Annotated in this window: 189 protein-coding genes, 1 tRNA gene and 6 pseudogenes (2 of these 196 cut by a window edge); 110 read left to right on the top strand and 86 right to left on the bottom strand. The window is 69.0% G+C overall.

Translation table 11 applies throughout. The annotated features are described in order from the left end of the window. The 5 genes from D892_RS44150 to D892_RS0133220 form a co-directional block, all read right to left on the bottom strand. Positions 1 to 142: the 5' end (the start) of a hypothetical protein gene (locus D892_RS44150; RefSeq protein ID WP_051499252.1), read on the bottom strand. Its footprint begins 167 nt before the window's first position; the window shows 142 of its 309 coding nt (coding positions 1-142); it begins with the start codon at positions 140 to 142; its stop codon lies beyond the left edge, outside the window. Between the two features lie 179 nt (positions 143 to 321). Further along, complete coding sequence (locus D892_RS0133235) at positions 322 to 1,731, bottom strand: MATE family efflux transporter (RefSeq protein ID WP_024805386.1); 1,410 nt, start codon at positions 1,729 to 1,731, stop codon at positions 322 to 324. A gap of 8 nt (positions 1,732 to 1,739) precedes the next feature. Continuing rightward, on the bottom strand, positions 1,740 to 3,257 hold the full coding sequence (locus tag D892_RS42720; protein ID WP_024805385.1) for a cysteine synthase family protein: 1,518 nt from the start codon (positions 3,255 to 3,257) through the stop codon (positions 1,740 to 1,742). Next, entirely contained in the window at positions 3,254 to 4,582 is a 1,329-nt protein-coding gene (locus tag D892_RS0133225) for an alanine racemase (protein WP_036570717.1), read from the bottom strand. Before D892_RS0133225 ends, D892_RS42720 begins: the two co-directional genes overlap by 4 nt. Then, a complete protein-coding gene (locus D892_RS0133220) occupies positions 4,579 to 5,556 on the bottom strand; it encodes an ornithine cyclodeaminase (RefSeq protein ID WP_024805383.1) in 978 nt (325 codons plus the stop codon). The genes D892_RS0133225 and D892_RS0133220 overlap by 4 nt, the downstream gene beginning before the upstream one ends. A 372-nt stretch (positions 5,557 to 5,928) precedes the next feature. On the opposite strand from D892_RS0133220, the gene D892_RS0133215 reads away from it, so the two are divergent. Both D892_RS0133215 and secG read left to right on the top strand, forming a co-directional pair. Then, on the top strand, positions 5,929 to 7,539 hold the full coding sequence (locus D892_RS0133215; protein WP_024805382.1) for an MFS transporter: 1,611 nt from the start codon (positions 5,929 to 5,931) through the stop codon (positions 7,537 to 7,539). 46 nt (positions 7,540 to 7,585) lie between these two features. Next, positions 7,586 to 7,819, top strand: a complete 234-nt coding sequence (secG, locus tag D892_RS0133210; protein ID WP_024805381.1) for a preprotein translocase subunit SecG — start codon at positions 7,586 to 7,588, stop codon at positions 7,817 to 7,819. Between the two features lie 146 nt (positions 7,820 to 7,965). Here the strand turns inward: secG and D892_RS0133205 are convergent, their stop codons facing one another. From D892_RS0133205 to D892_RS0133190, 3 genes are all read right to left on the bottom strand, one after another. Then, the gene (locus tag D892_RS0133205) at positions 7,966 to 8,886 is read right to left on the bottom strand and encodes an alpha/beta fold hydrolase (protein ID WP_024805380.1); all 921 of its coding nucleotides are present in this window, start codon (positions 8,884 to 8,886) and stop codon (positions 7,966 to 7,968) included. A 49-nt stretch (positions 8,887 to 8,935) separates the two neighbouring features. Further along, on the bottom strand, positions 8,936 to 9,580 hold the full coding sequence (locus D892_RS42715; RefSeq protein WP_084161859.1) for a siderophore-interacting protein: 645 nt from the start codon (positions 9,578 to 9,580) through the stop codon (positions 8,936 to 8,938). A gap of 180 nt (positions 9,581 to 9,760) precedes the next feature. Then, positions 9,761 to 10,600: an SDR family NAD(P)-dependent oxidoreductase gene (locus tag D892_RS0133190; protein WP_024805378.1), complete on the bottom strand. Its 840-nt coding sequence runs from the start codon at positions 10,598 to 10,600 to the stop codon at positions 9,761 to 9,763. Positions 10,601 to 10,654: 54 nt separating this feature from the next. Here D892_RS0133190 and D892_RS0133185 point away from each other — a divergent pair, with 54 nt between their 5' ends. After that, positions 10,655 to 11,629 (top strand): alpha/beta fold hydrolase, encoded by a 975-nt coding sequence (locus tag D892_RS0133185; RefSeq protein ID WP_024805377.1) that lies wholly within the window; start codon positions 10,655 to 10,657, stop codon positions 11,627 to 11,629. A gap of 227 nt (positions 11,630 to 11,856) precedes the next feature. On the opposite strand, the gene D892_RS0133180 is transcribed toward D892_RS0133185, so the two are convergent. The 6 genes from D892_RS0133180 to tkt all read right to left on the bottom strand — a co-directional run bounded on the left by D892_RS0133180 (position 11,857) and on the right by tkt (position 19,070). Next, positions 11,857 to 12,366 carry a nitroreductase family protein gene (locus tag D892_RS0133180; RefSeq protein WP_024805376.1) on the bottom strand — a complete coding sequence of 170 codons (510 nt, stop codon included), beginning with the start codon at positions 12,364 to 12,366 and terminating at the stop codon, positions 11,857 to 11,859. Positions 12,367 to 12,525: 159 nt separating this feature from the next. After that, positions 12,526 to 13,260, bottom strand: coding sequence for a 6-phosphogluconolactonase (gene pgl, locus D892_RS0133175; RefSeq protein ID WP_024805375.1), 735 nt, complete (start codon positions 13,258 to 13,260; stop codon positions 12,526 to 12,528). Positions 13,261 to 13,296: 36 nt separating this feature from the next. Beyond that, entirely contained in the window at positions 13,297 to 14,205 is a 909-nt protein-coding gene (gene opcA / locus D892_RS0133170) for a glucose-6-phosphate dehydrogenase assembly protein OpcA (RefSeq protein WP_024805374.1), read from the bottom strand. A gap of 16 nt (positions 14,206 to 14,221) precedes the next feature. Continuing rightward, positions 14,222 to 15,784, bottom strand: coding sequence for a glucose-6-phosphate dehydrogenase (gene zwf, locus D892_RS0133165; protein WP_024805373.1), 1,563 nt, complete (start codon positions 15,782 to 15,784; stop codon positions 14,222 to 14,224). Positions 15,785 to 15,789: 5 nt separating this feature from the next. Continuing rightward, positions 15,790 to 16,920, bottom strand: a complete 1,131-nt coding sequence (gene tal / locus D892_RS0133160; protein ID WP_024805372.1) for a transaldolase — start codon at positions 16,918 to 16,920, stop codon at positions 15,790 to 15,792. Positions 16,921 to 16,925: 5 nt separating this feature from the next. Beyond that, entirely contained in the window at positions 16,926 to 19,070 is a 2,145-nt protein-coding gene (tkt, locus tag D892_RS0133155; protein WP_024805371.1) for a transketolase, read from the bottom strand. A 442-nt stretch (positions 19,071 to 19,512) separates the two neighbouring features. Between tkt and D892_RS0133150 the strand changes: the two genes are divergently transcribed. Then, the gene (locus D892_RS0133150; protein WP_024805370.1) at positions 19,513 to 20,499 is read left to right on the top strand and encodes a heme o synthase; all 987 of its coding nucleotides are present in this window, start codon (positions 19,513 to 19,515) and stop codon (positions 20,497 to 20,499) included. Positions 20,500 to 21,020: 521 nt separating this feature from the next. On the opposite strand, the gene D892_RS0133145 is transcribed toward D892_RS0133150, so the two are convergent. Both D892_RS0133145 and D892_RS0133135 read right to left on the bottom strand, forming a co-directional pair. Next, positions 21,021 to 22,439 carry a hypothetical protein gene (locus D892_RS0133145; RefSeq protein ID WP_024805369.1) on the bottom strand — a complete coding sequence of 473 codons (1,419 nt, stop codon included), beginning with the start codon at positions 22,437 to 22,439 and terminating at the stop codon, positions 21,021 to 21,023. Positions 22,440 to 22,815: 376 nt separating this feature from the next. Further along, positions 22,816 to 24,270, bottom strand: a complete 1,455-nt coding sequence (locus D892_RS0133135; RefSeq protein WP_024805368.1) for an FAD-dependent monooxygenase — start codon at positions 24,268 to 24,270, stop codon at positions 22,816 to 22,818. An 82-nt stretch (positions 24,271 to 24,352) separates the two neighbouring features. Here D892_RS0133135 and D892_RS0133130 point away from each other — a divergent pair, with 82 nt between their 5' ends. Further along, positions 24,353 to 24,973 carry a TetR/AcrR family transcriptional regulator gene (locus D892_RS0133130; protein ID WP_024805367.1) on the top strand — a complete coding sequence of 207 codons (621 nt, stop codon included), beginning with the start codon at positions 24,353 to 24,355 and terminating at the stop codon, positions 24,971 to 24,973. 33 nt (positions 24,974 to 25,006) lie between these two features. On the opposite strand, the gene D892_RS0133125 is transcribed toward D892_RS0133130, so the two are convergent. Continuing rightward, the gene (locus D892_RS0133125; protein ID WP_024805366.1) at positions 25,007 to 25,972 is read right to left on the bottom strand and encodes a quinone oxidoreductase; all 966 of its coding nucleotides are present in this window, start codon (positions 25,970 to 25,972) and stop codon (positions 25,007 to 25,009) included. A gap of 82 nt (positions 25,973 to 26,054) precedes the next feature. On the opposite strand from D892_RS0133125, the gene D892_RS0133120 reads away from it, so the two are divergent. Both D892_RS0133120 and D892_RS0133115 read left to right on the top strand, forming a co-directional pair. Then, positions 26,055 to 26,405, top strand: coding sequence for a hypothetical protein (locus D892_RS0133120; RefSeq protein WP_024805365.1), 351 nt, complete (start codon positions 26,055 to 26,057; stop codon positions 26,403 to 26,405). Between the two features lie 41 nt (positions 26,406 to 26,446). Further along, entirely contained in the window at positions 26,447 to 27,223 is a 777-nt protein-coding gene (locus tag D892_RS0133115) for a transporter substrate-binding domain-containing protein (RefSeq protein WP_024805364.1), read from the top strand. 188 nt (positions 27,224 to 27,411) lie between these two features. On the opposite strand, the gene D892_RS0133110 is transcribed toward D892_RS0133115, so the two are convergent. Beyond that, a complete protein-coding gene (locus tag D892_RS0133110; RefSeq protein ID WP_024805363.1) occupies positions 27,412 to 27,621 on the bottom strand; it encodes a zinc ribbon domain-containing protein in 210 nt (69 codons plus the stop codon). A gap of 346 nt (positions 27,622 to 27,967) precedes the next feature. Continuing rightward, positions 27,968 to 28,963, bottom strand: a complete 996-nt coding sequence (locus tag D892_RS0133105) for a heme A synthase (protein ID WP_036567649.1) — start codon at positions 28,961 to 28,963, stop codon at positions 27,968 to 27,970. A gap of 19 nt (positions 28,964 to 28,982) precedes the next feature. On the opposite strand from D892_RS0133105, the gene D892_RS0133100 reads away from it, so the two are divergent. From D892_RS0133100 to D892_RS0133090, 3 genes are all read left to right on the top strand, one after another. After that, positions 28,983 to 29,201 (top strand): hypothetical protein, encoded by a 219-nt coding sequence (locus D892_RS0133100; RefSeq protein ID WP_024805361.1) that lies wholly within the window; start codon positions 28,983 to 28,985, stop codon positions 29,199 to 29,201. A gap of 4 nt (positions 29,202 to 29,205) precedes the next feature. Then, positions 29,206 to 29,766: a G/U mismatch-specific DNA glycosylase gene (gene mug, locus D892_RS0133095; RefSeq protein ID WP_036567645.1), complete on the top strand. Its 561-nt coding sequence runs from the start codon at positions 29,206 to 29,208 to the stop codon at positions 29,764 to 29,766. Positions 29,767 to 29,909: 143 nt separating this feature from the next. After that, positions 29,910 to 31,148, top strand: coding sequence for an MFS transporter (locus D892_RS0133090; protein ID WP_198037047.1), 1,239 nt, complete (start codon positions 29,910 to 29,912; stop codon positions 31,146 to 31,148). A gap of 275 nt (positions 31,149 to 31,423) precedes the next feature. Here D892_RS0133090 and D892_RS0133080 read toward each other — a convergent pair whose 3' ends face one another. The 3 genes from D892_RS0133080 to mptB all read right to left on the bottom strand — a co-directional run bounded on the left by D892_RS0133080 (position 31,424) and on the right by mptB (position 34,970). Further along, complete coding sequence (locus D892_RS0133080; RefSeq protein ID WP_024805357.1) at positions 31,424 to 32,212, bottom strand: ABC transporter permease; 789 nt, start codon at positions 32,210 to 32,212, stop codon at positions 31,424 to 31,426. Positions 32,213 to 32,279: 67 nt separating this feature from the next. Next, the gene (locus D892_RS0133075) at positions 32,280 to 33,212 is read right to left on the bottom strand and encodes an ABC transporter ATP-binding protein (RefSeq protein WP_024805356.1); all 933 of its coding nucleotides are present in this window, start codon (positions 33,210 to 33,212) and stop codon (positions 32,280 to 32,282) included. Positions 33,213 to 33,275: 63 nt separating this feature from the next. Beyond that, on the bottom strand, positions 33,276 to 34,970 hold the full coding sequence (gene mptB / locus D892_RS0133070) for a polyprenol phosphomannose-dependent alpha 1,6 mannosyltransferase MptB (RefSeq protein ID WP_156959791.1): 1,695 nt from the start codon (positions 34,968 to 34,970) through the stop codon (positions 33,276 to 33,278). 45 nt (positions 34,971 to 35,015) lie between these two features. On the opposite strand from mptB, the gene D892_RS0133065 reads away from it, so the two are divergent. The 8 genes from D892_RS0133065 to D892_RS0133030 all read left to right on the top strand — a co-directional run bounded on the left by D892_RS0133065 (position 35,016) and on the right by D892_RS0133030 (position 42,143). Then, complete coding sequence (locus D892_RS0133065) at positions 35,016 to 35,948, top strand: metalloregulator ArsR/SmtB family transcription factor (protein WP_084161325.1); 933 nt, start codon at positions 35,016 to 35,018, stop codon at positions 35,946 to 35,948. Continuing rightward, complete coding sequence (sufB, locus tag D892_RS0133060; protein WP_024805353.1) at positions 35,945 to 37,405, top strand: Fe-S cluster assembly protein SufB; 1,461 nt, start codon at positions 35,945 to 35,947, stop codon at positions 37,403 to 37,405. Before D892_RS0133065 ends, sufB begins: the two co-directional genes overlap by 4 nt. Next, complete coding sequence (gene sufD / locus D892_RS0133055; protein WP_024805352.1) at positions 37,405 to 38,640, top strand: Fe-S cluster assembly protein SufD; 1,236 nt, start codon at positions 37,405 to 37,407, stop codon at positions 38,638 to 38,640. The genes sufB and sufD overlap by 1 nt, the downstream gene beginning before the upstream one ends. Positions 38,641 to 38,677: 37 nt before the next feature. Next, the gene (sufC, locus tag D892_RS0133050; RefSeq protein WP_024805351.1) at positions 38,678 to 39,505 is read left to right on the top strand and encodes a Fe-S cluster assembly ATPase SufC; all 828 of its coding nucleotides are present in this window, start codon (positions 38,678 to 38,680) and stop codon (positions 39,503 to 39,505) included. Position 39,506: 1 nt separating this feature from the next. Then, positions 39,507 to 40,766 carry a cysteine desulfurase gene (locus tag D892_RS0133045; RefSeq protein WP_024805350.1) on the top strand — a complete coding sequence of 420 codons (1,260 nt, stop codon included), beginning with the start codon at positions 39,507 to 39,509 and terminating at the stop codon, positions 40,764 to 40,766. 61 nt (positions 40,767 to 40,827) lie between these two features. Continuing rightward, positions 40,828 to 41,334, top strand: a complete 507-nt coding sequence (gene sufU / locus D892_RS0133040) for a Fe-S cluster assembly sulfur transfer protein SufU (RefSeq protein WP_024805349.1) — start codon at positions 40,828 to 40,830, stop codon at positions 41,332 to 41,334. Beyond that, on the top strand, positions 41,327 to 41,710 hold the full coding sequence (locus tag D892_RS0133035; protein WP_024805348.1) for a metal-sulfur cluster assembly factor: 384 nt from the start codon (positions 41,327 to 41,329) through the stop codon (positions 41,708 to 41,710). Before sufU ends, D892_RS0133035 begins: the two co-directional genes overlap by 8 nt. A gap of 70 nt (positions 41,711 to 41,780) precedes the next feature. Further along, entirely contained in the window at positions 41,781 to 42,143 is a 363-nt protein-coding gene (locus D892_RS0133030) for a hypothetical protein (protein WP_024805347.1), read from the top strand. A gap of 293 nt (positions 42,144 to 42,436) precedes the next feature. Here D892_RS0133030 and D892_RS0133025 read toward each other — a convergent pair whose 3' ends face one another. Beyond that, entirely contained in the window at positions 42,437 to 43,483 is a 1,047-nt protein-coding gene (locus tag D892_RS0133025; RefSeq protein ID WP_024805346.1) for an isopenicillin N synthase family oxygenase, read from the bottom strand. An 880-nt stretch (positions 43,484 to 44,363) separates the two neighbouring features. On the opposite strand from D892_RS0133025, the gene D892_RS0133015 reads away from it, so the two are divergent. The 3 genes from D892_RS0133015 (at position 44,364) to D892_RS0133005 (ending at position 46,299) form a co-directional block, all read left to right on the top strand. Then, the gene (locus D892_RS0133015) at positions 44,364 to 44,786 is read left to right on the top strand and encodes a DUF4189 domain-containing protein (protein ID WP_024805344.1); all 423 of its coding nucleotides are present in this window, start codon (positions 44,364 to 44,366) and stop codon (positions 44,784 to 44,786) included. Between the two features lie 368 nt (positions 44,787 to 45,154). Next, complete coding sequence (locus tag D892_RS47235; RefSeq protein WP_156959790.1) at positions 45,155 to 45,301, top strand: hypothetical protein; 147 nt, start codon at positions 45,155 to 45,157, stop codon at positions 45,299 to 45,301. Beyond that, positions 45,298 to 46,299 carry a phosphotransferase family protein gene (locus tag D892_RS0133005; protein ID WP_024805343.1) on the top strand — a complete coding sequence of 334 codons (1,002 nt, stop codon included), beginning with the start codon at positions 45,298 to 45,300 and terminating at the stop codon, positions 46,297 to 46,299. Before D892_RS47235 ends, D892_RS0133005 begins: the two co-directional genes overlap by 4 nt. A gap of 279 nt (positions 46,300 to 46,578) precedes the next feature. Here the strand turns inward: D892_RS0133005 and D892_RS0133000 are convergent, their stop codons facing one another. Next, complete coding sequence (locus D892_RS0133000; protein ID WP_024805342.1) at positions 46,579 to 47,061, bottom strand: hypothetical protein; 483 nt, start codon at positions 47,059 to 47,061, stop codon at positions 46,579 to 46,581. 261 nt (positions 47,062 to 47,322) lie between these two features. Continuing rightward, positions 47,323 to 48,261, bottom strand: a complete 939-nt coding sequence (locus D892_RS0132995) for a Ku protein (RefSeq protein WP_024805341.1) — start codon at positions 48,259 to 48,261, stop codon at positions 47,323 to 47,325. Between the two features lie 287 nt (positions 48,262 to 48,548). Here D892_RS0132995 and D892_RS47230 point away from each other — a divergent pair, with 287 nt between their 5' ends. From D892_RS47230 to D892_RS47225, 6 genes are all read left to right on the top strand, one after another. After that, positions 48,549 to 48,734 carry a hypothetical protein gene (locus D892_RS47230; protein ID WP_156959789.1) on the top strand — a complete coding sequence of 62 codons (186 nt, stop codon included), beginning with the start codon at positions 48,549 to 48,551 and terminating at the stop codon, positions 48,732 to 48,734. 1,047 nt (positions 48,735 to 49,781) lie between these two features. Continuing rightward, positions 49,782 to 50,549: a hypothetical protein gene (locus D892_RS0132985; RefSeq protein ID WP_024805340.1), complete on the top strand. Its 768-nt coding sequence runs from the start codon at positions 49,782 to 49,784 to the stop codon at positions 50,547 to 50,549. A gap of 485 nt (positions 50,550 to 51,034) precedes the next feature. After that, entirely contained in the window at positions 51,035 to 56,989 is a 5,955-nt protein-coding gene (locus D892_RS42705) for a type I polyketide synthase (RefSeq protein WP_084161323.1), read from the top strand. A gap of 74 nt (positions 56,990 to 57,063) precedes the next feature. Beyond that, positions 57,064 to 58,164, top strand: coding sequence for a ferritin-like domain-containing protein (locus D892_RS0132975; RefSeq protein WP_036567638.1), 1,101 nt, complete (start codon positions 57,064 to 57,066; stop codon positions 58,162 to 58,164). A 522-nt stretch (positions 58,165 to 58,686) separates the two neighbouring features. Next, the gene (locus tag D892_RS45790; protein WP_198037046.1) at positions 58,687 to 60,228 is read left to right on the top strand and encodes a DUF6119 family protein; all 1,542 of its coding nucleotides are present in this window, start codon (positions 58,687 to 58,689) and stop codon (positions 60,226 to 60,228) included. A gap of 47 nt (positions 60,229 to 60,275) precedes the next feature. Further along, the gene (locus D892_RS47225; RefSeq protein ID WP_156959788.1) at positions 60,276 to 60,434 is read left to right on the top strand and encodes a hypothetical protein; all 159 of its coding nucleotides are present in this window, start codon (positions 60,276 to 60,278) and stop codon (positions 60,432 to 60,434) included. Between the two features lie 110 nt (positions 60,435 to 60,544). Here the strand turns inward: D892_RS47225 and D892_RS0132965 are convergent, their stop codons facing one another. The 5 genes from D892_RS0132965 to ligD all read right to left on the bottom strand — a co-directional run bounded on the left by D892_RS0132965 (position 60,545) and on the right by ligD (position 65,756). Further along, on the bottom strand, positions 60,545 to 60,976 hold the full coding sequence (locus tag D892_RS0132965) for a hypothetical protein (RefSeq protein ID WP_024805336.1): 432 nt from the start codon (positions 60,974 to 60,976) through the stop codon (positions 60,545 to 60,547). Beyond that, positions 60,973 to 61,314 carry an ankyrin repeat domain-containing protein gene (locus D892_RS0132960; protein WP_084161321.1) on the bottom strand — a complete coding sequence of 114 codons (342 nt, stop codon included), beginning with the start codon at positions 61,312 to 61,314 and terminating at the stop codon, positions 60,973 to 60,975. The genes D892_RS0132965 and D892_RS0132960 overlap by 4 nt, the downstream gene beginning before the upstream one ends. Before the next feature lie 484 nt (positions 61,315 to 61,798). Then, a complete protein-coding gene (locus tag D892_RS0132955) occupies positions 61,799 to 62,875 on the bottom strand; it encodes a metallophosphoesterase (protein ID WP_024805334.1) in 1,077 nt (358 codons plus the stop codon). 47 nt (positions 62,876 to 62,922) lie between these two features. Beyond that, positions 62,923 to 64,128, bottom strand: a complete 1,206-nt coding sequence (locus D892_RS0132950; protein ID WP_024805333.1) for a hypothetical protein — start codon at positions 64,126 to 64,128, stop codon at positions 62,923 to 62,925. Between the two features lie 677 nt (positions 64,129 to 64,805). Beyond that, positions 64,806 to 65,756 (bottom strand): non-homologous end-joining DNA ligase, encoded by a 951-nt coding sequence (gene ligD, locus D892_RS0132945; RefSeq protein WP_036570698.1) that lies wholly within the window; start codon positions 65,754 to 65,756, stop codon positions 64,806 to 64,808. 375 nt (positions 65,757 to 66,131) lie between these two features. Here ligD and D892_RS0132935 point away from each other — a divergent pair, with 375 nt between their 5' ends. The 4 genes and pseudogenes from D892_RS0132935 to D892_RS0132920 all read left to right on the top strand — a co-directional run. Next, on the top strand, positions 66,132 to 66,872 hold the full coding sequence (locus tag D892_RS0132935; protein WP_024805331.1) for a lipase: 741 nt from the start codon (positions 66,132 to 66,134) through the stop codon (positions 66,870 to 66,872). A gap of 114 nt (positions 66,873 to 66,986) precedes the next feature. After that, complete coding sequence (locus D892_RS0132930) at positions 66,987 to 67,223, top strand: hypothetical protein (RefSeq protein WP_156959787.1); 237 nt, start codon at positions 66,987 to 66,989, stop codon at positions 67,221 to 67,223. 13 nt (positions 67,224 to 67,236) lie between these two features. Next, positions 67,237 to 67,902 carry a hypothetical protein gene (locus tag D892_RS0132925; RefSeq protein WP_024805329.1) on the top strand — a complete coding sequence of 222 codons (666 nt, stop codon included), beginning with the start codon at positions 67,237 to 67,239 and terminating at the stop codon, positions 67,900 to 67,902. After that, positions 67,895 to 68,355: pseudogene (locus D892_RS0132920) on the top strand (long-chain fatty acid--CoA ligase); the annotation flags it as partial. The gene D892_RS0132925 and the pseudogene D892_RS0132920, both read left to right, overlap by 8 nt. A gap of 143 nt (positions 68,356 to 68,498) precedes the next feature. Here the strand turns inward: D892_RS0132920 and D892_RS42700 are convergent. The 9 genes from D892_RS42700 to D892_RS44640 all read right to left on the bottom strand — a co-directional run bounded on the left by D892_RS42700 (position 68,499) and on the right by D892_RS44640 (position 79,179). Further along, entirely contained in the window at positions 68,499 to 69,107 is a 609-nt protein-coding gene (locus tag D892_RS42700) for a hypothetical protein (RefSeq protein WP_369801787.1), read from the bottom strand. Between the two features lie 80 nt (positions 69,108 to 69,187). Continuing rightward, entirely contained in the window at positions 69,188 to 70,384 is a 1,197-nt protein-coding gene (locus D892_RS0132910) for a GNAT family N-acetyltransferase (RefSeq protein ID WP_024805327.1), read from the bottom strand. Positions 70,385 to 70,448: 64 nt separating this feature from the next. After that, on the bottom strand, positions 70,449 to 71,735 hold the full coding sequence (locus D892_RS0132905; protein ID WP_024805326.1) for an NtaA/DmoA family FMN-dependent monooxygenase: 1,287 nt from the start codon (positions 71,733 to 71,735) through the stop codon (positions 70,449 to 70,451). A 5-nt stretch (positions 71,736 to 71,740) separates the two neighbouring features. Further along, the gene (locus D892_RS0132900; RefSeq protein ID WP_024805325.1) at positions 71,741 to 72,988 is read right to left on the bottom strand and encodes an acyl-CoA dehydrogenase family protein; all 1,248 of its coding nucleotides are present in this window, start codon (positions 72,986 to 72,988) and stop codon (positions 71,741 to 71,743) included. Between the two features lie 36 nt (positions 72,989 to 73,024). Then, complete coding sequence (locus D892_RS44140) at positions 73,025 to 74,026, bottom strand: LLM class flavin-dependent oxidoreductase (RefSeq protein ID WP_024805324.1); 1,002 nt, start codon at positions 74,024 to 74,026, stop codon at positions 73,025 to 73,027. Continuing rightward, positions 74,023 to 75,777, bottom strand: coding sequence for an ABC transporter ATP-binding protein (locus D892_RS0132890; protein ID WP_024805323.1), 1,755 nt, complete (start codon positions 75,775 to 75,777; stop codon positions 74,023 to 74,025). Before D892_RS0132890 ends, D892_RS44140 begins: the two co-directional genes overlap by 4 nt. Then, positions 75,774 to 76,658 carry an ABC transporter permease gene (locus D892_RS0132885; RefSeq protein WP_024805322.1) on the bottom strand — a complete coding sequence of 295 codons (885 nt, stop codon included), beginning with the start codon at positions 76,656 to 76,658 and terminating at the stop codon, positions 75,774 to 75,776. The genes D892_RS0132890 and D892_RS0132885 overlap by 4 nt, the downstream gene beginning before the upstream one ends. Further along, a complete protein-coding gene (locus D892_RS0132880; RefSeq protein WP_024805321.1) occupies positions 76,655 to 77,611 on the bottom strand; it encodes an ABC transporter permease in 957 nt (318 codons plus the stop codon). The genes D892_RS0132885 and D892_RS0132880 overlap by 4 nt, the downstream gene beginning before the upstream one ends. Then, positions 77,608 to 79,179, bottom strand: a complete 1,572-nt coding sequence (locus D892_RS44640) for an ABC transporter substrate-binding protein (protein ID WP_198037045.1) — start codon at positions 79,177 to 79,179, stop codon at positions 77,608 to 77,610. The genes D892_RS0132880 and D892_RS44640 overlap by 4 nt, the downstream gene beginning before the upstream one ends. Before the next feature lie 371 nt (positions 79,180 to 79,550). Between D892_RS44640 and D892_RS42690 the strand changes: the two genes are divergently transcribed. The 9 genes from D892_RS42690 to D892_RS0132830 all read left to right on the top strand — a co-directional run bounded on the left by D892_RS42690 (position 79,551) and on the right by D892_RS0132830 (position 104,085). Then, a complete protein-coding gene (locus D892_RS42690) occupies positions 79,551 to 88,718 on the top strand; it encodes a type I polyketide synthase (RefSeq protein ID WP_051499986.1) in 9,168 nt (3,055 codons plus the stop codon). 300 nt (positions 88,719 to 89,018) lie between these two features. Next, positions 89,019 to 89,696, top strand: a complete 678-nt coding sequence (locus D892_RS0132865) for an alpha/beta fold hydrolase (RefSeq protein ID WP_024805319.1) — start codon at positions 89,019 to 89,021, stop codon at positions 89,694 to 89,696. A 119-nt stretch (positions 89,697 to 89,815) separates the two neighbouring features. Next, complete coding sequence (locus D892_RS42685; RefSeq protein ID WP_084161320.1) at positions 89,816 to 96,973, top strand: type I polyketide synthase; 7,158 nt, start codon at positions 89,816 to 89,818, stop codon at positions 96,971 to 96,973. 12 nt (positions 96,974 to 96,985) lie between these two features. Continuing rightward, positions 96,986 to 97,669: a response regulator transcription factor gene (locus D892_RS44135; RefSeq protein WP_198037044.1), complete on the top strand. Its 684-nt coding sequence runs from the start codon at positions 96,986 to 96,988 to the stop codon at positions 97,667 to 97,669. A gap of 16 nt (positions 97,670 to 97,685) precedes the next feature. Further along, a complete protein-coding gene (locus D892_RS0132850; RefSeq protein WP_051499242.1) occupies positions 97,686 to 99,335 on the top strand; it encodes an AMP-binding protein in 1,650 nt (549 codons plus the stop codon). Between the two features lie 143 nt (positions 99,336 to 99,478). Continuing rightward, complete coding sequence (locus D892_RS0132845) at positions 99,479 to 100,930, top strand: APC family permease (RefSeq protein ID WP_084161853.1); 1,452 nt, start codon at positions 99,479 to 99,481, stop codon at positions 100,928 to 100,930. Positions 100,931 to 101,031: 101 nt separating this feature from the next. Further along, positions 101,032 to 102,177, top strand: coding sequence for an acyl-CoA dehydrogenase family protein (locus D892_RS0132840; protein WP_036567630.1), 1,146 nt, complete (start codon positions 101,032 to 101,034; stop codon positions 102,175 to 102,177). A 1-nt stretch (position 102,178) separates the two neighbouring features. Next, entirely contained in the window at positions 102,179 to 102,628 is a 450-nt protein-coding gene (locus D892_RS0132835) for a PaaI family thioesterase (protein WP_024805313.1), read from the top strand. Further along, positions 102,625 to 104,085, top strand: a complete 1,461-nt coding sequence (locus D892_RS0132830; protein ID WP_024805312.1) for an NAD(P)/FAD-dependent oxidoreductase — start codon at positions 102,625 to 102,627, stop codon at positions 104,083 to 104,085. Before D892_RS0132835 ends, D892_RS0132830 begins: the two co-directional genes overlap by 4 nt. 9 nt (positions 104,086 to 104,094) lie before the next feature. Here the strand turns inward: D892_RS0132830 and D892_RS0132825 are convergent, their stop codons facing one another. Next, the gene (locus D892_RS0132825; protein ID WP_024805311.1) at positions 104,095 to 104,601 is read right to left on the bottom strand and encodes a helix-turn-helix domain-containing protein; all 507 of its coding nucleotides are present in this window, start codon (positions 104,599 to 104,601) and stop codon (positions 104,095 to 104,097) included. A gap of 117 nt (positions 104,602 to 104,718) precedes the next feature. On the opposite strand from D892_RS0132825, the gene D892_RS0132820 reads away from it, so the two are divergent. Next, positions 104,719 to 105,417, top strand: coding sequence for a nitroreductase (locus tag D892_RS0132820; protein ID WP_024805310.1), 699 nt, complete (start codon positions 104,719 to 104,721; stop codon positions 105,415 to 105,417). A 317-nt stretch (positions 105,418 to 105,734) separates the two neighbouring features. Next, positions 105,735 to 106,022: a hypothetical protein gene (locus tag D892_RS0132815; RefSeq protein ID WP_024805309.1), complete on the top strand. Its 288-nt coding sequence runs from the start codon at positions 105,735 to 105,737 to the stop codon at positions 106,020 to 106,022. Positions 106,023 to 106,071: 49 nt separating this feature from the next. Here D892_RS0132815 and D892_RS0132810 read toward each other — a convergent pair whose 3' ends face one another. The 3 genes from D892_RS0132810 to D892_RS0132800 form a co-directional block, all read right to left on the bottom strand. Then, positions 106,072 to 109,458: a WD40 repeat domain-containing protein gene (locus tag D892_RS0132810; protein WP_156959785.1), complete on the bottom strand. Its 3,387-nt coding sequence runs from the start codon at positions 109,456 to 109,458 to the stop codon at positions 106,072 to 106,074. Between the two features lie 77 nt (positions 109,459 to 109,535). Next, entirely contained in the window at positions 109,536 to 110,222 is a 687-nt protein-coding gene (locus D892_RS0132805) for a hypothetical protein (RefSeq protein ID WP_024805307.1), read from the bottom strand. Next, entirely contained in the window at positions 110,219 to 110,878 is a 660-nt protein-coding gene (locus D892_RS0132800; RefSeq protein WP_024805306.1) for a sigma-70 family RNA polymerase sigma factor, read from the bottom strand. Before D892_RS0132800 ends, D892_RS0132805 begins: the two co-directional genes overlap by 4 nt. A 67-nt stretch (positions 110,879 to 110,945) precedes the next feature. Here D892_RS0132800 and D892_RS49830 point away from each other — a divergent pair, with 67 nt between their 5' ends. From D892_RS49830 to D892_RS0132740, 12 genes are all read left to right on the top strand, one after another. Beyond that, complete coding sequence (locus tag D892_RS49830; protein WP_084161317.1) at positions 110,946 to 111,497, top strand: peptidase inhibitor family I36 protein; 552 nt, start codon at positions 110,946 to 110,948, stop codon at positions 111,495 to 111,497. Between the two features lie 12 nt (positions 111,498 to 111,509). Beyond that, on the top strand, positions 111,510 to 112,220 hold the full coding sequence (locus D892_RS0132790) for a hypothetical protein (protein ID WP_156959783.1): 711 nt from the start codon (positions 111,510 to 111,512) through the stop codon (positions 112,218 to 112,220). Positions 112,221 to 112,243: 23 nt separating this feature from the next. After that, complete coding sequence (locus tag D892_RS0132785) at positions 112,244 to 113,377, top strand: hypothetical protein (protein WP_156959782.1); 1,134 nt, start codon at positions 112,244 to 112,246, stop codon at positions 113,375 to 113,377. 158 nt (positions 113,378 to 113,535) lie between these two features. Continuing rightward, a complete protein-coding gene (locus D892_RS0132780; protein ID WP_156959781.1) occupies positions 113,536 to 115,689 on the top strand; it encodes a hypothetical protein in 2,154 nt (717 codons plus the stop codon). A 134-nt stretch (positions 115,690 to 115,823) separates the two neighbouring features. Further along, positions 115,824 to 116,093 (top strand): hypothetical protein, encoded by a 270-nt coding sequence (locus D892_RS0132775; protein ID WP_156959780.1) that lies wholly within the window; start codon positions 115,824 to 115,826, stop codon positions 116,091 to 116,093. Positions 116,094 to 116,315: 222 nt separating this feature from the next. Then, on the top strand, positions 116,316 to 116,582 hold the full coding sequence (locus tag D892_RS0132770; RefSeq protein ID WP_024805300.1) for a hypothetical protein: 267 nt from the start codon (positions 116,316 to 116,318) through the stop codon (positions 116,580 to 116,582). A gap of 661 nt (positions 116,583 to 117,243) precedes the next feature. Then, on the top strand, positions 117,244 to 117,708 hold the full coding sequence (locus tag D892_RS0132765; RefSeq protein WP_024805299.1) for a MarR family winged helix-turn-helix transcriptional regulator: 465 nt from the start codon (positions 117,244 to 117,246) through the stop codon (positions 117,706 to 117,708). 124 nt (positions 117,709 to 117,832) lie between these two features. Beyond that, entirely contained in the window at positions 117,833 to 118,678 is an 846-nt protein-coding gene (locus D892_RS0132760; protein ID WP_024805298.1) for an ABC transporter permease, read from the top strand. Next, positions 118,675 to 119,403, top strand: a complete 729-nt coding sequence (locus tag D892_RS0132755) for an ABC transporter ATP-binding protein (protein ID WP_024805297.1) — start codon at positions 118,675 to 118,677, stop codon at positions 119,401 to 119,403. Before D892_RS0132760 ends, D892_RS0132755 begins: the two co-directional genes overlap by 4 nt. Before the next feature lie 34 nt (positions 119,404 to 119,437). After that, positions 119,438 to 120,511 (top strand): ABC transporter substrate-binding protein, encoded by a 1,074-nt coding sequence (locus tag D892_RS0132750; RefSeq protein WP_198037042.1) that lies wholly within the window; start codon positions 119,438 to 119,440, stop codon positions 120,509 to 120,511. A 6-nt stretch (positions 120,512 to 120,517) separates the two neighbouring features. Further along, the gene (locus tag D892_RS0132745) at positions 120,518 to 121,966 is read left to right on the top strand and encodes an MFS transporter (protein WP_024805295.1); all 1,449 of its coding nucleotides are present in this window, start codon (positions 120,518 to 120,520) and stop codon (positions 121,964 to 121,966) included. Beyond that, positions 121,963 to 122,883 carry an ABC transporter substrate-binding protein gene (locus D892_RS0132740; protein ID WP_024805294.1) on the top strand — a complete coding sequence of 307 codons (921 nt, stop codon included), beginning with the start codon at positions 121,963 to 121,965 and terminating at the stop codon, positions 122,881 to 122,883. Before D892_RS0132745 ends, D892_RS0132740 begins: the two co-directional genes overlap by 4 nt. A gap of 686 nt (positions 122,884 to 123,569) precedes the next feature. On the opposite strand, the gene D892_RS47220 is transcribed toward D892_RS0132740, so the two are convergent. Further along, entirely contained in the window at positions 123,570 to 124,052 is a 483-nt protein-coding gene (locus D892_RS47220; protein ID WP_156959779.1) for a hypothetical protein, read from the bottom strand. Between the two features lie 1,045 nt (positions 124,053 to 125,097). On the opposite strand from D892_RS47220, the gene D892_RS42675 reads away from it, so the two are divergent. Both D892_RS42675 and D892_RS0132735 read left to right on the top strand, forming a co-directional pair. Next, positions 125,098 to 125,733: a reverse transcriptase domain-containing protein gene (locus tag D892_RS42675; protein ID WP_198037041.1), complete on the top strand. Its 636-nt coding sequence runs from the start codon at positions 125,098 to 125,100 to the stop codon at positions 125,731 to 125,733. Then, a complete protein-coding gene (locus tag D892_RS0132735; RefSeq protein ID WP_198037218.1) occupies positions 125,717 to 126,301 on the top strand; it encodes a LysR family substrate-binding domain-containing protein in 585 nt (194 codons plus the stop codon). The genes D892_RS42675 and D892_RS0132735 overlap by 17 nt, the downstream gene beginning before the upstream one ends. A gap of 380 nt (positions 126,302 to 126,681) precedes the next feature. On the opposite strand, the gene D892_RS0132730 is transcribed toward D892_RS0132735, so the two are convergent. Continuing rightward, the gene (locus D892_RS0132730; RefSeq protein WP_024805292.1) at positions 126,682 to 127,170 is read right to left on the bottom strand and encodes a MarR family winged helix-turn-helix transcriptional regulator; all 489 of its coding nucleotides are present in this window, start codon (positions 127,168 to 127,170) and stop codon (positions 126,682 to 126,684) included. Positions 127,171 to 127,491: 321 nt separating this feature from the next. Between D892_RS0132730 and D892_RS0132725 the strand changes: the two genes are divergently transcribed. Beyond that, entirely contained in the window at positions 127,492 to 128,340 is an 849-nt protein-coding gene (locus D892_RS0132725; protein WP_024805291.1) for an LLM class flavin-dependent oxidoreductase, read from the top strand. Between the two features lie 67 nt (positions 128,341 to 128,407). Continuing rightward, complete coding sequence (locus D892_RS0132720) at positions 128,408 to 128,635, top strand: hypothetical protein (RefSeq protein ID WP_024805290.1); 228 nt, start codon at positions 128,408 to 128,410, stop codon at positions 128,633 to 128,635. A gap of 176 nt (positions 128,636 to 128,811) precedes the next feature. Here the strand turns inward: D892_RS0132720 and D892_RS42670 are convergent. Further along, positions 128,812 to 129,944 (bottom strand): annotated as a pseudogene (locus tag D892_RS42670) (IS701 family transposase). Between the two features lie 62 nt (positions 129,945 to 130,006). Here D892_RS42670 and D892_RS0132710 point away from each other — a divergent pair. After that, positions 130,007 to 130,441 carry a VOC family protein gene (locus D892_RS0132710; protein ID WP_024805289.1) on the top strand — a complete coding sequence of 145 codons (435 nt, stop codon included), beginning with the start codon at positions 130,007 to 130,009 and terminating at the stop codon, positions 130,439 to 130,441. Between the two features lie 222 nt (positions 130,442 to 130,663). On the opposite strand, the gene D892_RS44130 is transcribed toward D892_RS0132710, so the two are convergent. Next, a complete protein-coding gene (locus D892_RS44130) occupies positions 130,664 to 131,767 on the bottom strand; it encodes a pentapeptide repeat-containing protein (protein WP_156959778.1) in 1,104 nt (367 codons plus the stop codon). Positions 131,768 to 132,055: 288 nt separating this feature from the next. Here D892_RS44130 and D892_RS0132700 point away from each other — a divergent pair, with 288 nt between their 5' ends. From D892_RS0132700 to D892_RS0132640, 10 genes and pseudogenes are all read left to right on the top strand, one after another. Continuing rightward, a complete protein-coding gene (locus D892_RS0132700; RefSeq protein ID WP_024805287.1) occupies positions 132,056 to 132,430 on the top strand; it encodes a hypothetical protein in 375 nt (124 codons plus the stop codon). Between the two features lie 304 nt (positions 132,431 to 132,734). Further along, positions 132,735 to 134,039: an IS256 family transposase gene (locus D892_RS0132690; RefSeq protein ID WP_024805286.1), complete on the top strand. Its 1,305-nt coding sequence runs from the start codon at positions 132,735 to 132,737 to the stop codon at positions 134,037 to 134,039. Positions 134,040 to 134,113: 74 nt separating this feature from the next. Continuing rightward, entirely contained in the window at positions 134,114 to 134,317 is a 204-nt protein-coding gene (locus D892_RS47215; protein ID WP_156959777.1) for a hypothetical protein, read from the top strand. A 47-nt stretch (positions 134,318 to 134,364) separates the two neighbouring features. Continuing rightward, the gene (locus D892_RS0132680) at positions 134,365 to 134,928 is read left to right on the top strand and encodes a hypothetical protein (protein WP_156959776.1); all 564 of its coding nucleotides are present in this window, start codon (positions 134,365 to 134,367) and stop codon (positions 134,926 to 134,928) included. 35 nt (positions 134,929 to 134,963) lie between these two features. Continuing rightward, positions 134,964 to 135,455 carry a MarR family winged helix-turn-helix transcriptional regulator gene (locus D892_RS0132675; RefSeq protein ID WP_024805284.1) on the top strand — a complete coding sequence of 164 codons (492 nt, stop codon included), beginning with the start codon at positions 134,964 to 134,966 and terminating at the stop codon, positions 135,453 to 135,455. Then, positions 135,452 to 135,973 (top strand): hypothetical protein, encoded by a 522-nt coding sequence (locus D892_RS0132670; protein ID WP_024805283.1) that lies wholly within the window; start codon positions 135,452 to 135,454, stop codon positions 135,971 to 135,973. Before D892_RS0132675 ends, D892_RS0132670 begins: the two co-directional genes overlap by 4 nt. Beyond that, entirely contained in the window at positions 135,955 to 136,578 is a 624-nt protein-coding gene (locus D892_RS42660; RefSeq protein WP_156959775.1) for an NAD(P)-dependent oxidoreductase, read from the top strand. The genes D892_RS0132670 and D892_RS42660 overlap by 19 nt, the downstream gene beginning before the upstream one ends. Before the next feature lie 49 nt (positions 136,579 to 136,627). Further along, positions 136,628 to 137,122, top strand: a complete 495-nt coding sequence (locus D892_RS42655; RefSeq protein ID WP_198037040.1) for a hypothetical protein — start codon at positions 136,628 to 136,630, stop codon at positions 137,120 to 137,122. A 280-nt stretch (positions 137,123 to 137,402) separates the two neighbouring features. Next, positions 137,403 to 138,271, top strand: a pseudogene (locus tag D892_RS42650) (IS256 family transposase); the annotation flags it as partial. Positions 138,272 to 138,875: 604 nt separating this feature from the next. Beyond that, positions 138,876 to 139,988, top strand: a complete 1,113-nt coding sequence (locus D892_RS0132640) for a hypothetical protein (protein WP_156959774.1) — start codon at positions 138,876 to 138,878, stop codon at positions 139,986 to 139,988. A gap of 71 nt (positions 139,989 to 140,059) precedes the next feature. Here D892_RS0132640 and D892_RS0132635 read toward each other — a convergent pair whose 3' ends face one another. The 4 genes and pseudogenes from D892_RS0132635 to D892_RS0132615 all read right to left on the bottom strand — a co-directional run bounded on the left by D892_RS0132635 (position 140,060) and on the right by D892_RS0132615 (position 144,931). Then, positions 140,060 to 142,678: a LuxR C-terminal-related transcriptional regulator gene (locus D892_RS0132635; RefSeq protein ID WP_198037039.1), complete on the bottom strand. Its 2,619-nt coding sequence runs from the start codon at positions 142,676 to 142,678 to the stop codon at positions 140,060 to 140,062. 638 nt (positions 142,679 to 143,316) lie between these two features. Further along, on the bottom strand, positions 143,317 to 143,454 hold the full coding sequence (locus D892_RS47210; RefSeq protein WP_156959773.1) for a hypothetical protein: 138 nt from the start codon (positions 143,452 to 143,454) through the stop codon (positions 143,317 to 143,319). Further along, a pseudogene (locus D892_RS49825) lies at positions 143,451 to 143,938 on the bottom strand (pyridoxamine 5'-phosphate oxidase family protein). Before D892_RS49825 ends, D892_RS47210 begins: the two are co-directional and overlap by 4 nt. Before the next feature lie 348 nt (positions 143,939 to 144,286). Further along, positions 144,287 to 144,931 (bottom strand): TetR/AcrR family transcriptional regulator, encoded by a 645-nt coding sequence (locus D892_RS0132615; protein ID WP_024805275.1) that lies wholly within the window; start codon positions 144,929 to 144,931, stop codon positions 144,287 to 144,289. 163 nt (positions 144,932 to 145,094) lie between these two features. On the opposite strand from D892_RS0132615, the gene D892_RS0132610 reads away from it, so the two are divergent. From D892_RS0132610 to D892_RS42640, 3 genes and pseudogenes are all read left to right on the top strand, one after another. Then, the gene (locus D892_RS0132610) at positions 145,095 to 145,850 is read left to right on the top strand and encodes an SDR family oxidoreductase (protein WP_369801786.1); all 756 of its coding nucleotides are present in this window, start codon (positions 145,095 to 145,097) and stop codon (positions 145,848 to 145,850) included. Next, positions 145,847 to 146,323 (top strand): nitroreductase/quinone reductase family protein, encoded by a 477-nt coding sequence (locus D892_RS0132605; RefSeq protein WP_051499240.1) that lies wholly within the window; start codon positions 145,847 to 145,849, stop codon positions 146,321 to 146,323. The genes D892_RS0132610 and D892_RS0132605 overlap by 4 nt, the downstream gene beginning before the upstream one ends. Positions 146,324 to 146,486: 163 nt before the next feature. Beyond that, positions 146,487 to 147,075, top strand: a pseudogene (locus D892_RS42640) (ISL3 family transposase); the annotation flags it as partial. Between the two features lie 424 nt (positions 147,076 to 147,499). Here the strand turns inward: D892_RS42640 and D892_RS42635 are convergent. Beyond that, entirely contained in the window at positions 147,500 to 148,129 is a 630-nt protein-coding gene (locus D892_RS42635; RefSeq protein WP_232236223.1) for a cyclopropane-fatty-acyl-phospholipid synthase family protein, read from the bottom strand. Positions 148,130 to 148,574: 445 nt separating this feature from the next. On the opposite strand from D892_RS42635, the gene D892_RS0132590 reads away from it, so the two are divergent. The 5 genes from D892_RS0132590 (at position 148,575) to D892_RS0132570 (ending at position 152,577) form a co-directional block, all read left to right on the top strand. Beyond that, positions 148,575 to 148,648: transfer RNA gene (locus D892_RS0132590), tRNA-Met, on the top strand. A 561-nt stretch (positions 148,649 to 149,209) separates the two neighbouring features. Beyond that, the gene (locus D892_RS42630) at positions 149,210 to 150,097 is read left to right on the top strand and encodes an alpha/beta fold hydrolase (protein ID WP_084161314.1); all 888 of its coding nucleotides are present in this window, start codon (positions 149,210 to 149,212) and stop codon (positions 150,095 to 150,097) included. A gap of 364 nt (positions 150,098 to 150,461) precedes the next feature. After that, positions 150,462 to 151,193 (top strand): hypothetical protein, encoded by a 732-nt coding sequence (locus D892_RS0132580; protein WP_024805271.1) that lies wholly within the window; start codon positions 150,462 to 150,464, stop codon positions 151,191 to 151,193. Positions 151,194 to 151,408: 215 nt separating this feature from the next. Further along, positions 151,409 to 151,618 (top strand): SDR family oxidoreductase, encoded by a 210-nt coding sequence (locus tag D892_RS48035; RefSeq protein WP_024805270.1) that lies wholly within the window; start codon positions 151,409 to 151,411, stop codon positions 151,616 to 151,618. A 65-nt stretch (positions 151,619 to 151,683) separates the two neighbouring features. Continuing rightward, positions 151,684 to 152,577, top strand: a complete 894-nt coding sequence (locus tag D892_RS0132570; RefSeq protein WP_198037037.1) for an oxidoreductase — start codon at positions 151,684 to 151,686, stop codon at positions 152,575 to 152,577. Positions 152,578 to 153,117: 540 nt separating this feature from the next. Here D892_RS0132570 and D892_RS0132565 read toward each other — a convergent pair. Then, positions 153,118 to 155,967 carry a M48 family metalloprotease gene (locus tag D892_RS0132565; protein WP_024805268.1) on the bottom strand — a complete coding sequence of 950 codons (2,850 nt, stop codon included), beginning with the start codon at positions 155,965 to 155,967 and terminating at the stop codon, positions 153,118 to 153,120. Further along, positions 155,967 to 156,518: a hypothetical protein gene (locus D892_RS0132560; protein ID WP_198037036.1), complete on the bottom strand. Its 552-nt coding sequence runs from the start codon at positions 156,516 to 156,518 to the stop codon at positions 155,967 to 155,969. Before D892_RS0132560 ends, D892_RS0132565 begins: the two co-directional genes overlap by 1 nt. 860 nt (positions 156,519 to 157,378) lie before the next feature. Between D892_RS0132560 and D892_RS0132550 the strand changes: the two genes are divergently transcribed. Further along, positions 157,379 to 158,116 carry a PP2C family serine/threonine-protein phosphatase gene (locus D892_RS0132550; protein WP_024805266.1) on the top strand — a complete coding sequence of 246 codons (738 nt, stop codon included), beginning with the start codon at positions 157,379 to 157,381 and terminating at the stop codon, positions 158,114 to 158,116. Between the two features lie 130 nt (positions 158,117 to 158,246). On the opposite strand, the gene D892_RS0132545 is transcribed toward D892_RS0132550, so the two are convergent. From D892_RS0132545 to D892_RS0132530, 4 genes and pseudogenes are all read right to left on the bottom strand, one after another. Further along, positions 158,247 to 159,380, bottom strand: coding sequence for a lycopene cyclase family protein (locus D892_RS0132545; protein ID WP_024805265.1), 1,134 nt, complete (start codon positions 159,378 to 159,380; stop codon positions 158,247 to 158,249). A gap of 145 nt (positions 159,381 to 159,525) precedes the next feature. Further along, the gene (locus tag D892_RS0132540; protein WP_024805264.1) at positions 159,526 to 160,512 is read right to left on the bottom strand and encodes a triacylglycerol lipase; all 987 of its coding nucleotides are present in this window, start codon (positions 160,510 to 160,512) and stop codon (positions 159,526 to 159,528) included. A 123-nt stretch (positions 160,513 to 160,635) separates the two neighbouring features. Next, positions 160,636 to 161,399, bottom strand: a pseudogene (locus D892_RS42625) (SDR family oxidoreductase). 112 nt (positions 161,400 to 161,511) lie between these two features. Continuing rightward, complete coding sequence (locus D892_RS0132530) at positions 161,512 to 162,294, bottom strand: IclR family transcriptional regulator (RefSeq protein ID WP_024805263.1); 783 nt, start codon at positions 162,292 to 162,294, stop codon at positions 161,512 to 161,514. A 67-nt stretch (positions 162,295 to 162,361) separates the two neighbouring features. Between D892_RS0132530 and D892_RS0132525 the strand changes: the two genes are divergently transcribed. From D892_RS0132525 to D892_RS0132515, 3 genes are all read left to right on the top strand, one after another. After that, positions 162,362 to 163,309: an acetaldehyde dehydrogenase (acetylating) gene (locus tag D892_RS0132525; protein ID WP_024805262.1), complete on the top strand. Its 948-nt coding sequence runs from the start codon at positions 162,362 to 162,364 to the stop codon at positions 163,307 to 163,309. Beyond that, positions 163,306 to 164,355 (top strand): 4-hydroxy-2-oxovalerate aldolase, encoded by a 1,050-nt coding sequence (gene dmpG, locus D892_RS0132520; protein ID WP_024805261.1) that lies wholly within the window; start codon positions 163,306 to 163,308, stop codon positions 164,353 to 164,355. Before D892_RS0132525 ends, dmpG begins: the two co-directional genes overlap by 4 nt. Positions 164,356 to 164,984: 629 nt before the next feature. Next, positions 164,985 to 166,616, top strand: coding sequence for an ABC-F family ATP-binding cassette domain-containing protein (locus tag D892_RS0132515; RefSeq protein WP_024805260.1), 1,632 nt, complete (start codon positions 164,985 to 164,987; stop codon positions 166,614 to 166,616). A 21-nt stretch (positions 166,617 to 166,637) separates the two neighbouring features. On the opposite strand, the gene D892_RS0132510 is transcribed toward D892_RS0132515, so the two are convergent. Beyond that, positions 166,638 to 167,246, bottom strand: a complete 609-nt coding sequence (locus tag D892_RS0132510; RefSeq protein WP_024805259.1) for a dihydrofolate reductase family protein — start codon at positions 167,244 to 167,246, stop codon at positions 166,638 to 166,640. 179 nt (positions 167,247 to 167,425) lie between these two features. On the opposite strand from D892_RS0132510, the gene D892_RS42620 reads away from it, so the two are divergent. Continuing rightward, positions 167,426 to 167,665 (top strand): helix-turn-helix domain-containing protein, encoded by a 240-nt coding sequence (locus D892_RS42620; RefSeq protein ID WP_036567627.1) that lies wholly within the window; start codon positions 167,426 to 167,428, stop codon positions 167,663 to 167,665. A gap of 128 nt (positions 167,666 to 167,793) precedes the next feature. Here the strand turns inward: D892_RS42620 and D892_RS0132500 are convergent, their stop codons facing one another. The 5 genes from D892_RS0132500 to D892_RS0132480 all read right to left on the bottom strand — a co-directional run bounded on the left by D892_RS0132500 (position 167,794) and on the right by D892_RS0132480 (position 173,661). Beyond that, positions 167,794 to 168,756: a hypothetical protein gene (locus D892_RS0132500; protein WP_024805257.1), complete on the bottom strand. Its 963-nt coding sequence runs from the start codon at positions 168,754 to 168,756 to the stop codon at positions 167,794 to 167,796. Between the two features lie 12 nt (positions 168,757 to 168,768). Next, positions 168,769 to 169,269, bottom strand: a complete 501-nt coding sequence (locus D892_RS0132495) for a hypothetical protein (RefSeq protein ID WP_024805256.1) — start codon at positions 169,267 to 169,269, stop codon at positions 168,769 to 168,771. A 191-nt stretch (positions 169,270 to 169,460) separates the two neighbouring features. Further along, positions 169,461 to 169,865 (bottom strand): thioesterase family protein, encoded by a 405-nt coding sequence (locus tag D892_RS0132490; RefSeq protein WP_232236222.1) that lies wholly within the window; start codon positions 169,863 to 169,865, stop codon positions 169,461 to 169,463. A gap of 193 nt (positions 169,866 to 170,058) precedes the next feature. After that, complete coding sequence (locus D892_RS0132485; protein ID WP_024805254.1) at positions 170,059 to 170,625, bottom strand: TetR/AcrR family transcriptional regulator; 567 nt, start codon at positions 170,623 to 170,625, stop codon at positions 170,059 to 170,061. A 222-nt stretch (positions 170,626 to 170,847) separates the two neighbouring features. Then, the gene (locus D892_RS0132480) at positions 170,848 to 173,661 is read right to left on the bottom strand and encodes an aconitate hydratase (protein WP_024805253.1); all 2,814 of its coding nucleotides are present in this window, start codon (positions 173,659 to 173,661) and stop codon (positions 170,848 to 170,850) included. A gap of 374 nt (positions 173,662 to 174,035) precedes the next feature. Between D892_RS0132480 and D892_RS0132470 the strand changes: the two genes are divergently transcribed. The 8 genes from D892_RS0132470 (at position 174,036) to D892_RS0132435 (ending at position 182,861) form a co-directional block, all read left to right on the top strand. Then, positions 174,036 to 174,590, top strand: coding sequence for a DUF6676 family protein (locus tag D892_RS0132470; RefSeq protein ID WP_024805252.1), 555 nt, complete (start codon positions 174,036 to 174,038; stop codon positions 174,588 to 174,590). 464 nt (positions 174,591 to 175,054) lie between these two features. Continuing rightward, entirely contained in the window at positions 175,055 to 176,467 is a 1,413-nt protein-coding gene (locus tag D892_RS0132465; protein ID WP_232236221.1) for an NlpC/P60 family protein, read from the top strand. 274 nt (positions 176,468 to 176,741) lie between these two features. Next, positions 176,742 to 177,923 (top strand): MoxR family ATPase, encoded by a 1,182-nt coding sequence (locus D892_RS0132460; RefSeq protein WP_232236220.1) that lies wholly within the window; start codon positions 176,742 to 176,744, stop codon positions 177,921 to 177,923. A gap of 26 nt (positions 177,924 to 177,949) precedes the next feature. Further along, positions 177,950 to 178,930 carry a DUF58 domain-containing protein gene (locus D892_RS0132455; protein ID WP_024805249.1) on the top strand — a complete coding sequence of 327 codons (981 nt, stop codon included), beginning with the start codon at positions 177,950 to 177,952 and terminating at the stop codon, positions 178,928 to 178,930. Further along, positions 178,927 to 179,931, top strand: coding sequence for a VWA domain-containing protein (locus D892_RS0132450; RefSeq protein ID WP_024805248.1), 1,005 nt, complete (start codon positions 178,927 to 178,929; stop codon positions 179,929 to 179,931). The genes D892_RS0132455 and D892_RS0132450 overlap by 4 nt, the downstream gene beginning before the upstream one ends. A 156-nt stretch (positions 179,932 to 180,087) precedes the next feature. Next, on the top strand, positions 180,088 to 180,807 hold the full coding sequence (gene fabG1 / locus D892_RS0132445) for a 3-oxoacyl-ACP reductase FabG1 (protein WP_024805247.1): 720 nt from the start codon (positions 180,088 to 180,090) through the stop codon (positions 180,805 to 180,807). A 97-nt stretch (positions 180,808 to 180,904) separates the two neighbouring features. After that, on the top strand, positions 180,905 to 181,741 hold the full coding sequence (gene inhA / locus D892_RS0132440) for an NADH-dependent enoyl-ACP reductase InhA (RefSeq protein WP_024805246.1): 837 nt from the start codon (positions 180,905 to 180,907) through the stop codon (positions 181,739 to 181,741). A 73-nt stretch (positions 181,742 to 181,814) separates the two neighbouring features. Then, the gene (locus D892_RS0132435; RefSeq protein WP_156960028.1) at positions 181,815 to 182,861 is read left to right on the top strand and encodes a ferrochelatase; all 1,047 of its coding nucleotides are present in this window, start codon (positions 181,815 to 181,817) and stop codon (positions 182,859 to 182,861) included. A 25-nt stretch (positions 182,862 to 182,886) separates the two neighbouring features. Here D892_RS0132435 and D892_RS0132430 read toward each other — a convergent pair whose 3' ends face one another. The 5 genes from D892_RS0132430 to D892_RS0132410 form a co-directional block, all read right to left on the bottom strand. Beyond that, on the bottom strand, positions 182,887 to 183,726 hold the full coding sequence (locus D892_RS0132430; protein WP_024805244.1) for an alpha/beta fold hydrolase: 840 nt from the start codon (positions 183,724 to 183,726) through the stop codon (positions 182,887 to 182,889). A 105-nt stretch (positions 183,727 to 183,831) separates the two neighbouring features. Then, positions 183,832 to 185,340: a dolichyl-phosphate-mannose--protein mannosyltransferase gene (locus tag D892_RS0132425; protein ID WP_024805243.1), complete on the bottom strand. Its 1,509-nt coding sequence runs from the start codon at positions 185,338 to 185,340 to the stop codon at positions 183,832 to 183,834. 82 nt (positions 185,341 to 185,422) lie between these two features. After that, positions 185,423 to 186,166, bottom strand: a complete 744-nt coding sequence (locus tag D892_RS0132420; RefSeq protein WP_024805242.1) for a trypsin-like serine protease — start codon at positions 186,164 to 186,166, stop codon at positions 185,423 to 185,425. A 130-nt stretch (positions 186,167 to 186,296) separates the two neighbouring features. After that, positions 186,297 to 187,109, bottom strand: a complete 813-nt coding sequence (locus D892_RS0132415; RefSeq protein ID WP_024805241.1) for a hypothetical protein — start codon at positions 187,107 to 187,109, stop codon at positions 186,297 to 186,299. Positions 187,110 to 187,269: 160 nt separating this feature from the next. After that, entirely contained in the window at positions 187,270 to 188,097 is an 828-nt protein-coding gene (locus tag D892_RS0132410; protein WP_024805240.1) for a DUF3097 domain-containing protein, read from the bottom strand. Between the two features lie 172 nt (positions 188,098 to 188,269). Here D892_RS0132410 and D892_RS0132405 point away from each other — a divergent pair, with 172 nt between their 5' ends. The 8 genes from D892_RS0132405 to D892_RS0132370 all read left to right on the top strand — a co-directional run bounded on the left by D892_RS0132405 (position 188,270) and on the right by D892_RS0132370 (position 197,630). Further along, a complete protein-coding gene (locus tag D892_RS0132405; RefSeq protein ID WP_024805239.1) occupies positions 188,270 to 188,701 on the top strand; it encodes an NfeD family protein in 432 nt (143 codons plus the stop codon). After that, complete coding sequence (locus tag D892_RS0132400) at positions 188,701 to 189,930, top strand: SPFH domain-containing protein (RefSeq protein ID WP_024805238.1); 1,230 nt, start codon at positions 188,701 to 188,703, stop codon at positions 189,928 to 189,930. The genes D892_RS0132405 and D892_RS0132400 overlap by 1 nt, the downstream gene beginning before the upstream one ends. Before the next feature lie 98 nt (positions 189,931 to 190,028). Next, the gene (locus D892_RS0132395) at positions 190,029 to 191,390 is read left to right on the top strand and encodes a hypothetical protein (RefSeq protein WP_024805237.1); all 1,362 of its coding nucleotides are present in this window, start codon (positions 190,029 to 190,031) and stop codon (positions 191,388 to 191,390) included. After that, on the top strand, positions 191,387 to 193,582 hold the full coding sequence (locus D892_RS0132390; RefSeq protein WP_156959771.1) for a hypothetical protein: 2,196 nt from the start codon (positions 191,387 to 191,389) through the stop codon (positions 193,580 to 193,582). The genes D892_RS0132395 and D892_RS0132390 overlap by 4 nt, the downstream gene beginning before the upstream one ends. After that, complete coding sequence (locus D892_RS0132385) at positions 193,579 to 195,456, top strand: type IV pilus biogenesis/stability protein PilW (RefSeq protein WP_024805235.1); 1,878 nt, start codon at positions 193,579 to 193,581, stop codon at positions 195,454 to 195,456. The genes D892_RS0132390 and D892_RS0132385 overlap by 4 nt, the downstream gene beginning before the upstream one ends. 188 nt (positions 195,457 to 195,644) lie before the next feature. Next, a complete protein-coding gene (locus D892_RS0132380) occupies positions 195,645 to 196,142 on the top strand; it encodes a CrcB family protein (protein WP_024805234.1) in 498 nt (165 codons plus the stop codon). A gap of 79 nt (positions 196,143 to 196,221) precedes the next feature. Then, positions 196,222 to 196,584 carry a fluoride efflux transporter CrcB gene (gene crcB, locus D892_RS0132375; RefSeq protein ID WP_024805233.1) on the top strand — a complete coding sequence of 121 codons (363 nt, stop codon included), beginning with the start codon at positions 196,222 to 196,224 and terminating at the stop codon, positions 196,582 to 196,584. 710 nt (positions 196,585 to 197,294) lie between these two features. Continuing rightward, positions 197,295 to 197,630: a transglycosylase family protein gene (locus D892_RS0132370; RefSeq protein WP_024805232.1), complete on the top strand. Its 336-nt coding sequence runs from the start codon at positions 197,295 to 197,297 to the stop codon at positions 197,628 to 197,630. Positions 197,631 to 197,848: 218 nt separating this feature from the next. Here D892_RS0132370 and D892_RS0132365 read toward each other — a convergent pair whose 3' ends face one another. After that, positions 197,849 to 198,700: an SDR family oxidoreductase gene (locus D892_RS0132365; protein ID WP_024805231.1), complete on the bottom strand. Its 852-nt coding sequence runs from the start codon at positions 198,698 to 198,700 to the stop codon at positions 197,849 to 197,851. 182 nt (positions 198,701 to 198,882) lie between these two features. Then, positions 198,883 to 199,569 (bottom strand): TVP38/TMEM64 family protein, encoded by a 687-nt coding sequence (locus D892_RS0132360; RefSeq protein WP_024805230.1) that lies wholly within the window; start codon positions 199,567 to 199,569, stop codon positions 198,883 to 198,885. 242 nt (positions 199,570 to 199,811) lie between these two features. Here D892_RS0132360 and D892_RS0132355 point away from each other — a divergent pair, with 242 nt between their 5' ends. The 5 genes from D892_RS0132355 to D892_RS0132335 all read left to right on the top strand — a co-directional run bounded on the left by D892_RS0132355 (position 199,812) and on the right by D892_RS0132335 (position 207,780). Further along, positions 199,812 to 201,686, top strand: a complete 1,875-nt coding sequence (locus D892_RS0132355; RefSeq protein WP_024805229.1) for a methylmalonyl-CoA mutase family protein — start codon at positions 199,812 to 199,814, stop codon at positions 201,684 to 201,686. Further along, on the top strand, positions 201,687 to 203,984 hold the full coding sequence (gene scpA / locus D892_RS0132350; RefSeq protein WP_024805228.1) for a methylmalonyl-CoA mutase: 2,298 nt from the start codon (positions 201,687 to 201,689) through the stop codon (positions 203,982 to 203,984). Positions 203,985 to 204,328: 344 nt separating this feature from the next. Then, complete coding sequence (meaB, locus tag D892_RS0132345; protein WP_036570608.1) at positions 204,329 to 205,309, top strand: methylmalonyl Co-A mutase-associated GTPase MeaB; 981 nt, start codon at positions 204,329 to 204,331, stop codon at positions 205,307 to 205,309. A 182-nt stretch (positions 205,310 to 205,491) separates the two neighbouring features. Next, positions 205,492 to 206,163, top strand: coding sequence for an L-2-amino-thiazoline-4-carboxylic acid hydrolase (locus D892_RS0132340; protein WP_024805226.1), 672 nt, complete (start codon positions 205,492 to 205,494; stop codon positions 206,161 to 206,163). Positions 206,164 to 206,217: 54 nt separating this feature from the next. Next, complete coding sequence (locus D892_RS0132335) at positions 206,218 to 207,780, top strand: adenylate/guanylate cyclase domain-containing protein (RefSeq protein WP_051499236.1); 1,563 nt, start codon at positions 206,218 to 206,220, stop codon at positions 207,778 to 207,780. Positions 207,781 to 207,798: 18 nt separating this feature from the next. Here the strand turns inward: D892_RS0132335 and D892_RS0132330 are convergent, their stop codons facing one another. Continuing rightward, entirely contained in the window at positions 207,799 to 208,836 is a 1,038-nt protein-coding gene (locus tag D892_RS0132330) for a nucleoside hydrolase (protein WP_024805224.1), read from the bottom strand. A 249-nt stretch (positions 208,837 to 209,085) separates the two neighbouring features. Beyond that, positions 209,086 to 210,300 (bottom strand): FAD-dependent monooxygenase, encoded by a 1,215-nt coding sequence (locus D892_RS0132325; RefSeq protein ID WP_024805223.1) that lies wholly within the window; start codon positions 210,298 to 210,300, stop codon positions 209,086 to 209,088. Positions 210,301 to 210,403: 103 nt separating this feature from the next. Between D892_RS0132325 and D892_RS0132320 the strand changes: the two genes are divergently transcribed. Further along, positions 210,404 to 210,976, top strand: a complete 573-nt coding sequence (locus tag D892_RS0132320; RefSeq protein ID WP_024805222.1) for a TetR/AcrR family transcriptional regulator — start codon at positions 210,404 to 210,406, stop codon at positions 210,974 to 210,976. Positions 210,977 to 211,111: 135 nt separating this feature from the next. Then, positions 211,112 to 211,864, top strand: a complete 753-nt coding sequence (locus tag D892_RS0132315; RefSeq protein WP_024805221.1) for a thioesterase II family protein — start codon at positions 211,112 to 211,114, stop codon at positions 211,862 to 211,864. Between the two features lie 3 nt (positions 211,865 to 211,867). Here D892_RS0132315 and D892_RS0132310 read toward each other — a convergent pair whose 3' ends face one another. Together D892_RS0132310 and D892_RS0132305 are read right to left on the bottom strand one after the other, a co-directional pair. After that, positions 211,868 to 212,248, bottom strand: a complete 381-nt coding sequence (locus tag D892_RS0132310) for a DUF2784 domain-containing protein (protein WP_024805220.1) — start codon at positions 212,246 to 212,248, stop codon at positions 211,868 to 211,870. 416 nt (positions 212,249 to 212,664) lie between these two features. Continuing rightward, entirely contained in the window at positions 212,665 to 214,125 is a 1,461-nt protein-coding gene (locus D892_RS0132305) for an SDR family NAD(P)-dependent oxidoreductase (protein ID WP_024805219.1), read from the bottom strand. 206 nt (positions 214,126 to 214,331) lie between these two features. Between D892_RS0132305 and D892_RS0132300 the strand changes: the two genes are divergently transcribed. Together D892_RS0132300 and D892_RS0132295 are read left to right on the top strand one after the other, a co-directional pair. After that, complete coding sequence (locus tag D892_RS0132300; protein WP_024805218.1) at positions 214,332 to 215,477, top strand: acyl-CoA dehydrogenase family protein; 1,146 nt, start codon at positions 214,332 to 214,334, stop codon at positions 215,475 to 215,477. Continuing rightward, positions 215,461 to 216,132, top strand: a complete 672-nt coding sequence (locus tag D892_RS0132295; protein ID WP_024805217.1) for a TetR/AcrR family transcriptional regulator — start codon at positions 215,461 to 215,463, stop codon at positions 216,130 to 216,132. The genes D892_RS0132300 and D892_RS0132295 overlap by 17 nt, the downstream gene beginning before the upstream one ends. A 356-nt stretch (positions 216,133 to 216,488) precedes the next feature. Here the strand turns inward: D892_RS0132295 and D892_RS0132285 are convergent, their stop codons facing one another. The 5 genes from D892_RS0132285 to D892_RS0132265 form a co-directional block, all read right to left on the bottom strand. After that, entirely contained in the window at positions 216,489 to 217,547 is a 1,059-nt protein-coding gene (locus tag D892_RS0132285; protein WP_024805216.1) for a DNA polymerase domain-containing protein, read from the bottom strand. Continuing rightward, the gene (locus tag D892_RS0132280) at positions 217,544 to 218,641 is read right to left on the bottom strand and encodes an ATP-dependent DNA ligase (RefSeq protein WP_024805215.1); all 1,098 of its coding nucleotides are present in this window, start codon (positions 218,639 to 218,641) and stop codon (positions 217,544 to 217,546) included. The genes D892_RS0132285 and D892_RS0132280 overlap by 4 nt, the downstream gene beginning before the upstream one ends. Positions 218,642 to 218,753: 112 nt before the next feature. Next, on the bottom strand, positions 218,754 to 219,146 hold the full coding sequence (locus D892_RS0132275; RefSeq protein WP_024805214.1) for a cold-shock protein: 393 nt from the start codon (positions 219,144 to 219,146) through the stop codon (positions 218,754 to 218,756). A 38-nt stretch (positions 219,147 to 219,184) separates the two neighbouring features. Next, positions 219,185 to 220,285: a flotillin family protein gene (locus D892_RS0132270; RefSeq protein ID WP_024805213.1), complete on the bottom strand. Its 1,101-nt coding sequence runs from the start codon at positions 220,283 to 220,285 to the stop codon at positions 219,185 to 219,187. Positions 220,286 to 220,299: 14 nt separating this feature from the next. After that, positions 220,300 to 220,539 carry a hypothetical protein gene (locus D892_RS0132265; protein WP_024805212.1) on the bottom strand — a complete coding sequence of 80 codons (240 nt, stop codon included), beginning with the start codon at positions 220,537 to 220,539 and terminating at the stop codon, positions 220,300 to 220,302. 162 nt (positions 220,540 to 220,701) lie between these two features. On the opposite strand from D892_RS0132265, the gene D892_RS0132260 reads away from it, so the two are divergent. After that, complete coding sequence (locus D892_RS0132260; RefSeq protein WP_024805211.1) at positions 220,702 to 222,231, top strand: DHA2 family efflux MFS transporter permease subunit; 1,530 nt, start codon at positions 220,702 to 220,704, stop codon at positions 222,229 to 222,231. A gap of 62 nt (positions 222,232 to 222,293) precedes the next feature. On the opposite strand, the gene D892_RS0132255 is transcribed toward D892_RS0132260, so the two are convergent. Further along, on the bottom strand, positions 222,294 to 223,775 hold the full coding sequence (locus tag D892_RS0132255; protein ID WP_024805210.1) for an MFS transporter: 1,482 nt from the start codon (positions 223,773 to 223,775) through the stop codon (positions 222,294 to 222,296). Between the two features lie 53 nt (positions 223,776 to 223,828). On the opposite strand from D892_RS0132255, the gene D892_RS0132250 reads away from it, so the two are divergent. Then, entirely contained in the window at positions 223,829 to 224,551 is a 723-nt protein-coding gene (locus tag D892_RS0132250; protein WP_024805209.1) for a TetR/AcrR family transcriptional regulator, read from the top strand. Between the two features lie 62 nt (positions 224,552 to 224,613). Here the strand turns inward: D892_RS0132250 and D892_RS0132245 are convergent, their stop codons facing one another. Next, the gene (locus tag D892_RS0132245) at positions 224,614 to 225,240 is read right to left on the bottom strand and encodes a TetR/AcrR family transcriptional regulator (protein ID WP_024805208.1); all 627 of its coding nucleotides are present in this window, start codon (positions 225,238 to 225,240) and stop codon (positions 224,614 to 224,616) included. 20 nt (positions 225,241 to 225,260) lie between these two features. Beyond that, positions 225,261 to 227,162, bottom strand: coding sequence for a Na+/H+ antiporter (locus D892_RS0132240; RefSeq protein WP_024805207.1), 1,902 nt, complete (start codon positions 227,160 to 227,162; stop codon positions 225,261 to 225,263). Between the two features lie 102 nt (positions 227,163 to 227,264). On the opposite strand from D892_RS0132240, the gene D892_RS0132235 reads away from it, so the two are divergent. Further along, a complete protein-coding gene (locus D892_RS0132235) occupies positions 227,265 to 227,558 on the top strand; it encodes a hypothetical protein (RefSeq protein WP_024805206.1) in 294 nt (97 codons plus the stop codon). Between the two features lie 280 nt (positions 227,559 to 227,838). Here the strand turns inward: D892_RS0132235 and D892_RS0132230 are convergent, their stop codons facing one another. The 3 genes in view from D892_RS0132230 to D892_RS0132220 are tightly spaced (each overlapping or abutting the next) and all read right to left on the bottom strand, a layout consistent with a single transcriptional unit that may run on beyond the window. Beyond that, positions 227,839 to 229,179 (bottom strand): pyridoxal-phosphate dependent enzyme, encoded by a 1,341-nt coding sequence (locus tag D892_RS0132230; protein WP_024805205.1) that lies wholly within the window; start codon positions 229,177 to 229,179, stop codon positions 227,839 to 227,841. Then, positions 229,179 to 230,684, bottom strand: coding sequence for an alanine racemase (locus tag D892_RS0132225; protein ID WP_024805204.1), 1,506 nt, complete (start codon positions 230,682 to 230,684; stop codon positions 229,179 to 229,181). The genes D892_RS0132230 and D892_RS0132225 overlap by 1 nt, the downstream gene beginning before the upstream one ends. Then, positions 230,681 to 230,686 carry the 3' end of a heavy-metal-associated domain-containing protein gene (locus D892_RS0132220; RefSeq protein WP_024805203.1) on the bottom strand. Its footprint extends 1,275 nt past the window's final position, so 6 of the gene's 1,281 nt are visible here — the last part of the coding sequence; its start codon lies off the right edge, out of view; the stop codon is at positions 230,681 to 230,683. The genes D892_RS0132225 and D892_RS0132220 overlap by 4 nt, the downstream gene beginning before the upstream one ends.

Genomic DNA, 230,686 nt, shown 5'->3' with positions numbered 1-230,686 from the left:
AGCTGCTGTCGAGCCACGCCTGTCCCAGCAGCGGTACCGGCTTGCCGAGCAGATTCACGCCCTTCCCGTGCGGCGGGTCGCCGAAGCTGCCGACCGCCGCGCCGTCGACGAGGAAGTCCACCTTGTCGGTGCCCGGCCGCACGGCGCAGGCGCGGTCGTTCGCAGGGCCGGAACCGGCATGGTGATCTGCCGGATCACGGTGGCGCCCCCGACGCCGGTGCGCGGGAGCCCGCTGCCTCGCGCCGTGCCGTCGCCCGCGCGCCGCACCTGACCATGGCCGTCGCCATGGCGGTGATGCCGGTCGCGGCGGCGTAGCCGGACTCAGCTCGCCGAGGCGGCGCGCTCTCCGGATTGCGGTGCGGGCGTGGCGGATTCGGTACGGAACGTGCGGTGGACGAGCACGGCGGTGGTGCCGAACCCCAGGCACAGTCCCAGCCACACGCCCGGGCCGTGCCAGCCCAGGCCGTATCCGAACAGAGCCATCGCGGGGATGCCGACGCCGAAATAGCCGACGAGCGTGTTCTTCAGCCCGGCCTTGGTGTTGCCCAGCCCGCGCAGCAGGCCGATGCAGAGATTCTGCGAGCCCTTGCAGTACTGGTGCACGATGGCGAACCACAGCAGCGTCGCGGCCGCCGAGACGACTGCCGCGTCGTCGCGATGGTCGCCCAGGAACGGCGCGAGCACCAGGTGGGGTGCGAGGACGTAGCCGAGCCCGACCACGGTCATGAACGCGAACGCGAGGGTGAAGGTGCGGCGGGCGATTCCGCGCGCGGCCGGCCGATCGCCCTGCCCGACGACGCGGCTCACCATGATCGACGAGCCCTGGGACAGGCCGATATTGAACTGATAGACGATCTGGGCGAGGTTGTTCACGATATTGCTGGCCGCCAGCGGCACCGGTCCGAAGCCGCCCATCATGAGGGTGGCCACCGAGGTAATGGCGGCCTCGGAGCCGTAGGTGAGCGAGATCGGGGTGCCCATCGCGACGATGTGCCGCACGGTGGCGCGTTCGGCGCGCCAGGCCCGCAGCGACAGCAGCGGGCCGAGGCGGTCGTCGCGGAGCACCGAGACCAGATAGACGCCGCACGTCCACACCTGAACGAGCGTGGTGGCCAGGCCGATTCCGGCCAGCCCGAGCCGCGGCAGGCCCAGCCAGCCGTAGATGAACGCGGCGTTCAGCAGCGCGTTGACGCCGATCGACAGAATCGTCACGCGCAGCAGCGATCCGGCCCGGCGCATCCCGACGGCGAACTGCCGCAGCACGTTCAGCCACAGCATCGGGACCAGTCCGGGCGCCAGCGTCCAGATGATCGACCGCGCCGCGTCGACCACCTCCGGCCGCTGGCCGAGCACGCCGAGCAGATATCCGATCCCGATCAGCACGGCCGCGCCGGCCACCGAGGTGAGGGTGGCGACGGCCAGTGCAGCACGCAGATATCCGCGGATCTCGGTGCGGGCCGGATCGTCGAGTCCGGCGCCGCCGCAGCGCTTCTCGGCCCGGCCCAACGCGCCCGACACCATATTGCCGACGCCGGTGACCATGCCGACGCACATGGTGCGGATCTGGTTGTACAGCAGCAGCGCCAGACCGCCCGCCGCGACGGCGGTGATCCCGAGCAGGCCCATCATCGCGAGATCGACGGTGGTCAGCGCGATCTGGGCGAGCTGGATACCGATGACCGGCCCGGCGAGGGCGAGGATCGCGCGGTAGTCGGACCAGCGAATCGTCATGTGCTCCCTCATGTTCCGGTGCGTTCCAGGCCGGCGGTGTGATGGCCGGTGGGCGGACTGCCGCCGGCGAGGCGGACCGAATCGTCGTAGGCGGTCAGCAGTCTGCGGGTGCGCTGATGGGCGAGATGGTCGAGCAGGCCGCGTTCGAGGAGCCAGTCGTCGTCGTAGACGGAATCCAGGTATTTCTCCCCGGCATCGCAGACCAGCACCACCACGGTGCCGCCCGGCCGCAGGTACAGCAGCCGGCGCAGCGCGATATGGATGGCGGCTCCGGCGGTTCCGCCGACGAGCAGCCCGGTGCGGCGGGCGACGATGCGCGCGGTGGCGAACGCGTCGGCGTCGGCGACCTTGCAGCCCTCGTCGATGTGCCGGTAGTCGACGTTGCGGCCGATCCGGAATCCGGCGGGGCTGCCGGCGCCGGTCTGCCAGTACGGCCGTCCCGTTCCGCCGAAGATGATCGATCCGGCGGGTTCGACGCCGATCGTGCGGACGCGGGAACCGTGGCGGCGCAGTTCGTCGACGGTCCCGCACAGCGATCCGCCGGTGCCGACCGCGCCGATCAGCCAGTCGATATCCGCGTCGAGATCGGCGCGCAGTTCCTCGGCCAAGCCCCGGTACCCCGCGCCGTTGCCGGGATTGTTGTGCTGGTCGGGCCAGTACGCGCCGGTGGCCGCGGCGATCTCGGCGGCCTTGCGGCGCCGGGCGACGGTGCTCGGTCCGCCGTCGCCGCCCTCGACGTGGACCAGCCGGGCGCCCAGCGCCCGCATGGCGCGCAGCTTGTCGCGCGCCGCGTGGCCGTCGACGACGGCGGTGAAGGTATAACCGCGTTCGAGTGCCACCAGCGCCAGCCCGGTTCCGGTGTTGCCGGAGGTCGGCTCGACGATATGGCCGCCGGGCCGCAGCAGTCCGGTGCGCTCGGCGTGCAGCACCATCTCCCGGGCCATCCGGATCTTCGCCGAGCCGGTCGGGTTGAACTGTTCCAGCTTGAGCAGCAGCCGGGTGCCGGTACCGGTCCGGGTCAGCTCGAACAGCGGTGTGCGGCCGATCAATTCGCAGGCCCGGCGGACCACCCGTTCCGGGCGCCCGGCCGTTCCCCACTGGCTCGCCGTATCCGCGCGCTGGGCACCGGTCGTCGCCGAGTGTCGGGCACCGGTGGTCGCTGTGCGCTGGGCAACGGTCGTCGAGGCGTGCGGTGTTCCGGCGGCTGCGGTGCGTCGGCCGTTCGCTCCCGAGTCCTGCTCGGTCGCCGTTCCGGTGGGCGCTACCGACGGTGTTCCAGTGTGATCGCTGAGCGCATCGGTGCGTGCTGCCGACGCTGTTCCGGTGTGCGCGCCGATCGGTCCGGTGGGTTGATCACCGGATGTCGCGGTGTATTCCGCGGTCCTGTCCGGGGGCTGCTCGCGGGTCGGTCCCGGGCGTTCGTCCGTTGTGATCGCGACGTGCTCGCCGGTCCGCCCGAGGTATCCCGCCGACGGTGTTCCGGCGTGCTCGCGGCCGGAGTCGCGGGGCGCGAGTCCCGCGGTCATCGGTCGATTCTCCAGCGCCGGCGGCCGTCCTCGTCGGTCAGCACGATCTTCGGGGGCAGCGGCATCTGATGGAATTCGCTTTCGTTCTTGTCCATCTGGTAGCCGGCCGTGTTCGGGTAGAGCAGGAGATCGCCGGCCGCGGGCGGCTGCGGGAACGGAACCTTGCGCCAGGTCAGCATGTCGTACTCCATGCAGCTGGCGCCGCCCACACAGGAGGCGACGGGTTGTGCGTCCGGTAGCGGGTGGCGCGGCAGGAGGATCGGGTCGGGGAGGAATTCGCTGCCCTTCCACTGTTCGGACACGCTCATGCTCAGCCCCGCCACCGTGGTGATGCCGTGCGCGTCGTTGCGCTTGAACCCCTGCACCGGGAAGACGGTGAATCCGGCGTCGATCAGCAGGGCCCGGCCGGGTTCCAGCAGCAGCCGGATGTCGTTGTCGCGCAGGTGATGCGCCAGCGTGGCGCCGTCGAATTCGGTGGTCAGGACGGCGTCGAGCATGGCCGCGCCGACCGGTTCCTGCGCATACGGGTAGAAGGCGCCGAAGCGTTTTCCGGCATGAAACCAGTTTTCGGTGTGCCCGGCGGTGAACGCCGCCCAATCCCCGGGGGCGAGGTAGCTGCACGCGAAGCCGCCGCCGATGCTGATCGCCTGCGCCGAGAGCCCGGCCGCCCGTGCCTTGCCGACGAGTTCGACCAGCTCCCAGGCCAGTTCGGCGCGGGGCCGCACCGCGTAGCCGTCGAGATGGAAGGAGAAGCCCGCCATCTCGACGTGCGGCCGGAGCCCGGCGCAGCGGGCGAGGGCCGGCTCCAGATCGGCGGGCGACAGGCCGAATCGGCTGTCCGGTGCGCGAGCGGGCAGCACCCGCAACAGGATTCGCGCGGGCCCGTCGGTGCGGGCATGTTCCGCGAGGCGCTCGAGTTCGTCGAGGGCGTCGACGGCGATCAGGCAGCCGTGCCGGACGGCCAGCCACAGCAGCTCGTCGCTCTTGGCGGCGCCGGTGACACCGATATCGCGCCCGCGGATTCCCTGCGCGAGGGCGTGCACGAGTTCCGGGGCGCTGGCGACATCCACCGCGCCGTCGAGTGCGGCGACCTTCGGCAGCCAGCAGCCGGCCTTGTTGGCCTTCTTCCCGAAATACACCTGGCCGCGCACGCCGCGCTCGGCCAGCACCGCCTGGAACGAGCGGAGATTCTCGGCGAACTGGTCGGGCTGGACGATGTGGTACGGACCGCCGATCGCGTGGTGAATGTCGAACAGCAGCCCCGGATCCGATCGAACCCGCTGCGCCCAGGGCTTTTCGGTGGCGGGCAGGGAGATGGTGGTCATGCCCACAGCGACACCTCGCGCCCGCGCCCGGCCGCGACCGCGCGGGTGGCCAGCGCGTGCGCCACCGGGATGTCGGTGATGATCATGCCGCTGGAGAACGCGAAGACCCGGTCGCGCGGGGTGTGGCGCCCGGGCGCGCGCCCGGCCACGATATCGGGCAGCTCGGCGTGGATCTCGACCGCGCCGTCCGGGCCCGCGAGCCGGGTGCCGGTCACGCCGAGCTGGCCGGTGCTGGTGGCGATCGCGTAATCGGCGTCGCGCAGTGCGCCGGTCGCCACGCCCTTGCTGGCGACCGAGATCAGCAGCCCGCCGGGCCGCAGCCACGCGGTCTGCACCGGGGGATGCGCGGCGCGGCCGGAGGCGGCGACGACGATATCGGAGTCGGCGGCCGCGGCCGGGACATCGTCGACCAGCTCCAGCTCCCGGTCCGGAAAGTAGCGCGCGAGTACGGCCTTCGTGTCGGCGATCCCGTCGGGGTGGGTGCCGTACAACCGCAGCCGCCGCAGATCCGGCAGCACCGTCAGCAGGTACGGCAGCGTATATCGGCCCTGCACGCCGGTGCCGATCATCAGGGCGCTGGTGGCGCCCGGCCGGGCGCAGTACTTGGCGATGAGGGCGGTGGTCGCGGGCGTGCGGGACGCGCCGACCCGCTGGCAGTCCATGAACGCGAACGGCAGACCGGTCGTGTCGTCGTACAAACTGATTGTCGTGTAGTACTTTTCGGCGCTGTCGTTTCCTTGCCGGTAGGAGGTCTTGAACCCGACCTGCTGCAGCGATCCGTCGTAGCCGAGCATGGAATAGGACACCGCGTCGCGCTCCTCGACCGGGATCGGCATCATCAGCTTGGTCGGGCAGCGCGAATCACCCTGGGCGAAGGCCCGATAGCCGTCCTCGACCAGCGCGATGATCTCGCCGGGCGTGATGTCGACGTCGGCCAGATCGGTGCGGGTCAGGACGTGCAGCGTGGGTTTCATCCGGTCTCCTCGGTCGGTGGGGGGATGTGCGGTCGCAGGCCGGTGTGTCCGGCGTGGGTCGATCGGCGTTCCGTCGCACGGGAGTCCGGCCGGTATCGCCGGGTGCGGCGAGAACGGGGCCGGTGGAGAGTTCAGGGTGCCGCGCGTGAATCAGGTTGTGGCGCAGGTCGGCTCACCACAACGCCGGCGAAGGATGGTGCGGCGAACAGCATTCCGATCCGCAGCGTGCCCATGAGGACACAGTAGGTTAATGGTAATGATTGTCAATAGTCTGAGTCCTGTGACAAGTGACACCGTTTGTCCGGAGTCGGCTCCGGGTGAACCGCCCGGAGCGGGGCCGGGTCCGATTCGCTCCGGATAAACTGGGACTTCGTGACCGCTACCGGTGCCGATTCGCCCGTCTCCACCTGGGCGCCGCTGGCGTCCCGGATCTACCGCGCGTTGTGGATCGCGCAGCTGGTGTCGAATCTCGGTACCTGGATGCAGACGGTCGGCGCGCAGTGGCTGCTGGTCGGCGATCCGCACGCGGCCACGCTGGTGTCGCTGGTGCAGACCGCGACCACGTTGCCGGTGATGTTGCTGGCGGTGCCGTCGGGTGTGCTGGCCGATCTGCTGGATCGCCGGCGGCTGCTGATCGGGGCGCAGGCGGCCATGGCGCTCGTGGCGACGGCGCTGACCGTCGTGACGGCGACCGGGCAGATCACCCCGCCGGCGCTGCTGACGCTGCTGTTCGTGCTCGGCGTCGGGCAGGCGCTCACCGCCCCGGCCTGGCAGGCGATCCAGCCGGAGCTGGTGCCGCGCAATCAGATTCCGGCGGCGGCCGCGCTGGGCAGCATGGGTTTCAATGTCGGGCGCGCGGTCGGGCCGGCGATCGCCGGCGCCCTGGTGTCGCTGGCCGGTCCCACACTGGTGTTCGGGCTCAACGCGGTCTCGTTCGTCGGCATCGTGGCGGTGCTGTTCCGGTGGCGGCGCCCGGCCGAGGAACAGGACCTGCCCGCCGAACGGCCGATCGCGGCGCTGGCGGCCGGACTGCGGTTCATCCGCGCCGCGCCCGCGATCCGGCGGGTGCTGTTGCGTTCGATCCTGTTCATCGCGCCGGCCAGCGCGCTGTGGGCGCTGCTGCCGGTGATCGCGCACGACCGGCTGCACCTGGAATCGTCCGGCTACGGCCTGCTGCTGGGCGCGCTCGGCGCCGGCGCGGTGCTGGGCGCCACCCAGCTGTCGCGGCTGCGGCGCAGGCTGAGCCCGACGCACGGGCTGGCGTCGGCCGCGGCCCTGTTCGGCGTGTCGACCGTGCTCGCCGCGACGGTGCCGAATACCGCGATCGTGCTGGTGGGCCTGATCGGCGGCGGATTCGCGTGGATGACGTCGATGTCGACGCTGAACGCGACCATGCAGCTACTGCTGTCGTCGTGGGTGCGGGCGCGCGGGATGTCGGTGTATCAGCTGGTGTTCATGGGCGGGCAGGCGCTCGGTTCGCTGGCCTGGGGACTGGTCGCCGGCGCGTACGGAACCGAGACGGCGATGATCGCGGCCGCCGCGCTGCTCGGCCTGTGCGCGGTGAGCACGCTGTGGCTGCCGGTCCGGGTCGCCACCCTGGACACCACGCCGACCGCGTACTGGCCCGAGCCGGTGCTGGACTTCGAACCGGCCGCCGACGACGGACCGGTGCTGGTCCTGGTCACCTACCACGTTCCGGAGGAGACGGCCGCGGAGTTCTCCGCCGCGATGGCGCGGGTCGGACGCTCCCGGCAGCGGACGGGGGCGATGGAATGGCGGCTGTACCGGGACGTGAGCGTGGCCGACCGCTATACCGAGGCGTTCGTCGTGCGGTCCTGGCAGGAGCATATGCGCCAGCACCAGGTGCGGCTGACCGCCCAGGACCGGCTCGCCGAGCAGCGGCTCGAGCGGTACACGGTGGGGGAGATCCAGACCCGGCATCTGGTGGCCGTGCAGCCGGTGCGGGGGTGGCGGCGCGGCTGATCACCCCAGGCAGGTGCTGCCGGAGCGACCGCATAAACTGTCCGGCATGCGCATGTTCCTGGATATCCTCCTGATCATCACCAGCATCCTGCTGGTGCTGCTGGTGCTGCTGCATCGAGCGAAGGGTGGAGGCCTGTCCAGCCTGTTCGGCGGCGGCGTGCAGTCGAGCCTGTCCGGCTCCACCGTCGTGGAGAAGAACCTCGATCGCATCACCATCTTCATCGGCGTCGTCTGGCTGATCTCCATCCTCGGCATCGGCTTCGAGATCAAGTTCGCCTGACCGGTGACACGGCTATCGCCGGACCGGTGACACGGTCCGGCGACCTCCGGGCGGGCCACCACAACACTGAGACACAACACCGAGAGACGGCACAACGCCGAGGGATGGGCGTGGGTCGGTCGCATCCCGGGTGGCGCCCGAGGGCGCTATCCGATCGCCGCGGCGAAGTCGGTGAAACACTCGGCGATTCGATCCGGGAATTCGCCATTGACGGCGTGTGAGGCGTCCGGCCACAGCTCTACGCGTGCCCCCGGAACCGTGCGGGCGGTCTCGGCCGCGCGGGCGGCGTCGTGCACGATGCTGCGGCCGGCGAGGACGGCGAGCATCGGGACGGTGATCCCGGACAGTTCGGCCGCGGTCGGCCGGGCCGGCATCGGCTGCGCGGAGCTGAAGTCGCGCATCGCCGAGGCGATCAGGCGGCCTTCGGGCAGCGCATCGCTGCTGCGGACGCCGCCGGAGATCCAGCCGAGCAGCCGGTGCCGGATGGCCGTCGGCATGCCCGGAATCACGCTGCCCAGCGAGACGACGATCATCTTCCAGGTCAACGGCGCGAAGGTGTTCGCCGGATCCAGCAGCGTCACCGATGCCGCGCATTCGGGGCGGCGGAGGGCGACCTGGGTGGCCAGCCAGCCGCCGATGCTGACGCCCAGCAGATGCGCGCGCTCGATCCCGAGCCCGGCGAGCGCCTCGGCCACCCACGTCGCCTGATCGGCGGCGCCGGTCAGAGGGCGGTGCTGACTGCTCGCTCCGGGTTCCCCGATGCTGTCTATCGACCAGACGGTGCGGTGCGCGCGGAGCCCCGGCAGGTTCGCCCGCCACATCGGGGTGGAGGCCTGCCGCCCGGACAGCAGGACCAGCGGAATGCCGTCGCCGTCACCGAAACGGTAACCGCGGACCGGCCCGAATGTCGTTGTCACCGCGGCCGTTTCATCGGGTTCGGGAAGTGCGGCCAGGCCGTCGAGGTAGGCGGCGGCGAAGCGGTCGAAGGCGTCCCGGTCCGGGAAGTATCCGACCTTCTCGGCGGGCCTGCCGATATTCGGTGCGAGGAACGGCTCGTCGACTGCCATGGCAGCAGCTTTCCACGGCGTCCGGGCGGCCGCTGTCGCGGGCCGGGGACTACTCGAGCCCCTTCTTGCCGGGTGTCCAGAACGGCTTGGTCAGCACCGATCGGCGCGGCCAGCCGCGTTCCTGGATCAGGTGGCGGCGGACGAGCTGGATGGTGCGGGCTTCTCCGGCGAGGTAGGCGAGGCCGGGGGTGGCGGGCAGCTCGAGTCCGCGGACCGCGTCGAGGAGTATCTGCGAGAACGCCGCGGATGCGTCGCCGCGCAGCGGGTGGACCAACTCGCGGGCGCGGGGGAGCGGGAGACGGTCTGCCGCCGTGGCGGTTTCGACGGCTCCGTATACCGGCTCACTCCGCGGCAGGGCGCGCAACATGGCCCCGAAGGCGACCGCGGCGGTGTCCTCGCCGGCGAACAGGTGATAGGGCGCCTCGTCGCGCACCGTGAAAGAGCCTGTCGGACCGCGGAATCGGACCTGATCACCGACGGTGGCCGCGCAACCCCAGCGGGCGCCGGGGCCGTCGCCGTGATCCAGGACGCACAGGTCGAGGACGGCGGCGACCGGGTCGAAGTGCCAGACCGAATACGTGCGCGGATCGCCGCCCCTCGCGGCGAAACCGAAAGGGGTCGGCGGATATCGCGCCGCGGAACGATCGAGGAAGGAATTGGTGACGACGGCGACTATCGCCGGGCCGAGGAGCATCCACGGCTCGGGCGGCGGCGTGCGGCAGAGGTGGCCGGCCGTTCCGCGTAGGGTCGTCGGCCGGACCGCCGTGCACCGCACGGCTGTGGTGAGCCGCCCCGGCACCGACCGCGATCGGACCGAATTCGGCCGCTCGGGCCTGGACGCCGGCGAACGCGGGTGCGTCGCGGCGGCCGTGGTTCAGCCGACTCGCGGAATCCGGCCGTCGATGTCGGTGAACCCGTAGTGGTCGGCGAGATCCGCTACGCGCCAGGCTTTTCCGGTGCGAGCGCGGCGGTCGTCATCGGCCGCCAGAGCGACGACGGCACGGCCCGGGAAACGCGGGGACTCCGCCTCGTTGAGGTCGAAGGTGCCCTCGCCGGGCAGCGTGACCAGGCGGCGGCCGTCGGCGTCGGGCGGAACCATCTGCAGCAGTTCGGTGTTCACGATGCCGGGCCAGATCGACACCGCCGTGACGCCGGTGTCGGCGAGGTCGTGGGCCATATCGGCGGTGAGGCGGTCGACCGCGGCCTTGGCGACGCCGTAGGTCGCGTTGTGGGTGTAGTGCTCGGCGCCGGGGGAGGAGACGCCGACGATGAGCCCGCCGCTGTCGATCAGCAACGGGGCGGCGTAATGGCTTGCGACGTAGTGGGATCGGACGCCGATGTCGAAGCTCTCGTCCCAGGCTCTCGGCGGCACCTCCCAGAACGGCTTACCCAGCCAGCGCGACGAGGCCGGGGCGTTGTAGACGTTGTTCACCAGAACGTCGAGCCGCCCGTGGTCGGCGCGGACCTTGGTGAACAGCTCGGCCACCGCGGTGTCGTCGCGGTGGTCGCACACGACGGGTACGCCCGTGCCGCCGAGTGCGCCGATCTCCGCCGCCGTCTCGGTGACCGAGCCCGGTAGCTTGCCCGGCGTGGCGGAGCGGCCCGTGACGTAGACCGTCGCGCCCGCCGCGCCGAGCTCCAGTGCGATGCCCTTGCCGATGCCGCGGCTGGCGCCGGTAACCACGGCGACCCGGCCGGTGAGTATTCCGTTCACGACTCCGGGACACTACCGTGAAATAAGAACACGTTCTAGTCCTTGGGAGGCGAAGTGGAGCCGACACATCGGTTCGTGGAGACCAACGGCATCCGGATGCATGTCGCCGAGCAGGGCGAGGGGTACCCGGTGGTGTTCTGCCACGGCTTTCCGCACGGCTGGTTCGTCTGGCATCGGCAGTTGGCGGCCGTCGCGGCGGCCGGCTATCGGGCCATCGCCCCCGACCTGCGCGGATACGGCGGGACCGAGGCGCCGGACGGGGTCGAGGCCCATACCAACCGCGCGGTGATCGGCGATCTGCTCGGCCTGCTGGACGATATCGGCGCCGAACGCGCGGTGTTCGTCGGCCTGGACTTCGGCGCGATGCTGGTGTGGGAGCTGGCGCTGCGGGCGCCCGAGCGGGTGGACGCGGTGTTCGTCCTGAACAATCCGTACGTCCCGCGGCCGCCGAAACCGCCGTCGGCGTTCTGGGTCCGCGCGGCCGAGCGCCACTTTCTGCATCTGGCGTACTTCCAGACTCCGGGCGTGGCCGACGCCGAGCTGGCGGCCCGGCCGCGGGAGTTCCTCGCCCGCGTCTTCTATGCGCTGAGCGGCGACTACCACTACCTGGACACCTGGAAGAACCCGCCGGGCCTCGGATATCTCGACGTGCTTCCAGACGCGCCCGCGCTGCCGTGGAACGGGTTGAGCGAGGGCGAGTTCGACGTCCTGGCAAGGGAATTCGAGCGCACGGGCTTCACGGGCGGCCTCACCTGGTACCGCGCCCTGGACCGCAACTGGGAGTTGACCGCCGACCTGCCCACCACGGTCGCCGTCCCCACCCATTTCCTCTACGGCGAAAACGACCCGGACATGGAGGGTTTCAGCGGCCACGACCCCTTGGACACTCTCCGCGCCCACGTCCCCGACCTCCGCGCGGTCGAAAAGGTCCCCGGCGCAGGTCATCTGGTGCAACTGGAAAGCACGGAGGCGGTGAACACCTTCCTGACCACCCACCTTGCCAAGCTGGGCTTGTCGACGGGCGACTAGGCATCAACGCGCCCATGCGATCGAGCGCGTCGGGGCCCCGGCCGTGCCCTATTACGCTCGGCTGCGAAGACCCCGGAACGATCACTGGCCTCGCCATATCGCCGGGGTTACGTCTTTGCGACGCGCCTTCGCTGCGGCTCGAATCGCCGAGTCCGGTCCGGCTCGCGCGGTGGGCGGTTGGCGAACACACTGCTGGGCGGTCCGGGCGAACCGTCGGGATGGTTCGGTCAGGGCACCCAGGTGAGGAGTTCGGAGACCGATAGTCGGCCTCGCGGAATTGCCGTCGGCGCGAGGGCGCGGGTGGTGTCCGGGTGGCCCACGGCGACGGCGTGGCGGGGGAGCCAGCCGGGTGCGGCGGCGATCAGGCGGGCGGCGCGATGGACGTTGTCGTCGGGGTGAAACGTGGTGAGGCAGGTGCCGAGGCCCTGCTCGTGGGCGGCGAGGCAGAGCGATTGCGCGACGCGGCCCATATCGAATTCCGTATCGGCGAAACCGTTGTCCTGCGACAGCAGGACGATCACCAGCGGAGCGTCGGCGAGGTGGAGGGCGAAGTTCCCCAAATGGGACAGCTCCGCGCGCACACCGGGATCGGCGACCGCGACGAGCCGCCAGGGCTGGCGATTGCGTGCGGACCCGGTCCACCGCGCCGCGTCGACGATCCGCTCGACGGCGGTGCGGGAAACCGCGGTGGGAAGGAAGTGCCGCACCGACCGCAATGTCCGGATCGTGTTCTCCACCGCGCCGACCTTACCTACGGTGGGCCGTCGCCCGTCCGGTCAGGTGACGAACCGGCGAAGGCCGAGGCCCATCGGGTCCGGGTGAACGGCTGCTCCGAAGGCGTCCACGCGGCGACCGGCAGCGACAGGTATCGCCGGAAACCATTCAGCCCGCCCGGCTCAGCGGGGGAGGGAGGCGGCGGCCGGTTCGTCCAGGAGCCAGGTGGTGGTGGCGCTGCCCTGCGCGCCGGCGGCGGGGATCTCGGCCGGGTCGGCACCGGCGACGGCGGCCGCGACGGCCCCGGCCTTGGCGGCGCCGCCGACCACGAGCACCACGTGGCGGGTGAGGTGCAGGGCCGGGATGGTCAAGGTGACGCGCACCGGCGGCGGCTTCGGCGAATCCGTCACGGCGACAACGAGTTCGTGCGCCTCGCGGACCGCATCGGTACGCGGGAACAGCGAATTCACGTGGCCCTCGCCGCCCATGCCGAGCAGATGCAGGTCGAAGGCGCCGTGCTGAGCGAGATGGGCGTGCACGGCCGCCGAATACTCCGCGGCCGCCTCGACCGGGTCCGGGTACTCGCCGTCGGAGGCGGCCACCGGATGGACGCGGGCGGGATCGACGCCCACGTGATCGAGTAGCGCCTGCCGCGCCTGTAGCTCGTTGCGCTCGGGATCGCCTGCGGGAACGAACCTTTCGTCACCCCAGAAGACGTCCAGCCGCGACCAGTCGATATCGCCGGGCGCCTTGCGCACCACCTCCAGCAGCCCGATGCCCGTGCCGCCGCCGGTGAGTACCACCGACGCCGACCCGCGCAGCTCCTGCGCCTCGGTGACCACCGCGACGAACCGGGCGGCCGCCGCGGTCACCAGGTCGTTCGTATCCGCGTAGACCTCGATCAGTGGGTCGCTCATCCTCGTCCTCTCGTCCGCGGCACGGCCGGATCGGGGTTACTCGTAGGTCACCTTGGCGATCCCGGACAGTGCCTCGGCATAGATCTCGTCGTCGTCCAGCCGTCGCAGTTCCTCGGCCAGACAGTCCTTGGTCTCCCGGCGCGCGAGCGCGAACCGCTGATCGGGTTCGCCGGTGCGGGACAGGGTGGCCGTGCGGCCTGTCTGCGGGCGGGAGATCGCGATCGACACCGTCGGCCGGTGCAGTTCCACCCGCAGCTCGCCGATCCGCCGGTGCACGGGACAGGACAGCCGGGCCGCCAGCCAGCCGGCCAGGATGTCCAGCGCCGGTTCCTCGCGCAGGCCCGACACGGTCACCGAATCCACCGCCTCGTACGGCGGTTCGTCGAGCGCGGACGCCAGCAGCGCCCGCCAGTAGGTGATCCGGCTCCACGCCAGATCGGTGTTTCCGGGTGCGTGTGAGGCCAGCCGCTTGCCGATCGCCTCCCGCGGATCCGGCGCGAAGGTGGAGTCGGTGATGCGCCGCAGCGCGAGGCGCCCCACCGAATCCTTCGAGGGGAACTCCGGCGCCCCGCGCGGCCACCACGCCACCACCGGGGTGTCGGGCAACAGGAACGGTATGACCACGCTGCTCTCGTGATTGACCAGATCGCCCTGCAACCGCAGGACTATGACCTCGGCCGCGCCCGCATCGCCGCCCACGCGGATCTGGGCGTCCAGCCGGGTGTCGGCGAAGCGGTCGCCGCGGGCGAGAACGATGACGCGGCACGGATGTTCGCGGCTGGCGTCGTTGGCGGCATCGATGGCGTCCTCGGCCTCGGAACTGTCGAGCGTGCACACCACCAGCGTCAGCACCCGGCCCGTGGTGATGACGCCGTTGCTCTCGCGCAGCTTGACCAGACGCTTGGCGACCGACCGGGTATCGGTCGCGGGCATGTCGACGATCATCGGATCGACTCCTGAGTCACGGCCGCCGCCATTCCCGCCCGGTGCGGGCGAGCATCTCGTCGGCCGACGCGGGGCCCCACGTGCCGGCCTCGTAGGGTTCGGGTTTGCCGTCGTCGGCCCAGTGCTCGAGCACGGGATCGAGGATGCGCCAGGACAGTTCGACCTCCTCGTTGACGGGGAACAGCGAGGGCTCGCCGAGCAGCATGTCGAGGATCAACCGCTCGTAGGCCTCCGGCGAGGATTCGGTGAACGACTCGCCGTAGCTGAAGTCCATGCTGACGTCGCGGACCTCCATGCTCGACCCGGGCACCTTGGAGCCGAACCGCAGGGTGATGCCCTCGTCCGGCTGCACCCGGATCACCAGGGCGTTCTGGCCCAGCTCCTCGGTCATGGTCTGGTCGAACGGCAGGTGCGGCGCCCGCTTGAACAGCACCGCGATCTCGGTCACCCTGCGGCCCAGGCGTTTTCCGGTGCGCAGGTAGAACGGCACCCCGGCCCAGCGCCGGGTGTCGACGCTCAGGGTGATCGCCGCGTAGGTCTCGGTGCGGGAGTTGGGGTCGAAGCCCTCCTCCTGCAGCAGCCCCGCAACCTTCTCGCTGCCCTGCCAGCCCTCGGTGTACTGGCCGCGGGCGGTGGTCTCGTCCAGCGGCTCGACGAGTTTCGTCGCCGACAGCACCTTGAGCTTCTCGATCTGCAACTGCCGGGGCTGGAAGTTGACCGGATCCTCCATCGTGGTCAGCGCCAGCAGCTGCAGCAGATGGTTCTGTATGACATCGCGGGCCGCGCCGATGCCGTCGTAATAGCCTGCGCGCCCGCCCAATCCGATGTCCTCGGCCATCGTGATCTGCACGTGGTCGACGAAGTTGGCGCTCCAGATCGGCTCGAACATCTCGTTGGCGAAGCGCAGCGCCAGCAGGTTCTGCACCGTCTCCTTGCCGAGATAGTGATCGATGCGGAACACCGTCTCCTCGGGGAACACCCGGTTCACCAGGGCGTTGAGCTCCTGGGCGCTCTCCAGGTCGTGCCCGAACGGCTTCTCGATGACCACCCGCCGCCACGGCTTCGGCCGTCCCGCACCCGGATCCGGGGGCTGCGCCAGGCCGGTGCGGGAAAGCTGTTCCAGCACAAGGGGAAACGCGTTCGGCGGAATCGACAGGTAGAACGCGTGATTGCCGCCGGTGCCGCGCTCCTGGTCGAGCTGTTTCAGCGTGGTCGCGAGCTGGGAGAAGGCGGCGTCGTCCTCGAAGGTGCCCTTGACGAAGCGGATGCCCTCGGACAGCTGATCCCAGACCTCCTGGCGGAAGGGCGTGCGCGCGTGCTGTTTCACCGCCTCCAGCACGACGTTCGCGAAGTCCTCGTCGGCGTAGTCCCGGCGGGCGAAGCCGACCAGCGCGAACCCGGGCGGCAGCAGCCCGCGGTTGGCGAGATCGTAGATGGCCGGCATCAGTTTCTTGCGGGACAGGTCTCCGGTGACGCCGAAGATCACCATGCTGCACGGGCCCGCGATCCGGGGAAGCCGCTTGTCGCGCTCTTCGCGCAGCGGATTCCCCGGCGCGGCCGTCGTCTCTGCGCCGGCCATCGCGGTTATTGTCCTCCGGTGCTCTGCAGCTCGGCGGCGGTCGCGGAGAGCAGGTCCTCCCACGACTTCTCGAACTTCTCGACGCCCTCGCGCTCGAGCACGACGAAGACGTCGTCGAGATCGACGCCGACCGCGGCCAGCCTGTCGAAGACCTCCTGGGCCTGCGCCGCCGTGCCGGACACCGCGTCGCCGCGCTGGTCGCCGTGGTCGGCATAGGCCTCGAGGGTCTTCTCCGGCAACGTGTTCACCGTATTGGGCGCCACCAGTTCGGTGATGTACATCGTGTCGGAGTACTCCGGGTTCTTCACGCCCGTCGACGCCCACAGCGGGCGCTGCCGGTTGGCCCCGGCCGAGGACAGGTGCGCGAACGTCGAGGTGTGGTTGCCGCCGTCGAAGACGTCCTGATATTCGGCGTAGGCCAAGCGCGCGTTGGCGATTCCCGCCTGGCCGCGCAGTTCCAGGGCCTCCGGCGTGCCGATCGCCTCCAGCCGCTTGTCGATCTCGGTGTCCACTCGGGAGACGAAGAACGAAGCGACGGAATGGATCCGGGCCAGGTCGTGTCCGGCGATCCGGGCATTGCGCAGGCCGTCCAGGTAGGCGCCCATCACGCTGCGGTAGCGGGCCACCGAGAAGATCAGCGTCACGTTCACGCTGATGCCTTCCGTGATCACCTTGGTGATCGCGGGCAGGCCGGCCTCGGTCGCGGGGATCTTGATGAACAGATTCGGCCGGTCGACGATCTTCCACAGTTCGACCGCCTGCGCGACCGTCTTGTCGCTGTCGAAGGCCAGCCGCGGATCGACCTCGATGGACACCCGGCCGTCCACCCCGCCGCTCGCCTCGAAGGTCTCGGCGAACACATCGCACGCGGCGCGCACGTCGTCGGTGGTGATGGTGCGGATCGCCGACTCCACGTCGGCGCCCCGGGCGGCCAGCTCCCTGACCTGTTCGTCGTAGGCGTGGCCCTTGCTCAGCGCGCCCTGGAAGATGGTCGGGTTGGTGGTCACGCCGACGACGCTGCGGGTGGCGATGAGTTCGGCGAGATTGCCGGACCGGATGCGGTCGCGCGACAGATCGTCGAGCCACACCGACACTCCCGCTGCGGACAGTGCGGCGAGTTTCTCGTTCTGTGCCATTCGCTTTATCCCTTCACCTTGTCGACGGAGCGCAGAGCGGCCTGCGTGACTGCCTCGGCGGTGAAGCCGAATTCGCGGAACAGAGTCTTGTAGTCGGCCGACGCACCGAAGTGCTCGATCGACACGATCTCGCCGGTCTCGCCGACGAACCGGTACCACGGCATCGAGATCCCGGCCTCGACGGCGACGCGGGCGCGGATCGCGGGCGGCAGCACCTCGTCGCGGTAGGCCTGCTCCTGCGCGTCGAACCACTCCACACACGGCATCGAGACCACGCGGGTGCCGATGCCCTGCGACTCCAGAGTAGTCCGGGCCTCGACCGCGAGTTGCAGTTCGGAACCGGTAGCGACCAGGATCACCTGCGGTGTGCCGGTGGAGGATTCGGCCAGGACGTAGCCGCCGCGGCGCACGCCCTCGTAGCTGGTGCCCGCCAGCACCGGCACGTTCTGGCGGGTCAGCGCGAGCGCCGAGGGGCCGTCGATATGCGGCTTCTCCGATACCGAGAAGTGCGTGCGATGGTCGCCGCTCTCCAGTTCCAGCACGGCGCGCCAGGCGTGCACGGTCTCGTTGGCGTCGCCCGGGCGCACCACGTTCAGGCCCGGGATGGCGCGCAGCGCGGCCAGGTGCTCGATCGGCTGATGGGTCGGGCCGTCCTCGCCCAGGCCGATCGAGTCGTGCGTCCAGACGTAGACCGCCGGCACCCGCATCAGCGCGGCCAGCCGCACGGCCGGGCGCATGTAGTCGGAGAACACCAGGAAGGTGCCGCCGTAAGGCCGGGTGGGGCCGTGCAGCGCGATGCCGTTGAGGATCGCGCCCATGGCGTGCTCGCGGACGCCGAAGTGCAGGGTGCGGCCGTACGGGTTCGCCTTCCACATACCGGTCGAGATCGACTCCGGGCCGAAGCTCGGGACGCCGGGCATGGTGGTGTTGTTGGATTCGGCGAGATCGGCCGAGCCGCCCCACAATTCGGGCAGCACCGGTGCCAGCGCGGCGAGCACCTTGCCGGTGGCCTTGCGGGTGGCGACGCCACCGGGGTCGACCTCGTAGGACGGCAGCGCCTCGGTCCAGCCGTCCGGCAGCCGACGCGCCCACAGGCGGTCGAACAGCTCCTTGTTGTCCGGATTGGCCTGGGCCCACGCGTCGAACTGCTCCTGCCAGGCGGCGCGGGCGGCCTTGGCGCGGTCGGCGGCGTTGCGGCGGGTGTGGTCGATGATCGCGTCGTCGACCACGAAGCTCTGCTCGGGGTCGAAGCCCAGCGCCTCCTTGGTGCCGGCGACCTCGTCGGCGCCCAGCGCGGCGCCGTGTGCGGCGCCGGTGTTCATCTTGTTCGGGGCCGGGTAGCCGATGATGGTGCGCAGCAGGATGAACGAGGGCTTGTCGGCCACCGCCTTCGCCTCGGCGATCGCCTGCTCGATCGCGACCACGTCCTCGCCGCCCTCGACCACCTGCACGTGCCAGCCGTAGGAGCGGTAGCGCGCGGCGGTGTCCTCGCTCAGGGCGATGGCGGTGTCGTCCTCGATGGAGATCTTGTTGTCGTCGTAGATCACGACCAGGTTGCCCAGCTGCTGGGTACCGGCCAGCGACGACGCCTCGGAGGTCACGCCCTCCTCGATGTCACCGTCGGAGGCGATCACGTAGACATGGTGGTCGAACGGGCTCTCACCCTGCGCGGCGGACGGATCGAACAGGCCGCGCTCGCGCCGCGCCGCCATCGCCATGCCGACCGCCGACGCCAGTCCCTGGCCGAGCGGGCCGGTGGTGATCTCGACGCCGGGCGTATGCCGGAACTCCGGGTGGCCCGGGGTCAGCGAACCCCACTTGCGCAGGGTCTTCAGGTCGTCGAGCTCCAGGCCGATGCCCGCCAGATACAGCTGGATGTATTGGGTGAGGCTGGAGTGCCCGCAGGACAGCACGAAGCGGTCGCGGCCCACCCAGTCCGGGTCGGCGGGGTCGTAGTTCATCACCCGCTGGTAGAGGGTGTAGGCGAGCGGGGCGAGGCTCATCGCGGTGCCCGGATGGCCGTTACCGGCGGTCTGCACCGCATCCGCCGCGAGCACGCGGATGGTGTCGACGGCCCTGGTGTCCAGATCGGTCCAGTCGGCCGGGTGGTTCGGCTGGGTGAGGGCGCGGATGTCGTCTGTGACTGACACGACCGAGGTTCTCCTGACCTTCTCGTCAACTATGCGATTTACGGCGGCGGGGGTGCTTGCGGCTGGATCTACCCCCACCCTAGAGGCCGACCGAATCCGGGATGCGGGAACCCTGCAACGACGGGCCCCGTGTCACGGGTTCGTCACCGAATTCGGGGGGTGCGGGTGGCCGTCGACGGACCGTGACCCGTGGTGTTCGGCCGGAATGCGGCGTGTCGCGGTGTGTCGCCGGTGTCTGTAGTGCTCGACGGAACGCGCACAGGGCCTGCGGCACCGGCACGTTCGCGGCGGGTGGGTGCGGGTGCGGAACCGTCCTGGGTCTACCATCGCCTGTAGTAGTTGCAGCGCCGCGCCCCGGACCAGCCCCGCCGGGAATGCGGTCCGAGGGCGGCGCGCTGCAGTTTCCCGAACCGGATCGATGCACCACCTGCGAGGAGAAACAGTGCGGATTGGGCAACAGCCGGGTGGTGCCCACGGCTCCTCCGCGACGGCGCTGGCCGATCGTGTCACCGGCACCGGTCCGCTGTCGGCGCTGGCCCGCCGCGTGCTGGCCTACATCGCGCTGACCAAGCCGCGCGTCATCGAGCTGCTGCTGGTCGCGACCATTCCGACCATGCTGCTGGCCGACCGCGGGCACGTCGACATCCGGCTGATCCTCGCCACGCTGTTCGGCGGCTGGATGGGCGCCGCGAGCGCCAACACGCTCAACTGCGTGGCCGACGCCGATATCGACAAGGTGATGAAGCGGACCTCGAAGCGGCCGCTGGCGCGCGACGCGGTGCCCACCCGCAACGCGTTCGTCTTCGGCACCGCGCTGGGCATCGGGTCGTTCGGGTGGCTGTGGTGGCAGGCGAATCTGCTGTCCGGGCTGCTGGTCGTCGCGACCATCCTGTTCTACGTCTTCGTCTACACCCTCGGTTTGAAGCGCCGCACCTCGCAGAACGTCGTGTGGGGCGGCGCGGCCGGGTGCATGCCCGCGCTGGTCGGCTGGTCGGCGGCGACCGGGACGATCGGCTGGCCCGCCGTCGTGCTGTTCCTGGTGATCTTCTTCTGGACGCCGCCGCACACCTGGGCGCTGGCCATGCGCTACCGCGAGGACTACCGCGCGGCCGGGGTGCCGATGCTGCCGGTGGTCGCCACCGAGCAGGCCGTGACCAAGCAGATCGTCATTTACACGTGGCTGACGGTCGCCGCGACGCTGGCCCTGATTCCCGCCACCGGCGTGGTGTATGCGGCGGTGGCGATCGCCGCCGGCGCGTGGTTCCTGCTGATGGCGCACCAGCTCTACGCCGGCGTCCGGCGCGGTGAATCGGTGAAACCGCTGCGCCTGTTCCTGCAGTCGAACAATTATCTCGCCGTTGTCTTCTGCGGCCTGGCCGTCGATTCGGTCCTCGGTTGGCACACCATCGGGCACACCCTGTTCGGCTGACGCTCGAGGCGCCGGGCCGAACACTTCGGTCGTGGTGGGTCCGGCACCCGGCTCGGGCCGGTACTCCCGCGTGGCACGAATTGCCCACGGACGGTCGGTACGCCTGATCGTCCGTGTCCGTCGGCAGTTCCCGCTTGCCCGGACGGGCGGTCGGCAGTGTTCACCGCTTCCGTGTTTTCAGTTGCGGCGATTGGCAGTTCGAGACGGTGTCGTTCGAGGGTACTGACTGCGCGGCGGGTACGGACTGTCCGGTGACCGCGGGCAGGCCCGGTGGCCGCCCTGTGGGTGCGGAGTGCTCGGTGCACCGATGTCGTTGTGCCGAAGGGATGTGGCTGTGCCGACGGCAGGTGCATCGGGTGCCGCGGCGTCCGGAATCCCGGCAGCAGCGCGTGCTGGACCGGTGAGCCGGCCCACGGTGCGTTGCCGCCGCGTCACGCCGCGGGTACGAGACCGCTGGGCGCGGTTCGATCGAGGCCGACACCGCCGGTTCTGCTGTGGCGCCGGTCGTTCGGCGAGCGCGGCTACTCGGCGGGTGCGAACTGGTCGGCCGGTGCGGGTTCGGCCGGGGCCGGTTCGGCCGGGGCGGGGGGTTCGGGTGCGAACGGCCCCGGCGCGACTCCCTCCGCCGGGCAGTCGGGCTGGAGCGGGTAGCAGGCCGGGGCGGGGGTTTCCGAGGGGATCGTCACGTCGGGGGCCGCGGTCTGCGGTGCGGTGGATCCGGCCGGGGTCGAGACAGGCGCGGGGGAGGAGGGCTTGTCGTCACCGCCCCTGCTGCACAGGGCGGCGACGGCCAGGATCAGCACGAGGATGCCCAGAATCACGAGCGGGACGATGCCGCGGCCGCGGCGGCGCGGCGGCTTGGGCGGCCGCGGTTCGAACGGGACCGAATACGGCTGCGCGGGTGAGGGATACGAGGGCTGCCCCGCGCCGTAGCCGCGCTGCGCGTATGCCGGTGCGGCGGAGGCGGATTCCCGTTGCGGCGTACTGTATCCCGGTGCGGCCGAGGCGAATTCCGGCTGTCTGCGTCCGTGACTCGATGCGGAGGACGAGAATTCACGGTTCCGCGACCGCCGGCCCGCGGGCTGGGCAGGCGGTGCGGTCGGCGGGCCGGACGGAGTGGGAATCGGGGCCGGGCCGCGGGCCGGGGGTGGTACCGGAGCGGTCGGCGGGGGCGGCGTGCCCGCGGCGGTGTGGGAGACCGGTGGCAGCGGTGCGGCGGCCGGGATCGGCGCGACGGGCGCGGCCGCCCGGGCCGGCTCGGCCGCGGGCCGTTGCGCGGTACCGTCGGCGCGCGGCGACGGGAAGCCCTCGGTGATCAGATCGGAATAGGTTGCGGCGGCGGCGAATCCGAGGGCGCCGAGCGCCTGGCTCACCTGCGCGGCATCCCAGGAGTCCGGGCCCGCCGCGGCGGGCCCCGGCACCCCGGTGCCGTCATCGGTGCCGGTGATGCGGGCGAAGTAGGCGCGCAGCGAGGACGGCCCGTCGCCGACCACCACGTCCAGGCCGGGCGGCAGGGTGCTCTTGTCCAGGCTGACCCGCGTGCCCAGCTGCGGAATCACCAGGACTATGCCCATCACCGCGACGTGTTCGCGGCCGGGCGCCGCGCGCAGCACCCGTTCGATCTCGGTGGTGCGGGTGCGCACCTCGTTCATCGGCTCGGTGCCGTCCCGCACCCCCTCGAGCGGCGCGATCCGGCCCTCGATCGTCCACGGCGCGGCGTCGGCGACGGTCAGCGGGCCGTTGATCCGCTCGGTGAAGCCCTTGATCACGACCACCACGCACGTCTTGGGTGTCCACACGACGAGATCGGCGCCCTGCGCCTGCACGACCGCGATACCGGACAGCGCATGCGAGCCGGTCCACGACTTCAACCAGTTCACCACCGTCCGCTCGGTACTGGACAGTCGCGACGGGTCGTCGTTGCGGACCTTCACCAACATCCTGATCAACCCCTGATCGATGCGTCACCTGCGGGCCGCCCGAGCGGCCGTCCGATCACCGTACGACGGTACGACGAACCGGGCGAATCGGCTTGCGCGGCAGCACAGATCATCCATCATGCCCCGCACGCCGATGCGGGCGGGTCACCCGTCTTGACACCCGGCCCGTTCCTGGTCGGACGAGATAGGGCGGGTAGCAGCGGACACGCCCGCCCGCATCATCGCGTACCGAGCGACCGGATCGGCCGTTACCGGCCGGCCGGTTCCGCGGCTGTCGCCGAACCGCGCCGGCCGGATCCGTCCCGCCGGGTCCGGGCCGGCATCGCGGCGGGGCCGACCGATTCCGCTCCGCCCCGTCGCATGCGCCTCACGGGGGTCAGGAGTCGGTACGCCAGGCCAGATGGCCGTCCGGCCGTACGAGCACCCGGGTGCCGGTGGTGGCGGCGTAGTCGGCGAAGGCATGCCCCTCGACCGCGACGAGCTCGCCGCCGGCCGGTGAACGATCCGGTCCGACGATCGAAAACGCCGCGCTGCCTTCGGGACTCGGCGCCGCCGGTGCGCCGAACGACAACAGTGTGGCGTGCGGCCCCCGGAACAGGTCGAACAGGCGGATCTCGGTCCCGTCGGCCCGCCGCAGGGGAGCGTCGGGTGCGCGGTCGCCGGAGACCAGCGCGCCGGTCGCGCCGGGCAGGCGATAGGTGATGTCCAGCTGCCGGGTCTCGGCCCCGCGGCGCATCGCGTCCTCGTCACCCGCGACGTGCTTGTCGAGCAGGGCGGTACTGACGCCGAGCACCCGGGCGGCGACCGCGCGCCGCTCGGACTCGTAGCTGTCGAGCAGTGCCTCGATGTCGTCACCGGGCTGCGGGTCGTTCCGCAAGGCGGCCGCGAGTTTCCAGCCGAGGTTGTAGGCGTCCTGGATGCCGGTGTTCATCCCCTGTCCGCCGGTCGGCGGATGCACGTGGGCGGCATCGCCGGCAAGGAAGACCCGCCCGGACCGGAAGCGCTGCGCCAGACGGACGTTCGGCCGCCAGACCGTCGACCAGGCTGGTTCGGCGAGTACCAGGTCGGTGCGCCCGCCGACGCGATCGACGTACTCTTGCAGCACCGCGCGCGTCGGCTCGGCGTCCTCGGCCAGCGGCGCCGCGAACTGGAACAGCCGCCCGCCGGGCAAGGGGGTCAACGCGATTCCGTTCATCGGCTCGTCCGGCCCGGCGAACCAGTAGCCGTAGCCGTGCTCGAGCGCGTCGACGCGGACGTCGCCGAGCAGCATCCGGATCGAGCCGTCGGTGCTGCCCTCGAAGGGAATCGCGAGCTTCTTGCGCACGGTGCTGCGGCCGCCGTCGGCGCCCACCAGATAGTCGGCGCGCACCATCTCGGTGCCGTCCGGACGGGTGAGCGTGGCGCCGACGCCGCCGTCGTCCTGGGTGAAATCGGCGAGTGCCGTGGACAATTCGACGCGCACCCCGAATTCCGCCAGGCGCCCACGTAGTATCCGCTCGGTGCCGGACTGTCCGAGCACCCACGGATTCGGGTACGGCACAGCCGGACTCGGCTCGTTGACCTCTGTCATGCGGCGCTCGTCGACGAACTGCCCGCCGAGGTACACCCGCATCGGTGCCGGCGGCATTCCGGCGGCGAGTACCGCCGCGAGCACGCCGAGATCATCGAACACCTCGAGCGTGCGCGGCTGGATGCCGTCGCCGCGGGATCCGGCGAAGAACTCCGCGGCGGCGTCGACGATGCGGACCGCGATGCCGCGGCGGGCGAGGTCGATGGCGAGGGTGAGCCCGGTCGGCCCGGCTCCGGCGATGAGTACCTGCGGTGACGACACGCTTCCTCCAGAAATGAACTAATATTCAGTGAATGTAGATTCATATTTGTGGTTGATAGGGTCCGCTGTCAAGGAGGTGGTGATGGCCACGGGTCGGGCGGAACCGGGGCGACGCAAGGAGAGGTCGGCGGAGACCGAGAAGGCGCTCAAGGATGCGGCGCGGCGGTTGTTCGCCGAGCGCGGCTACCTGAATACGAAGATCACCGACATCACCGCGGCGGCGGGCCGGGCGGCGGGATCGTTCTACAACCACTTCGCGGGCAAGGAGGAGTTGCTGCGGGCGCTGCTGGGCGACTTCGCGGCGGAGGGGGATTCGGCGGCGGAGACGCGAGAGCACAACCCGGACTTCACCGATCCGGATGCCGTGCGCTTCCACGTCGAGCAGTACTGGACCTTCTCCCGCCGCAACTGGCCGGTGCTGCGCGCGGTGCAGCAGGCGGCGCTGGTCAACGACGAGTTCGCCGAGCTGTCCGGCAGGTTCGCCGCCGAGCAGCTCGGCGAGATCATCGACCACCTGGACGGCTTCGCCGCCGCCGGACTGCGGTTGCCGAGCACCTTCGACGGCAGCCTGGCCATGATGTTCCTGGCCGTGCACGGCCTGCTCGAGGCGGTCGAGCAGGGCACCGTCGACCTGACCGACGAGCAGGCGATCGACGGCCTGACCCGGTTCGTCTACCGCGGTCTCACCGGTCGCGACTACTGACCGCGGCGCATGTCCGGCGGAAATCCGCCGGGCTCAGGGCAGCAGCACGATGGATCCCGTGGTGTGGCGGCCCTCCAGATCTCGGTGCGCCCGCTGGGCCTCGGCCAGCGGGTATTCGGCGCCGACTCGCACGCGCAGCTTGCCGGCGGCGATCGCCTCGAAGATATCGCCTGCGCGCCGGCGCAATTCGGCGCGGTCGCGGGTGTAGTCGGCGAGCTTCGGGCGGGTGAGGAACAGCGATCCGCCGCCGTTGAGTCGCTGCGGATCGACCGGCGGCACCGGACCGCTGGCCGCCCCGAACAGCGCGAGCATGCCGCGGACGCGCAGGGAGTCCAGGGAGGCGTCGAAGGTGGTCTTGCCGACGCCGTCGTAGACCGCGGCTACGCCGACGCCGTCGGTCAGCTCGCGCACCCGCGACGCCAGGTCGCCGCCGTACCGCAGCACCTCCGCGGCGCCGGCCTCGCGGGACAGCGCCTCCTTCTCGTCGGTGGAGACGGTCGTGATCACCCGGACGCCGCGCGCGGCGGCCAGCTGGGTGAGGATCAGCCCAACGCCCCCCGCCCCGGCGTGCACGAGAACGGACTCGCCCGGTTCCGGCTGGTAGATCGACTCCACGAGATAGTGCGCCGTCATGCCCTGCAGCAGTGCGGACGCCGCGACCGCGGGTTCTACCGCGGCCGGAACCGGGACCGCGACGGCGGCGGGAACGCTCACCTTCTCGGCGTAGCTGCCGGGCGCGGCGGCCCACGCCACGCGATCGCCGACGGCGAACTCGTCGACGCCCGGTCCGACCGCGGTCACCACGCCGGACCCCTCCGAACCGGGAACGTAGGGCACGTCCTGCGCATAGATTCCGGTGCGGATGTAGGTGTCGATGAAGTTGATGCCGATCGCCTGCGTCTCGACCAGCAGCCCGCCCGGCTGGACCGGTGGATCGGGCACCTCGGCGGATCGCAGAACCTCGGGTCCGCCGTGCTCGGAAACCTGGATGGCGCGCATGACTCGGTTCTACCCCGCCACCGCGTGACCGATTCCGCCGGGGCCGGAGAGAGCGGACTTACCGGACGGTAAACTCACGCGCATGAGCGAAACCGCCACCGCGGCCCCCTCGAAGCCGCCGTCGTCCGTCCTGAATTCGGTGCGGGAGTTCGTCACCGCGCACGGCGGCTCCGCGACGGCGGTGTTGCAGCCCATCGGCCGGGCCGGTGTCCGGATCACCCTGGTCGGTTCCGACGGCGTGCTCGGCGATCGCGTCGTCGACACCCTGGCCACAGCGAAGGCACTGGTGGAGGCCGTCGACGGAGTGACCGAGACCGAGCACTGGGACCGCGACCTGACCTCGATCGTCACCCCGGCGAAGGGGCACTGGGCCCGGATGGCCGGCTGGGTCGCGCGCCAGGCGCGGTATCCGAAGGCGCGCAACGAGCGCTGAGTCGCCGCCGGCCCGCGCCGGCGCTGAACACGAGTGGATGTATGCGAGTTCGACAGGTGGCGGCCGCGCTCGCGGCCGGCGTGATTTCCCTTCTCGCCGTGGCCGTTCCGGCGAACGCCGAGGATCCGGCCGCGCTGCGGGTCTGCACGACCGGTGACTACCCGCCGTATTCGGTGAGTGACGGCGCCGGCGGATTCCGCGGCGTCGATATCGACCTGGCGCGCGGCCTGGCCGACGTGCTGCGCCGGCCGGTCCAATTCGTGCCGACCACGTGGAAGTCGCTACCGGCCGATTTCGCCGCGCTGAACTGCGATCTCGCCGTGGGCGGCATCTCCGATTCGCCGGCGCGGCGGGCATTCTCGGACTTCTCGATCACCTACGGCACCGACGGTAAGACGCCGATCACGCGGACCGAGGACGCCGGCCGGTTCGCCACGATCGAGCAGATCGACCGGCCCGAGGTGCGCGTGGTCGTCAACCGCGGCGGGACCAACGAGCAGTTCGCCCGCACCAACTTTCCGCACGCGCAGGTGTCGCTGTGGCCGGACAATGTGACGATCTTCGACGAGATCGCACAGGGCCGCGCCGACGTGTTCGTCACCGACTCGGTCGAGGGCCGCTACCGCGTGCGCACCCATCCCGGCCTGACGGTGCTGCATCCGGACCGGCCGTTCGACTCCTTCGGCAAGGTGTTCCTGCTGCGCCGCGACGATCCGGTGTCGGCGGCCGAGGTGAACGGGTGGCTGGCCGCCCAGCTGGCCACCGGCGGCGTGGACCGCCTGCTCGACACCTGGATCGGGCCACACGCCACCGCTTGAGGTTGCCCTCGTCCGTGCCGGGCAGCATCGCGGCGCGGGCACCGGGCGGCCGCACGCGATACCGGCCGACGGTAATCGGGACGAACTCGACAGCGCCGCAGGGCAACCGGATGCCCCTGGCGCCTACGGCGCAGGGTGGCCGCGGATATGCCGGAACAGCCGACGCGCCCGGGCGGTGTCCTCGTGTGTCAGCCGCCGCAGCAGCCACCGCCGCAGCATCCGCCGGCGGGTGCCGGGGCCGGCGCGTTCGCGGCCCCGGTCAATCCGATCATGTCGAGCAGTTTGACGGTGTCGGCGTGACCGCCCGGACAGGCGGCGGGGGCTGCGGATTCGCTCATCGGGCGGCGCAACTCGAAGGTCTCGGCGCACTCCCGGCAGCGGTACGCGTAGGTCGGCATGCGTGGATTATGACCGTTCGGGGGAGGGAGGACAATCCGCGGGCCCGGCCGGCCGCGGTCGAAATACTCCCTCCGGCAGCGAAATCGGAGAGGGAGCAGATCGCCGAGGCGAAGTCCGGGGTGGGCGCGGCCGACATCGCTGTCCACCCGCCGCGCACCATCCCGCGTCTCGCCGGGCTCCGCGGGGGATGGCGTTGCCGCGGGGCCGAGCGAGACCACCCCTGGCTGAGCGGACCTCACCCGGTCGTGACAGCCGCCTCGAAGTGTGGTCCCGCGCGGCGCTCGCCGGAAGGGCGCAAGATGCCAAATCCGGTACGAACGCGCCAACTTTCGCGCCGCGGCCGAATCAGGAGGCGTGCGCGACGGTGGATTCGGCCGACGCGGCGACCTGCTCGCGATGCCGCATGGCCGCCCACAGCGCGGCGGTGGCGGCGGTGCAGGCCGCGGCGCCACCGACGTGCACGGCCACCAGTGCGGCGGGAACGTCGGTGAAGTACTGGACGATACCGACCAGCCCCTGCGCGCACACCAGCGCGATCACGACCGCCAGGCGCCGCCGGATCGGCCGGGTCATGCCGACGGCGGCCAGGCCGAACGCGAGACCGACCAGCAGTGCCAGATAGGCGATGAGCAGCTCGGCGTGCAGATGGACCAGCGAGACGATCTCCGCCTCGAGCCGGGCCACCGGTCGCTCGATGCTCTTGTCGCCCGCGTGCGGTCCGGCCCCGGTGACCAGCGTTCCGGCGATCAGCGTGGCGGACAACGCGATCGCGCTCAGGGCGGTGAGCCACCGCAGCGGCGCGGGCACCTGCGCGACGTCGACGCCGTCGTCGGGTTCGCCGATCTTGGCGAACAGCAGCACCGCCAGCCACACCATCAGCATCGACGCCAGCAGATGCACCGACACCGTCCACCAGAGCAGTCCGGTGAGCACGGTGATGCCGCCGATCACCGCCTGCAGCACCGTCCCGGCCGGCATCAGCCACGCGTAGCCGATCACCTCGCGCCGGCGCCGCGCCCGCACCACGGCCAGCACGATCAGGGCGGCGCACAGCGTCACGGCGAACGTGAGCAGGCGATTGGAGAACTCCACGACCTGATGCAGCACCGGCACCTCGGCGACCGCCACGGGCGTGAAGCTGCCCGGAAAACACTGCGGCCAGGTCGGGCACCCGAGCCCCGACGAGGTGACCCGAACGACCGCACCCGTCACCGAGATACCGGCCTGGGACAGGACGACCGCGACCGCGATGATCCGCTGCACCCGCAGCGAGGGCAGCGGCAGCAGATCAACCAGTCGCAGAAATGCGCGAGTCAGCACGAACCGATGGTAGTCGACCATCAACTACAGCGTGTAGTGGGTGCCCGGATCCGGCCGCGCCGGTCGGCGGCGGTCGGCGGCGTACCGCGACGCGCAGCGATTGGCGGCGGACTGGGACGATCGGGCGGCGCGGTCCGAACCGTTCGGTCTGATTCCGGTCGTAATCGTCGACACCGCCCGGCCCGTGGAGTGCGCCGACCTCGTTCAGCGCATCGAGCGGGCCACGTGGTCGGGGGCGGGGGACGCTCGGGCAGACTGAGGCGATGGTGCGTTCCGCTTCGTTCCGGCCCACGCCTGCCGATCTCGATGCCGCGCAGGGGAAGACGATTACCGATGTGGTGGCGGCCGATCTGCGGGTGCTGTTCTGCGGGATCAATCCCGGGCTGTGGTCCGGGGCGACCGGGCATCACTTCGCGCGGCCCGGGAATCGGTTCTGGCCGGCGCTGTTCCGGTCCGGATTCACGCCGCGGCAGCTCCGGCCGGACGAGCAGGACGAACTGTTGGAGTTGGGGCTGGGGATCACCAATGTCGCCGCGCGGACCACCGCCAAGGCGGACGAGTTGACGGCCGAGGAACTGCGCGAGGGCGGGCGTGCGCTGGTGGAGCGCGTCGGGAGATACCGTCCGCGGGTGCTGGCCGTGCTCGGCCTGGGCGCCTACCGCACCGCGTTCGGTCGTCCGCGGGCCAGGGTGGGGCGCCGGCCCGACGCGCTCGGCGACACCGACGTGTGGGTGCTGCCCAACCCCAGCGGTCTCAACGCGCACTACACGCTGGACGCGCTGGCCGCCGAATTCCGCACGCTCCGCGAAGCGGTCGAGGAATAGCCCGGAGTCGTGGTGCGGCCCAGGGGCGGGCCGGATTCCGTGCGGTACGGGAACCTGCAGGCGACGACCGAACTTGAACGGTGTTAAAGTCATTGCCGATCATGAATGCCCTGCTTGCCTCGCGGTCCCGTTCGGTGCGTCGCGTGACCGCGTCCTCGGCGGGCGCGGCCCTGGAATCCTACGAATGGTCGCTGTACGCGCTGCTGGTGACCTATTTCTCGCCGCGGTTCTTCGGCGGTGATCTGCACCAGTCGGTGCTGTACGGGTTCGGCCTGTTCGCGGTCGGATTCCTGATCCGCCCGATCGGCGCCGTCGTCCTCGGGCAGCTGGCGGACCGGCGCGGCCGCCGCCCGGCCCTCGTGCTGTCCATCGGCCTGGCCGGGGTGGCGACGCTCGGCATGGCGCTGACGCCCGGCCGGGAGACGATCGGGATCGCGGCGCCCGTCCTGCTGCTGGTGTGGCGCCTGGTGCTGGGGTTCTCCTTCGGCGGTGAGCAGGCCGTCGCGCAGGCGTATCTGTTCGAGTCCTCGCCCGAGAAGCGGCGCATGCTCGGCACCAGCGTCTACTCGATCTTCTACGGCCTCGGCACCATCACGGCCAACCTGCTTGTGGCCGGGCTGGTGACGGCGGCCGGGCCGGACGCGCTGCGCGACGGCTACTGGCGCATACCGTTCCTGGTCGCCGCCGTGCTGTCACTGATCTTCATGCTCGCGCGCCGGGGCATCCCGGAAACGCGCGACGGCGATCCGCACGAGGAACCGGTCCGATGGGGACGGGAATGGCGTGCGCTGCTGGTCCCGGGGCTGGCGGTCGCCGGGCTGACGGTCGGCAGCCTGGCGTCCTATTACCTCTGGATCAGTGCGCCCACGAGTTACGCGATCACGGTCCTGAAGCTGCCCGACGGTCAGGTGCTGTGGGCGGGAGTGGTGGCCCAGCTGGCCTATATGGCGGCGGCGCCCGTCTTCGGCGCACTCGCCGACCGGCTGGGGCCGCTGCGCTGGGTGGCGGGCGCGTCGGTGGTGCTGGCGGTGGCGACGCTGCCGATGCAGGTGCTGCTGAATTCGGCGACGCCGCTGACGTATTGGGTGCTCATGGTGCTCGGATCGGTCGGCGTCGTCACGCTCGCCGCCACCATCACGGGCGCCACGGCCATGGTGGCGCCGGCCCGCCACCGCGTCACGGTCATGGCCCTGCCGTACAGCATCACCAGCGCGCTCTTCGGCGGCACCACACCCGCGCTGAAACAGAAGTTCGCCGCCCACCCGGCGCTGTTCTCGATCTACATCATCGCCTTGCTGCTGGTCACCGCGGTCACCGCCCTGGTCTCGCGGCCGCTGCTCGCCAAGGCCGCCGCTGCCGAACCGGCCTCGGTCCGGGCCTGAATGTCGTTGCCGGCGTTCATCGCCGACCTACCGTGCGGGCGGCACGGCGTCGGCTCGAAGGCGCGGCTGGACGTGAACAACACCGGCGACGTGGTGGTCCCGCCCGATGGTGTCCTGCCCGGATCCGGCGGAAGTGCCGGGCGGTCACATGGTTTCGGCATGCACGCCGACCTCGGGCGAGCCGCCGTATCGCCGCGACGGTCGCCGCCGGTGCCTCGCGGGGACGAATTTGTCCGATCCCCGGAAGCGCCTGGCGCAACCGGCCTGCGGGCCGCCTACTGGAACCGGAACCAGCGGACCGCGAGGTAGCCGGCCACGACACCCCAGACCACGAGGACGCCGAGCCCGTACCAGTCGACGCTCAGGCCCATCGCCTGTTCGAGGGCCTCGGCCAGGGCGCCGGAGGGGATCAGCCGGGCCAGGAGGCTCAGCCAGTCGGGCACGGTGTCGGCGGCGAACACCAGCGTCGAGGTGCCGAGCATGACGAACCACAGGATATTCGCCAGTGCCAGCACGATTTCGGCCTTCAGGGTGCCGCCGAGCAGCAGTCCCATGGCGGCGAAGGTGGCCGTGCCCAGGGCGATCACGACGGCGCCGAACCCCAGGCCGCCGAGCGACGGCCGCCAGCCGAGCGCGAATCCGATGGCGCCCAGCAGGATCGACTGCAACACCACGACGATCAGCACCGCCGCGCACTTGCCGCCCACGATGCCCCAGCGCGGTAATGCGGTGGCGCCCAGGCGTTTCAGTGCGCCGTAGCGGCGATCGAACCCGACCGCGATGGCCTGCCCGGTAAATCCGGTGGACATGATCGCCACCATCATCACCGCGGGCACCGCCCGGTCGATCCGGTGGTCGCCGAGGCTGTCGCCCAGTGGCAGCAACGACAACCCGACCAGCAGCGCGATCGGGATGAACATGGTCAGCAGCAGCTGTTCCCCGTTGCGCAGCAACAGGATCAGCTCCATCCGGGTCTGCGCGGCCAGCATGGCCCAGCGGCGGGCCGGGTGCGGTGCGGGGGCGAAGGTCCCCGGCGCGAACCGGGGGGCGGATTCGGTTGTCACGACGGATCTCCGTTCGTTCGGCGGCCGGCCGGTGCGGGCCGCACCCTCCGCCGGATCGGCGAACAGCTCATCCGCGCAGCTCCCGTCCGGTCAGCTCGAGGAAGACATCCTCGAGCCGGCGCTGGTCGATCCGGATATCGGTGGGCAGCACGTCGATCCGCGCGCACCACGCCGTCACCGTGGCCAGCACCTGCGGCGTGATGTCGCCCTCCAGCAGATAGGCGCCCGGCGCGGTCTCGCACGGCGAGAACCCTTCCGGCAGCGCCGTTCTCAGCAGTTCGAGCTGGAGCTTCGGCGGCGCCGTGAAGCGCAGCTGCCCCTCCGCGCCGGTGGAGGTGACCTCGGCCGGCGTGCCGGCGGCCACGATCCGGCCGTGATCGATGATGACCAGCCGGTCGGCGAGCTGTTCGGCCTCGTCCATCATGTGCGTGGTGAGCAGGATGCCGACCCCGTCGCGGCGCAGCGCGTCGATCAGCTCCCACACCAGATGCCTGGCCTGGGCGTCCATCCCGGCGGTCGGCTCGTCGAGGAACACCATCTCCGGGCGCCCGACCAGCGCGCAGGCCAGGGCCAGCCGCTGCTGCTGGCCGCCGGACAGCCGCCGGTACGGGGTGCGCCGCGCGTCCTGCAGGCCGAGCGTGCGCAGCAGCCACGCCGGATCCAGCGGATCGGCCGAATAGGCGGCGACGAGGTCGAGCATCTCACCGGCCCGCGACCCCGGATAGGCGCCGCCCCCCTGCAACATCACCCCGATGCGGGGACGCAGCCGGTGCGAATCGGCGATCGGGTCCAGGCCCAGCACCCGCACCGAGCCCGCGTCCGGCGCGAGGAACCCCTCGCACATCTCGACGGTGGTGGTCTTACCGGCGCCGTTGGGCCCGAGCAGCGCCAGCACCTCGGCGGGCCGCACATCGAAACGGATCCCGTCGACCGCCGTGACTTCACCGAAGCGTTTCACGGCGCCGTCGACGCGGACGGCCGGTTGCGAGGCAGCGGTCACGAACACACACCGTATGCCGAGGGTCGCTGTGACCCGGACAACACCCTGGTGGTCACGGCCGGATCAGCCCGATCCGCCCACGGATTGCGGAACCGCCGCGGGCGCCATCGGCGCGGCGGCGTCGGGATGCTGTGCCCGCCACGGCAGCAGGTTGCGCGTGAGCGCGATGAACCCGACGCCCACGACGACGACGGCGACGGCGGCCTCGATGATCTGGAAGACGCCGTAGTCGCCGCCGCGCGGCATCTGCATCAGGCTGACCGCCGCCGAGAGCACCACGGCCGGAACGCGGAACGCGGGCTGGGTGGCCCAGGCGGCCAGCGGCACCAGCGCCCACAGCAGATACCAGGCCTGCACGACCGGGAACAGCAGCACGATCGCCGCGAGCGAAACACCCAGCGCGCCAACGGGATGCAGGCGCCCGGTCCAGGTGGCGATCAGCATGCGCAACGTGATGAACGCCGCGACGGCGCCGGCGATCGGCCGGGTGATGCTCAGCAGCGCGGTGGTGTGATCGCCCAAACCCAGCAGCACCCCGCCGAATCCGGTGATGATGCCGATCGCGGTGGGCAGCGACATCCAGCTGCGCACCGCGCTGGCGGTGTTCAGGGTGTGGGTCCAGCCGAAGCCGAGCCCGCTGGCCCAGCTGACGAACAGCGTCGTGCCGATCGCGATCACCCCCAGCAGCAGCGCGGAGCCGATCAGCGGCCGCAGGCCGACACCCAGGCGCCGGGCCAGGGCCATGCCGACGAACCCGAGGGCGATGATCGAGGTGAACTTGATCGACGAGGACAACACGATGACGACGGCGCCGAAGACCAGCAGCGCCCACGCGCGCCGGTCGAGGGGGCGGCTGCTCTCGATGGCCCGCAGGCAGAACTCCATGCCGGCCAGCATCAGCCCGAGCATCAGCGCGTCGTTGTGCACGCCGCTGATCAGGTGCAGCAGCACCAGGGGATTGGCGGCGCCGAGCCAGAGCGCGCCGACCGGTGCGACCCCGCAGCGCCGCGACAGCCGGGGCAGCGCCCACACGATCAGGGCGACACCGGCCACCGCGAGCAGCCGGTGCAGCCACACCCCGACGATGACGTTGTCGGCGGTCAGATGCGCCATCGCGCGCCCGACCCACAGGAACAGCGGCCCGTACGGCGCCGGTGTCTGCAACCAGATGGTCGGCACGTTCCGGGTGAGGATGTCGTCCAGGCCGAGCCCGGGCCCGGGGCCGACCACGTAGGGATCCATACCGCGCGCGGCGATCTCGCTCTGCGCCAGATAGGAATACACGTCGGTGCTGAACATCGGCGGCGTGATGGACAGCGGAACGACCCACAGCAGCAGCGTGCGATCCAGCTGCGAGCGGGTGATCCGGTGCGCGGGCGCGCCACCGAGCCCGCCGACGGAGAACCGGCCGAGCAGCAGCCAGGCCATCACCAGCAGCACGATGCCGAGCATGTTGAGCGCGAGGCTCGAGGTCTGCCAGCGCGCGAAGCCGCCGAACAGGCGCACCCCCGACACCGGATTTCCCAGCACGGGCTGGGCGGCCACGCCGAGCCCGCTGATCGCCATCAGCACCGAACCGGTCGCGCCCAGGAAGCGAATCCGTGTGAATTGCGCCATCTCCCGGGCGTTCAGGCCCGGGACCTCGTTCTCGTTGCTGTGCAGGGCGGCGATGGTGTGATCGGCGGGCCGGACGTCCAGGCCCAAGGCCCGACGCCCCAGGTCGATGATCCGCCGCCGCGCGCCCCGCAATGCCACCACGGACCAAGAGCCTAGTTCGAACGGGCCCGCGGAACCGCGATCGGGATGGATCCGCGGCCGGTGCGGACCCGGTGGCGCCTCCGAACGGGGCGCTGGGTCAGGGCACCCTTACTAGAATGCGGGAAGGAATTCCGTCACACTGATGTTGTGAAAACCGTGGGTTTGCGGACGGACGTGAGCACCGGGCGCCGGAAGGGCGCCCGGAAATCTGCCGTGCCCACCGCGGAGGGACACACCCGGGACGAGGTCGTGCGGCTGCTGCTCGAGCAGGGCCCGATCACGGCGACGGCGATCGGTAAGCGGCTGGGCCTGAGCCCGGCCGGGGTGCGGCGGCACCTGGACGCGCTGATCGAAGCCGGCGAGGCCCGGGCGATGCGCTCGGCGCCGTGGCAGCAGCAGGGCCGCGGCCGTCCGGCCAAGCAGTACCAGCTCACCGCGGCGGGCCGGGGCCGGCTGGGCCACGCCTACGACGATCTCGCCGGTGCGGCCATGCGCCGGCTGCGAGAGATCGGCGGCGAGTCGGCGATCGCCGATTTCGCCCGCAGCCGGGTCGGCACGATCGTCGCCGGGATCGACAAGCTCGCCCGGCACACGCCCGAGACGACGTCCGCCAAGGCCGAGGAGATCGCGGAGGCGTTCACCGAGGCCGGTTTCGCGGCGTCCACCCGCAAGGTCGGGGCGGGCGTGCAGATCTGTCAGCACCACTGCCCGGTGTCGCACGTGGCCGAGGAGTTCCCCGAGCTGTGCGCCGCCGAACTGGAGGCATTCCGTGAGCTGCTGGGCACGCACGTGCAGCGGCTGGCCACGATCGCCAACGGCGACTGCGCCTGCACCACCCACGTACCGCTGTTCGTCCTGCCCCAGGCGGCCGGCACGAACGACGCCGACACACCAGACCCCGACACGACAGACGCTCCGATGACCGTTGCACAGCCCGCAACGGCGCACACGAACGACTCCGAAAGGAGTGGCGAATGACGACCACCGCTGCGGAGAGCCGCGAATCCGGTACCGACCAGGTGCAGCCCCTGACCCAGGAGGAGACCATCGCCTCGCTGGGTAAGTACGGCTACGGCTGGGCCGATTCGGATGCCGCCGGTGCCAGTGCCAAGCGAGGCCTGTCCGAGGAGGTCGTGCGCGACATCTCGGACAAGAAGGACGAGCCCGAATGGATGCTCGACACCCGGCTCAAGGCGCTGCGCATCTTCGACCGCAAGCCGATGCCGACCTGGGGCTCCAACCTCGACGGTATCGACTTCGACAACATCAAGTACTTCGTGCGCTCGACCGAGAAGCAGGCGGAGTCCTGGGACGACCTGCCCGAGGACATCAAGAACACCTACGACAAGCTGGGCATCCCGGAGGCGGAGAAGCAGCGGCTGATCGCCGGTGTGGCCGCGCAGTACGAGTCGGAGGTCGTCTATCACCAGATCCGCGAGGACCTGGAGTCGCAGGGCGTCATCTTCATGGACACCGACACCGGCCTGCGCGAGCATCCGGAACTGTTCCGGCAGTACTTCGGCACCGTCATCCCGGCCGGTGACAACAAGTTCTCCGCGCTGAATACGGCCGTGTGGTCGGGCGGGTCGTTCATCTACGTGCCGCCGGGCGTGCACGTCGACATCCCGCTGCAGGCCTACTTCCGGATCAACACCGAGAACATGGGCCAGTTCGAGCGGACCCTGATCATCGTCGACGAGGGCGCCTACGTGCACTACGTCGAGGGCTGCACCGCCCCGATCTACAAGTCCGACTCGCTGCACTCCGCGGTCGTCGAGATCATCGTCAAGAAGGGCGGCCGCTGCCGCTACACCACCATCCAGAACTGGTCGAACAACGTCTACAACCTGGTCACCAAGCGGGCCAAGGCGGAGGCGGGCGCGACCATGGAGTGGATCGACGGCAATATCGGCTCCAAGGTCACGATGAAGTACCCCGCCGTCTGGATGACCGGCGAGTATGCCAAGGGCGAGGTGCTGTCGGTGGCGTTCGCGGGCGAGGGCCAGCACCAGGACACCGGCTCGAAGATGCTGCACCTGGCGCCGCACACCTCCTCGTCCATCGTGTCGAAGTCGGTGGCGCGCGGCGGCGGCCGGGCCTCCTACCGCGGCCTGGTCCAGGTCAACAAGGGCGCCTACGGGTCGAGCTCGTCCGTGAAATGCGATGCGCTGCTGGTGGATACGATCAGCCGCTCCGACACCTACCCCTACGTCGACATCCGCGAGGACGACGTGACGATGGGCCACGAGGCCACCGTCTCGAAGGTGTCCGAGGACCAGCTGTTCTATCTGATGAGCCGCGGCCTGACCGAGGACGAGGCGATGGCGATGGTGGTGCGCGGCTTCGTCGAGCCGATCGCCAAGGAGCTCCCGATGGAGTACGCGCTGGAGCTGAACCGCCTGATCGAACTGCAGATGGAAGGAGCGGTCGGCTGATGCCGGTCGAGAATGTCGCCACCCCCGCGGCGGAGCCGGACGCCACCGCGGAGCCGAATGTCGCCGCCGCCGCGGAGGCGAAGGCGCCGGCGCTGAACAAGGGCGAGGTGTTCGCGTCCTTCGACGTGGACGCCTTCGAGGTGCCCTCGGCCAAGGACGAGGCATGGCGGTTCACCCCGCTGCGCCGGCTGCGCGGCCTGCACAACGGCACCGCGGTGCGCGACGGCGCGGCCACCGTCGAGGTCACGGTGGCCGACGGTGCCGCCGGCGGGGCCTCCGTGGAGACGGTGGACCGCACCGACGCTCGCCTCGGCGAGGGCGGCGTACCCGCGGATCGGGTTGCCGCGCAGGCGTACTCGGGTTTCGAGCAGGCGACGATCGTGACGATCGGCTCGGAAACCGAAGTGGCCGAGCCGATCACCGTCACCGTCACCGGGCCGGGGGAGGGCCGGACCGCCTACGGCCATCTGCAGATCCGGCTCGGCGATTTCGCCGTCGCCAGCGTGGTGATCGACCAGCGCGGCAGCGGAACCTATGCGGAGAACGTGGAATTCGTGCTCGGCGACAGCGCCAAGCTGACGGTCGTCGCGGTCCAGGACTGGGCCGACGACGCCGTGCACGCCACCGCGCACCACGCGAAACTGGGTCGCGACGCCACCCTGCGCCACACCGACGTCACCCTGGGCGGCGATCTGGTCCGCCTGACCGCCACCGTGCGCTACGCCGGCCCCGGCGGCGACGCCGAACTGCTCGGCCTGTACTTCGCCGACGACGGCCAGCACTTCGAGCAGCGGCTGCTGGTCGACCACGCGGTGCCGAACTGCAAGTCGAACGTGCTGTACAAGGGTGCGCTGCAAGGCGATCCGCACTCGGCGAAGGGCGACGCCCGCACCGTGTGGGTGGGCGACGTGCTGATCCGCGCGGCGGCCGAGGGCACCGACACCTTCGAGGTGAACCGCAACCTGGTGCTCACCGACGGCGCCCGCGCCGACTCGGTGCCGAACCTGGAGATCGAGACCGGCGAGATCGTCGGCGCGGGCCACGCCTCGGCGACCGGCCGGTTCGACGACGAGCAGCTGTTCTACCTGCGCGCCCGCGGCATCCCCGAGGAGGCCGCCCGCCGCCTCGTGGTGCGCGGATTCTTCCACGAGATCATCCAGAAGATCGCGGTTCCCGAGGTCCGGGAGCGGCTCGAGTCGGCCGTCGAGGCCGAGCTCGCCGCCATCGGCTCGTGAGCCCGCAGCCCACTCCATACCCCACGAAGGACGCTGAATGACCACCCTCGAAATCAAGGACCTGCACGCCGAGGTCGCCAATCCGGACGAGTCCGGGGAGCCGATCAAGATCCTCAACGGCGTGAACCTGACCGTGAAATCCGGTGAGACGCACGCCATCATGGGTCCCAACGGCTCCGGCAAGTCCACCCTGTCCTACGCCATCGCCGGCCACCCGAAGTACACGGTGACCCAGGGCTCGATCACCCTCGACGGCGAGGACGTGCTGGCGATGTCGGTGGACGAGCGGGCCCGCGCCGGCCTGTTCCTCGCCATGCAGTACCCGGTCGAGGTGCCCGGCGTCTCGATGTCGAACTTCCTGCGCACGGCGGCGACCGCGGTGCGCGGCGAGGCCCCGAAGCTGCGGCACTGGGTCAAGGAGGTCAAGCAGTCGATGTCCGAGCTGGAGATCGACCAGGCCTTCGCCGACCGCTCGGTGAACGAGGGCTTCTCCGGCGGCGAGAAGAAGCGCCACGAGATCCTGCAGCTGGGCCTGCTGAAGCCGAAGATCGCCATCCTCGACGAGACCGACTCGGGCCTGGACGTGGACGCGCTGCGGATCGTCTCCGAGGGCGTCAACACCTACAAGGAGCGCGAGAACGGCGGCATCCTGCTGATCACCCACTACACCCGCATCCTGCGCTACATCCAGCCGCAGTTCGTGCACGTGTTCGTGGGCGGGCGCATCGTGGCCGAGGGCGGGCCCGAGCTGGCCGAGGAGCTGGATGCGAACGGGTACGTGCGCTTCACGTCCGCGGCGGGCCGCGAATCCGACGCAGTGGCGGGCCGCGAATCCGACACAGTCGCCGCTACCGCAGGAGCCTGATATGACCGCAACGGTGCCGCAGTCGCAGCTCGACGTCGCCGGGATCCGGGCCGACTTCCCGATCCTGAGTCGCACCGTGCGCGACGGAAAACCGTTGGCCTACCTGGATTCCGGCGCGACCGCGCAGCGCCCGCTGCAGGTGCTCGACGCGGAGCGGGAGTTCCTGCTCGAGCACAACGCGGCGGTGCACCGCAGCTCGCATCAGCTGGCCGAGGAGGCCAACGAGGCATACGAGGGCGTGCGGGCCGCGATCGCGGCGTTCGTCGGCGCCGGCGCGGACGAGATCGTCTACACCAAGAACGCGACCGAATCGCTGAACCTGGTGGCCTACGCGTTCTCCGACGACCGCTTCCCGCACCACGTCGGTCCCGGCGACGAGATCGTGATCACCGAGCTGGAGCATCACGCCAACCTGGTGCCGTGGCAGGAACTCGCCCGGCGCACCGGCGCGACGCTGAAGTGGTACGGCGTGACCGACGACGGCCGCATCGACCTGGACTCGCTGACGCTGTCCCCGGCGACGAAGGTGGTCGCGTTCACGCACGTCTCGAACGTCACCGGTGCCGTGGCTCCGGCGGCCGAACTGGTCCGGCGCGCCAAGGAGGTCGGCGCCCTGGTGGTGCTCGACGCCTGCCAGTCGGTGCCGCACGCGCCGGTGAACCTGCGCGAGCTGGGCGTGGATTTCGCCGCGTTCTCCGGCCACAAGATGCTGGGCCCCTCGGGTATCGGCGTGCTGTACGGCCGCCGGGCGCTGCTGGAGGAGACCCCGCCGTTCATCACCGGTGGCTCGATGATCGAGACGGTGTACATGGACCACAGCACCTTCGCGCCGCCGCCGCAGCGGTTCGAGGCCGGTTCGCAGATGATCTCGCAGGTCGTCGGATTGGGCGCGGCCGTCGACTATCTCGGCAAGCTCGGGATGGACGCCGTTGCGGCGCACGAGCATTCGCTCGTGGGCGCGGCGCTGGAAGGGCTCGGCGCGATCGAGGGCGTGCGGATCATCGGGCCGGCCGAGAACGTGCACCGCGGCGGTGCGGTGTCGTTCGTCGTGGACGGCGTGCACGCGCACGACGTCGGCCAGATCCTCGATGATCAGGGCGTCGCGATCCGGGTGGGCCATCACTGCGCGTGGCCGCTGCACCGCCGGTTCGGCATCGCCGCCACGGCCCGGGCCTCGTTCGCCGTGTACAACACCGTCGACGAGGTAGAGCAGCTGGTGAGTGCGGTGCGGAAGGCTCAGAGCTTCTTCGGAGTTGTATAGGTACAGCATGCGTATGGAGCAGGTTTCGCAGACGCAGCGCAGTATTGGAGTTGCATAGATCATGCGCATGGAGCAGATGTACCAGGAAGTGATCCTGGACCACTACAAGCATCCGCATCATCGCGGGCTGCGGGAGCCGTTCGGTGCCGAGGTGCACCACGTGAACCCGACCTGCGGTGACGAGGTGACCCTGCGCGTCCACATCGACGAGAACGGCGACGTGGCGGACGTTTCCTACGACGGCCAGGGCTGTTCGATCAGCCAGGCCGCCACCTCGATCCTGACCGACCAGGTGATCGGCCTGCCGGTGCAGCAGGCGATGAAGATCGTCGACTCCTACAACGAGATGATCTCCAGCCGCGGTACCGTCGAGGGCGACGAGGAGGTGCTCGGCGACGGCGTCGCCCTGGCCGGTGTCGCCAAATATCCGGCGCGGGTGAAGTGCGCGCTGCTGGGCTGGATGGCGTTCAAGGACGCCGTGGTTCGGATAACCTCGGCGCAGACAGGACAGACCGAGCGCGCAACGGGCAGCCGACTTTCCACGAATGGGGGAGCAGCGCATGAGTGAGACACCTACCGACGAGCGGCAGCCGTCCGCACCTACCGACGAGCGGCAGCCGTCCGCCGAGGAGCTGGAGCAGCTCGAGAACCTCGAAGAGGCGATGCGTGACGTCGTCGATCCGGAGCTGGGCATCAACGTGGTCGATCTCGGCCTCGTCTACGACATGCGGCTGGAGAACGAGGTCGCCGTACTCGACATGACGTTGACGTCGGCGGCTTGCCCGCTGACCGACGTGATCGAGGACCAGTCCCGCAACGCCCTGGTTCGCAGCGGTTTGGTCGAGGATTTGAAGATCAACTGGGTCTGGGTGCCGCCGTGGGGCCCGGACAAGATCACCGAGGACGGTCGCGAGCAGTTGCGTGCCCTCGGGTTCACGGTCTAGTTCGCCGGGTGAGTCGGCGCGTGCGCCCGACGGCGGATGTCGTCCGCCGTCGGGCCACCGGCATCGGCCGATGAGCGAGCCGGGGCACGCCCGCTGGGTTGTGCCGCTGTGGGGTGCGCTCGCCGCCGTGCTGGCCGCGCCCCTCGCGGCGGCGCTCGTGGCGGGGATCTATCGCTTCCCGGTTCCTTTTGCCGACTATGCCCGTGGCTGGTCGGGGGCCGGTGATGCGGCGTTGGCGAGCGTGTTCTATCTGGTCCTGGGCGGGGTGATCGTGCTGGCCGCCGGGGGAGCGGTCGGCGGGTGGCTGATTCAGCGGGCCGTCGCGCCGTGTTCGACGCGGGCGGCGGGGCTGACCACCGTGTCGGCCTTCGGTGTCGCTGCGGTCGCCGCGGTTGTCCTCGCCACGCTCGAATTCCTCATCGGCCCTTGGTGATCGGCCCTTGGTGATCGGCGCGCAGGCGGCCACCGATGATCGTTCCGGTTCACCGGCGGATCGGTGAGCCCACTCGTCTGGTCGCCGTAGCCGAGCTGCCCGCTCGTCCTGGTACCGCAATGTCACCTCCGTCATTCCGGCGTGCTCTTGGCCGGAATGACGGAGATCCCGGCGATGGGTCCCGGCCACAAGCACGCCGGGACGACGGAAGCGGTGACGCGTGACATGGCAGTACCAGCCGGGCGGCGCGAGCCCATCGCCGGGCGTGGGCGGTGGTCATTGTCGGGCGGTGGTCATTGTTCGGTGCGCGCCGCGGCCAGGACCCGGTCCGCCTCCCGGGCGGCGTTCGCATTCGGTTGCAGCGCACGCGAACCCGCGAGCTTGGCGCGAATGTGGTCGGCGACCGTCGTCGGTGCGTACCGGCTGCCCTCGCCGACGCACGACGGCAGCGTCTCGATCACCGCATCGATGTTGCCATCGTGGAAATACGCCGCGCTGCGCCGCCTTTCGACGGTGCCGTTCACCACCGGCGGCATCACGCGATGCAGCGTGGACAGCCACCGCTCGTTCGTCCAGCGCGCCATCAGATCGCCCAGATTCACCAGCAGCGCTCCCTCGGCGGGCCGCACGTCGTGCCAGCGGTTGTCGGCGCCGAGCACTTGCAGTCCGGGCGCCTGATCGGCCCACAGCACGGTCACGATCCCGTAGTCGGTGTGTTCGCTCATGCCGGTGAGTTCGTCGTCGAGTGCGGCCGCCGTGCCCGCCGGCAGCGAGTAGTTGTTCATCCGCAGCACGTCCAGGGAGTGGTCGGTGAACCGGTCGAAATAGCCGGGCGGCAACTCGAGGGCGTCGGCGAAGATCGTGGTGAGCACCCGGGCCACCCGGGCCGCCTCGGTGAAGTAGGCCGTCACGGCCGCCTTGAATTCGGGAACCTGCTGCGGCCACAGGTTTTTCGCGTAGTCGGTGGCCGGGAGGTCCAGGCCGGGGTACGCGGCCGCGCTGACCCCGACGTTGAATGCCTCGAAGAAATCGTTCATCCGGTTCGCCGACTGCACACCGAGGCTCAGGCTGAGGCTCTCGCTGTTCGGCGGCGAGTATCCGCGGTTGATCTCCGGCGGCGTCCGGTAGTGCTTCTTGCTGTCGAGATCCAAGCCGAAGAACTCGTCGAGCGCAGCGGCGAAGGCATCGGTCACCGGGGCTGCAACGGCATGCCCGACCACCTGCAGAAAGCCCACGGTGCGCGCGGCTTCGTCGATCTCCCGGGCCACCCGCTTCCGCTCCGCGTCCGAACCGCCGCCCACATAGGGCGAGATATCGATGACCGGCACATGAAATTCCACCGCTGCCGCCTTTCGTCGGTCCCGTCAGAATCGGATATCCGGATGTCGGGAAGGTTCATACGCGTCACGAGCGTGTAAATGCCGCAAGAGTACCGGCGCCGGGTTGGTCGCCGGAGTTGAATGGGCGGCCCGTGGACGCGTCCGGCGGTGCCGGGCAACGGTGCCCGCTGGTGGCGGGCTCGTCGGCGGCTGTCGATTCCGGCGGGTCTTCGTGGCCGGGCGAACCGCGCCGGTCGCACACCGTTCGTGTGCTCGGTACGCCGCCATCGGCTCGGGAGCTGAGCCGGAACCGCTGGAACGTGGGCATTGCCGCCGCCCTGCACACCACAAAGACCTTGTGCGACTGTGTGTTCGGGTGGGTGACCGTACCGAACGAGCCGAGCGCCCCGGAGACGTTCCACCACCGGGTGCCGGACCGGGCGCAACGGCGGGAAAACGTCCCGGGCGATCCGAACGCGCCGATCGCCTGAGCGCGGTGTCGTCGAGGGCGTCGGCAACCGCACGCGCGTCGACGAGGCCCGCTCCACCGGAGCCCGCCGTTATCGCCTTCGGTTCGGGCGAGGCGCCGGTGCCGGCTCGGCAGGTGCGGGCGCTCGGATCGACTGAGCACCGAGTCGATCGAGCACCGAGTCGGCCGTGCCGCATCCGGAGGTTGCCGTCGATGCCGGCAACATCGGCCCCCTTGCCGCACAGCGGCTCTCGGCCGGCGGCGCCCGTGGGCTGTGTGCTTGGGTGGTTTCGGCCCCGCTGTCGCCCCAGGGTGAACCTTGCTTCCCCGGAGAATTGGCTTCACAGCGCCGTGGCGATTGGACATGTCCAGCGGTCGAGGGGGAGTATCCCTTCGTCAGATATGCCTTCTCGAATCGGGGTGGAACCCTTTATGTCCTTGTTGTCCAGGGTCGTTGTCGTGCTGTCGGGCTCGGCGATCGCCGGGCTGGGTGCTGCCGCTCCCGCCGCGGCCGACGGGAGCCTGCACGGTGCGATCGCGCTGTCCGACAGCACCGGAACGGTGGCGTCGGCGGCGAACTACGAAGACCCCGGCAGCGCCGACGCCGCGGCCATCGATCGCTGCGGCGGCGGTGACTGCCGCGTGGTGCTGCACTTCAACGACGGCTGCGGTGCGGTCGCGCAGAGTGTGGACCGCCGCGTGGCCGTCGGCTGGGGGCCGACCCAGGTGGAGGCGGAGCAGCAGGCCCGAAATGTGCTGGGGCTCAGCGCCCCTCCGTTCCCGGACCTGGGCAGCGCCGTCCCCCGCCCGGCCACCATCGCGCTGTCGGCCTGCACGGCGAACTCGGCGGCCTGATCGATAGCCCATCCCTCGGCCGGTCCGGATATCTTCCGGGCCGGCCGAAGTCGTGTCGGGGCACGGCCGGGTGGTAGCCGGCGAGTATCGCGTGGCCGGTCGGGCTTGCGCCACATCCGGCGATCGCCGGTCGGTCCGGCGGGTGACCTGCCAAAGTCGGCCACGGTAGACGAAAGCCGGTGGGCGGTGGCGGATTTCGTGTCATCCTGGACGTGGGTGTGAGGGAGGACGGGAGATGCGACATCGGCCACCGTCGGCGACCCCCGAGGAGACCAAATGGTCTGTTACGGCAAAGGTTCGGGTGTGCTGAGGAATTCGGCGGAACGAGGTGCCCTGGCTGTGCCGGGCAGGCTCGATCCGGTCGCGGGGTGTCCGTGCGGTGGGTGCGCAATCGTTACGCGGTGTGGGGGTTGCCGTTCACTCCCGGGGCGGGACGGTGGCCGATAGTGATGGAGTTCGTGCGGTGGGGTGCGGCCGTGGCCGGACCCGAATACGACGCCCGGGAGGGGATGTGAACGCCGATGTCTGTGCCGGGATCACCCGGTTTCTGACGGCGGAATTCGGTGGTGCGGTGACGGTTTCGAATGTGCGGCAGCTGTCGGTCGGTGCGCGGCGCCGGACGCTGGTCTTCGACCTGCGCCGTCGGCGCGGCTGGCGGCGGCTGGTCGCCACGATTGTGCCCCCGGCCGTCGAGCGGATGCCGGTCGAGGTCGAGGCGGCGGTGCGGGAACTGGCCCGCGCGCACGGTGTGCCGGTCCCGCCGGTGGTAGCCGTCTGTACGGACACCGGATATATCGGCGCCCCGTTCGTGGTATCGGAGCATATGGACGGTGAGACCGCGCCGCGCCAGGTGCTGCGGTTGGTGCACGCGGCAGACATCGGCGAGCGGGTGGCCTACCAACTCGGCCAGGCCATGGGACGTCTGCACCTCGTCGACCCGGCCGCGGCCCCGGATCGGCTGTCCGGTGCGATCGACGACGATCCGGCCGGGGCCGAACTGGCCGAGGTGGAGCGCGGCGTGCGCACCGTACCGGCCGATCGCCCGGTCTTCGCGACGGCCCTGCACTGGCTGGAGGCCGGCGTCCCCGCACCGCCGGAGCGAAAGACGCTGCTGCACAACGATATGCGCAACGGCAACCTGATCGTCGACGGCGACGGCCTGCGCGCGGTGCTGGACTGGGAGAGCGCCCGGCGCTTCGGCGACCCGATGCGCGACGCCGCCTGGGCCGCCCTGCGGATGTGGCGGTTCGGTACCGAGGCCGCCGAATTCGGCGGCTTCGCCGGCCGTGAACCGTTCGTGCGCGGCTACGAGACGGCGGGCGGGCAGTTCGACCCGGACAGGTTCCGGTGGTGGAAGGTGCTGTGCACGCTCGGCTGGGGTGTCGGCCGGGCCGGCGCCGCGTATCCGGACGGCGCCGGCCGCGACAATCCGAGGGGCGGCGGCCGCCGGATCCCGGAGATCGAGCGGGATCTGGTCACGCAGATCGGGTCGGGGGACCTGCCGCTGCGATGAGGCGAACGGTCCGGAATGCCCGGCAGCCGCGCGGAGGCCGGCGGCGGCCGAAGCGGTGTGAACGAGGTGCGGACGCCGGTCGCGATTTGTGCTGCCGTCGTCGACGGCGAACTTCGGTTGAGCCGACCGTTGCCGCGAGCGGAAGGCGGGCGGTGCTGCCCGCATGCGAGAGTTCTGCGCCGGTGGCAGGGTTCTCCGCTCCGTCGCCGGGTGGCCCCGAATGGCTGGGTACGGACTCAGGGAGCGCAAGCCCGACGGTGCCGGCCGCGGCGGTCCGGATCAGTGTGTCGGCAGGCGCTCCGTCGATCCTTCGGCCAGGGCGTTGCGCACGTTGTCGATGCCGGCGCGCACGCCCGCGCCGTAGCCGTCGTCGGTCAGGACGTCGGTCCTCGCCTCGGCGGCGTCGAGGTGCCGTCGCGCGGTGTCGAACGCGCCCAGCCGCCGGTAGTCGTCGGCCAGGTTCAGGTGTAGCGACGGATAGAACCCCTGCACGCTCAGCGAGGCGTGCTGTTGCCGGGCGCGCTCGTCGGTGAGGGTGTCGGCGGCGTCGAGGGCGCGCACGTCCCAGGTCAGTGAGTCGGCCGCGTGATCGTAGAGGTCGGCGAGATAGTGCGCCAAGGTGCAGCGGTGCAGTGGATCCCCGTCCACGCCGATCGACTCCCACAGGGCCACCAGCTTGACCCGCGCGGCGCTCGAACCGCCCTGCCGCCCAAGGACTACCGCCTCGTTGATGGCGGCCATCGTGGTATCAGTCGTTGTCATGCCGCTCACCCTAAGGTCGGCCACCGACAGATTTCGTCGCCGGCTCGGTACGCGACGGTGCACGCCTGTGCCGCACGTTCACCGCGGTCGCAGTCGCGGTTCGCGAATCGTCCGATGCCGGGTGCGTGGACCTGTCCGACCGCTCACGGTCCGTCTCGGCGTTGGCCGCGGGTGCGGGGCGGGACGTCACGCGAACGGGCCGGTGCGATGACCCGGCCGGCTCGGGTATCGGCGGCCGGTGTGCGGACCGATCCGGCCGGATCAGGCGCCTTTGCGCGCGGTCTGCTTGGTAGCCTTCTTCGTCGCCTTGGACGCCGTCTTCTTGGCGGCCTTGGCCGGTGCCGCCTTCTCGGCGGCCTTCTTCGCCGGTTTCCTGCTCTCGGACTTCCCGGCGGATTCGGATTTCGTGCCGGTGCGGCTACCGGTGGCTTCCAGGCTGCGCTGCAGCGCCGCGACGAGGTCGACGACCTCGGCATCCATTTCGGCGGGCGCCGGTTCCTCGGGCCGTACCACCTTGTTCGAGCCGGATTCGATGGCCTCGTCGAGCATCTTCTGCAGCTGGATCTGGTATTCGTCTGTGTACAGGCCCGGATCGAAATCGTCGGACATGCTGTCGACCAGTGTCTCCGCCATCGAGATCTCCTGCGCGCGCGGCGCCGGGGCGCCGTCGAGGGATTCGAAATCGACCGAGCGCACCTCGTCGGGCCACAGCAGGGTCTGCAGCAGCAGAACGCCGTCGTGCACCCGCAGCGCCGCCAGTCGCGTCTTCTGCCGCAGCGTGAAATGCACCAGCGCCACCCGCTCGGCCTGCTCCAGCGTCTTGGCCAGCAGCACATACGCCTTCGGCGTAGTGGAGTCCGGTTCGAGGTAATAACTCTTGTCGAACAGGATCGGATCGATCTGGTCGGAGGGCACGAACTGCAGCACCGGAATCTCGTGTTTCTCGGCCACCGGCAGCTTCGCGAAATCCTCGTCGGTGAGGATGACCTTGTCCCCCTCCGGCGATTCATAGGCCTTATCGATATCGGCGTACTGCACCGACTGGCCGCACACCGTGCACACCCTGTCGTACTTGATCCGCCCGCCGTCCTTGGCATGCACCTGATGAAACCTGATGTCATGGTCCTCGGTGGCGGTGTACACCTTCACCGGGACGTTCACCAGTCCGAATGCAATGGAGCCCTTCCAGATGGACCGCATATGGCTACTGTACTTTCGACCCCGCCTCCTCCGCAGCCGCTCTCCTGTGACCTGCGGTTTCAGGGTGTTGGTGGGTGTTGGTTGGTGTCGCTGACGGACCTGTGACGGCCTGTAGACGGCCTGGGATTCGGGCTCGGGCCGGCGGTGATGGCCCGGAGGCTGTCTGTGTGGCGGCCCGGCGGCCGGTCCTGGAGTGGCGTCTGGTCGTTGGTTCGGGTGGGTTGGATGCGCTGGGTCGGCCTTGTAGGCAGGCGTCAGGTGTCTGCTGCACGCACCGGATCTCCGGTGTGGTGGGTGACGAAGGTGGTGGGCGGCCGGTTGTGATCGGATTGGTCGAGATGGTGATCGCTCTCGCCGCCCAGCTTTCCGATTCGACGTACGGCTCTGTGTACAAGCAATTGCAAGCATGGTTCGATGAAGCATCACGCCTCTCACCGTCGGATCGGCTGGCAGCAGGGTCCTTTGGGGAGTGACCACCACAAAATCGGGAAACCCCAGCTCATCCAGGGCAGCACCGAGCCGCAACGCTCGGTGAGGATTTCAACGGCGCCGTTCCCCGGGCTCACCGAGCGTTGGGGGATCGGTCGGTGCCGAACAGCGGCGTGCCGATGTTGAGATAGGGCATCGTCGATGGCAGTGGCTACCGCGGTGCTGATCGAGTGCCTCGCACCCGATAATGACGCCTGTGCACGGCAGTCTCGGCGTACCCGGGCTCCTGCTTGTGGTCCACGATTGATCCACAGAACAGGACCTGAGGAAGGGGAAACCCCCTCTGACCTGGTCGGGCTGACAGGATTTGAACCTGCGACCACCTGACCCAGAAGCAAATTATCGGCATATATCCCGTTGATGCCCAAACCGCAGCGTTACCTGCAGTTATGCGTGGATGTGCATAGTTTCTATTTCCCACTGCAACTCACTGATTCTTGGTCAAACCGTGTACTGTCCGTGTACTTGGGCATATTGCGACGGCGGTGTCAGGGCGACAGTCCGGGCCCACTGGGCCGTACTACTTTTCAAGTTTTCAAGTTGCCATCAACGGTGTTGCCGCCGGGAGAACAGACAACCCCACCGTCTTTTCCTGCCACCGCCATTTCACCTACACGGCCGGGGAGCAGTCCCCGCTGACACACCGGGTCTGTTCAGCGGGGATGCGTCGTAGGTCCCCCAGCACGGATCTGCCGGGATCCCTGCGACTAGTGCGCGACCCGATCCGTGCCCGCAACGCCCTGGTACGCCCGCAAGATTTGATCCGGTTAGGGAAGCACCCGAGCTGCACACATGACATTGTGGTGGCGTGAGCACACCTGCGGCCAGCTCGCCGCGTTCTAACAGCGCCTCGGCCAGCACAAACCGTCGCATCGTCGAAGGCCGATTCTTCGAATGCCCACCGGGGCTAGTCAATCACCCTCCCCTTCTTTCACGACGAATTACAAGGCGTGGGTGCACCTTTAAGGGGCCCGGAGCACCACTACGTTTATCCGGACACACCGCACGATTCCGAGCCAATCGACTGGGGAATGGTCACCTACTCGGTCGGAGGCACGGCGCAGAGCGCGCAGATCCGCGATATACACTATTGGTTCGAGGCCGTCGGCTCCGACGAGGACATATCGGAAACCTGCGCCGCAATCGACGACGACATACTTGCGTGGTGGGAACGGCTATCGAGCTGGCTCGATACCTATACCGGACTGAATCTACTCGGGCACGGCAACCAAGAGACCCGCTTCCTTGGCCGCCAGTACCTCGCCAGCACCCGACATGAAGACGGCACGGTACGGCCGGTCAATTCGCCGGGCAAGGCCGTCATGCCATGGCCAAAGCTAATCCAGGTACCGGACTCTTCCGATTTGGCCCGGTGCTTCGAGCTCGCTGGAGCAGGAGCCGTGCTGCCCCCGGAGTGGCAGTACCTTCGCGATGCAGAATCCTGGCTCCATGGTGGACAGCACCGCCGAGCCGTCATAGATGCTTGCACCGCCGCTGAGATCGCGCTTGCAAATCAGGCACACCTGCTCATGGCTGGGACCGATGCGACGGTCATAGAAGAATTGTTGACGAGGTGCACCGGGGTCGCTGACGTTGCCAAGTTGGTACGCACGATGGGAGGCAGGGACGCCACTGCTTCTCGCAATAGCATCGAGAACAAGCTCGCCCGGATCCGCAACCTCGCTGCGCACGCTGGCCACGAACCCAATCGGGTTGATGCTCGGACAGCCGTCGAGGTAGCCATCGACGTCGTGCAACATGCTCGGCCGCGGGAAGGCCTCTACCAGCAGGCACTCTGATAGCCAGGAAGTGGCGTTGCCAACGGCGAAGTGCACCCGCTGGCCGTACCGTCCGGCCCATGACCGTGCTCATCCTCGCCGTCTGGGGCACGGAAGATCACGCGGGGTCACCCGGAAAATTTGGGCCGTGTCGCAGGTAAGTGCCCTCGGCAGGACACGCAAAACATGGGCAACCGGGAAACGCCTGGTCATCGTGGGTATGTACCCAATCTGAGGATCGCGATAGACGTGACCGGCACGTACTGATTCGCTAGCGGACCGGTCGTCGGTGGTCGGGTCGAACCGCCGACTCGATTGGAAATCCGGATTGCTGCTCGTGCCGATAGGTAATTTTGTCGCGGTTGTTCTGTTCGTGGGGTTCGGGGCTCTGGCTTGCCGGTTAAGGGTTTGTCGTGGCCGGGCGGTGGTTGTCGACGTTCGCGGTGGCGCCGGGGCTGTATCTCTGTCTGGTTTCTGTCGGCGTGTGTGGTTCGAGAGGAATTGTGATGGCTGGGGCTGAGCGAAGGTCGGGGCGGCGGTCGCGGGTGGGAGAGGTGGAGCCGATCGCGATCGTGGGTATGGCGTGCCGGTTTCCTGGGGGTGTGACGTCCCCGGAGCAGTTGTGGGAGGTGGTGGCTGCCGGTGGTGATGTGATCAGTGGTTTGCCGGTGGATCGGGGGTGGGATGTGGAGGGCCTGTACGACCCGGATCCGGGGGCTGCGGGCAAGACGTATGCGCGGTTCGGCGGCTTTGTCGACGATGTCGCTGGATTCGACGCGGATTTCTTCGGGATCTCGCCGCGGGAGGCGTTGGCGATGGATCCCCAGCATCGGCTGTTTCTGGAGACGTCGTGGGACGCGGTCGAGTATGCCGGTATCGATCCGTTGTCGTTGCGGGGCGAGCCGGTGGGGGTGTTCGCGGGGATCATCAACGAGGAATATCTGCCGATGTACGGGGGCGGCTACGGCGACCTGGAGGGGCACATCGTGACGGGCAACATCACGAGTGTGGCGGCGGGGCGGGTGGCGTATTGCCTGGGTTTGGCCGGGCCGGCGATCTCGGTGGATACGGCGTGTTCGTCGTCGCTGGTGGCGTTGCATCTGGCTGCGCAGTCGCTGCGTGCGGGTGAGTGCTCGATGGCGCTGGCCGGCGGGGTGACGATCCTGTGTCGGCCGGGCCCGCTGATCGAGTTCGCGCGGACTCGTGGCCTGGCGCCGGACGGTCGGTGCAAGGCATTCGGGGCCGGTGCGGACGGTACCGGTTTCGCCGAGGGCGTGGGCGTGCTGCTGGTGCAGCGATTGTCGGATGCCCGGCGCGACCGGCGGCGAGTGCTGGCGTTGCTGCGGGGCAGCGCGGTGAACCAGGACGGGGCGAGTAAACGGTTGACTGCGCCGAGCGGCCCGGCGCAGGAGCAGGTGATCCGGGCGGCGCTGGCGCAGGCTCGGCTGCAGCCGGAGGACGTGGACGTCGTGGAGGCGCACGGGACGGGGACGCGGCTGGGTGATCCGATCGAGGCGCACGCCCTCGCGGCTACCTACGGCCGAGCACACAGTCGGCGGCGGCCGTTGTGGCTGGGGTCGTTGAAGTCGAATATCGGGCACACCCAGGCTGCCGCGGGTGTCGGGGGAATCATCAAGATGGTGATGGCGATGCGGCACGCGACCTTGCCACGGACCCTGCATGCCGAGGAGCCGACTACGCGCGTGGACTGGGACAGCAGTGGGATGGCGGTCCTGTCGGCGGCACGGCAGTGGGATGTCGAGGGTCGTCCGCGCCGGGCCGGGGTGTCGTCCTTCGGCGTCAGTGGAACCAACGCACATGTCGTTCTGGAGGCGCCGGATCCCATTGGCGCCGAAGGGTTTCGCGCACATGCCCGGTCGGCCGCTACGGACGGGCGAGGTGAGCGGGTGTATGCGGGCGCAGTAGACGATGTCGTCGTGTGGACGGTATCGGGCCGGACGCGGGCGGCGTTGTGCGTGCAGGCGGCCGGGCTGGCGCGGCACGTGCGGGAATTGCCGCAGGCTCCGACACCAGGTGCGGGCGAGGTCGCGGCCGATGTCGCGGTGTCGCTGGCGCAGCGGTCGCGGCTGGAGCACCGGGCGGTGGTGATCGGCCGCGACCTCGACGCGCTGCTGGCTGGGTTGGACACAGTGTCCGGTGCGGGCGACGGCGGTGACGCGGAGGATGTGGTGTCCGGGTCGGTGGTGCCCGGCGCGGAACGTGGTGTGGTGCTGGTGTTCCCGGGCCAGGGCACGCAGTGGCCGGGCATGGGCCGTGCGCTGTGGGAGTCGAGTGCGGTCTTCCGTGACACGGTGACCGCGTGCGCGCGGGAACTGGATCCGCTCGTCGAATTCTCGGTCACAGACATGGTGCTCGGACGCGAGCCGATGCCGACGACGACGCTGGTCGGCGGCGGCGTGGTCGATCGGGTGGACGTGGTGCAACCGGTGCTGTTCGCGGTCATGGTGGGCGTGGCCCGAGTGTGGCAGTCCTGGGGTGTGCCGGTGGCCGCGGTGGTCGGGCATTCGCAGGGCGAGATCGCCGCAGCGTATATCGCGGGCGGTCTGACCCTGTCCGACGCGGCGCGGGTGGTGGCAGTGCGGTCGCGGGCGGTGCGGGCACTGTGCGGTGAAGGATCGATGCTGGCACTGGCGGTGTCGTGTGCGGAGGCGCAGGCGCTGGTTGCGGACCGGGACAACGTGGACGTGGCGGCGGTCAACGGGCCGTCCGCCACCGTGATCGCTGGACCGGTCGCGGGCCTGCAGGAAGTGTTCCAGACCTGTGAGCGTCGCGGAGCGCATGCCCGGTGGATCCCGGTGGACTACGCCTCGCACTCACCGCAGGTCGAGCGGGCCGAGAACAAATTGCGGACCGAGCTGGCCGACCTCGGCCCCCGAGACAGTGAAATCCCGTTCTACTCCACGCTCACCGGTGATGTGATGGACACCCGGCACCTCGACGCGCGGTATTGGTATCGCAACTTGCGGCAGCCGGTCCTGTTCGCCGACACCGTCGAGGTCCTCGTGCGTGCGGGGTATCGAGCATTCATCGAGGTCGGTGCGCATCCGGTGCTGCTGCCCGCGGTGCATGACATCGTGCAGTCCACCACCGCATCCACCCACACCGAGTCCGTCGCGGACGAGCCCGTTGTGGCGGTGGGTTCGCTACGTCGTGACGATGGCGGCATGGATCGGCTCGTGCGCTGCGCGGCGGAGGCGTACGTGCGGGGGGTGGACGTGGACTGGACGCGGATACTGCCTGCAGGGCGACTGATTGCGTTGCCGCCGTACGCGTTTCAGCATCGTCGGTTCTGGTTGGCGTCCAACTCCGGCGCAGCCGTCGCCGCGCCGGCAACGCCGGGCGGCTCCGGCACGGACGCAGCCTTCTGGGACCGAGTGGACCGCGGTGACATCGACGCCCTCGCCGGCGACCTCGGAGTCGACGCGGACACCCCGCTGCGGGAACTGATTCCGGCACTGGCGGCGTGGCGTCATCGTCGCCACCGGAATGCGGTAATCGACCGATGGCGATACCGGATCACCTGGCGCGCGCTGCCGACCACTCTGCACCGCCCGGTGCGCGGGAAGTGGCTGGTGGCCGTGCCGACCGGTAGCGATCGAGCCCGCGTCCTCGCCGCGCAGGTCGCTGCGGCGCTGGGAACAGCCGACAGCCCCGCACGCATCGCGGACTTCGACACCACAGCACCGGACCGCACGCTGTGGGCCAAGCAGTTGGGCATGTACGACGGTGTCGACGGTGTGGTGTCCCTGCTCGCCCTCGACGACCAGCCGCTCGAGGAGCCCGCCACCGCCCTCGGTGCACTGGCCACCGTGGTGTTGACGCAAGCGGTGCTGGACTCGCAACGTCCGCTGCGAGTGTGGGCGGTGACCCAGGCAGCGTTCGATACCGATGGCGCACTACGGGATTGGCGGCAGGCCCAGCTGTGGGGCGCCGGGCGAGTCGTCGGGCTCGAACACCCCGACGTGTGGGGAGGCATGATCGATCTGCCCGAGACATCGTGCGAGCCCGTCACCGCTCACCTGGCAGCCGTCATCGACGGCGACAGCGGCGAGGACGAGATCGCTGTGCGCAACGCCGGACCGTACGGGCGACGCCTCGTCCACGCGCATCCCCACGGTGATGCGGGCAGCTGGCGTGCCCACGGCACGGTGCTGATCACCGGCGGTACCGGCAGTCTGGGACGCCGTGTCGCCCAGTGGATGGCGACGCGCGGAGCGGAGCACCTCGTGCTGGTCAGCCGCAGTGCCAGCACGACTTCCGGCGCCACGACGCTGCGCGCCGAACTCGAAGCGGCCGGGGCGCGCGTCACCTTTGCCGACTGCGATGTCGCCGACCGCACCGATGTCGCCGCCCTGCTGACCGAGCTGCGGCGGGCCGGTGACCGTGTCACCACCGTCGTGCACGCCGCGGGCATCGCCCCCGACCACCCGATCCGTGACCTCACCGTCTGCGAATTCGCGGAGGTGACCCGCGCCAAGGTCGCCGGTGCACTGCATCTGCACGACCTGCTCGACGAGTATCGGCTCGACGCGTTCGTCCTATTCTCCTCCAACTCGGGGGTCTGGGGCAGCAGCGGCCACGGTGCTTACGCTGCCGCCAACGCCGCGCTGGACGCACTGGCCGGTCACCGCCGATCGATCGGGAAGACTGCGACCTCCATCGCTTGGGGAGCGTGGGGCGGCACAGGTCTCGCGGCGCAGCCGGAGGTGCAGCGTGCGCTGGACCGGCGCGGAATTCCGGCGATGAATCCCGACCTCGCGCTCGAGGCGATGGCCCGCGCGCTGGCCGACGACGAAACCGTGCTGTCGGTGGCGGATATCGACTGGAGCCGCTTCGCCCCCGCCTATACCGCCACCAAACCGCGCCCGCTGATCGACGACATCCCCGAGGCCCGCGCCGCACTCGAACAGCCTGTCTCCGAACCGCATTCGGCCGCAGCGGCCGCGACACATCTCGCCACCGAACCTGCCCCACCGGCCTGCGACGACCTGGCCCGGATGCCCGCCGACCGCCGCCGAGCCACCCTGATCACCCTGATCCGACAGCACGCCGCCACCACGCTCGGCCACGACACCACCGACCGCGTCACCGCCGACACCGCCCTGATCGACCTCGGGCTCGAATCCCTCGGCGCGCTCGAACTACGCAACCGCCTCACCCGCGCCGTCGGCCTGCAGGAGCGACTGCCCACCAGCCACATCTTCCAGCACCCCACACCCCGCGCCCTGGCCGAGCACCTCGACGCCCTCGTCTCCGGCACCGCCTCCACCGCGACCGCCCCTACCGACCTGCCCACCGAGATCCGGCTCGCCGACGACATCACACCCGCCGAGACAACCACCGCCACACCACTCGGCGCAGCCACGCACGTCCTGCTGACCGGAGCCACCGGATTCGTCGGTGCCCACCTGTTGCATCACCTGCTCGCCAGTACCACCGCGACAGCGCACTGCCTGGTGCGCGCCACCGACACCGAACACGCCCGCCGACGATTGCGTGACACCGCGCACCACTACGGTCTGACCTGGGCCCAGGACCGGGTCGTCGCGGTGCCCGCCGATCTCGCCGCATCCGGCCTCGGTCTCGACCCCGCCACCTACGACCGGCTCGCCCGCACCGCCGACGCGGTCATTCACGTCGGTGCAGCCGTCGATGTCCTGCACCGATACGCCGACGTCGCCCCCGCCAACGTCGGTGGCACCGAGGAGATCCTGCGCCTGGCCGCCCGCCACCGCACCGTCCCCGTCCACCACGTCTCCACCATCGGCGTCTTCCCCGCCCGCACCTACGGCCAGCCACCCGCCTGCGAACACACTCCGACCGGGCCGGTGACCGCGTTGCTCACCGGATACGCCCAAACCAAATGGGCCGCAGAACAACTCGCCGGACTCGCCCACGAACGCGGCCTGCCCGTCTCGATCTACCGCCTGTCCCGCGTCTTCGGTGACCGTCATCGCGGCGCCTGCCAGGACGACGACCTCATGTGGCGAATCATCAAGGGCTGCATCCAAATAGGCGCGGCACCGCATCCGGTCACCGCGAGCGACGACATCATCCCGGTCGACCACGCCGCCACCTCCATCCTCGCCCTCGCCGGCCGGTCCGACACCCTCGGCGGCACCTACCACCTCACCAACTCCGCCCGCACCCCGTTCGCGCACCTGGTGACCGCAGCCCGCGCTCACGGCTATCGTCTCGACGACCTCCCACCCCGCACCTGGGCCGAACGCATCCGCGCCGACGACGGCAACGCCGCCCAACCCGTCCTCGAAACCTTCCTCCGCCTCATGCTCGACACCGACTTCGCCGACCGCGCCGTCTACGACAGCGCCGCCACCCACCGACGACTCGGCCGTCCCTGCCCGCCCATCGATTCCGCCACCCTCGCCGCGCACCTGCGATTCTTCACCGCCAACGGCTACCTCCCAGCCGCCCGATGACCAGACCACCCGGATCCGGACCGATCACCGGACATTGCCCCTCTTCAACCCGTTGCTAGGAGGCATCGGTGTCGATGCAACGGCCCTACACAACCGGCCCCGCCGCCCCGGACTGGAGCGTCCAGTCGACCGGGCAGGCACGGTTCACCTGGGAATACGACGACGGCCGGGACCGTCTGCTGGCCCTGTACCAGAAGGGCAAGGACAAGCAGTGGGACGGCGCCAAGCGCATCGACTGGTCCCTCGACGTCGACCCGTACGACCCGCTCGGCGTACCTGACCAGGGCCTGATCCTCTACGGCACCCGCTACTGGGACAAAATGAGCGAGCAGGACAAGCGAGACCTGCGCCGCCACTACGCCTCCTGGCAGTTCAGCCAGTTCCTCCACGGCGAACAGGGCGCGATGGTCTGCGCTGCCCGCATCGTGGAATCCGCCCCCGACCTCGACGCGAAGTTCTACTCCGCCACCCAGACCATGGACGAGGCACGGCACGCCGAGATATACGCGCGCTTCCTCCACGAGAAGGTCGGAATGCTCTACCCGATCAACGATGATCTGCAGTCCCTGCTGGGCGACACGTTGCGCGACTCCCGCTGGGACATGCCGTACCTGGGCATGCAGGTCCTGGTCGAAGGACTGGCGTTGGCCGCCTTCGGCATGCTCCGAGACACGACGGACAAGCCGTTGCCCAAGCAGATCCTGGCCTACGTCATGCAGGACGAGGCCCGCCATGTGGCTTTCGGCCGCATGGCCCTGCGCGACTACTACACACACCTCACCGACACCGAAGTACGCGAACGCGAGGAATTCGTCATCGAGGGGTGCTACTTGATGCGCGACCGGCTGCGCGGCGTCGAAGTCCTGGAGAACTTCGGCATTCCGAAACGGGAGGCCGAGAAGCTGAGCGAGGAGTCCAAGTCCCTGGGCCTCTTCCGCAAGCTGCTGTTCAGCCGCATCGTGCCATGCGTGAAGGACATCGGCCTGTGGGGGGAACGCTTACAGCACGCTTATGTCGACTTGGGCGTATTCGACTTGGGCGACTCCAATCTCGACCTGTTGATGGCCCAGGACGAGGAGACCGCAGAACGGATGGATGCGGAGCGCTTCGCGGTGGAGGAAGCAGAACGCGTGGCGGAGGTGGAGGAGGCGATTCGGCAGGGCACGGAGTCGTAAGGGCGCAAGGCGTGCCCTCGGCCTCGGTGCCAATCACGCCGCGAGAACACCAGCACATAATGCCGCGAGTCACCCACCTGCCTACGGCGCCTCGGCAATCCCGGATCGGCCGGGATCGGCGCTCGCGGGATCGCCCCGGTCGTCGTAAGTCAGGGCCTGGTCGCTCGCCGCGGAGAAGGTTCGCTGAAACCGGCGTTACGAACAACATGTGTGCTTACAGTTTGCTGTATGAGTCCTTTTATCGCAAACCCCGCGAATGTCCTGGTCTCATATCCACTCGAGCGACGCGCTCGCCGACCTCGGCAGAACCGATCATGATCCCTTGGTGGCAGCCGCCACGCGCGTACGTTGGATCGGCTGGGACTGTTCGTCGGGCCCTGTATGTTCGTCGTGCGAACACGTTGCGAGAGCCGGTTGTTCTCCAGTAATTTGAGAGACGGTTCAAGGCTATCGGGGCATGGGGGTTACGGCAGAACTCGGTTGCAGCATGCGGTTACACCACGAGTAGTTCTGGGGTGCGGGATGGATCTCAACATCTTCAAGGTTCGGCCAAGCAATTTGGCAGCACTGCGGCAAAGATTGGAAGACAAGGGATTCGAACTAATCTGTACCGAATCGGAGGGTGATTGGCGCTCCGAATTCCTGTTCTTGGACGGAGAAGAGGAAGTTGCGAGCTGGGTACAACTCTATGCGGGATTGTTCGTGGGTCGGGAACTACCAACTCGAAAAGGTCAGTCGGCAGTCCATGTGTTTCAAAGAGACGATTCTTGTTACGCTATTACGTACGGGTCGGGTCACTCCTATATCCGGTCATTGTGTGACTATGATTTCGGTATTGATTTAGCGAAGAGGATCGCCGACGAGAGTGATATAAAGGAGACTGCGGCAAAACTCTATTATTCAAGTCGGAAAAAAGAGCACAGAACCTACCGGACAAATACTCGGCTGGATGTCAACAGCGGCGAGGCTATTGCCATGATTCATGCCACTGTCATCGCCAGCAAGAGGAGTGCGTTCGGGCGGTCCGGAAGGTTCGGCGTCTCTGCGATCCTTTCGCCACCGGTAGGCGTCGATGGAATCGCAGATCTGTTGTCTATCATCGATGCCGAGCTGAATAATCCTGAGCTATTCGCACTGCCTCACGATGAGGAAATCACAGACAAAGCGGAGATTAAGAATTTGGATCGCCTCCTTGTCGAAGAAATAACTGCGAAAGGCGAGCGGTCGGAATTTACGGCCGACAGCTTGGACCTCTGCGGCGTCGATTTCGTATTCGGAAATTACGGAAGATTTTCGCTCAAACATCCTCGCCGCCGTAAGCCCTTGGATTTCGATCTTGTGGATGGCCGCGGCCATGATCTTACGATCGACGATCTGCGTCTCTACATCGACAGCAATGGATTGAGCGGTGATGAGATCCTGAAGATCGAAGTGACCAAGTACAACAACAGCGGCGACCCACCTTGGACTAGTCTGACCTTGAAAGAATCATTGGACTACATCGTCGACTCTCAGAGAGTCGCGCTGTTCGAAGGGAAGTGGACACGTTTCAATCAGCACTACTTGACGTTTCTGGATCAGTTCGTCAGAGATATCGAGACGGAAGAGGTGGAAGACGATTTCAAGGTTATTTCCGAAACCGAAGCAAAATTCAATGCTTCCGATCGAGTAAGACGTGCCGGCTACAAGAACTATGATCAGGATTTCGGTGTCGCTGTTGTGGAATCCAGGACACCCGTGGAGGCGTGGGATCTAAGAAGAGGTAGCACCGTATACGCCCTAAAATTCGGTACCGCGCAGAAGTTGGGATATGTATGCGATCAAGCAGAAGGGCTTCTGGAACTTCGCTCGAATAATGCCACGATCAAGGAGGTTCCGAAATTTGACCGCTATTGCCTGTGGTTGGGGTATATGGCAAAAAAATTGCCGAACAACATTGCTGACACAAACTCGATCATACTTAAACGGAAAATCATGAAATGGGCTCTGCTTTGCAGAGACGCTAGGGTAACACCGGTAATAAAACTCAGCAGACATACTGGACGGCAATTGGTCCTGGTGTGATACGGCCATGCACTGCACCCCTGATTTCGTCTTGATACTGTGCCGCGATGGCCGCGCCGCCCATGTCGGGCCGCTACCGCTTCGACGCCTCGGTTGCGGCCCTTTTTGATCAATGGAAAACGCGGCTGGCCGCACCGTCTATTCGATTGTCGGGGTACAAATTTCATCGCGCGTCGCAGGTACCGGCGCTCGGCGGGGCATTGTGAACATGGGAACGGGAAGACAGTCCGGTTTTCGAGTGGTCGACTGATATTCGCAGCCGAATTCAGTTATAGGCAAGTGGTGACCCGCGGGTCTCGGCGTCCCCTCGACGGAGTCACTGAAGCCAGCCACCGCGGTTCATGCGCTCGAAGTAGGCGTCGTCGGCGTCTTGTATTTCTGCTTCGCTCATCTGGGGTGGTTTCCGCTGGTCCGGAGGCTCCGTTGTGTTGCGTAAGTCTCGTATCGGGCCTTGGATACGGGGGTCGGACCGGCTGATGAGTTGCTCGGTCTTGGTGGTGGCGTCGGCGCGGGCTTTGCGGTGGCAGTCGATGATGGTGGTCGCGAGCTGAGCGGCGCTCCATTTCATTGCTGCGGGGGCGACCTGCAGGCTGGTTATGTCGCCGGTGGCGTCGACTTCGATGCTTACCCCGCGGGTTACGTTGCGGCCGCGGACTTCCGCGGCTGCGTCGGTGAGTTGCTGACCGCTGCGGCGTAGGTCATTGAGTTGGTGTTCGAGCTGGTGTTCCCAGTCGTCGATGTAGTTCATGGTTGTTCCTGATCGAGGAGGTCAGCGAACACGGCCCGGAGCTGGGGCTTGTTGTCGACCATGCGTATTCGGTCGATCGGTGCCTGCCCGTCGTGGTTTTGTTTGAGGGGGTCGGCTCCTCGCTCGCGCAGGAACCGCACCATGTCCGGTGTCGTCCAGGGGCTGCGTAGCGCGTAATGCAACGGTGTGTTCCCGGCGTCGTCCTCGGCGTTCGGGTCCGCGCCGGCGTCGACGAGTACGCGGGCGGTGTCGACGCTGTCGTATTGGGCGGCGCCGCTGAGTGGAGCACCGACTCTAATTCGCCTGTAACCCAACTCTTTTCGACCTTGCCCTGCCATCGCGGTGACTATTCCATCTCGACGAGTCGATGGATCTGTTCCACCACTCGGGCGGTTACGTCGTCGCCTTGCACGCCGGTGGCGACCAGGGCGTTCGGCTGGGCTTCGCGGGGTACACGGAATTCGCAGATGGTGGCGCCGCGGCCGATGGTGCGGCTGAGACGGCCGTCCGGCGAACCCGACCAGGGGCTCCTGTATCCACTGCACGTGTCCGTTCGCAGGCGAGCTGGCGGTTTCTCAGGTGATGTGGCGGAACCGTGGCGGAACGGAGGGGTGAAATGGCGAAGAGCGTTTGCACGGCTCCGCTAGCGCCTGCCGCGGTCGCCGAGCTGGGCGGCGAGGCGGATCCCTTCGGCAACCAGCTGCTGGTAACGCTCGGGGTCACCGGTGGTGGGGGTGTGACGGCGAGCCGGTGGGCGCGGCCACGATCAGCGTCGAGGATACGGCCGGCGCGCAGATCGGTCAGGCGACCGTCTGATCCGGATCAGGCGATCCGGCGGCGGAACTCCTCGACCGGGACGGCCGTGCCCGGATCGACGGTGTGGACCGCGGCCTCGATGGACCCGGGCGTGAGATCCAGTGTCAGGAACCCCAGTTGGTGATAGGTCTGGAACAGGGCCGGGTGCGCGTCGGCGGGCAGGGTGCGCGGGGTGGCGCCGATCGTCTTGGCCGCCGCCCCCGACACGATCTGCTGGGTGCCCTTCGAGGTGGGTGCGGGCTCGAGGACCTGGAGGCTGTGATCGTGGCCGGACAGGATCAGGTGCGCGCGGCCCAGCACGTGCTCCTCGAAGAAGCGCTGCACGTGGACGCCGTTGATCGGTTCGATCGGCAGGCCCTCGTAGCGGCCCGCGTCGCCGTGCGGTCCGTTGTTCAGGTACGGGTGGTGCGTGCAGACGATCTTCCACGCCGCCGGTGAGTCGGCCACCGCGGTGTCCAGCCAGGCGCGCTGCTCGTTCATGAACTGCCCGTCGACCGACCAGTACGGGGAGAACACCGGCGGGATGTAGGCCGCGAGGGGATTGAGGTCCAGGACGAAGAACTCGACGATCGGGTCCGGGTCGGGCAGGCGGACCGAGTAGTAGCGGCTGGGCATCCACCAGCGCGACGAGGTGCCGTGGTAGCGGACCTCGTCGTCCCCGCGCAGTAGCCAGCCGCCGTCGCCGGGCAGGATCGAGCTGGTGTCGTGGTTGCCCAGCACCATGACCCACGGGATGTCGAGTCCGGTGTTGGGGTTCTCGAACTTCTCGGCGAACTGCGGGTCGGTGGTGCCGTTCGGGCCGTTCTCGTAGATGTTGTCGCCGAGACCGACCGCGATGCCGAACGGATCGGTTCGGTGCAGCGCGCGGGCGGCCTCCGCGACCGCCCACTGGGTGCGGGTGCCGGTGCCCGCGTCACCGGTGACCAGGACCCGCAGCCGGTCGCCGCCGGTGGGGAACGCGAACTTGGTGACGCCTTCCCCGGTGGCGACGGCCTGCGCCGGAGTCAGCCCCGCCAGTGCGACGCCCGCGGCCGCGGCGGCGGCACCGGTCAGCAGTTCCCGTCGGCCGAATTCGCCTGGCATGTCCTCATCTCCCGTTCGTTGTGTCGTGCGGCACCCCGATCATCCGGCTACACCGCGCACATGGACTGCAGGACGCCCTTCAGTACCGGCGCGCCGTAGGTGGTCGGCGCGAAGGCCAGGGTCTGCACGATGGACAGCGGTGTGCCCACGCCGACCAGGCCCAGCACGCTGTTGCCCGCCGTGAGCAGCAGGCTCAGCACGTCCAGGGTCAGCGTGGTCAGGTCGAGGGTGTTCTCGACCCGCACCTCGCCCAGCGGCACCGTGTCCAGGGCCTTGCCCTCGACGACACTGAAACCGGCGTTGGCGAGGAAGGTGACCGGACCGTAGTCCAGGGCGTCGACCAGCGGGCCCAGTTCCTCGGTGCGGCGCGGCAGGATCAGCGAGGCGACGCGGTTGTCGCGCAGGAACGCCTGGGTGGCGTCGGCGGCGGCGTGCACGGCCGCGGTGTCCGGGGTCAGGCCGGTGGCGGTCACGTAGGCGCGGACGCGCTCGACGAGCACGGCCAGGGTGAGTTCGGCCATCGGCGTGCAGGCCCCGTCGGCGCGGCGCACGGAATTCGCCAGATCTACCAGCGGCGTGGGCAACTCGACGTGTTCGACCACGACCGACTGCTCGAGGTCGAGCGCGGGGTAGGCGGTCGGCGCCGCGCACTGCGCGGCCAGGTGCCGCTGGACGGCCCGCGCCAGCGACTGCACACCGGTGAACGCCGCGCCCACGATCGGCTTCAACAGGAAGCCGACGGTCGGCACCAGGCTCGCCGCCAGCTGGGCGGGGATCTTGACGATGCGGGTGGCGAGGACGAACACCTCGACGACCTCGGTGACGGTCAGCGCCGACACCGGCACGGTCTGGTCGATCCGGCCGGTGCGCACCGCGTCCAAGCCGTTGACCAGGTAGCTGACGATCGGGTCGTCGAGATAGGCGACACGGCCACCGAATTCGGCCGGGTCGATGGGCAATCCGTCGCGGTGCACCCGCATCGTGGTCATGGCGGTGCGGAACTCGCCGACCCGCCGGTCGTAGTCGGCCAGCCGGTCCGGGGCGACGGCACCGCGCAGGGCGATGGCCGCCGCGGTCACCACCGCGTCGAAGGTCGGTGGACCGGTCACGCAGGCGCCTTCGAGATCGGTGACCTCGATCGCGGCCAGCGTGGTGGTGTCGTCGGCGCGGGCCGTGGGTGTCAGGCCGACCGGCGCGAACACGGCCAGCATCGTGACGAGGCCGACGAGCGCGGCGAGACGGGAAGGGATCATGGCGGTGGCACTCCCGGTCAGACAACTGGACGATTGATCATTTCGGAGGAATGACACCGTCACCCGGTTGCGCCCGGTTGGCCTCGGGAGGGCCCGGTACATGAACATCGGCTGGCGACCGGGTGAACCCGCCCTGCGGATCCCGCCCGGGCCGAGTGGCCCGCCCAGGTGAAATGCTCTGAAACCTACAGGTTTTCGACCGGCAGCAGCGGACTGTGCCGTTGCGTGCGGGTAGGGGCAACGGGCGAACGCGAGCGGGTCTCCTTCTTACTGACCGAATGTGGCATGTTGTGGGCCGCAGATGATTACAGTCGGGAGTCGGAATCGTGGTGGCTCACCACCGTAAGCGCCGGGCCTCCTCGGGTGTGGGTTTTCGTACGGAGTCGCCCGGAATCCATTGCCGCACAGTGATATCCTGCTGTTTTCCGTGCTCGAAGCCCGAACGCGGTGGCCCGTGCGATGGGTGGGAGAAGCGGGGATGGCGGGAAACCAGGGGTGCAGCGGCCGACCGAACCTGGCCGGGCCAGGCCGAGAGGATGAATCGGGTCCATCCGTGGGTGGACGGCTAACGGGGGCATCGGAATTCGGCCACGCGGTGAGGGTGCTCCGACCGACGCGGCATACCACGGTGCGCGCCCGAGTATTCACGGCCGCGTCGCCCGGGTGGGGCGGCACGGTCAGCCAGTGCGTGGCGGGACACGGGTGGGGTTGATGTCACGCAGGCCGCGCCAGACCGGGTGGCGCAGGAAGCCGTCACGGGTCCAGTCGGTGAACGTCACCGAGCCGACGAGGCGCGGCTGCACCCAGACCACGCCTGGTGCGTCGCCGCGGTTGACCCCGGGGGCCGTATCCCGGTGCAGGGCAGTGAGCCTGACGTGAAGATCGGCGAGCATGGCGCGGGTGAAACCGCTGCCGACATTGCCCACCCACACGAGATTGCCGTCCCGGCCGGGGATCGCGACGGCCAGCGATCCGATCCGGCCGGCGCGGTTGCCGGTGCCAGGCCGCCACCCGGCCACGACCACGTCCATCACCTGCGAGTTCTTGATCTTCGTCCACAGCGAGCTGCGGCGCCCGGGCAGGTAGCGGCTGTCCAGGCGCTTGGCCAGCAGGCCCTCGAGCCCGAGTCGTTCCGACTCCGCCAGGATGTCCGCCCCCGAACCGTTCAGATGCGGTGAGATCCGCCAATGCGGGCCCTGCAAACCGACCCGTTCGAGGAGTTCGCGGCGCTGCCGGTAAGGCAGATCGATCAGCGGCCGGTCCCCGACGTGCAGGAGATCGAAAATGACGAACACTGCCGGTAGGGACTCGGCGAGTACGCGGATCTTCGCCCGGTCGCGCTGATGCATCCGCGGCTGCAACGCCTCGAACGACGAGCGACCATCGCGGGTGAATACGACGATCTCCCCATCGACGACGAACCCGGGCGAGGCGGGAGCCAGTGCCGCCAATTCCGGCCAGGCGGCGGTGATGTCATTGCCGTTACGCGACAGCAACCGAAGCTGGTCGGTTACATACGCCGCAGCCCTGATCCCGTCGAATTTCACCTCGTACGCCCAGGACTCGTCGTCGCTGGGCAGCACGCCGGGTGCCGCCAGCATCGCGGGATAGCGCGGGAGTGTGCTCACCGTCCAGTTGCCGCCATCGCTGGTCCCTTCGTGGCCGTGAAGCACGCTGGCAACTCAGTGGCACCATACCGTTCGGTCCGGTTTGTTCGGTTGTGACGCTCCCGGATTCGTGCTCGAGGATCGGTGGCGGCGGGCGACCTCGGCGGCGTAGGCGTTGCCGCCGGCACCGGCGAGCGTGCCCCACTGGGTCGCGGCGGTGACCGACACCCCGAGCAGGTCGCTGAGCACTTCGGCGGGCCGGTGGCGGCGTTGTTCATCAGAGCTGTGTTGCGGGCGACGCGGATGGGCACGTCCACGCGGGCCAGCCGGTGTGCTGGCGGTGCCGGGTACGTTCGTCGCTCAGACAACGACCTGGAGTTAGGTTAGGCTCAGTTCATGAGATGGCGATGTCTGTTTCTCGGACTGGGTGCGGCACTGGCCACCTCCGTCCTCGCCGCGCCCGCGCATGCGACCACCGAGCCGCGTGGTGTCGTCATCGTGGTGCCCGGCCAGTTCGTCGGTGCGCTACCTTACGGCCCGATGGCCGACACGCTGCGGGCCGACGGCTATCTACCGGTCGTGCTCGACCTGAAGGGCTTCGCCATGGCGGCCGACGCCGAAGCGGTCGCACGGGCGGTGGACACGGCAGCGGGCGAACACCCCGATACCCCGATCTCGCTGGTCACCCACAGCGTGGGGGCCGTCAGCAGCCGCTACTACCTGCGTGCACTCGGCGGCGGCGAGAAGGTGGACACCTACATCGCGATGGGTGCACCGCAGTACGGCTCACCCGGCGGCTGCGGGCAGCCGGTCGGCGCCGAGGTGTGTCCCGGGTCCGAATTCATGACCGCACTCAACGCCGGCGACGACACCCCCGGCACGACCGCCTACTATTCCGTTCGCAGCGAAAGGGAATGGACCGACGGACGGCTCGACGGCGGACAGTGCCGGATGACACCGTTCCCCACCCTCGGCAACGGCGGCGCCGACCACACCCTCGAAGCAGTGCTCCCACCGGTACTGAGCCAAGTGCGTACAGCGCTGACCGGAGACTGCGCAGGCGATTACGTCGACGAACCGGACGGCGCCATCAGCGCGGATGCCACCCTGTTCCCCAGCGGAATACCCTTCGGCTGAAACATTCGGGCCGAGTCCAACAAGCGCTGGGGCGTGACTCCGAGAACACTGTCCGGCTCTGACACCGAATGTGGACCAGAGCCCTGCGCGGCGGTGGGCTGGTCGTATCGGCTGGTGAACGGTCACGATCCGGTCTGGTTGGCGGATATGCGGTGGCTGGCAGGCTATCGGCATCGCGTCGCCGAGGTCGCTGCCGCGCTGCTCGAAGCGTTCAGCGAGTCCAGGACGTTGATCGACGGGGCACGGTCGGTGGGTGATCCGATCGCGGTGCTGCCCGTGCTCTATCACCTGCTGTGGTCCAGGAATTGGTGGTGGATCTGGCAGTCCGGTTGGAGGGGTGGTCGATGGTGAGGGGAGCGGATCGATGACGCGGGTGATCGAGGTCGGCGACCGGGTGCTGTTCGACGGTGTCGAACACGAAGTAGCCGGGATCTCGGGAACGCTGGTGCGGCTGGTCGATCCGGACGGCGAGGCACAGGGGGTGGCGCTGATGCACCTGGTCGCCTCGGACGGTTTCAGGGTCGTCGCCAGCGCCGGCACACGGACACAACGAAGAAATGGTTTACCGGCACTGGCGGGTCAAAGCCTCGAAGACTTGGCGCCGGAGCACGCCGAACAGGCACGGTTCTGGGAACACCATCTGATCGAGGTGGAAACCGGACTGCCGCCAGGCAGTGAGCCGGATTCGTTGCCGCGACCGGAATACGACCCGAACCGCCCGATGCGGGCTCGGGAGGCCGCTAAGGCGGCGGAGCTGTCCGCAGCGGGCCTGGACGCCAGTCTGCGGACCGTCCAGCGGATGCGGGCGCGTTACCGCTCCGGTGGGGTGCGCGCGCTCGTCGACGGCCGGGCCACCCGGCAGGCAACGGCGTTCGGGCGCGCCGACGAGCGTGTGGTCGAGGCGATCCAGGAAGCTGTTGCGCGCGAGACGAAACGGTCGACCGGCACCAGGGATCGGTTGCACCGACAGGTCGAGGTGATTCTGGCCGACCGCTACGGCGACGGCGTGGTCGAGCTGCCGTATCGATGAGCAGGGCTACGTCACCATCACCGGCCGCAAGAAGGAAATCATCGTCACCGCGGGCGGCAAGAACGTTTCCCCGATGGTCCTGGAGGACTCCCTCCGGGCGAACCGCTGATCAGTCAGTGCATGGTCGTCGGCGACGGCAAGCCGTTCATCGGCGCCCTCATCACCCTGGACGCCGAAACCCTGACCGGCTGGAAGGAACGCAACGGCCTGTCCGCCGACCTCTCGGCCGATCACCTGATCGACAACCCCGCGCTCTACGCCGAGATCGAGTCCGCCGTCACCGAGGCCAACACGAAAGTCTCACGCGCGGAGTCGATCCGGAAGTTCCGCATCCTCCCCACCGACTGGACCACCGAGGCCGGCGAACTCACTCCCAAGATGTCCCTCAAACGCAGCGTCATCCTCAAGCAGTACGCCGCCGAGGTCGACAAGATCTACAACGCGGAGATCTGAGGTCGGTCGGTCCTCGGAGTCGGCTCGGTGACTCGATGGAATGTCTGTAGCCGGTGGCGAGGAACGCGCCGGTGGACCGTGGCGTCCGGTCGCGGGTGGCGGAATGCCGGTCCCCGCGACCGGACGCGGTGCCGGCGATCGCCCTATCCGGTTCCCTTGTCCGGGAAGGGCTGGTTGATCGTGGTGAAGTACTGAGCCGCGGCCAGGACCGCCACGGGGGCGGTGACCAGCAACTGTCCGGCGAGGGTACCCAGCGCGCCGACGGCGACGATGCCGCCAAGACACCCGACGACGGCCGCCGGCACGAACGGTCCGAACAGTCCCACGATGGTCGCCGCGGCGACCGTAGCACCCGCGATGCCGCCGAGCAGGCAACCGACCGCGCCGCCGGCGAGGCCGCCGATCAGTGTGCCGATGGTGGCGCCGGCGGAAATCGTGCTGGTGAGGCGGTTCCATGCGGCCAGCTCGCGGTCGTAACTGTTCTTCCAGGGCGCCTGATCCTCGAACGGGAGCGCGACCGGCCGGTACACCGCGTGCTCGAGATCGAACCGCGGGGTCGATGTCGCGGTGCGATCCCGGATTCCGGCCTCGATCGGAAAGACGAAATCGTCGACCCGGAACGACAGTTCCGTACCGGCCAAGACGGTACGGTCGGGGGCCTCGATCGTGAAGCGTCCGCCTTCGGATCTCAGAGATCCGGCATCGGTGCGTACCACGAGTGAGGTGTCGGTGACGGCAGCCGAATAGTTCACCGCACCTCCCTCGCCGTGTGGTGTTGTAGCCGTCTACGCAGTCCCGTAGCCGATCCCGACCGTGCGTGCGGTCAGGTGTCTCAGAACCAGGTGCCGCTGAACGGCCGGGCGACGGTGACGAAGAGGCTGTCGGCGGCGTCGATTGCGCCGGGCCGGTGCCCGGTGACGCGGCCGGCCGAGGCCAGCTGCCGCCAGGTCGAGCCGCCGAGATAGACGGCGGCCAGCGCCGCGACATCGGCGGTGAGGTCGGCGGGCAGGTCGACGCGGCGGGCGCCGTCGCCCGCGATGCGGTAGGTCCCGGTATTCGCGGTGAGCAGGTCGTCGTCGACGGCGAGGACGATCGGGCCGGCATCGCGATAGGTGCGCCGGGACAGGGCGACCGGCACGTCGATCAGCCGCAGCCAGGTCTCGTCCCGCACGTCCGTCACCGTGATCGCGCGTTCGTCGGTCAGCAGGTGACGCAGCGGATCGTCCGGTGCCACGGCCGCCAACACGATCCTGTCGACGACGTCGGCGGCCAGCAGGTGCCGGATCAGGCCCGCGTACGACCGCGGTGTGGTGGCGACCAGATCGTCCACGACGACAACGCGTTCGGAACTGCCGCGTGCCCAGCCCGGTGCGTGGATCGGGTGGTAGCGGGCGAAACCGTCCTCGCTGCCGGGACTTCCGTGCACGACGGTGTAACCGGTTGTGCCGGAGAACAATTCCTGCATCCGCCACCAGTACGATGGCCGGTCGATCGCGCCGGGCCACGACACATCGGCGGTCGCATAGATTGTCGGCAGCGAATCCCACATCCGGCCGGGATCGAGGAACCGCACCGGCCCGGACGGGGGCACGGTGTCGCGCAGCCGGGCCCGGCCGCGATCGATCTCCACCCGCGCGGCCGAGCTCGCCACGGCGTAGCCGAAGCGATCGTAGATGCCGCCCTGGGAGGCGCGCAGGGTGGCGACCGCCTCGCCGCGCGCCGCGAGATCGGAGAGCTGACGGCGGAGCAGGGCGGTCACGACGCCGCGCCGGGCATGGGTCGGCAGCACCCCGACGTGGGTGACGGCCGCGTGCGGGATCCGGTCGCCGCCGGGGACGACCAGCCGGCTCGTGTAGGAGTTGGCCGTGCCGACCAGCTCGCCGTCGACCCGGGCGCCGAGCGTGCGGCCCGGCTCGTTCAGCCCGTCGCTCTCCGGCGCCGGCGGCAGGCCGACCATGGCCGTCCGGAAGATCCGTTGGGCGGCACGGATATCCGCCTCCTCGGAGAGCACGTCGATATCGATCGTCACGGTCGCCTCCTCGGCCGCGGCAGGATGAGCACCCGTCCGCCCCTCTTTCGCGTAGGTCACCGGCTCACGCGGTGACGGCCCTCGCCGCGGTCAGATGCCCGCGCAGCGTGGTGGATTCGTACTCGTCGCGGAACAGTCCGCGCGACCGCAGAATCGGGACGAGTTCGTCGGCGATCACCTCGAGGCTGTCGACGAGGATGTCGGGTTGCAGGTTGAATCCGTCGCAGGCGTAGGTGTGATACCACTCCTCGATCCGGTCGGCGAGCTGCTCCGGTGTTCCGACGAAACCGCCGTGGCCGGAGCCGGAATAGCGGGTCTGGCGCAGGTATTCGCGCACCGTGGGCCGGGTCTGGCGGATCTGTTCCAGGATGGATTCGCGGAAACCGATGCTGCCGGTGAAGAATTCCGGATCGGCGGGGCCGCGCAGCACCTCGGGCGGGAACGGCTCGTCCAGCTCCAGGGCGCCGACGTCGACACCGATGGCGTGCGACAGCCACCCCGCCGCGTACCGGCTCGGACTGGACTCGTACAACTCGTCGACCCTGCGGCGGGCCTCCTCTTCGGTGGATCCCAGGGTGAGCAGCAGCCCGGGCATGATCGCGACCTCGCGCGGATCACGCCCGGCGCGGGCCGCGCCCTGCTTGACCGTCCGATAATGCTCGCGCGCGGTCTCCAGGGTGATCTCGGCGGTGAAGACTCCGTCGGCGTAGCGCGACGCGAGGTCGCGGCCGCCGGGTGACCCGCCGGCCTGGAACAGCACAGGCAATCCCTGCGGGGAGGCCGGCGCGCGGAATTCGCCGTCGTAGTGAAAATGCTCGCCCTCGTGCCGGATTCGCCGCCCGGTGCCCGCCGCCGACCAGAGTTTCCGTGCCAGGTCGGCGAATTCGGCGGCGCGTTCGTAACGGCGGCTGCGGCCCACCACCCGGTCGAGGCCGAAATTGGCGGCCGAGCGGTCGTCGCGGGTGGTCACCAGGTTCCAGCCGGCCCGCCCGGCGGAGAGGTGGTCGAGGGTGAGGAGGCGCGCGGACAGTTCGACGGGATCGTTGAACGTGGTCGAGGCGGTGGCGATGAGCCCGATGTGCTCGGTGGCGCGGGCGACGTGCGCCCAGACGACGGTCGGATCGAGCCGGATCGGGTTGGCGTCGTAGGCGGGGTCGCCCAGGCCGAGTGCGTCGGCGAGGAAGACGGCGTCGAGGCGGGCGCGTTCGGCGAGCGCGCCGATCCGCTCCCAGTACTCCGGGGCCAGGAAATCGTTGATCCCCAGGAGCGGGGAGCGCCACGCCGACGGAATGTAGCCGTAGACAAGGACATTGAGCCCGAGCAGGACGTGGCCGGAGCGTGTGCCGGACATCGCCGTCACGCTCCCTGGCCCTGCGGCCGCAGGAACGCGTTCGATCCGCCCGGCGGCGGTGTGCCGTTGACGTAGTAGTCGCCGAGCACCCTCTCCTTGAAGACCCGCGGGTTGTGCGAGGCGAGCGTGCGCGCGTTGCGCCAGTGCCGATCCAACCCCGCGGACAGCGCGGTCGCGGAGGCGCCGAGGGCGTCGAAGACGGTCCCGGTGACCTCGAGTGCGGCCTCGATGACGACGGTTTGCGCCTCGTGGGTGCGCACCGTGGCTTCGACCAGCGCCGCGTGCTCGTCCTCGTCCCGGAGATGGGCGAGCGCGACGGCGTCCAGTGTCGCCGACTGCTTGTCGAGAGCGGCGTCGGCGGCGAACACCCGGGTGGCGAGCAGCCCGATCCGCTGCTGAAGCAGAACGTCCTGCGCCGGAACGTCGTTCGTGCCCAGCGGATAGTTCCTGGTGCGCTTGCCCAGCGCCGCCGCGCCGTCGCGGAACGCGGACCGCGCGATGCCGGTCAGTACCGCCAGCAGCGCCGTCTGGTAGAACAGCCCCTGGTAGGCGAAGCGTTCCTCGGCGGGGAAGATTCCGTGCTCGTCGACGACGGCGTCCCGGTACCGGGCCGATCCGCTGGCGGTGGTCTGCTGCCCGAAACCCTCCCAGTCGTCGACCAGTGTGACGCCGGGCTGATCCCGCGCGACGAGGGCGGTGATCAGCCGGTCGTCCTCGTCGCGGCCGATGACGTCGAGCCAGTCGGCGTACAGACTGCCGGTGGCGTAATACTTGTCGCCGCTGAGGCGGGTGACGCCCGCGTCGGTGCTGACCCGGGTGGCGATGTCGGTGAACCGGGCGTTGTTGGCCTCGGTCCAGCCGCCGCCGACGAATTCGCCGCGGCGGAAGCGCTCCAGCCAGACCGCGGTCGCCGGATGTTCGGGGGAGTTCAGCCGGTCCTCGACGAAGGCGAGATGGTTGCGGAAGACGTGCGCGACATTGGGATCGGCGGCGCCGAGCTCGGCGAGCAGGGCGAACAGCTGGCGCAGGCTCGCGCCGTCGCCACCGTATGCGCGCGGTATCCGCAGCCGGGAGAATCCTGCGTCCACCAGCCAGCGGACCTGGTCGTACGGGAATTCGCGGGCGCGCTCGCGGGCGGGGTTGCCTTCGGCGATCCGGTCGAACAGCGGCCGGTAGGTGGCGGCGAGCGCGGCGGAATCGGCGTCGGGGCGGGTCAGCAGCGATCGCAGATCGGCTGATGCGGGTGCTGCCATGGGCGTGGTTCCTTCGAGGGTCGGAGCGGTGGGCGGTCAGCGGTAGGCGGCGGGCGAGGGAGCGGGGAACGCGGCAGCGGCGGTGGGTAGCGGGTCCGCGGGCGCGGCGAGGCCGAGCGCCTCCCGGAGGGTGTGCCGGTGGCCGTCCACCCGGCCGGGACGTCCGATCAGCTCGGTGGCGGTGCGCAGCAGGCGTTCGGCGGTCCGGGCGGGCGGCCGCGGATCGGAGGTGCGCAGGAGGATCCCACCGGCGCCCGCGGCGAGCAGGCCCGCCGCCGCGGCGGGCGCGTCGGCGGGGACCTCGACCAGCAGCGGTGCCTGCCCGGGAGCGTGGGCCAGCGCCGCGGTGGCGGTCTCGGGGTGGGGGAGCGCGCCGAGCACGACGAGGTCGGCAACGCCGGTGGGGCGGTCGGCGCCGGTCGGATCGGTGCCGTACCAGCCGAGAATCGGCGCCCCCTGCACCGATGCCGGAATGCTCATCGGCCCCGCCGTGGCGGCGGCGCCGCGGTGATCGACCTGGCGGATCCGGTCCGAGCGCACTAGGATGCCGGACCTCTTGTCGCCGACGATGCTGTCCAGCGGCCAGCTGTGCCACAGGCCGGTCAGCGCGCGGGCGGTGTCGGCGGTGGTCTCGGGCCCCAGCGCGGCCCGGTGCCCGAGCCCGGCTCCGCTCCACGCGTCCGGCGTGCGTCCCCGGGGGTCGTGGTCGCCGAGCAGGACTCCGGCGCGGCCCCGGGTGAGATGGTCCAGCGACAGCACGCGGCGGGCGAGGTTGTAGGGCAGGTCGATGTGGGCGGCCGCGGCCACCACGACCGCGGGCCCGCCCGCCGCGGCGAGCGCGGTGGCCAGCAGGCTGGGGTCGAGGTCGCCGGCGGGTGGGCGGGGGACGGGCACACCGAGCCGATCGATCCCGATCACCGCGAAGACGGCCGGATGCTGTCTCCAGGCCGCGAGCAACGCCGGGTCGTCGAGGATCGCCGACGCCTCCTCGGTGGTGGTCGCGGGCACGACGAGCGGGCCGGTGCCGGGAGCTGTCATGGGACCTGTGCCTTTCCCGCCTGTGTCTTTCCCCGGCCGAGATCGGCCGCGAGCAGTGCCTTGGTCGCCGTGGAACGCGTGCTGCCGGTGAGATTCTCGGTCTCGAACTCGTCGGCCAGCCTGCCGTCGGCGAGCACCCCGATCCGGTCGCTGACCCATTCCACGAGCCCGAGCCCGTGGCCGATGAATACGCAAGTGAGACGGAGGCGTTCGCGCAGATCGAGCAGCAGGTCGATGATCTCGGCCTGGGTCGATACGTCCAGCGAGGAGGTCGGTTCGTCCAGGATGAGCAGTTCCGGCTCGAGGGCCAGTGCCCGCGCCATGCAGACGCGCTGGGCCTGCCCGCCGGAGAGCTCGTGCGGGTGGCGTTCGGCGAATTCGGCAGGCAGGCCGACCCATTCGAGCGACCGGGTCACCGACCCCGCCGCGGTCTTGCGGTCCCGTCCGAACCGGCGCAGCGGCCGGGCGATCTGTTCACCCACGCGCACCCCGGGGTTGAGGGAGCCGACGGGATCCTGGAACACGTACTGTAACCGCGCGCGCAGCGGCCGCAGGGCCGCGGGCGACGCGCCGGCGAGGCGATGGCCGTCGAAGACGACCGCGCCCTCGGTCGCGGGTAGCAGTCCGCCCATCACCCGTCCCAGGGTCGATTTGCCGGACCCGGACGGACCGATCAGCCCGTAGATCTCGCCGCGCCGCACCGCGATCGAGACGTCGGTGACGGCGCTGACCTCCCGTTTCGGCAGCCCGGTGCCGAACCCGCCCACGGTGAAGCGCTTCGACACCGACTCGAGGACCAGGATCGGTTCGGCGTCGCCGGTAGGTGCGGTCGAATCACTCTGTGCCGGTGCGGTTTCGGCGGAGGACAGTCGGCGTGGCCCGTGCCACGCCGGGAGGCCGGCCCGCTTACCGAGCCGCGGCACCGCCGCCAGCAGCCGCCGGGTGTACGGGTGTTCGGGCGCGGTGAGCACGGTGTCGCGGGGGCCCTGCTCCACGACCCGGCCGCCGGAGAGCACCACGACGGTGTCGGCCATGTGCGCGACGACGTCGAAATCGTGGGTGATCAGCAACAGCGACGACCCTGTCGCGCGCACGACATCGCGCAGCAGGTCCAGGATCTGGCGTTGCACCACGGTATCGAGCGCCGTGGTGGGCTCGTCGGCGATGAGCACGGCCGGTTCGCCGAGCGCCGCCAGCGCGATCGCCACCCGTTGCCGCATGCCGCCGCTGAGCTGGTGCGGGTAGGACGCCAGCACCCGTTCGGGGGCGTCGAACCCGACCCGCTCCAGCCACGCCGCCGCCAGTTCGCGGCGTGCCCGGCGGGATTCACCCGGGCGGTGCCGGACGATCACCTCGTCCAGTTGCGCGGCGATCCGGTGCGCGGGATCCAGTGCGCCCAGCGGATTCTGGAACACCATGCCGATGCCCGCGCCGCGATAGGCGGCGCGCCGACGCTCCGCGAGCCGGATCAGGTCGACCGGATCCCCGTCGCGCCCGCGGAACCGGACGCTGCCCGCGGTGAGCTTCGCCGCCCGCGGCAGCAGTGCGATGATCGCGGCCGCGGTGAGGCTCTTGCCGGAACCGGACTGCCCGACCAGCGCGAGTACCTCGCCGGAGTCCAGGGCGAAGGAGACCCCGGAGACCGTGGGGGCGTCGGGATCGTCGCCGGGGAACGCGATCGCGAGCCCGGCGACCTCCAGCACGGTAGTGAGCCGCGCGTCGGCGACGGTGTCGTGTTCGGTGAGTGTCATCGCGCCCTCCGCCCGATGCGCGGGCTCGACAGATCGTGCAATCCGTCACCGAGCCAGTTGCAGGCCAGGGCCACGACCATGACCGTCAGCCCGGGAATCACGGCCACGTACATGTGCCCGGACAGCACGACTTTCGCGCCGGAGGCGATCATCTGCCCCCAGTCGGGCGTGGGCGGCTGCACGCCGATACCCACCGCGCTCAGGCTCGCGGAGAACACGATCATGGTGGCCACCAGGCCCGTCGCGTAGACGACGATCGCGCCGGCCACGTTGGGCAGCACCTCACGCACCATCAGCGTCGCACGGGTGGCGCCCAGGGCGACCGCGGCTTCCACGTACTCCCGGCCGGTGTGCTGTTTGACCTCGGTGAACACCACGCGGGTGACATACGGCACGACGGCGAAGACGATCGCGACCACGACGACCGCGGGGCCGGGGCTCAGCACCGCGGCCAGCGCCACGGCGACCAGGATGACGGGGAAGGCGAACACCATGTCGACGATCCGCATCACCACACCGCTCACCCGCGGGCCGGAGAAACCGGCGAACAGCGCGGCGATCGAACCGAGCACCGTCGCCGTGGCCACCGCGGCCGCGGACAGCAGCAGTGAGGTGCGGCCGCCCCAGAGCAGCCGACTGAGCAGATCACGGCCCAGTTCGTCGGTGCCGAGCGGATGCCCGGCGCTGCCCGGGGACAGGAACTTCGCGCCAGGGTCGGTGGCGAGCGGATCGTAGGGCGCCAGCACCGGCGCCAGCAGCGAGACCACCACCGCCGAACCGATCAGGACGGCCCCGGCAAGCAGTTGCGCGCTGTACCGCCGCCGTCCGGCGCGGCGCGGGGCCCGCAGGGTGAGAGTGCGCGGGGTGAGGGCGAATGTCATGGGGCACCACGCAATGTCGGATCGAGGGAGTCGACGATCACATCGGTGATCAGGTTGACGAGCAGGTAGCACAGCGCCACCAGGACGATTCCGCCCTGGATCACCGGATAGTCCTTGCCGTTCACGGCATTGACCAGCTGGGTGCCGATGCCGGGCCAGTTGAAGACGATCTCGACGAAGAAGACGCCGGTGATCAGGGTGCCGATCTCGAGCCCGGTGATGTTGACGATGCTCGGCAGAATATTGCGAACGATGTTCTTGCCGTAGATCGTTCGCAGCGGCACTCCCTGCGACCGGAACGTGCGGACGTAGTCGGTGACCGTCTCCCGAATGACCCCTATCCGCACGAATCGGGCCAGCACCAGCAGGGAGATCAGCGCCGACGACACCGCGGGCAGCACCAGATGTTCGACCAGATCGGGGAATCCGCCACCGCCGCGCGACCGCATCCCGCTGACCGGGAACCAGCCCAGGTGCAGCGCGAACACGCCGATCAGGACGAGGCCGAACCAATAGACCGACAGATTGCTGCCGACCTGGACCAGCAGCATGACGCCGCGGTCGATCCAGGTGCCGTGGAAGAATCCGGCCAGCATCCCGATCAGCGTCCCGAACACCACGCACACCAGGGTTCCGGCCGCCGTGAGGATCAGCGTGTTGCGGAACGGCGGGATCAGGATGTCGAACACCGGTGTTCCCAGCGTCAGCGACACTCCGCCCCCGTCGGCGAACAGGTTCTTCACCCAGACGAAATACTGTTCCCACAGGGGCAGATTCAGCCCGTAGGTGGCGCGCAGCTCGTCGAGCTGCTCGGGGGTGTAGCGCGAGGCGAACTGGGATTCGACCGGATCACCGGGGGTGAGCGCGCCGAGCAGGAACGCGAGCACCGAGACGAGCACCAGGATCGGCGCCATGTTCAGCAGCCGGAACCCGGTGTGGCGCAACAGTGTCATCGCGAACCCGTGAGCCGGACCGGGGACAGGTCGTACCAGTTGGTGGTGGGGAACACGAACCCCTCGACGTTCGGCCCGGCCGCGTAGAAGCGGTTCTGGTTGACCACGGGGATCGCCAGGGCGTTGTCGCGGAACTGTTGTTCGGCCTTGCGCCACAGCCCGATTCGCGCATTCGCGTCGGAGGTGTGCAGTGCCGTCCCGATCGCCGAGGTGACCTCGGGATAGCGCGCGGGGTCGAGGCCGCGGTTCTTCAGGCCGTTGTAGGCGTTGTACAGCCACTCGGCATCGGTCTCGCCGAACTCGTCGATGCTCAGGCCGTCACCGGGCTGCGGGTTGTAGATGCGGGCCGAATAGTTGACCCGGTCCAGGCTGACGATGTCCAGCTCGACGCCGATCTTCTTCAAGCTCGCCTGCAGCCACTGGGCCAGATTGTCGTTCGCCACGTCGACGACCAGGTTGAAGCGCAGCTGCCCCGGTCCGAAACCGGCCTCCGCGAGCAGTTTCCGGGCCAGCTCCGGGTCGTACGGGAAATCCCGGACGGCCGGATCGTAGGCCTCGTTGCCGGGCGGGAGGATCGAGTACTGCGCCGTCGCGTAGCCGTTGTAGACCTCCCGCGCCAATGCCTCCCGGTCGATGCCGTGGGTCAGCGCCCGGCGGACCCGGTCGTCGCCGAACACGGGATTGCGGAGGTTGAAGGTGAAGAACATCACCTCGGCGCCGGTACCGCGCGGAACCTGGAACCCGGCGCCTTCCAAGGGCTGCACGTCGTCGGGCGGCACATAGCTGATCAGGTCGACCTCGCCGTTGCGCAGCGAGGCGACCCGGGTCTGGTTGTTCGGGATGATCCGGAAGGTCAGGGTGTCCGAGTTCGGTCGCCGGCCCCAGTACTTCTCGTTGCGTTGCAACACGATCCGGTCACCGATCGCCCGGGAGACGAACCGGTACGGTCCGGTGCCCTCCGGATGGTCGGCGAATCCGTTGTTACCGTACTTCTCCCACACCGCCGGGTTGCCGATGGCGAGGGTGTACATCGACTGCGCGAGGATCCGCGGGAATCCGAGGAACGGCTCGGCGAATTCGAAGGCGTAGGAGTGGTCGCCGGTCGGGTGCGCCGCGCGCAGGTTGCCGAACCACACCTTGACCCTGCCCGCGCTCTCCTCGTCGAAGAACTCGTAGTTACGGTCCCACACCCGGCGCACGTTCTTGTCCAGCGCGGCCGCGTCGAACGGGGTGCCGTCGTGAAAGGTGACGCCCTCGCGCAGCCGGAAGTTCCACACCCGGCCGTCCGGGCTGTGGTCCCAGTCGGTGGCCAGCACCGGTACCAGTCCGGGGGTGCCCGAGGTGGCGGTGAGGTCCTCGCCGATCAGCGGTTCGAAAATGTGGCGCGATATCCGGTAGGTCTCCCAATACGTTTGCCGGTGCGGATCGAGCCCCCGCGGTTCCAGATACAGGCCGGTGATGAATTCACCGCCCTCGCCCGGGTCGCTTCCGCCCGACGAGCACCCGGTGAACAGCACCAGAGCCGCGAGCCCGGCCGCGATCAACGCGTTCCCTTTGTTTCTACGCACGGGGTGACACACTCTCCTCGACCGGTAACGTCCCTCCGGCCGAGTAACATAACCCGGTCGGAGGCCGGTTTCACGGCATCGAATCAGCGTGATTCATTCTCTCGCGGTAACGTTCGGTAACATTGGGTAACATTCACGACCGGAAGTCCGCACCCGGTCGGGGGGATGTCATGTCTCCGATTTCCGATATTGTTGCGATTACCAGCACGATTCCGAATCCCGAATTCGTACGGTATCGGCCGGATATCCGCGCAATTCCTACGATGGTGTGGGCGCGGATTCGGCCGCGGGATCGCGATGGTTCCACATTCGGAACCCGTGGCGGAAGATCCGCGAATTCGGGACGAATCCTCTGAGGGGAAGTGGTCGTCGTGACGATCGATGACAGCGTGACTCCGGGCGTACGACATGCGTACGACGACGGCGCTCGAGGGGCCGGTATTCCGCTGATCGAGCGGCTCCGGGCCGGCCACGGCTACGCGCTGGCATTCGGTGGGCAGGGCGTCTCGTGGCTGGAACCGTGCGCGGAGATATGCGACGACCACGACCTGACCGGGGAGATCGCGGAGGTGGTGCGCCACGCCGCGGACGTGCTGGCGCCGATCGCCGGACAGCTCCTGGTCGCGGCCCCCGCCGGGTTCGACCCCGTCGCCTGGTTCCGGGCGAGCGACGATCTCGCGGGAGGGTCCGTGGGCCGCCCGTCGGTGTCGGTGCTGCGCTCGCCCGCCGTGTCGGTGCCGGGGATTCTGCTGAGCCAGATCGCGGGCTTGCGGGCGCTGGCGCGGCACGGACTGGATCTTGCGCGGACCCCGCCGGTTTCGCTCGCGGGGCATTCGCAGGGTGTGCTGGGCGTGGCCGCGGCCGCCGACCGTGGCGCCGATCCCCGTCTGCTGGCGATCGCCCGGCTGATCGGTGCCGCGGGTGCGCGAGCCGGACGACGGCTCGGGCTCGTCGTGCTGGGGGAGCGCACCCCGATGGTCGCCGTATCGCACGCGGACCCCGACGAGTTGCGCGCGGTCGTGGCCGAGGTCGCCGAGGGGCTCGACCCTGTTGCGGCGCCGGTGGTTTCGATACGCAACGGCCGGCGTCACGCGGTGCTGTCCGGCCCGCCGGAGCAACTGGAACGGGTCGAGGAACGGTACACGCGGCGGACCGCCGAGCGGGTCGCGCGCGGGCCCGGCGGCGTGGGCCGTGCCCCGGAGTTCGAGCGGCTGCCGATCGACCTCGCGTTCCATCACCCGGCCCTGGGCGAAGCCGTCGAGCTGGCGGCGGGCTGGGCGGAGCAATGCGCTCTCGATGTGGCCCTGACCCGGACGCTCGCCCGGCAGATCCTGGTGGATCCGGTCGACTGGCCCGCGGCCGTGGCGGGTGTGCCGGAGGCCGGGGCGCGGTGGGTGCTCGATGTGGGTCCCGGCGACCTGCTGACCCGGCTGACCGCGCCGTCGTTGCGCGGGTCGGGCATCGGAATCGTGCCCGCGCTGACCCGCGCCGGGCAGCGGAGCTTGCTGACTCCCGGTGCGGCTCCGGCGATTTCGCCGTCCTGGAGCGAGTTCTCGCCGCGTCCGGTCGCGTTGCCGGACGGCCGGGTGGTGACCGAGACGGCCTTCACCCGGCTCACCGGCCGTTCCCCGATCCTGCTGGCGGGCATGACCCCGACGACCGTGGATGCCGGGATCGTGGCGGCCGCGGCGAACGCCGGGCACTGGGCCGAACTCGCCGGCGGCGGTCAGGTCACCGGCGCGGTGTTCGCCGATTCGGTGGCCCGGCTGCGGAGCCTGCTGGAGCCGGGCCGCGCGGTGCAGTTCAACGCGCTGTTCCTCGACCCGTACCTGTGGTCGTTGCAGCTGGGCGGCAAGCGGCTGGTGCAGCAGGCGCGGGCGGGCGGCGCGCCGCTGGACGGGGTGGTGATCAGCGCCGGCATTCCGGAACTCGACGCCGCGGTGGCCCTGGTCGAGGAGCTGACCGAGGCGGGAATCCCGTATGTCGCCTTCAAACCCGGCACCGTCGCGCAGATCCGGCAGGTGGCCCGGATCGCGGTCGAGATGCCGGGGCAGCCGATCATCGTGCACATCGAGGGCGGCCGCGCCGGCGGGCACCACTCCTGGGAGGAACTGGACGAGCTGCTGCTGGAGACCTACGCCGAACTTCGGCTGCACCCCGGCGTCGTGATCTGCGCCGGAGGCGGAATCGGCACCCCGGCGCGGGCGGCGGACTATCTCACCGGAGCATGGTCGCGGCCGTACGGGCGGCCGCCGATGCCGGTGGACGGGGTGCTGGTCGGCACCGCCGCCATGGCCACCGCCGAGGCCACGACCTCGCCACAGGTCAAGCGGCTGCTGGTGGAGACGCCCGGCACCCCCGACTGGGTCTCGGCAGGCGCGTCTCGCGGCGGAATCACGTCCGGCCGAAGCCATTTGGGCGCCGATATCCACGAGATCGACAATTCCGCGGCACGCACCGGCCGGTTGCTGGACGAGGTCGCCGGGGACGCGGCGGCGGTCGAAGCGCGACGGGACGAGATCATCGCGGCGCTGAATCGCACCGCCAAGCCGTACTTCGGTGACCTGAGCGCCATGACCTACGCGGCTTGGCTGCGCCGCTACGTCGAACTGGCCGCCGGTGTCACCGGCCCGCCGTGGCCCGATGTCTCCTGGCGCGACCGGTTCACCGCGATGGCGCATCGCACCGAGGCCCGGCTGCACCCGGCGGACCGAGGCCCGATTCCGTCTCTGTTCGCCGATCCCACCCTGTTCGACCGGCCCGGCGACGCCGTCACCGCACTGATCGGGGCGTATCCCGACGCCGAGACGACCGTGCTGCACCCGGCCGATGCGCACTTCTTCGTCGCGCTGTGCCGGACTCCCGGAAAGCCGGTGAACTTCGTCCCGGTGCTGGACTCCGAGGTCCGGCGCTGGTGGCGGTCGGATTCGCTGTGGCAGGCGCACGATCCGCGCTATGCGGCCGACGCGGTGTGCGTGATTCCCGGCCCGGTCTCGGTCGCCGGAATCACCCGGGTGGACGAGCCGGTCGGCGAGTTGCTCGATCGGTTCGAGCGGGCGGCCACCGATGCCGTCCTGGCCACCGGCGCGCGGCCACTGGCGGTGGCCGCCCGCAGGCGGTCCGGCGAGGCCGGTGCCACGACCGACGTCGTGCTCGGTGCGCCGGACCTGTCCTGGGCCGGGAGGCTGGTGCCCAATCCGGTGCGCCGGCTCGGTGCCCCCGACGCGTGGACGCCCGGGCGGGGCGGATCACGCAGCCACCCGCCCACCGGCGCGACGCTTCGCGAGATCTCTTCCGAGCGAGTCGAATTGGAAGTTCCGCTGACGCCGGGAGCGCGGCTCCGGATCGGAATCGGCGTGCCGCCGTCCGCCCGCGCCGGCGGCGCTCCGGTGGTGACCGCGGCCGATGCCGAGGCGGCGATGACCGGGCTGCTCGAGGTGGCGGCGGGCGGACCGGTCCCGCAGGTCCGGATGAGCGACGGCCGCTGGGTGGCGCACCTCGACCTGGCCTGGACGCCGGATGTGCTCGCCGACCACGCGGGTGTGCTCGACACCGGATTCCCGGACGCGGTGGCCGTTGCGGGCGGGACGGCGCCGGATGTCCTGGTCGGCGCCTGCTGGCCGGCGGTCTTCGCGGTGCTGGGCGCCGTTCGCGGACCCGGGCCCGCCGCCGCCGTCGAGGGTCTGCTCGATCTGGTGCACCTCGATCATCAGGTGCGGCTGAGCGGTGAATGGCCCAGCGCCACCAGCGTTCTGACCGTGCGCGCCGAGTCCGGTGACGTCGTCGACACCGAATCGGGACGGGTGATCGAGGTTCATGTGCGAGTCGGCGCGATCCTCGACGACGTGGGGACCGGGCTGGAGAACCCGGTGCTCGCCACGCTCACCGAGCGATTCGCGATCCGTGGCCGCACCGGTCCCGGCGCGCCCGCCGACCCGCCGCAGGCCGCGGGGACACGGACCACCGTGACGCGCGACACTCCCCGCAGACGCCGCCGGGACCTGCGGGTGGTGGCGCCGGCGAGTATGGCGGCGTTCGCCGAACTGTCCGGCGACCACAACCCGATCCACACCAGTGCGGCCGCGGCGGCACTCGCCGGCCTGGACGACGTGATCGTGCACGGGATGTGGCTGTCCGCCGCCGGTCAGTACGCGGCCGGCGGTGCCGGGCGACCGGCTGCCCGGGCGGTCACGGCGTGGACCGCGAGATTCCTCGGAATGGTGCGGCCCGGCGACACCATCGATATCCGGGTCGACCGGATCGCGGCCGACGCGGGCGCCGAGATCGTCGAGGTGTCCTGCCGCGTCGGCGACGAGCCGGTCATGTTGGCCACCGGTCGCCTGGCGCCGCCGCCGACGGTCTACGCCTTTCCCGGGCAGGGCATCCAGCGGCAGGGCATGGGGCTGGACGCGATGGCCCGATCGCGCGCGGCCGGGGATGTCTGGCAGCGCGCGGACGCGCACACCCGGCGAGTGCTGGGGTTCTCGATCCTCGCGGTCGTCCGCGACAACCCGGCCGCGGTGCGGGCGGGTGGCATCGAGTATCGGCATCCGGACGGGGTACTGCATCTGACCCAATTCACCCAGGCGGCGCTCGCCACACTCGGCGTGGCACAGGCGGCGGAGCTGCGTGAGAGCGGGGTGTTCGTCGAGGGTGCCGTCTTCGCCGGGCATTCGCTGGGTGAATACGTCGCGCTGGCCGCGGTGGCGGAGGTGATTCCGCTGGAAACCTTGCTGGAGATCGTATTCCAGCGCGGACAGGCCATGGATCAGCTGGTGCCCCGCGACGCGGACGGTCACAGCGAGTACGGAATGGCGGCGATCCGGCCCGCCGCGATCGGCCTCACCGACCGTGACGTCGTCGCCTTCGTCGCCGGCGTCGCACAGCGCGCCGGGGAGTTCCTCGAGGTGGTCAATCTGAACCTGCGCGACGCCCAGTATTCGGTTGCCGGCACCGAGGCCGGTCTGCACGCCTTGGCCGCCGAGATCGACGCGCGCCGTGGCGGATCCGGCGGGGAACGCGCCTTCGTCCGGATTCCCGGCGTCGATGTGCCGTTCCATTCGCGGGTGCTGCGCGCGGGGGTGGCGGAGTTCCGGGCGAAGCTGGACGAACTGCTGCCCGCCACGATCCGGCCGGAAGTGCTGGTGGGCCGGTACATTCCGAACCTGATCCCCGCGCCGTTCACCTTGGAACGTGAGTTCCTCAGCGCGATAACGGATCTCGTGCCGTCGGAACCGCTGGCGGCCGTCTTGGACGACTACGACGAGTGGGCCGCGCGCCCCGCGCAGCTGTGCAGGATCGTGCTGATCGAGCTGCTGGCCTGGCAGTTCGCCAGCCCGGTGCGCTGGATCGAGACCCAGGATCTGCTGTTCACCGACGAGGGCCGCGGTGGCCTGGGCATGCGGCGGTTCGTGGAGGTCGGGCTCGCGGCAGCGCCGACGCTGGCCAATCTGGCCGCCCGTACACTGCGTCTTCCCGGATTCGGTGTCGTGGAGGTGCTCAACGCCGAGCGGGACGCGGCCGTCGTTCTCGGCACCGACGCCGACCCCGTCGACACCGAATCTCCGGACACCGAATCTCTCCAGATCGAACAGCCGCAGATCGAACAGCCGGCCGCCGACGTTCCGCCTGTGCCCGACGCTTCCGCCGATGTCGTTCGGCCCGAGGATATTCCGTTCACGGCCGCCGACGCGACCACGGTTCTGATCGCGTTGTGGACCAAGCTGCGGCCCGATCAGATCGGTCCCGCCGACACCGTGGAGGGACTGTGCGACGGGGTCTCCTCGCGCCGCAACCAACTGCTGGTCGACCTCTCGGCGGAACTGTCCGTCGGTGCGATCGACGGTGCGGCCGAGGCGGATACGGCATCGCTCGCGGTCACCGTGCGGAAACTCGCGCGGACCTATCGGCCGTTCGGATCGGTACTCACCGAATGGCTGAACGACCACCTGCGCCGGGTGCTCGGCCCGTCCGGCCGTCGGCCCGCCGCGATCGGCGACCGGCTGCGCACGGTGTGGGGGCTCGGCGACGGCTGGACCGGGCACGTGACCGCCGAGCTGGCACTCGGTACCCGCGAGGGCACGAGCGTGCGCGGCGGTGAACTCGGCGGGCTGGTGCCCGGACCACTCGGCGACGGCGCGGCGGTGGACGCCGCGGTGGACGCCGCGGTCCGGGCGGTGGCCACTCGGCACGGCGTCGCCGTGTCCCTGCTCGCCACGGGTGGCGCGGCCGGTGCGAGCGTCGACCCCGCCGCGATCGGCGAATTCGCCGAGCGGATCACCGGTCGCGACGGTGTGCTGGCCGCGGCCGCTCGCCTGGTGCTGGATCAGCTCGGCCTCGCCGAGCCGAGCCGCCTGGAGAGCGCCCCCGATACCGGCGTTCTCGACGCGGTCTCCGCCGAACTCGGCCCGGACTGGCCGCGCCTGGTCGAGCCCGCATTCGACGCGGACCGGGCGGTGTGCCTGGACGACAGGTGGGCCGGGGCGCGTGAAGATCTCGCGCGGGTGTGGTCGTCCGGCGTGATGCTCGATCCCGCGGGTTTCGCGGGCACGGGGGAAAGCGTTGCGGCCCAAGCACAATGGTGGCGAGACCGGGCCTCGGCGGCGGGCCGGGACGAACTCGCGAGCGCTTACGTGAGGATCGCGCGCGCGGCTCGCAGCGCCGAGCCGGGGGAGTTTGCCGCCGATATCGCCGTGGTGACCGGCGCGAGCAAGGGCTCGATCGCGGCCGCCCTCGCCGGTGGCCTGCTGGCCGGTGGTGCGACGGTGATCGCCACGACCTCGCGCCTGGACGACGAGCGGCTCGCCTTCTATCGCGAGCTCTACCGCGACCACGCCCGTGGCGGCGCCGCACTGTGGGTGGTTCCGGCCAACCTGGCGTCCTACCGGGACGTGGACGCGCTGATCGAATGGATCGCGAATCCGCGGGTGCGGTCTGCCGGTGGTACCTCGCAGGTGATCAAACCGGCGTGGACGCCGACGCTGCTGCTGCCGTTCGCCGCGCCGCGGGTGTCGGGCGATCTCTCCGAGGCGGGTGCTCGCGCCGAGACGGAGATGCGGCTGCTGCTGTGGACGGTGGAACGACTGGTCGGCGGACTGTCGAGGATCGGTGCGGACCGCGACGTGGACGCGAAACTCCATGTGCTGCTGCCGGGTTCGCCCAATCGCGGAGTGTTCGGCGGAGACGGCGCGTACGGCGAGTCCAAGGCGGCGCTGGACGCGGTGGTCGCGAAGTGGCGCAGCGAGCGAACGTGGTCGCGGCGGGTGACGCTGGTGCACGCGCTGATCGGCTGGGTCCGCGGCACGGGGCTGATGAGCCACAACGATCCGCTGGCCGCCGCGGTCGAGGACCTCGGCGTGCGGACCTGGTCCGCCGAGGAGATGGCGGCCGAACTGCTGGCGCACTGCTCGGCCGAGGCCAGAACGGCGGCGGCCACCGGGCCCCGGCATGTCGACCTGACCGGAGGACTGGCCGGCGTGGAGCTGGACCTGAGCGCGCTGGCCACCGCGGCAACCGGCGACACCCGTCCCGGCGCCGACCGGGAGCCGGAGCCTGTCGTCGCCGCGCTGCCGTCGCCGCCGGTGGCCGGCCCGACACCGCGCATCGCCGAATGGGGCACGGTGACAACGGATCTCGCCGACATGGTGGTGATCGTCGGGGCCGGTGAGCTGGGCCCGTACGGGTCCGCGCGAACCCGCTTCGAGATGGAGGTCTCCGATCGGCTGTCCGCGGCCGGGGTACTCGAACTGGCCTGGACCACCGGTCTGGTCACCTGGGAGAACGACCCGGCGCCCGGCTGGTACGACACCGATACCGGCGACCCGGTACCCGAAGCGGAGATCGCCGAGCGCTACCACGACGCGGTGCTCGCCCGCACGGGGATCCGGAGCTATGCGGACGACGGCGTGCTGGCCGGCGATACGGTGCCGCTGCTGGCCTCGGTGTTTCTGGAGCGGGACATGACGTTCACCGTCGGCAGCGAGTCCGAGGCGCGCGCCTTCGCCGCCGCGGACGGCGCGAACACCGTGATCGCGCCGGTACCGGACTCCCGCGACTGGACGGTGATCAGAAAAGCGGGCACCGAGATCCGAGTGCCTCGGCGCGCCGAGATGACCCGCACCGTGGGCGGGCAGATCCCGTCCGGATTCGATCCGCGGCGCTGGGGAATTCCGCCGGACATGGCCTCCGCGCTGGACCGGCTCGCGGTGTGGAACATCGTCACCGCCGTGGACGCGTTCGTCGGCGCGGGATTCGCCCCGGACGAGCTGATGCGCTGGGTCCATCCCGCCGCGGTCGCCAACACCATGGGCACGGGCCTCGGCGCGCTCGCGGCGATGCGATCGAGCTACCTCGACAGACTCCTCGGCGAGGAACGACCGAACGACATCCTGCAGGAAACCCTGCTCAATGTGACCGCGGCACATGTGGTGCAGTCCTACATCGGAAGCTACGGCGCGATGGTCCATCCGGTCGGCGCCTGCGCGACCGCCGCGGTCTCGGTGGCCGAGGGGGCGGACAAGATCCGTTTCCGCAGAGCCGATTTCGTGGTGGCCGGCGGCATCGACGACCTGAGCGCGGAATCGGTCGGTGGCTTCGCGGACATGTCCGCCACCGCCGACTCCACGGCGCTCGCGGCGAGCGGAATCGCCGAACGAAGGTTCTCCCGGCCGAACGATCGGCGCCGGGCGGGTTTCGTCGAATCACAGGGCGGCGGAACGGTTCTGCTGACCCGCGGGGACCTTGCACTCGAACTGGGCCTGCCGGTTCTCGGCGTGGTCGCGTACGCGGACTCCTTCGGCGACGGGGTGCAGACGTCGATCCCGGCGCCCGGCCTCGGTGCCCTGGCAGCGGGACGCGGCGGGGAAGAGTCCGAAGTCGCGGCGAACCTGCGCGGCCTGGGCGTGACGCCGGACGATATCGCGGTCGTGTCGAAGCACGACACCTCCACCGCGGCGAACGACCCCAACGAGTCGGACCTGCACGAACGCCTCGCCACGGCACTGGGGCGTACGGAAGGCAACCCGTTGTTCGTGGTATCGCAGAAGTCGCTCACCGGGCACGCCAAGGGCGGGGCGGCGGCCTTCCAGCTGATCGGGCTGTGCCAGGTGCTGACGACCGGCGTCGTCACGCCCAACCGCAGCCTCGACTGTGTCGACGACGCGCTGGCCGCGCACGGGCGCCTCGTCTGGGTGCGGGAGCCCCTGGAGTTCGGGGAGTCCCTGCCGTTGCGGGCGGGCCTGCTCACCAGTCTCGGCTTCGGGCACATCTCCTGCCTGATCGCTCTCGTGCATCCGGAAGCATTCCTGCGCGCCGTGCCCGGGGAGCGCATCGAGGAGTACCTGTCCAGGTCACAGGCCCGCCTGCTGGCCGGACGCAGGCGGCTCGCGGACGCCATGTGTGGTGGCGCGCCCCTGTATCGGAGGCCCACCGGCCGGCTCGGTCCCGAAGGCACGTCCGCCGCGGACATCCGATCCGGGGAGGCCGCCACGCTGCTGTCACGGGATGCCCGCCTGACCGCGGACGGTGTGTACCGGCCGTGACGGGACTCCGGTGCGCCCGGTCCGCCGGCGGCCGAATTCACGAAATCGGCGGAAATGCAAGTATTAAATTTCGTGATGATTTATTTTTTCGGATACCCCGTGGATACTTTACCTACGAGTAAACGGCCGGCAGAACACCTGATCGGGGGGATCCCGAACGGTCGGATTGCGCTAATATTCATCTCAAGAATTGTGATCGAAAGTGCGATGTCTCCCCGATATTTCCCGACGATGTGGAGCCGGGTGCCGCCGGTTGATCGCAGTCGTTGCACGACCACAACTCTCGGGGGTTGACGACCGATGAGCACAGCGCTACTCATTCCGGGCAGCTTCGAAGGCGAATGGGTGTACGAAGAAGTAGCCGAACGCCTGACCAGGGACGGGCATCAGGTGTTTCCGCTGACGCTGAGCGGGCTCGAGCCGGACCCGGCGCGCCGCCCGGCGGGCTCGGCGAATCTGGACGACCACATCGCCGATGTCGTCTCCTTCGTCACCGAACGTGACCTGGACGACCTGGTGCTCTGCGCGCACAGCTACGGCGGGATGGTGCTTCGCGGTGTCTGCGCGGCACTGCCGGAGCGGTGCCGCGGCGCGGTGTACATCGATGCCTTCCTGCCGGAACCGGGCGAATCCTGCTGGATGTTGCTCAACGATTCCCTCCGTGCGGGTTTCGGGCAACTGTCCGCCGCCGACGGGCGTGCCCTGCTGCCGCCGCCCGGTGCGGATCCGCGCTCGGCTCCGCACCCGGTGCCGTCGCTGTTGCAGGCGAGCCGGGCGGAAGCACCCGCCCCGTGGATCCGTCATGCGTACATCTATGCCGCCGGCTGGCGCGCCACTCCGTTCGCGGCGACCTACGAGCGGTTGTCCCGCGACCCGGATTGGGAGACCTACAGCGTTCTCGAGGACCACGAGATAATGCGCAGCAACCCGGAACTGATCGCGGATCTACTACACAAGATCATGGTGAACTGGAATTGATCCCCGCATGTCGTCGCCCCATTGTTCCCCCGTGACCGCGATGTTCCGATGACGGCCCCGGCCGCATCGTCGATATTTCGCGAGTTGCCCATTATTCAGCGCAGCGGAGGATTCAGCCAATGTACCGATCATATGTCGAGCTATTGACCGCACGATATTCCGAGCAACCGGACCGGCGTGCCTACCGATTTCTGGAATCCGGTGATACGGACGGTCCGATCTCGGAATTGACCTACGCCGAACTGGGCCGGCGCGCCCGGGCGGTGGCCGCGTACCTGCAGGCCGAGGGATGGTCCGGCCGGCGCGCTCTGCTGCTGTACCCGCCCGGCCTGGGGTTTCTGGCGGGCTTCTACGGGAGCCTGTTCGGGGACGTGGTGGCGGTTCCGGTGCCACTGCCGCAGTTCCACGAGTCCGACCGGTCATTGCGCCGCCTGCACCAAGTGATCGCCGATGCCGAGATCGACCTGGTGCTCAGCACTCGGCAGACCATCGACGGGCTGGCCGCGGTCGCCGACCGGCTCCCGCAGCTGGCGAGCCTGACCTGGATCGCCACCGAGGAGATCCCCGACGATCTGGCCTCTGCCTGGCAGGACCCGGACGTCGGGCCGGAACGGACGGCGTTCCTGCAGTACACCTCGGGCTCGACCTCGGCGCCGAGCGGCGTGGTCATCAGCCACGGCAATCTGCTGCACAACCAGGAGGCGCTGGCCGCGGCGATGGGACACACGCCGGATCAGCTCGCCGAACGGGCCGACCGTGACTGGTTCGTCAGCTGGCTGCCGGTCTATCACGACATGGGACTGATCCTGCCCGTACTGCACGCGGTCTACCTGGGCTCCAGCACCGTGCTGATGTCCCCGGACCATTTCGTGCAGAAGCCGCAGCGGTGGCTGGAGGCGATCTCGCACTACCGGATCCACACCGCCGGCTGCCCCAACTTCGGCTACGAACTCTGCGTCCGCAGGGTCGCGCCGGAGGTGCTGCGGCAGCTGGATCTGAGCTCGTGGCGGGTTGCGTTCAACGGAGCGGAACCGGTGCGCCCCAGCACATTACGCCGCTTCGCGCAGGCCGCGGCGCCTGCCGGTTTCCGGCGGGAAGCCTTGTTGCCGGTCTACGGGCTGGCCGAGGCGACGCTGCTGGTGACCGGCGGCGTGGACGGCGGTGTCGAGAGCGAGCCGGTGATCCAGGACCGCCGCGCGCAGGGCGAATCGGAGTGGGTGTCGTCCGGACGGCCACCCGAGGGCATCGCGCTGGCGATCGCCGATCCCGAACGGGGGGCCGAGCTACCGGACGGCACGGTCGGCGAGATCTGGGTCGGCGGCGACAGCGTCGCGCAAGGCTACCTGGGGAACGAGGCCAAGACCAGGGCGGTATTCGGTGCCGCACTGACCGACGGGCGCAGTGGTTTCCTGCGCACCGGGGACCTCGGATTCCGTTCGGACGGACACCTTTTCGTCACCGGCCGGATCAAGGACCTGCTCATCGTCGACGGCCGCAATCATTACCCGCAGGATCTGGAGCTGACCGCCGAGAACGCGCACCCGAGCGTGCGGGCGGGATGTATCGCGGCATTCACCGTCGACGACCCCGAGCGCGGCGAGCTGCCGGTGGTCGTCGCCGAGGTGAAGGCTACCGAGCGCGCGGAATTGGCCGAGATCACCACCGCGGTGCGCGCCGCGGTGGCGGTGGAGCACGGGCTGACCCTCGACGGGGTCGCCCTGGTCCGGCCGCGCACCATCTTCAAGACGAGCAGCGGCAAGATCGAACGCAGGGCGACCAAATCCGCGTATCTGGCCGGTGAACTGGCACTGGTCGCCGGGACCACGGCGATACCGGCCACGGACATATCGGAACCCGCGGAGCCGACGCATGCGGAGGACATCGCGGACTGGCTGGCGCGCGCGGTCGCCCGGGTGACGGGCCTGGAGACCACCACGATCGACCGGGACCGGTCGCTGGCAGAGTTCGGCCTGGGATCGCGGGCCCTGGTGGAACTGATCGCGGAACTGTCCGACCACCTGGGCACCGACATCGATCCCGCGCTGGTATTCGAGCACCCCACCGTCGCCGCGATCGCGACGACGGTATCGGAAGTGCCGGCGGCGGCACAGCCTCCCGAACGCGCGGCACCCCCGGTGGGTGTCGAGGCCGATACGGGTGTTCCGGACTCCGACGCGATCGCGATCGTCTCGCTGGCGTGCCGGTTTCCCGGCGGAGCGGACGACCCCGACGCACTCTGGCGGCTGCTGGCCGACGCCGTGGACGCGGTGGGGCCGGTCCCGGCCGGACGCTGGAGCACGGCGGGGCTGGTCGATACGGATCCGGACGCCGTCGGCACCGCCTACACCACCGAGGGCGGCTATCTCGATCGGATCGACGAATTCGACGCCGCGTTCTTCGGTATCACCGGGCGCGAGGCGGCGGCGATGGATCCGCAGCAGCGCCTGCTGCTGCAGACCGCGTGGGAGGCGTTCGAACGCGCCCGGATCGATCCCGAGCAGCTGTCGGGCACGGCGACCGGCGTCTATGTCGGCCTGTACGACAGCGGATACCTGGACGGTGCGCGGCCCGATCAACTCGACGGATACGTCGCCACCGGTAACGCGGGCAGCGTCGCGTCGGGCCGGATCGCCTACGCCCTCGGGCTGCAGGGCCCGGCGGTGACCGTCGACACCGCCTGCTCGTCGTCCCTGGTGGCGCTGCATCAGGCCGCCCAGGCGCTGCGTGCCGGCGAGTGCGATCTCGCGCTGGCGGGTGGTGTGAGCCTGCTGGTGACGCCGCGATCGCACATCGAGTTCAGCAGATTGCGCGGGCTGTCGCCCTCCGGCCGGTGCCGGCCGTTCGGCGCCGATGCGGACGGCATCGTCTGGTCGGAGGGCTGCGGGCTCGTGGTGGTCAAGCGGCTGGATGCCGCACTGCGCGACGGGGATCCGATCCTCGCCGTCCTGCGCGGCTCGGCGATCAACCAGGACGGCCGCAGTCAGGGATTGAGCGCCCCCAACGGAGTCGCGCAGGAGAAGGTGCTGCGCGCGGCGTTGTCCGCGGCTCGGCTGCGCCCCGGCGATATCGACTACGTGGAGGCGCACGGAACCGGCACCCCGCTCGGCGATCCGGTCGAGGCGCGGGCCCTGGCCCGGGTGTTCGGCCCCGGCAGGCCCGCCGACCGTCCGCTCGGCGTCGGCTCGCTGAAGTCGAACATCGGCCACACCGGCGCCGCGGCCGGTATCGGCGGGGTGATCAAGGTCGTGCTGGCGTTGCGGCACGGCCGGCTGCCCGCGTCGCTGCATGCCGGACACCCGACGCCCCGGATCGACTGGAACGCAAGCGGATTGGCGATCCGGACCGAGGCCGCCGACTGGCCCGCCGGTGACCGTCCGCGGCGCGCGGGCGTCAGCGCGTTCGGGATCAGCGGCACCAACGCCCACGTGATCCTGGAGGAGCCGCCGCGGCCCGCGAACCCGGGACCGGATGTCGCGGTCACCGGCGCGACACGCTCCGCCGGTTTGTTCGTGCTGTCCGCACGGAGCGAACGAGCCCTGCGGGGGCAGGCCCGCCGGCTTCTCGACCGGCTGTCCGGAGATCCGGCGCTGCCGCTTGCCGGAGTGGCCCGTTCGCTGGTCCGGGATCGGGCCCGCCTCCCGCACCGCGCGGTGGTCGTGGGGGACCGGGACGAGCTGGCAGAGGGACTGGAGGCTATCGCGGACGGCACACCGGCACCGCAGGTCGTGGTGGGTGACGGTGCCCCGATCCGATCCGGCAAGGTCGCCTTCGTATTCCCGGGCCAGGGTGCGCAGTGGGCGGGCATGGCCGTCGACCTGCTCGACGACTCTCCGGCCTTCGCCGCCGAACTCGCCCGCGCCGATGCCGCGATCCGCCGGTACACCGGATGGTCGGTGACCGCCGTGCTCCGCCGTAGCGAGGATGCCCCCGCGCTGCGCGGCGACGACGTCGTGCAGCCCGTGCTGTTCGCGGTGATGGCCGCGCTCGCGGCGCAGTGGCGGTCGCGCGGTGTCGAACCCGACGCCGTGATCGGGCACAGCCAGGGGGAGGTGGCCGCCGCCTACGTTGCGGGCGCGTTGAGCCTGGCCGACGCGGCGGCGATCGTGGTACTGCGCAGCCGGGCGCTGCCCAAGATCGCGGGGACCGGGGCGATGGCCGTGGTCGGGTTGCCGGAGCACGAGGTGCTGGCCCGGTCCCGGCCAGGTGTGGCGGTGGCCGCGGTCAACAGCAGACTGGCCACCGTGGTGGCCGGTGACCGCTCCGCCGTCACCGCGCTGCTCGACGACCTGGCACGCGCGGACGTGTTCACCCGGCTGCTCGCCGTGGACTACGCCTCGCACACCGCGCACGTCGAGCCGCTGCGTGCGGCGCTGGCGGCCGACCTCGAGGGAATCATCGCGCGCCCCGGGGATATCGACTGGTACTCCACGGTCACCGGGGAACGGTTCGGCGCCGATCCGGTGGAATCCGGGTACTGGTATCGCAATCTGCGCGAACCGGTGCGCTTCGCCGCGACCGTGCACCGGATGCTCGAGGACGGGTACCGGTACTTCGTCGAGCCGAGCCCGCATCCTTCGCTGACGACCGCGGTGCGGGCGGTGGCCGAGGACGCGCGGCAGGAGGTGGTCGCGGTCGGATCCCTGCGGCGGGACCGGCCCGGAGCCACATCGCTCGATCTGGCGGCGGCCGAATTACACACGGGCGGAATGGAATTGGACTGGAATCGGGTATTGGTGCCCGCCGCCCCGGTCGAGCTGCCGACCTATGCCTGGGACACCGCGCGGTACTGGATCGAGCCGCGCCGGGCGTCGGCCGTGGATTTCGGCCTGGCGGCGACGGGCCATCCGATCCTCGGCGTGGTGGTGCCGCGTCCGGAGTCCGGCGCGGTCGCGCTCGCGGGCAGGTTGTCTCGCCATGAACATCCGTGGCTGGCCGACCATGTCGTGCTGGGCCGGGCGATCGTGCCCGGCGCGGCCCTGGTGGAGTGGGCCGTCCGGGCCGGTGACGAGGTGGGCAGCCCGGTGGTGCGGGATCTCGTGCTGCGGGAGCCGCTGGTGGTGCCCGCCGACGCCCCCGTGGCCGTGCAGGTGATCGTCGAGGGCCCGGGGGAGGACGGTGAGCGTGCGGTCGCCGTCCACTCGCGCGTCGACGACGGCACCGAGCGTTCCTGGACGCTGCACGGCGAGGGCGTTCTGTCGCCGTCGGGTGGCACGGCCGGGGCGGGGCCTGTCGAACTCGCCGACTGGCCACCCGACGGTGCGCTCCCGGTCCCTGTCGAGGGGTTCTACGAGCGCCTCGAGGGACTCGGGTACGACTACGGGGCCTCGTTCCGGGGCCTGCGTGCGGCCTGGCGGAGCGGCGACGACCTGTTCGCGGAGGTCGCGCTGTCCGGAGCCGCGCCGCCGGACCGGGGCTCCGTCATCGACCCGGCGCTGCTGGACACCGCGCTGCACGTGCTCGCCCTGACGCATACCGCGGCGGAGCCGGATACCGAGGCCGAGCCGGATACTGCAGCCGAGCCGGGGACCGTGCGGCTGCCGTTCACCTGGTCGGGGGTCACGCTGTATTCGATCGCGGGCCGGGCACTGCGGGTGCGCGTGCGCCACGGTAAGGGCGGCCGCGTGCGTGTCGATCTGGCCGACGGCACCGGCGCCCCGGTCGCCGAGATCGAGGAGCTGACGCTCGCGGCGGTGCGCGCCGATCAGCTCAGCGCGGCCGCCCAACCCGCGCCGGACGCGTTGCACGCCCAGGATTGGGTACCGATAGCACAGCCCGCCACCCCGGATCCGTTCGCGTGGACCGATATCGGGGTCGAGCGCGACGGTGCCGGGCAGCCGGTGCTGACCCTGCGCGGCACCGATCGCCCGCTGCCCGGCGGTGCGCGCTCGGCCACCGCCGAGGCGCTGGCCTCGGTCCAGAAGTGGCTGCGACGCGCGGACCCGGACGACATCCTGGTGGTACTCACCCGCCGGGCCGTCAGCACCGGCGAGGACGAGGATGTGCTCGATCCGGCCCACGCACCGGTGTGGGGGCTGTTGCGGGCGGCGCAGGCCGAGCACCCCGAGCGCCTGGTCCTGGTGGATCTGGACGACTGGGACGCGACGCCGGCAGCGGTCGCGGCCGCCCTCACGGCCGGAGAGCCCCAGCTCGCCCTGCGCTCTGGTACGTGGCTGGTGCCGCGGCTCGTGCGCCTGCGATCCGGCGAGCCGATCGGCTCGTGGTGGCCCGCCACGGCGGACCCGGAGGGCACGGTGCTGATCACCGGCGGCACCGGTGCTCTCGGCAAACTCCTCGCCCGCCACCTGGTGACCGAGTACGGCGTGCGGCATCTCGTGCTGGCCGGCCGCTCCGGTGGTGCCGCGCCCGGAGTGTCCGAGCTGGTCACGGAGCTGGCCGGGGCGGGTGCGCGGGTGCGGGTCGTGGCCGCCGACCTCTCCGACCGCGCCGCGGTCACCGGCCTGCTGGCGGAGATCCCGGCGGCCAATCCGCTGACCGCGATCGTGCACGCGGCCGGAGCCCGGACCGATGCGCTGTTCACCGCCGTGGCCCCGCGTCACGTGGCGGAGACGTTCGATGCGAAGGTCGACCCGGCGTGGCTGCTGCACGAACTCACCGCCGACCGTGACTTGGCCGCGTTCGTCCTGTTCTCCTCGGTGGCAGGAGTTCTCGGCTCCCCCGGGCAGGCCGCCTACGCCGCGGCCAACACGTTCTTGGACGCGCTGGCCCGGTACCGGCGGCACCGGGGCCTGCCCGCCACCGCACTGGCCTGGTCCCTGTGGCAGGAGCCGGGCGGGCTGACCTCCGGCCTGACCACGACCGACCGTGCCCGGCTCGCCAGGCTGGCCGGCACGGCCCTGACCCCGGCCGAGGGCCTCGCCCTGTTCGATGCGGCCCTGCGCACCGGCCGGTCCCTGCTCGTGCCGGCACGTCTCGGCGCCGCCGGGCCGGGCCCGGCGCCTGCCCGGCCCCCGGCCTCGACCGCGGGTTCCGGACTCGGCGCCGAGCTGTCGGGGGCCGCGCCGGAGGAGCAGGAACAGATCATCCTCACGGTGATCAGGCAGCATCTCGCGGAGATCGTCGACCACACGGATCCGCGGGCGAACCGGGACGGGCGGACGTTCACCGAAATCGGAGTGGACTCGCTGGGCTCGGTGGAGTTCCGCAACCGGCTGCAGGTCGCGACCGGCCTGAAACTGCCGATCACGGTGACCCTCGAACACCCCACACCCGGCGACCTGGCGCGGTTTCTGCGCACCAAGCTTGGAGAACGAGGGTGATGGGTGCGGATCGTGAAGTCGACAGCGAACGGGCGGCCGGAGTCCGGCGCGGAGGCGGTGCTCTCCGAGCTGTCGCAGCCGTGCACGGTGGTCATCGCCTCCGATTCGCCCTTCCTCCGGCGAGATTTCGAACATCTCGTGACCGCCGCGGCGGACGTCGTACTCGCGGGGAGCTGCCGCTGGCGGGAGGTGGTCGACCGGTCGGTGCGGTGGCGCCCCGACGTGATCCTGCTGGATGCGTCGGTGGCGCCGTTGCCCGGACTGCCGGAGACGGTGGAGCGGTTACGGTCTCGCGACCGGCCGCCGTTGGTCGTCCTGCTGGTGCAGCAGGGCACGGTTCCGGTGGATGCCGCGTACGTCGACGCGGTACTGGCGGCGGACTCCGGGGCCGACGCGGTCGTCCGGGCGCTCGCGGTGCTCGCCTCCGGGGTCGTCGTCACGACGAGGGCGCCCGGGCGTCACCCCGGATCCGGCGGTCATCCCGAAGTGCGACAGCGGCTTTCGACCCTGACCGAGCGAGAGCGCGAGATTCTGGTGCTCATCGTCGATGGTCTGTCCAACCGTGAGGTGGGGTCCCGGCTGTACATCAGCCCGGACACCGTGAAGGAACATGTCAGCCGCATTCTGGCCAAACTCGAGGTGGCGAGCCGCATCGAAGCGGCCGTCGCCGCGGTGCGGGCGGAGCTGTGGCAGTGAGCGACAGGAACACGATATGACGATCGACAGCCTCCGTGACCGGGCGGGAATCCTTGCCGGCGAGCTGAAAGCCTATGTGCGGCTGGGCCGCAGCGGCGTCCTCGACCCGGCCCGGCCCGGCGCCGTGCTGCGACTGGCCGGCGAGACCAAGCGTTACGGCGCGCAGGCGGCGCTGATCAGGAAGATCGCGCGGGAGCTGCCCGAGGCGACCGCCGTCGTCGACGAACGGGGAGCGCTCACCTACCGCGCGCTCGACGAGCAGTCCGACGCGCTGGCCCAGGCATTGCTGGCTCGCGGGTTCCGGGCCGGCGCGGTGATCGCGGTGCTGGCCCGCGATCACCGCGGGTTGCTGCTGACCATCAGCGCGGCCGGTCGCGCGGGCCTGCGGCTGACCATGCTGAACACCGGATTCGGCGCGCACCAGCTGGTACAGGTGATCGAGCGGGAGGGAGCGCGGGCGGTGCTGCACGACAGCGAGTTCACCGGCGCCCTGACCGCCCTCGCGCCGGATCTGCCCCGCGTTCTCACCTGGACCGACCCGGACCGGGAGTCCGCTGCACCGACCATCGACGATCTCATCGCCGGTGCGGATGCGGCGCCACTGCCCGCACCGCGCCGGCCCGGTGGATTCGTCATCCTGACCAGCGGCACCACCGGCACCCCCAAGGGCGCGCCGCGGGCCACGGTGACGCCGCTGCTGAGCGCGATGCTGGTGGACCGGATTCCGTTCCCGCGCAATGGAACCATCCACATCGCGGCGCCGCTGTTCCACGCCTACCCGTTCGGCATGTGGACGGTGGGGATCGCGCTGGGCAACCGGGTGGTGCTGGCCCGGCGGTTCGACGCCGAGGCGACGGTGCGCGCGCTGGCCGAGCACCGGGCCGAACTGCTGGTGGCGGTGCCGACGATGCTCGAGCGGATCCTCGCCCTCGGCCCGGAATTCCTTCGGCGCCACGACCTCTCGGCCCTGCGCGCGATCGTGGTGGCCGGTTCGGCGCTCGGCCCGCAACTGGCCGCACGGGCACAGGACACCTTCGGCGACATCCTCTACAACCTGTACGGGTCGACCGAGGTCGCCGTCGCCACCGTCGCGCAGCCGGCGGAGCTGCGCCGTGCCCCGGGTACCGCGGGCCGCGCCCCCGTGACCGTGCACGTCGAACTGCGTGACGACGACGGCGCCCGCATCCGCACGCCGAACAGCAAGGGGCGCATCTTCGTCCGCACCGGATCACCCTTCGAGGGATACACCGACGGCGGGCACAAACAGATCATCAACGGCCACATCAGCACCGGCGACGTCGGTCACTTCGACGAGGAGGGCCTGCTGTTCGTCGACGGCCGCGAGGACGACATGATCGTGTCCGGCGGCGAGAACGTCTATCCGCTCGAGGTCGAGCACCTGCTCGCGGGACATCCCGGGGTCGCCGATGTCGCGGTGGTCGGTGTGGACGACCCGGAATTCGGAAAGCGGTTGCGCGCGGTCCTGGTCGTGGCCCCGGGCGCCGGACTGAACCCGGATGCGGTGCGGGAGTATGTGAAAGCCCGCCTCGCCCGCCACAAGGTGCCGCGCGACGTGCTGTTCGTCGACGTGCTGCCGCGCAATGCGACGGGGAAGGTGGTGCGGCGTGCGTTGCAGGAACTCGGTGCGGTGCCGGACCGTGCGTAGCGGCCCCACCGGCCGGTCCGCGCGGGTTCTGTTACCGGTGATCCCAAAGATATGCCGGCACAGCACTTTTCCCTTGAATAGGAATCGCGGCCCCGGCGATGACGCCGAATCGGGTTCCGGTGCGGGAAAGAAAGGTGATCGCGATGGCGACCACGGCTGACGAGGCGATCGGCGAGGGTCAGGAACTGGCGGCGGGCACGGCGGGTCCACTGGACGTCTTCGCGCAGGGACTGGCCGCCGCGGCGCCCAGCATCGCGCTGGCCGGTGTGCCCGCGTCCCTGTTCCTGGTCACCGGGAAGGGGGCGGTCTGGGCCGCGGTGATCGGTGCGGTGGTCGCGCTGCTGATCGCCGTTCTGATCAGCGCGCAGGCGCGGCGCACCGTGTCGTCGGGATCGCTCGGCACGTACGCGGGCAACGGCCTGGGCCCCGGCGTCGGGTTCACCGCGGGATGGGGGCTGATCATCGGCTATGTCGGCTTCTTCTGCGCGGGCGTGGTCGGCGCGGTGCTGTATTTCAGCCTGTTCCTCGGCAAGCTCGGCCTCGACGTGCAGCACACGGGGTGGAAGCTGCTGATTCTGGTGCTCGTCGTCGCGATCGCTACGCTCGTGCCGCTGCGCGGCGTATCGGTCTCGGCGCGGGTCGGGCTCACCTTCGAGGTGCTGTCGCTGGCCGGGATCGGGATCATCATCGTCGCCGCGTACGTCACCCAGGGCGCCCACCTCGACACCGACCAGCTGAGTCCGGTGCACCTGACCCACAGCAGTACCTACATCGCGGCGGTCACCGCGGTGGGCTCCTACGCCGGATTCGAAAGTTCCGCGGCGCTCGGCCAGGAGGCCCGCGACGCCCACCGCAGCGTCGCCCGGGGCGTGCTGCGCCTGGTGCTGATGCTCGCGGTGCTGTATCTGGTGTCGATCTATCCGCAGGTCACCGCGTTCGGCGGGCTGGACCCCGACCGCGCGCCCCTGGCGCAGGTGGCAGCGCACTCCGGGGTCGCCTGGACGGAGTGGGTGATCGGTCTCTCGGTCGGCCTCGCCGCGCTGGTATGGAGTTCGGCGGTGATCAACGCCGGTGCGCGCGGGCTCTACACCCTGGCCCGGGAAGGGGCCCTGCCCGCCGTGCTGGGCCGGGTGCATCCGACCCGGCGCACCCCGAGCGCCGCGATCCTGGTGATCGGTGCGATCGGGCTGGTGACCGGCGTGGCGGCCACCGTCGCCTCGGTAGGACGGGTGCAGTTCGAAACCTATGTGGCGACCCTGTCGAATTGGGGTTTCATCGTCGCGTATCTGCTGGTGGCCGTCGGCACTCCGGTGTGGCTGTATCGGATCCGCGCGCTCGGTGCGCCGATACTCGTGACCGCCGTGGTATCGGTCGCCGCGGTGGGATACGTCATCTATCACAACCTGATTCCAGTTCCGGAGTTTCCGTACAACATTCTGCCGTACATATTCCTCGGGCTATTGGCGGTGGGTGCGGTCCGATATCTCTATCTGCGCCGCCGGCACCCCGAAATCGCGCGCAGAATAAGTACCGTGCAGACGCTGTCTCCCGAGGAACGTGCCAGGCAACAGCAATTGGGTCTGCTTTCGGAATGAATTAGCCCCCCGATCAGGGGGTATGCGTCCGGTTCCCCGGTTCGTAAAGTAATTCTAGAGTTCGATGAAACGCTCGAAATTCACCGGGAGCTGGGGAGCAGATGGCATCAGATCCTTTCGTCACCGAGGAGAGAAAAGCTCTCCGCGACATGGTCCGCGGCTTCGCCGAAAAAGAGATCGCACCCCATATCGATGACTGGGAGCGGGCCGGCTCGATCCCGCTCGAACTGCACCAGAAGGCCGCCGAGCTCGGGCTGCTCGGGCTCGGCTTCGACGAATCGGTCGGAGGCAGCGGCGGAAGCTCGCTCGACTGGTTCGTGATGGCGGAGCAACTCGTGCTGCACGGCCGTTCCAGCGGCCTGCTGATGGGCCTGTTCACCCATCACGTCGCCCTGCACCCGGTGGCCGCCCACGGAACGCCGGACCAGATCGCGAAATTCGTGCGGCCGACGCTGACCGGCGAGAAGGTCGCGTCCCTCGGCGTGACCGAGCCGGACGGCGGCTCGGACGTCGCGAACCTGCGCACCACCGCCCGCCGCGACGGCGACACCTACGTGGTCAACGGCGCCAAGACCTTCATCACCTCGGGCGTGCGCGCCGATTTCGTCGTCGCCGCGGTGCGCACCGGCGAGCCCGGCCACAAGGGAATCTCGCTACTGATCATCGAGAAGGGCGCACCGGGTTTCGAGGTCACCCGGCACCTGGACAAACTGGGCTGGGATTGCTCGGACACCGCGGAACTGTCGTTCGACGATGTCCGGGTGCCCGTCGAGAACCTGGTCGGGACGGAGAACGAGGGTTTCCGCGCGATCATGGCGCTGTTCGAGAGCGAACGGCTCGCGCAGACGGTCATGGCGTACACCACCGCGCAACGCAGTCTCGAGCTGGCCGTGGCGTGGACCCGCGAGCGGTCCACCTTCGGCCGGCCGCTGATCACGCGCCAGCTGGTGCGGCACACGCTCGCCGACATGGCCCGGGCCGTCGAGGTCAGCCGGGAGTTCGCGCACGGCGTGATGATCCGGGCCGATGCCGGGGAGGCGCTGGTGCCGCAGGTGTGCATGGCCAAGAAACAGGCCAGCGACGCGGCACGGTTCGTCGCCGACGCGGCGCTGCAACTGCACGGTGGCGGCGGATATATGCGAGATACCGAGGTGAACAGGCATTTCCGCGATGCCCGGGTGTTCTCGATCGCGGGCGGCACCGACGAGATTCTGGCCGACATCGTGACCAAGTGGATGGGATACTGACATGTCCGGATCGATCGATGTGTCCGCTGTGCGGGCCACGCCCGAGGATTTGACCGCACTCAACGCCCGGGGGTTCGACGGTGTCTTCGGGCTCCGGCTGACCGAGGTGTCGCCCGACCGTGTGCGGGGCGAGTGGACCGTGGAGCCGCTCCAGCACCAGGCCACCGGAGTCCTGCACGGCGGCGTGCACTGCGCGGTCATCGAATCACTGGCCAGCACCGCCGCGTGGACCTGGCTCAACCGCGACGGCGGACCGGGCGGCGTGGGGCTCGGGGTGCACAACAGCACCGACTTCATCCGCCCCGCCACCTCGGGCACGCTGTCCGCGGAAGCAACTCCCGTGCACCGCGGCCGCGGTCAGCAGATCTGGCAGGTGTCGGTGACCGACGAGCAGCATCGGCTCGTCGCCCGCGGCCAGGTGCGGCTGCAGAACGTCGGGGTGGCCTCGTGAGTACCGCGACGGCACCGAGCGTCGCGGTCATCGGCGCCGGCTTCGGCGGCCTGGCCGCCGCGATCGAATTGCAGCGCAACGGAATCGACTACGTCGTCTACGAGCGCGCCGACTCGCTCGGCGGTGTCTGGCACGCCAACCGGTACCCCGGCGTGGCGTGCGATCTGCCGTCCTCCATCTACGCCTACTCCTACGCGCTCGGCACCAGCTGGTCGCGGCGCTTCGCCGGCCAGCCCGAAATCCTCGACTATCTGCGCCACACCGCGGACCGATTCGGCGTCACCGGCCGGATCCGGTTCGGCGCCGAGGTCACCGCGGCCACCTTCGCCGACGACGGCTGGCTGCTCGAGTTCGGCGACGGCACCACTCGGCGCCACGACGCGGTGATCGCCGCGACCGGTGTGCTGTCCCGGCCGAAAATGCCCGAGGTCGAGGGCGTCGGCGAATTCCGCGGTGTAGCACTGCATTCCGCGCAATGGGACGAGTCGGTGGATCTGGCGGGCAAGAAGGTGGTCGTGGTCGGCAACGGTGCCAGCGCGATCCAGCTGGTGCCCGCGATCGTGGACCGGGTCGCCGAACTCACGGTGGTGCAGCGGTCGCCGAACTGGGTGGTGGACCGGCACGATCGGAAGACCACGTGGATCGGACGCACGCTGGCGCGGGTGCCGGGATTTCCCCAGGCGCAACACCGTTTGACCTTTCTCTGGAACGAGCACCGCGCGCCGCTGATCTTCCGCAGCCTGGATCCCGTCCGGGCCGTGGTGCAGGCCTGGGTGAAGCTGAAGATCCGGCGCCAGATCCGCGATCCGGAACTACGCAAGACCGTGACTCCGGACTATCCGGCCTTCTGTAACCGCTTGCTGATCTCCGACGAGTGGTACCCGGCGCTGGACCGGTCGCACGTGTCGGTGTACCGGCAGGGCCTCGGCCGGGTCACCCCGGAGGGCGTGACACTCGACGACGGGCGCGCGGTGCCGGCCGACGTGATCATCTGGTGCACCGGATTCCGCACCGAGGAGTATCTGGCCCCGATCGATATCACCGGGCGGGACGGCCGGAAGCTGCACGCCGAGTGGAAATCCGGGCCGCAGGCGTACCTCGGTGTCGCGGTGTCCGGCTTCCCGAATCTGTTCATGATCTCCGGGCCGGGAACCGGTGGTACGACGACGAATTCGTTCGTCTACATCCTGGAGCGCCAGGCCCGGTACGTCCGCAAGGCGCTGCAGCACCTCGGGACCGCGGGCGGCTGGCTGGATGTGCTGCCCGAGGTGCAGCGGCGGCACAACAGCTGGCGGCGGGAGCGGTTGTCGAAGACGGTGTACTCGGGCAGCTGCCCCGGCTGGTACACGACCAGCGACGGCAGCGCCGCGCCGATCTGGCCCGGCTCGCACCTGTCCTACGGCCGCGCCACCCGGACGTTCGAGCCGGGCGAGTACGCCCGCGGCGGCACGGGCTGAGCGTGAATTTCAGGCGCTCCTCGCGGGTGGCGCGGTGTCCTGGCGCCGCCCGCCCGCGAAGGTCGGTATCGCGGTCATGCCCGGGCCGGGCGCCGGCGCGATATCGCGCGCGGTGACCGGTTCGCCGCAGACATCGCAGGCCAGCGTCACGTGCGCCTCGCCGCCGCAATCCCGATGCCGGAAGTGCACGGGCGGTCCGTCGGGCGCCATGTAGCGATCACCCCAGTCGCGGAAGGCCATCAGGATCGGGTAGAGATCGTGGCCCTTCGGGGTGATGCGGTACTCGTCGTAGAGGCCGTCCGCGGTTTTGCACCGGGTCAGCAGATCGTGCTCGACGAGCCGATCCAGCCGATCCTGCAACCTGCCCCGCGGGATGCCGATCGCGGCGTGGAACGCGTTGAAGCGGCGGACCCCGGTGAAGGCCGTCTTGAGCACCAGGAGGGTCCACCGGTCCCCGAGGACCACGAGCGGCCGGGTGATCGAGCAGGGGTAATCGGCGAGGTCTTCGTAGCGCACGTCATCCATGGTACGGATGCCGCACTCTTGCGGTTCCAAAATGTGACTACCGGTGTTAGAGTCCAGTTACAAAATGAGACTGCCGTCAGCGATAAACCTGATGCGAGGGGCCTTTCCATGACTTCGACCGATGTGCGCACCGACCAGTACGAGACCCTGAGCGCGATCTTGGGCGAGCGGTGGGCGTGCCGTCAGTTCCTGCCCGATCAGGTGCCCCACGAGGTGATAGAGCGGGTGCTGGCGCTGGCGCAGCGCACTCCGTCGTGGTCGAACACCCAGCCCTGGCAGGTGATCGTCACCGAGGGTGACGCCACCGACCGGTTCCGAGCGGCACTGGTCGAGCACGTCCGCTCCGGCGCGCCCGTCGCTCCCGATCTCGCCCATCCGGCGGGTTTCACCGGGCCCTACCGGCAACGCCGCAAGGATTCGGGCCTGCAGCTGTACGGCAGCCTGGGGATCGGCAAGGGGGACACGGAAGCGGCGTTGCGTCAGCTCGCCCGCAATTTCGAGTTCTTCGGCGCACCGCACGTCGCGATCGTCTCGACCGACGGCGAACTCGGCACCTATGGAGCCATCGACACCGGGCTCTACATCAACACCGTGCTGCTGGCCGCGCACACGCTGGGGCTTGCCTCGATCCCGCAGGCGTCGGTGGCCGGGTACGCGCCGTTCATCCGGGAGTACTTCGCACTGCCCGAGTCCCGCAGGCTGGTCGCCGCGATCTCGTTCGGCTACCCCGATACGACGCATCCGGCGAACGGATTCCGCACCGGCCGGGCGGATCTGGACGAGATCGTGACCTGGAAGTCGGCCTGATGGCCACGAGGGGAGGGCCCGGTACGGCACTGTCGGTCATCGAGCACGTGCTTGCCGAGCCGATACCGGACGGTCCCGCGCTGGACCGTCTCGTCGGGGAGGCGATGGGACCATTCGTGCCGGATTTGACGCCGCGGTTCGTCCCGGGAGCTCGTGCGGTCTGTATTCTCGCCGCGCTCACGACCACGGTGCTGCTGGCCGTATCCGGTCTGAACTCTTTGTCGCGAGTGAGGAATTCCCAGCCTGGATCGTCGGCCGCGGCGCCGAACCGCGGCCGATAACCAGTCGCCAGGAGGCGGCCCGCGGCTGCGGTCGACATGCATGTCCAGGACGCCGCCCCACCCCGCCGTACCGCCGGGCGCGTCGCCGGCAGCATCGCCTTGATCCTTGTTGCGCTCGTCTTGTTGACCGGCGGAATCCAGGCGATTGTCGACCCGACCGACGTCGTCGCCGGTTCTTCGGGCTCCGGGCGCAGCCCGGACACCGACGCCGAGGCACAGTTCAGCGGCCTGCTGCTGTGTTTCTTCGGGATCACCGTGCTGGGGTTCGGCGTTCTGCTGTTCAAGAAGCCCTCTTCGGACACGTCATCCAGCAGCGAGGGTTGACTCACACACCCAAGGACGTTCGGTGCGACAGCTACCAGCCTGGCATCAGCTATCTTCGCGTGGTGCACGGGGCGGTGTACTGCGTTCCGGGCAGGTACTGGTTCCATTCGTCGGTAGTGATCGGTGTTGTGCCGGTGACGCAGATTCGCTCGGCTTCTGCGGCTGCGTCGGCGCGCCATCGGCGCAGTGTCCCATCGAGTGATGTCTCGATGAGTCGCCGTCCACCTTCCTCGAAGGCTACCGCGAACACGGTTGCGCGTGGCGCGTTACTGGTCAGCGTGGCGTATGTGCTGGGGCGGTGCGAGTCGGTGACGTCCCAGAGGTGAACACCGTCGTCGGCGGCCACGGCGAGGCGGGTGCCGTCCTGATCGAAGGCGGCCGACGCGGCGCCTGGGGCGGTGAGGACCACGGGCTGCCGATCGGACTCGGGGTTTGCCAGATCGTAGATGCTCACCTGGTTGAGGGTGGCCACGGCCAGGGTGCGTCGCGGGCTCATCGCCAGCGTCAAGATGTGTCCGCGTTTGTCGAGGTCATCGAGTTCTACGAGGCGCTGTCCGGGGTTCGGGCCGGTGAGGTCGTGAATGGTTACCGCGTGAGTATCGACGCTTCCGACGGCCAGCAGGCCGCCACCGACAGCAATCGAGGTAGGGAATCCTTCGGCGTGGGGGACGGTGAGTGTCCGGGCTGGTAGGTCGCCCGACACATCCCAGAACTCGACGGCCAGTCTGAGACCGCTGCCGAGCACCAGACGCCCGTCGGGAGCGAATGCGATGGCCTCCGGGGCGGTGCCGAAATAGCCATCGATGGGTGGGCCGAGTTTCGTTGGGGCGGAGGGATTTGCGATGTTCCATACCTGAACTCCGGCTGGATCGACGGTCGCGGCGCGGGTCCGGTCGGGCGAGATTGCGATGCTGGTGAGCAGTCGCCGGTCACCGTCACGCCAGCCCGGCGGTGTCTCGGGGCTCAGTGTCCGCAGCCGTGGAAGCAGTTCGGCGGCCTGACCGCCGGGGGGTATGTCGCCCTGGTCGGGAGGTAACCGGAAGATCGTCTGCTGCGCCGTCCTGGCGGTAGGGCCGGGCACATCGAAGATATAGGTCGAGTGGTCGGCGCCGACCGTTGCCAGCGACCGCCCTCCGCGCAGGAATCGGGCACGAAATGGGTATGGATTCGCCAGCGCGGTCAGCTCCTCGCCGCGGTCGAGGTCCCAGAGCCAGGTCTTTTCATCGTCGTCGATGAACGCCAGATACCGATTGTCCGCGCTGATCGTCAGGTCGAGAATCCGGATGCCGTGGCCCGGAACCGATTCGAGCGGCTCGGGATGCGAGAGGTCGGTGCCGATATGCCATCGGAGTATTTCGGGTGGTTGCACCGAGGCGGCCAGGGTCGCGCCGTCCGGGCTGAGGGTAATCGCCTCGCACACCGCCCCGCCTGCCCGTTCCACTTGCTGGTCGTACACCGGTCGCTGGTCCACCGCCAATGTCGTTGTATCCCAGAGCCGGACGGTGGCGGTCACGGGCGGTTGCCCTGGCCGGTTGTGGGTCTCGCAGGTCGCGAGCATCCGGTTGCCGACCGCAACACGTATCGCGCCCGAACCCGCGATCATGATCGGGGGCAGGGCCGTTGGGCGACCGTCGGTGCCGAGGTGCCAGGCGAGGACTGCACCGTCTTGGGTGCCGATGGCGAGTTGACTGCTGTCGGGGCTGAATCCGACGCTCCGGGGAGTATGTCCTCTGGTAGCAAGGTCGGCGGCGCGCCGAGGCGAGTCGAGGTCGGAGATATCCCACAGCGCGCTGCTGTCCTGGCCGGCGACCAGCAGCCATTGCTGGTCGCCGCTGATGGCCAGGCCGAGGACGGGGCCGCCGCCGGTGGGGAAGCGCGGCGAAGAGTGCACGCGGCTGTCGGTAAGGCGGGTCAGCTGCACCGTTGCGTTCTTCTCACCGGTTGCCAGCAGGTCGCCGTCGGGGGCGGTCGCCAGTTGGGTGAAGCGGTCGATGTAGGAGGTGAGGCCCTGCGCCGCCGCGGTGCTGGGGGTGATGCGGAGCGGTGTACTGGTTGCGGTGGTGTCGAGGAGGGCCGATCGCGCGTCTGTGGTGTCGTGGGTGCGGTAGGCGGCGAGTGCGAGTTGCTGGGCGATGGCGGGATCGCGGTCGCGCAGATAGTGCGACACGCTGGCGTAGAGCTGGGAGTGTCCCTCGGCGGTCGCGCGCGCGTGTTCGGTGCGCATTCGCGCGAATTGGGTGGCCGTGCCGGTCACGCTGGCCGCGACGAGGACGGCGACGAGTGCCGCCGCCCAGAGTTTGTGGTTGGTGCGGGTGCGGCTGCGGCGGATGGCGTCGGTCACCGTCGCGGCGGCGCTGATGCGGCCGGTGTAGCCGGGTGGGGCCAGGCTCACTGCCTCGTCACGGGCGTCGGCCGCGACGATGACGCGCAGTGAGTGGTGTTGTGCCGCTGTGATTTTGTCCGCGTATCCGGTCACCGGTGTGAGAGCCAGGCCCGATAACCCGGCAGTGACGGCACAGGTCTGGTCGAGTCGCCGGGGACGCAGGTGACGCAGTCGTGGGTGGCGCGGCGCCAGGTCGTCGAGCGCGACCGCGACCGCGGCGGCCATCGAGCCGCCGCTGATCTGGTTAGCGGGGGCGCCGCGGTCGACGGTGACCGACCACAGCACGCACGCGTCGGAGTCGGCGAGGCGGCTGGTGCTCCAAGCTTGCCGCAGCCCCTCGATGAAGTCCTCGTCGGCCTGCAGGAACCCCATCCGGGCGGGGTCGGGATGCAGACCGCTGGGACCGCCGCGGACCTGCTGCAGGTGCAGGGTGCCGGCCTCGCCGCCGCGGCCGTTGCTGTCGTAGGTCGCGAACAGGACCGGGATGTGGGTGGCACGCAGGTGTGCCGGGCGGCGGTCGGCGAGTTCGAGGGCGAGGAGGATGCCGTATCCGCGCGGGGGCCGGGATCCCTGTCCGAGCAGATGCAGGATGACGGCGCGTCCTGGGTCGCTGTGGCTGGTCACCGAGGTTCCCGCGGGCAGCAACTGGGTGCCGACCGAATGCAGTCCGGCACGATCGGCGTGCGCCAGAAACGTCGCACACCCGTCGCCGACGTCGATCGCCCCGCTCAGCGCGCCTGCCATCGCGGCCATGGCATATGCCGCGGACAGGTCGGCACCGGCCGGGCGGTTTGGTGCGTCCGGCTGTTCGCCCTCCTCCTCGAGTAGCGCGTCGACGTCCACGGCGCCGTCGGGACGACGTGGCGGACGTTTCCACGTGGTACGCGACAGCCGCGCCAGTACTCGTGTCGCGCGATGGTCGGTGAGGAGTTCGCGGGTAGCGTCGGGTCCGGCCGCTACCGCGTCACGGCAGGTGGAAAGCCACAATTGCGGTGCGCCGGTGAGTGTTTCCAGCAGCGCCTCGTCACGCTGGGCGCGCGAACCGTCGGTCACATTACTTCCCATCTCGTTTCACACGAGGGCGACACTGCGACCTCGATATGAGGAGCCGCCCGAGCGGGTGTCGCACGTCAGTGCAGTCCGTCGATGATCGCGGACCGTACGGGGTGATCGGCCGGGAGGTGTTTGGCGATGCGGCGCCAGGCGTTGCGGCCCGGGGTCGGTGAGGTCCGCACCGCCTCGGTGACGGCGCGCGTGTGGTCGTCCGACAGCGCCGACACCGCGGTGACAGCGATTTCGAGATCGTCGGACATCGTGACGGCCGGGGTGATGATCTGCCCGACGAGGTCACCGTTCTCGTCGGCGTACAGCACGACCAGCAACTCGGTGCGGCCGGTCCCGCTGCCGATCTGCACGCGCACCACATCCCCCGCGGATACCAGATCACCGAACGCCGTGACAGCAATCGAGGTTTCGTGCCCGCCCGTCGCGGACCTGACGAACTCGATCCCGAGTTCCTGATCGACAACCCGCTGCACAGGCCCGGCCATGCTGGATGCCGCCGCCCGCACCTGTTCGGTCCATCCGGGCACCGCCAGCACCGCCGCCCGGCGTGGGCCGATCGGTGTGACGGTCGCCAGGGCCGAATCCGCTCCGGCGCGTGCCCACTGCCGGGTGAGCCGGTCGGCGATCCGCTGCCCTGCCGCCACGCTCTCGGCGTCGTACGGTTCGGCATCGCCGGTGTCGAGCGCCGCCAGCAGGTCGTCGAGGTCCAGCGGCGCCCGGGCGTCGCGTGGATCGCGATCGTCTGAAGTCATGATTCGATTCCCTTCGCATTCGATCCCGTTCCTGGGGCGAGGAGCTGTCGCAGTACTGGTGTCCCTTGCGCGCGCAGGCGTCGGACCTTGGATTGGCTCATCCCCAGCAGGGCGGCGACCTCGCCGATGGTGCGGACGTCGTAACCGGCCTCGTGAGTCGGGATCACGAACGTGGCCTTCAATACCGCCCGGGTTTCCGGGTCGGGCACCGTGTCGAGGGCACAGACCAGCTCCTCACGGAGAATGAACCGCTCCCGGTCGTCCGTGGCCGCGGTGTTGTCGAGATGGGCGACCGCGATGTCGAAGTCGACTCGTTGTCCTGGAGTTCTCTTGGCTGCCAGTCGATCTCGTCGCAGATCCCGCACTCGCCACCGCACCCGCTGCAACAGCACCGCCCGCCAATGCCGGACACGCTGGCGCGGCAACGGCAAGGTCAGCGCCACGATGACGTCCTGTGCGACATCTTCGAAACTGTCGCGCATATCGGGATCGGCATCGCCGAGCGCAAACCGAGCCTTCTGCGCCGCGTAGGTGGTGGCTTCGGCGAGGCCGACTCCGACGGCGTACTCGAATACGGCATGCCGCAGTCCGGCAGGTACTTCGGTGATCGGCCTGCCCAACCATTGGTCGAGCGGATCCTGCGCGGCGGTACTCACGTGGGGATCCCTCCTGATGTGACTCGGCTGCCGTGCCGCGCGGGTGACCATCGGCACGGGGGTTGCCATGGAACCTACGGGGCGGCGGCCCGACAGCGCTATGCAGGCGATCCGAGCGACCTCCCGGGAACAGAGACGCGAAAACTGTCGTGGACGGTTCGCCCGCGAACCCCGCAGTCACAAACCGCTCCACTGTGGGTGTCGACACCCGACAACGCGACGCGACCAGGAGCAGCGAACCATGAGAACAGCAGGGGCAAGTGGCCGAAAAGGAAGGCCGGCGCGAATCGCCGTTGCCGCGGCCGTCGCCGCGGTCTGGGCGACAACACTGTCGACCGACTCCGCTCACGCGGTTATTCCCCCGATCGAATGCCCGGACCGCGCGTTGTGCTGGTACGAAGACACCGACTACTCCGGTACCGAACACGCCGACGCACCCGTACCGGCGGTGTGCCTGCACATATTCAGAGGCGCGAGGTCGGTATGGAACCGCAGCAGCGAACGACAGCGGTTCTGGAACAGCGAGGACTGCATGGGAAGCGGTATCACCGTGGAGCCGGGGCAGTACTATTCGGATCTCGGATATACGTCGTACTCGATTAGCGCTTCGGCTTTCTAGCAGGGAGCGAAGTTGTCATTCGAACCACCGGAGCATGAACACATCGACCTTGACAACGTATTCGGCACACGCAGGGCGACAGGCTGGGATTTCTGGAAGGCATCGGCCTACATGGGGCGAGCGGCCGCAGCTCTACAGCATTTTGCGCTAGCTGGATCGACTATTTCGTTACGCCTTTTTTCAATCTACCTGAATAATCGGGAAAGAGGACTTGTCGTATCGCTGAAAGCACGCGAGGTCGACGAGGTGCTGTCGGTCGACAAGGCACGGAACGCAATCCATGACTGTCTCGAGGAGATCATCGGGACTGTGCGTGTCCTGGCTCAGGATCCGAGAAATCTGAACACGGTTCATTCGGTGCGAATGAAGGACTGGAAAGTAGTCGAAAAGGCGCCCACTGCCGAATGGCCGTCGGATCCGATAGCCGCCGACGTGGCTACGTCACTGGGTGACTACTCCCTCGGTGTCGGCGCAGAGGTCATCATCAAGAAACATGAGGGCGGGCCCCAACTCGAGGCCAGGATAACTTTCTGTGTGTTCATCCACGATGTGTACAAGTATCACGATTACGACGACCCGAATGACGCGCCGGGGAAGAACAAGACATATACCCGCGGCCTGCTGGAACTCGAGGAGTACGGCATGGCGAGAAGGTTCAAGACAATCGGAGATACCAGGCACCTCCTCGGGGATCCATGGTCCGTGCGGAATGTGCTGATCTAAAAGCCCAACTTTCAGGAGCTCGGATGACTTCTTTCTCGACCGACCTGGACAAGCTCCATGGTTTGGAACTCGATCTCGCCGATGCCGCAGGCAATCTGACTGTGAACGCGAACCGGCTCGCACACGCCGTGACACTCCAGGACGCTTATCGTGGGGATCTGCTGTCCACAGTGGAGGCGGCATTGGATGCATTCGCGTCACAGTATTTCGCAGATATTCGAGTGAACAGTGACTCGATTCGATATATCGGCACTTCCTCGGGTCGTGCAGCGCGATCTTATGACGGACACGAGGAAGGCAATGCGGCTATGCTGAGCGCCGTCGGCTACGATTCGAGATTCGCCTCCGCGGCACCGGATCCTGTTCCACAGAGTATCGGCTCACAACGTTATTCGGATATCCAGCTTCCTTCTTTGCAGTCGGAGCAGCCCGAGTCGTTCGAACTACGCAAACTGATCTCCGAGTGCGCCGAGGTGATCGGCGCAATGGAAGACGCATTGAGCCAATCGGTAGGACTGCGGCCGGTCGCCGACTACCTCGATCCACTACGTGCCGACTGGGAGATTCTACGTACTGTCGGGATCGCCATTCGCCGGCTGGGCACCAATGACTATGTGGCCGGCGAGAATCTGGCAGGAACCACCCGATGGATCGGAGAGACCTGGTCGGGTGCCGCGGCCCGCTCGTTTCACGAGGCGATGCTGCCACTACAGCAGAGCCTCCTCGGCCGCAGCGAATACGCCGACCGAGTCGGTCTCCTCGTGGAACGAGCGGGAGAATTTCTCGAACGGGTCGTTCTCAACCAGGCGATGTCGCTGTACGGCGGGCTGATGAAGCCGACTACGCGGCATGCGGGTACCTTCCCGCTGGGCATCTGGGCGACAACCGAGTACGGCAGTCTCGCCGGAGACGACTGTGCGGCCGAAATCGACGCGATTCGGCGTGGTGCGGATCAGCGACAAGCGTCGATAGACGATGCCCTGACACGGATCCGCTCCGCACTCGACTACGACCCGCAAAAGCCCGTGGCGGATATCAGCACTTCTTTCGAGCTTCCGGCCAGGGTTCTGGTCGATCAAGGCGCTTTGCGATTCGGGTTCGATGACGCCGTCTGGGTTCAATGCGCGTCACCCGAGTTTCGAGTAGACGCCTCGTGAGGGCGGATGACACGGATTACGAGACCCAGATGAATCGACGAATCAGGAGCGTTGTCGGCGCGCTTCTCCTGCTGACCGCCGTCCTGCTACCGGTCTCGTGCGCAGGGCCGCAACCGACCCGCGAAGCGAATCCTGTTCCGCAACTGGACGTTGAGCAGGTGCAGGTTCCGCAATGGATGCGGCGCAGTCAACCCGTGGTCGACGCGGACGTGATCATCGCGGGCGAGGCGGGGCTGCCGTGGATCACCGGAGGCAGTGTGGCACAACCGGGTTCGGGTGCTGCGCCGACCGTGTGGCTGTCCGACGACGCCGGCACCTGGATACGGACACCGGTGGCGCCGGACTTCACCGGCTCGTTCACCGGCGTGTTGCGGGGAGGGCGCGAACTGGTAGCCCTCGCCGGTGTCGTGTGGTCGGGCGGAGTATTGGCCAGCAGGCTCTGGACATCCGCGGACCGCAGACATTGGACGGAAGTACCGCTCCTCGACGACTTCGCCGAGCAATATCGGATCACCGACGCCTATGTGGCGGGAAAGACAATCGTCCTGGCCGGTACGGACAGTCGCGGCGCGGCCCGAGCACTCCGGCTGGACCACGACGGCGCCAACGCGTCCCTTATCGAGTTACCGCGGCCCGGAGACGACGATGTGCTCAACGTGAAAAGAATTCTGGGAGAAGGGAACTCGCTGGTTCTGGTGGCCTCGCCCGGACCCGAAGGGGCGTCTGCGGCGACGGTGAGCTACCGGTCGATCGACAGCGGGAAGACCTGGAGCGCCCCGGCAACGATTGCCGATCGGGGCGGTTATGTCGGTGGCGCGGTCTGGACCGGCAGCGAATATGTCGCCACCGGCGCGGTCCGTCGCGACACCTCCCCGGCCGCACCGCTGATACCGGCCGCCTGGGCTTCACATGAGGGCTCCGCGTGGCGGCTGGAGCCGGTGCCGGCGCCTCCGTCGGACAGTCGTTTCCGTACCGACGGTTCGCTGTCCACGTGGCTCGACGTGCCGACCGTGCGTGATGGCGTGGTGGCCGTCATCGCCGCGGGCCAGACCGCGCCGGGTAGCGCCGTGTTCCGCCGCGGTCCCGACCGCGGGTGGAGCTACCTCGGCGAAACCACGGTCAACTCCGGCCTCGGGGTCGGCGGCGCCGCGATTGCGGTGAACGACGACACGGTCACGGCCGTCCTCAGCTCGGGAGAAGCCCGCTTCGGGCGTTCGACAGGGAGCACGTGGACCGACGGGCAGACCCTGAGCACGCACGATGATGTCTTCGACACGACCGCCCCGCTGGCATCGCAGCAGGCTCTGCTGTTCACTCAGCGACGGGTGTTCACCCCCCGCGCGGACTGGGGCTACATCAGTTCGGCCGAAGGCCGACTCGTCCACATGACAGGAAACCGGCTCGAGCAACGCAACTGGGATCCTCCGGACGCCGCAGGCCTGGTGAACACGAAGGTGGTGTCGGCCGAGGGCGGTGCCACGGTCACCGTCGGAATCGAGTTCGCCGCGGATCGGAACATAGCCCGAGGCTGGTATCGGCCGAACCCCGACGCGCCCTGGCAGACGATTCAGGGATTCGATACGACCGGGTCGACAGCGATCAACTCTGTGCGCAAGACCGGCTCGATCTGGACCGCCGTCGGCACGTATCGTGCGAGTACGGATCTGGAATCCTCGGAGCACGCTGCGGTGTGGACATCAAGCAACGGCCAGGACTGGGTCCGAGAAGTCGGCGAGTTCGGTGGCGGACCGCTACGAACCAGCCTCACCGACGTCTGCGCATTGCCGGACGGGACATCCCTGGGCGTCGGCTGGGCAGAAGTCTCCAACAGCAGCAGATACCAGCCTGCCGTGTGGCGGTCGCAGCCCACAGGGTGGCACCGTGTCCACCTCGGTGCGCTCGCCGAGGGCGACGGGAGCATCGGCGGCTGCGCGGTCTCGGGAGCAAGCGTTGTTGTCAACGCACGAACCGAGGGACGAAATGTCATGCTGCGTTCGGATAACGGGACCGACTGGACCGAGGTCGCGCGCGCGGAACCAGGCCGAACCATCGGGGCACCCGTCGCGGTTCCCGGCGGATTCGCCGCTACCGGATCATGGTCGGACCGCACACACACCGGCCCGGCACTATGGCTGTCCGCGGACGGAATCACCTGGACACCACGCCGCGTACCGAGTGTCCAGAACGGTTCGACCACCACAGTCTCCGTCCTTGGCGACGATCTGCTGGTCACGATGGACCCCCTGATAGGCGACCCCGTCATGCTCATCCGTCACAGCGCCAGAGTCGTCGCCGACGCGAGCACACGATGAACACCGCCGCAGCAGAACCTCCCCGCGTCGGGTATTGCCAGGCGAACCGAAAGCGGACCGATTTGCGTCTCTGTCACCGGATCGTTCAGCCGATCACAGAGCCCGTCCGACACAACCCGAAAGGATCATCACAGATGTCGAACACGAATGCCCGCACGACCGCTGTCCTTCGCGTTACGGCGCCGGCAATCCTCACTGTTGCAATAGGCCTGGCAATGCCCGTCACGGCGGCGGCCTACCCGGGCGAGTTGGTGCACGAGGGACCGTACCCGAGCCGCGAATTGTGCCAGCAGGGTCACGACCACGCGTGGCCGCTGAAAGCGGTGAGTGAGTGCCGCGAAGGAAACTTCGACAACAAGGGGTACGGCTGGTATTTCGACTACACCCAGCCAGCCGGGGCCTGAATCAGAGGCGGCCACGATCCCCGAGTTGCCGGCAGCCCGCGCATGCAGCCATGCGTGGGGCGCACCCGCAGGGGGCGCGCCGGGAATGGCAGTCCGATACGTGGGCGGGACCGCTGCCTCTTTCTTGCTGCTCGGCGCCGGGAATCGTCGTCGCGTGGCTCTGGTACGCGCGCCGCGGCGCCAGACGCGGTGCGCCGCACGGCACCGGCTGCAGAGCATGAGATGCTCTGGCCGCGACGCCCTCGGCGTAGGCGCGCCGCCGGTTCACCCTACGGCCGCAACCTGATCCGGCTCGGCTACACCGCCGAACAGGTCACCACGGTCATCGACGCCATCATCGCCTACGGCGACGAATCGGCCATCGCCACCCGCCTGCGCAAACACCTCACCGCAGGAGCCGACCACATCCTGATCAACCCCGTCGCCCCCGATCTGCCCGCCACCGTCGACCTCATCGAACGCCTGGCCCCCGCCGTTCTCCACGTCTGAAACCGGACGCCACCGGCTTCCCATGCTCCACGCCTGTGCACACGGATACCGAAACCGGCCAAACGCGTTGTACGAGGCTTTGCATGACTATCGTTTCGGTGCCGAGCAGCCGCCGCGGCGGCGCGGTGATTGCCGTCAGCCCCCACTGCTCAAGCGCTTGCTTGGGCGCAAGCTCGGTGTCGACCGTTTGTCGACAATCGTGTTCACCGGGTGTCACTCACAGGACGATTCTTGCAACAGGATCGCCGGACCGGGGCCCGAAATCCACCCTCCGACCACAACTTCGGCGGCACCACACACTGACAAAATCATGCTTCGGCATCGCCGGATCGGACCGGCCTCACGGGGACCTCACATCGAGGGTAATCGAGGGCACGGTTCTTCGGATCATCGAGATTCGAAAGCGCGGCGGTTGGGTCGGCTGTGGCCGGGATCTGCTCTGTGACCAGCGTTGATGGTTGTGGTCGCGATACCGGTGTTTCCCCGGCAGTGTTGCGGTGCGCGCTGCGATCCAGCGAACGATTTGCTTGACCGTTGTTAACCTTCAGCGACGCAAAGACATTCGCCCGCAAGCTCGTTTCCGCTGGAAGGAGGTACTACGCGATGCCTGCCGCCGCTCGGTACCTCGCACCCGTAGACCCTCGAAGGGGAGACCGCGCTCATGGCTGTTCCCGCGACCACCCGATCGGGCGAGCGGCTGCTGACCGAACTCGAGCGGATGCAGGTCGCGCTCATCCAGGCCGCGCGGCAACTTCGGCTGATCGATCGCGCGGGCATCAATCCGTCCGCCCGGAGCGCGTTGGCCGCGATCGTCAAATACGGGCCGCTGTCGATGAGCGACTTGGCCGCGCACGAAGGTGTGGATCCCGCGAGCGTGTCACGAACCGTCCGCAAACTCGAGGAGGCGGGCAGTATCGCGCGCCGCACGGCGGAATCGGACGCGCGGGTGAACCTGATCGAGGTCACGGAGTCGGGCCGGAGGCTGTTCTTTCGCAGCCGGCGCGAACTGACCCAGGTGGTGCTCGACAAGGTCGCGGCACTCCCGCCGGATCAGATCGAGGCGATCGTCGCGGCGAGCGAGGGTCTGGAACTGCTGATTGCGGCGACCGCGCCGAAGCCGGTCTGACGGACCTCGCCCGTCGTCGGCCCTGTAGCTGAACAACGGTGATCACGGGGACATCTCCCCGCCCTTCCCCATCGATACCCTGCCGGTTCCCCTGCGGACTCGGCGACCGAAGGACTGGACACGCATGACCGCTCTGAGCGCCGAGCCCACGGCCGGAACGCAGGACCGGCTCCCACCCGCACCACGCACCGCCAGCCGCTCACGCACGAAACACGTTCTGGCGGTGACACTTCCACCGGCAGCACTGATCGTCATCCTTGCCGTCGGGTGGAACGTGATGGCAGCACGAATGGACAGCCCGCTGGTCCCGCCCCTCGGTGCCGTCGCCGACGCGCTGCGCGCGCTCGCACAGAGCGGTTCGCTGTGGGCCAACCTCGAGGTCACGCTGACCCGCGTGCTCCTGGGTTTTGCGGTGGCCTTCGTCGTGGCGGTGGTCCTGGGCATCGGCATGGGCCGAAACGTCTACGTACACCGCTTTTTCGAACCGGCCGTCCTGCTCGGGTTGGCGACACCGGGGCTGGTCAAAGCGCTGCTGTGTGTCATCTGGTTCGGGATCAGCATGATCAATCCGATTCTTGCCGTCGCACTGGCCGCCGCGCCCGGCTTGATCGTCAACATCATCCAGGGGGTGCGCGGTGTCGACCCGCAGTTGCACGAGATGGCCCACGTCTACCGTTTCAGCGCCTGGACCCGTTTCTCGCGTATCTGGTTGCCCGCACTCGCACCCTCGCTGTTCACCGGCGCACGCCTGGGCATAGCGATGTCGTGGAAGGTGATCGTCCTCGTCGAGATCTTCGGTCTCGCAAGCGGAGTCGGGTACCAGCTGAACCTCGAGTTCTCCAACTACAACGTGGCCGGCGTCTTGGCCTGGACCGTGGCGTTCGCCGTCGTGATGACCGCCATCGAGTACGGCGTTCTCCAGACATTGGAACGTCGAGTCTCGCGCTGGCGCAAGGAGTCCGCGGTATGAGCACGCTCATCGAACTCGATCGGGTATCGAAGTCGTTCGTCGCCAAGAACGACGGCACCGTCCAGACGATCTTCCATGACTTCTCCCTGAAAGTCGCTCCGGGAGAGCTGGTTTCGCTCGTCGGATCCTCCGGTACCGGGAAGACGACGCTGCTGCATCTCGTCGCCGGACTCGAGGTGCCCGACGCCGGCACCCTGCGCGTGGGCGCCCTGGAACGACCGGTCCGCACGGGCGTGGTCTTCCAGCAACCTCGGCTGCTGGATTGGCTCAGTGTCACCAAGAACGTGGAGATCGCCGCCAAATCCGCGGGGCAGGATACGTCCGCGGTGCCCGAGCTGCTCGAAGCGGTCGGTCTGACGGAATACGCCGACGCGTATCCGTCCGTACTGTCCGGCGGCCAGCGTCAACGGGTCGCGGTCGCGCGCGCGTTCTCGGTGAATCCGGACATCGTGCTGTTCGACGAACCGTTCAGCGCCCTGGACGAACTCACCGGCCGTAAGCTCCGCCTGCTGCTGCAGACCTTGCTCACCGAGCGTTCGGTCACCGGACTTATGGTGACGCACAACGCGTTGGAAGCCGCCTTCCTCTCCGACCGGGTCCTGGTGCTGGCCGATCGTCCGGCCCGGATAGTGCGCGACATTCCGGTCGACATGCCCCGGCCGCGTTCCACCGAAGACGCGACGTTGTTCGAGCTCCACCGCGACATCATCGCGCACATCGGCTGACACTCCGGATATCGATCGAGAATGGGAGTCACCCGTGCCTACGTCCCGTGGCCACATCTTCACCCGCGAAGCAGTACTCGGGCCTGCTGTCAGCCGCAGGCAGGCGCTGCGCGCAGGTAGTGCGTTGATCGGCGGTCTCGGCCTCGGCGCCTTGCTGGCCGCGTGCGGGGCGGCGGACTCCGGCCCGACCCTCGATGCGAACGGTAACCCGTTGCGCCGCATAAAGATCGGCGTAGTACAGCCCGGCACCGCCGGGTCGGTCGTCGACTCCGTGACCTCCGAGGCCGGGCTCGACATCGCACACGGCCTGAAGCTCGTTCGAGACAGCGGCGGCGGAGTCGGGACCGGGCAGGAGAACCTGCTCACCGGCCTGCTCGACACGTTCGCCTTCGGTCCGCTCGGCGCCACCGAGGCCAACAACGCAGGCCACGACATCGTGATCGCGGGACCGCAACTGTGGAACCACGGCCGGTGGCTGGTGCCCGAGGACAGCGATATCGACAGCGTCGAGGACCTGCGCGGCAAGCGAGTCGGCGTGCAGCCGGCGAGCTCCGACACCTACAAGGCGGCGGCACTCGCGCTGGCGGTCAACGGAATCGACTTCGAACGACAGTTCCAGATCTTCCCGGGGCAGCCGGTCGCCAACCTGGCACTGTACGAGCGCGGCAACCTCGACGCGATCATCGCCATCGAACCCAACGCGACGAGGCTGGTCGCACAGGGAAGCCGGCAGATCGCCACCGTGTCGGACCTGTGGCAGAAGGGGACCGGTGACGCCAGCCCGTTGTTCCTCAACGGCGCGGCATTCCGGCGTTCCTGGCTGGCGGACAACCGCGACACGGCCGCCGCGTTCGTCGCCCTGCGCACCGAGGCCAACTCGTTGATCACCGCGGATCCCACGCTGCTGAGCAAGCATGCCGAGGCATTCGGCATACCGGCCAACGAAGAAGCCGCGATCGAACTCCTTCCGCAACGCCTCGCGGGCATATACCCGTCGGCGTGGGATGAGTCCGTGTTCACCAATATGGACAAACAGATTCAGGTGGCCCTGGATATCGGCCTGCTGAAGTCGCGGGCGCAGACACCGGTCTACGAGGCACTGGTCTGACCCGTCATGACCTCCGCACCCGTCCGGCACCCGCAGGTCGCGCTCGTCGCCTGTTGCTCGAGTCTGTTTCTGTCCTCCCTCGACACCTCCGCTCTGGTCGTCGCCTTGCCGGCGTTGCAGCGCGATCTGGGTTTGGACGTCGCGGGGCTGCAGTGGGTGGTCGTGGCGAACGCGCTCGCGCGGGGAAGCACGTTGTTCCTCGCGGGCTCGCTCGCCGATCGGTACGGTCCGCGCACGGTGTTTCGTCTCGGCGTCGCCGTGTTCGGCACCGCATCGCTGCTGTGCTTTCTCTCGACCGGATACAGCGAACTACTGCTCTGGCGTGTGCTTCAGGGGATCGGCGGTTCCCTGATGACGCCGGCGTCGATTTCGTTGCTCACCGGCACATTTCGCGATCCGGTGTCGCGCGGCCGTGCGCTGGGGTCATGGAGCGCTGCCGCAGGCGTGTCCACCGCGCTGGGCCCCGTGCTCGGCGGCGCCCTCGTGGCGTCCGTCGGCTGGCGGAGCGTATTCCTGCTCTGCCTGCCGTTCGCCGCGTTCGTGCTGATCAGTCTGCACTGGGTTGCCGAGTCGCCGTGGCCGCGCGTCTCCCGCCGGATCGACGTGGCGGGCCATCTGTCCATCGCCGCGGTACTTCTGTTCCTGACGTTCGGCCTGTCGGGTGGGGCACGGGACGGATGGACATCGGTGCCGACCCTGACCGCGCTGGGCGCGGCCGCGATCGCGATGTGGGTGACGGCGACGGTGGAACGCAGGGCCGCCGACCCCGTCCTGGACCTCACCGTGTTCAGGAGCCCCGCGCTGCGCGGTGCCGTCATGACAGCGGGCTTGTCCTACTTCTGCCTGACCGGAATGAACTTCGTGAATACCCTGTACCTGCAGCAGGTTCGAGGATTCACGCCCTGGCAAGCGGGTTTGATGGCGCTGCCGCTGACCCTCGGAACACTGGTCGCCGCCAAGGTATCCGGCCGGCTGCTGGGCCGGCAGGGCGCGCGGCGCCCGATTCTGATCGCCTATCTGTTCCTCGTCTCGGCGATGGCGACGCTGGCCGTCGTGACATCGGTGTCCGCGCCGATCGTGCTGGTACTCATCGCATTCGGGCTGCTGGGCATCGGCATGGGAATGGCGAACCCGCCGTCCACGTCGTCCGCGGTCGCCGCGCTTCCGAACGAACGCGCGGGGGCGGCAAGCGCGATCACCAGCACATCCCGGCAGATCGGGATGAATCTCGGCACCGCCGCACTCGGCGCTGTCGTGGTGTCCGTCGCCGGTGCCCTGGCCGCACCGGAACCGGTCACCGCGGACGACTTCACCTCGGGAATGCGTATCGCGTACGCGGCGACAGCCGTCGTGGCCGTCGTGTGCCTGATAGGCGCGCACCGATGTTTCCCCGCCCGAACCGAAATCGACACCGTCGGTACCGAGCCGAACACCCCGAAAGGAATATTGTCATGAGCAACGACAGCACCGCCGCACTGCCGAAGATAACCAGCATCCGCACCGGAGCCATCTTCACACTGCCCTACCTCGTCGGACTCGAGAAGGACTACTTCATCGACGAGGGCGTCGATCTGGAGCTCGTCGCGCCCGGTGCGTACAACGCCAGCCTGAAGCCGATCGAGGATCATCACCTCGTCAGTTCCTTCGGCGGATTGTCGCGCGGATTCGAGGACGGCGAGGTCTCGCTGTACCGGGCATGCGAATGGGGCCAGGTCCGGCGCGCACAGGACTCCGGCCGGGGCGGCCGGATCATCACCCAGCGCGCCGCTATCGCCAGCCAGGCGATATTCGTCCGCGCCGATTCGGACGTCTACCACCCACAGAGCCTGCGCAACAAGCAGGTTGCCGTCAACTTCCATCACGGCTCGCACTATCTTGCGATCCAGACCCTGGAAGGTTTCATCGAACCCGACGAGCTCAAGGTGGTCCACGTCGGCGGCCCCGCCGACCGCTTCAAAGCCCTGCGGGACAGTACCGTCGACGCGGTGGCGCTGATGGAGCCCTACATCAGCCTGGCGCTCAAACAAGGGTATCGACTGGTCGCCGAGGCCTTCTACACCGGAGCCGAAATAGCCGACGAGAAAGTCGATCCCGCGATCTACGCCGCGATCGATCGCGCGGTCCGGCGAGCGGTCGCCGACATCAACACCGATGTCCGCCCCTACCTGCACTACTTCACCGAAGAAGTGCCCGAGGAACTCGGAACTCTCGACGAGACCGACATCAGCCCGTGGCGCCTGCGCTTCGCCGATCCGCAGCCCTACGCCCCGGAACAGTTCGACCAGACCTACCGCTGGCTACTCAAATGGGGCCTGATCGACAGCGGTTCCGACTTCAAGAAACTGGTCGACAACCGAGCGCTGTCCTCCTGAAACCCCTCCTCCGGGACACCACGCCCGCTGCGGCCGCCACCCGGCGGCCGCAGCCACCACCCCCGGCACGACGCCGCCCGCATCAGTACCCCGACCCCTTCAGCCGAGCTGCTCCCCGTATCCTCACCGACCCAGTGGTGGCATCGCTGATCGGCGTCACGACCGATGAGCTGGCGAACAGTGCCGAGCCTCGCCCAGCCCGAGATGATGCCCTCGGGGCCACCCGGGCGACTTTGCTCCATCGGAATCCCGGGTCCACCCACTGCAGCAACCGGACTGTGAATACAAGGGCGGACAGTCCCCGACACCAGCGTTCCCGCAACCGCTGCGGTCGTTCCGGCTCGGGGTGGTTCGGCGGGTCCACGGTTCCCAGCGATTTGAAAGTGAGAACCCGACCACAAGTGATGACCTGTCGATTGCCGGCGTCAAGGGACCACCGCGTTGCCAGTCGTGGGACCACGGTCGAGAGCGCAGAAGTAGAACCGGTTCTCCCGCTGTTCGCTGGCTGACAGACCCGACCCGAACGACCGGAAGGCGGCATTATCGTGCATTTCCCGCGTCGATGGTGCAGGTTCATCTGCCGCCTAGCTGGACGACAGGTGACAGATGGCGTCGGCCAAGAATGCTCGGACTGGACGTCGTCGAACGGATTTCAGGCGCGGAACACTAGCCCCACGCGCATTCGGTTACACTGGGAACAGTTCGCAGTTACAGGTATTTCTTGAGATATCGTTTTTCGACTTCACGGACTGATCGCGTTCCATCTGGACGACGCACTCGGCCTCGGTCACTTCTATCTCCTCCTCGGCGTCACGAAAAGACGCCTGGATGGTCGTCACCCAGTCTTCGCCGTGAGTCTCTGCGACCTGCCAGCTACCGTCGCCGACATCGAGAATTATCGACCACCGGTAAACTTTTCCGTCAAAGGGAATGGACAGATAATCAAATTCTTTTGGTGTGGCGTTGTTTTCACTGCAAGGTACTTCCGCGTGCGCTTGATTGAACATGCTGTACCCGCTGACCTCTAGGTAGCCTTGACTTCCTCCAAAGCCTTGGACGGTACCTGAAACCCGCAAAAACGGTGTGTCTTCGTGGGCGCCACCGAGGAGCCATGCCTTCTTGTCGATGGTGAGATTTCCGGTCGCCGTTCCCTCGCTGATCGCTGCCATTATCCCTCCAATTCATTGATCACGTCGCAAAGCAAGTCTAGCAAAGTTGCGGACAACTGGGCTTGGCAATGCGGGTTCCGGATAGTGAGAATCCGGAATTCGAGGACATTTGGAACTTGCCCAGCATCCGACGCACAAGAATCGACTCATCATCGAAACCCCAAGCAGCGGAAGCGCTATCGCCGACGGCGGCACGCACGAGTTCGACAAATACTACCACGCCCGGCGGGTTCAGTATTCGCTCGGGTCGACAGCATCTACACCGACCAATCGCCGAGAGCCCGGCACGCCCATGCCCGCCAACTCGAAACCTCCTGCCGCGGAAGCTAACTGGCGACGATCGTCCACCAATCAGCCCGCAACGGGAGCCGGATCTCAAAACTATGACGGATCCGCCACGTCACCGACACTCATTCTGAGATTCCGACACGAGTTCTGAGACCCTACGTGTACCACGAACACAGAGAGGAGTTCGTATAGGTCGAGCTTCTTGATATGGTGCTGTGCAGGAGATGAAGGTTTGGCCCTTCGGAGTCGCCCTGCGGTGAGAGGCTTCAAACCACCACATGCTGCGTTGGCTGAAGACCGTCGTGGTGAGCGATGTGGAAAAGGCGCAGGGTATGCGTCAGGTGGGGATCGAAAAGACGGTGCGCAGTCCTCGTTTTCGGGGATCGCTGTCGACGTGTCGTAGCTCAATAGGTGGCATCGAAACCGAGCCGCAGTAGGAACGCCCAGGGATAAGGCCCTGGCAGGAGAACCGCTGACAGGTCGGGTGGTGCCCGGCGTGTAGGCGACGTGAGTCCGGTCTGCTGCTTCTGCGCGGAACGTGGGAAGGCGTTCCCCGACACCGCTTTTCGCGTGTTCACGGAGGGCGACAGGGAACCTGCCGAGCGGCTGAACCGCGAGGCAGTGAGTACCCTTGCAGGGTTCGCCGGCGGACCGGTTCGTAGTAGCGGTGAAGCCTCTGCTGGGCGCGGTGAAGGTGGAGCGAAGGGGCCGGGTCATCGTCCGATCAACCGGGACAACATGTTTCGGGAGGAGTCGCGTGGACGCGCTGAAGCCGTCAAGTAAACGGTTCGAGATTTCGAAGTGGGAAGTATGGGAGGCGTATCGGCAGGCCAAAGCCAATCGGGGCGCGCCGGGAGCGAGCGGGGTGACCCTCGAAGAGTTCGAAACCGATCTGAAGGGCAACCTGTACAAGATCTGGAATCGGATGTCCTCGGGTAATTACTTCCCGCCTCCGGTGATGGCAGTGGAGATACCGACGCCGCATGGCGGTGGTGTGAGAACGCTTGGGGTGCCGACGATTTCGGACAGAGTCGCGCAAACGGTGGTGGCACGCAGGCTGGAGGCGAAGGTCGAACCGATCTTCCATCCGGATTCTTACGGCTACCGGCCGAACCGCTCGGCCCTGGACGCGGTCAAGGTATGCCAGCAATGGTGCTGGAAGACCGACCAGAAGTTCTTCGACAGCGTCGATTCATGGCCAACTACCGGGCCGGATGGTCTGCCGTCTGAGGAGGTCTCGAACGAATACTCGGGTCGGATCGTTTTCATCACCAGCGACAATGGCGCCCGGCCCCTGCGAAATGCAGAGTCCGGGCGCCACGAGCGCACAGCGAACTCACATCGGGTACAGCAAGGGGCTGATCATCACCCCCGCAGTGCGTGCGCTGCGTGACGATAATCCCGATGCCGAGGTCCACACCCGCCTGCTCGCCTGGAACGACTCGCGCGCGGCGCTGCTGGAGCACCGCGTCGACGCGGTGGTCACGCGCCTGCCGTTTCCCACCGATCAGCTACGAGTCACCGTCCTCTATGACGAGCCGCGAGTATTGGTCGTGCCACTGGACCATCGTCTGGCCGGCAAGGAGTCGGTCACGCTCGACGACATCGCCGACGAGCCGATCCCCCACGTACGACAATCCGACCCGATATCGAACGCCTATTGGCGGCTCGATCCCCGGCCTGACGGGCAGCCCGCACCCGACGGCCCCATGGTCGAAGCCCTCGAGGACAAACACGAACTCATCGCCGCCGGGCAGGCCGTGGCCATCGGACCGCTCCTCGACTACGCGACCGGCCTGCATCCCAGCCTCACGACCGTCCCTTTGGAGGGAGTCGAACCCAGCCAGGTCGTGCTCGCCTCGCGCGCAGGCGACCGCAGCCGCCTGGTCACCGCGTTCCGAAAACACGCCGAAACCCTGCTCACCGGAACCCACCAGACCGGACCGACACACCCAAAGTGACACGCGCCCACGGCTCCCTGCGCCAGGCTCGCCCATGGATACGGGATGTACGGTCGTCGGAGTACGCGCGAATTACGCTGACGCGCACCGAATCCGGGGCGGGTCGACCGCCTGGTCAATGTTGGCTGAGGAGGAACTCGCGATACTGCGCCACTACATGAGACCGCCGAAAAGACGCACTCATTGCCTCCCCCGAGCACGGGTCAATTTCCGCGATCGACCTGCCGGGTGGTCAGTCGCACAACAAGATTTGCTTTCCGAGCTGGTGAGTCGGCGCCGCCGAACATCGATGATTTCGACGCGCGTAGCAAATGGGGGAATCGCTGCCACGAACGGACGTCGGGCCCACATGCGCGCTGTCAACCACGCTCGTGGTCAATTCAGCTGGACCTCAGCCCGTCGCTCTCGGCAACCCGCGCCAGAATGCTCAGCACAAGCTTGCGTTGCGAATCCGGTACCCCATCGAATGCGCGGGCCTCGGCGGCGTCGCGGGCCACGGCGAACCTGGCGTGGACGCGCTTACCCGTGGCCGTGATGCGGGGGATCCGCACGCGCCGGTCCGCCGGGGCGACAGTGCGGGTGACGAGTTGCCGCCGCTCGAGACGGTCTAGCACGCTGATCAGCGTCGACTTGTCGACGCACACGATGCGGCTCAGTGCGAGCTGGTTCGCCTGCTCGCCGTCGGCGAGTGCGGCGAGCACGAGCCAGTCCCGCATGTCCTTCAACCCGATTTCGGTCGCGGCGCGGTCGAGATGGTCTGCCATGCGCGCGTTCGCCGCGTGCAGCAGGAAGGCGAGATCGTTCGGGCGGGTGCTCGTGTCGGAGACCTGACCGCGCTCCGGGGCATCGGGCGGTTGTGAAGTCTCCATTCCGAGGATGCTATCCCGTTCGACGAACTAGGCCAAGTTCGGATAAGTTCATCTCCAATCATCTTGACTCAAACTATCTGAGCTCGTAGCGTTCGAGCAGTCAACGAAGTGCGCTCCGAGCCAGAAGAACCGAACACCCTCCGCACCCCGCCCACTCCGGCTGTCCCACGCGGTCACGCGCTGGCGGGACTACGACCGCGGCGGGCACTTCCCCGCATTACAAGCACCGCAGCAGCTCACTACCGACATCCGGGAGTTCTTCCGTTCCGTGCCGGATCCGCTGTGACCCACGAATTACCCAGCCGCAGAAAGGAATCGCTAGTGCGAATCGGCATCGGACTTCCGAACCAGGTACGCAACCTCACCCCGTCGATCATCCCGCGCTGGGCGGCGCGGGCCGAGGAAGCCGGGTTCTCCACACTTGCCACGACCGGGCGCTACGCGTACCCGGGGGTGAGCGACACCGTCGCACTCGCGGCCGCAGCGGGGGCAACCACCACGATCGGCTTGCTCAGCGCGGTCCTACTGGCCCCGGCATGGCCAAGTGCCTTGCTGGCCAAGGAAATCGCGGGCATCGACGGCATCTCCGGCGGTCGCCTCACCCTCGGCATCGGGGTCGGATCACGCGAGGACGAATTCACCGTGCCCGGGCTCGGACTCGCTGGTCGCGGTACGCGGTTGGAGTCCGACCTGGAAACCTACCGCGACGTGTGGGACGGCAACCCGGTCGGCAACGGACCGAACCCGGCCGTGCCGTCGGGAACCCGGCAGGTCCCCCTGCTGTTCGGCGGATACTCCGCGCCCACACTCGACCGCATGGTGCGCTGGGGAGAGGGCTACCTCGGCGGCTCGCTACCGCCGGCCATGACAGCACCCAGCTTCGACGCCGCGAAACGAGCCTGGCAGCAGGCAGACCGCCAGGGATCCCCGAAACTCGTCGTGCTCGCCTACTTCGCACTGGGCGACACCGAGACCGGACAGGCGAACATCCACGACTTCTACCGGCTGGCTCCCGCGACCATCGTCGGCAACGTCCTGCTATGCAGCACCACGACCATGATCGAGCAGGTCATCGCCGATTACACCGACCTCGGCATCGACGAGATCATCTTCGTCCCCGCCACCGACGACCTCGACGAGGTCACCAGGCTCGCCGACATCGTCGGCTGAACGGCCGGACCGGAGTCATCGTGGCGCCTGCTGCACCGTCCAGCGACGCTCAATCGGCTATGGCCCGGTGAAGGATCTCACGCCGTGGCAGGCCCTGACGATCGTGTTCACCGCCCTCGCCGTCGCCCGCTTCCTACAACAAACCACCGGCCACAGCATCCAACGGCTCGTCCGGACCCTGCGACCACTCCAAGAGATCACCGTCATCATCGCCGGGCACTCCCACCTCGCCGCCGACCCGATCCACCCGGACACCACCGACATCCTCACCGCCCTCGGCGTCCCGCACCCCTGATACTGCAACGACACTCAGGTGAGTGGGTGTCCGCGGGCGCCGGCAGTGGGATAGGCGGGCTTGGTGTTGTCGGCGGCGTCGCAATCGCGACCATGCCCAGATGTGGTCGGCCTGGTGGTGACGGGTGAGCACGAAGGCGATGAGAAGGCGGCGGATCTCCGGCAGCGTGAGAGCGATCATGTCGTCGGTAGTGTCGACGATTCCCCCTTTGCAGCAATGGTTTTCGACGTCGCCAGCCAGGCCAGGGCGAGCATGGACAAGGTGATGTGGGCATACCATGCGCGCCAGGTGCGGACCTGGTAGTGGTCGAGCCCGGCCTCGTTCTTGGCCTGCTGGAATGCTTCTTCGATGTGCCAGCGGGATCCGGCGGTCCAGGCCAGATCGACCAGCTGGGCCGAGTGCGGTCCGTAGCAGAGGTAGTAGGCGATCTCGGTGGGGTCGCTGATGCTGCGCCGCGCCAGCAGCCAGTGCCCGCGACCGCGAGCCCAACTGCCCTCGATCGGCCGTCGTGCCCAGTCGTATTCGCGTGGACCGTGCGCGCCCGCGCCGACCGACAAACGCTGCCACGAGGTGGCGGGTTGTTCGGCGATCAGCTCGTCGGCGCCGGCTGTGCGGTCGCCGCGGGTACTCACCCGCTGGTCGCAGCGAGTAGCCAGCACGTAGAACACGTCGCGGTGTTCGAGCCAGTCACGCAGATAACCAGCTTGGCCATAGGCTTCGTCGGCAGTGAACCACGCGAACGGAACCGCCGCGGCCAGCACCCGCTCGAGCATGGCGATCACCTGCCGAGGTTTGGTGGCGAACTCCACCTCGTCCGGGATTCCCGCGGCCCGGCAGCGGTCCTGATCACCCGTCCATGACCCGGGAACATAGAGTTCCCGGTCGATCAGAGCGTGCCCATGCCGGGACGCGTACGCCAGAAACACCCCAATCTGGCAGTTCTCCGTCCGTCCGGCGGTACCCGAGTACTGGCGTTGCACCCCAGCCGATTTCACGCCCTTCTTCAAAACCCGGTCTCATCGACGGCCACCACCGCCTCGGGATCGCCGAGATGCTCTACCACGTAGGCGCGCACGTCATCGCGGACACCATCGACATCCCAGTCCGCCTTACGCAGCAGCCGCCGCATTCCCTCCGGGCCCGCCTCACCCGCACGCTCGGCCAGTGTCCACCCGTTCTTGCGTTCCAAACCCGCCGACAGCCCCGACACGTACTCACGCACCCGAGCCCGCGGCTCCGACCGCGCGAACCGGCCCCCGATCCGCGACATCAACGAATCCAACTCGGCCACAACATGATCCAGCACCACACACGAGATCTATCAGCACCGACCGCGCCGCAGACCGCCGCCGCACGGACTACCATCGGTTCGTGCCGAACGACAACCAATCCGAAGGTCCCGCAGTGCCGATCCTGCCTGCTCGCGACCTGGCAGCCACACTGGCCTTCTTCAACCGGCTCGGGTTCGACACCGAACCCTACGATGCGGACTACGGTTTCGCAGAGCGGCACGCGATCGAGCTGCACTTCACATCCACCCCCGAACACGACCCGTGGCGCAGCGCGGGAATGGCCTACATACCCGTCGACGATGTCGACCGGCTGCATGCCGCGTTTGTCGCCGCAGGGGTATGGCGGACCGACACGAACGATCCGCCCTGCACCGATGCCGAGCTGCATCGCCGCTGGCACACCAGCGAAGGGCTTGCCCGAATCACTCCACCCGAAGACAAACCCTGGGAGATCCGGGAATTCGCACTCATGGACCCGAACAACAACCTACTCCGCTTCGGCCAGCGCAGCTGAGCACCCGAACCCGCAAGTGGAGCCTGTCCGGATTTTGTGGGTGAAGCGATGACCGCGTCAATTATTCTCCGGTTATCCGCTCACCGTAGAACAGGGCGAGCGTGTTGAGTATATCCTTCCATCCAGCCTTGCCCGGCGGCGTGGGGAATGTCCCTCGCCGCTCTGTCCGTGTGGCGGTTCGGCGGCACGACGGCGCTGGGTGGCGCGCACGGTAGGCCGCCGCTATTGCGGCGCGACCGATGATGAGCCGCAGTAGCCGGATATCCGGCCGCCCGGTGTCGCCTGTCTGTTGGGTGGTGGGGAGTCGTAGACGCGGATGGTTTGGTCGGAGGAGGGGTTCAGTTTGAAGCGGCCGCGGCCGAGCGGGGTCGATCGTGGCAGGACGTCGGGGTAGTAGCGGCCCCATCTGGTTCGTTTGGACCAGGTGATTTCTCGCAGGTCGTCGACGTCGCCGAGGTCCGCGCCGGTCAGGTCGGTGTCGATCAGGATCGCGCGGGTGAGTACGGCGTCGCGCAGGTCGGCGTCGCGCAGGTCGGCTCGGGACAGGTTGGCGCGGTGCAGGTAGGCGCGGTGGAGGTTCGCTCGATGGAGTATGGCACCGGCGAGGTTGGTGCCGTGCATGTGCACGCGGGACAGGTGCGCGCCGGCGAGGATGGCGCCCGACAGGTCGGCGCCGGAGAAGTCTGCTCCCGACAGGATGGCGCCGGACAGGTCCGCGCCGGTCAGGTCGGCTCGCCCGAGGATCGCTGTGGACATGTTGACGCCGGTCAACCGGGCCCACGACAGGTCGGTCCCGGCGAGGCGGGCACCGGCCAGACTGGCGTTGGTCAGGTCTGCCCGTGACAAGTCCGCGCTGGTCAGGTCCGCTTGGGACAGGTCGGAGCTGAACAGGTTCGCGCCGGACAGGTCTGCGGAGTAGAGGTTCGCTTTGCGGAGATAGCAGCTGTCCATGTTCCTGCCGGCCAGGCGTGCACCGATCAGATTGGCCTCACACAGATCGGCTGCCCGCAGGTCGCTGCCGGACGGCTGGCTGAGAACGGTGGCGAGGCGCTGCTCGGCGGCCCGGACAGCGATCCTGCGCCGGTATGTCCTGATCCGTTCGGCGTCTCGCTGGTGGGTGGCGCGGCGTTCGGCGTTGAGCCGGTCGCGGTCCTGGGCCCACCAGATCCCCCCGGCGACAGCGATGAGCGGCACGACCATCGCAGGCCAGTATCCACCGAGTCCCACCAGCGCGACGCCGGTGGCCATCAGCAGGGCGACCGCCACGGTGTCCGGGCTCGGCATCATCGGCAGGAGGCATTCGGCACGGCTGCTTGATTCATACAAACGAAACCCGCTCCTCCAGCAAGGGAGGTTGTATCCGTAAAAAGTGGCGGTGTCGACTGACGCTGACTTGTCGGTGGTCCGTGGTCCGGTGATCTCGCGGATGGTCCGGAGGAGTGAGCGGAGCGCGGGCCGAGTCGTATGACGAGCGCGACCCTCGCCGCGCCGACCGTATACCGGTCCAGCATTTTGTCTGACTTACGTTGTCCAGCACTGTAATTCAGTTACAGAGAACGTATGCGAACGAGTGGTTGTGTTATGTTTCCTGGACAGTGTTTGGGAGGAGCACGTATGGATCTGTTGACCACTATCACGACGGCGTTGGTCGCGGGGGCTGCTGCCGGGGGTCAGGATGCCGCGGCAGCGGCCGTTCGTGACGCGTATACCGCATTGCGTGATCGGCTCACCGGTGGTGGCGACGATTCCGCCACGGCCGTGGTGATCGAGGCGAACGAGGCAGCGCCGGGTGGCAATATCGGCGAACTCGAGGACGCGCTGCGGCTCCGTGGTTCGGCCGACGGCAATGAACTGCGGTCGGCTGCGGAGACTTTGTTGTCGCGGTTGCCGTCGGATCGAGTCAACCACGCGCGCACCAGTATTGATCTGCGTCATGCCCAGGGGGTGCAGATCGGTGACCACGGCACTCAGCACAACAGTTTCGGATGACCTGCGACGATTGTGACACCAGCCCCTCGCTGGAGGGGCGCGGTGGCGCATCCGGCACCGGTTCCGGCGGCTACAAGGAACTCTGCCCGTAACCACGCGGCCTTGAGCGTTGATCTTGTCTGCGACCGCCCTGCAAATTCGATCGGCGTCGAGGTGGGCAATGGCCACTGGCTCGACGAGTTCACCCCGTGAGCAATAGTCAAGACCTGTGGATGGCGGGAAGGACGTACCTTCCCGGATGATCTACGAAGTCCATTGGTCTTGATCGCGCCGACGCGCCAACGCCGGTCGGGAAGGTACGTCCGTGCTTACGGTAGTTCAGAACTCGCAGTCCGACGACGATGGGGCCGGGTCGTTGCTCGATGGGATCGTCCGCGATGGTGCCCGCCAGATGCTGGCTGCGGCGTTGAAGGCCGAGGTCGCCGCCTATGTTGCCCAGCACACCGACCTGGTCGACGAGAACGGGCACCGGCTGGTGGTCCGCAACGGCTACCGCGAGGAGCGGGCGGTGTTGACGGCCGCGGGCGCGGTCACGGTGAAGGCTCCGCGCGTCAACGACAAGCGGGTGGATCCGGAAACCGGTGAGCGGCAGCGGTTCTCCTCGGCGATCCTGCCCGCGTGGGCGCGTAAGTCGCCGCAGATGACCGAGGTGCTGCCGTTGCTGTATCTGCACGGGTTGTCCAGCGGCGACTTCGGTCCTGCCCTGGAGAAGTTCCTGGGCACCGGCGCGGGCCTGTCCGCCTCGGTGATCACCCGGCTCACGACGCAGTGGCAGGACGAGGCCAAGGCGTTCGGGCAGCGGGACCTGTCGGGCACCGACTACGTGTATCTGTGGGTCGACGGGATCCACCTGAAGGTGCGGCTCGACCAGCAGAAACTGTGCCTGTTGGTGATGATCGGGGTCCGCGCCGACGGCCGCAAGGAACTGGTCGCGTTGACCGACGGCTACCGGGAGTCGTCGGAGTCGTGGGCCGATTTGCTGCGGGACTGCCGCCGCCGCGGCATGACCGCCCCGGTCTTGGCGGTCGGTGACGGGGCACTCGGGTTCTGGAAAGCGTTGCGGGAGGTGTTCCCCACCACCAAGGAGCAGCGCTGCTGGTTCCATGTCCAAGCCAATGTTCTTGCCGCGCTGCCGAAGTCGGCGCATCCCGGCGCGTTGTCGGCGTTGAAGGATATCTACATGGCCGAAGACATCGACAAGGCGCAGGTGGCGATCAGAGCGTTCGAGATCGACTACGGCGCGAAGTACCCGAAAGCGGTCGCGAAGATCGTCGACCACGCCGACGTGCTACTCGAGTTCTACCGTTACCCTGCCGAGCACTGGATCCACCTGCGTACCACAAACCCGATCGAATCCACCTTCGCCACCGTGCGTTTGCGCACGAAGGTCACCAAGGGGCCTGGGTCCCGCGCGGCCGGGATGGCGATGGCCTACAAGCTGATCGAAGCCGCTCAAACCCGGTGGCGGGCGGTCAACGCGCCCCACCTGGTCGCCCTCGTCCGTGCTGGAGCGACCTTCCACAAGGGCAAACTGCTGGAACGACCGACCGACATCACGAACAAGATCCCACCCGCCACATCATCAACCCCAGCGGAGGAGGTCGCCTGAACTCCTCATCTACAGGTCTTGACAATATCTCCGTGCCGTGTGTTCGAGTGCACTCGAACACACGGAGGCGACCAGTGTCGATGACTCTGACCTGCGGCATTTCTTGGCAGACGTGCCGTTTTTGTGTCCTCAGCCAGCGCCGTCGTGTCCACCTGAACATCGGCGACCGCGTGCTTCTCGTCGCCGATCTTCCGACAGGCCGACTGGCCGTGCATCCGCCGTCGTCCGTCGGTTCCTATCTCAGCGCGACGACCCAACTCCTGGCGGCCGAGCAATGAGCAGATCAGACGACACAGTCGCAGCCGCGCGCCTCCTGCTGGCCCAGATGGGCATCACCCCCGCCGACCTGCTCACCACCACTGCACCGACACCCACATTCGCGGAGGTGATACCGAAGGTCCGCGCCGCATTGACAGACGGCACTGCACGCACCTATGGCACCCATTTTGACCTGATGCTGCGCGAGTGGCCAAACCGACGACTCGACGAACCCACGGCTACCGAACTCCGCGACATGGCCGCAGCTATCCAGAAGACCGCCCGGACCAACCGGGCTTCTCGCGGCGGAACCTCAGCGGCTGTGCACTTCGTCAGCGCGGTCCGCAGCGTCTATAAGCATGCCGAGGACAACGGCTGGATAGGCAAGGCAGAGAACCCAGCTCGCAAGGTGCCGGTTCCCGCCCGGAACCATTCGCAGCGCTACGCCATCCCGTCCCACCAAATCGCCCAGATCTGCGAAATTGCCGCCACCACCGGCAATGATCCCGAACTCGACAGCCTAATACTTCGGCTCATCCACACTGCCTTCCGCGGCGTCACCATAGCCATCAGTTCCGGTGCCGCGGACAGTGGTCACGACGGCTGGCGGAGGCCGCGCCGCTCCAGATAGTAGCCATGTATATGGATGCCATGTAAAGTATCGGCATGGCCTATCCCTCGGACGTCCCGCCGCCCTCGATCGGCTTCCTGGTCTGGCACCTGTCGATGAAATGGCGAGCTCGCATGGACCGGGCGCTGGCGCCATTGGACTTGACTGCTACTCACTACGCGCTGCTGGCCTCGCTCTACGGGCTCACCCGAGGTGGTCGTCAGCCCAGCCAGCGCGAGCTGGCGGACTCCAGCAGCTTGGAGCCCATGTATGTCTCGAAACTCGTTCGCCTGCTGGAGAAGCGGGGGCTGGTGAAACGATCGACCAATCCCGCCGACACCCGCGCCGTGGCGTTGACGATCACCGACCGCGGCGCCGAGGTTGTGTCCGCCGCACGTGCGATCACCCAAGATCTCCAGACCGAGCACCTGCTTCCGCTGGGCGGGGTCGACAGCGAACGCAGCCTCCGCCTGCAGGAGGAACTGCGAATTCTGCTGCGGCACACCATCGGTGATGCCGCAGCAGCTCAACCACCGGAAGGACCATGATGTCCCTGAAACCCACTGTCGCGCAGACCGTCCTCGCGGGCGTCGGTGGCGGCGTCGCGTTCATCGCGGGCACCGCTGTCACTTTCCGCCTGTTCGGTGGCTCCTCGAGAGGCTCGGAAGGCGTGCTGTTCGACCCGGACACCCAGCATCCCAAGGTCATCGCGGTGTGGAAGGAAATCGAACCTCTTCCCCGGATAATCGAGACACCCATAGTCATCTTCGTCGGGATGTTGCTGTTCGGCATCGCGGGCGCGTTCCTCTATCGGTCGGTCGCGCCTGCATGGCCCCCATCGATATCTCGGCGGGCGTGGCGTCTGGGCCTGATCGTATGGACGGCAACCGTGTTCGCCGAGTTCATGGGCCCGTTCAACACCCTGCACCAGCCACTGCGGATTTCCGTTCTGGCGTGGTCGTTCTGGGCTGTCTGCGCGTTCGCTGAAGCGTTCGCGATCGTCTACCTACTCGACCGGGTGCTGACCCGATCGACAGAATTCGCAAGGTGTGGCAAAACAACATGAGAATCACGCTCTTCGGCGCCACGGGCCGCACCGGAAGACACGTCCTGGAGTCGGGACACCGACGCGGCCACCTGATCACGGCATTCACCCGGCGCCCCGACACCCTGATCGAGCGGCCGGACCGAGTCGTTGTCGGTGACGCGCGCGACCCGAACGCAGTGACTGAGGCGATCCGCGACGCCGATGCGGTGATCGCGATCGTCTCGGCAGCCACCCGATCCGGTCCGCACCATGCCGCCGAAGCCGCCGGCGTCATTGTCGGGGCAATGGTTGAAGCGGGCGTCTCGCGGTTGGTGTTCACCAGTGCGTATCCCCTCGTCGGAACCACACCCCGGCTGCCATTGACGTTGTTGCGCATCATGTTCAAAGCTTCCTACGCCGACGCAAGGGCGATGGAGCACGTCGTGTCGGGCAGCCGGCTGGACTGGACCATCGCACGGCTGAACAGACTGCGCGACGCGCCCGCACGCGGCGGCCTGACCGTCAGCCGGGATCTGATCGACAAACCGTCCGCGATGACTCGAGCCGACGCTGCGGCGACACTCCTCGATTTGGCCGAGAACCACACCCATGCCAGAGCTGCCGTAAATCTCTCCGGCCGCTGAACACACGAAAGCAGGAAAGCACATGAACAAGTTGAGAGTCTCCCGGCGGATGGCCCTCGGCCTGGCCGCCGCCGCGATTGCGCTTATCACCGGCGCGGGCGCAGGCGGCTACGTCATGGCCGATTCCGGCTCATCCGGTGACACGCCCGCTGAGCGTCCGACAGCCAGGTCCCGGGCGGCCCTCACGATTGGACTGCGCCCGGACGCCGTCGACTACCGGAAGAATCCGGGGTTCGACGAGGCCACTCTGATGAAACGAATCGAAGCCGCACAAGCGGCAATCCGCGACGCGGGCTTCGACGCGGTTCCTTGCGCGGTCTCCGCCATTCCGGACGAGGCGGAGCGGCAACTCCGGGAATGCATGGCCGGGCGGCCGTTCGGCGTGGCGATGATCGGCGGGGGTGTCCGCCTGGCCGCGGAGCACACGGTCCTGCTGGAGCGCATCGTCAACACTCTGAACGACACGACGCCCGGAATAACGTTCTGCTTCAACACCGGTCCGGAAACCTCGATCGACGCACTACGTCGTGCGGCCCGTCGCTGAGCGCGGCGGCGACCGGGTAGTCGTCGACGGACATGGAGTTGTAGAGGCGCGCGCTCTTCGTCGTGAGGCGGAGTAGCGCGCGGCTGGGTCGCCGGCAGGACGGAGAGCAGGCGAGTGGCCTGAAGCAGTCCGGTCACCCCGAGTCGGAACGAGGGAATCAGCGTCTTCGCTTCGCTCAGCGCGGCCACGCGGCTACCCGTGGACATGCTCTGCCATCGCGCGCTCGTAGGCGGGAAAGGCACGCTCAGGGTCGCCGCCCGCCCGCGCGAGCTCTCCGGCGAGAACAAGTTTGGTCCGCCACGGCTACCACGCCGAGCGCGAGGTACTCACGGCGGCGGGTGCGGTGACGGTGCAGGCACCACGCGTCAATGACAAGCGTGTCGACACGAACACCGTTGAACGGCAACGGTTCTCCTCGGCGGTCCTGCCCGCCTGGGCGCGCAAGTCGCCGCGGATGACCGAGGTGCTGCCGCTGCTGTACCTGCACGGGCTGTCCTCGGGCGACTTCGGGCCGGCGTTGGAGCAGTTCCTCGGCACCGGCGCGGGCCTGTCGGCCGCGTCGATCACCCGGCTCACGACGCAGTGGCAGAACAAAGCCAAAACCTTCGGGCAGCAGGACCTCTCGGGCACCGACTACGTCTATTTGTGGGTCGACGGCATCCACCTCAAGTGCGCCTCGACTAGCAGAAACTGTGCCTGCTGGTGATGATCGGGGTCCGCGTGGACGGACGCAAGGAACTGGTCGCGTTGACCGACGGCTACCGCGAATCCTCCGAATCGTGGGCTGATCTGTTGCGCGACTGCCGCCGCAGCAGCCTGACCACCCCGGTGCTGGCGGTCGGTGACTGGGCGCTCGGATTCTGGAAAGCGCTGCGAGAGATGTTTCCCACCACCCGCCAGCAGCGCTGCTGGTTCCACGGCCAGGCGAACGTGCTTGCCGCGCTGCCGAAATAGGCCCATCCCGGCGTGCTCGCGGCGTTGAAGGACATATACATGGCCGAAGACATCGACGAAGTGCGGGTCGCGATCAAGGCGTTCGAGATCGACTACGCCGCGAAGTAGCCGAAAGCGGTCGCCAAGATCATCGACCACGCCGACGTGCTGCTCGAGTTCTACCGCTGCCCGGCCGAACATTGGATCCACCTGCGCCTCCAGCCCCAGCAGAGGAGGTCGCCTGAAATCCCTCATCCACAGGTATTGACAATATCTCGCCTGCGCTGGCACGTGGCGCGGTGGCTGATCGCTCGCAGTGAGACGGTGGTGGCCCGATGCAAGAGGATTCGAGTTCTGTGCCGTCGAACCAGTTCGAAGTACTCACATTGATAGCCCCACCCCATCGTTCATCGACGGGGTAAACCTTGTTGTGAGGTCGCAAACTCTACGGCGGGTATGACATACTATTCAGGGAATTTGCCACGCCGAGTTGGTTGCAGTCGTGTGACCGAGTGGATCAACTGTTTATGTGTGCACCCTCGAAGTTTTGTATACACTGAGGGATATCGGGACTTGGGAATAAATATAGGCGTTCCAATACGTTCGATGGCAGAGGCGAATCGTGAAGTTCGATCGGTGGTACGCGGCGATCCGCAGCAGGCGAATGTGCGTTCCGGTGATGCTCTTGGTGTATGCCTTGTCGGCAGCCTCGACAGCGTTCCCCGTGGCGTCGGCCGAGTTGGCGTCCCGGCGGGGTACATCGCCGATCGTTCCTGCTGTAGTCGGGTTCGCCGCGGGCGAGCGGTATCTCGTGGACGGTGTGCCGTTTACGGGTTATCCGGCGGATCCGGCCGCTTACTGGGCCGATCGTGTCTTCGACACGTGGACGCCGCAGGTGTGGGATGTGTTGCAGCGGTACCGAGTACCGATCCAGTTCCACCTGCGCTATGGACGCGATTTCGGCACCCCACCGCCGGACGGACAACTCGACGGCGATGCACTGCCGATCCTGCGGAAAGCCAACGAGCTCGCGATTCCGGTATTCGCCTGGGTCGCCGTGCCGTACGAGGACGGCTACTGGGCGACACAGGACAACGCACCCGTGATGGCGGCTGTCACCACCTCGCTGGACGGTTGGGTTCGTGACAACCACCTCGACGTCGCCGGAATCGTCTACGACTGGGAACCGCCCATCACAACCGGCACGGCGCTGGCTGCGGCGGCATCAGGGCGGTATGACCTGAACGCCTTGGGTGTCCTGAGCGAGCAGGCGCGTTCGATCGACCCGGCCGCGCAGTGCCGCGCGATTGAGCAGTACCGCCTCGTATACGAGACGGCGCGAGAACATTTCGCGCAGGTCGTGGGCTCCACCTGGACGTTCGCCCTCGACGATCTGGCCAACGGCGATCTCGCCCTGCAAAATGCCCTCAGTTTCTGGGGACTTCCACCGACGACACACGACCTGTACTTCCAGGCCTACCGCAGCAGCGCGGCCACGATAGCGGGCGCCGATCCCGGACCGGCGTTAGTCGCCCACTATGTAAGGCAGGCACAACGGTTCGTCGGTGCCGGCCGCGGACAGCCCTCTCTCGGCCTGGCCGGCGAGGGCAGCTACGAGAACCTGAACACCCTCGTCGACGACGTGCGACTCGCCCGAGCTCTGGGTGCCACCTCGATTCCGATCTACTCACTCGAAACGGCCGTCGTCGCGTATGGAGCCGACGGGCTCGAACAGCTGATCCGGGCCGGCGACAACCCGCTCGACGACGCCGATGTGCGTGTGGCGCAACAGCCGACACCGCAGCTGGCAACCTATCTCGGCATAGCCCGATCGCTCGACCATGCCGCAACACTGGCCACACCGGTCGTGACCGCCGCCAGGGGCGCGTCCCAGCAGCCGAACCGATTCCCGGTTGACTGTGGCACGGGGTAGGGGTCGAAATTCCGGTGGGCGGACAGCGGCATCGGTTGTGCGGGTTATCGTTTCGTTCATTCTGTCGACTGTCACGATGGTCGTGGTTTACGTGGCCGTTCACCGGGGCGGCGTGGTTGTCGGGCAGCTTCCGCCCGGATTTGATCGATGTGGTTCTTGGGGACGAGCCCGATGATCTCTTCACGCGAGGAGAGCATCAGTTTCTGCAGGATCGCCGCCATCTGCGCATCGACGGTCCTGGCGGAACTGCCCCGCCGGGCCGCGATCGCGGAGTTCGCCCACCCCGCGGCTGCCAGGATCGCCACCTGCCGCTCGGCGCCGGACAGCTCGCCCCACAATGAGGGCACGGTCCTTTTCACGGTGGACTGGTCCGGTTTGCCGGAATGACCTGCCGCCAGTCTGTCGGCCGGCAGCGTGCCCAGTGCCAGGCGCTGCACCTCGCGCAGCTTGGGACACAGCAGAGCGCCTCGCTTCTCCGCGGCTGCATACGCCTCGCGGCCCAGCACGCGGCGGGCAACATCGCTCGCCATAGTCGTCTCGTCGGCAAAAAGTCTCAGACCGTCGAAACTCACACCCAACTCCTCCCACTCGCGTCTGGCTCCTCCCGCGAGGTGAGCGAGTTCGGTGGCCAAGACCCTGAGCTCTGCCTTGTCGGCGTTACCACCCTCGATCGAATTGGTGATGATCCGCGCCAACGACCATATCCGCAGGTGCACCCCCACCGCCCCGAGTGACCGGGTACGTGCGGCGGCCGGACTCGCCAATATTCTGCGGCCAACCGTCACCGCCTCCGCAGGGTCACCGTGTCTGGTCAACGCGGTCGCCCACACCACCTCGGCCCACGATTTCGCCCACTCGATTCCCGACGCGGTGGCATCATCCAGATAGCGCCGTGCAACTTCCGTTGCCTGCTGTGGTGATCCGATGAAGCTGGCCGTCCAAACCTCGTAAAATCTGCTCTTCGCCTCACCGGTGCGGTCACCGAGCGCACCGTACTTGCGCTTTGCACGAGCCAAGACCGTGACGGCCCGCGGATCTCGCCGGATTATGAACAGTTCCGCCCCCCATGCGAATTCGACAGGGGGAGGTAGTCCGATGTCGCTTTCGGGCGTTTGCCGCCAGTTCTGTCCGACCTCTCGATCGCCGAGGCAAGTATCGACGCAGTCCTCGAGCATCCGTTCGGCATCCTTCTGCAAGCCCTGCCACAGGGCCAGCCAGACGATCGCCGCCATTGCAGCTGTCTGGAGTTCGACAGGCTGCGGGCTCAGCGTGCGGGTGGCCTGCAGGGTGCGCTCGGTGCGCCAGCGGATCTCTCTAAGTGAGCCTCTGAAGACCTCCAAAGACGCCAGACCGACGGTGATTTGCAGTCCGAGTGTGGGGTCGCCGACGGTGAGGCTCGACTCGATCGCGGTCACGATGTTGTCCCACGCCGCGCGTGCCCAGATCAGGAGATCCCGATCGGCGGGACCGAACCATTCGCACTGCGCGCGAACAACTTTGTCTCGATAGTAGCGGCGGTGGCGGTCGGCCAGCCGTGCCGGTTCGTCCACCTCACCGGTGGAGCGTTCGGCCAGTTTGTGCCGGGCGAACAGCCGGATGCTTTCCAGCAGGGAGTACCGCACCGCGGTCGGTGTGATGTGCACGGTCACCATCGACTGGTCCGCCAGACGCTCCAGCAATCGCTCGACCTCGTGTCCGGCCAGTCGAACGCCGGGGGTGTCGCCTCGATCATCGTCGGCGCAGACCGCCTCGATGGCCTCCAGATCGGCACCCACGTCCCGAGCGGAGACGCTGTCGTCCTCTGAGAGGGTGTCATACCCTGCGGCGAACACCGACATCCGCTCCAGCAGAACCTGTTCCTTGTCACTGCACAAGTCATAGGACCAGGCGATAACGTCACGCACCCCTTGATGCCGCTCCTCCGCACCCACCCGCGGCCCGTGTGACCACCCCATCCGCTTATCGGTCGGTTCACCACTGAGCTCGGCCAAAACTCCCGCCAGCGGCTGCCGCAACAGCCGCGCCGCCGCCAACCGGACATACAACGGATTGCCGTGCACGTGACGACAAATCGCCTCGGCGAGTACCGCCTGCTCTCCGTCGGCAACCGGGCGGCCGGTGAGTTCGGCGCGCTGCCGGAACAACGTCAATGCCTGCGGCGGGGCCAGCGGCGTAGCGTGCACCAAATGCTCGTCGGACCACCCCACCGCCTCGCGGCTGGTCGCCAGGATGGTCAACCCCGGTACCGCATCCAGCAACTCCGCGATCACCCGACCGGCGCCGAGCAGTACGTGCTCACAGTTGTCCATCACCAGCACCGTTTGCAGACTGCGCCCCGTCCCGTCGGTCCTGGTCAGCGTGCCGACAAAACTGTCCCAGGCCGACCGGCCGGAGAAATCGGCCTCGACCACCGAATGCGCGACCTCCTCCTCGACCGCAGCCACATCGGAGTCCTTGGGCAACCGCGCCAGCCGCGCCCAAAACACGGGAGTATCCGTGGCTTTGCGGAATCGGCGCAAAGTCTCGGCCGCAAGCCGGGTCTTCCCGATCCCACCCGGGCCGACCACCGTGATCAACCGGGCCGAACTCAGCAGCAGAACACTGATCCTGTCCTGCTCCAGCTCCCGGCCCACAAACCGATCCGTAGCCGCTGCAACGTCCCCACGACGCCCTCGGCGCGACGCCGACATACTGCCGAATTGTAGCCACCCATCGACCGACCGACTACAAATCCGCAGGGGTATTGACATCGCAAATCCGCGTGTTCTATTTCGCCACGCAACGTACGGCCTCTCGAGCGGCCAGGTCTGAAGGAAACCGGTTGGAATCCGGATAATAGACTTTTGGGTATCCGTGGTTACTGATCGGTGCCTTATTTCGGGGGCCGAATATGCAGGGACTCGGGATTGCCGCAGGCGTAGTGCCGGGCTGTCGCCGTGAGTGTTTCGATGCGTCTTTGCAGTGCAGTGAGGCGTTGTCGGACCTTCGGCGGCACCGTCACGGGTGGTAGGTGCCGGCCGATGCGGTCGTCGCTGCGGTACGGGGCACCGAGTGCGAGGTCGTCCAGCAGGTCGGTGACTCGCGCATAGTGACACAGTCCGACAGGACCGATTCGTCGGAGCCGACCCGTTTCCGAAGGGGCGTCGCGTCGGTATTCGACGGCCGCCCATTCGCGATCGACCATTTCGACGACCATGATTCGACGTGGTTCCGCAGGGTCGGTGAACTCCACGGCCAGTCCTTCATCGAGTACCCGGTCCAGTGCCGCCACCGCTTCGCGCGCCGGGTCCGGTGGAGCGTCGACCGATTCTTCGGAACGGCTGCCACGTCAGGTCAGGGCGTCGCATTCGGAGCCGAACTGCGCGGTGATCGGTGCAGTCGCCTGATCAGGGTGTGCCGGGTCGATGAGAATCGACGCGGCGAGGTAGCGGCCGCCGAGTTGCAGCGAGCGGGTGCGGCTGGTCATGACCGGCCTCTTTCCAGTTGGTATGCGTCCGGCTCGTACGTGCATCTCTTGTTCAGCGCGAGCCGGATCCCGGTGACGATCCGGGGTTCGATGCCGACGACGGTGTCTTCGGTAGGACCAATCCAGCGGCACAAAGTCCGTGTGTAGCGCTCGACTCTGTCCGGAGCGGTGACCGCCCGTGCCAGGCCGACAACCGTCACGCTCCATCCGGTGTGGTGGACCGGATCGAAATTGTCGACCTCGTAGGCGACTACGGTTCCGAGGTTGCGTACGGACACCGCGTTTCCGACGGTGAAATGACCAGGGCGCAGACGATGATCTCATCACCGTCGACGAGGTGATTAACCGGTCGAATGGCAGGTAGAGCAGCCCGGCTGAACACAATTCGCCCATAGTCGGTACTCGCCAATAGTCCCAGAGCCTGAGCACGATCGAGGTCGATGACCTCATGACCGCCCGCACTGAATCCTGCCTTGCCGTTCATTTCTACTCTCTTGTCTCTGCTCCGCCTGCGACCTACTGCTCATGGCTTCATCGCCCATTACTGAAATCGGCTGTTCACAGATGAGGGTGTAGCTGCGGGGGCTGGGCTTGCGGGTCTTGGGCCACCCCTCTTGCTGTCGTTGGAGGTTTCCACCCCGAGAGGGCAGCCTCGCACGTTTGGGCCCGCTGCTGAGACCTCTTGTCAGGCCGTGCTGATGCCAGGCTGATCGAGGTGGGTCAACACATCGACACTCCCTCCTTCGGTGTCCGCCCCGGGATGCCCCGCGAACGCCCTTGGTGCCGACGGCCTCGATTGCTTAGGCATCAGCTCCTTTGGTGGCGGCGGGACTCAGTCGTTGGTGGACGCCCCTGGTCCCGTCGCGGCGTACCGGGCGGCGATGGTGCGGACGGCCTCGTCGACTACCTGAGCGACGCGTTCGGCGCTTACCTCCCAGCCCGGCACGAGCAGTTTCGGCCAGAAGACGTAGTTGGAGATCATGCCCAGGAACTGGGTGGCCGCGAGGTCCACGTCCTCGACCCGCACTGTTCCTGCCTCGTGCTCGGCTAGCAGGTAGCCGCGCACGGACTCGAAGTAGGGCATCTTCCCTTGTGAGAACTGCGCATGGGCCAGCTCGGGGAAGCGCGGCAGCTCGGCGATGACGATCCGGAAGAGGTCGGTCATCTGAGGGCGGCTCAACAGCGCGGCGTAACGGCGACCGATGGTGGTGAGGCCGTCGACGACGTTGCCTGCTGGCGGAGGATCGTCCTCGTCCGCGGTGGACCAGGACTCGGTGACGATGGCGTCGAATAGGGCGGCCTTGCTCGGGAACTGCTTGAACAAGGTGGCCCGAGAAACGCCCGAGCGCTCCGCGATCCGCGCCAGCGACGTCCGGTCGTAGCCCAGCTCGAGGAACAGTGCGGTCGCCGCCGTCACGATCAGCGCGCGCTTCTCCTGGGCGACACGCTGGTGGTACGCCGACAGGACGCTGCTCATGGGTGGAGCATACGAGGTGAGTGGCTTGACTCGCTATCTTCGCCGACCTAGTGTCGATGGTGGTGAGTCACCTGGCTCACCACCGGGGTGTTCATCGCTGATGGTTCCGGTCAGTCACCACTTCACGGAGGAACCTCGGATGACCCGCTTCGACAATCGGACCGTGCTCGTGACCGGCGGGACCGGCGGTCAGGGCTCGAGTCACGTACGCGCCTTCTACGCGGAGGGGGCGAACGTGGTAATCGGAGGCATCGACGCCGAACGTGGCGCCGCTCTGGTCGACGAGCTCGGGACTCGTGCTCGCTTCACCCACCTCGACGTCAGGGACGAAAGCTCGTGGTCCGCCGCTGTGCAAGCCGCCGAGAGCGCCTTCGGCGCCCTGAACGTGCTCGTCAACAACGCCGGCGTCCAGAACCCGCCGACGCTGATCGAGAACACGGACCAGGCCACGTGGTCGCGCATCCTCGACGTCAACGTCAGCGGGACCTTCCTCGGGATCAAGGTCGCCGCTCCCGCTCTGCGCCGGGCGGCAGGTGGAGCCATCGTCAACATCGCCTCGACCATGGCCCTGGGCGGCACGGCACACTACGCGCCGTACGTCGCCAGCAAGTGGGCCGTGCGAGGACTCACCCAAACGGCAGCACTCGAGCTCGGCCGCGACAACATCCGGGTGAACACCATCCACCCCGGCGTGATCGCGACCCCCTTCATCCACGAACCAGCAGCCGGCGCCACCGCGGCAATCGCCGACTTCTACTCACCCGCGCCGTTCGCCATCCCCCGGCTCGGGGAGCCGACCGACGTCACCCGGCTTCTCCTGTTCCTCACGTCATCGGACGCGTCGTTCATCACGGGGTCGGAGTACGTCATCGACGGTGGGCTCCTCCTCGGCCCCGCCCTCCAGGCGGAGACCGCATGAGCACTCCGGACACGACCGGGTCGAACGACTCCGCACGGGACGCGTCTTTATCCCACCTGGCCAACCACATCCGACGAGCCATCGAGATCACACCCGCCGCGGGCACCAGAGAACGGATCATCGACATCACGACGCTGGGACGCCGTACCGGCCGAGCACGCCGCATCGAGATCTTCTTCTACCGAGCTGCGGGCGCAACCTACCTGTGCAGCGGCGCCGGCGGGGCCGCGACCGACTGGCATGCGAACCTTCTCGCCAATCCCAACTTCACCTTCCACCTCGAGAACGGGATCCGTGCAGATCTGCCTGCACGGGCCACGCCTGTCACCGACCCAGCTGAACGCCAGGCCGTGCTGGCGGAGATCGTCGCGGATCTCAATCAGCCCCACGACCCCGGCACCATCCGGCCGACTCGGCTCGAAGACTGGGCTGACAGTCGGCTGATGCGCATCAGTTTCCGCCATCGGCCGTGATCGCGGATCCCTCGACAGATGACCTACTCCCAGGGACTGGGGTGTAGTCGCGGCTAGAGCAGCTCTTCGCCAGATGAGGGTGTAGCTGGCGCGGCGGTCCCGGATGGATGTCGAGGTTTCCAGAGGGAAGGCTCCTGCACGCTCATCCTGAAAGAACCGCCACGTGCCCGACGCCACCGTCGGTGAGCGCATAGATGCGTTCGCCCACCCCGATCTGACAACCTTCTGCCGCCTCGACGAGCTCGGGCTCGTCGTCACCGGCCAGCGCCTCGAGCCCGAGCGCGCAGTCCTCGCGTGCCGGGTCGTCGCACCCGACCGTTGGTGTCACCGCTGCGGCTGTGAAGGGATCCCGCGGGACACCGTGACCCGGCGCCTGGCCCACGAGCCGCTCGGCCGGCGGCCCACGACGCTGCTGGTCACGATCCGCCGGTACCGATGCGGTGGGCGCTAGAAGAGATCGTGGTCGGACACCTCACCGTCGCCCGGGTCGCCGAAGGGCTCGGGGTCGCGTGGAACATCGCCAACGACGCCGTGCTCGCCGAGGGCAAGCGGGTCCTGATCGACGACCCCGCCCGCTTCGACGGCGTCGCCGTGGATGAGCACGTCTGGCGCCACACGCCAAGAGGGGTGACAAGTACGTCACGGTCATCATCGACCTCACGACGATCCGTAACGGCACCGGCCCGGCACGGCTGCTCGACATGGTCGAGAGCCGCTCCAAGCAGGTGTTCAAGACCTGGCTTGCCGCCCGCACCGACGCCCCATGGTCGTCAGACCGGGACTACGAGCGACGATGTTCGGATCGCGATCGATGACCGGAGCGCTGTCTGCCCATCTGAGGCTGTCTTTGATCCCAAGCTGCGCGAGCAGACTGTGACTGGCGCTGGTGTCGTGGACCAATACCCTGATGACGAGGGCGATGCGCTTCGATTCGGGTAGTTCACCCCCGTCGAAAACGGCATTGTGCTTAGCGGTGGCGGTCGGCTTCGTCCACGGCGAAGACAGTCGATTCGCCTGCGCCGGGCGAGCGGATGTGGCATCCGCCGGATGAGTGGAATGCGCGCCGGGCCCGGGGATATCCGGCTGCTCGGCGCTTCGGCGGTCCCGGCCGAGGCCGGTGTTCTCAGTGCCGCGCGGGGCCGGACGGCGTGCGGCCCGGCCCCGCGGGTGCGATGATCAGCGCTGGATCAGGGCGAAGACACCCCAGCCGAGATACTCCCGCGTATAGCGCGCGTAGCGTGCCGGCTCGGTGGTGAGTTCGGCCCGTACCTCGGGCGTCTGTTCGTCGTCCGGGTTGCGGTCGAGCCAGCGACGCATGGTGAGCCACTGGGCCGCGGCGTACCGATCCCAGCTGTCCTGATCGGCCAGCACCATTTCCACGACGTCGTATCCGAGGGTGCCGAACTGCTCGATCAGCTCGGGTAGCGGCAGGAAGTCGGCCAGGCTGGTGGTGTCGCAGGCCCGGGCGGTTTCCCGGTCCGGTGGAGTCCGACGCCAGTAGGGCTCGCCGATCAGCATCAGGCCCCCGGGGCGAAGGCTGCGGCCCAGCAGTTCGACCGTGCCGGCGACGCCGTCGCCGATCCATGTGGCGCCGACGCAGGCGGCGAGATCGACAGGCGCGTCCGCGACATAGCCGGAGGCGTCGTCGTGGACGAATTCTGCCCGGTCGGCGACGCCGAGCTCGAATGCGCGGGCCCGGGCCTGGGCGGTGAAGACGGTACTGATGTCCACGCCTGTGCCCGTGCAGCCCAGGTCACGTGCCCAGGTGCACAGCATCTCGCCCGAGCCGCTGGCCAGGTCGAGCATGTGCGTCCGGGGGGGACAGGTGCAATGCCCGGCCCAGGGTGGCGAGTTTGGCGGGAGTCAGTGGGTTGTGGATGCGGTGGCCGCTCTCGCGGATGGTGAAGATACGGGGAAGGTCCATGACCGAATTCCTTGGTAGGGGCCGTCCGGACCGGCGCATGCGACCGAGAACTCCCGCTGGGGAGAAAGGCGGATGCGAGTCAGGACGAGGCCTGCGAGGTGAGGATGATCTGGGCACTGCGCACGGCAGCGGCCTCCGCGACAATCATCAACTCACCTTCCCTTCGGTCTCCGCAGCAAACCGGTAGTCGCTGCGCCGACCAGAGTAACAGCCGTCGTCGTCTCCGTGCCGAGCCGCATGGGCGACCGGACCGGATCGGGCCGATCGAAGCGCCCTGCGCGTCCATTTTGGTGCTGCGGCCCCGAATATAAGGTTGTCCCTGCCCGACGCGGGGTGGAGCAGCTCGGTAGCTCGCTGGGCTCATAACCCAGAGGTCGCAGGTTCGAATCCTGTCCCCGTTACTAGCGGTCCAGCTCTACGGATCGCTCGAGCGGAGGAACGGTCGGCGTCCGGAATCAGTTCGGCCAGCTCCTGTCCGGTGAGGCTGCCTGTAGACGGCCTGGATATTTGGTCGGACTAGAGATCTGCAGATATATGACGCCATCACTACGTCGGGACGCCTGCAAAATGGCGCCTGATCTGCGCTCTATGGCCAATAGTGGCAGGTGAGTAGAATTTTCCCGATTCTACGGCGATACGGCGATCCACAAGGACCGCATATCGATACTGTACGTTCGACCCCGCCTCCACCGCAGCGGTTCCGCCATGACCTGGGGTTTTGGGTTGTTCTCGGGTGTTGATTGGTGGCGTTGGCGGACTTTTGTGACGGCCTGTAGGCGGCCTGGGATTCTGGCCCGGGCCAGGGGAGTGCCGTTGGAGACGGTCTGTGTGGCGGGTGTTGTCGGCGAGGTGCGCGGATTGTCGGGGCAGACGTCCGGGACTTCGCGGATCGGCCCCTTGGTATACGATCCCGGAGATTTGAGAAGACCAGCGTGTGAGGAACGCTGGTGAGAGGAGAATACATGGTCACGAGGCGAATTCGCGCAGTGGTCACCCTTATGGCCGCCGTCAGCTTGGGAGCGTCGATCGCAGCGGTGGCGCCGACTGCGAGTGCCGCCCCGGCCGCGAACGGGGGCGATCCCGTCTATTTGGTCCACGGCTACAACGATTCCGGTCATTCTGACTGTGCATCGTTGTGGGGCAATGCGATCGACTACTTCACGTCCAAGGGAATGGACAAATCGTCGATTCACACCGTCGGATATTACGCGGGTGACAGCAACTGCGACGTCGACCTCGGCGACGCCGACACCAACACGCGGATCAAGGATGTGGCCGCGGCACTCGCCAACCACATCTACAACACCAACACGCGCACGGGCCGGTCGGTCGATATCGTCGCGCACTCCATGGGCGGGCTCGTGACCCGAGTGGCGTTGCTGGGCTCGGCCATGGGCTGGGAGGGTTTTCCGGCGAAGCTGAAGGTCGGCGATGTCGTCACGCTCGCCACTCCGCACCAGGGAATCATCGAGAAGTCCAAGTACCACAGCGTGCAGTGGGACTCGATGGTGCCGGGTTCGAAATTCCTGGAGGTGCTCCAAGCGCCCGAGAACAGGCTCGACCAGAACTGGGCGCAGGGTGTCGACTGGAGTTTCGTCGGGTCCGACGAGGACAAAACGGTGAACGGCGATTCCGGTATCGACAAGGACCGGCCGGCCCAGCACAAATACCGTTACCTGTCCGACGAGAAGCACGACCTCTCCCACACCAACATGCGCACGCTCGCGCCCGGGGGCGGCGAGTACAACCTGCGCTACTGGAACGCGAGCGAGGGCACACCGCACGACACGACCAACGGATGGGCGCCACTGGAAACCGCGTTCAACGCGCTGGATCGTGGTGACGCTTAGACCGAGTGGCACTACTGCCGTGGAACCGGTGAGAGAGCGACCGGTGCCGGCTCGGCCCTCGCCTGCGGCCGTTCCGGTTTCGTTCACGCCCGGGCCGCCGGGGGGACTCCGGCGATTCGTGAGGAGTGCGCGTGCGAGACGATTGCGAACTCACGCGGATCGGGCTCAGGGTGAACCTCGGCCTCCGCGAAAACCTGTTGGCCGACCAACGGCGACCACTGCTACTTTTCTGGAGGCCGTGCGAGAGAACGAGGAGGTGGTACCCGTGTACACAGTATCGACATGGGTGCTCCCCTCCGGGGTCACGGTCGGGCGATAGGTCGTCCGGGAGCGCCGCTCGAGAGCACTCCCGAAAGGCACGACCATGCACTTCACTTCCGAACAGCACCTCGACGACGGCGTCCTCGAACGCGAATTCACCCTCGGTGAGATCCCCGGCATCCTGTGGACGCCCGGATCCGCCTCCGCACCGGTGCCGCTGATCCTGGTCGGCCACCCCGGCGGACTGCAGAAGATGTACCCGCGATTGGTGGCCCGGGCCGGGCACGCCGCGGCGGAGGGCTACGCCGCGGCCACCATCGAACTCCCCGGGAGCGGTGACCGGCCTCGTTCCGCCGCCGCCGAGCAGGCGCGCGCCGACCTGCGCCGGGCGATCGAGGCCGGCGGGCCGGTCGACGACGAGATCGTCGACCGGCTCGTCCTCCCGCTGGTCGACAAGGCGGTCCCGGAATGGCGGGCCGCCCTGGACGCTCTTCTCGCGCTGCCGGAGATCGGCGACCCGGTCGGATATTCGGGAGGGGTGATCTCCATCGGCGTCCGGCTGGCGGTGGTCGAGCCGCGCATTGCGGCCGCCGTTCTGTTCGCGGGGAGTTTCGTGCCCCGCACCATCCTCGAGGAGGCCCGGCAGGTCGGCATTCCGCTGCATGTGCTGCTGCAGTGGGACGACGAAGGAAACGACCGGCAAATGGCCCTGGACCTGTTCGACGCCTTCGCCTCCAAGGAGAAGACGCTGCACGCCAACATGGGCGGGCACACCGGCGTCCCGCAGTTCGCGGGGGACGAGGCGAACCGGTTCTTCGCCCGGCACCTGAAGTAAGGCCCGGTCGTCGGGCCGGCAGCAGACGACAGGAGCTGTCGGCCTGGAGCCGGGTGCTTTCGTGTGCGGCGCCGAGGCGGTAGTCGATCGGCGTCACATACTCGTGGACCAGGCCCGAACTGCCGGTTGTAGCGTGGGTGCCGGTCCTAGCCGTCGGCTGAGGAGTGGTGATCCGGTGCAAGCGTCACCGGCGAGAAGGCGATTGGGGATGGTTGGTGAGTCGCGGTGTGCTGGTGACGGGTGCGTCCCGGGGAATCGGGCGCGCGGTCGCGGTTGCGTTTGCGGAGGTGCGGGCGCAAAGCCCCTTCCATCGAGTGGCCGAACCCGCCGAGATCGCCACGGCCGTACGTTATCTCGCGTCGCCGGAGGCGGTGTGGAGTTCCGGCAGCGTTCTCGACGTGAACGGTGCGTCGTATCTGCGGTGACCCTCCCGGCCGACCGGAGCTGCGCGGCTGTCCGGGCGGCACATGGCAATCAGGACAGGATGATGATGACGTCTGACAATCCCACCGTGGCCCTCATCGGCCCCGGGGCGATCGGCACGACCATAGCGGCGGCGCTGCATGAGGTCGGGCGCACGCCCACGATGTGCGGCCGCTCGGCGCGCGAGCGCCTGGAACTGCGCGACGACCGCGGTCGTGTCGTCGTGCCGGGGCCCGTGCGGATCGACCCGGCCGAGGTCGAGAACACGGTCGACCTGGTTTTCCTAGCGGTCAAGTCGACACAGGTGGAGACGGCGGCGCCGTGGCTTTCCGCATTGTGTGGTGCGAAGACCGTTGTCTGCGTGCTGCAGAACGGCGTCGAGCAGAAAGCGCTCGTCGAGCCGTACTCGTCCGGCGGCCCGGTGCTGCCCTCGGTGGTGTGGTTTCCCGCTCAACGCGAACCGGACGGCTCGGTGTGGCTACGCGGCGAAGCGCGCCTCACCTTGCCGGACACGCCGGCGACCGGCGTGGTGGTCGCGGCTCTGCGCGGCACACGGTGCTCGGTCGACGTAGCGGCGGATTTCACGTCCGTCGCGTGGCGAAAGCTGCTACAGAACGCGGTCGCGGGGCTGATGGCCCTGACGGGCCGCCGTGCCGGCATGTTCGCCCGGGCCGACGTCACCGAGCTGTCTCTGGCCTACCTGCGGGAATGTCTCGAGGTTGCTCGTGCGGAGGGCGCGACACTGGGCGACGACGTGCCGCAGGCGATCGTCGACGGATTCCGTGGTTCACCGGCCGACTTGGGCACCTCCATCCTCGCCGACCGGCAAGCCGGCCGACCCCTCGAATGGGACAGCCGGAACGGAGTCGTGCTGCGACGCGGGCGATCTCGCGGCATCCCCACGCCGATCAGCGATCTGGTCGTGCCACTGCTGGCGGCCGCCGGCGACGGACCCGGCTAGGAACAGCGGCAGCGTCGTGCGCGGACGGTGGCGGACGGGAATCGCTGGGTATCAGCGCGTTTCATGCAGGGTCGGAGCGCCTCGGGGCTGGTGGACTGTGCGCCGAAGCTCGAGGTCGATGGCCGGGGCGGTGCCGAGCTGGGTCGGTGACGGCTAGGCAAGCCGACCGGCATCGAGGCTTCCGTGCGGGAAATACCCAGAGTCTGTGGCGGGGTGGAGATCTCGGTAGGCGCCGGACCTGACCGTGCCCCGACGGCATGGTTTCTGCTGGGGTCATCGGATCGAATGTCCCGAAAAGCTCAGCAGTTGAGGAAGTCTCATCATGAAGGTTCCCGCATCCCGGATCACGTTGGCAGGTACCGACGAAGTCGCTCGTCACGGTGCATTCCGGGTGCACCGGCCCGAAGCCGTACGGTCTCGCCTGAACCGGCCGGACTCGGAAAGCCTTCCTGCCGTCCCCGGCATCGATCGAGACAGCGGAGTATCGACGCTGGATCGTTCGGGCAGGACCGTGGGTGCTGCGGCCGGACCTGTCTTCCGTCAGGGATCCGGGACGGTTCGCACCGATCGCAGGGTCTGCACGAACTCGTCCATGGCGCCGTTGATCATGTCGAGCGAGTCCACCAGTCTTGCCGCGGGGTCCTCGGATCGTTGTGGCCCGGCGTCCTGCTGCCGGGGCTCCGCCAGGTCGTGTACCGCTTGCCCGCACGCGGCACTCGCGGTGCGTCCCCGGTCGATGAACAGCTGCCAGTGAGCCTGGGCCGATGGATCCGGAATGCGGAAGTACGCTTGGGCATCGGTGACGATCCGGTCGAGTTCGCCGCATGTGGAACCGATCTCGGCGATGTCGGTATTTCCGGACGGGTCCGCGAGCGTGTTCTCGAGGACGACCAGGCGTTCGGCGAACCGCCGCACCCGTTGCCACAGCTCGTCCCCGCCCATATGCCTCCACGCACCCATCTGTCGTCTCGCCACATCGGCGGAGACGGCCTGCCGGTCCGCATCTCGGAGCAGCGCCGTCGCCTGTGCGGGATCGTCGTCGCCCGAGACATCCCCGGCGTTGGCCGCCGACGCCGCCACCAGTCCCGCCGCGGCAGCGGTCGCCGCCACCAACCACAGCCGGCCGGCGAGGGCTCCGATCGGTCGCACACGCACTCGGTTCGTGTCCTGCCCGCGACGGCTCCGCCGCCGATGAACCACGAGAGTGGCCGCCGCGACGAGCGCCGCGCAGCCACTTCCGACGATCGCCACCGGGAGCAGGCCGGACAGCACCATCGAGGTGATGGACCCGGATCTCCCGCAGGATCGGCCGAGCGTATTCAACGGCCGGACGCACCCGTCGACCGCCATCAGCGCCCAGCAGGCCGCCACACCGAGCGCCAACGCCGTCTGGGCGGCGATCACCGTAGCCACCAGGTGATACGGGCCCGGACGGATCCCGGCGGCCACCGCGGCCACCACCATTGCCAGCATCAGGGCGGCCAGGATCCAGAGCAGGTAGATCAAGATGTATCCGGCGAACTCACCGCCGATCGCCGGCTGCCAGCTGTGCATGTACGCCTGAACCGCCACCATCGCGACGAGCCCGGCCGCGCCTCCGGCCAGCGCCGAGCGCCACACGGGGCGTATCGGCGGCAACGGGGCCGGGGCGGACGGAGCCGGCGTCGCTGCCGGCTTCACGACCCAGGCCAGCAAGGGGAGGATCGAGAAGAGCGCGACGGCGAGTGCGGCAAGCGGCATGTCGTTCAAGGGCAGCAACACCGCATAGATCGGACCGGTTGCCGCCCATTCGGCCGCGTGGGCGGCGGCCACGGGTTCGGCCTCGGGCAACATGATCTGTTGTGCCCCAGCTGGATCGATCGACAATCCCGTGAGCGTGTAGAGCCCCCGGCCGCCCTGCCCCCACCACAGGAACCAGCATGCCGACATCAGGCAGGCCGCGGCGAGCACGGACAGCACGATCGGGCGGAGGCGCCGGCCCGGCCACGCCCGCACCCACAGCGCGGTGCACTGAGCAATCCACCATGCGTAGACCGTGCCCGCCGCGAGGACCAGCAGCAGCATCCAGGGCCGGCGCGGCAACCACTCGAAGACCGTGATCCCGTTGCTCACCAGTTCACCGGCGACCAGCCCGGTACCCAGCCACAGCCCGGCAGTCACGCCCGACGGTGGTGTCCGATCCGTCCGATTCGCGAACGCCACCGCCCGCGCCAGCGCGAACCCGGCCACCGCCGTCACGAGGGCGGCCGGAATGAAGGCCATGGCCTGCCGCGCCCACTCGTCGACGGTGGCACCCCGAGAGAACAGCTCGAGCCGGGCGCTGATCAGCGAGGCCGTGGCCCCGGTCAGCAGGAACGGCAGGCCCTGCACGCCGAACGTCACCGCCGGCTCGGCAATGGCGCCCCGACGCAACTCCCACCGCGGATGCGTGCGCCAGAGTTCCAGGAACGACCCCCACGCCCACGCGACCGTGCCGGTCGGAGCTTCCCGGTCCGGGAGCACCCAGCCGCGGGGGTCGGCACCCCACTGCACGGCGGCGAGGTCGGCATAGATCTCCCTGCTGCGCAGCACATCCGACCGCGCCAGGTAGACCAGGAGTACCAGGAATACGGCGAGCGCGAGATTGCGTACCAGGGCGGGCGTCTCGCCCGGGGCGAGGTTCGGCTGGGCGAGCGCCGCGATGTGCAGGACCGTGTACGGCGCCAGCACCGCGACCAGGAACACCCGCCACATCGCGACGGTGGCGTAGGTGAGGGTGATGTCGCCGTTGCGGATGTGAGCCAGCTCGTGCAGCACGACCGCCCGAAATCGTTCCGGCCGAGCACTTCTGGCGGCGACGAGGCCGCCGTGCAGGCAGACCGTCGCCCGCCGCGTCCGGCCGAAGACGACGGCCCCGGCCGACGTCGCCGTCGGATCGACCACGAACCGCGGGGCCGACCGCAGACCGGCGACCGCCACGAGGTCCGAGAGCGTCTCGCGCAGCCGCGGACCGGCGTCCATCTCCTCCAGGGGCACCACTCGCCCGCGCCGCCCTTTCCGGGCGGCGATGCCGAAGAACGCGGCGCCGGCGCCGACCGGCAGCATCGCCGGCCACAGCCACGGCAACCACCAGGGTGGACGCGGATCGTGGCGGGCCGTGCACTCGCCGTACGGGCGCCACTGCTCCTGGGTGGTGAGGAGCACCTGCACCGTTCCCGCGCCGGGATTCGCGCCGGCGGCGAGTTCGCACTCGGAGTCGGACGGGATGAGGACGAGCGCGATCGAATCGAACATCATCGCGCCACCGACAACCACCAGCAGCACCGCCAGCAGGGCGAAGCGCACGGTGGTGCCCGCGCCGAGTGCGCGCTCGCCGTCAGCGGACCGAACGCGCTCTCCGAGTCCGGACATTACTCGCGACCGGGTTCTGCACTTCCCGTGTCATCGGAATCCGTTGGTGGAGTGTCCTTCTCACTGTCCGGACCGGACAATACCAACCGCCGCAGCACCGCGTCGGCCACGGCCGTCGCGCGCTCCTGCTCCAGCCCCCGCTCGAGGGACTGCTCCACCACCCGTTCCCACACCTCGTCGAGTTGCGCCCGGGTCAGATCGGGCACCCGCACCGGTGCGGACTTCCGCCGAAAAAGCTTGCCCAGCAACGTCTTCGCGCCAGCGGCGGCATTCTCTCCGGTAGCCGCGCCGAACTTCGTCGCGGCCTCGTTCACCGCCAGCCACACCACGGGTGTCACCAGCGCCGCGACCTCCGCGACCCCGAAGCCGAGCGGGTCGCGACGTCCACGCCGGCGTGCGAACCGCCGTGACACCGTGTCGTCGTCGAACCGGGCCAGGCCGGTCACCAACGGAAGTTCCTCCGTCGCAACCTCGGCTACGACGTCACGCACCACATCGCGCAACAGCGCACCGTGGATTTCCCCGCCTTGCTCGACCATCGCACTGCACACGGCATTCCTTCGGATTCGGCGTTCCAGGTTCGACGTTCAAGGTGGACCCCAGCCTAGAGCGAAGGCCGGTCGTCGGGGAGCCACCGGTCTATGGGGCAATCGATGACCGTGGGCCGGAACCGATCGGGAGCCGTGTGCTGTCCGTCCCCGACGGCCCGCCGTGCGAGGGCCTGTCCTGCATCGCCCGCGCCCGGGCGAGGGCACCGAGACGGAGTCCGGCCGGGTCGTGCAGGGTGCCGTGCGCGGTGGACACGGCGACGACGGTGGCGCCCCGTTCACGAAACCGCTCGGCGGCAGCGCCATCCCACGGCACCGTAGCCCGCTCGCCACCCGGGCACCGGACAGCGGCACGCCCAGCACCGCTGTTGCCGCGTCGGCGGGGTTACCGGCCTTCGCGCCGCCGTGGAAAGACGGGGACCGGTGGCGCCGAGTATGTCGGGCGGTGCACGCTTCGACATCGGATCGCGCGGAAGTATTGGGCCGCCGGGCAATTCGCGGTGCTACCGATCATGAGTTGTCCCGTCCGGTCGCGGCGGATCGCACTGCGCCCCAGCGTGGCCTCGCGCGGGTCGGGACAGGCAAACGTCCGGCACGTGCACCGGCATTCGTCGAGAGTGCCAGCGTTGTTTCGATGATGCCCGTCCAGGCATGGCCGCACGCCTGCGACAATGGAACGGGCTGGTCCGCGGTGGCCTCGACACCCTGCCGGCCGGCGCCCCGGCCCGCTCCTCCCGCTACCGAATCGTGATCTGGCCGTGTCCCCTTTCACAGGTCGAGCACGGTTGACTCTTGGATTGTCGGCGTTTACTGGACTTGTGCTGATCGACAGCACACGCGGGCCAGTCCGAGGAGGCCAGTGCGTGGACCCTGCACTCACCACCGCAACCACCCGCCGCGAGCAGATCCGGCTCACCGGTATCACGGGCCAGTCGGTGAGCAGGCGCGGCGCGCGGTCCATCAACGCGGACGCGGTCGCCGGTCACGCCGACCCGGCGACCGGCCGCACCGCCTTCGTGGTGGCCGACGGCATCGGTGATCATCTGCTGGCCGCACGAGCGGCGCGGACGGCCGCCGCGGTCGTCGCGCGCGAGGGCGCGGTGCACGGGCCGCAATCCGGGATCCTGGCCGCGCAGCGGGAGCTGCTGCGCGAGTTCCCGCAACCGGGCGCCGACGCCGTGCTGGTGGTCGCGGTGCTGCCCGGCGACCGGTCCGACGGGGTCTGCGAGGTCGGCTGGGTCGGGGACTGCCGCGCCTACCGGTGGAACGGGCGGGTCCTGCACCAGATCACCACCGACCACACCGTCGCCGAATATCTGCGCAACAAGGGGATCGACCCCGCCGAACGCATGAACCACATGGTCTACACCACCGTGCGCACCGCGACCGCCGCGGACTTCGGCCACGGCTTCACCGGCACCAGCACGGGCCGGCTGCTGCTGAGCACCGACGGCGTGCACAAGCGGCTGTCGATCGCGGAGATCAAGGAGATCCTCGCCTCCGACCGGACGCCGGACCAGGCGGCGGAAGCCTTGGTCAACAAGGCGTTACAGTCCGGCGGCACCGACAACACCACCGCCCTCGTGGTCGACTGCCGCTGAGTCCGGCCCCGGCCACAGACGTGCAGGGGCGCGTGGCGAGCACCGTTCATCGGCGTGGCGAAGGTGTCGCTCACCGGCTCGGTCGTTGGACGCGCTGCTCAGCGGTGTGACGAGTCCGGTGGTGATGTGCTCACCGGTGGGGCGGCACGGTCGCCGTGGCAGGCCGACGGTGACGCTGCGGCAGGCCGACGGTGGCAGCGGCGAGGGTGCCGCGCAGCCGCCGAGGTAGCGCGCGGAACAGAGTGGTCATGGCGGTGGCCGTTCCGCCTACGTCGGTACGCCCGGAGAGATAGGCGCGCTGCAGGGCGGGCGGGAGGCCGAAGAAGGCGTCGAAGAAGCGCGGGGCGTCGGCGGGGTCGAGGGCGAGCAGGGAGCGCAGGCCCGCCGTGCGCAACGCGTGCACCGCCTGCGCCGAGATCGGGCGAAGCGATGAGCCCGTCGCGAGGGCGTCGGCGGCGGCCAGCGACGCCGCGACGCTGTAACCGGAGGCGGGATGCAGCAATGCCCCGGCGGCGCCGAAGCGGCGTGCGCCGGGCCGCCCGCCCTCGACCGGAAATCGGACATGCTCGACCCGCTCGGTGCCGGTGAGTTCGACTCCGCGGTGCCGCAGGCGAGTCAGCAAACGTTGCCGCAGCCGTGCACCGGGGACCGCCGGGCGTCCGGCCAGGCAGGTTTCCTCGAGCAGAAAAGTGTTGCCGCCCAGGGGAATCGCGTACAGGAACGAGGGCGCCTCACCGGGATCCGCGCCGTTGTCCGGCCGCCAGTCCATGAACAACGGCTCGTCCCAGCGCTCCTCCGGCACCAGCAGGCCGTAGGCGGTCTGCTCGGCACGGCGCGGCGAACGGCCGACGCCGCGGGCATCGATCACCCGGCGGGCGGTGAGCACCTGCCCGGACGACAGCCGCACCGACTCCGTGCCTCCCGGCCGACCTCGGGGCCGGGAAATCTCGACGGCCCGGTCGGCGATCACGCGGGCCCCGCTCACATCGAGCGAATCCTGGAGTGCCGCACCGTCGAAAACGACATACGGGCGATCGATCTCGAACCGCCGCGTGCCCCAGGCGATCGGGCGTCGCACCGTCGCCGCGAGGGCCGCCGGGGCGATCCAGCCGGGCAGATCGTCCGCCCATGCCGCGTAGGTCGCGGTCCAGCGCCGGCCGGGAACCGGATCGACCGCGGTCACCGCCAGTCCCTGTGCCAGAGCGCGGTGCGCGAGGGCGCGCCCGGCGGGCCCGAGCCCGCACACGATGAGGTCGGTGGTCACGGAGACGATTGCATCAGATCGAGGGCCGGTGCTCCGCTCACCCGGTGGGCGGGGCCGTGCCGGCGGTGTTCGCCCGGACACTGCGGTATTCGCCCGGATGCTCCCGATCGGCCGCGAGCCGCGGCAGTGTGTCCGCGTCAGCCGGTTATCCGCCGGAACCGCTGGGCAGGACCCCGATGGCGGGCAGCACCAGGGTGCACTCGACCGGTTGGGCGTGCTCGGGGTCGAGGGCGTTGAGGACGAGGCGGGCGGTGGCGGGGTCGGAGTTGATGGACAGGTGGTCGGCGTAGTCCTGGTGGCACAGGTCCTGAACGACGTAGTTGGTGGAACCCGGTTCGTCGACGATACCGGCGGTGTACGGGATGACGAGGTCGTCGTAGCGGGTGACGATCTGCGTGTAGGCGACGCCGGGCACGGTGACCCCGCCCTCGGTCAGCTCGCGCGTGAACTCCGAGGTGGCGAGGAACTGGAACGCGGAGGGCGCGTCCGCCGAGCCGGTGTCGATGCCGGTGGCGGCGAGGTCCCGGCCGCCGAGGCCGTGCACGACGGGGGCGAGGCCGATCATCGTGGCGACCTTGGCGGCGCCGCCGCCGAATTTGAGGTACCAGTAGGGCATGGTGGCGCCCTCGGAATGTCCGACGAGGGCGACCTCGGGCGCTCCGGTGGCCTGTCGTACCCGGTCGACGAATGCGTCGAGGGTCGCGGCGCTGCCCTGCATCGGCGTCAGTCCGCCGAGCAGGGCGTCGGGGTTCGCGTCGGGTGAGCCGTAGGTGAGTGCGAACACGCAGTAGCCGTTGTTGGCCAGCAGCGGTCCGTAGGTCTGCCAGTTGTCGTTGCGGTTGGCGAGGAATCCGTGGATGAGGATCACGGGCTCGGGGTGGGCCGCGGAGGGCTTGCACGACCAGTCGTTGGTGCCCGGCGGGCTGCCGCCGCCGCCTTGCAGCGCCGCCAGCGTGGCGTCGAGGAGGAACTGGTGGGGAACCGGATAGGGCGGTACCGGTGCGGGATCGGCGTGCGTGGTCGCGGCGAGCCCGCCGTGCAGCGCGGCGGTCAGGGCCGCCGCGGCGGCGATCCTGCCCAGCCGGCGGGCGCGTTGTCCGTTCGGGTCTTTCACCCGTGTCGGGTCCTTCATGGCAAAAACTATGACACGGATCACACTCCCGGACCGGCTGTTCGGGTGATTTCAGTCGTCGTCGGCGGATATCAATTGAACGTTGTCACAAGGGTTTTCGGTGGTGACGGTCGGCCCGGGTGGTCAGAGCGCGCCCGTGGCCAGCAGCCCGCCGTCCACCCGCACGACCTCGCCGGTGATCCAGCCGGCCTGGTCGGAGACGAGGAATCCGATCAGCGCGGCGACATCCTCCGGCGTACCGAGGCGCTTCATCGGATAGCCCTGCGCGGCGGCCTCCTCGCCGGACGAGTACAGCGCGTCGGCGAACTTGGTCTTCACCACGCCCGGCGCGACGGCGTTCACCCGGATACCCGGTCCGAGCTGCCAGGCCAGTTCCTCGGTGAGCCGGATCAGCGCGGCCTTCGAGGCGCCGTAGGCGGCGATCACGCCGGTCGAGCGCAGGCCCGCGACGCTGGCGACATTGACGACGGCCCCGCCGTTGTCGCGCATCCACGCCCGATATGCCTCCTGCACATAGCCCAGCGCCGCAACGACATTGACGTCGAAGATCTTGCGGACGGCGCCCAGGTCGGCCTCCATCAGCGACCCGTACACCGGATTGATGCCGGTGTTGTTGATCAGGATGTCGAGTGAACCGAACTCGCCGACGGCCCGGGCGACGGCCTCGGCCCGGGCGGACTCGTCGCCCGAGTTCCCCGCCAGGGCAACCACTGTGCCGGGATGTCCGAGTGCGCGCGCCTCGGCCGCCGCCTCCTCCAGGGCCTCCGGCTTCCGCGCGGTGATCAGCACGTGCGCGCGCCGCGCGCCAGCAGTTCGGCCGCCACCGCCTTACCGATACCCCGGCTGGCGCCCGTGACCAGGGCCGCCTTGTCCTTCAACTCGCTCATGCACCGCACGGTAGCCCATCGGCGGCGGCGAGTGGTCGCCCGCATGTCGGGCCGCGCCGGGCGGGGCGTCGACGCCCGGATCCGGGCTGCCGGCACGGCACGGTGGCTCGCGCTACGGCGCGGCCTTCGCACGGCCCGGGGTTTCCGTGCGTTCGGCTGGGGCACGCGAAAGGGTGCGGCCCAGGGCCAGTGCCGCGGTGCGCACGGCGGGGGCGAGCAACTCGGGTTCGAAGCTTGCCGTGGGCACCGACACCGACAGCGCCGCGATCGGGCGCCCGGCCAGCAGCACCGGCGAGGCCAGGCAGCAGCCGCCGAGGACCGACTCCTCGCGCTCGATCGCGGTGCCGGTGCGCCGCACGGCGTCGAGCTCGCGGGCCAGGCGTGCCGGGTCGGTGATGGAATTGCGGGTGTAGCTGCGCAGCGGCATGCCCAGCACGTGGTCGTGGACGTCCGCCTCCTCCGGCGCCAGCAGCGCCTTACCGACGGCGGTGCAGGTCAGGGGGAGCCGGCCGCCGATCTGCGAGGGCAGCGGCAGTGCGGCGTGCCCGTGGATCTTCTCGACGTAGACGGCGTCTCTGCCGTCGCGGACCGCCAGGTGCACGGTCTGTCCGGTCACCGCGTAGAGGTCCTGCATGAACGGCAGCGCCGCCGAACGCAACCGGTACTTCAGGCCGACGCGCTCGCCGAGCTCGAACAGGGCCAGGCCGAGTTCGAACCTGCTGCCGGTGCGGGCCAGCCACCCGAGGTCGACGAGGCCGGTCAGCACCCGATGCGTGGTCGATCGGGGCAACCCGGTGCGGGCGGTCACCTCGGCCAGCGACAGTGCTGTGCCACCGGGGAAGGCGTCGAGTACCAGCGCGGAGCGCTGCAACAGCGACAGATCGTCCCGTTTCATGGGACACATCCTATTCGTGGCGGATCGCCGGGAATAGCGTGCACGGCATGACTGAAAGCAGGACACCATGAGCCGGATCAAGGCCGCGGTCATCGGGTCGGGCAACATCGGCACCGACCTCCTCATCAAACTTCTCCGCGTCGCGCAGCACGTCGAGATCGCCGCGCTGGTCGGCATCGACCCGGACTCCGACGGGCTCGCGCGCGCCCGCAGGCTGGGCGTCGACACCGTCGACACCGGCGTGCGGGGACTGATCGCGCACCCGGACTTCGACGACATCCGCATCGTCTTCGACTCCACCTCGGCCAAGGCGCACCGGGCCAACGAGGAGGCGCTGCGGCCCTACGGCAAGCGGCTCATCGACCTCACCCCCGCGGCCATCGGCCCGTTCGTGGTGCCGACCGTCAACCTGGACGAGCACCTGGACGCCCCGGTCGTGAACATGGTGACGTGTGGGGGACAGGCGACGATTCCGATCGTCGCCGCCGTCTCCGCGGTCACCCCCGTGTACTACGCGGAGATCGTGGCCTCCATCGCCTCGAAATCCGCGGGCCCGGGAACGCGGGCGAACATCGACGAGTTCACCGAGACCACCTCCGAGGCGATCGTGCGGGTCGGGGGAGCCGAGAACGGCAAGGCCATCATCGTGCTCAACCCCGCCGAGCCGCCGCTGATCATGCGCGACACCGTGCTCGCCCTGGTCACCGACCCGGACCGGGAGGCGATCCGAAAGTCGGTGCGGGACATGGTCGCCGCGGTGTCGGAGTACGTCCCGGGGTACCGGCTCAAGCAGGACGTGCAGTTCACGAAGCTGGACGACGCCGAGTCGGTCGCCACCCTCACCGGCGGCGTCGACAGGGGACCCGGCCTGTGGAAGGTGTCGGTGTTCCTCGAGGTCGAGGGCGCCGCGCACTACCTGCCCGCCTACGCCGGCAACCTCGACATCATGACCTCCGCGGCACTGCAGGTCGCCGAGCGGATCGCCGACAACATGCTCCTGGAGACGGCCCGATGACCGCGACGACCACCCGCCCGAACGTCACCGACGGCGCCCCGCTGTACATCCAGGACGTCACCCTGCGCGACGGCATGCACGCCATGCGGCACCGGATCAGCCCGGAGAACGTGGCGGCGATCGCCGCCGCGCTCGACGCCGCCGGCGTCGACGCCCTCGAGGTCACCCACGGCGACGGCCTGGCCGGTCACAGCCTCACCTACGGCCCGGGCAGCAACACCGACCGGGAATGGATCGAGGCGGCCGCCGCGGTGGTCCACCGCGCGAAGCTGACCACCCTGCTGCTGCCCGGGGTCGGCACCGTCGCCCACCTGAAGGAGGCCTTCGCGCTCGGGGTGACCTCCGTGCGAGTGGCGACCCACTGCACCGAGGCCGACGTCGCCGCCCAGCACATCGGTACCGCCCGCGAACTCGGCATGGACGTCAGCGGCTTCCTGATGATGTCGCACCTGTCCGAAGCGGCCGAGCTGGCCCAGCAGGCGAAACTGATGGAATCGTATGGGGCGCACTGTGTTTACGTCACCGACTCCGGCGGCCGGCTGACCATGAACGGTGTCCGCGACCGGGTGCGCGCCTACCGCGACCTGCTCGACCCCGGGACGCAGATCGGGATCCACGCGCACCAGAACCTGTCGCTGTCGGTGGCGAACTCGGTGGTCGCGGTCGAGGAAGGGGTGACCCGGGTCGACGCCTCGCTGGCCGGGCACGGCGCGGGCGCGGGCAACTGCCCGATCGAGCCGTTCGTCGCGGTCGCGGACCATTCCGGCTGGAAGCACAACTGCGACCTGTTCGCCCTGCAGGACGCCGCCGACGACATCGTGCGCCCGCTGCAGGACCGCCCGGTGCAGGTCGACCGGGAGACGCTGACCCTCGGGTTCGCGGGCGTGTACTCCAGCTTCCTGCGGCACGCCGAGGCCGCGGCGAAGGAGTACGGGCTGGACACGCGCGAGATCCTGCTGGCCGTCGGCGAGCGCCGGCTGGTCGGCGGGCAGGAGGACCTGATCACCGATATCGCCCTGGACCTGCGGGCGGCGAAGCAGCGCTGACGTCCCGGCGCCGGTGGTCGAGCGCCGATAAGGCAGGCGTTCGACAAGTGCGCATCGGATGAGCGGCCGGACGGTGAGGCGTGCGCGGCTGTCGGGCCGAACAGCGCGAGAAATGTCGGCCGACCCCGGCGGTCGAGCGTGACATGCGGTCGGGAAGTGTTGTGAGGCAAGGGCCATCGCTCTGCGGGCCTGGAAGTGGATGTGGTGGACCGGAGCCCGAGGAGGACCCGGCCGGCCAATCCGGACAGGGCGCCATGCCGGCCCCTGCACGGCCGGACAGGTTCTGGTCCGGGTCCGCGCCGAGAGAGGGGTTCGAAGGGGTGACGTTCGGCACTTCCGGGACACGGTGGCCGCTCACGTCGCCGGGACGACCGGCGACTCGCGGCGTGCCGGTGACAGGCAGACGGCCCGGGGGATATCGACCGGGGCCTGCATCGTCCCAGGTCGGCACGTGCACCCGGCGGAGGTCGGAGCAAGGGAGGAATCCGGGCCGGTAGCCGGGCGGGCCACCGGCCCACGAACCCGGGGGCCTCTCGGTAACGGGTAAAATCGGTGTTCTTGTGTGTCCTCCGGTTGCACACTCGAGTCGTTGCCCGCCGACCCGCCCCCGACCTGCCGAGGAGATATCTGTGATCACCGCGACCGACCTGGAGGTCCGGGCCGGAATCCGCACGCTGCTGACGGCGCCGGGTTCGGCGCTGCGGGTGCAGGCCGGCGACCGGATCGGGCTGGTCGGGCGCAACGGCGCCGGTAAGACCACCACGCTGCGCATCCTCGCCGGCGAGGGCGAGCCGTACGCGGGCCGGGTGATCCGGTCGGGTGAGCTCGGCTACCTGCCGCAGGATCCCCGCGAGGGCGATCTCGACGTGCTCGCCCGCGACCGGGTGCTGTCGGCCCGCGGCCTGGACGCGCTGATCCGGCAGATGGAGAAGCAGCAGGCGCTGATGGCCGAGGTCGCCGACGACGCCGAACGGGAGAGGGCGGTGCGCAAGTACGGCCGCCTGGAGGAGCGTTTCTCCTCGCTCGGCGGCTACGTCGCCGAGAGCGACGCCGCGCGCATCTGCCACAGCCTGGGCCTGCCCGACCGGGTGCTGGGCCAGTCGCTGCGCACGCTGTCCGGCGGCCAGCGCCGCCGCATCGAGCTGGCGCGCATCCTGTTCGCCGCCTCCGACGGCAGCGGTGGCAAGTCCGACACCACGCTGCTGCTGGACGAGCCGACCAACCACCTCGACGCCGACTCCATCACCTGGTTGCGCGGCTTCCTGCAGAACCACGACGGCGGCCTGATCGTGATCAGCCACGACGTCGAACTGCTCGAGGCCGTGGTGAACAAGGTGTGGTTCCTCGACGCGGTGCGCGGCGAGGCCGACCTCTACAACATGGGCTGGAAGAAGTACCTCGACGCCCGCGCCACCGACGAACAGCGCCGCCGCCGCGAGCGCGCCAACGCCGAGAAGAAGGCCGCCGCGCTCAAGGCGCAGGCCGCCAAGCTCGGCGCCAAGGCCACCAAAGCCGTTGCGGCACAGAACATGGTCAAGCGCGCCGATCGCATGCTGGCCGAGGCCGACGAGGTGCGCGTGGCCGACAAGGCGGCGCGGATCAAGTTCCCGGAGCCCGCCGCCTGCGGCAGGACGCCGCTGATGGCGGAGAATCTGACCAAGCTGTACGGCTCGCTGGAGATCTTCACCGGCGTCGATCTGGCCATCGACCGCGGCAGCCGGGTCGTGGTGCTGGGGCTCAACGGCGCCGGCAAGACCACGCTGCTGCGGCTGCTCGCCGGGGTGGAACAGCCCACCCAGGGCGAGCTGGTGCCCGGATACGGCCTGAAGGTCGGCTATTTCGCCCAGGAACACGACACTCTCGACGATACGGCGACGGTGTGGGACAACATCCGCCACGCCGCCCCCGATGCGGGCGAGCAGGATCTGCGCGGACTGCTGGGCGCGTTCATGTTCTCCGGGCCGCAGCTGGAGCAGCCCGCCGGCACCCTGTCCGGCGGCGAGAAGACCCGCCTCGCGCTGGCCGGGCTGGTGTCCTCGGCGGCGAACGTGCTGTTGCTCGACGAGCCGACCAACAACCTGGACCCGATCTCGCGCGAGCAGGTGCTGGACGCGCTGCGCAGCTATGCGGGCGCGGTGGTGCTGGTGACCCACGACCCGGGCGCGGCGGAGGCGCTGAACCCGGAGCGGGTGATCATGCTGCCCGACGGCACCGAGGACCACTGGTCGCAGGATTACCTGGAGCTCATCCAGCTGGCCTGAGCGTCGCCGGCGCCGGGGGCGTCAGTCGTCTTGTGCGAGATGCTGTTCGGCATCCTCGTAGCCGCCGCTCAGATGTTCGCCCGGGCCGTAGACCTGGTGCACGACGCCGGTCTCGAACGGGGTGGAGCGCAGCAGCGTCAGCGGCAGAGTGGTGTCGGCGGGTTCGAACAGGCGCAGGCCCTTGCGAATCGCGATCGGGTGCACGAGGAGATGCAGTTCGTCGATCAATCCGGCGCCGAGCAGTTGACGCACCACGGATACCGATCCGCTCATGCCGATGTCGCCGCCGGGCTCCCGCTTGAGTGCCGTGACCGCTTCCAGCAGTTCGCCTTTCAGTACCTCGGAGTTGCGCCAGGTGAAGGCGGGTTCCTGATGTGTCACCACGATCTTGCGGGCATCGCCGAGCTTCTTCGCGAAGGCGGCATCCTCGCCGCCGGCGTCCTCGCGGTCCGGCCAGGCGTCGGCGAAACCGTCGTAGGTCACGCGGCCGAGCAGCAGGGTGTCGGCGGCGCCGAGTTGCGCGTCGACGGCGGCGCCCATCTCGGCGTTGTAGTACGGAAAATGCCAGTCCTGCGGGTCCTCGACGACGCCGTCGAGGGCGATGAACAGTCCTGCGGTGATCTTGCGCATGGGTTCTCCCGGGTGTTCGAGTGGGTGGTTGTCGTACCTGTGGACGGCGCCCAGGGTGGAAAATCGTCGCCCGGCCTGGACAATTACCGAAATCGGTGAGCTAAATCACAAAGAGGCGTTGATCACCGACAGTCGAATGTCTAGCCTGGAATGAGGCTGCACGGCGACCGGAGGAAGCCATGAGTGACAGGCCCGCACAAGGGAAGTCCACGTTGGGTAAGGGCACGCGCGTCACCGGAAAGTCCCGAGACCGCTTGCAATCCCAGTTGAAGAAGCAGTACGAGGCCGGTGCGAGCATCCGCTCGCTGGCCCGGGAGACCGGGCGCTCGTACGGGTTCATCCACAACGTCCTGGTGGAGTCGCATGTGCAACTCCGCAGCCGGGGTGGGGCGAATCGGCGCAAGTCCGCCAGCAAGTAGGCGTTGCTCTCGCATGCCGCGAGTCTCGTTGCGTGGCAACGTGTCTCGCGGGATGTGGGCGCACGTCTCGCGTCGGCGCGTGTCCCGGGGCGGGACAGTGACCGCGTGTCCCGGGGCGGGACAGTGACTCAGTACCCCGGCACGGTGGCGTCACCGTGCACGAGGTAATGGGCGAGGCTCCGGAAAATGGGCAGACCGGTCTTGATTTCCAGATAGGCGAACTGGCCCTGGGGATTCACCTCGAGGAAGTAATACTCGCCATCCACGCCGAGCCGGATGTCGAGGACCCCGAACGTGAGACCGAGCGCGCCCATCAGTGTGGCCAGCGACTTGCTCACCGCGGCCGGCAGGCGGGCGGTGCCGAAACCCACCGAGGTGTCCAGGCGCGAATCCACCCGTCCCACACCGGCTTGCGAGTCGATGCGCACCGCCCATTCGATGCCGTCGATCCACACCACCCGCAGATCGCATTCGGCATCGATGTAGTCCTGGAAGGTGGTGGGCGCCGAGCGGATGGTGCCCAGCCGGTCGAGGTCGGCGGGTGCGACCAGACGGGTCTCGGAGAATTCGGCGCGCCCGGTCCCGGTGCGCTTGTAGACCACGGCGCCGCGGCGGGAGTCGACGAAGCTGCGGGCCTCGTCCGGATCGTTGGTGATGAGCGTCTCGGGGATCGCGAATCCGCTGCGCTGCGCCGTCTCCAACTGCACGATCTTGCGCGTGGCGGTGCGGTCGGCGCCGGGGTCGTTGACCCATACCGCAGGGATCGACCAGAGCAGGCCCTGCAGAAACCCGTCGCATTCGGCCTGGCGGTAGTCGTCGTCGGCGCCCTGTGTGCTCGTGGGAACGGCGCAGCGGTGCGGGCGCCGCCACCAGACCGAGGTGACGTCGTCCAGCCCGGTCAGATGCGACAGCGATCGCGCCGTGCCCGCTCGATCGAGGCGGAAACTGCCTCCGGCACGCGGAAATTCGCGCATGTCGAGGCGAATCGGGTTGAGTCGATGGTGTTTTCGCAGCGTGGCCGCCATCGCCTCGGCGTGCAGATCGTCGGTTTCGGTGACGATCAGGACCGAACCTGCCGGGTGGGCGGCCATCGAATGGGGACCTCAGTCCAGACTGTCGCAGGCCGTGCCGTCGTCGCTGCGCGCGGAAGTTCGCGTCTGGCAGTAGGTGAAGGTGGCCCCGCCGATGCCGGGAGTGCCGGGCAGCCGCAGGCGGCGGGCCCACACCTCGGTCAGGCGGCGCAGCAGGTCGTCGCCGCGGGCCGGGGAGTGCGGCCGGGCGAGCGTCATCGGGCGGTCGACGAGGTCGATGCGCCGGCGCTGCGTGAAATCCGCTGTGGCGCCGGGGCGGACCCATACCCGCACCGGACGGTCGGCCGATGGTCTGCCGGGAGCTTCGGGCCGGCCCCCGTCGGATCGGCCGGACTCCGGCACATCGAGACGCAAGATGTCTGCCCGGTCGAAGGTCCACGTGCCCTCGCCGACCCGGACGCTGACGGTGTGCTCGGACTCTGCCGTCAGATAGCCGGACAACGGGGGAACGAGATCCCGATCGTCCGGAGCCGATCCGGCGGCAGGGATGAACGGGCGAAGAGTTTCGGTCATCGAGCTGGTCTCCGATCTGCTCGCGGTTTGCCACGGAAGCCGAGCGTGACCTGGATCATAGCTCGGTGGTCGCGCCGGCCGGTTCACATCGGAAGAATTACGGGTGCCCGGGGAGACGGCCCCCGACTGTAAAACGCTATCGCCGAAAGATTTTCAGTTGAGCGGTCAACGCCGTGGCGGGGCGCCGGCGGTCACAGATTCAACAGCTCTCGGGAGTCGGCGAGCTCCAGGAACCGGTCGACGGGATTCGGCACGAGCCGGCGGGCGGTGAGATCCATCAGGCCGAGCACGACGCGGAACTCGGCCGACACCGTGCCGTCCAGCTTGACGATCTGCTGATGCATCCGGAAGGCCTTGCCCTCGCCCCATTCGACCGTGCAGGTGACCGACACCTCGTCGCCGAGATGCAGTTCGCGCAGGTGCCGGACGGTCGATTCCAGGACCACCGGCCCGACGCCCGCCGGCCGCAACTTCTCCGGCACGATCCCGGCGGCGCGCATCACCTCCCACCGCGCGTGCTCCGCGTACTGGTGGTAGACGGCCTGATTGAGATGGCCGTTCACATCGGTTTCGTAGCCGCGAACGGTGACGGGCACGGAAAAGGTCATACCCCGGCGAACCGGCAGCACATGCCCGTCTATTTCCGCTCCGTCCGTGGTCTGTGTCACGGCTGCCGGACGTTCTTGGGCGGCTACGGATCCCGCATTCCGTGCGGACTCGCATGGAATGCCGCCCGGCATTGCGTGCATATCTGCACGCGATGTCATTTCCGGCGGTCCCGCGCCCGTCTCACTGCTTGCGGCGGACGGAGGCCTCCACCAGATCGAGCACGGCGGAGAGGTTGTCGTTCGCGTGCCCGGACGCGATGCGGGCGATCAGGCCGTCCAGCACCAGATCGAGATAGCCGAGCAGCACATCGGTCGGCACGTCGTCGCGCAGCGCCCCGGCGGCCTTGCGGCGTTCCAGACGGGCGATGGTCGCCGCGGTCAGCTCCTCGGACCGCTGTTCCCAGTGGGCGCGGAACTCGGCGTCGGTGCGCAGCCGCCGCGCGATCTCGAGCCGGGTGCCGAGCCAGTCGAAGTCCTCGGGCCGCGCGAGCATGTCGCGCATCACCTGCACCAGGCCCTGGTTGGCCGCGACCTCGGCCATGCGCGCGGCATCCTCGTGGGCCAGCGCCAGGAACAAGGCGTCCTTGTCCCGGAAATGATGGAATATCGCGCCGCGGGACAGCCCGATGGCGTCCTCGAGCCGGCGCACCGTCGCACCCTCGTAGCCGAATTCGGCGAAGCAGCGCCGCGCCCCGTCCAGGATCTGGCTGCGCCGGGCGGCGAGGTGGTCGTCACTGACCTTGGGCATGGCTCCTCCAAGCGGGGTGTGCGGCGAAACTGACCGCGCCTCGCGCGGTCATCCCGGTGAAGGCCGGGACCGAGACGGAGACGCAACGTTCGTGCCGAACCTCGCTACTCGATCCCGACGTTCGCCGGAACGACGAGACCACGTCCGACACCAGCGGTGAGCAGTGGCGCCCCGGCCCGGAGAGGATCCGGCGCCGGGGCATCGTGCAGAGCTGTAGCTGTATCAGCTCTTGATCATGTTGCGCAGCACGTACTGCAGGATGCCGCCGTTGCGGTAGTAGTCGGCCTCGCCGGGGGTGTCGATGCGGACCTTGGCATCGAACGTCACCTTCTGGCCGTCCTCCTTGGTGGCGGTCACCTTCAGGGTCTTCGGAGTCACGCCCTCGTTCAGCTTGGTGATGCCCTCGATGTCGAAGGTCTCCGTGCCGTCCAGCTTCAGCGACGTGGCCGACTCGCCCTCCGGGAACTGCAGCGGGATCACGCCCATGCCGATCAGGTTGGACCGGTGGATGCGCTCGAACGATTCGGTGATCACCGCGCGCACGCCCAGCAGGCTGGTGCCCTTGGCCGCCCAGTCCCGGGACGAACCCGAGCCGTATTCCTTGCCGCCCAACACGACCAGCGGGATGCCGGCCTGCTGGTAGTTCTGCGAGGCGTCGTAGATGAACGCCTGCGGGCCGCCGTCCTGGGTGAAGTCGCGGGTGTAACCGCCCGAGACGTCATCGAGGAGCTGGTTGCGCAGCCGGATGTTGGCGAAGGTGCCGCGGATCATCACCTCGTGGTTGCCGCGCCGCGAGCCGTAGGAGTTGTAGTCCTTGCGCTCGACGCCGTTGGCCTCCAGGTACTGCGCGGCCGGCGTGCCGGGCTTGATGTTGCCGGCGGGGGAGATGTGGTCGGTGGTCACCGAATCGCCCAGCAACGCAAGCACTCGGGCACCCTGGATATCGGTCACCGGCTCCGGCTTCTCCGGCATGCCCTCGAAGTACGGGGGCTTGCGGACGTAGGTGGAGTCCTCGGCCCATTCGAAGGTCTTGCCCTCCGGGGTCGGCAGCGAACGCCAGCGCTCGTCACCCTTGAACACGTCCTTGTAGTCCTCGAGGAACATGTCCCGGGAGATGACCTGGTCGATGGTCGACTGGATCTCCTGCGGCGAGGGCCAGATGTCCTTCAGGAACACGTCGTTGCCGTCGGTGTCCTTCCCGAGGGCGTCGTGCTCGAAGTCGAAGTCCATCGTGCCCGCGAGCGCGTACGCGATGACCAGCGGCGGCGAGGCCAGGTAGTTCATCTTCACGTCGGGGGAGATGCGGCCCTCGAAGTTGCGGTTGCCCGACAGCACCGCGGTGACCGACAGGTCGTTGTCGTTGACCGCTTGCGAGATCTCCTCCGGCAGCGGGCCGGTGTTGCCGATGCAGGTGGCGCAGCCGAACGCCACCAGGTTGAAGCCCAGCTTCTCCAGGTACGGCCACAGGCCCGACTTCTCGTAGTAGCCGTTGACCACCTGCGAGCCCGGCGCCATCGAGGTCTTCACCCACGGCTTGCGGGCCAGGCCCTTCTCGACGGCGTTGCGTGCCAGCAGGGCCGCGCCGATCATGACCGACGGGTTGGAGGTGTTGGTGCAGGAGGTGATCGAGGCGACCACCACGGCGCCGTGGTCGAGGATGAAGTCGCCGTACTCCTCGGAGTGCACCTTCACCGGCTTCGACGGGCGGCCCACCGCGCCGTTGGCGGCGGTCGGCAGCACGGCGTCGTCGTCGGCGAACGACAGCACGGCGGGATCGCTGGCCGGGAACGACTCCTCGATGGCCTCGTCCAGGTGCGAGTGCGGGGTATCGGCGCTGGTCTGCGCCTCCGCGTCGCTGGTGTAGTTGTGGATGTCCTTGCGGAACGCGGTCTTGGACTCCGACAGCAGGATTCGGTCCTGCGGGCGCTTCGGTCCCGCGATGGACGGCACCACCGTGCTCAGGTCCAGCTCCAGGTACTCGGAATAGGCGGGCTCGTGATCGGCGTCGTGCCAGAGGCCCTGTTCCTTCGCGTAGGCCTCGACGAGCGCGACCTGCTCGTCGGTGCGGCCGGTCAGCCTCAGGTACTCGATGGTGACATCGTCGATCGGGAAAATCGCGGCGGTGGAACCGAATTCGGGGCTCATGTTGCCCAGCGTGGCGCGGTTCGCGAGGGGCACCTCGGCGACGCCCTTGCCGTAGAACTCGACGAACTTGCCGACCACACCGTGGCGGCGCAGCATGTCGGTGACGGTCAGCACGACGTCGGTGGCGGTGACGCCCGGCTTGATCTCACCGGTCAGCTTGAAGCCGACCACGCGCGGGATCAGCATCGAGACGGGCTGGCCCAGCATGGCCGCCTCGGCCTCGATACCGCCTACGCCCCAACCCAATACGCCCAGGCCGTTGACCATGGTCGTGTGCGAGTCGGTGCCGACGAGGGTGTCGGGGTAGGCCTGCCCGTTGCGCTCCATGACGACGCGCGCGAGGTGCTCGATGTTGACCTGGTGCACGATGCCCGTCGACGGCGGCACGACCTTGAAGTCGTCGAATGCCGTCTGGCCCCAGCGCAGGAACTGGTAGCGCTCGCCGTTGCGCTGGTACTCGATGTCGACGTTGCGCTCGAAGGCGTCCTCGCGGCCGAAGACGTCGATGATCACGGAGTGGTCGATGACCATCTCGGCCGGGGCGAGCGGGTTCACCTTGTTCGGGTCGCCGCCGAGGGTGGCGACGGCCTCGCGCATGGTGGCCAGGTCGACGATGCAGGGCACACCGGTGAAGTCCTGCATGATGACACGCGCGGGGGTGAACTGGATCTCGGTGTTCGGATCCGCCGAAGGATCCCAATCGGCAATGGCCCGAATGTGATCGGCGGTGATGTTGGCGCCGTCCTCGGTGCGGAGCAGGTTCTCCGCCAGGACCTTCAGGGCGTAGGGCAACTTCTCGGTGCCGGGCACGGCGGAGAGGCGGAAGATCTCATACGACCGATCTCCGACCTCGAGGGTGCCCTTGGCACCGAATGTATCGATGCTCGTCATACGTTCAGCTCCACTCGTCGGTGTCGAATTGGGACGGATGGGTACCGAGGTGGTCGCGCATGACTTCCTCCTTCGGATCCCGTTCGTCCGTCCCGGTGAGCGTCACCGCCGGCAGGGCTGTGCCGGCGGTTCGGTCGAGGGCGCAGTCTCGGGGCTGTGCGCCTCGTGCTGCCAACTCTAACAGTACGCTTGTCCTATGAAACGCGCGGGGCACATAACGCGTGGCGTGCCGGTAACCATCATCCTCCTGTCGCGTACTGTGCTCTCGAGCCCGTCGGGTAGTCGGTCCGGCGGCGCCGTCGTCAGCAAGCTGATCGCCTGGACAGTGTTGGATGCCCGTCGCCCGCTGGGCGGCTCGACAGACCGGATGGAAGATGACCGTCTTTGACACCTCGGTTCTTACACCCGAAGCCGCGGCGCTACCGCCCGATACCGACCTGGACGTGATCCTGGCGGACCTGGCCGACAACCACGTCGCCACGCCCAAGGGGCAGAAGGACAAGGAAGGCGCGCTGGCGGCGATCGTCGACGACGCCCGCGATCACGGCATCCCGCTGACCGTCGTGGTGGTGCAGGGCAACAAGGGGCGCGAGGAGGACATGCGCGACCTGGCCACGACCGTCGGCAAGCAGGAACACGGCACGGTCGCGGTGTTCAGCGACGACATGGTCGGGACCTACAGCGATGCCATCCCGCGCGCGCGGCTGGAGTGGGCCGAGGATCCGGCGAAGGGGCAGAAGGTCGGGCATTCCGATACGGCGGCACGGATATTCGTCGATCGGCTCGAGGCGCCGCAGCAGGTGTCGCCCACCGTCGTGACCGCCGCGCTGCTGGTGCTGGCGCTGCTGGTGATCGGCGGGCTGTACTGGGTCAAGGCGCGGCGCGGTCCGGCCACGGCGCCGGAGGGTTCCGAGGCGCACGCCTCCTAGACGGTCGTCCCGGTGCCGGGGGTGCCGGGTTCCCGGTGATTCGCACCGCGATTGCCGTTCGCCGCCTGATTGCGGCATTCCGGTGGAGTAGGGCGCGCGGCCGCGCGCCGGGGTCGGCCCCGCGTCGGCCGGCCGGGGTGCGGCGCGTCCGGGTCGGCGCGCTGCGACCGGATATTCGGTCTGTTTCTGCGGGGTATATCCGTGTCGCCCTATGGTTATCCGCGAGCTATCTGTAAATTACAGCCCTGGCATTCCGTTGCCCTTGTTTTCCCCGTGGACAATGTGACGTACGGTTTCAAATGACACGGATGGGGAAGAAGTGTCATATGCGCTTCTAGTGGCTGGAGGGTTGCAGGGGCCGACCGATGCTCGTGGCGCGAGACCGCTGCACCGATCGGCCGGCGCAGTTCCGATGGAACGCCGTTGCATCGGAGGCCGGAGCGGGATCCAGGGAGGTGGTGCGGGTGCCGGGGAGGCGGCAGGGGGCCTCGGTCAGGGTCGCTCTCGGATTGCTCGTCTGCGCCGTCGCCCTGACGGCGAGGGGGCCGGCGGTGGATGCGGCGCCGCCGCCACCACCCAATCCGAGCGAAGGCGATATCGCCGACGCCAACGGGCAGGTGGACACCGGCGTCGCCCAGGTGGGCGGGCTGATCAACGAGGTTGCCGCGGCCGAACAGCAGTTGCAGCAGCTCGACACCGAGGTGGCCCGCAAGCGCGAGTCGGTGAACAAGGCGCTGGTCGACCTGCAGGCCGCCCGGGCCCAGGCCGACGCGGCGGCGGCCGCGGTAGCGGCGAGCCGCCGCGATCTGGACGCGGCGGGCGCCCAGGTGGACCGGGCCCGCGCCGACTTCGACCGGTTCGCCGTCGAGGCGTACACCCGGCCCGGCACGGGCTCGCTGGTCAACGTGCTGGGCGGGGACGACCCGGCGGCCGCGCTGGACCGCGCGCAGCTGCTCGAGCTGGCGTCCAAGAGCAGACAGGACGCGCTGGAGCGGCTCCGCCGCACGCAGATCGAACAGGCCAACCGGGATTCGGCCGTGCGGCAGGCCAAACAGGTCGCCGACGCCGCCGCGGCCGCCGCCGAGCAGAAGAAGGCGGAGGCGGAGCAGGCGGTGGTGGCCGCCAAGGCCGCGCAGGAACAGCAGGCCGCGCAGCGCAACGCACTGATGCAGCAACGGGATTCGGCGCAGCAGCGGCTCGACGAGGCCCGGCATCGGGTCGCGGGGCTGCAGGGGCAGCGCGAGGCATTCCTGTCGTGGGACCGGCAGCGGCAGGCCGAGGAGGCGGCCGCGCAGGCCGCCGCCGAGCAGGCGTCGCAGCGGGCATCCGCCGACCGGACGGCTCAGGACCGGGCCGCGCAGCTGGGCGCGGGGAAGCGCCCGCACACCCAGCTGGACAACGCGCCCGCGCCGCACGCCTCGATGCCGACCCCGAATCGCCCGGCCGGTGACCGGTCCGAACTGATCGAGACCGTGGTCGACCGGGCGATGTCGCAACTGGGCGTGACCTACGCCTGGGGCGGCGGCGACGAGAGCGGCGCGACCCTGGGCATCCGCGACGGCGGAGTCGCCGACAGTCACGGCGACTTCGACAAGGTCGGCTTCGACTGTTCCGGCCTGATGATCTACGCGTTCGCCGGCGTCGGGATCTCGTTGCCGCACTACAGCGGTTACCAGTACACGATGGGCACCCAGGTTCCGGTGGCCGAGCGGGAACGCGGCGACATGCTGTTCTGGGGTTCGGGCGGCAGCGAGCACGTGGCGATGTACCTGGGTGACGGCAAGATGGTGGAGGCGCCCGAATCCGGCGACGTGGTGAAGGTTTCGCCGGTGCGCGAGGGGGGCATCATGCCGTACGCGGTCCGGCTGCTGACCTGACGACTCCCAGTGTCCTCTCAGGTGCCGACGACGTCGCGTGCGTTAGGGTTCGAACTTGTGGCGTGTACTGCGCGGCGCGCGGCGTGTCGGAATCCCCTGGCGGCGTTGGGGGAGAATGCCGGACCTGGAATAGTGGTGGGGAACACGCCGGGTGGGTCGGATCGGCCGCGGAGGCGGCGACGATGCCACCGGGCGGTGAACTACAGATGCAGCGGCGAGCCTCACGAGGCCGGACTAGGCGAAAGCGGGGATTTTTGTGACTTCGACTGATGGTGTGAGCACGGTGAATTCGGCGAAGGAAGCGCCGACACCGGACACCCTCGAGCGCGATGTCCAGACCCTGGAGAAGGCGATCTACGAAGTCAAACGAGTGATCGTCGGCCAGGACCGCCTGGTGGAACGGCTGCTCGTCGGTGTGCTCTCGCGCGGGCACGTGCTGCTCGAGGGCGTGCCCGGTATCGCCAAGACGCTCGCGGTGGAGACCTTCGCCCGGGTCGTGGGCGGCACGTTCTCCCGCGTCCAGTTCACCCCCGACCTGGTGCCCACCGACCTCGTCGGTACCCGCATCTACCGGCAGGGCCGCGAGGAGTTCGATACCGAACTGGGCCCGGTGGTGGCGAATTTCGTGCTCGCCGACGAGATCAACCGCGCGCCGGCCAAGGTGCAGTCGGCGCTGCTCGAGGTGATGGCCGAGCGGCACGTGTCGATCGGCGGCAAGACCTTCCCGATGCCCGATCCGTTCCTGGTCATGGCGACCCAGAACCCGATCGAGAGCGAGGGCGTGTACCCGCTGCCCGAGGCGCAGCGCGATCGCTTCCTGTTCAAGGTGATCGTCGACTACCCCTCGGTGGAGGAGGAGCGCGAGATCATCTACCGGATGGGCGTCACGCCGCCGGAGCCCAAGCAGATCCTGGAGCCGGCCGAGCTGATCCGGCTGCAGAAGCTGGCCGCCAACACCTTCGTGCACCACGCGCTGGTCGACTACGTGGTCCGGGTGATCTCCGCGACCCGCAAGCCGGCCGAGTTCGGGCTCGACGACGTCGCCGGATGGGTGGCCTACGGCGCCTCGCCGCGCGCCAGCCTGGGCATCATCTCGGCCGCGCGCGCTGTCGCGCTGATCCGCGGCCGCGACTACGTGGTGCCGCAGGACGTGGTGGAGGTCGTGCCCGACGTGCTGCGCCACCGCCTGGTGCTGTCCTACGACGCGCTCGCCGACGAGGTGAGCCCCGACGACGTGATCCGCCGGGTGCTGCAGACCGTCGGCCTGCCGCAGGTGTCGCCGCAGGCCAACGTGCCCGGGCAGGGCCAGGCGCCGGTGGCGCCGCCGATGCCCGCGCCCGCGATGGCCGCGCCGCAGCCCGGTGGCCCGCAGCAGCCGGACGCGCCGCAGCCGCCGGTGCCGCCCGCGCCGAACGGTCAGCAGGCCGCCGGTCAGCAGCCACCGCAGCACCAGTGACCGGAGCGTCGGATTCGGTTGCGCCAGTGACGAATTCACCGAAGGTCCCACCGACGAAGCACAGTGCGGCCCCGCCCTCGTTCCGCTCCGGCAATCTGAACGATCCGCGGTTGTCGGCCGCGCTGAAGACCCTCGAACTGACCGTGCGCCGGCGCCTGGACGGCGTGCTGCACGGCGACCACCAGGGCCTGATCCCGGGCCCGGGGTCCGAACCCGGTGAGGCCCGGCTGTATCAGCCGGGCGACGACGTGCGCCAGATGGACTGGTCGGTCACGGCCCGCACCACCCATCCGCACGTGCGGCAGATGATCGCCGACCGGGAGCTGGAGACCTGGCTCGTGGTCGACCTGTCCGCCAGCCTCGACTTCGGCACCGCGCTGTGCCAGAAGCGGGATCTGGTGGTCGCCGCTGCGGCCGCGGTCACCTACCTCACCAGCGGCGGCGGCAACCGGATCGGCGCCGTCGTCGCCAACGGCGAGCGGCTGTTCCGGATTCCCGCCCGCAGCGGGCGGGTTCATGCTCAGGCGATGTTGCGTGACATCGCCACCACCCCGCACGCGGCCGACGGCGTGCGCGGCGACCTGCGCGGCGCGATCGAGTCGCTGCGCCGCCCGCAGCGCAAACGCGGTCTGGCCGTGGTGATTTCGGACTTCCTCGGCGACATCGACTGGCAACGGTCGTTGCGCGCCATCTCCGGCCGCCACGATCTGCTCGGGGTGGAGGTGCTGGATCCGCTGGATCTGGAACTGCCCGACGTGGGTGACGTGGTGCTGCACGATCCCGAGACCGGCCGCACCCGGGAGTTCACCGTAACCCCCACGCTGCGTAGCGATTTCACCCGCGCGGCGCGGCGGCACCGCGGTCAGGTCGAGCAGGCGCTGCGCAGCAGCGGAGCCCCGGTGCTGACGCTGCGCACCGACCGGGATTGGATCGCCGACGTCGTCCGGTTCGTGTCCACCCGGCGCCACACCTTCGGCGCCCCGTCCGGTCAGGTCCCTCGACAGTGAGTATTTCGCATTTCACCGCCGCCGCCTGGCTGGCGTTCCTGCTCGTCGTCGCCGCGATCGCACTGCTCTACGTGGTGGTGCAGCGCCGGCGCAAGCAGCATCTGCTCCGGTTCGCGAATATGGAGACGCTGGAGCGGGTCGCGCCCAAGCGGCCCAGCGGCTTCCGGCACGTGCCGGTGGCGTTGATATTGGTCGGCCTGGTGCTGCTGACGATCGCGGCGGCCGGCCCGCAGGCCGCCAAGAAGGTGCCCCGCAACCGCGCCACCGTGATGTTGGTGATGGACGTGTCGCTGTCGATGGAGGCGACCGACGTGCCGCCGTCGCGCCTGCAGGTGGCCAAGGAGGCGGCCAGCGATTTCGCCGAGGGTCTCACTCCCGGAATCAATCTCGGGTTGGTGACCTTCGCGGGCACGGCCTCGGTGCAGGTGTCGCCGACCACCAATCGCGAGGCCGTGAAGGCGGCCATCAACAACATCAAGCTGTCCGAGCGCACCGCGACCGGTGAGGGCATCTTCAGCGCCATGCAGGCCATCGAGACGCTGGGGTCGGTGCTCGGCGGCGCCGGGACCCCGCCGCCGGCCCGGATCGTGCTGATGTCCGACGGTAAGCAGACCGTGCCCGACGACAAGGACGTCGACAATCCCCGGCACGGCTTCGTCGCGGCCCGCACGGCCAAGCAGAAGAACGTTCCGGTGTCGACCATCTCGTTCGGCACGACGTGGGGCAGCGTGGAGATCCCGGACCCGGACGGCCGTGGCGCGCAACAGGTCCGGGTGGCGGTGGACGACGATTCGCTGCGTGAGATCGCCAAGATCTCCGGCGGCGACTTCTACACCGCGTCCTCGCTCGAGGAACTCAACGCCGTGTACGACACCTTGGACAAGCAGATCGGCTACGAGATGCAGATGGGTGATGCGAGCCGGCCGTGGCTGCTGATCGGTCTGCTGCTCACCTCCGCGGGTGCGGTCGCCGGACTGCTCTACCGGCAGCGGCTGCCGTAGCGGATCGCGGGCGAACCGCGCACTCGTTCGCCGGCCCCGTGAGCGCCGTTCCCGGGTGGGACCCGGAGGAGAGCGCGGGACCGTTCCTTTGGGGCGTGTCTCGAGAGGCTGCGGCCAGTGCGCGATAGGCCCCGAGGAGAAGGTAGGTTTACAGCCATGTCGAACTTCACATCCCGATCGGTACTGGTGACGGGAGGCAACCGCGGCATCGGGCTCGCGGTCGCCCAGCGGCTCGCCGCCGACGGGCACAGGGTCGCGGTCACGCATCGGGGATCGGGGGTGCCGGACGGCCTGTTCGGCGTGAAATGCGATGTGACCGACGTAGATTCGATCGACGAGGCGTTCTCCGAGGTGGAGGCCACCCAGGGGGCGGTCGAGGTGCTGGTGGCCAATGCCGGCATCGTGGACAACACGCTGCTGATGCGGATGAGCGAAGAGCAGTTCGCCCGCGTCATCGATGCGAACCTCACCGGTGCGTGGCGGTGTGCCAAGCGGGCCAACCGGGCCATGCTGCGGGCGCGGTTCGGGCGGATGATCTTCCTGGGTTCGGTCGTCGGCACCATGGGCGTTCCGGGACAGGTCAATTACGCCGCCGCCAAGTCCGGGCTGATCGGCATGGCCCGCGCCATCACCCGCGAGATCGGTTCGCGCAATATCACCGCCAACGTCGTGGCTCCCGGCCTGATAGATACCGACATGACCCGCCAGGACATGACCGAGGAGATGCGCGAGACCGCGCTGAAGGCGATCCCGGCCGGGCGGATGGGCAGCACGGACGACGTCGCCGCGGCGATCAGCTTCCTGGCCTCCGACGATGCTCAGTACATCTCCGGCGCGATCATCCCGGTCGACGGCGGTCTGGGCATGGGCCACTGAGCATCCAGGGCCGCACCCGGCGTTCCGCGCTCGGCGAGACTGTCGGCGTACCGGCGCACGAATCCACCAGACCCCCGAACAGGAGACCCCGAATTTCATGAGCGGATTGCTCGAGGGCAAGACCGTCCTCATCACCGGCATCATCACCGACGCCTCGATCGCCTTCCACGCCGCCAAGGTGGCGCAGGAGCAGGGCGCGAAGGTGATCATCACCGGCATTCCCGAGCGGCTGCGGCTGATCGACCGGATCGCGAAGCGGCTGCCGCAGGAGATCCCCCCGGCCATCGGCCTCGACGTCACCAGCGAGGAGGATCTGGCCGCGCTGGCGGACAAGGTTCGCGAACTCGCGCCGGAGGGTGTCGACGGTGTGCTCCACTCGATCGCGTTCGCGCCGCGCACCCTGATGGGCCCGGAGGCCAAGCCGTTCCTGGACGGCCCGGGCCCGGATGCGGCGAAGTCGTTCGAGATCTCGGCGTGGAGCTACGCGTCGCTGGCGCGGGCGGTGCTGCCGGCGATGAACGAGGGCGGCTCGATCGTGGGCATGGACTTCGATCCGCGCACCGCGCTGCCTTACTACAACTGGATGGGCGTGGCGAAGGCCGCGCTGGAGTCGGTGAACCGGTACGTGGCGCGAGAAGTGGGCGAGGCCAAGCGGATTCGCTCGAATCTGGTCGCCGCCGGTCCGATCAAGACGCTGGCCGCCAAGGCCATCGCCGGCACCGCGACCGACGACGCCAAGCAGCTGACCATGCTGAACACCTATTGGGACGGCGCGTCGCCGATCGGCTGGGACGTCGAGGACCCGACCGTGGTGGCCAAGTCGATCGTCACGGTGCTGTCGGACTGGCTGCCCGGCACCACCGGGTCGATCATCTACGTCGACGGCGGGGCCAGCCACAACACCTGGTTCCCGGAGAACTGGTCGGCCAACTGAGCGGATAGTCGGCGCGCGGTGACCGGGCCGCGTCGTCCGGACCATGACGGCTTGGATGCGAACTGAGGTGGGCATGGAGTACGACGCGCTGCTGGTGCTGTCCTTCGGCGGGCCCGAGGGGCCCGAGGAGGTGATGCCGTTCCTGGAGAACGTCACTCGGGGTCGTGGCGTTCCCCCGGAGCGGCTGGCCGAGGTCGCCGAGCACTACCACCATTTCGGTGGCGTCTCGCCCATCAACGCGCTGAATCGCGACATCATCGCGGCCGTCGAGGCGGAATTCGGCCGGCAGGCCATCGAACTGCCGGTCTATTTCGGCAACCGCAACTGGCATCCGATGGTGGAGGACACCGTCGCGCGGATGCGGGACGACGGAGTCGGTGCGGCCCTGGCGTTTCCAACCTCGGCCTGGGGCGGGTATTCGGGGTGCCGACAGTACGACGAGGACATCGTGCGGGCGCGGGCGGCGGCCGGGGAGTCGGCGCCGCGGCTGGTGAAGCTGCGCCAGTTCTTCGATCACCCGCTGTTCATCGACGCCTTCGCCGACGCGATTCGCGCCGCGGTACAGCGGATTCCCCTCGACCGGCGCGATCGGGTGCGGCTGGTGTTCACGGCGCACTCGATCCCGGTGTCGGCCGATGCGGCGGCCGGGCCGCCGGACGACGGCGGGCATCTCTACGGCCGCCAGGTCGTCGACGCGGCCCGGTTGTGCGCCGGCGCAACGGGATTCGACGACTTCGACGTCGTCTGGCAGTCGCGGTCGGGTCCGCCGCAGGTGCCGTGGCTGGAGCCGGATATCGTCGACCACCTGGAAGCGTTGTCGGCCAAGGGAATCGACGCCGTGGTGGTGTGCCCGGTGGGTTTCGTGTCGGACCATCTCGAGGTGATCTGGGACCTGGACAACGAGGCGACCGAGAAGGCCGCCGAACTCGGTATGGCGTTCGCCCGCGCCGCCACGCCGGGGACGGATCCGCGGTTCGCGCGGATGATCGCGGAGTTGGTGGGGGAGCATCTGTCCGGCGTGGCGCCGCGCCGGCTCGGGACCGTGCCCGGATACGGCTGCACCACCGACGGCGCACCGTGCGTCGTCGGCTGCTGCGAGCCACCGCGTCGCCGCGGCTGAAACGCCCCGGGCCGGCGCGACGGGGTCAGCCGGCGAAGAAGGTGCCGACGATGCCCGCGACGCGTCCGGGGTCGCCCTTATCGATACCGAAATGGTCCAGGTCCGGGAACAGGTGCCCGGTGCAGTGCGGAATGGTGTATTCGAGGGTGGCGCGGTCGATATCGGCCTGTGTGGTGTGGTCCCTGCCACCCTGCAGGATCAGCACCTCCGCCGCGATCTCGCGATAGGCCGGGTAGGTGTTGTCGAGCCGGGCGATCTCGCGATGCTCACGCAGGGTTTCCGTCAATTGGCCCAGCACGATGCTCCGCTGCGGGCCCCGGAGCGCCAGCGGCATCATGCGGCGCATCAGCCAGCGCGGCGCGCGGCGGGCGGATTCGGGGCCCATCGCCCGCGCGAATTCGACGAACGCGTCGAACGGCCTGTCCCGGACCAGGTTTCGCTCGTAGGCGGACATCCAGCCGGTGGGTACGGACCGGTCGATCGACAGTCCCGGTTCGTAGACGGCGGCCTTGCGGATATCGGGGCAGCCGCGCGCGGTCTCCAGCACCACGAGCCCGCCGTAACTGTGCCCCACCAGCAACCGCGCCCCCGTCTTGTCGCAGACGGCGAGCAGATCCTCGCGCTCCTTGTCGATGCGGTACTCCGGTCCCTGCGGGCCGCTGCGGCCGCGCCCGCGGCGCTCGACGACATGCGCGGTGAACTGTTCCCCGAGCGCTCGGGCGAAGTCCAGGTATCCGGCGGCCACCGAGAGCGCACCGGGCACGACGACGAGGGCGGGCCCGCGGCCGACGGTGAGATAGGCGATGGTGGTGCCGTCGGCGGAGACGACGGTCGAGGACGTCACGGTCGGTTCCGGCACGGTCATCAGTTCCTCATCACTGATCAGCTCGCCACCGGCCGAGGCCCGGCATGCCGCGGCTACCGGTGACTAGGGTCAGCGTACGTCCGGACGCGGTGTGTCCGATCCGAATCAGCGCCAACTGGGTAACCACAGTTCGTGCAGCCACGTGGAGAAGGTGAGCGGGATCGCGGTGAGGATCGGATAGATCCAGGCGAAATTTGCCAGAACGAGGCCGAGATAGAGGCATACCAGCAGCAAACGGGTGCGGCGCTGCTCGAAGGAATCCTCCGCCCTGCCGAGGATCTCGCCGAGTGCCAGGGCCAGCAGCATGACCAGGTACGGAGCCATGGCGGTGGCGTAGAAGAAGTACATCTGCCGGTCCAGCGCGCCGAACCAGGGCAGCCAGGCGGCGCCGTATCCGGTGAGCAGGGCGGCATAGCGCCCATCGCGCCGGACCGCGGTGCGCCACAGTGCCCAGCCGAGGACCGGGAACGCGAGCCACCAGATCGCCGGCGTCCCCAGCAGCATGACGGCGCTGATGCATTTGGGCTCACCGCATCCGGTGCTGTGCGCCGGGTCGGGCAGGTAGTACAGCATCGGCCGCAGGCTCATCGGCCAGGCCCACGGCTTGGACTCCCACTCGTGATGGTTGCCCGCGGAGTTGGTCAGCCCGGTATGGAAGCCGAGCATTTCGCCGTGATAGAACCACAGCGACCGCAGTGCGTCCGGGACGACGGCGAAGGGACCGTCGCCGCCGATCTGTACCCCGGCGACATGCCGGTACACCGCCGTCTCGGCGGCGAACCAGCCGCCGTAGGACGCCAGATAGACGGCGAGCGGAACGACGGCGAGCGCGTAGAGCGCCGGGACCAGGTCGCGCGCGACGGTGCTCAGCCACGGGCGGGCCACGCCGTAGGCCCGCCGTGCGGCCCCGTCGAACCCCAGCGCGAGCACGACGAAGAAGACCAGGAAATACCCGCCCGACCATTTCGTCGCGCACGCCAGTCCGAGTAGCACGCCGGCGCCGAATCGCCACCAGCGCACCCCGATTCGCGGGCCGAGACCCGACGCGGTGCGTCCCGCCAGATCGGCGTGGGCCATCCGTTGTCGCACGTCGTCGCGGTCGACGACCAGGCAGCCGAGCGCCGCGGTGGCGAACAGCGCCAGGAAGACGTCGAGCATGCCGATGCGCGAGGATACGAAGCTGACACCGTCGGCGATCAACAGGATTCCGGCGATGGCGCCGATCATCGTCGATCGGGCGAGGCGGCGGGTGATGCGGACGACGAGCAGCACCAGCAGGCTGCCGGCGACGGCGGCCGCGAACCGCCACCCCCAGGGACCGTAGCCGAACAGCGCCTCGCCCGCGGCGATCAGGAACTTGCCCATCGGCGGGTGGACGACCAGACCGTAGCCCGGGTTGTCCTCGACACCCGCTGCGCCGGTGTGGATTTCCCATGCCTGGGAGGCGTAGTACTTCTCGTCGAAGACCGGCGCGCCGCCGCCGGTCGGGTAGTCGAGCCGGAAGAACCGGGTGACCGCGCCGACGACCGTGAGCACGAGCGTGACCCACCAGCCGCGTGCGGTGTCCCAGGGACCGAAATCGGGCGTGGGCCGCAGCGGCGCGGGGGCGGTCATCGACCGTGGCGCGGCGGGTGCGCCCGGCTGGACCATGTCGATACTGTAGTCCACCGCACTGTGGTCCACCGTGCCGGCGAACTCAGAAATCGAGTGCGGGCACCCGCGCATAGACGCCGGGATAGCCGGGCTCGGCGCTGCCCTTACCCCAGGAGACGACGCCGACCAGCGTGCCGTCCACCAGAACCGGTCCGCCGCTGTCGAATTGGGCGGCGTCGGCGGCCGGGGAGCCGGCGCACAGCGCCTCGCGAGGATCGAATTCGGCGCCGTAGGCGGCGCAGTCGGCGTCGCGCAGCAGGGGGATCGTCGCGGCGTGCAGGCGGCTGTTGGAGTCGTCGTCGGCGGTGACGCCCCAGCCCAGCACCTCGGCCGAATCGCCGTGCGGGGCACCGACCTTCACGGTGGGCAGTGCTACCGGCTCGGCCAGGGTGAGCACCGCGACATCGTCGTGGAAGGCCGCGTCGCCGCCGAACGGCGAAACCCGGAATCCCGGGTGGATGCGAACATCCTTGATGCCCACGGTGGTTCCGGCGGAGTCGGCGACATCGGTGCGGCCGAAGGTGACCCGCGTGCCGGGCAGCACCTTCGCCAGTGCGCCGCAGTGCCCGGCGGTGAGGATCCGGTCGGGTGCGATGAGGGACCCCGCGCAGAACTGGCCGCCGGGCCGGGTCGCGTAGAGCGGTGTGCCGAGGGCGGCGAGCCAGGGGTAGGCCGCCGCGTCGGCGTCGGCGCCGCCGACCACGGCGTGCGCCGGTGCCGCGGCACAGGTGCCGAGACCGACGAGCGCGGCCGTCAGGGCCGCGGCCGCGGCGCGGGATATTCGCATCCGTATCACCTCGTGTCTGCGCGATGGCCGGGTCGGGCACGATACCGGCGGGCGCGTCGCGCGCCGCACCAGGGTCTGCCGCACGGGAGGCGACGGCGGGCAGGCGCCGTGCCGAAAAGGGCTGCGGGCCTCAGTGTGTGCCGGCGGCGGAGTGCACCGCGGCGAGCCGGGCGGCGCGGATCGCATCCCACAGCGGGCGCAGCAGCGTCTCCTGTGCGTGCATGGCGCTCGCCGAGGCAGGGGAAGACGCCGGGGCCTGCTGCGCCACGGTGAGGATCGCCGCCACGTGGTCGGCGGTGTCGAGGATGCGGCGGGCCCGCAGCGGCGCCGAGTCCGGATAGATGTGCCGGGAATAGTCGGCCAGTTCGGCCTCCACCAGTTCCCTCGGGTCCATGTCGTCGGTGCCGACGCCCGTGGTCTGCACCTGCATCAGCGCGTCGGCGGCGTCGCGGACCGCCTCGCGCATCGTGTGCTCGGCCTCGCCCAGGGCCATATCGGGGACGGGATCCGGGATGGTGATGTGATAGACGGTCCACTGCAGGGTGTCCTCGGCGGACCACTGTGGAACCAGGCCGATGCCCTCCGCGCCGGGCGGCCCGGCCAGCAGGCCTTCCTCGGCTTCCAGTGCCGCCGTGGCGAACTCGGTGCCCGGCGGGACGCCGCGGACGTCGCCGGGCACCGGTAGCACCAGCCGCAGCCGGGCGTCCGGATCGTCCAGCGATTCGCGGATGACCTTGAGCAGCATCATGATTCCCGTACCGGGCGCGAGCGGTTCGGCGGTCGGCCACGGCAGCCCGGTGCGCCCGCCGGTGACCGGATCACCGGCGGCGACGCCGTGCCGCGGCGCCCAGGCCCGCAGCGCGTCCAGCACGTCGTCGGGCGCGCTGTGGCCGGCCAGCCAGGAACCGGCCCACACCGTCAGCGTCGCACTGGGAGAACACATGTTTCGAGCATAACTGGGCAATTGCCTGCCCACCCGGCGGTGTCCGGCAGCCGGGGGACGGCCGGTCGCCAGGCACGGGTCGCCCGGTCGGTGACCTCGGAGGTCCGCGGCCGGGACTCGAATACCGTTCGGGATACGCGCATTCCGCCGGGTACCGGGATCAGGGCATATCGGGTTCGGTGACGAAGTCGATGAGCCGCTCGACCGCGCCGATCAGTGGTGATTCCAGATCGCGGAAACTGCCGACGGCGTCGTAGACCCGCCGCCAGCCGTCGCGCGGCGTACCCCAGTCCAGGCGGCGGCAGACGCCGGTCTTCCAGTCCTCGCCGCGCGGCACCTCGGGCCAGGACGGGATCCCGAGCACCGCCGGGCGCACGGCCTGCCAGACGTCGATATAGGGATGACCGGTCACCAGGACGTGCGGGCCGAGACCGGTGGTCATGCCCGTCTCCTTGGATCCGGTGACCAGATGGTCGACCAGCACCCCGACCCGGCGGCCGGGTCCCGGCTCGAACTCGGCCAGCCGCTCGGCGAGGTTGTCCAATCCCTCGAGATGCTCGACGACCACGCCCTCCACGCGCAGGTCGTGCCCCCAGACCCGCTCGACCAGCGCGGCGTCGTGCACGCCCTCCACCCAGATCCGGCTGGTGCGCGCGACCCGCGCCCGCAGCCCCTCGACGCGCGTGGACCCCGAGGCCGAACGGGTCGGCCGTGCCGGGGCGGCCGCCTGCGGACGGACCAGGGTGACCGGTTGCCCGTCGATCAGGAACGCCGCCTCCCGCAGCGCGAACAGCCGCACCGCGCCGTGCCGGTCCTCGAGCTTGACGAAGTCGCCGTCGTAGCTGCGGTCGAAACCGACCACGGCGCCGCAGAATCCGGTGGCCGCGTCCTCGGCGACGAGATCGCGCTCCGCCGCCACCTCCGGTACCGCCCGCTTCCGCTTCCGGGTATGTCCCGCATAGATGTCCCCGTATTCCCGCGCACTCACGGCCTAGAAAATACCCGCAGCGGCGGTCCGGACCGCGGTCCGGGCGAGTGGGAATGCGGTGCCGCCCGGGCATACGCGCGCCTGCGACGTTCGCCGAGAAGTTCCCTCGAGACGATGTTCCGATTGCGCGTGTATCCGTTCATCGTGGGCTTTCGCACACTAGAGTGAGGTGGTGGCCGCAATCGTGTGGCTGGTCGCGGGGATACTGCTCGCGGCCGCCGAAATGCTCACCGGTGATTTCACGCTGCTCATGCTGGGTGGTGCCGCGCTCGCGACGGCGGGTGTGTCGGGGCTGGCGGGCACCTCGCTCCTGGTCGACGCCGTCGTCTTCGGCGTGAGCGCCATCGCGCTGATGTTGCTGGTGCGGCCGATGCTGTTGCGGCGCTTCGCGACTCCGCCGCCCACGCCCACCAATGTGGATGCGCTGTCGGGCAAGTCCGCGCGGGTGCTCGAGACGGTCAACGAGCACACCGGTCAGGTCAAGATCGGCGGTGAGGTGTGGAGCGCGCGCCCGATGCATCCGGGTGAGGAGTACCCCGAGGGTGAAACCGTCTACGTCATGAAGATCGACGGCGCGCACGCCGTCGTGTGGAAGGGGCCTTAATGGCTGTACTGATCGTCGCCATCGTCCTCGTTGTGCTGGTCGTGGTGGTGGTGTTCAAATCGATCGCGCTGGTGCCGCAGGCCGAGGCCGCGGTCATCGAGCGGCTGGGCCGGTATTCGCGCACCGTGTCCGGCCAGCTGACGTTCCTGGTGCCGTTCGCCGACCGGATCCGGGCGAAGGTCGATCTGCGCGAGCGCGTGGTGTCGTTCCCGCCGCAGCCGGTGATCACCCAGGACAACCTGACGGTTCAGATCGACTCGGTGGTGTACTTCCAGGTCACCAGCCCGCAGGCGGCGGTCTACGAGATCAGCAACTACATCGCGGCGGTCGAGCAGCTGACCATCACGACGCTGCGCAACGTGGTCGGCGGCATGACCCTGGAGGAGACCCTGACCTCCCGCGACCAGATCAACTCGCAGCTGCGCGGGGTGCTCGACGAGGCCACCGGCCGGTGGGGCCTGCGGGTCGCGCGAGTCGAGCTGAAGGCCATCGATCCGCCGCCGTCGATCCAGGAGTCGATGGAAAAGCAGATGAAGGCCGACCGCGAGAAGCGGGCCATGATCCTCACCGCGGAGGGTAACCGGGAGGCCCAGATCAAGTCCGCCGAGGGTTCCAAGCAGGCGCAGATCCTGACGGCGGAGGGCGACAAGCAGTCGGCCATCCTGGGCGCGGAGGGCGAACGGCAGAGCCGGATCCTGCGGGCGCAGGGTGAACGCGCCGCCGCCTACCTGCAGGCGCAGGGCCAGGCGAAGGCGATCGAAAAGGTCTTCGCCGCAATCAAATCCGGGAAGCCCACCCCGGAACTGCTTGCCTACCAGTACATGCAGACGCTGCCGCTGGTCGCCAAGGGCGATGCCAACAAGGTGTGGATGGTGCCCAGCGACTTCGGCAAGGCCCTGGAGGGCTTCGCGCGCAACTTCGGCACCCAGGGCGAGGACGGGGTGTTCCGCTACGAGCCGGCGCCCGACGGGGTGGCCGCCGATCGCCCGGAGGACGACTCCGACGAGGTCGCCGACTGGTTCGACATCAAGACCGATCCCGCCGCCGAACGGGCGGTGCGCGCGGCGGAGGCGGCGGCGGCCACACCGGTGGAATCGCCGGTGCCGCCGATCCCTTCGCGCAATCTGCCGCAGTCGCCGGGCGCGATCGGCGGCGCCCCGCCGTTCCCGCCGTCGCAGCCGGGCGAGAATCGGCCGTGGCAGCCGCCCGAGTACCCGCAGGGCCGGTAACACCGATGCGGTCCGGGCGGATGTTCCGGATAGCCGGTTCGTAGGACCGGCCCCCGGAGCTGACGCGCCGGGCCGCACCGAGGCGGTTATCGGGGACGATGGCGACGCGACGAGCGGTACTTCGGGCGGGGGCGCTCGCCCCGCTGCTGTCCGCCTGCGCGCCGGGAGTTTTCGGGAACGATCCGGGCGTCCTGCGCATCGCGGTGCCGTGGGACGGCGCGGGGCTGACGGCATTTCAGGCGGTCCTGGAGCGCATCCGCTCGCCCGGCGCGGATGCGTCGGCCTATCCCTATCCGGTCGATGTCCTGCCCTTGGGCGACGACGTGGATACCGCGCTCAATATCGCCGGTCGCGATGCGCCGGATATCGTGATGCTCCCGGAGGCCGGGCGGGTACGAGAGCTGGCCGGGACCGGATTGCGTGCGGTCGGTGACTCGCTGTGGACGGCGGCCGGCCCACCGCTCTACGGACCCCCGTGGCGGGAGCTGCTGTGGCACAGGACTATCGATGGCGACGCGGAGAGCCTGTACGGCGTGCCGTTCAAGGCCGCGAACAAGTCGCTGGTGTGGTACGACCGGGAGGCGTTCGGCGACGGGGACGCGCCGCGGTCCTGGGCGCTGTCGGACTGGCCGGACCGGATCGGCTCGTTCGCACGAGGCGAGCGCCGGCTGCTCGCTCTCGGTGCCGCGGACGGCTGGGTGCTGGCCGACATGTTCGCGAACGTCCTGCGCACCGTGGCGCCGGCGGACTATGAGGAGCTGACGGAACTCCCCGCCGATGCGCGCGGCGCGAATGTACCGGCGCCGCACCGGAACTGGGACCGCCCGGGGGTCCGTGCGGCCTTCACCGTGCTCGGACAGGTGTGGGGCCACCCGGATGCCTTCCCGGGCCGGGTCGCGGAGACGCTGCGCCGGCAGTTCTCCGATGCGATCCGCGACGTGTTCCTGTACCGGAGCGCCGCGATGGTGGTCGCCCCGGACTTCGCCGAACCCGTTGTCCGGCAGAGTCTTCGGCGGACCGGTCGTTCGACGGGCACGGTCGGGGTGATGCCGTTCCCGGCATTCGGCCGCGGATACCGGCCCCCGCGGATCGGGGGCGGCGATGTCATGGTGATCACCACGAAGGCGGGGGAGCGGGCCGAGGCCCTGGTCGCGGCGCTGGCCGCGAAGGAAGCGCCACAGCCCTGGATGGCCCGGTACGGCGGATTCGTCGCGCCACGGCGAGATACCACGAAACCCGCCTCCTACCAAGGGATCTTCAAGGACGTCGCCGGCGAGTTGAACGCGTGGGAGGTGTTCGGATTCGCCGATCTGCTGGGACCGCTGGGACGGCGCAACGGTCTCTGGCGGATCCTGACGAATTTCCTGGTCGACGTCGGATACCGGAGTCCCGGCCGGATCGGCGCGGCCACCGACGCGGCCATCGCGGGGCTGGCGGCCGCAGAGAGTGGCGTCCGGTGAAGGGTAGGGAATCGGCCCGGCCGGACGGCCGGATCAGCGGGTTCGGAGTGGAACTGGAACTGGCGCTGCGGCCCATGGCCGGGCCGCTGGTGGGTGGCCGGAATCTGAGCCGCCCGATGGCGGCGGCCATGCAACTGCCCGCGCTGGTGCTCATCGTGGCGTTGCTGGTGGTGCCGGCGGTCGCGACCGTCGTGCTCGCGGCCGGTCGGGGCGACGGCCGCGCGATCGTGGCCTGGTGCGCGGTCGTCGTCGTGGCCGGCGCCCTGCTGACGCGGTTGTGGCGCAGTCGTCGGAGCCCGGCAGGATCGAGTGGATCGTGGGCCGTCCCGGCCGGGCCGCGTTCGAAGGTGCGATATGTCGCGGAATGGCCCGGCGAACCTCACCGGGAATTCGCGGGATCGATCGTGTTGCTGGTCGTACCTTTCGCCGGGGTCGCGGCGGCCGGTCCCCGGCATGGGGAGTCGCTGCCGTACTGGTCGCTGTTCCTCACCGCCGCACTGTGTGTCGTGTGGTGGGGCCGTGGCGGCCGGGACCCGTGGACCGTGTCGAAGGCCGCGGTGATACCGGCGGCTGCCCTGGTCACCGCGGGTGCGGCGATCGTGTCGACGCTCGGCGGCGACGGCGCCAGGGCCTACGCCTTCACACTGGGCTGGGTGGTCGCGGCCACGCTGATCCTGCTGATCGCCCTGCTGTCGGCGTGGAAGACCCGGCGCGCCTGGTGGCCCTGGTGGCCGCTGATCCTGTCGTTCGCGGTGTCGCCGTTCGTGGCGGGCCTGGCCTTCCGGCTGCTGTTCGAGCCGATCGTCTACCCGGCGGAAAGTGTTCTGCTGCAAGTAGTTCTGTATCTGGTGATGCTCGTCGTCGCCTTCGTGTGGACGTGGTCCGGCGCGCTGTTCGTGCTGCTGCGTTCGGCGGCCGACGCCGTCGAGTCCGACCCGGTGCGCAAGCGACACCTCGGCCCGCATCCGCGGTGGCCGTCGAGGCGGTCCGACCCGAAGGGTACGTCGTGGTCGCGGGTGTGCCGGGAGTGGTGGCAGTGGATCGAACGACTGGTCGATCTGCTGAATCCGGTGTTGCTGATGCTCTGGCTGGTGGTGGCGGTGGCCGCGGCGCGGGTGTTCGACGTGGTGCTGATCGCGGTCCCCGGCTCCCAGCAGTACGCGCTGGACACCTCGACCGTGTACTGGTGGCATCTGACCATCGACGGCCCGGCGAATCGTGCTGCGGCGGCGGTCTATTCGATTCCGCTGGCGGTGGTCGTCGGGCTGGGCGCGTGGCTGCTGCAAACGGGCGTGCGCAGGCACGGCACGCGCTGGAGCGCTCCGGCGGCACGAGCGATACCGGTGCATCTGGCGCTGCGTTCGGGTCCGGCATCGGGTCGGTGGGGCCTGCCGGGGGCCCGCCCGGCTCGGCTGCGCATCATCGGACCGGGTCTGCGCGCGGGCCTGCTGCCGATCCTGATGCTGGCTCCGCTGATCGCCCTGATCGTGGCGAGCTGGGCCGGACCGGACGGCTCCGCGTTCACCGGCCCTCGTTCGGTGTGGCAGGACACGGAGCTGTGGCACGCGCTGCTGACCGCCGCCTGGGTCGCGATCGTGGCGACGTGCCTGACCGTCACGGCCGCGCTGCCGCCCGCGTTCTACGCGGCGACACTGGATCCGCGAGGGGTGCGCTCGCGTCTCGCCGTGGCGGCCCTGGTGGTGCTGGCGGCGATGCCGGTGCAGGTCTACATCGGGCCGATCCGGGCATTCATCGAGGACAACAGCCTGGCGGGAACCTCGATGCCGCTGATCCTCACGCATTCGGCGATCGGCCTGCCGATCGCGATCCTGATCCTGCGCGGCGCCCTGCTGGCCCCGGAGGACAGCCCGATCGCGGATGTGGGGCGCGGGCTGATCCCGACGTCGATCGCCGCCCGGTACGTGCTGGGCACCGCGGGCCCGGCCGTGGGCGCGGTCGCGGTGCTCGAGATGGTGCAGATCTGGAACGACTTCTTCATCGGGCAGCAGGTCGGCGGTGCGGATGCGAGCCCGTGGTCGCTGCTGCTGTGGAGCGAGGCGCGGGCGTTCCACGACAACATGGCGCATCTGGCGGCCGGCGCGCTGCTCGCGGCGATTCCGCCGGTCGTCCTCGTCCTGCTGACCTGGCGGCGGTTGCTGGTTCCCGGCCTGACGGGAGGCGAACTGCGGTGACATCGGTACCGGAACGCCCGGCCGAACCGGCCGGCGAACCCGGATCGTCGCTGGACGTGATCTCGAAATCCTCGGTGTGGCAAGGGTTTCTGAGCGGTTCCTCGGTGATCGCCACCTCGATCCTGCTGGAGATCGTCAGCAAGTTGCTGGAGAGCTGGGTGGACGAGAGCCGGATGCTGGTTTCGGTGTCGTCCTGGCTGAGCCGGGTGGCCGCGCTGGTCGTCGTCTCCGCCGGTGCGTACCTGTTGTGGCGCAAGGCCACCGAGGTGCGGATGCGCTGGCGGGCCGAGCGGGATATCCGGATGACCGCGGATCTCGTGCCGCCGGGGCCGGAGGTGAGGGCGGAGGAGTCCGCATCCCCGCTCGGTGCCGAGTCCGCATCGGGCATGCCGGTAGATGCGCTCGAACCCGCCCGTGGCGGTGGGAGGCCGGCGCTGCCGGACGATCCGGTGGTGGCCGTGCTGAAGACGCTGCCCTTCGCCGAGTACGAGACGGCGGCGCTGTACGAGATGGTGTCGGCGATGGGGACGGTGGGGGTGCGGCTGCCCAGCCGCGAGGCCGGTGACCTGTTCTCCGAGCGCGCGGAGATCGACCGCCTGGTGGCGGCGGGCCTGGTGCACCGTGTGGTCCGGGACCGGGTCCGGGTGCGCTGGCAGCCGCCGGCGGGCGGCTTCGACCGGCGGGTGGTGGACGGAGACCGGTGGCAGGCCGCGGTGCCCGCGCTCATCCGGTATCACGCGGACCGGGCCCGGCGCTGGTCCGCGGCGCTGGACAGCGCGCGACTGGCGGTCGGCGCACGCCGGTGGTTCGAATCGGAGGGGGAGTACCTGCGGAATCTGCTGTCGACCTGTCTGACCCTGTCGAAGGAGAACGCGCTGCCGGCGGGCGTCGGGGACCTGGTGCACATCGCCGACGCCCTGGATTCCTGGTACGCGCGCAACGGATGGGACGCCATGAGAACCGCGGTGGCCGATATCGTCTGGGAACTGACGAGACCGCTGGACGGGGGAACGTCCGAATTTCCGCTCGAACACGACCTGGCGGCGATCCGGGCCGGTAGGACACCCGTCGAGGCCGGTTCCGGTGCGGGGCAGGCCACGATCCGGGCCGGGGAGAAGTCCACCCGCGCCTTGTCGGTGACCTGGCTGCACCGATACCGCGCGGGTTTGTCGGCTCGGTGGGATCAACGTCTCGCCAGGATCTGGCTGGGTCGGCCGGGCGGGCTCGGCAACGCGGAGCGGGCGCTGAAGCGAGCGTGGAATCGCCTGCCGCGCAAGGATGTCGTCGGTGAGGTCAGCGTCCTGATCGATCTGTCGGTGGTGCACCTGTACCAGGGGCGCCTGGAGGCCGCGCGCAACCGTCTGGCGGTCGCCGAATCGCTCGCCCGGAACGGACGGGATCCCTCGGGCCTCGCGCAGGTGTACGAGACCCTCGGGGTGCTGTGGTGGCTGCGCGGCGAGCCGCGCCGGGCGTTGCGCCACTGGCAGCGCGCCCTCACCCGGTACCGGGATCTCGATCACCGGCTGGGCATCTCGCGCTGCCTACGGCATCTGGGCTCGGTCGTCCGCGTCGCCCCCGAGTACGGGAGTCTGCTGGTGGACGAGACCGACGAGAACGAGTTGCGCCGCCGGGCCGAGCGCTGGTGCGCCGACGCCGACGCGCTGCGGCCGACGTCACCGCGGGAGAAACGCGAGCCGGAGCGGCGGGAGCCGGCGGCAGAGCCGGCGAGCGAAGGCACGGCCCGCCGGCAACGCGACATCCCGCCGAAGTCGGGCTCGGCAGGACTGGGCCCGGGCGTGCACCCCGCAGGACCGCATGGTGTGGGCGCGATCGACCACTGGCCCGCCGCGGCTCCGGACGAGCGCGGGTCGTGATCTCGCGGATTGTTCATGGTCTCGCGCACCGCGGCTCCGGCGCCGGAACGGATCCGGCTATCCTGACGTACGGATGCGGCGGTGGGGCTCGCCGCTCCGGGATCGGCCCGGAACAACCGCGGCATGCCCGCCGCCGACAGTCCCTACCCGATACCGACCCGCGTGGTCGAGTCGTGTAGGAGACGTGTGTGACCAGTAGGCGAATCGAGCCGCCGGATCCGGCGGAGCCGATCGAGCCGGATATCGAGCCGGCGCGGCGCGAACGGGCGCGGTTCCCCGTCGGGGTGCTGTGCGTGATCGGCATCGGCGGTGGCCTGGGCGCGCTCGCCCGCTACGGGCTCGCCCGGTGGTGGCCGACGCCCCCTGGCGGATTTCCGTGGGCCACCTTCGTCACCAATGTCTCGGGCTGTTTCCTGATCGGCGTGCTGATGGTCGCGATCACCGATATCCGGACCGCGCACCCGCTGGTCCGCCCGTTCCTGGGCGTCGGAGTGCTCGGCGGGTTCACCACGTTCTCCACCTATGCCGACGAGGCCCGCGACCTGCTGCGCCCGGACACCGTGGTGACGGGGTTCGGTTATCTCGCGGGCACGCTGGTGTGCGCGCTGCTCGCCACGCTCGCCGCGATGCGCCTGACCCGTGGTGTGTACGAGGGAGTGCGCGCCCGGCGGAAGGGTGCCGCGTGAGCCCGGCCGCGGCGGCGGGGGAGCGCCCGGACGGGACGTCGGGCCGTCGTGCGGGTGCGCCGATGCGGGAGTGCCGCTCGTGACGGCCGTGCTCGTGTTCCTCGGCGCGATGGTCGGCGCGCCGCTGCGCTATCTCATCGATCGGGCCGTCCTGAGCCGGCACGACGGCGTCTTTCCGTGGGGCACGTTCCTGGTGAACCTCACCGGTTGCCTCGTACTCGGCGGCCTCACCGGAGCGGCCCTGGGCACGCCGGCCCTCGCGCTGCTGGGCACCGGGTTCTGTGGCGCCTTGACCACCTACAGCACCTTCGGTTACGAGACCGTCCGCCTGGCCGAGGAGCGCAGTTATCTGTACGCCGCGCTGAACGTGGTCGTCAGCGTGGTGTCGGGGCTGGGGGCGACGCTGCTGGCCTACACGACGGTGCAGGCCCTCTGCGCCTGATCGAGTCCCCGCGGACCGTTCGAGGTCGTCACGGCGGATACGGGCGCGGTCCGGTATGTCCGGTGCCGGTGTCGCAAATGTCTTGGGGGGACGTCGATTCGGGCTTCCGGGCCATTGTCTCCCGATTCGCGTTTCTCGGGAATCCCGGAGTGGCGAAACGAATTACCTCCGAGTCCGCGGTGTCGAGAGATGAACGGGCGGTGACACAGTTCTCGGTGCGCCGGCCGGGAGCCGAACCACGGCAGTGGTGATCCGTTCTTGTCGATAGCGGGTCATCTGCCGGATGATCAAGATCAATTGCTGTACGCTTCCGCACGCTCGCTCGGTGGCCTCATGCCGTGAAATAGGACCGGTGGTGAGGCGGTATACCTGTCCATTAAACGTGACCTGGGTCACAATTTCGTAGTGATCCCGAACACATAACGGCAAGATAACTACGACTTTGTAATACACATTTCGTCCGTTTTAAGCTGCATAAACGACAACCGTCTGACGTACTGGTCGAGACTTAATGGTTGTTATTGCAACGTGATCTACCGATATTTGTTCGTTACCGTCGTCGGCGGCCCGTGAACCGGGCTGAAACTCGGATCGCCGAACACCGGCAACCCTGTCCCGCGATTCGAGTTCGACCCCGACATCCACTGGGGACAGGGGCCCGACGGTGCATCGCCACCGGGCCGGCTGGGCGCAGGTAGGAACCATTACACATGTCTCGGATCCGTAAGTTCAGCTCTCGCACCCTCGGTCTCACCGCCGTCGCCGGCGCCCTGTTCGCCGTTCCGTTCGGCCTGACCGCCACCGCGTCCGCCTCGGGCGGCCACGACTGGGACGCCGTCGCGCAGTGCGAGGCCAGCGGCAACTGGGGCGCCAACACCGGTAACGGTTACTACGGCGGCCTGCAGTTCACCCAGAGCACCTGGAGCTCCTACGGCGGCAGCGGCAGCCCCGCCGACGCCAGCCGCGAGGAGCAGATCGCCGTCGCGGAGAACGTGCTCGCCGGTCAGGGCGCCGGTGCCTGGCCCGTGTGCGGCGCCTACCTGTAAGGCCCGGTCGGGAATTCCGCAACGCCCCGCGGCCGTATCGCCCGGACGACACCACGCGAACGCCGCGGGCAATTCGGAGGGCTCCGCAGGACGTATCGAAAGGTGCTGCGGAGAATCCGAGTTCGACGGCCCCGCCCCGGGTTCGCCCGGGGCGGGGCCGAGTCGTCTCCGGACGACGAACGGCCCGGCGGGCGCGGTCGCGTGGGCCGTCCTGCGCGCTACCCGAGCCCGTCCGGGGGCCAGCGGCGGAATCCGCCCTCGGAGTCGATGACGTTCCCGGTGATCCATTCGGCCTCGTCGGTGGCCAGCCAGGAGATCAGCCGGGCCGGATCGTCGGGCATTCCCCAGCGCCCGGCCGGGAACCGCCCGGCGACGAACTCGTAGTCCGCGCCGTCGAGGTAGTCGGTGTCGACGGGGCCGGGATTGACAGTGTTCACGGTGATCCGCTGGTCCGCCAACGATGTTGCGAGAGTGCGGGTTATCGACGCGAGCGCCCCTTTCTGCAACGCGTAGGCCAGCTCACCGGGCATGCCGTCGGCGATGTCCTGTCCGGAGGTCATCATGACGACCCGGCCGCCGGGCCGTGATGCGCGAGCGGTGGCGAATGCCTGGACCAACAGGATCACCGACCGCGTATCGATGGCCCAGTGCTCGTCGAGCATGGCGGCGTCGATGGTGTCGAGTGTGCCGTCGCCGCCGCTGAGCGCGTGGTTGGCGACGAGAATGTCGAGGGTGCCCAACGCATCCGTCGCCTCGGCGACGAGCCGGGCGGGTGCCGCGGGATCGGACAGATCGCCCGGACCGTCGGCGACGCGGGCGTCGGAATCGGCGAGCGCCGCGCGCACCCCGGCCGCGACATCGGCGGGCCGGTCCGCGCCCCAGGGCAGTTTCGCATCGTGTGGCACGTGGTGATGCAGATAGACGCTCGCGCCGTAGGCGGCGAGCCGGCGCGCCACGGCGTACCCGATTCCGCCACGCCGGCTGGCACCGGTAACCAATGCGGTTCGGCCGCGCAGCGGCAGCGGATCGCGGCGCAGTTGCTCCGGGGTCGGATGCGGTAGCAGGGGCATGATCGACAGGGTCGCATCGCGGACCGCCTACCGGCATCCGAATTTCGCCGGCGACCGCCGGGGCGCCGGTCGGACGAGCGGCCGGGACGGCGGCCACCAGCGCCTCGGCCGTCTGGAATGTCGTCGACGGCAAACGGGCGCCGCCGACTCGGCGGGCAGGGGGCGCCGACCGGGCACGCCGATCAGGTATGGACCGGTTCCTCTTCCGCGGCAACGGGATCGGCGAACTGCTCGGCTCCCCATCGGGCGTCGACGATCAGCCCGATCACGCCGAGCGCCAGGCATACCCCCGACAGCACCAGGAATCCCGGATCGGTGCGGCCGGTGAGCGCGTCGCCGAGCACGACCACGCCGACGGTGCCGGGAAGGATGCCGAGCACGGTGGCGAGCAGGTACGGCAGCATCCGGATGGACGACAGCCCGGCGCAGTAGTTGATCACCGAGAACGGCACGGCCGCGATCAACCGCAGCGAGCCCACGGCCAGCCAGCCGCGCCGCTCGAGCCTGCGGTCCACCGCGCGCACCGCGGGATGGGTCAGCCGCGCCGCGACCCGCTGCCGGTCCAGCGTGCGCACCAGGAGCAGGGCCAGCACGGCGCTCACGGTCGTCGCCGCCACCGCCACGCCGATGCCGAGCACCGGGCCGAACAGCAGGCCGGCGCTGAGGGTGAAGACCGTGCGGGGAAACGGCGCCACCGTGATGATCGCGTGCACGGCGAAGAACACCAGGGGAAACAGCGGCCCGACCGAATGCGCCCAGTCCCGGATCTGCTGCGGGGCCGGGTGCGGAGCCAGCAGAGCGGCCGCGAGCAGCGCCCCGCCGAGTACCAGCAGCGCGAGGACACGCGGATTGCGGAGTCTGCTCAGCACCGCGCCAGGTTACCCGGTGGTATGGGAGGCTGCGCGAACATTTCGTGACCGGGCGATTAGCATCAGGGGTGCGACGACGAATGCTCGTTAACCGAAGCGCCTGCCGACCTGCTCGAATCGTAGCTCGAGCGTCATGTGAACGAAACACGCAGCGGGCTGCGAAGGTGATGCGAAGGGTTGGGCCGGGGCCGGTTGTCCGGTACAGCTGAAGTAGCGGATCGAGTGGAAGAGGAACAGCAGCGATGCCGATGGGTTCGGATTCGGGTACGGACGTCGTGCCCGAGTATGCCGCATGGCGCAAGGGCGTGGCCGGAGTTTTGGCCAAGAGCCGCAAGGTGGACGCGTCCGAGCTCGGTGACGAGCCGGAGCGGCTGCTCGGCGTCTCGACCTACGACGGGCTGACGGTAGCCCCGCTCTACACCCGGCGCGACGAGCTGCCCGAGCGGCCGCTGCCGGGCGAATTCCCGTTCGTGCGCGGCACCGACGCCACCCGGGACGTGCGGCGCGGCTGGCATGTCGCGGCCCGCTTCGGGGGCGGCGACGCCGCCGCGGTGAACCGGGAGCTGCTGTCGGCGCTGGAGAACGGCGTCGGCGCGGTATGGCTGGGCGCCGGTGCGCGCGGCGTGGCGGTCGACGACCTGCCGGTGGCGCTGCGCGGGATGTTGTTCGAGCTGGCGCCGCTGGTGCTGGACGCGGGTGCGGACGCGAAAGCGGTTGCCGCCCGGCTGTTCTCGGTGCTGGACGAGTACCGGATCGAGGGCGTCGCCGAGCCGGATCGCGCCGATATCCAGATCTCGCTCGGCGTCACGCCGCTGACCAGCCGGTTCGCCGGTAGCGAGCACGCCGACACGGAGACCGCCGTGGTGCTGGCGCGGGAGGCGATCGCCCGGCCGGAGACGGTGCGCGCGCTCACCGTGTGCGGCCTCGCCTTTCACGAGGCGGGCGCCTCGGACGCGCAGGAGCTCGGTGCCGCGGTGGCCGCGGGTCTGGCGTACCTGCGGCTGCTCACCGACGCCGGCATCGATGTCGCGGATGCGCTGGGCCAGGTGATGTTCCGGTTCGCCGCCACCGACGACCAGTTCGAGACCATCGCGAAGTTCCGGGCGGGCCGCCGGTTGTGGGCGCGGGTGGCGCACGAACTGGGCGCCCCGGCATCCGGTGGCGCGCCGCAGTACGCGGTCACGTCGGCGGCCATGATGACCCAGCGCGATCCGTGGGTGAACATGCTGCGGACCACGCTGGCGGCGTTCGGCGCCGGGGTAGGCGGCGCCGACTACGTGACGGTGCTGCCGTTCGATTCGGCCCTGCCGCCGGGCGAGGTCGAGGTGTCGCAGGCGTTTTCCGAGCGGATGGCGCGCAATACCCAGTTGCTCCTGCTCGAGGAGTCGCATCTGGGCCACGTGCGCGACCCGGGCGCCGGGTCCTGGTACGTGGAGAGCCTGACCGAGGGGCTGGCCGGCAAGGCGTGGGAGTTCATGCAGGAGATCGAGCGGGCCGGGGGGTACCTGGCGGCGCTCGAGTCGGGACTGCTGGCGGAGCGCATCGCGGCGGTGCGCGCACAGCGGGAAAACGATGTGGCACACCGGAAGACGGCGGTCACCGGCGTCAACGAGTTCCCCGACGCGGGCGAGCGCCCGCTGTCGGAACAGGCGCGCCGGCCGGGCCGGGTGGCGCGCTACGGCGCGGCCTTCGAGGAACTGCGCAACCGCTCGGATGCCTGTCTGGCCGCGCACGGCGCCCGGCCTCGGGTGGTGCTGATCCCGCTGGGCCCGATCGCCGAGCACAACGTGCGGGTCACCTTCACCGCGAACCTGATGGCGTCGGGCGGGATCGAGGCGATCAATCCGGGCGCGCTGGAGATGTCGGGAATCGGTGCGGCCGCAACCGAATCCGGCGCCACGGTCGCCGTGCTGTGCGGCTCCGACGCCCGTTATGCTACCGAGGTCGGCCCGGCCGTCGAGCAACTGCGCGGCGCGGGCGTGGCGACGGTGCTGCTGGCCGGGCCGGAGAAGGCGGTGGCCGAATTGACCGGTACGCAGCGGCCGGACGGATTCCTGACGGCCCGCATGGATGCGGTGGCGGCCCTGTCCGGCCTGCTGGAAAAGCTGGGAGCGTAGATGACCACACGAGAAACCGAGCATGTCATCGGCAGTTTCGCCGAGGTGCCGCTGGGCGATCCGGCGGTGGACCGCGCATCGAATACGACCGCGCGGGTCGATGCGTTCGTCGCGGCCGCCGCGGCGGCGAATCACCAGTCGCCCGAACAACTGGTGTGGCCGACGCCCGAGGGCATCGACGTGCCGCCGGTGTTCACCGAGGCCGATCGGGATCGCATTGTCGCCGAGGGATATCCGCTGGATTCGGTACCCGGCGTCGCGCCGTTCGTGCGCGGTCCGTACCCGACGATGTATGTGAACCAGCCGTGGACGATCCGCCAGTACGCGGGCTTCTCCACGGCGGCCGATTCCAACGCCTTCTACCGGCGCAATCTGGCGGCCGGGCAGAAGGGCCTGTCGGTGGCGTTCGACCTCGCCACGCACCGCGGCTACGACTCCGACCACCCGCGCGTGACCGGTGACGTCGGCATGGCGGGCGTGGCCATCGACTCCATCCTGGACATGCGGGAACTGTTCGATCACATTCCGCTGGACCAGGTCTCGGTGTCGATGACGATGAACGGCGCGGTGCTGCCGATCCTGGCGCTCTACGTCGTGGCCGCCGAGGAGCAGGGCGTCAAGCCCGAACAGCTGGCCGGAACCATTCAGAACGACATTCTGAAGGAGTTCATGGTCCGCAACACCTACATCTATCCGCCGAAGCCGTCGATGCGGATCATCTCCGACATCTTCGCCTACACCTCGGCCCGGATGCCGAAGTTCAACTCCATCTCCATCTCCGGCTATCACATTCAAGAGGCCGGTGCCACAGCGGATCTGGAACTGGCCTACACCCTCGCCGACGGCGTGGAGTACATCCGCGCCGGGCTGGACGCGGGCATGGAGATCGACCAGTTCGCGCCGCGGCTGTCGTTCTTCTGGGCGATCGGCATGAACTTCTTCATGGAGGTCGCGAAGCTGCGCGCCGGGCGGCTGCTGTGGAGCGAGCTGGTCTCGAAGTTCGAGCCGAAGAATCAGAAATCGCTGTCGCTGCGCACCCATTCGCAGACCTCCGGATGGTCGCTCACCGCGCAGGACGTGTTCAACAACGTCGCCCGCACGTGTGTGGAGGCCATGGCGGCGACCCAGGGCCACACCCAGTCGCTGCACACCAACGCCCTCGACGAGGCGCTGGCGCTGCCGACCGACTTCTCCGCCCGCATCGCGCGCAATACCCAGCTGCTCATCCAGCAGGAGTCCAACACCACCCGGCCGATCGACCCGTGGGGCGGCTCCTACTACCTGGAGTGGCTGACCCACCAGCTGGCCGAGCGCGCGCGGGCGCACATCGCCGAGGTGGAGGCGCACGGCGGTATGGCACAGGCGATTTCGGAGGGCATTCCGAAGCTGCGCATCGAGGAGGCCGCCGCCCGCACCCAGGCCCGCATCGACACCGGCCAGCAGCCGGTGATCGGCGTGAACAAGTACCAGGTCGACGAGGATCAGCAGATCGAGGTCCTCAAGGTCGAGAACTCGCGGGTGCGCGCCGAGCAGGAGGAGAAGCTGCGCCGGCTGCGCGCCGACCGCGACCCGGACGAGGTCCGGCGTGCGCTGGCCGAATTGTCCAGGGCCGCGGCGTGGGAACGGAGCTCGCGGAGTGACCCGGCCGACGGCGGCATGGGCAACAACCTGCTCGCCCTGGCGATCGATGCCGCGCGCGCGAAGGCCACCGTCGGCGAGATCTCCGACGCGCTGGAGCAGGTGTACGGGCGGCACCAGGCCGAGATCCGTACCCTCTCGGGCGTATACCGGGAGGAGGCCGGAAAGGTGACCAATATCAGCCGGGCCATCGATCTCGTCGAGGAATTCGCCGAGGCCGAGGGCCGCCGCCCGCGCATCCTGGTCGCCAAGATGGGTCAGGACGGGCACGACCGGGGCCAGAAGGTGATCGCCACGGCCTTCGCCGATCTCGGCTTCGATGTCGATGTGGGCCCGCTGTTCCAGACGCCGGAGGAGGTGGCGCGGCAGGCGGCCGACAACGACGTGCACGTCGTGGGCGTGTCGTCGCTGGCGGCCGGTCACCTGACGCTGGTGCCCGCGCTGCGGCAGGCACTGGCGGACGTCGGCCGCCCCGACATCCTGGTGATCGTCGGCGGCGTGATCCCGCCGGGCGATTTCGAGGAGCTGCATCGCGCCGGCGCCGCGGCGATCTTCCCGCCGGGCACGGTGATCGCCGACGCCGCCGTGGACCTGTTGCAGAAGCTCGCCGGGGAACTGGGCCACGAGATCGGCGGTAGCGCTCCCACCGGAGCGGAATGAGCGGTCGAGGTCGTCGGACCGCCGGTGGCGCCGCAACATCCGGCGCCACCGGGTGCTCGGCACCGTCCGGGTCCGGGGATCCGGGCGATGGCAGGGGAGCCGCCGCGGGCGGTGGGAGCGATCCTCGCTCGCCCGCCGATCCGGCCGGACCCGGCGGCGGGCGTCCGGCAGATGACGAGGATTCCGCCACGGAGGAGAGCGCGGGACGGGGTTCGGCCTCGCGAGGAGGTGGTGCGGCAGTGGATATTCCCGGGACACAGGCGCTTTCGACCGAGCGCGGCCTGGCTCCCGCGGCGCGGGGCGCGGCACCCGCCCGGACGGGTGGTGGCGGCGGCCGGCGTGCGATAGACGTGCCGCGGCTGGCGGACGCCGTGCGCAACGGCGAGCGGGCCGGGCTGGCGCGGGCGATCACCCTGGTGGAGTCGACGCGTGCGGACCATCGGGACGCGGCCCAGCAGCTGCTGCTCGAGCTGACGCCGGATCCGGAGCGCGTCGAGTCCAATCGCGTCGGCATCACCGGCGTTCCGGGCGTGGGCAAGTCGACGTTCATCGATGGGCTCGGCATGTACCTGATCGGCGAGGGCCATCGGGTCGCGGTGCTGGCGGTCGACCCGTCGTCGACCCGCACCGGCGGATCCATCCTCGGCGACAAGACCCGGATGGCGCGGCTGTCGTTGGAGCGCGACGCCTACATCCGGCCGTCACCGACCGCCGGAACGCTCGGGGGAGTGGCCAAGGCGACCCGCGAGACGATCGTGCTGCTGGAGGCCGCCGGCTACGATGTGATCCTGGTGGAGACGGTCGGGGTGGGCCAGTCCGAGGTGACGGTCGCCAACATGGTCGACGCGTTCTGCTTCCTCACCCTGGCCCGCACCGGAGACCAGCTGCAGGGCATCAAGAAGGGCGTGCTGGAACTGGCGGACCTGGTGGCCGTCAACAAGGCCGACGGCAAGCACGAGATCGAGGCCAAATCCGCCGCGCGCGAGCTGCAGGGCGCGCTGCGGCTCATCCATCCCCGCGAATCACTCTGGCGCCCACCGGTTCTCACTATGAGCGGGTTGAACGGGACGGGCCTGGACCAGTTCTGGGACACCGTCCTCGAACACCGCCGAGTGCTCACCGAGGCGGGGGAATTCGCCGAGAAGCGCCGCCGCCAGCAGGTCGACTGGACCTGGACCATGGTGCACGACCAGCTCCTGCGCCGCCTCGCCGAGAACCCGGCGGTGAAATCCCTTCGGGCCCAGGTGGAAAAGGGCGTCCGGGACGGCTCGGTAACCCCGGCCCTGGCCGCCGAGGAGATCCTGCGCGCCTTCGACGCCCGCTGAGCGGACTGGACGTCACCGCGGGGTATGTGTCATCCTGCCGTCGTCAGTAACAATCTGCATCGTTGACGCCAGGTAGGTCGGTGGAGCGCGTCGGCGTGCTCGTTCGGTTGCGAGCACGGTCGGCCGCCTCGACAGGCGCGGTGGCTGTGTTCGGGACCGGACTGTCTCGAAAGGACAGTTTCGTGAACACCGACCAATTCGGCCTCGGCACAGGCGATTACGTTCCCGATCCGGAACACGACACGGCACTGCTCGTCGATGCCTTCTTCGACAGTATCGCCGCGACGGCAGGCGAGCACGGGCCGGCGTCCGCTCCGGCCGCGTCCATGCGTGCCCGGCTCGCGGAACTCGAGGCCGCGAGCGCCGACCGGATCGTGGACGAGCCGGCCCGGTTCAACCTGCGGATGACGCTCGCGCTGGTCGTCGGATACCGCGTCCTGGCGCCGGTACTCGGCCGCGACGAGGCGATATCGGCCGTGCGGCGCGCGTTCGTGGAACCGCTGGGCGACGCGTTGCGCGCCGGGACACGGGCGATGCTGGACAACGCCCCCGACCCGTTCGCCGCCATGGTCGCGGTGTCCAAGTCTCGCGAAGAGTACGCGTTCGGAACGGGTTTCGAGTTCGAGCGTGCCGCCGACGACGACGGCCGCTACCACCTGAACGTCGTGCGCTGCTTTTACCACGAGGTGCTCGAAGCGCACTCGGCCGCCGAGCTGACCCCGGCGATGTGCGCGTTCGACGCCAACTGGATCGAGGTGATCGACCCGGACCGGCACGGCTTCCGATTCGATCGGGACACGACGATCGGCTGGGGCGGAACGCAGTGCCCGTTCCATTTCGAGCGGGTCCGGTAGCGGGCGGTATCGCGCCGCGACGTGGCGGGCGCGGTCGGCACTTAGGCTGCATACATGACCGACGACGTGAGCACCGCCGCGCTCGGGCCGGCCCCGTGGGGGTCGCGGCTGCTGGGATCGGCCGACGAGACGTCCGGGCGACGGCGGCTGCGGGTGCAGACCCTGCTGACCGTTCCGCTGGTGACGGCGAATCTGATCGGCATCGCGGTGGCGATCGCGCTCGTCGGCTTCGTGCTGCCGGGCCCGTCGGTGTTCGGCTGGGATCTGGTGCTGCTGACCTTCGTCGCCGGTCCGCTGTACATGGCCGTGGCGGTGCTGATCGGGGTGGTCTGGGGCACCGTCTGGGGTCTGCGCACACTGCGTTGGTCGATCGACCCGGACCGTGTCCCCACGGAGGCCGAACAGGCGGCCGCGGCACGGGTGCCGCGCCGGCTGATGGTGCTGGTGGGCGTGCTCTGGCTGGGCGGCGCGGCGGTGCTGACGCCGCTGTACGGTGTGGTGGACCCGGGTTTCGTGCCGAAGTTCGTGCTGGGCATCGGTTTCACCGTGGTCGTCGTCTGCGCCAACAGCTATCTGATCGCGGAGTTCGCGTTGCGGCCGGTGACCTCGCGGGTGCTGGAGGCCGCGCCGACGCGCCGGCTGGGCGCGCTCGGAGTGTTCGGCCGGTCGGTCCTGGTCTGGACGGTCGGTACGGGCGCACCGGTCGCGCTGGCCATGGTGCTGGCCGTGCTCTACCTGTCGGGCATGGAGTTCAGCGGGGCCCGGCTGGCGGTCTGCGTCCTGTCGCTCGGCGGCGCGACGCTGGTGTTCGGGCTGGTGTTGATGACGCAGACATTGGCGGCCACGGTCGCGCCGGTGCGCACCGTGCGGCGGGCACTGCGACGGGTCGAGGGCGGCGATCTCGACGTCCACGTCACGGTGTTCGACGGCACCGAATTGGGGGAACTGCAGAGCGGTTTCAACCGCATGGTCGACGGCCTGCGGGAGCGGGAGCGGATCCGCGACCTGTTCGGCCGGCACGTCGGCGCCGAGGTCGCCTCCGCCGCGCTGGCCGGCAACCGCGAACTCGGCGGCGAGGAACGCGAGGCGGCGGCGCTGTTCATCGACATCATGGGTTCCACCACGCTGGCGGCCACGCGGCCGGCGAACGAGATCGTCGCCATCCTCAACGACTTCTTCGCCGTCGTGGTGGGTGAGGTGGAACGGCACGGCGGCCTGATCAACAAGTTCGAGGGGGATGCCGCGCTCGCCGTCTTCGGCACCCCGGCGCCGCTCGACGATTTCGCCGGCTCGGCGCTCGCGGCCGCGCGCGCCATCCACGATCGGCTGGCCGACGGCGCAAGGGAATTCGACGCCGGGATCGGGGTCTCGTCCGGCCGGGTCGTGGCGGGCAACGTCGGCGCGCGCAGCCGGTACGAGTTCACCGTGATCGGCGACGCCGTCAACGAGGCGGCCCGGCTGTGCGAGCTGGCCAAGCAGGAGCCGGGCCGGGTGCTGGCTTCGGCAACCACGCTGGCGGCGGCCGACGAGGCCGAGCGCGTTCGCTGGAAGCTCGGCGATGCCGTCGTCTTGCGTGGCCGGGTCGAGCCGACCGGGCTCGCACGACCGGTCGGCTAGCGCCGCAACGGCTTCCGCCTACTCCGGCGGATATGTCGCCCGGGCGAAGTCGCCGACCCGGGCGATCAGCCGGTCGAAGAATGCCTCGGGATCGGTGCCGGTCACGATGTCCGCGTTGGGTTTCCGGCCCCACATGCCCGCGCGGTCGGCGACGGTGGTGCCGCGCGTGAGGGCACCCCCCAGCTCGACGTCGACGGTGGCCGGCCGGGTGCGCGCGAGGGCCGGATCGAGCGCGACCGCGGCCGCGAACGGATCGTGCATATGCGCGAGATACCCCTGAGCGTGGTCGCGGTGGAACTCGAAATAGAACCGCACGGCATCGGTCACGAACCGCACGATCGCATTGCCGGCCTTGGAGTCCCCGCCGGGCCGGTCGTGCTCGGACAGCAACTCGATCGGAATGCTGTCGGCCCGCTCGGCCAGCCGCACCAGATGGTCGGGAGACATCGCGATGGACTCGGTGACGTTCAGCCCGCACACCACCGGCCGCCGGTCGGCCGGAGCCACGGAGAAGGCGTCGAAGACCTCCTTCCACGCCTCCGGGTCGACGTGCACGTTCCACTCGCTGGTGGGCGTGGTGTTACCGGGATGGTCGAACGCCCCGCCCATCACCACGAGGCGCCGAAGCAGGTGCGGCAGTTCGGGTTCCAGGCGCAGCGCGAGCGCCAGATTGGTGAGCGGGCCCGTGCACAGGCCCACGATCTCGCCCGGGTGGGCCCGGACGGTGTCCACCCAGAGCCGGGCCGCGTCCCGGTCCGACAGCGCCCGCGGCGAGGGCGGGAACGAGGCGTACCCGATGCCCTGCGGACCGTGCGTGTCCTCGGTGGTGCGCAGCGGAACCGCCAACGGCTCGCCGGCGCCCAGCGCGACCTCGATCCCGGGCGCCCGGCACAGGTCGAGCAGGGCGAGATTGTTCGCCGCCACCTGTGCCGCCGGAACGTTGCCCGCGGTGGCGGCGATGCCCACGATCTCGGCCTCGGGGCTGGCCAGCAGATACAGCAGCGCCAGCGCATCGTCGATGCCGGTGTCGACGTCCAGGAGAATCTTCTGCCGCACGGCCCCGAGCCTAGCGACGGACACGAAGGGGTAAACCTCCGGCCGCACCGGAGACCGGCGGCCCCGGTGACTCGCGTGCCGACGCGGTCGACTCGGAACGGGCCGGCGATCCGGATCGTGGTCACGGGTGGTCCGGGAGTTCGTCGGCGAACCGCCGCCGGACCGGCAGCGGGACCTCCGTCCCGTGGGCTCCGCTCCGGTGTCTGGCGGCGGGAGGCCCCGGCCGGGCGGCGGAGGCTCGAATGACGCTCAGTACGAGGGCAACTCGTAACCGTCGGTCGTGGAGAAGAACGCCTTGACCATCACCGGCCGCAGCAACCGCGACATCATGATCCGCACGGAGGCGCGAGCCAGGCTCGCGCCGACTCTGGTGTTCGGCAGCATCATCCTGATTCCGCCGCCGGGCATCTGCTTGGCCTCTGCCAGGAACGGCGTGACCTTCTCCTCGTAGCGAGCGAGCGCCGCCGGCAGATCGGCCGGGGTGGCGGCGACTTCTCCGGTGAGGATGTATGCGCCGACGAGCGCCATGGCGGTGCCCATCCCCGTCATGGGCGAACCACAGTACCCGGCATCACCGGCCAGCGTGACCCGTCCCGCCGCCAGCGTCGGCATATCGATGCGCGCCAGCTCGTCGAAATAGAAGTCGGGCGTCGTCGCCATCGCCGCCAGCACGGCCGGCGCGTGCCACCCGGCGTCGGCGAGCATGTCCCGGATCAGTCGTTGCTGGGCGGAAATGTCGCGGCGCAGCGCGGGATTCGGCGCGGCGCGCAGCGTGATGATCGCCTTGGCGGTCTCGGGGTCTCCATCGGGGCGGATGCCGACGGTGGCGCCGGGAACCCTGCGCATGGCGAACCAGCCGGGCCGCACGCCCGCCGGCGTCGGGATGGTGAAGAACGCCCCGTAGCCGCCGAGGTACGTCGCGAACCGCTCCTCGGGCCCGAACGCCAGCCGCCGCGTCGCGGAGTGCACGCCGTCCGCGCCGACGACGAGATCGAATCGCTCGATGCGGCCGTCGGCGAAGGTCACGTCCACCCCGGCCTCGTCCTGGCGCAGTGCCTCGATCCACTGGCCGTAGCGGTAGTCCAGCTCGCCGCCGGCGGAGACGACCTCGTCCAACAGAACCTGGTTCAGGTCGCCGCGGGTGATCTCGATCTCGGCGACCGGGCCCTTGCCGTCGAACATCTCCATCGGCATGGCCGCGTACTCGTGGCCGCGCGCGTCCACGTAGCACATGCCCAGTTCGCGGAGCTGGTACTTGCGGATTCCGGGCATCAGCCCCATGCGCTCGGCGACCTCGCGGCTGGGGCCGCGCAGATCGACGGCTTGGCCGCCCGGCCGGGGAGCGGTGGCCCGCTCGACGACGGTGACCCGGTGGCCGGATCGAAGCAGTTGCAGCGCAACGGCATTTCCGGCGATACCGCCGCCGGAGACGAGGATGTGCGGAGTGTGTGCGGAGGCGTTCACGGCATCGTCCCGTTCCTTGTTCGAATGTCTTAGACAAATGTCTAACACGCGGGTGGAACGTATGTCTAGAACAAATGTCTAAGACGGCTGATAGGGTGAACGCATGGGAAACCGTGAAGACCTCTTGGCCGGTGCCCGCAAGGCGATCCTCGAGCGGGGGCTCGCCAAGGTGACGGCGCGCGATATCGCCACGGCGGCCGGTGTCAGCCTGGCGGCCATCGGCTACCACTTCGGTTCGAAGGACCGCCTGGTGTCCGAGGCGATCACCGAATCGATCGGAACCGAGATCGGCGACGGCATGGAGGCGGCGATCCGGGACGCGGGGGAGGGGGCCTCGCTGTGGGAGTCGATCGCGCCGACCTGGAACGGGATGCTGGACGTGGTGCAGAAGGACCACGAGCAGGTGCTGCTGAGCCTGGAGAACGGCGTGCGCATCGCGCGTTCGCCGGAACTGCAGGCGTACCTGTCCGAGGCGACCCAACGCGCCTATGCCGACCTGGCGGCCATGCTGTGCGAGGTGCACCCGGACCTGTCGGCGAAGGAGGCCCGCGCCGTGGCGAAACTCTATTTCGTGCTCGTCCAGGGGTATGCCGTGCTCTCGCTGATGGCCCCCGCGGGTGAACTGCTCGACGGTGACGATATGGAACTGGCGGTGAAAACGCTGCGCGCCAAGTAGTTCCGCGGCCGGCTCCGGCCGGTGTCGCGCGCGGCCGTGTACCGGGCCGGTGGACGTGGAATGCTCGGTGGTGGCGTGTCGGGTTCGGCTTGTGCGGGCCGCCCCGGGAAGGTTGCGTATCGAGGAGGCACGATCATGACGGGAAACGGCGTCGGCGCCGATTGGCTGCGGGAGTTCCGGACGGCGGCGCGGCCGCGGACGGTGCTGGTGTGCTTCCCGGCGGGCGGCGGGTCGGCGAGCGCGTATCGGGCTCTCGCGCAACAGATCGGCGACGGCTACACGGTCCTCGCGGTGCAGTACCCGGGCCGGCAGGACCGGCTGGGCGAGCCGATGATCGCCGATATCGAGGAGATGGCCGAACAGGTGGCGCGAGTCCTGCCGGCCGGCGGGTCCGAGGGGCTGGCGCTGTTCGGCCACAGCATGGGCGCCACGGTCGCCTTCGAGACGGCCCGGCGACTGGAAGCGCAGGGGCACACCCTGACTCGGCTGTTCGTCTCCGGCCGGATCGCCCCCACCGCGCCCTATCCGGGCCGTCTGCACGAGGCGCCCGACGCGGAGCTGATCGCGGAACTGGAACGCCTGGCCGACGATCCTGCCGCCGTGTCCGTCCTGCGCAGCGAGCCGAGCATCGCCGAACTCGTATTACCGGCCGTCCGCAACGACTATCGGGCGGTCGAGACCTACACGTTCCGGCCGGGTGATCCGCTGCGCTGCCACATCTCCGCGATGCTCGGCGACGGCGACCCCACCGTCACCGCGGAGCAGGCCGGTGCCTGGCGCGAGCACACCACGGGCGATTTCGAGCTGGAGATATTCCCGGGCCGCCACTTCTACCTCGACGAGAAGGTTCCGCAGGTGGCCAGCTTCGTTGCCGCCCGCCTCTCGTGACGGTTACGGGCGGCGCAGCTGCGCGGGGTAGTCGCGGTGTCGCGACAGCCACCACAACCCGCCCCACGACACCGCGACCACGAGGATGACCAGCATCCGGACGAGGCCCAGCGCACTGCTCGGATACAGCACCCCGGTGATGTAGTAGTCGATGAATCCGCTGGTCGGCAGCTCGCTCTCGCCGGCCCGCCCGCGCGCCCAGTTCTCCAGGTGCGTGAGCGGGCAGTCGACGCCGATCAGCACCGTGCTGAATCCCCACGCGACGGCGGCGGCATGCGTCCAGATGGTCCACTGCCACCGCCACGCCAGGAAGCCGCCCGTCACCAGATAGGCGATGAACAGGAAGTGCACACTCGCGGTGGCATCGGCCAGCACCCGGTACATACATCCAGATTAGAAGGGCGACGCACCCGCGCGCACCTGGCAAATTCGCCGAACCGGTCACTCCGGCAGACGGCGTGCACCGGTGCGGTGCCGGCGGGCTTGCCGCGCAGGACATTCCAATATCCATACACCGATATGCGAATTCGAGCATGTGTCTCGACGAGGGGCGTCTGGGGCCCGGATGGGGGAGTGGCGTCGGCAAATACGCAGAGAGCCAACAACATCGACACGTGAAGTCACGTGCGGGGTCGACGTGAGACGGGCCCGGAGTGGCAGACGGACCGGGTTCCGCCGCAGGTCGATCCGGGAGAGGATATCCAATACCGCTATCGACCTATGCGCATTCAAACATGAGTCTCGATAATGGCGACCGACCGAATCTCGCGACAAAAACAGCACAGAGCGGGAGGCGGTGCTCACCAGTTGGACGGTTCGTAGTCCTTGAGGAAGCAGCCGAACAGGTCGTCGCCGTGCTCGCCGCGGACGATGGGGTCGTAGACGCGGGCGGCGCCGTCGACGAGGTCGAGCGGTGCGTGGAAGCCCTCGTCGGCGAGGCGGACCTTCGTGAAGTGCGGGCGCTCGTCGGTGATCCAGCCGGTGTCGACGGCGGTCATCAGGATGCGGTCGGCCTCGAACATCTCGCGGGCGCTGGTGCGGGTGAGCATGTTCAGGGCGGCCTTGGCCATATTGGTGTGCGGATGGCCGGGGCCCTTGTATCCGCGGCCGAAGACGCCCTCCATGGCCGAGACGTTGACGACGTACTTGCGGCGGGCGGGGGCGGACGACATGGCCGGGCGCAGTCGCGAGACCAGGAGGAACGGTGCCACCGAGTTGCACAGCTGCACCTCGAGCAGCTCGGTGGGGTCGACCTCGGTGACTGTCTGCACCCAGCTGTTGGTGTGGGCGAGATCGGGGACCAGGCCGCCGGCGTCGATGGCGATGCCGCGCGAGATCCGTTCGGGCGTGGCCGATCCCGCGCGCAGTGCCAGTTCGGTGACGTCGGCGGCGGACAGGGCGGGGGCGAGGGATGCGGTGAGGGCGGTGGGGTGCGGTTGCATGGTCTTGCCGAAGGTGACGGTGTCGGGCAGCTCGCCGGCGGGCAGCGGCCCGGATTCGGCCTCGACGAGCGCGCCGTAGGCGCCGGGGGAGCGGCGCACCGTCTGGGCGGCGTTGTTGATCAGGATGTCGAGCGGGCCCTGTGCCGCCACGTCGTCGGCGAGCGCGACCACCTGGGCGGGGTCGCGCAGATCGATGCCGACGATGCGGAGGCGGCCGATCCATTCGGCGCTGTCCTCCTCGGCCGTGAAGCGGCGGACGGCGTCGTGCGGGAATCGGGTGGTGATGGTGGTGTGCGCGCCGTCGCGGAGCAGTCGCAGCGCGATATACATGCCGATCTTGGCGCGGCCGCCGGTGAGCAGGGCGCGGCGGCCGGTGAGGTCGGTGCGGGCGTCGCGCTTGGCGTGGTTGCGGGCGGCGCAGCCGGGACACAGCTGGTGGTAGAAGAAGTCGACCCGGGTGTAGCGCTGTTTGCAGATGTAGCAGGGGCGGGGCCGGGTCAGCGTGCCGGCGCTGGAGCCGACGGTGTTCGAGGACAGCGGGATTCCCGCGGTCTCGTCGTCGATGCGGTTCGGTGAGCCGGTGGCGGTGCCGGCGACGACGGCGCGATCGGCGGAGGTCTTGGCGTCGCGGGCCGCTACGCGGCGGCGGCGCTTGAGCTGCTTGAACATGTGCCCGACGGCGCGCTGCACGGCAACCGAATCGGGGTGGTCCTTGTCGAGCTGTCCCGCTCGGTCGAGCACCCGGAGGCAGATCGCGAGTTCGTCGGGATCGATGGCGGGTTCCGATGCCGCGGGGCTCGTCGGGTCGTTCTCGGCCATCGTGCTGTGTGTCGGTCCTTCGGGTGCGGAGGGTGTGCCGCGCTCATTGTCGCATCGGGTCGGACTTGACCCCGCACGCGGTGCTGGTCGGGGCCGTCGAGGACCGGCCGGAGGGCCGCCGGGCGCTTGTTGACATTGCGCCAATAGTGGTACACGCTGGTGCCGAAGGGCCGGTTCGGCCGGGCACGAGACGAAGGGCAACAGCGATGGCGCGCGCCGCATGGAGCGACGACGAGATCGAGGCCGTACGGGAGTTGGCGAAGAATTTCTTCGACAAGGAAGTGGTCCCGCACGAGGAGAAGTTCGTGGCCCAGGGGCACCCGGACCGTGAACTGTACAACCGGGCCGGCGAGCTGGGGCTGCTGTGCGCCGCCATCCCGGCCGAATACGGCGGCGGCGGAGGCACTTTCGCGCACGAGGCGGCGATCATCGAGGAGCAGTCCTATACCGGCGACGGCGCGCTGGGCATGCCGGTGCATTCCTCGATCATCGCGCCGTACCTCTACGAGTTCGGGTCGGAGGAGCTCAAGCGGCGGGTGCTGCCGAAGGCGGCGAGCGGCGAGATGGTGCTCTCGATCGGCATGACGGAGCCGGGCACCGGCTCGGATCTGCAGAACATCAAGACCCGCGCGGTGCGTGAGGGCGACGAGTACGTCATCACCGGTTCGAAGATCTTCATCTCCAACGGCTGGCTGTGCGACGGCATCGTGATCGCCGCGAAGACCGACCCGACCAAGGGCGCCGCGGGCGTATCGCTGATCTTCGCGGAGGTCGGCGACGACACTCCGGGTTTCGAGCGCGGCCGCATCCTGTCCAAGATCGGCGGCAAGGGGCAGGACACGGCGGAGCTGTTCTTCGACGGGCTGCAGGTGCCGGCGTCGAATCTGCTCGGCGAGGCCGAGGGCCAGGGCTTCTATCAGATGATGCAGCTGCTGGCCCAGGAGCGGCTGGTCACCGCGATCATGGCGGTGGCGATGATGGAGAAGGCCGTCGATCTGACCGTCGAGTACACCAAGGGACGCGAGGCGTTCGGCAAGCCGCTGTTCGCGATGCAGAACACCAAATTCGAGCTGGCCGAGTGCAAGACGCTGGCGACCGTGAGCCGCACGTTCCTCGATGAGGCGATCGTCAAGCACCTGCGTGGCGAGCTGGACATTCCGACGGCCGCTATGGCGAAATATTGGCTGACCGATCAGTTGGGTATCGTGGTGGATCGTTGCCTGCAACTGTTCGGCGGATATGGATATATGACGGAATACCCGATCTCTCAGCTCTATACGGGCGCGCGGGTGTTGCGCATCCTGGCCGGCTCCAACGAGGTGATGAAGGATCTCATTGCCCGCTCACTCTGAAACGACCCCCCGGGACGGCGCCGCGTCCGCCGAGGCCGATTCCCCGGCCCCGCGGCGCCGGCTCGAACCCGACGAGCGGCGCGCGCAGATCCTGGAGTGCGCCATCGCCATGTTCGGGGAGCGGCCCTACGCGGCGGTGTCCACCGCGGAGCTGGCGCAGCGGGCCGGCGTGGCGCGCGGGCTGATCAACCACTATTTCGGCAACAAGCGGGATCTGTATCTGGCGGTGGTGCGCCGGATGGTGACGCTGCCGCGCCCCGACCATATGGTCGTGCCGACGGGTACGGCCAGGGAGCGGGTCGATGCGAGCGTGTCGTGGTTGCTGGGCACGATCGGCGAGCACGGCAGCACCTGGGTGAAGGTGACGGGGCACGAGGGCATCGGCGACGATCCCGAGGTGCAGCGCATCCTCGACGAGGCCGATGATGCCGCGGCCGATCGGCTGCTGCAGATGGTGGGACTGTCGGATTCCGAGCACAGCGGTGAGCTGCGTGCGCTGGTGCGCGCCTACGGCGGCCTGGTGAAAGCCGCTGGCCGGGAATGGATCACGCGCGGCAGCCTGAACCGCGAACAGGTGCACGACCTGCTGGCGGACATGCTCCTGACACTGGTCACCCAGTCGTTCCCCAAGGTCGAGGGAGGCGGCGGCAAGTAGCCGCTCCTGCTCCCGTCGCTCGGGCGTGTTCCGTACGTTGGCCGTCGAGTTCGTCGTACATCTACCGGGCCAGGGGCCACCTGTGTTCGCGCGCCAACTCCTCGATGAACGGCATCCAGAACAAGCTGTTGCCGGGCATGCCCGGCAACAGCACCAGCGGCAAGCCCGACCTGCCCCCCCGACTTGCGCGCTCGCGTAGTCCCGAACCTCGTCTCGAGGTCGATCTCGGTCGATGACACGGGCCAGTCGGCCAACCGTAATGCGCCGCCAGGTAACTCGAATCCGTGCTATTTCCTGCTTCGCGACGCAGCCCGTGCCGGGATGGCGGAGGTGCGTCGTGCCGGGAGGGCGGCGCGCTACTCCTCCTTGCGGGCGCGGCTGGGCTGGACGCGGGGAGGTTCGTCGGGCATTTTCGGGTAGACCGGGGGCCAGGGGGCGTCCATGAGGCCCGAATCCCGGTCGCGTGCGGACATTTTCAGGAGTGGTTCGATCGATTGCGGGGTGCGGTCGGCCCAGGGGTCGCCGCGTTCGGCGACGCGGGCGGGGACGGTGGCGAGGGTGAGGTCGTCGGGGACGATGGTGTCGAGTTCGTCCCAGGCGAGCGGGGTGGAGACCTGGCCGCCGACCTTGGGCCGCACGCACCAGGCGCCGAAAACGGTGCGGTGCGGGGCGTTCTGGTTGTAGTCGATGAATATGCGGCGCCCGCGTTCCTCCTTCCACCACTGCGCGGTGATCAGGTCGCTGTGGCGTCGTTCGAGTTCGCGGGCGAGTGCGACGGCGGCGTCGCGCACTTGGTAGCCGTCCCAGCGCGGTTCGAGCAGGATGTAGACGTGCAGGCCGCGGGAGCCGGAGGTCTTGACGCGGGAGTCGATGCCGAGTTCGGCGCACAGGTCGCGGGTGCGCAGCGCGGTCTGCCGGAGCTCGTCGAGGCCGGTGCCGGGGGAGGGGTCGAGGTCGATGCGCAGTTCGTCGGTGACTCCGGTGGGCGGCAGCAGCGTTCCGGCGGCGTCGTAGACGGCGGGGGCCGTGCCCGGCTCGGCGGCGTCGGCGTGGGTGGGCCAGACGTGGAAGCCCAGAACGCCGAGGTTGACCGCCCAGAGGATGTGCGCGAGGTCGGCGGCGACGAGGGCGTCGCTGGTGGTGCCGTTGGGGGTGGAGACCTCGGTGGTCTGCAGCCAGTTCGGCACGGATTTCGGAACCCGCTTCTGGAACCAGGATTTTCCGCTCGCGCCGTCGGGATAGCGTTCCAGCATGACCGGGCGGTCGCGCACGGTGCGCAGGAACGGTTCGGCGACGGACCGGTAGTAGCGCACCAGATCGAGTTTGGTCTCGCCGCGCTTGCCGAAGTAGATCTTGTCCGGGTTGCTGATCGTGACGGTTCTGCCGTCGGCCTCGATATCCACGGCGGAACTCATTTCCGGGCCCCCGCCTTCTTGGCTTCGGCGAAGATATCGGCGAGTTCGGCGGGGGCGACCTCGTCGAGCTGGGCGTAGGTGCACGATTCGGGGGTGCGGTCGTCGCGGAAGCGGACCAGCCGCCCGCCGTGCCGCAGTCGCCCGGACATGACGTGTTCGTAGCGGATCTCGGCGACGAGTTCGGGTCGCAGGGCCTCCCAGGAGAGGTCCTTGCCGCCGGTCCAGCGGCTCAGGCCACCGGGCATCTTGCCGTCGGCCCTGGCCTGTGCGGCGGCGTCGGCCCAGTCGCGCCAGGGGTGGTTGTCGAGGGCGTTCTCGCGCAGCGGTGCGAGTTCGTCGACGAGTTCCTTGCGGCGGGCGGCGGTGAAGCTGCTGGCCACCCCGACGTGGTGCAGGCGGCCCTGGTCGTCGTAGAGGCCCAGGAGCAGTGAGCCGATGCCCTGGCCGTCCTTGTGCCAGCGGAATCCGGCGATCACGCAGTCGGCGGTGCGTTCGTGTTTGACCTTGATCATCACGCGTTTGTCCTGCAGATACGGCAGGTCGGTGGCCTTCACCATGACGCCGTCGAAGCCGGCGCCCTCGAAGCGGGTGAACCAGTCGTGCGCGATGTCGGGGTCGGAGGTCAGGGGTGTGAGGTGTAGTCGCTCGTGGGTGTTGTCGATGATCGTCTCGAGGAGGGCGCGGCGCTCGGCGAAGGGGTGTTCGGTGAGGTCGCGGTCGTCGAGGGCGAGCAGGTCGAAGGCGACGAAGCTGGCCGGGGTCTCGGCGGCGAGCTTGTTGACCCGGGACGCCGCGGGGTGCAGGCGTTGCTGGAGGGTGTCGAAGTCCAGGCCGTGCTCGGTGACCACGACGATCTCGCCGTCGATCACGCAGCGGTCGGGCAGGGCCTCGGTCAGCAGTGCGACGAGCTCCGGGAAGTATCTGGTCAGCGGCCGGTCGTTGCGTGATCCGAGTTCCACCTCGGCGCCGTCGCGGAAGACGATGCAGCGGAATCCGTCCCATTTCGGCTCGTAGTGGAGGCCGGGGTCGCGGGGCAGGTCGGATGCGGACTTGGCCAGCATCGGCTTGACGGGCGGTAGGACGGGCAGGTCCACGCGATCCTCCTCGGGTCGGTCTCACCCATACCGACGGTGCGGGCGATGTGAATTCATCGCCCGCGACCGCTCAGCAAAGATCGTATGCCCACGGTGTCGGTTCTCGAGAGTGTCAGTTCTCGAGCCAGCCGTGCTGGTCGGCGAAATCGGTCAGCCGTTCGCGGATGGTGATGATTTCGCCGGCCGTGAGGGCGGGGCTGGCGTCCAGGAGGAGTTCGGTGATCAATCGCTTGTGTTCGGCGGCGGTGAGCGGGCCCGAATTGCGTTCGCGAGTGCGCGGCCGTGGTGGCGGGGCGGGTGGCCCCCCGACCGCGGTCAGGTTGACCGCCTTGGGTCCGCGGTCGCCCTCGGTCACCTCGAATTCGAATACTCGGCCCTGTCGCAGCTCGTCCTCGTCCAATCCGATGTCGTTGACGTGGACGAACACATCGGGGCCCCCGTCTTCCGGACGAATGAAGCCGAACCCCCGCGAACTATCGAAGGACACCAATTTCCCGGTAGACACCTACACCTGCTCCTCGTAGCGGTCCCTGTGCGGCCACTCTAACCGTCCTGCTGTTCCTTGTCGGAGGAAAGAGCTCTCTGCAGGGAATTGAACACCGTAAGTCCCTGGCCCACCATGCCGTTGACCATTTCGCCCATTCCCTCGGGGCCGTTCAGGACGGTCAGGTTCGCGTTGTTGAGCCCCTGAGCTGCCTGTTTGACGATTTCGGGGAGCTGCTCGATGAGTAGTTGGTCGAGGGCGATGCGGTTGTTGGAGGCGGCGGCCTCGGCCTGGATGCGGGTGCTGTCGGCCTCGGCCTCGGCGAGGATGCGCACGCGTTCGGCCTCGGCCCGTGCGGGTTTGACGACCTCGGCCTGCAATTGTTCCTCGCGCAGTGCGGCTTCCTTGCGGGCCTGTTCTGCCCGGGCGGTGAGCACCTCCTGCAGGGCGACGGCCTCGGCGAGCGGACCGGATTGGGCGGCCTCCGCGTTGGCCTTGTCGATATCGCGCTGGTAGCCGGCGCGCAGGAGTGCGGTTTCGCGGGCGTATTCGGCCTGTTTGCGCTGGGATTGTTGTTCGGCCTCGGCGGCCAGCTGGGATGCCTGGGCCTGGGCGATCTGGGCGTCGCGCTGGACCGCGGCATTGTGTGGCGCCGAGAGCGCGGAGATGTAGCCGAGATCGCCGTCGTCGATTGATTGAATTTGGAAGGAATCGACCCAGAGGCCGATATTGCTCATTTCGACCTTGGAGGCCACGAGGACCTCGTCGGCGAGTTTCTGGCGTTCGCGGATGATCTCCTCGACCGTCATCGAGCCGACGATCGAGCGCAGATGTCCGGAGAAGATGCGGCCGGTGAGCACCGACATCTCGCGTTCCTGTTCGGACAGGAATCGCTGCGCCGCATTGACGATGGAGGCGGTGTCGTTGGCGATCTTGAAGGCGATCACCGCCCGCACGTCGAGCTGGATCGCCTGTTTGGTGACGCAGCGTTCCTTGATCTCGGCCTCGTACATGGCCAGCGACAGATAGCTGACCTTGCGAAAGAACGGCACGGCCCAGGTGCCGCGGCCGATGATGACCCGGAACGGCGCATTGTCCTTGGCGCGTCCGCCACTGACGAGCATCGCCTCGTCGGGATCGGGTACGTGGTACCCCAGCACTGTTGTCTCCCTTGCTATTGCGTTGTGTCCCCACCCGGTGCGGCGTCCAGCGGTATCCACGGCACGACATCGACGATCCGGCCGGGATTGACCTGCACGACGAGCACCGTGGTGCCGGCGGCGAGTGGTTCGGCGGCTCGCGCGATGTAGATTTCGGTTCCCCCTCGGATCGCGACCAGGACCTCCCCGAGCATGCCTGCGCCCCGGATCGGCGATGTGAGCGTACCGGTAGAACCGTGCACCGGGTCGGTCATCGCGGGGAACTCCTTGCCGGACAACGGTGAATCAGGGCGGACAACGAGGTGAGCGGCACTCTACGGCAATGGTTGCGCAACGTCGGGGCGGAGTCGAGGCGATCGCGGCCGGCACCGGAAAAGGTTCTGGTCATTTGAAAATGCACCTGGCAGGCTGAAGCGGTGACCACTCCTCCGGATATTCCCGCGCCGGCGTCGGACAAGCTCGACGGCGCGGTGTTCAAGGTGGCCGGCGTCGTCGTGCTCGGCGCGATCATGTCGATCCTCGACATCACCGTCGTCACCGTCGCCATCCCGAAGTTCCAGACCGAGTTCGGCGTCACCTATGCCGTCGCGGCCTGGGCGATGACCGGGTACACGCTGGCCCTGGCCACGGTCATCCCGCTGACCGGCTGGGCCGCCGACCGGTTCGGCACCAAGCGCCTGTACATCACGGCGCTGGTGTTGTTCGTGCTCGGCTCGGTGCTGTGTGCGACGGCGTGGGACATGCCGTCGCTCATCGCGTTCCGGGTGATCCAGGGTCTCGGCGGCGGCATGCTGATGCCGCTGGGGATGACGATCATGACCCATGCGGCCGGCCCGCAGCGGGTGGGGCGGGTGATGGCGATCCTCGGCGTTCCCATGCTGCTGGGCCCGATCCTCGGCCCGATCGTGGGCGGCTGGTTGATCGGCTTCCACTGGGAGTGGATCTTCCTGATCAACATCCCGATCGGCGTGGTCGGGCTGATTCTGGCGGTGCTGGTGCTTCCGTCCGACCGGCCCGAGCCGTCGGAGTCGTTCGACTTCCTCGGCATGCTGCTGGCCTCGCCGGGTCTGGCGTTGTTCCTGTTCGGTGTGTCCTCGATTCCCGAGGAACACACGGTGATGGCGGGGAAGGTGCTGATCCCGGCCGCGATCGGGTTGGTGCTGCTGGTGTTGTTCGTGCTGCACGCGGTGCGGACCGAGCATCCGCTGATCGACCTGCACCTGTTCCGCAACCGGGACCTGACCTTCGCGGTGCTGACGATGCTGCTGTTCGCCGTGGCGTTCTTCGGGTCGGGTCTGCTGCTGCCGAGCTATCTGCAGCAGGTGCGCGGCGAGACGGCGCTGGATGCCGGATTGCTGCTGGCGCCACAGGGTCTGGGCGCGATGCTGACGATGCCGATCGCCGGGCGCCTGGTCGACAAGATCGGTCCGGGCAAGATCGTGATGACCGGCGTCGCGGTCATCGCCGTCGGCTTGGCCTTCTTCACCCAGCTGGGCGCCGGGACCTCGTACTGGCTGATCGGCGGGGCGCTGTTCGTGACAGGTCTGGGCATGGGCTGCACGATGATGCCGACCATGACCGCGGCCATCCGGACGCTGACCCACCAGCAGGTGGCGCGTGGCACGACGCTGATGAACATCGTGAACCAGACCGCGGCGTCGATCGGTACCGCGACGATGTCGGTGGTGCTCACGAACCTGTTGAACGACAAGCAGTCCGCGCAGATCGCGATGGGTTCGAACCTGGACCCGTCGATCGCCGAGAAGGTCCCCCCGGACGTCCTGGACGAGGGTTTCACCCAGGCCGCAACCGCTTTCGCCCACACCTACATCGTCGCGGTGGTCCTGGTCGTCCTGACCCTGATCCCGGCGGCATTCCTGTCCCGAGGCAAACCGAAGGATCCGGATCCGGCCGTCGGCGCCCCGGCGGCGATGATGGGGCACTGAGTATCGGTATAGACGAGAACGCTCCCGCCCGGGGAGAAATCTTGGGCGGGAGCGTTTTCGGGTTATGCGGCCGACGGGGCCTCGGCCTGCTGGGGCTGGTCGGGTTTGCGGGTGCGTAGTAGGACCAGGCCGAGGAGGGCGGCGGCTGTGGCGAAGGTGGCGCTGATCCAGGAGCCGACGGACATGGCGGTGGTGTAGGCCGTGCCGGCGGCGTCGGCGAAGCCGAGTTGGAGGGCGGTGCCGATGTTGTCGTGGGCGGCGGGCGGGAGGTCGGCGGGCATGTGCGCGGTGAACTGGCCGGCCAGCACGCTGCCCAGGACCGCGATGCTGATGGCCTGGCCGACCTGTTGCAGGGTGTCGTTCATCGCCGAGCCCACGCCGGCGTGCTCGAGCGGGATGGCGCCCATGATGGCGGCGTAGGCGGCCGGTCCGGCCAGGCCGCCGCCGATGCCCATGATCAGCATCGAGGCCAGCACCCACGGATAGCCGCCGGCGTTGGCCAGTACGGCGAAGGCCGCGGCCATCACCAGCAGTCCGGAGACGATGAGCGTCTTGTTGCTCAGCTTCTTACCGAGGGTGGCGCCCAGCCCGTTGCACACCGCCGCGGCCACCGCGTAGGGCAGCAGCGCCAGCCCGGCCGCCATCGGGCCGTAGCCGAGGACGAACTGCAGGTACTGGGTGAGCATGAGCAACACCGCGCCCATCCCGAACACCATCAGCAGCAGCGTCAGGCAGGTGCCGGTGAAGTCGCGGTTGCGGAAGACCCCCAGCGGCAGCATGGGATTCGGCGAGCGATGCTCCCAGTAGGCGAATCCGGCCGCAGCCGCGATCGCCAGCGCGATGACCGGGATGTTCCACTCCCGCTCGATGATCACGTACACCGTCGCGGTGAGCGCCACGATCGACAGCGCCACACCGACCAGGTCGACCGGCCGCTGCTGCCCGTAGGTCTCCGGCATCAGCGCCACGGTGGCCACGATCGCGATGATCGCGACGGGAATGTTGATCAGGAACACCGAACCCCACCAGAAGTGTTGCAGCAGAAGGCCGCCCAGCGTCGGGCCGAGCACGATGCCGACCATCGACACCGTCGACCAGCCCGCCATGGCCTTGCGCCGCTCGTCCTCGGCGAAGGTGGTCATCAGGATGGACAGGGTGGACGGCATCAGCACCGCGGCGCCCACGCCCATCGCGGCGCGCGAGGCGATCACCTGCCACGGTTCGGTGGACAGCACCGCCACCAGCGAGGCCGCGCCGAACAGGGCGAGGCCGGTGATCAGCATCCGCCGCCGCCCGAACCGGTCGGACAGCGCGCCGGCGGTCAGCAGCAGGCCCGCGAACACCAGCACGTAGGCGTCGAGGATCCACTGGACGTCCGACGGGCTCGCGCCGAGCTCCCGGATCAGCGACGGAATGGCGAGATTGAGCACGGTGCCGTCGATCATCAGCACCAGTAGCGACAGGCACAGGACCCCCAGGATCCACCAGCGACGCGGATCGCGGGCGACCTCAGCGGACGATTCTCGTACAACGTTCGATTCCACTCGCACAGCGTACGATGAACTCGAACACTGTGCTAGTGAATTAAGGTGACGCTGTGGCCAAAGAGTTCTCGTCGGTGTGGACCCGCCCGCCGCGCCGGCCCCGGAGCACGGGGCTGGGGCGTGAGCAGATCGTGGCGGCCGCGGTCGAGTTGCTCGACGCGGAGGGGCTGGAGGCGCTGAGCATGCGCAAGCTCGGCGTGAAGCTGAACGCCGGGGCGACGAGCATCTACTGGTACGTCGCGAACAAGGAAGAGCTTCTGGAGCTGGCGCTCGACGAGTTCTGGGGCCTGGTCGAGGTCCCCGAACCGGAAGGGGAGTCGTGGCGCACGGTGCTCACGACCTTCGCCTACAGCCTGCGGGCCGGCATGCTCGAGCATCCGTGGGTGGGCGGGCTCGTGGGCCGGATGCCGATGGTCGGCCCGCAGGCGTTCGAGCGCAGCGACCGCCTGCGGCGCGCGTTCGTGCAGGCCGGATTCGCCGGGCTGGACATCTATCTGGCCTCCAGCACCGTGATGGGTTACGTGCTCGGCCAGGTCCTTCCTGAGCTGAGCCTGATGCGGGCCGGGGGCGGGGACTGGGATTACGAGGGCGCGATGGCGGTCATGGAGGATCTGGCGGCCGGCTATCCGGAACTGCTCGCCGACTACAAGCGGGCGATGCCGACCGATCCGGCCGCCGCGCGGGCGGTCGCCTACGACTTCGGCCTGCTGTGCGTGCTCGACGGTCTCGAGGCCCGGCTGCCCACCGGCCGGTCGGCGCAACCGCGGCCTTCGTGAACGGCGACTTCGTGAATAGCACTGTGCCGGGGTGCGGCGCCGGGACCGCGCGACCGCCGTGATCAGCCGCGGTACATCGAGCGATAGATGGTGATCACCTCGACGAGGTGGTCGACGACCTGCTCGGGGGTGACCTTCAGCGAGCCGTTCAGCCAGGCCGAGAACATGCCCGCGTTGCCGGAGGCCATGGTGAGCGCGGCCATGCGGCGGGCCACCGGGTCGGTGACGTGGTTGAACAGGTGGTCCTGGATCAGCCGGGTGAATGTCGGCATCACCGCGATCGTGGTCTGGCCCAGGCCGGTGCTCGAGTACGGCTCCACCAGGAACAGCCGGGACTTGCGCGGATCCTCGAGCACCTTGTCGACCAGGACCTGGGCCAGCTCCCGGTCGCGGGTGGGGGAGTCGAGCGCGGCGAAGGCCGTCATCGGCTCCCGGAACTCGTCGGCCACCAGGCGGTAGAGGACGTCGAGCAGATCGTCGCGGCCGGTGAAGCTCTCGTAGAAGTAGCGGTCGGTGAGGTTGGCCCGGCGGCAGACCGCGCGCATCGTGACCGCACCGGCGCCGGCCTCGCCGATCAGGTCCAGCGCGGCCTCGAGCAGTGCGGCGCGGCGCGTCTCGCGGCGTTCGGTGAGCGTCGTCCCGCCCCAGATGCGGGGTTCGGGATCGGCGGAGTCCTGACCAGAGTGCACGGGCCCAACAGTAGTGGCCGTCAGCCGAGCAACTCGTCGACGTAGCACCAGCGCCACTTCTCGCCGGGCTCGACGCTGCGGACCACCGGGTGGCCGGTGGCGTGGAAGTGCCGGGTGGCGTGCGTGCCGGGGGAGGAGTCGCAGCAGGCGACGTGGCCGCAGTCCAGGCACATCCGCAGGTGCACCCAGGTGAGGCCCTCGGCCAGGCATTCGGCGCAGGCCTCCGGCGGATCGGTGACGGCGATGTGCGGCGCGGCGCGCAGATGCTCGCAGTCCCCGGAACCGCGGCCGCGCAGCGGTCCGGTCGGCTCCTCGTCGACCTCGGCGACGCGGTCGATGGTCGACTCCTCCATATCCAGCGTCGCCAGCACGTGCGCGAGGACCTCGTGGTCGACGGTGCCCGCGTCGCGCACCCGCAGCACGGTCTCGCGTTCGGCGCGCAGCATCGCCAGCCGCAGCCGCCGGTACTCGCCGCTGGGAGTGACCCGCACCGATTCGGCGCGGCCGAGCTGTTCCCAGGCGGCGAACGCGCGCCGCGACACCCGGTCGCGCAGCGCCTCGACGACGTCCGGGGGTGTCTCCGGCGCGGTCTCGGCCGCCAGCGCCGCGAGCCCGGCGGCGGTGGCCTGCTGCAGCAGGTTCGCCTCCTGCAGGGCGTCCTCGGCGCGGCTGGGTCCGCGCAGCCGCAGCAGCCGGACCAGCAGGGGCAGCGAAACGCCTTGCAGCAGTAGCGTTCCGCCGACGACCACGAGCGCCAGCAGTTCGAGTGTCGCGCGTTCGGGGGTGTCGTCGGGTAGCAGCAGGGCGGCGGCCAGCGTCACCACGCCGCGCATGCCCGACCACGACACCACGGCGGGCCCGGTCCACGCCGGTTTCGGCCGGCCGGGCGGCGCGTCCGGGTTCCGGCGGGCCATCCACCGGGCGCGGCGGGACCGGATGAACCACGGCAGGTAGATCGAGGGGAACACCCACACCGGGCGCGCCACGACCACCGTCGCCAGCACGGCGGCGCAGGCGAGCAGCAGGGTGCCGTGGTCGAGGCCGCTGTTCCAGGCGTCCTCGACGATGTGCCGCACCTGCAGGCCGATCAGCAGGAAAACGGCGTTCTCCAGCAGGAATTGGATGGTGCGCCAGTTGGTGCGCTCGGCGATGCGGGACGCGGCCGACTGCCACACCGGTGCGCCCTGGCCGAGGATCAGGCCGCAGACCACCACCGCCGTCACCCCGGAGGCGTGCGCGGCCTCCGCGGGCAGGTACGCGGCGAACGGCGCCAGCAGCGACACGCTGGTGTCGAGCACCGGGTCGCCGATGCGGCGGCGCAGCACCGCCAGCACGCCCGCGGCGACCGCGCCGATCAGCGCGCCACCGCCGGCGGCGTAGAAGAAGTCGCCGCCGGCCTGCCAGATGCTGAAGCTGCCGGCCATCGCGGCGATCGCGGTGCGCAACGCCACCAGCGCGGTGGCGTCGTTGAACAGCGACTCGCCCTCCAGCAGCGTGACGATGGGCCGCGGCATCCCGACCCGGCGGGCCACGGCGATCGCGGCCACCGCGTCCGGTGGCGCCACGACGGCCCCGATCGCCACCGCGGTGGCGAACGGGACCGCCAGCAGCCACCAGACCACCACGGCCACAGCGAAAGTGGAGAACAGCACCAGGCCCACCGACAGCAGCGCGATCGGCAGCTTCTTCGGCCGGAACTCGATCAGCGACGTGTTGATGGCCGCCGTATACAGCAGCGGCGGCAGCAGTCCGAGCAGCACCAGCTCCGGCTCGATGTCGATCTGCGGGACGAACGGCAGGTACGAGGCGATCACCCCGGCGACGGTGAGCAGCAGCGGTTCGGCCATGCCGAGCCGCCGGGCGAGCGCGGCCAGCGCCACCGCGACGGCGACCAGAATCACCAATCCGACTGCGATATGCACCTGATCATCGTGCCAGGAGGTGCCGCGACCAGCGCAATCGGTTTCGCCACCGGGTGATTCGACGGGGTGCGCGCACGTGCACCGCCGGTCTAAGATCGCTGAATGTCCGCCACTCTCGCCGAACTCGAGGCCCGCGTCGCCGCGCTGGAGGCCGACCGCGCGGATTACAAGGCCGTGCTGTCGATGGTCAACGTCCTGGGCCAGCAGACCCGCGAACGCCTCGCGGTGCTCGACTCCCAGATCGACGGCGTGGAGCAGCGCCTGGCCGCCCGCGTCGACGGCGCCGAGGAACGGCTGGCCGGCAAGATGGGCGAGACCAACGCCCGGGTCCGCTCCATCGAGGAGAACGTCGCCGAAATCAAGGACCTGCTGATCCAGGCGCTCGACCAGCGCTGAGCGCGGCTTACGACAGAGTCGGGTAAGGGTCCACCCATGTATACGCACGGCTGTCGGCTGTCCACACCGGAGCGCTGGGCAGGTGGCACCGACGTGGTAGGTGGTGTCCGCTGGCTGTCACCCGGCATCGGATGTTCTTCCCGTCGTCCCGGCGTGTTTTTGGCCGGGATCCACGCTTGCCGATCGGGATTCCGGCCGAAGCATGCCGGAATGACGAAGTGGTGGCATGCCGGAATGGCAGTGGGGTGGCGGGTGAGCAGGATATTGGTGTGAGCCGGGGTCAGTGCGGGCGCGGTGCGGTCTCCATCGGCATGCCGGCGTCGCGCCAGGCGACGATGCCGCCGTCCAGGCTGGCCGCGTCGTAGCCGCCGCGCCGGGCCAGTGCCGCGAAACGCCGGGACACCTCGCCCACCGGGCAGACGAAAACCAGTGGGCGCGAGCGGGAGAACGGGACGCCCTGGGCGAACATGTCGTCGAGTTGGTCGTCGCGGATGTTCAGCGCGCCGGGCACGTGCCCGATCCGGTAGGCCATCGCGCCGCGGGTGTCGACGATGGTCGGGCGGGCGGTGGCGTCCAGGTCGGCCAGCGCCCGCGGGGACAGCGCCGGGACCGCGTCGAGTTCCGCCGCGGCCGGTGGTTCGGCGCGGGAACCGGTGCGGCCGAACAGGTCCGGGCGGCGTTTCTTGATGTAGGACAGGTACGGTTCGAGCCGGTCGCATACGACGAACACGGCCACGAGCGGATCGCCGCGGGTGCGGGCCGAATCGTCCAGGGAGCGTAGGTGATCCAGTGTCGCCGCGTAGGTGGCGCCGCTGGTCGGCCCGGCCAGGATGCCGTAGCCGGTGGCCAGTTCGAGGGTGGCGTCGACGGCGCGGCCGGAGTCGACGGTGAGGATGTGGTCGTAGAAGTCGGGCCGGAACAGGCCCACCTCCCACATCTCGGTTTCCGAGCGGATGCCGGGGATGAAGTCCGAGCGCTCCGACACCACCGCCAGCGCGCGCAGGTCCGGATGGTGTTTGCGCAGATACGAGGCCGCGCCGCGGGTGGAGCCGGTGGTGCCGAGACCGCCTGCGAGATAGTCGATCCGGTGCACGCCGTCGCGGGCGAGGTCCTCGTGGATCTCGCGGCCGGTGCCGTGGTAGTGCGCCTCGACGTTCTTGTCGTTGGTGTACTGCGACGGATGATGGTAGGCGCCGGGGCTTTTCGCCATGGTCGACTCGATGACCGAGTAGACGTCGTTGGGGGTGGTGGGGTCCGGGCATTCCGACAGCCCGGGCAGTTCCTCGATCTCGGTGCCGAACAGCTGCAGCAGGTCGCGCACCTCGGTGACCTTGATCCGGTTGGTGACCGCGCGCAGCCCGACCCCGTGCAGGGCGCCCAGGATGCGCAGCGCCTTGGCGGTGTTGCCGCTGGAGGCCTCGATCAGGGTGCGGCCGTGCGCGGTGATCTCGCCGAGTTCGTCGCGGATCATGCCCCACGCGACGCGGTCCTTCACCGAGCCGAACGGGTTGCAGGACTCCAGTTTCGCGTACAGCTGCACACCGGCCAGGCCGTGCACGGCCGGATCAAGCCGCAGCAGCGGGGTGTTGCCGATCAGGTCGGTGATGTGGTCGTAGCGCATCACGGCATCCCGTGCGTGGGCCGGGCCGGGGTGTGCGAGAGCGCGCGGGGTGGCGTGCTCGGCGCGTGTTCGGGGGGCGGGGTGGGGTCGTAGTCGGCGTCGCGGCAGACGTGGAAGATTCCGTCGCGGTGTGTGACCGCCAGTTTCGGCGGCAGCGGGTGCAGGGATGCGGCGGCCGCCGACAGGTCGGAGTGGTAGGCGGCGGTGTTGGGGAACACCACGAGGTCACCCGGCCGCGGCAGCGCGTCGAGCCAGACCTTGTGATTGGTGATCAGATCGCGTTCCAGGCACAGTCGTCCGGCGAAGAACACACCGACCGATCCGGTCGCGGTGGCGGGCTCGGCGGATCCGGTGGCGGGCAACACGATCGGATCCACCATCACCTCCTGGTCGGCCGGGGTGACGGTGTCGCGGCTGAGATCGAGGTTGACCAGCACGCTGCCGTCGGCGGCTCGTTTCACGAATTCGACTCGGGCGCAGGTGATTCCGGCATGGTCGACGAGCGCCTTGCCCGGTTCCAGCCACAGCTCGAGCAGATTCTCGTCGGCGACCTGGGCGACGGTGCGGCCGCCGTGCGCCTCCAGCGGCGCGCACAGCAGCTCGTCGAGCATCCGGGCGGCGGGCACGGTGTTGGCGTATTTGTGGAATACGGGGGTGCCGCGCACACCGGTGTCGTCGAGATGGAAGCCGAAGGTGTTGCCGCCCCAGGTCATCGGCTCGCCGCGGCCCAGCAGCGCCTCCCGCAGCGCGGCGACATAGCCGTCGAACCGGTCGGCGTCGGCGGTGAACACCTGGCGCAGCCCGCCGCCGATATCGAGCACGGTCGGCGCCAGGCCGTGGCCGTAGGCGCGTTCGATCAGCTCCAGGCAGGCCTGCACCGCCCGGACCCGCTCGGCCTGCTCGCCGGAATCGAGGTGGAAGGCGAAGCCGCGCAGCGTGATCCGGTCGCGCCGGGCCGAGGCCACCGACAGCGCCTGCTCGATCTCGGTGAGCGGGATCCCGAACCGGCTCACCGCGCTCGCCTCGAACCCCGACACCCGCAGCAGCACCGGCACGGGCGTGTGCTCACCGGCCAGCTCGGCGATGCGGTCCAGCTCCCACGGATTGTCGACGTTGATCGTGACCGCCGCGCCGACGAGTGCGCGCAGCATCGCCTCGCCCTTGGGGCCGGTGACCTCGATGCGCGCCGGGCCGAATCCGGCGTCGGCGGCCGCGGCGAGTTCGCGCGGAGACGCGACGTCGACGGAGATGCCGGCCGACTCGGCGGTGCGCAGCAGCGCGCGGGACCGGTTCACCTTGTGCGCGTAGCAGATCCGGTACCGCGACAGCCGGGCCTCCAGCACCGACCGCAGCCGGTCCAGATTGTCCGTGTACACCTGCGGGAACACCAGGTGGGCGGGGGAGCCGAAGCGCGCCACCGCCTCCTCGGCGGCGCCGGGTGTGTCGAGGAAGGCGCGTACCAGCGGATGCGTTGCGGCCGGCAGCGTGGGCGCCGCGGAGGTCATAC

The organism is Nocardia sp. BMG51109 (genome assembly GCF_000526215.1).
Classification (GTDB): domain Bacteria; phylum Actinomycetota; class Actinomycetes; order Mycobacteriales; family Mycobacteriaceae; genus Nocardia.
This window is presented reverse-complemented; position numbering and strand designations above follow the sequence as displayed.

Bases quoted from the DNA above. Each gene is read 5' to 3' on its own strand.
- D892_RS42635 (WP_232236223.1), bottom strand. From the start codon at position 148,129: ATGCTCGACCTGGCCAGCGGCTCGGGCGAGATGCTGTGCACCTGGGCA.
- D892_RS47225 (WP_156959788.1), top strand. From the start codon at position 60,276: ATGGCCGCGCCGCCCATGTCGGGCCGCTACCGCTTCGACGCCTCGGTT.
- D892_RS0133045 (WP_024805350.1), top strand. From the start codon at position 39,507: ATGACCGCAACGGTGCCGCAGTCGCAGCTCGACGTCGCCGGGATCCGG.
- D892_RS44140 (WP_024805324.1), bottom strand. From the start codon at position 74,026: ATGACAGCTCCCGGCACCGGCCCGCTCGTCGTGCCCGCGACCACCACC.
- D892_RS0132300 (WP_024805218.1), top strand. From the start codon at position 214,332: ATGGCGCGCGCCGCATGGAGCGACGACGAGATCGAGGCCGTACGGGAG.
- D892_RS0132960 (WP_084161321.1), bottom strand. From the start codon at position 61,314: ATGGCAGGGCAAGGTCGAAAAGAGTTGGGTTACAGGCGAATTAGAGTC.
- D892_RS0132435 (WP_156960028.1), top strand. From the start codon at position 181,815: ATGGAGTACGACGCGCTGCTGGTGCTGTCCTTCGGCGGGCCCGAGGGG.
- D892_RS42715 (WP_084161859.1), bottom strand. From the start codon at position 9,580: ATGCTCCTCGGCCCGGCGATAGTCGCCGTCGTCACCAATTCCTTCCTC.
- D892_RS0132835 (WP_024805313.1), top strand. From the start codon at position 102,179: ATGTCCGGATCGATCGATGTGTCCGCTGTGCGGGCCACGCCCGAGGAT.
- D892_RS0133105 (WP_036567649.1), bottom strand. From the start codon at position 28,963: ATGGTCGACTACCATCGGTTCGTGCTGACTCGCGCATTTCTGCGACTG.
- D892_RS0133125 (WP_024805366.1), bottom strand. From the start codon at position 25,972: ATGCGCGCCATCCAGGTTTCCGAGCACGGCGGACCCGAGGTTCTGCGA.
- D892_RS0132755 (WP_024805297.1), top strand. From the start codon at position 118,675: ATGAGCACGCTCATCGAACTCGATCGGGTATCGAAGTCGTTCGTCGCC.
- inhA (WP_024805246.1), top strand. From the start codon at position 180,905: ATGAGCGGATTGCTCGAGGGCAAGACCGTCCTCATCACCGGCATCATC.
- D892_RS0132935 (WP_024805331.1), top strand. From the start codon at position 66,132: ATGAGATGGCGATGTCTGTTTCTCGGACTGGGTGCGGCACTGGCCACC.
- sufU (WP_024805349.1), top strand. From the start codon at position 40,828: ATGCGCATGGAGCAGATGTACCAGGAAGTGATCCTGGACCACTACAAG.
- D892_RS0132470 (WP_024805252.1), top strand. From the start codon at position 174,036: ATGACCGTCTTTGACACCTCGGTTCTTACACCCGAAGCCGCGGCGCTA.
- D892_RS0132885 (WP_024805322.1), bottom strand. From the start codon at position 76,658: ATGACATTCGCCCTCACCCCGCGCACTCTCACCCTGCGGGCCCCGCGC.
- sufD (WP_024805352.1), top strand. From the start codon at position 37,405: ATGCCGGTCGAGAATGTCGCCACCCCCGCGGCGGAGCCGGACGCCACC.
- D892_RS0133220 (WP_024805383.1), bottom strand. From the start codon at position 5,556: ATGAAACCCACGCTGCACGTCCTGACCCGCACCGATCTGGCCGACGTC.
- D892_RS0132675 (WP_024805284.1), top strand. From the start codon at position 134,964: ATGGCCTATCCCTCGGACGTCCCGCCGCCCTCGATCGGCTTCCTGGTC.
- D892_RS0132700 (WP_024805287.1), top strand. From the start codon at position 132,056: ATGGATCTGTTGACCACTATCACGACGGCGTTGGTCGCGGGGGCTGCT.
- D892_RS0132840 (WP_036567630.1), top strand. From the start codon at position 101,032: ATGGCATCAGATCCTTTCGTCACCGAGGAGAGAAAAGCTCTCCGCGAC.
- D892_RS0132485 (WP_024805254.1), bottom strand. From the start codon at position 170,625: ATGCCCAAGGTCAGTGACGACCACCTCGCCGCCCGGCGCAGCCAGATC.
- D892_RS42630 (WP_084161314.1), top strand. From the start codon at position 149,210: ATGGTCACGAGGCGAATTCGCGCAGTGGTCACCCTTATGGCCGCCGTC.
- D892_RS0132570 (WP_198037037.1), top strand. From the start codon at position 151,684: ATGACGTCTGACAATCCCACCGTGGCCCTCATCGGCCCCGGGGCGATC.
- D892_RS0133030 (WP_024805347.1), top strand. From the start codon at position 41,781: ATGAGCGAGCCGGGGCACGCCCGCTGGGTTGTGCCGCTGTGGGGTGCG.
- D892_RS0132500 (WP_024805257.1), bottom strand. From the start codon at position 168,756: ATGGCCGCCCACCCGGCAGGTTCGGTCCTGATCGTCACCGAAACCGAC.
- D892_RS0132995 (WP_024805341.1), bottom strand. From the start codon at position 48,261: ATGCGGTCCATCTGGAAGGGCTCCATTGCATTCGGACTGGTGAACGTC.
- D892_RS0132745 (WP_024805295.1), top strand. From the start codon at position 120,518: ATGACCTCCGCACCCGTCCGGCACCCGCAGGTCGCGCTCGTCGCCTGT.
- D892_RS0133120 (WP_024805365.1), top strand. From the start codon at position 26,055: ATGAGCGAAACCGCCACCGCGGCCCCCTCGAAGCCGCCGTCGTCCGTC.
- opcA (WP_024805374.1), bottom strand. From the start codon at position 14,205: ATGATCGTCGACATGCCCGCGACCGATACCCGGTCGGTCGCCAAGCGT.
- D892_RS0133235 (WP_024805386.1), bottom strand. From the start codon at position 1,731: ATGACGATTCGCTGGTCCGACTACCGCGCGATCCTCGCCCTCGCCGGG.
- D892_RS42655 (WP_198037040.1), top strand. From the start codon at position 136,628: ATGGCCCTCGGCCTGGCCGCCGCCGCGATTGCGCTTATCACCGGCGCG.
- D892_RS0132815 (WP_024805309.1), top strand. From the start codon at position 105,735: ATGCATGTCCAGGACGCCGCCCCACCCCGCCGTACCGCCGGGCGCGTC.
- D892_RS42620 (WP_036567627.1), top strand. From the start codon at position 167,426: ATGAGTGACAGGCCCGCACAAGGGAAGTCCACGTTGGGTAAGGGCACG.
- D892_RS0132785 (WP_156959782.1), top strand. From the start codon at position 112,244: ATGACTTCTTTCTCGACCGACCTGGACAAGCTCCATGGTTTGGAACTC.
- D892_RS45790 (WP_198037046.1), top strand. From the start codon at position 58,687: ATGGATCTCAACATCTTCAAGGTTCGGCCAAGCAATTTGGCAGCACTG.
- D892_RS0132740 (WP_024805294.1), top strand. From the start codon at position 121,963: ATGAGCAACGACAGCACCGCCGCACTGCCGAAGATAACCAGCATCCGC.
- D892_RS0132680 (WP_156959776.1), top strand. From the start codon at position 134,365: ATGGGCATCACCCCCGCCGACCTGCTCACCACCACTGCACCGACACCC.
- D892_RS0132225 (WP_024805204.1), bottom strand. From the start codon at position 230,684: ATGACCTCCGCGGCGCCCACGCTGCCGGCCGCAACGCATCCGCTGGTA.
- D892_RS0132365 (WP_024805231.1), bottom strand. From the start codon at position 198,700: ATGCCCCTGCTACCGCATCCGACCCCGGAGCAACTGCGCCGCGATCCG.
- D892_RS0132230 (WP_024805205.1), bottom strand. From the start codon at position 229,179: ATGCGCTACGACCACATCACCGACCTGATCGGCAACACCCCGCTGCTG.
- D892_RS0132925 (WP_024805329.1), top strand. From the start codon at position 67,237: ATGACGCGGGTGATCGAGGTCGGCGACCGGGTGCTGTTCGACGGTGTC.
- D892_RS0132480 (WP_024805253.1), bottom strand. From the start codon at position 173,661: ATGACGAGCATCGATACATTCGGTGCCAAGGGCACCCTCGAGGTCGGA.
- D892_RS0132730 (WP_024805292.1), bottom strand. From the start codon at position 127,170: ATGGAGACTTCACAACCGCCCGATGCCCCGGAGCGCGGTCAGGTCTCC.
- D892_RS0133000 (WP_024805342.1), bottom strand. From the start codon at position 47,061: ATGACAACGACTGATACCACGATGGCCGCCATCAACGAGGCGGTAGTC.
- D892_RS0132845 (WP_084161853.1), top strand. From the start codon at position 99,479: ATGGCGACCACGGCTGACGAGGCGATCGGCGAGGGTCAGGAACTGGCG.
- D892_RS0132265 (WP_024805212.1), bottom strand. From the start codon at position 220,539: ATGACCGACCCGGTGCACGGTTCTACCGGTACGCTCACATCGCCGATC.
- pgl (WP_024805375.1), bottom strand. From the start codon at position 13,260: ATGAGCGACCCACTGATCGAGGTCTACGCGGATACGAACGACCTGGTG.
- sufB (WP_024805353.1), top strand. From the start codon at position 35,945: ATGACGACCACCGCTGCGGAGAGCCGCGAATCCGGTACCGACCAGGTG.
- D892_RS0132370 (WP_024805232.1), top strand. From the start codon at position 197,295: ATGTCTCGGATCCGTAAGTTCAGCTCTCGCACCCTCGGTCTCACCGCC.
- D892_RS0132880 (WP_024805321.1), bottom strand. From the start codon at position 77,611: ATGACACTGTTGCGCCACACCGGGTTCCGGCTGCTGAACATGGCGCCG.
- sufC (WP_024805351.1), top strand. From the start codon at position 38,678: ATGACCACCCTCGAAATCAAGGACCTGCACGCCGAGGTCGCCAATCCG.
- D892_RS0132975 (WP_036567638.1), top strand. From the start codon at position 57,064: ATGCAACGGCCCTACACAACCGGCCCCGCCGCCCCGGACTGGAGCGTC.
- D892_RS42685 (WP_084161320.1), top strand. From the start codon at position 89,816: ATGTACCGATCATATGTCGAGCTATTGACCGCACGATATTCCGAGCAA.
- D892_RS0132420 (WP_024805242.1), bottom strand. From the start codon at position 186,166: ATGCGAATATCCCGCGCCGCGGCCGCGGCCCTGACGGCCGCGCTCGTC.
- D892_RS47210 (WP_156959773.1), bottom strand. From the start codon at position 143,454: ATGACCAGCCGCACCCGCTCGCTGCAACTCGGCGGCCGCTACCTCGCC.
- D892_RS0133065 (WP_084161325.1), top strand. From the start codon at position 35,016: ATGGATCCGCGGCCGGTGCGGACCCGGTGGCGCCTCCGAACGGGGCGC.
- D892_RS0132530 (WP_024805263.1), bottom strand. From the start codon at position 162,294: ATGAAACGGGACGATCTGTCGCTGTTGCAGCGCTCCGCGCTGGTACTC.
- D892_RS0132425 (WP_024805243.1), bottom strand. From the start codon at position 185,340: ATGACCGCCCCCGCGCCGCTGCGGCCCACGCCCGATTTCGGTCCCTGG.
- D892_RS0132950 (WP_024805333.1), bottom strand. From the start codon at position 64,128: ATGATCCCTTCCCGTCTCGCCGCGCTCGTCGGCCTCGTCACGATGCTG.
- D892_RS42705 (WP_084161323.1), top strand. From the start codon at position 51,035: ATGGCTGGGGCTGAGCGAAGGTCGGGGCGGCGGTCGCGGGTGGGAGAG.
- D892_RS0132820 (WP_024805310.1), top strand. From the start codon at position 104,719: ATGACTTCGACCGATGTGCGCACCGACCAGTACGAGACCCTGAGCGCG.
- D892_RS0132890 (WP_024805323.1), bottom strand. From the start codon at position 75,777: ATGACACTCACCGAACACGACACCGTCGCCGACGCGCGGCTCACTACC.
- mug (WP_036567645.1), top strand. From the start codon at position 29,206: ATGGTGCGTTCCGCTTCGTTCCGGCCCACGCCTGCCGATCTCGATGCC.
- tal (WP_024805372.1), bottom strand. From the start codon at position 16,920: ATGGCACAGAACGAGAAACTCGCCGCACTGTCCGCAGCGGGAGTGTCG.
- D892_RS0132865 (WP_024805319.1), top strand. From the start codon at position 89,019: ATGAGCACAGCGCTACTCATTCCGGGCAGCTTCGAAGGCGAATGGGTG.
- D892_RS0133225 (WP_036570717.1), bottom strand. From the start codon at position 4,582: ATGACCACCATCTCCCTGCCCGCCACCGAAAAGCCCTGGGCGCAGCGG.
- D892_RS0132320 (WP_024805222.1), top strand. From the start codon at position 210,404: ATGGGAAACCGTGAAGACCTCTTGGCCGGTGCCCGCAAGGCGATCCTC.
- D892_RS0132415 (WP_024805241.1), bottom strand. From the start codon at position 187,109: ATGTGTTCTCCCAGTGCGACGCTGACGGTGTGGGCCGGTTCCTGGCTG.
- D892_RS0132540 (WP_024805264.1), bottom strand. From the start codon at position 160,512: ATGAAGGACCCGACACGGGTGAAAGACCCGAACGGACAACGCGCCCGC.
- scpA (WP_024805228.1), top strand. From the start codon at position 201,687: ATGACCACACGAGAAACCGAGCATGTCATCGGCAGTTTCGCCGAGGTG.
- D892_RS0133130 (WP_024805367.1), top strand. From the start codon at position 24,353: ATGGCCACGGGTCGGGCGGAACCGGGGCGACGCAAGGAGAGGTCGGCG.
- D892_RS0132285 (WP_024805216.1), bottom strand. From the start codon at position 217,547: ATGAGTTCCGCCGTGGATATCGAGGCCGACGGCAGAACCGTCACGATC.
- D892_RS0132580 (WP_024805271.1), top strand. From the start codon at position 150,462: ATGCACTTCACTTCCGAACAGCACCTCGACGACGGCGTCCTCGAACGC.
- D892_RS0132315 (WP_024805221.1), top strand. From the start codon at position 211,112: ATGACGGGAAACGGCGTCGGCGCCGATTGGCTGCGGGAGTTCCGGACG.
- D892_RS0133205 (WP_024805380.1), bottom strand. From the start codon at position 8,886: ATGGCAGTCGACGAGCCGTTCCTCGCACCGAATATCGGCAGGCCCGCC.
- D892_RS0133145 (WP_024805369.1), bottom strand. From the start codon at position 22,439: ATGTTGGTGAAGGTCCGCAACGACGACCCGTCGCGACTGTCCAGTACC.
- zwf (WP_024805373.1), bottom strand. From the start codon at position 15,784: ATGGCCGGCGCAGAGACGACGGCCGCGCCGGGGAATCCGCTGCGCGAA.
- D892_RS0132615 (WP_024805275.1), bottom strand. From the start codon at position 144,931: ATGAGCAGCGTCCTGTCGGCGTACCACCAGCGTGTCGCCCAGGAGAAG.
- D892_RS0132635 (WP_198037039.1), bottom strand. From the start codon at position 142,678: ATGTCGGCGTCGCGCCGAGGGCGTCGTGGGGACGTTGCAGCGGCTACG.
- fabG1 (WP_024805247.1), top strand. From the start codon at position 180,088: ATGTCGAACTTCACATCCCGATCGGTACTGGTGACGGGAGGCAACCGC.
- dmpG (WP_024805261.1), top strand. From the start codon at position 163,306: ATGACCGCGACGACCACCCGCCCGAACGTCACCGACGGCGCCCCGCTG.
- D892_RS0133015 (WP_024805344.1), top strand. From the start codon at position 44,364: ATGTCCTTGTTGTCCAGGGTCGTTGTCGTGCTGTCGGGCTCGGCGATC.
- D892_RS0132510 (WP_024805259.1), bottom strand. From the start codon at position 167,246: ATGCGCAAGATCACCGCAGGACTGTTCATCGCCCTCGACGGCGTCGTC.
- D892_RS0132850 (WP_051499242.1), top strand. From the start codon at position 97,686: ATGACGATCGACAGCCTCCGTGACCGGGCGGGAATCCTTGCCGGCGAG.
- D892_RS0132395 (WP_024805237.1), top strand. From the start codon at position 190,029: ATGGCGACGCGACGAGCGGTACTTCGGGCGGGGGCGCTCGCCCCGCTG.
- D892_RS0133115 (WP_024805364.1), top strand. From the start codon at position 26,447: ATGCGAGTTCGACAGGTGGCGGCCGCGCTCGCGGCCGGCGTGATTTCC.
- D892_RS47220 (WP_156959779.1), bottom strand. From the start codon at position 124,052: ATGGCAGCGATCAGCGAGGGAACGGCGACCGGAAATCTCACCATCGAC.
- D892_RS0132495 (WP_024805256.1), bottom strand. From the start codon at position 169,269: ATGACCGAAACTCTTCGCCCGTTCATCCCTGCCGCCGGATCGGCTCCG.
- D892_RS0132775 (WP_156959780.1), top strand. From the start codon at position 115,824: ATGTCGAACACGAATGCCCGCACGACCGCTGTCCTTCGCGTTACGGCG.
- D892_RS0132965 (WP_024805336.1), bottom strand. From the start codon at position 60,976: ATGAACTACATCGACGACTGGGAACACCAGCTCGAACACCAACTCAAT.
- D892_RS0132605 (WP_051499240.1), top strand. From the start codon at position 145,847: ATGAGCACTCCGGACACGACCGGGTCGAACGACTCCGCACGGGACGCG.
- D892_RS0132770 (WP_024805300.1), top strand. From the start codon at position 116,316: ATGCTCTGGCCGCGACGCCCTCGGCGTAGGCGCGCCGCCGGTTCACCC.
- D892_RS0132565 (WP_024805268.1), bottom strand. From the start codon at position 155,967: ATGTCCGGACTCGGAGAGCGCGTTCGGTCCGCTGACGGCGAGCGCGCA.
- D892_RS0132760 (WP_024805298.1), top strand. From the start codon at position 117,833: ATGACCGCTCTGAGCGCCGAGCCCACGGCCGGAACGCAGGACCGGCTC.
- D892_RS0132805 (WP_024805307.1), bottom strand. From the start codon at position 110,222: ATGACTTCAGACGATCGCGATCCACGCGACGCCCGGGCGCCGCTGGAC.
- D892_RS0133110 (WP_024805363.1), bottom strand. From the start codon at position 27,621: ATGCCGACCTACGCGTACCGCTGCCGGGAGTGCGCCGAGACCTTCGAG.
- secG (WP_024805381.1), top strand. From the start codon at position 7,586: ATGCGCATGTTCCTGGATATCCTCCTGATCATCACCAGCATCCTGCTG.
- D892_RS0132525 (WP_024805262.1), top strand. From the start codon at position 162,362: ATGAGCCGGATCAAGGCCGCGGTCATCGGGTCGGGCAACATCGGCACC.
- D892_RS0132310 (WP_024805220.1), bottom strand. From the start codon at position 212,248: ATGTACCGGGTGCTGGCCGATGCCACCGCGAGTGTGCACTTCCTGTTC.
- D892_RS0132985 (WP_024805340.1), top strand. From the start codon at position 49,782: ATGGTCACCTACTCGGTCGGAGGCACGGCGCAGAGCGCGCAGATCCGC.
- D892_RS49830 (WP_084161317.1), top strand. From the start codon at position 110,946: ATGGAACCTACGGGGCGGCGGCCCGACAGCGCTATGCAGGCGATCCGA.
- D892_RS0132355 (WP_024805229.1), top strand. From the start codon at position 199,812: ATGCCGATGGGTTCGGATTCGGGTACGGACGTCGTGCCCGAGTATGCC.
- D892_RS0132400 (WP_024805238.1), top strand. From the start codon at position 188,701: ATGGCTGTACTGATCGTCGCCATCGTCCTCGTTGTGCTGGTCGTGGTG.
- D892_RS0132305 (WP_024805219.1), bottom strand. From the start codon at position 214,125: ATGGCCGAGAACGACCCGACGAGCCCCGCGGCATCGGAACCCGCCATC.
- D892_RS0132670 (WP_024805283.1), top strand. From the start codon at position 135,452: ATGATGTCCCTGAAACCCACTGTCGCGCAGACCGTCCTCGCGGGCGTC.
- D892_RS0132955 (WP_024805334.1), bottom strand. From the start codon at position 62,875: ATGCCAGGCGAATTCGGCCGACGGGAACTGCTGACCGGTGCCGCCGCC.
- D892_RS0132905 (WP_024805326.1), bottom strand. From the start codon at position 71,735: ATGTCCGGCACACGCTCCGGCCACGTCCTGCTCGGGCTCAATGTCCTT.
- D892_RS0132235 (WP_024805206.1), top strand. From the start codon at position 227,265: ATGTCCGCCACTCTCGCCGAACTCGAGGCCCGCGTCGCCGCGCTGGAG.
- D892_RS0132900 (WP_024805325.1), bottom strand. From the start codon at position 72,988: ATGGCAGCACCCGCATCAGCCGATCTGCGATCGCTGCTGACCCGCCCC.
- D892_RS0132765 (WP_024805299.1), top strand. From the start codon at position 117,244: ATGGCTGTTCCCGCGACCACCCGATCGGGCGAGCGGCTGCTGACCGAA.
- D892_RS0133035 (WP_024805348.1), top strand. From the start codon at position 41,327: ATGAGTGAGACACCTACCGACGAGCGGCAGCCGTCCGCACCTACCGAC.
- D892_RS0132430 (WP_024805244.1), bottom strand. From the start codon at position 183,726: ATGACCGTGCCGGAACCGACCGTGACGTCCTCGACCGTCGTCTCCGCC.
- D892_RS0132335 (WP_051499236.1), top strand. From the start codon at position 206,218: ATGACCGACGACGTGAGCACCGCCGCGCTCGGGCCGGCCCCGTGGGGG.
- D892_RS42720 (WP_024805385.1), bottom strand. From the start codon at position 3,257: ATGACCGCGGGACTCGCGCCCCGCGACTCCGGCCGCGAGCACGCCGGA.